General features: G+C 63.4%; 213 protein-coding genes, 2 tRNA genes, 2 rRNA genes, 1 other RNA gene, 6 pseudogenes and 1 riboswitch (2 of these 225 only partly in view). Of the genes and pseudogenes, 131 read left to right on the top strand and 93 right to left on the bottom strand.

Features of this window, described 5'->3' with window-relative positions; translation table 11 throughout:
- Nucleotides 1-792: the 5' portion of an NAD(P)H-quinone oxidoreductase gene (locus tag LMTR21_RS35380; RefSeq protein WP_065752113.1), read on the bottom strand. Its footprint begins 207 nt before the window's first position; only the first 792 of its 999 coding nucleotides appear in the window; its start codon is at nt 790-792; the stop codon falls past the left edge of the window.
- A gap of 102 nt (nt 793-894) precedes the next feature.
- Between LMTR21_RS35380 and LMTR21_RS35375 the strand changes: the two genes are divergently transcribed.
- Together LMTR21_RS35375 and rcdA are read left to right on the top strand one after the other, a co-directional pair.
- Nucleotides 895-1086, top strand: coding sequence for a DUF1192 domain-containing protein (locus LMTR21_RS35375; protein ID WP_065752112.1), 192 nt, complete (start codon nt 895-897; stop codon nt 1084-1086).
- A gap of 486 nt (nt 1087-1572) precedes the next feature.
- On the top strand, nt 1573-2085 hold the full coding sequence (gene rcdA / locus LMTR21_RS35365) for a protease adaptor protein RcdA (protein ID WP_065752111.1): 513 nt from the start codon (nt 1573-1575) through the stop codon (nt 2083-2085).
- A 184-nt stretch (nt 2086-2269) separates the two neighbouring features.
- Here rcdA and rpmE read toward each other — a convergent pair whose 3' ends face one another.
- Nucleotides 2270-2497, bottom strand: a complete 228-nt coding sequence (rpmE, locus tag LMTR21_RS35360) for a 50S ribosomal protein L31 (protein WP_057833964.1) — start codon at nt 2495-2497, stop codon at nt 2270-2272.
- 179 nt (nt 2498-2676) lie between these two features.
- Here rpmE and LMTR21_RS35355 point away from each other — a divergent pair, with 179 nt between their 5' ends.
- Together LMTR21_RS35355 and LMTR21_RS35350 are read left to right on the top strand one after the other, a co-directional pair.
- Nucleotides 2677-4533, top strand: a complete 1857-nt coding sequence (locus LMTR21_RS35355) for an ABC transporter transmembrane domain-containing protein (RefSeq protein ID WP_065752110.1) — start codon at nt 2677-2679, stop codon at nt 4531-4533.
- Between the two features lie 80 nt (nt 4534-4613).
- Nucleotides 4614-4814 (top strand): hypothetical protein, encoded by a 201-nt coding sequence (locus LMTR21_RS35350; RefSeq protein ID WP_065752289.1) that lies wholly within the window; start codon nt 4614-4616, stop codon nt 4812-4814.
- A 59-nt stretch (nt 4815-4873) separates the two neighbouring features.
- On the opposite strand, the pseudogene LMTR21_RS35345 reads toward LMTR21_RS35350, so the two are convergent.
- The 3 genes and pseudogenes from LMTR21_RS35345 to LMTR21_RS35335 all read right to left on the bottom strand — a co-directional run.
- Nucleotides 4874-4993, bottom strand: a pseudogene (locus LMTR21_RS35345) (GNAT family N-acetyltransferase); the annotation flags it as partial.
- Entirely contained in the window at nt 4993-6021 is a 1029-nt protein-coding gene (locus LMTR21_RS35340) for a peptidoglycan -binding protein (RefSeq protein WP_065752109.1), read from the bottom strand. The gene LMTR21_RS35340 and the pseudogene LMTR21_RS35345, both read right to left, overlap by 1 nt.
- Nucleotides 6022-6092: 71 nt before the next feature.
- Entirely contained in the window at nt 6093-7085 is a 993-nt protein-coding gene (locus LMTR21_RS35335) for a flagellar motor protein MotA (protein WP_065752288.1), read from the bottom strand.
- A 378-nt stretch (nt 7086-7463) separates the two neighbouring features.
- Here LMTR21_RS35335 and LMTR21_RS35330 point away from each other — a divergent pair.
- The 3 genes and pseudogenes from LMTR21_RS35330 to LMTR21_RS35320 form a co-directional block, all read left to right on the top strand.
- Nucleotides 7464-7744: pseudogene (locus tag LMTR21_RS35330) on the top strand (hypothetical protein); the annotation flags it as partial.
- A gap of 307 nt (nt 7745-8051) precedes the next feature.
- Nucleotides 8052-9260, top strand: coding sequence for an efflux RND transporter periplasmic adaptor subunit (locus LMTR21_RS35325; protein WP_141688221.1), 1209 nt, complete (start codon nt 8052-8054; stop codon nt 9258-9260).
- A gap of 9 nt (nt 9261-9269) precedes the next feature.
- Nucleotides 9270-12425, top strand: coding sequence for a multidrug efflux RND transporter permease subunit (locus tag LMTR21_RS35320; RefSeq protein WP_065752105.1), 3156 nt, complete (start codon nt 9270-9272; stop codon nt 12423-12425).
- 238 nt (nt 12426-12663) lie between these two features.
- Here LMTR21_RS35320 and LMTR21_RS35315 read toward each other — a convergent pair whose 3' ends face one another.
- Nucleotides 12664-13488 (bottom strand): nucleoside phosphorylase, encoded by an 825-nt coding sequence (locus tag LMTR21_RS35315; RefSeq protein WP_065752104.1) that lies wholly within the window; start codon nt 13486-13488, stop codon nt 12664-12666.
- A 21-nt stretch (nt 13489-13509) separates the two neighbouring features.
- Nucleotides 13510-14178, bottom strand: coding sequence for an ArsR/SmtB family transcription factor (locus LMTR21_RS35310; protein WP_065752103.1), 669 nt, complete (start codon nt 14176-14178; stop codon nt 13510-13512).
- Nucleotides 14179-14251: 73 nt separating this feature from the next.
- Between LMTR21_RS35310 and LMTR21_RS35305 the strand changes: the two genes are divergently transcribed.
- From LMTR21_RS35305 to LMTR21_RS35290, 4 genes are read left to right on the top strand one after another with little or no spacing between them, the layout of a single operon-like run.
- A complete protein-coding gene (locus LMTR21_RS35305) occupies nt 14252-14992 on the top strand; it encodes an MBL fold metallo-hydrolase (protein ID WP_065752102.1) in 741 nt (246 codons plus the stop codon).
- A 4-nt stretch (nt 14993-14996) separates the two neighbouring features.
- Entirely contained in the window at nt 14997-16256 is a 1260-nt protein-coding gene (locus tag LMTR21_RS35300) for an MFS transporter (protein WP_065752101.1), read from the top strand.
- Nucleotides 16253-16639: a GFA family protein gene (locus LMTR21_RS40465; RefSeq protein WP_187399265.1), complete on the top strand. Its 387-nt coding sequence runs from the start codon at nt 16253-16255 to the stop codon at nt 16637-16639. The genes LMTR21_RS35300 and LMTR21_RS40465 overlap by 4 nt, the downstream gene beginning before the upstream one ends.
- Nucleotides 16636-17769 carry a cysteine desulfurase family protein gene (locus LMTR21_RS35290; protein ID WP_246174842.1) on the top strand — a complete coding sequence of 378 codons (1134 nt, stop codon included), beginning with the start codon at nt 16636-16638 and terminating at the stop codon, nt 17767-17769. Before LMTR21_RS40465 ends, LMTR21_RS35290 begins: the two co-directional genes overlap by 4 nt.
- A 17-nt stretch (nt 17770-17786) precedes the next feature.
- On the opposite strand, the gene LMTR21_RS35285 is transcribed toward LMTR21_RS35290, so the two are convergent.
- The 12 genes from LMTR21_RS35285 to tkt all read right to left on the bottom strand — a co-directional run bounded on the left by LMTR21_RS35285 (nt 17787) and on the right by tkt (nt 29621).
- Nucleotides 17787-18410, bottom strand: a complete 624-nt coding sequence (locus tag LMTR21_RS35285) for a class I SAM-dependent methyltransferase (RefSeq protein WP_187399264.1) — start codon at nt 18408-18410, stop codon at nt 17787-17789.
- A 294-nt stretch (nt 18411-18704) separates the two neighbouring features.
- Nucleotides 18705-19115, bottom strand: a complete 411-nt coding sequence (locus LMTR21_RS35280) for an MAPEG family protein (RefSeq protein WP_065752097.1) — start codon at nt 19113-19115, stop codon at nt 18705-18707.
- 39 nt (nt 19116-19154) lie between these two features.
- Complete coding sequence (locus LMTR21_RS35275) at nt 19155-19640, bottom strand: SRPBCC family protein (RefSeq protein WP_065752096.1); 486 nt, start codon at nt 19638-19640, stop codon at nt 19155-19157.
- Nucleotides 19641-19642: 2 nt separating this feature from the next.
- Complete coding sequence (locus tag LMTR21_RS35270; protein ID WP_065752287.1) at nt 19643-19954, bottom strand: ArsR/SmtB family transcription factor; 312 nt, start codon at nt 19952-19954, stop codon at nt 19643-19645.
- A gap of 237 nt (nt 19955-20191) precedes the next feature.
- On the bottom strand, nt 20192-20986 hold the full coding sequence (locus tag LMTR21_RS35265; protein WP_065752095.1) for an inositol monophosphatase family protein: 795 nt from the start codon (nt 20984-20986) through the stop codon (nt 20192-20194).
- Between the two features lie 89 nt (nt 20987-21075).
- Entirely contained in the window at nt 21076-22182 is a 1107-nt protein-coding gene (locus LMTR21_RS35260) for a tetratricopeptide repeat protein (protein ID WP_065752094.1), read from the bottom strand.
- An 8-nt stretch (nt 22183-22190) separates the two neighbouring features.
- Entirely contained in the window at nt 22191-22886 is a 696-nt protein-coding gene (locus LMTR21_RS35255; protein WP_065752093.1) for a thiamine phosphate synthase, read from the bottom strand.
- Nucleotides 22887-22888: 2 nt separating this feature from the next.
- Nucleotides 22889-23914 carry a class I fructose-bisphosphate aldolase gene (locus LMTR21_RS35250; RefSeq protein WP_065752286.1) on the bottom strand — a complete coding sequence of 342 codons (1026 nt, stop codon included), beginning with the start codon at nt 23912-23914 and terminating at the stop codon, nt 22889-22891.
- 139 nt (nt 23915-24053) lie between these two features.
- Entirely contained in the window at nt 24054-25121 is a 1068-nt protein-coding gene (gene fba / locus LMTR21_RS35245) for a class II fructose-bisphosphate aldolase (protein ID WP_057863153.1), read from the bottom strand.
- A 50-nt stretch (nt 25122-25171) separates the two neighbouring features.
- Nucleotides 25172-26368 (bottom strand): phosphoglycerate kinase, encoded by a 1197-nt coding sequence (locus LMTR21_RS35240; protein ID WP_065752285.1) that lies wholly within the window; start codon nt 26366-26368, stop codon nt 25172-25174.
- A 119-nt stretch (nt 26369-26487) separates the two neighbouring features.
- Nucleotides 26488-27495, bottom strand: coding sequence for a type I glyceraldehyde-3-phosphate dehydrogenase (gap, locus tag LMTR21_RS35235; protein ID WP_065752092.1), 1008 nt, complete (start codon nt 27493-27495; stop codon nt 26488-26490).
- A gap of 140 nt (nt 27496-27635) precedes the next feature.
- Nucleotides 27636-29621: a transketolase gene (tkt, locus tag LMTR21_RS35230; RefSeq protein WP_065752091.1), complete on the bottom strand. Its 1986-nt coding sequence runs from the start codon at nt 29619-29621 to the stop codon at nt 27636-27638.
- A gap of 377 nt (nt 29622-29998) precedes the next feature.
- On the opposite strand from tkt, the gene LMTR21_RS35225 reads away from it, so the two are divergent.
- Together LMTR21_RS35225 and LMTR21_RS35220 are read left to right on the top strand one after the other, a co-directional pair.
- On the top strand, nt 29999-30319 hold the full coding sequence (locus LMTR21_RS35225) for a DUF4164 domain-containing protein (protein ID WP_065752090.1): 321 nt from the start codon (nt 29999-30001) through the stop codon (nt 30317-30319).
- Nucleotides 30316-30699: a cell division protein ZapA gene (locus LMTR21_RS35220; protein ID WP_057863148.1), complete on the top strand. Its 384-nt coding sequence runs from the start codon at nt 30316-30318 to the stop codon at nt 30697-30699. The genes LMTR21_RS35225 and LMTR21_RS35220 overlap by 4 nt, the downstream gene beginning before the upstream one ends.
- A gap of 62 nt (nt 30700-30761) precedes the next feature.
- Here LMTR21_RS35220 and LMTR21_RS35215 read toward each other — a convergent pair whose 3' ends face one another.
- Nucleotides 30762-31157: an endonuclease domain-containing protein gene (locus tag LMTR21_RS35215; protein WP_065752284.1), complete on the bottom strand. Its 396-nt coding sequence runs from the start codon at nt 31155-31157 to the stop codon at nt 30762-30764.
- 178 nt (nt 31158-31335) lie between these two features.
- Between LMTR21_RS35215 and ssrS the strand changes: the two genes are divergently transcribed.
- From ssrS to LMTR21_RS35195, 4 genes are all read left to right on the top strand, one after another.
- Nucleotides 31336-31496: non-coding RNA, 6S RNA (gene ssrS / locus LMTR21_RS35210), on the top strand.
- 166 nt (nt 31497-31662) lie between these two features.
- Entirely contained in the window at nt 31663-32238 is a 576-nt protein-coding gene (locus tag LMTR21_RS35205; protein WP_065752089.1) for a 5-formyltetrahydrofolate cyclo-ligase, read from the top strand.
- Nucleotides 32239-32241: 3 nt separating this feature from the next.
- Nucleotides 32242-33063, top strand: a complete 822-nt coding sequence (locus tag LMTR21_RS35200; RefSeq protein ID WP_065752088.1) for a TIGR00282 family metallophosphoesterase — start codon at nt 32242-32244, stop codon at nt 33061-33063.
- Nucleotides 33064-33089: 26 nt separating this feature from the next.
- Nucleotides 33090-33746, top strand: coding sequence for a hypothetical protein (locus LMTR21_RS35195; RefSeq protein WP_065752087.1), 657 nt, complete (start codon nt 33090-33092; stop codon nt 33744-33746).
- Between the two features lie 30 nt (nt 33747-33776).
- Here LMTR21_RS35195 and LMTR21_RS35190 read toward each other — a convergent pair whose 3' ends face one another.
- The 5 genes from LMTR21_RS35190 to LMTR21_RS35170 form a co-directional block, all read right to left on the bottom strand.
- The gene (locus tag LMTR21_RS35190) at nt 33777-35984 is read right to left on the bottom strand and encodes a xanthine dehydrogenase family protein molybdopterin-binding subunit (RefSeq protein WP_065752086.1); all 2208 of its coding nucleotides are present in this window, start codon (nt 35982-35984) and stop codon (nt 33777-33779) included.
- Nucleotides 35985-35989: 5 nt separating this feature from the next.
- The gene (locus tag LMTR21_RS35185; protein ID WP_065752085.1) at nt 35990-37006 is read right to left on the bottom strand and encodes an FAD binding domain-containing protein; all 1017 of its coding nucleotides are present in this window, start codon (nt 37004-37006) and stop codon (nt 35990-35992) included.
- A complete protein-coding gene (locus tag LMTR21_RS35180) occupies nt 37003-37518 on the bottom strand; it encodes a (2Fe-2S)-binding protein (RefSeq protein ID WP_065752084.1) in 516 nt (171 codons plus the stop codon). Before LMTR21_RS35180 ends, LMTR21_RS35185 begins: the two co-directional genes overlap by 4 nt.
- A 412-nt stretch (nt 37519-37930) precedes the next feature.
- Nucleotides 37931-39355 carry a methyl-accepting chemotaxis protein gene (locus tag LMTR21_RS35175; protein ID WP_065752083.1) on the bottom strand — a complete coding sequence of 475 codons (1425 nt, stop codon included), beginning with the start codon at nt 39353-39355 and terminating at the stop codon, nt 37931-37933.
- Between the two features lie 210 nt (nt 39356-39565).
- Nucleotides 39566-41332, bottom strand: a complete 1767-nt coding sequence (locus LMTR21_RS35170; protein WP_065752082.1) for a methyl-accepting chemotaxis protein — start codon at nt 41330-41332, stop codon at nt 39566-39568.
- A gap of 201 nt (nt 41333-41533) precedes the next feature.
- Here LMTR21_RS35170 and LMTR21_RS35165 point away from each other — a divergent pair, with 201 nt between their 5' ends.
- From LMTR21_RS35165 to LMTR21_RS35120, 10 genes are all read left to right on the top strand, one after another.
- On the top strand, nt 41534-42280 hold the full coding sequence (locus tag LMTR21_RS35165; protein WP_065752081.1) for a YebC/PmpR family DNA-binding transcriptional regulator: 747 nt from the start codon (nt 41534-41536) through the stop codon (nt 42278-42280).
- Nucleotides 42281-42502: 222 nt separating this feature from the next.
- Nucleotides 42503-43030: a crossover junction endodeoxyribonuclease RuvC gene (gene ruvC / locus LMTR21_RS35160; RefSeq protein ID WP_065752080.1), complete on the top strand. Its 528-nt coding sequence runs from the start codon at nt 42503-42505 to the stop codon at nt 43028-43030.
- 169 nt (nt 43031-43199) lie between these two features.
- Nucleotides 43200-43817, top strand: a complete 618-nt coding sequence (ruvA, locus tag LMTR21_RS35155) for a Holliday junction branch migration protein RuvA (protein ID WP_065752079.1) — start codon at nt 43200-43202, stop codon at nt 43815-43817.
- A gap of 137 nt (nt 43818-43954) precedes the next feature.
- Nucleotides 43955-44374, top strand: a complete 420-nt coding sequence (locus LMTR21_RS35150; RefSeq protein ID WP_065752078.1) for a cytidine deaminase — start codon at nt 43955-43957, stop codon at nt 44372-44374.
- The gene (ruvB, locus tag LMTR21_RS35145) at nt 44371-45420 is read left to right on the top strand and encodes a Holliday junction branch migration DNA helicase RuvB (RefSeq protein ID WP_065752077.1); all 1050 of its coding nucleotides are present in this window, start codon (nt 44371-44373) and stop codon (nt 45418-45420) included. Before LMTR21_RS35150 ends, ruvB begins: the two co-directional genes overlap by 4 nt.
- 92 nt (nt 45421-45512) lie before the next feature.
- Nucleotides 45513-46382 (top strand): DUF6869 domain-containing protein, encoded by an 870-nt coding sequence (locus LMTR21_RS35140; RefSeq protein WP_065752076.1) that lies wholly within the window; start codon nt 45513-45515, stop codon nt 46380-46382.
- 94 nt (nt 46383-46476) lie between these two features.
- Complete coding sequence (locus LMTR21_RS35135) at nt 46477-47388, top strand: metallophosphoesterase (protein ID WP_065752283.1); 912 nt, start codon at nt 46477-46479, stop codon at nt 47386-47388.
- Nucleotides 47389-47457: 69 nt separating this feature from the next.
- Entirely contained in the window at nt 47458-47910 is a 453-nt protein-coding gene (gene ybgC / locus LMTR21_RS35130; protein WP_246174829.1) for a tol-pal system-associated acyl-CoA thioesterase, read from the top strand.
- A gap of 66 nt (nt 47911-47976) precedes the next feature.
- On the top strand, nt 47977-48444 hold the full coding sequence (locus tag LMTR21_RS35125) for a nuclear transport factor 2 family protein (protein WP_065752075.1): 468 nt from the start codon (nt 47977-47979) through the stop codon (nt 48442-48444).
- A 4-nt stretch (nt 48445-48448) separates the two neighbouring features.
- Nucleotides 48449-49015 (top strand): TetR/AcrR family transcriptional regulator, encoded by a 567-nt coding sequence (locus LMTR21_RS35120; protein ID WP_065752074.1) that lies wholly within the window; start codon nt 48449-48451, stop codon nt 49013-49015.
- Nucleotides 49016-49176: 161 nt separating this feature from the next.
- Here the strand turns inward: LMTR21_RS35120 and LMTR21_RS35115 are convergent, their stop codons facing one another.
- Nucleotides 49177-49821: a glutathione binding-like protein gene (locus LMTR21_RS35115; RefSeq protein ID WP_065752073.1), complete on the bottom strand. Its 645-nt coding sequence runs from the start codon at nt 49819-49821 to the stop codon at nt 49177-49179.
- 110 nt (nt 49822-49931) lie between these two features.
- Between LMTR21_RS35115 and LMTR21_RS35110 the strand changes: the two genes are divergently transcribed.
- Complete coding sequence (locus tag LMTR21_RS35110) at nt 49932-50588, top strand: TetR/AcrR family transcriptional regulator (RefSeq protein ID WP_065752072.1); 657 nt, start codon at nt 49932-49934, stop codon at nt 50586-50588.
- A 172-nt stretch (nt 50589-50760) separates the two neighbouring features.
- On the opposite strand, the gene LMTR21_RS35105 is transcribed toward LMTR21_RS35110, so the two are convergent.
- Entirely contained in the window at nt 50761-51726 is a 966-nt protein-coding gene (locus LMTR21_RS35105; RefSeq protein ID WP_065752071.1) for a 2-hydroxyacid dehydrogenase, read from the bottom strand.
- 141 nt (nt 51727-51867) lie between these two features.
- Here LMTR21_RS35105 and LMTR21_RS35100 point away from each other — a divergent pair, with 141 nt between their 5' ends.
- The 7 genes from LMTR21_RS35100 to LMTR21_RS35070 all read left to right on the top strand — a co-directional run bounded on the left by LMTR21_RS35100 (nt 51868) and on the right by LMTR21_RS35070 (nt 56668).
- Entirely contained in the window at nt 51868-52083 is a 216-nt protein-coding gene (locus tag LMTR21_RS35100) for a hypothetical protein (protein WP_065752070.1), read from the top strand.
- Between the two features lie 94 nt (nt 52084-52177).
- Complete coding sequence (locus LMTR21_RS35095) at nt 52178-52546, top strand: YciI family protein (RefSeq protein WP_065752069.1); 369 nt, start codon at nt 52178-52180, stop codon at nt 52544-52546.
- Complete coding sequence (locus LMTR21_RS35090) at nt 52543-53814, top strand: RNA polymerase sigma factor (protein ID WP_065752068.1); 1272 nt, start codon at nt 52543-52545, stop codon at nt 53812-53814. Before LMTR21_RS35095 ends, LMTR21_RS35090 begins: the two co-directional genes overlap by 4 nt.
- Nucleotides 53815-54390: 576 nt before the next feature.
- On the top strand, nt 54391-54840 hold the full coding sequence (locus LMTR21_RS35085; protein WP_065752281.1) for a universal stress protein: 450 nt from the start codon (nt 54391-54393) through the stop codon (nt 54838-54840).
- A gap of 332 nt (nt 54841-55172) precedes the next feature.
- Nucleotides 55173-55586 (top strand): DoxX family protein, encoded by a 414-nt coding sequence (locus tag LMTR21_RS35080; protein WP_065752066.1) that lies wholly within the window; start codon nt 55173-55175, stop codon nt 55584-55586.
- A gap of 37 nt (nt 55587-55623) precedes the next feature.
- The gene (locus tag LMTR21_RS35075) at nt 55624-56160 is read left to right on the top strand and encodes an SRPBCC family protein (protein WP_065752280.1); all 537 of its coding nucleotides are present in this window, start codon (nt 55624-55626) and stop codon (nt 56158-56160) included.
- A gap of 94 nt (nt 56161-56254) precedes the next feature.
- The gene (locus LMTR21_RS35070; RefSeq protein ID WP_065752065.1) at nt 56255-56668 is read left to right on the top strand and encodes a VOC family protein; all 414 of its coding nucleotides are present in this window, start codon (nt 56255-56257) and stop codon (nt 56666-56668) included.
- Nucleotides 56669-56775: 107 nt separating this feature from the next.
- Here LMTR21_RS35070 and LMTR21_RS35065 read toward each other — a convergent pair whose 3' ends face one another.
- The 3 genes from LMTR21_RS35065 to cobT all read right to left on the bottom strand — a co-directional run bounded on the left by LMTR21_RS35065 (nt 56776) and on the right by cobT (nt 60383).
- On the bottom strand, nt 56776-57213 hold the full coding sequence (locus tag LMTR21_RS35065) for a hypothetical protein (RefSeq protein ID WP_065752279.1): 438 nt from the start codon (nt 57211-57213) through the stop codon (nt 56776-56778).
- Nucleotides 57214-57426: 213 nt separating this feature from the next.
- Entirely contained in the window at nt 57427-59178 is a 1752-nt protein-coding gene (ybaL, locus tag LMTR21_RS35060) for a YbaL family putative K(+) efflux transporter (protein ID WP_065752064.1), read from the bottom strand.
- A 188-nt stretch (nt 59179-59366) separates the two neighbouring features.
- Entirely contained in the window at nt 59367-60383 is a 1017-nt protein-coding gene (gene cobT / locus LMTR21_RS35055) for a nicotinate-nucleotide--dimethylbenzimidazole phosphoribosyltransferase (protein WP_065752063.1), read from the bottom strand.
- 56 nt (nt 60384-60439) lie between these two features.
- On the opposite strand from cobT, the gene cobS reads away from it, so the two are divergent.
- From cobS to LMTR21_RS41545, 3 genes are all read left to right on the top strand, one after another.
- Nucleotides 60440-61198 carry an adenosylcobinamide-GDP ribazoletransferase gene (cobS, locus tag LMTR21_RS35050; protein WP_065752062.1) on the top strand — a complete coding sequence of 253 codons (759 nt, stop codon included), beginning with the start codon at nt 60440-60442 and terminating at the stop codon, nt 61196-61198.
- The gene (locus tag LMTR21_RS35045; protein ID WP_065752061.1) at nt 61195-61758 is read left to right on the top strand and encodes a histidine phosphatase family protein; all 564 of its coding nucleotides are present in this window, start codon (nt 61195-61197) and stop codon (nt 61756-61758) included. The genes cobS and LMTR21_RS35045 overlap by 4 nt, the downstream gene beginning before the upstream one ends.
- A 62-nt stretch (nt 61759-61820) precedes the next feature.
- Complete coding sequence (locus LMTR21_RS41545; protein WP_283813531.1) at nt 61821-61955, top strand: hypothetical protein; 135 nt, start codon at nt 61821-61823, stop codon at nt 61953-61955.
- Nucleotides 61956-61996: 41 nt separating this feature from the next.
- Here the strand turns inward: LMTR21_RS41545 and LMTR21_RS35040 are convergent, their stop codons facing one another.
- The gene (locus LMTR21_RS35040; protein WP_065752060.1) at nt 61997-62785 is read right to left on the bottom strand and encodes an SDR family NAD(P)-dependent oxidoreductase; all 789 of its coding nucleotides are present in this window, start codon (nt 62783-62785) and stop codon (nt 61997-61999) included.
- 216 nt (nt 62786-63001) lie between these two features.
- Nucleotides 63002-63499 carry a winged helix-turn-helix transcriptional regulator gene (locus LMTR21_RS35035; RefSeq protein WP_065752278.1) on the bottom strand — a complete coding sequence of 166 codons (498 nt, stop codon included), beginning with the start codon at nt 63497-63499 and terminating at the stop codon, nt 63002-63004.
- 117 nt (nt 63500-63616) lie between these two features.
- On the opposite strand from LMTR21_RS35035, the gene LMTR21_RS35030 reads away from it, so the two are divergent.
- The 16 genes and pseudogenes from LMTR21_RS35030 to pal all read left to right on the top strand — a co-directional run bounded on the left by LMTR21_RS35030 (nt 63617) and on the right by pal (nt 77862).
- Entirely contained in the window at nt 63617-64168 is a 552-nt protein-coding gene (locus tag LMTR21_RS35030; protein WP_065752059.1) for a dihydrofolate reductase family protein, read from the top strand.
- Nucleotides 64169-64228: 60 nt separating this feature from the next.
- Nucleotides 64229-64885 (top strand): glutathione S-transferase family protein, encoded by a 657-nt coding sequence (locus tag LMTR21_RS35025; protein WP_065752058.1) that lies wholly within the window; start codon nt 64229-64231, stop codon nt 64883-64885.
- Between the two features lie 23 nt (nt 64886-64908).
- Nucleotides 64909-65277, top strand: coding sequence for a nuclear transport factor 2 family protein (locus LMTR21_RS35020; RefSeq protein ID WP_065752057.1), 369 nt, complete (start codon nt 64909-64911; stop codon nt 65275-65277).
- Nucleotides 65278-65483: 206 nt separating this feature from the next.
- Nucleotides 65484-65900: a YciI family protein gene (locus LMTR21_RS35015; protein WP_065752056.1), complete on the top strand. Its 417-nt coding sequence runs from the start codon at nt 65484-65486 to the stop codon at nt 65898-65900.
- Nucleotides 65901-66013: 113 nt separating this feature from the next.
- Nucleotides 66014-66439, top strand: a complete 426-nt coding sequence (locus LMTR21_RS35010) for a YciI family protein (protein ID WP_065752055.1) — start codon at nt 66014-66016, stop codon at nt 66437-66439.
- Between the two features lie 79 nt (nt 66440-66518).
- Nucleotides 66519-66883 (top strand): annotated as a pseudogene (locus LMTR21_RS35005) (hypothetical protein).
- Nucleotides 66884-66980: 97 nt separating this feature from the next.
- Nucleotides 66981-67691 carry a TetR/AcrR family transcriptional regulator gene (locus LMTR21_RS35000; RefSeq protein ID WP_065752054.1) on the top strand — a complete coding sequence of 237 codons (711 nt, stop codon included), beginning with the start codon at nt 66981-66983 and terminating at the stop codon, nt 67689-67691.
- Nucleotides 67692-67800: 109 nt separating this feature from the next.
- Complete coding sequence (locus LMTR21_RS34995) at nt 67801-68292, top strand: DUF2852 domain-containing protein (protein WP_057835135.1); 492 nt, start codon at nt 67801-67803, stop codon at nt 68290-68292.
- Nucleotides 68293-68631: 339 nt separating this feature from the next.
- The gene (locus LMTR21_RS34990) at nt 68632-69390 is read left to right on the top strand and encodes a serine acetyltransferase domain-containing protein (RefSeq protein ID WP_065752053.1); all 759 of its coding nucleotides are present in this window, start codon (nt 68632-68634) and stop codon (nt 69388-69390) included.
- A 644-nt stretch (nt 69391-70034) separates the two neighbouring features.
- Nucleotides 70035-70748, top strand: a complete 714-nt coding sequence (gene tolQ / locus LMTR21_RS34985; RefSeq protein ID WP_065752052.1) for a protein TolQ — start codon at nt 70035-70037, stop codon at nt 70746-70748.
- A gap of 37 nt (nt 70749-70785) precedes the next feature.
- Nucleotides 70786-71262 carry an ExbD/TolR family protein gene (locus tag LMTR21_RS34980; RefSeq protein WP_065752051.1) on the top strand — a complete coding sequence of 159 codons (477 nt, stop codon included), beginning with the start codon at nt 70786-70788 and terminating at the stop codon, nt 71260-71262.
- Between the two features lie 52 nt (nt 71263-71314).
- Nucleotides 71315-72247: a cell envelope integrity TolA family protein gene (locus tag LMTR21_RS34975; RefSeq protein ID WP_065752277.1), complete on the top strand. Its 933-nt coding sequence runs from the start codon at nt 71315-71317 to the stop codon at nt 72245-72247.
- 87 nt (nt 72248-72334) lie between these two features.
- Nucleotides 72335-73663 carry a Tol-Pal system beta propeller repeat protein TolB gene (gene tolB / locus LMTR21_RS34970; protein ID WP_065752276.1) on the top strand — a complete coding sequence of 443 codons (1329 nt, stop codon included), beginning with the start codon at nt 72335-72337 and terminating at the stop codon, nt 73661-73663.
- A gap of 178 nt (nt 73664-73841) precedes the next feature.
- Nucleotides 73842-76172 (top strand): putative bifunctional diguanylate cyclase/phosphodiesterase, encoded by a 2331-nt coding sequence (locus LMTR21_RS34965; RefSeq protein ID WP_065752050.1) that lies wholly within the window; start codon nt 73842-73844, stop codon nt 76170-76172.
- A 146-nt stretch (nt 76173-76318) separates the two neighbouring features.
- A complete protein-coding gene (locus tag LMTR21_RS34960; protein WP_065752049.1) occupies nt 76319-77059 on the top strand; it encodes an N-acyl amino acid synthase FeeM domain-containing protein in 741 nt (246 codons plus the stop codon).
- 311 nt (nt 77060-77370) lie between these two features.
- Nucleotides 77371-77862, top strand: a complete 492-nt coding sequence (pal, locus tag LMTR21_RS34955) for a peptidoglycan-associated lipoprotein Pal (RefSeq protein WP_057838504.1) — start codon at nt 77371-77373, stop codon at nt 77860-77862.
- Nucleotides 77863-77910: 48 nt separating this feature from the next.
- On the opposite strand, the gene LMTR21_RS34950 is transcribed toward pal, so the two are convergent.
- Nucleotides 77911-78783 (bottom strand): alpha/beta fold hydrolase, encoded by an 873-nt coding sequence (locus LMTR21_RS34950; RefSeq protein ID WP_065752048.1) that lies wholly within the window; start codon nt 78781-78783, stop codon nt 77911-77913.
- A gap of 180 nt (nt 78784-78963) precedes the next feature.
- Between LMTR21_RS34950 and ybgF the strand changes: the two genes are divergently transcribed.
- The 3 genes from ybgF to ftsH all read left to right on the top strand — a co-directional run bounded on the left by ybgF (nt 78964) and on the right by ftsH (nt 83376).
- Nucleotides 78964-80103: a tol-pal system protein YbgF gene (gene ybgF, locus LMTR21_RS34945; protein ID WP_148636040.1), complete on the top strand. Its 1140-nt coding sequence runs from the start codon at nt 78964-78966 to the stop codon at nt 80101-80103.
- Nucleotides 80104-80153: 50 nt separating this feature from the next.
- Nucleotides 80154-81188, top strand: a complete 1035-nt coding sequence (tilS, locus tag LMTR21_RS34940) for a tRNA lysidine(34) synthetase TilS (RefSeq protein ID WP_065752046.1) — start codon at nt 80154-80156, stop codon at nt 81186-81188.
- Between the two features lie 265 nt (nt 81189-81453).
- A complete protein-coding gene (ftsH, locus tag LMTR21_RS34935) occupies nt 81454-83376 on the top strand; it encodes an ATP-dependent zinc metalloprotease FtsH (protein ID WP_057858637.1) in 1923 nt (640 codons plus the stop codon).
- Between the two features lie 159 nt (nt 83377-83535).
- Here ftsH and LMTR21_RS34930 read toward each other — a convergent pair whose 3' ends face one another.
- A complete protein-coding gene (locus LMTR21_RS34930) occupies nt 83536-83733 on the bottom strand; it encodes a hypothetical protein (protein ID WP_141688218.1) in 198 nt (65 codons plus the stop codon).
- 283 nt (nt 83734-84016) lie between these two features.
- Between LMTR21_RS34930 and LMTR21_RS34925 the strand changes: the two genes are divergently transcribed.
- Nucleotides 84017-85240 (top strand): glycosyltransferase family 87 protein, encoded by a 1224-nt coding sequence (locus LMTR21_RS34925; protein WP_065752044.1) that lies wholly within the window; start codon nt 84017-84019, stop codon nt 85238-85240.
- A 24-nt stretch (nt 85241-85264) separates the two neighbouring features.
- Here the strand turns inward: LMTR21_RS34925 and LMTR21_RS34920 are convergent, their stop codons facing one another.
- Nucleotides 85265-86074, bottom strand: coding sequence for a sialate O-acetylesterase (locus LMTR21_RS34920; RefSeq protein ID WP_065752043.1), 810 nt, complete (start codon nt 86072-86074; stop codon nt 85265-85267).
- 341 nt (nt 86075-86415) lie between these two features.
- Here LMTR21_RS34920 and LMTR21_RS34915 point away from each other — a divergent pair, with 341 nt between their 5' ends.
- Together LMTR21_RS34915 and LMTR21_RS34910 are read left to right on the top strand one after the other, a co-directional pair.
- A complete protein-coding gene (locus tag LMTR21_RS34915; RefSeq protein WP_065752042.1) occupies nt 86416-87090 on the top strand; it encodes a TetR/AcrR family transcriptional regulator in 675 nt (224 codons plus the stop codon).
- 89 nt (nt 87091-87179) lie between these two features.
- Nucleotides 87180-87605: an OsmC family protein gene (locus tag LMTR21_RS34910; protein ID WP_065752041.1), complete on the top strand. Its 426-nt coding sequence runs from the start codon at nt 87180-87182 to the stop codon at nt 87603-87605.
- A gap of 114 nt (nt 87606-87719) precedes the next feature.
- Here LMTR21_RS34910 and pyk read toward each other — a convergent pair whose 3' ends face one another.
- Together pyk and LMTR21_RS34895 are read right to left on the bottom strand one after the other, a co-directional pair.
- On the bottom strand, nt 87720-89156 hold the full coding sequence (gene pyk / locus LMTR21_RS34900) for a pyruvate kinase (protein ID WP_065752040.1): 1437 nt from the start codon (nt 89154-89156) through the stop codon (nt 87720-87722).
- Nucleotides 89153-89689, bottom strand: coding sequence for a DUF1036 domain-containing protein (locus LMTR21_RS34895; RefSeq protein WP_157088539.1), 537 nt, complete (start codon nt 89687-89689; stop codon nt 89153-89155). The genes pyk and LMTR21_RS34895 overlap by 4 nt, the downstream gene beginning before the upstream one ends.
- A gap of 246 nt (nt 89690-89935) precedes the next feature.
- Here LMTR21_RS34895 and LMTR21_RS34890 point away from each other — a divergent pair, with 246 nt between their 5' ends.
- Together LMTR21_RS34890 and LMTR21_RS34885 are read left to right on the top strand one after the other, a co-directional pair.
- Entirely contained in the window at nt 89936-90238 is a 303-nt protein-coding gene (locus tag LMTR21_RS34890; RefSeq protein WP_057858646.1) for a DUF1244 domain-containing protein, read from the top strand.
- Between the two features lie 264 nt (nt 90239-90502).
- Nucleotides 90503-90775: a DUF2312 domain-containing protein gene (locus LMTR21_RS34885; protein WP_057847308.1), complete on the top strand. Its 273-nt coding sequence runs from the start codon at nt 90503-90505 to the stop codon at nt 90773-90775.
- A 124-nt stretch (nt 90776-90899) separates the two neighbouring features.
- Here the strand turns inward: LMTR21_RS34885 and mepK are convergent, their stop codons facing one another.
- The 5 genes from mepK to LMTR21_RS34860 all read right to left on the bottom strand — a co-directional run bounded on the left by mepK (nt 90900) and on the right by LMTR21_RS34860 (nt 97986).
- Nucleotides 90900-92522 carry a peptidoglycan L,D-endopeptidase MepK gene (gene mepK / locus LMTR21_RS34880; protein ID WP_430642502.1) on the bottom strand — a complete coding sequence of 541 codons (1623 nt, stop codon included), beginning with the start codon at nt 92520-92522 and terminating at the stop codon, nt 90900-90902.
- A gap of 267 nt (nt 92523-92789) precedes the next feature.
- Entirely contained in the window at nt 92790-94919 is a 2130-nt protein-coding gene (locus LMTR21_RS34875) for a L,D-transpeptidase family protein (RefSeq protein WP_065752037.1), read from the bottom strand.
- A gap of 360 nt (nt 94920-95279) precedes the next feature.
- Entirely contained in the window at nt 95280-96779 is a 1500-nt protein-coding gene (locus LMTR21_RS34870; RefSeq protein WP_065752036.1) for a sigma-54-dependent transcriptional regulator, read from the bottom strand.
- Nucleotides 96780-96880: 101 nt separating this feature from the next.
- The gene (locus LMTR21_RS34865; protein ID WP_065752275.1) at nt 96881-97525 is read right to left on the bottom strand and encodes a TerC family protein; all 645 of its coding nucleotides are present in this window, start codon (nt 97523-97525) and stop codon (nt 96881-96883) included.
- A 119-nt stretch (nt 97526-97644) separates the two neighbouring features.
- Nucleotides 97645-97986 (bottom strand): hypothetical protein, encoded by a 342-nt coding sequence (locus LMTR21_RS34860; RefSeq protein ID WP_141688216.1) that lies wholly within the window; start codon nt 97984-97986, stop codon nt 97645-97647.
- Nucleotides 97987-98065: 79 nt separating this feature from the next.
- On the opposite strand from LMTR21_RS34860, the gene LMTR21_RS34855 reads away from it, so the two are divergent.
- From LMTR21_RS34855 to LMTR21_RS34790, 14 genes are all read left to right on the top strand, one after another.
- Nucleotides 98066-98398 carry a helix-turn-helix domain-containing protein gene (locus LMTR21_RS34855; protein ID WP_141688215.1) on the top strand — a complete coding sequence of 111 codons (333 nt, stop codon included), beginning with the start codon at nt 98066-98068 and terminating at the stop codon, nt 98396-98398.
- Nucleotides 98395-98838, top strand: coding sequence for a hypothetical protein (locus LMTR21_RS34850; protein ID WP_065752034.1), 444 nt, complete (start codon nt 98395-98397; stop codon nt 98836-98838). Before LMTR21_RS34855 ends, LMTR21_RS34850 begins: the two co-directional genes overlap by 4 nt.
- 43 nt (nt 98839-98881) lie before the next feature.
- A complete protein-coding gene (locus LMTR21_RS34845; RefSeq protein WP_065752033.1) occupies nt 98882-100744 on the top strand; it encodes a M3 family oligoendopeptidase in 1863 nt (620 codons plus the stop codon).
- A 100-nt stretch (nt 100745-100844) separates the two neighbouring features.
- A complete protein-coding gene (locus LMTR21_RS34840; RefSeq protein WP_065752032.1) occupies nt 100845-101432 on the top strand; it encodes a dioxygenase family protein in 588 nt (195 codons plus the stop codon).
- A gap of 119 nt (nt 101433-101551) precedes the next feature.
- A complete protein-coding gene (locus tag LMTR21_RS34835) occupies nt 101552-101812 on the top strand; it encodes an AbrB/MazE/SpoVT family DNA-binding domain-containing protein (protein ID WP_065752031.1) in 261 nt (86 codons plus the stop codon).
- Nucleotides 101809-102195 (top strand): type II toxin-antitoxin system death-on-curing family toxin, encoded by a 387-nt coding sequence (locus LMTR21_RS34830; RefSeq protein WP_065752030.1) that lies wholly within the window; start codon nt 101809-101811, stop codon nt 102193-102195. Before LMTR21_RS34835 ends, LMTR21_RS34830 begins: the two co-directional genes overlap by 4 nt.
- Before the next feature lie 83 nt (nt 102196-102278).
- A complete protein-coding gene (locus LMTR21_RS34825; protein ID WP_065752029.1) occupies nt 102279-102431 on the top strand; it encodes an aa3-type cytochrome c oxidase subunit IV in 153 nt (50 codons plus the stop codon).
- 138 nt (nt 102432-102569) lie between these two features.
- On the top strand, nt 102570-103697 hold the full coding sequence (locus LMTR21_RS34820; protein WP_065752028.1) for a Re/Si-specific NAD(P)(+) transhydrogenase subunit alpha: 1128 nt from the start codon (nt 102570-102572) through the stop codon (nt 103695-103697).
- An 11-nt stretch (nt 103698-103708) separates the two neighbouring features.
- Nucleotides 103709-104026, top strand: coding sequence for a proton-translocating transhydrogenase family protein (locus LMTR21_RS34815; protein WP_065752027.1), 318 nt, complete (start codon nt 103709-103711; stop codon nt 104024-104026).
- 44 nt (nt 104027-104070) lie between these two features.
- Entirely contained in the window at nt 104071-105468 is a 1398-nt protein-coding gene (locus LMTR21_RS34810; RefSeq protein ID WP_065752026.1) for an NAD(P)(+) transhydrogenase (Re/Si-specific) subunit beta, read from the top strand.
- An 18-nt stretch (nt 105469-105486) separates the two neighbouring features.
- A complete protein-coding gene (locus LMTR21_RS34805; RefSeq protein WP_065752025.1) occupies nt 105487-106338 on the top strand; it encodes an alpha/beta hydrolase in 852 nt (283 codons plus the stop codon).
- 4 nt (nt 106339-106342) lie between these two features.
- Nucleotides 106343-107443, top strand: coding sequence for a calcium:cation antiporter (locus LMTR21_RS34800; RefSeq protein WP_065752024.1), 1101 nt, complete (start codon nt 106343-106345; stop codon nt 107441-107443).
- A gap of 20 nt (nt 107444-107463) precedes the next feature.
- A complete protein-coding gene (locus LMTR21_RS34795; protein ID WP_065752023.1) occupies nt 107464-107748 on the top strand; it encodes a cupin domain-containing protein in 285 nt (94 codons plus the stop codon).
- Nucleotides 107749-107943: 195 nt separating this feature from the next.
- Nucleotides 107944-109002 carry a hypothetical protein gene (locus LMTR21_RS34790; RefSeq protein ID WP_065752022.1) on the top strand — a complete coding sequence of 353 codons (1059 nt, stop codon included), beginning with the start codon at nt 107944-107946 and terminating at the stop codon, nt 109000-109002.
- A 115-nt stretch (nt 109003-109117) separates the two neighbouring features.
- On the opposite strand, the gene LMTR21_RS34785 is transcribed toward LMTR21_RS34790, so the two are convergent.
- Together LMTR21_RS34785 and rpsU are read right to left on the bottom strand one after the other, a co-directional pair.
- On the bottom strand, nt 109118-109762 hold the full coding sequence (locus tag LMTR21_RS34785; protein ID WP_084030519.1) for a tetratricopeptide repeat protein: 645 nt from the start codon (nt 109760-109762) through the stop codon (nt 109118-109120).
- 264 nt (nt 109763-110026) lie between these two features.
- Complete coding sequence (gene rpsU / locus LMTR21_RS34780) at nt 110027-110332, bottom strand: 30S ribosomal protein S21 (protein WP_057838472.1); 306 nt, start codon at nt 110330-110332, stop codon at nt 110027-110029.
- Nucleotides 110333-110586: 254 nt separating this feature from the next.
- Between rpsU and aqpZ the strand changes: the two genes are divergently transcribed.
- A complete protein-coding gene (gene aqpZ / locus LMTR21_RS34775) occupies nt 110587-111309 on the top strand; it encodes an aquaporin Z (RefSeq protein WP_065752021.1) in 723 nt (240 codons plus the stop codon).
- Between the two features lie 31 nt (nt 111310-111340).
- Here the strand turns inward: aqpZ and LMTR21_RS34770 are convergent, their stop codons facing one another.
- The gene (locus LMTR21_RS34770) at nt 111341-112444 is read right to left on the bottom strand and encodes a 5-(carboxyamino)imidazole ribonucleotide synthase (RefSeq protein ID WP_065752020.1); all 1104 of its coding nucleotides are present in this window, start codon (nt 112442-112444) and stop codon (nt 111341-111343) included.
- On the bottom strand, nt 112441-112929 hold the full coding sequence (purE, locus tag LMTR21_RS34765) for a 5-(carboxyamino)imidazole ribonucleotide mutase (protein WP_065752019.1): 489 nt from the start codon (nt 112927-112929) through the stop codon (nt 112441-112443). Before purE ends, LMTR21_RS34770 begins: the two co-directional genes overlap by 4 nt.
- A gap of 151 nt (nt 112930-113080) precedes the next feature.
- On the opposite strand from purE, the gene LMTR21_RS34760 reads away from it, so the two are divergent.
- The gene (locus LMTR21_RS34760) at nt 113081-113764 is read left to right on the top strand and encodes a GGDEF domain-containing protein (RefSeq protein ID WP_065752018.1); all 684 of its coding nucleotides are present in this window, start codon (nt 113081-113083) and stop codon (nt 113762-113764) included.
- 46 nt (nt 113765-113810) lie between these two features.
- Here the strand turns inward: LMTR21_RS34760 and LMTR21_RS34755 are convergent, their stop codons facing one another.
- From LMTR21_RS34755 to LMTR21_RS34745, 3 genes are all read right to left on the bottom strand, one after another.
- Nucleotides 113811-114062, bottom strand: a complete 252-nt coding sequence (locus LMTR21_RS34755; RefSeq protein ID WP_057838467.1) for a hypothetical protein — start codon at nt 114060-114062, stop codon at nt 113811-113813.
- 23 nt (nt 114063-114085) lie between these two features.
- The gene (locus tag LMTR21_RS34750; protein WP_065752017.1) at nt 114086-114298 is read right to left on the bottom strand and encodes a hypothetical protein; all 213 of its coding nucleotides are present in this window, start codon (nt 114296-114298) and stop codon (nt 114086-114088) included.
- Between the two features lie 197 nt (nt 114299-114495).
- Nucleotides 114496-114702 carry a YdcH family protein gene (locus LMTR21_RS34745; protein WP_027538800.1) on the bottom strand — a complete coding sequence of 69 codons (207 nt, stop codon included), beginning with the start codon at nt 114700-114702 and terminating at the stop codon, nt 114496-114498.
- A gap of 241 nt (nt 114703-114943) precedes the next feature.
- Here LMTR21_RS34745 and LMTR21_RS34740 point away from each other — a divergent pair, with 241 nt between their 5' ends.
- Entirely contained in the window at nt 114944-115129 is a 186-nt protein-coding gene (locus LMTR21_RS34740; RefSeq protein ID WP_057858669.1) for a YdcH family protein, read from the top strand.
- An 84-nt stretch (nt 115130-115213) separates the two neighbouring features.
- Here LMTR21_RS34740 and LMTR21_RS34735 read toward each other — a convergent pair whose 3' ends face one another.
- The gene (locus tag LMTR21_RS34735) at nt 115214-116317 is read right to left on the bottom strand and encodes an NAD(P)/FAD-dependent oxidoreductase (RefSeq protein WP_065752016.1); all 1104 of its coding nucleotides are present in this window, start codon (nt 116315-116317) and stop codon (nt 115214-115216) included.
- Nucleotides 116318-116574: 257 nt separating this feature from the next.
- Here LMTR21_RS34735 and LMTR21_RS34730 point away from each other — a divergent pair, with 257 nt between their 5' ends.
- From LMTR21_RS34730 to LMTR21_RS34715, 4 genes and pseudogenes are all read left to right on the top strand, one after another.
- Entirely contained in the window at nt 116575-119280 is a 2706-nt protein-coding gene (locus LMTR21_RS34730; RefSeq protein ID WP_065752015.1) for a sensor domain-containing protein, read from the top strand.
- Between the two features lie 414 nt (nt 119281-119694).
- Nucleotides 119695-121222, top strand: a pseudogene (locus tag LMTR21_RS34725) (ABC-F family ATP-binding cassette domain-containing protein).
- Nucleotides 121223-121456: 234 nt separating this feature from the next.
- Nucleotides 121457-122923: a glycerol-3-phosphate dehydrogenase gene (locus LMTR21_RS34720; RefSeq protein ID WP_065752014.1), complete on the top strand. Its 1467-nt coding sequence runs from the start codon at nt 121457-121459 to the stop codon at nt 122921-122923.
- Nucleotides 122924-122929: 6 nt separating this feature from the next.
- Nucleotides 122930-123946 carry an adenylate/guanylate cyclase domain-containing protein gene (locus tag LMTR21_RS34715; protein ID WP_065752013.1) on the top strand — a complete coding sequence of 339 codons (1017 nt, stop codon included), beginning with the start codon at nt 122930-122932 and terminating at the stop codon, nt 123944-123946.
- A 115-nt stretch (nt 123947-124061) separates the two neighbouring features.
- On the opposite strand, the gene LMTR21_RS34710 is transcribed toward LMTR21_RS34715, so the two are convergent.
- Nucleotides 124062-125252, bottom strand: coding sequence for a tetratricopeptide repeat protein (locus LMTR21_RS34710; RefSeq protein WP_246174816.1), 1191 nt, complete (start codon nt 125250-125252; stop codon nt 124062-124064).
- Nucleotides 125253-125402: 150 nt separating this feature from the next.
- Between LMTR21_RS34710 and LMTR21_RS34705 the strand changes: the two genes are divergently transcribed.
- Genes LMTR21_RS34705 through LMTR21_RS34695 form a run of 3 tightly spaced genes read left to right on the top strand, consistent with a single transcriptional unit; the run spans nt 125403 to nt 128304 of the window.
- Nucleotides 125403-126578, top strand: a complete 1176-nt coding sequence (locus tag LMTR21_RS34705) for an ABC transporter ATP-binding protein (protein ID WP_084030518.1) — start codon at nt 125403-125405, stop codon at nt 126576-126578.
- Nucleotides 126575-127489, top strand: a complete 915-nt coding sequence (locus tag LMTR21_RS34700) for an ABC transporter permease (RefSeq protein ID WP_065752012.1) — start codon at nt 126575-126577, stop codon at nt 127487-127489. The genes LMTR21_RS34705 and LMTR21_RS34700 overlap by 4 nt, the downstream gene beginning before the upstream one ends.
- Entirely contained in the window at nt 127489-128304 is an 816-nt protein-coding gene (locus LMTR21_RS34695) for an ABC transporter permease (protein ID WP_430642501.1), read from the top strand. The genes LMTR21_RS34700 and LMTR21_RS34695 overlap by 1 nt, the downstream gene beginning before the upstream one ends.
- 40 nt (nt 128305-128344) lie before the next feature.
- Here the strand turns inward: LMTR21_RS34695 and LMTR21_RS34690 are convergent, their stop codons facing one another.
- Nucleotides 128345-129433 (bottom strand): AbrB family transcriptional regulator, encoded by a 1089-nt coding sequence (locus tag LMTR21_RS34690; RefSeq protein WP_065752011.1) that lies wholly within the window; start codon nt 129431-129433, stop codon nt 128345-128347.
- 249 nt (nt 129434-129682) lie between these two features.
- On the opposite strand from LMTR21_RS34690, the gene LMTR21_RS34685 reads away from it, so the two are divergent.
- Nucleotides 129683-130180 carry a hypothetical protein gene (locus LMTR21_RS34685; protein ID WP_065752010.1) on the top strand — a complete coding sequence of 166 codons (498 nt, stop codon included), beginning with the start codon at nt 129683-129685 and terminating at the stop codon, nt 130178-130180.
- Between the two features lie 42 nt (nt 130181-130222).
- On the opposite strand, the gene LMTR21_RS34680 is transcribed toward LMTR21_RS34685, so the two are convergent.
- Nucleotides 130223-130816: a TetR/AcrR family transcriptional regulator gene (locus tag LMTR21_RS34680; protein WP_084030517.1), complete on the bottom strand. Its 594-nt coding sequence runs from the start codon at nt 130814-130816 to the stop codon at nt 130223-130225.
- Nucleotides 130817-130914: 98 nt separating this feature from the next.
- Here LMTR21_RS34680 and LMTR21_RS34675 point away from each other — a divergent pair, with 98 nt between their 5' ends.
- From LMTR21_RS34675 to LMTR21_RS34660, 4 genes are all read left to right on the top strand, one after another.
- The gene (locus LMTR21_RS34675) at nt 130915-131340 is read left to right on the top strand and encodes an acyl-CoA thioesterase (protein WP_065752009.1); all 426 of its coding nucleotides are present in this window, start codon (nt 130915-130917) and stop codon (nt 131338-131340) included.
- Between the two features lie 3 nt (nt 131341-131343).
- Complete coding sequence (locus LMTR21_RS34670; protein WP_065752008.1) at nt 131344-131820, top strand: PaaI family thioesterase; 477 nt, start codon at nt 131344-131346, stop codon at nt 131818-131820.
- A 90-nt stretch (nt 131821-131910) separates the two neighbouring features.
- Nucleotides 131911-132696, top strand: a complete 786-nt coding sequence (locus tag LMTR21_RS34665) for a sulfite exporter TauE/SafE family protein (RefSeq protein ID WP_065752269.1) — start codon at nt 131911-131913, stop codon at nt 132694-132696.
- 30 nt (nt 132697-132726) lie between these two features.
- Nucleotides 132727-133395 (top strand): DsbA family protein, encoded by a 669-nt coding sequence (locus tag LMTR21_RS34660; protein ID WP_065752007.1) that lies wholly within the window; start codon nt 132727-132729, stop codon nt 133393-133395.
- Between the two features lie 87 nt (nt 133396-133482).
- On the opposite strand, the gene LMTR21_RS34655 is transcribed toward LMTR21_RS34660, so the two are convergent.
- The 4 genes and pseudogenes from LMTR21_RS34655 to LMTR21_RS34640 form a co-directional block, all read right to left on the bottom strand.
- Complete coding sequence (locus LMTR21_RS34655) at nt 133483-133689, bottom strand: hypothetical protein (RefSeq protein ID WP_065752268.1); 207 nt, start codon at nt 133687-133689, stop codon at nt 133483-133485.
- 51 nt (nt 133690-133740) lie between these two features.
- Nucleotides 133741-134811, bottom strand: coding sequence for a carboxylesterase family protein (locus LMTR21_RS34650; RefSeq protein ID WP_065752006.1), 1071 nt, complete (start codon nt 134809-134811; stop codon nt 133741-133743).
- Between the two features lie 47 nt (nt 134812-134858).
- The gene (locus LMTR21_RS34645) at nt 134859-135830 is read right to left on the bottom strand and encodes a S1C family serine protease (protein ID WP_065752005.1); all 972 of its coding nucleotides are present in this window, start codon (nt 135828-135830) and stop codon (nt 134859-134861) included.
- 166 nt (nt 135831-135996) lie between these two features.
- Nucleotides 135997-137513 (bottom strand): annotated as a pseudogene (locus tag LMTR21_RS34640) (AMP-binding protein).
- Nucleotides 137514-137790: 277 nt separating this feature from the next.
- Between LMTR21_RS34640 and LMTR21_RS34635 the strand changes: the two are divergent.
- Nucleotides 137791-138546, top strand: a complete 756-nt coding sequence (locus LMTR21_RS34635; protein WP_065752004.1) for a DUF4336 domain-containing protein — start codon at nt 137791-137793, stop codon at nt 138544-138546.
- 6 nt (nt 138547-138552) lie between these two features.
- Here the strand turns inward: LMTR21_RS34635 and LMTR21_RS34630 are convergent, their stop codons facing one another.
- On the bottom strand, nt 138553-139449 hold the full coding sequence (locus LMTR21_RS34630) for a LysR family transcriptional regulator (protein WP_065752003.1): 897 nt from the start codon (nt 139447-139449) through the stop codon (nt 138553-138555).
- A 110-nt stretch (nt 139450-139559) separates the two neighbouring features.
- Here LMTR21_RS34630 and LMTR21_RS34625 point away from each other — a divergent pair, with 110 nt between their 5' ends.
- Nucleotides 139560-140456 (top strand): SDR family NAD(P)-dependent oxidoreductase, encoded by an 897-nt coding sequence (locus tag LMTR21_RS34625; protein WP_065752002.1) that lies wholly within the window; start codon nt 139560-139562, stop codon nt 140454-140456.
- Between the two features lie 32 nt (nt 140457-140488).
- Nucleotides 140489-141073: an isochorismatase family protein gene (locus LMTR21_RS34620; RefSeq protein WP_065752001.1), complete on the top strand. Its 585-nt coding sequence runs from the start codon at nt 140489-140491 to the stop codon at nt 141071-141073.
- A gap of 18 nt (nt 141074-141091) precedes the next feature.
- Here LMTR21_RS34620 and LMTR21_RS34615 read toward each other — a convergent pair whose 3' ends face one another.
- Entirely contained in the window at nt 141092-141649 is a 558-nt protein-coding gene (locus LMTR21_RS34615) for an HNH endonuclease (RefSeq protein ID WP_057858692.1), read from the bottom strand.
- A gap of 194 nt (nt 141650-141843) precedes the next feature.
- Between LMTR21_RS34615 and LMTR21_RS34610 the strand changes: the two are divergent.
- Nucleotides 141844-143603: pseudogene (locus LMTR21_RS34610) on the top strand (chloride channel protein).
- A 36-nt stretch (nt 143604-143639) separates the two neighbouring features.
- On the opposite strand, the gene LMTR21_RS34605 reads toward LMTR21_RS34610, so the two are convergent.
- Both LMTR21_RS34605 and LMTR21_RS34600 read right to left on the bottom strand, forming a co-directional pair.
- Nucleotides 143640-144272: a LysE family translocator gene (locus LMTR21_RS34605; RefSeq protein WP_065751999.1), complete on the bottom strand. Its 633-nt coding sequence runs from the start codon at nt 144270-144272 to the stop codon at nt 143640-143642.
- A gap of 33 nt (nt 144273-144305) precedes the next feature.
- Nucleotides 144306-144731: a YybH family protein gene (locus tag LMTR21_RS34600; protein WP_065751998.1), complete on the bottom strand. Its 426-nt coding sequence runs from the start codon at nt 144729-144731 to the stop codon at nt 144306-144308.
- A gap of 201 nt (nt 144732-144932) precedes the next feature.
- Here LMTR21_RS34600 and LMTR21_RS34595 point away from each other — a divergent pair, with 201 nt between their 5' ends.
- Entirely contained in the window at nt 144933-145859 is a 927-nt protein-coding gene (locus tag LMTR21_RS34595; RefSeq protein WP_065751997.1) for a LysR family transcriptional regulator, read from the top strand.
- Here the strand turns inward: LMTR21_RS34595 and LMTR21_RS34590 are convergent.
- The gene (locus tag LMTR21_RS34590) at nt 145856-146824 is read right to left on the bottom strand and encodes a peptidyl-alpha-hydroxyglycine alpha-amidating lyase family protein (RefSeq protein ID WP_065751996.1); all 969 of its coding nucleotides are present in this window, start codon (nt 146822-146824) and stop codon (nt 145856-145858) included. The two genes, LMTR21_RS34595 and LMTR21_RS34590, sit on opposite strands and share 4 nt — an antisense overlap.
- Nucleotides 146825-146978: 154 nt before the next feature.
- On the bottom strand, nt 146979-147119 hold the full coding sequence (locus LMTR21_RS40460; RefSeq protein WP_187399263.1) for a hypothetical protein: 141 nt from the start codon (nt 147117-147119) through the stop codon (nt 146979-146981).
- 168 nt (nt 147120-147287) lie between these two features.
- Here LMTR21_RS40460 and LMTR21_RS34585 point away from each other — a divergent pair, with 168 nt between their 5' ends.
- Both LMTR21_RS34585 and LMTR21_RS34580 read left to right on the top strand, forming a co-directional pair.
- Nucleotides 147288-147806: a DUF3280 domain-containing protein gene (locus LMTR21_RS34585; RefSeq protein ID WP_065751995.1), complete on the top strand. Its 519-nt coding sequence runs from the start codon at nt 147288-147290 to the stop codon at nt 147804-147806.
- A gap of 28 nt (nt 147807-147834) precedes the next feature.
- On the top strand, nt 147835-148353 hold the full coding sequence (locus LMTR21_RS34580; RefSeq protein WP_084030514.1) for a DUF2380 domain-containing protein: 519 nt from the start codon (nt 147835-147837) through the stop codon (nt 148351-148353).
- Nucleotides 148354-148356: 3 nt separating this feature from the next.
- Here LMTR21_RS34580 and LMTR21_RS34575 read toward each other — a convergent pair whose 3' ends face one another.
- From LMTR21_RS34575 to LMTR21_RS34555, 5 genes are all read right to left on the bottom strand, one after another.
- Entirely contained in the window at nt 148357-150117 is a 1761-nt protein-coding gene (locus LMTR21_RS34575) for a flavin-containing monooxygenase (protein WP_065751994.1), read from the bottom strand.
- 96 nt (nt 150118-150213) lie between these two features.
- Nucleotides 150214-151311 carry a DUF2855 family protein gene (locus LMTR21_RS34570; protein WP_065751993.1) on the bottom strand — a complete coding sequence of 366 codons (1098 nt, stop codon included), beginning with the start codon at nt 151309-151311 and terminating at the stop codon, nt 150214-150216.
- 218 nt (nt 151312-151529) lie between these two features.
- Nucleotides 151530-153056 (bottom strand): acyl-CoA synthetase, encoded by a 1527-nt coding sequence (locus LMTR21_RS34565; RefSeq protein ID WP_065751992.1) that lies wholly within the window; start codon nt 153054-153056, stop codon nt 151530-151532.
- An 18-nt stretch (nt 153057-153074) separates the two neighbouring features.
- On the bottom strand, nt 153075-154277 hold the full coding sequence (locus LMTR21_RS34560) for an ABC transporter substrate-binding protein (RefSeq protein WP_430642500.1): 1203 nt from the start codon (nt 154275-154277) through the stop codon (nt 153075-153077).
- A 44-nt stretch (nt 154278-154321) separates the two neighbouring features.
- Nucleotides 154322-155296, bottom strand: a complete 975-nt coding sequence (locus LMTR21_RS34555) for an NAD(P)H-dependent flavin oxidoreductase (protein WP_065751991.1) — start codon at nt 155294-155296, stop codon at nt 154322-154324.
- Nucleotides 155297-155498: 202 nt separating this feature from the next.
- On the opposite strand from LMTR21_RS34555, the gene LMTR21_RS34550 reads away from it, so the two are divergent.
- On the top strand, nt 155499-156386 hold the full coding sequence (locus LMTR21_RS34550) for a LysR family transcriptional regulator (RefSeq protein ID WP_065752265.1): 888 nt from the start codon (nt 155499-155501) through the stop codon (nt 156384-156386).
- A gap of 110 nt (nt 156387-156496) precedes the next feature.
- Here the strand turns inward: LMTR21_RS34550 and LMTR21_RS34545 are convergent, their stop codons facing one another.
- On the bottom strand, nt 156497-157144 hold the full coding sequence (locus LMTR21_RS34545) for a DNA-3-methyladenine glycosylase family protein (RefSeq protein ID WP_065751990.1): 648 nt from the start codon (nt 157142-157144) through the stop codon (nt 156497-156499).
- 37 nt (nt 157145-157181) lie between these two features.
- Between LMTR21_RS34545 and gluQRS the strand changes: the two genes are divergently transcribed.
- Both gluQRS and LMTR21_RS34535 read left to right on the top strand, forming a co-directional pair.
- Nucleotides 157182-158057 (top strand): tRNA glutamyl-Q(34) synthetase GluQRS, encoded by an 876-nt coding sequence (gluQRS, locus tag LMTR21_RS34540; protein WP_065751989.1) that lies wholly within the window; start codon nt 157182-157184, stop codon nt 158055-158057.
- Between the two features lie 90 nt (nt 158058-158147).
- The gene (locus LMTR21_RS34535; protein ID WP_065751988.1) at nt 158148-159407 is read left to right on the top strand and encodes an ATP-binding protein; all 1260 of its coding nucleotides are present in this window, start codon (nt 158148-158150) and stop codon (nt 159405-159407) included.
- Here LMTR21_RS34535 and LMTR21_RS34530 read toward each other — a convergent pair.
- The gene (locus LMTR21_RS34530) at nt 159331-160191 is read right to left on the bottom strand and encodes a YihY/virulence factor BrkB family protein (protein ID WP_430642608.1); all 861 of its coding nucleotides are present in this window, start codon (nt 160189-160191) and stop codon (nt 159331-159333) included. The genes LMTR21_RS34535 and LMTR21_RS34530 overlap by 77 nt on opposite strands.
- Before the next feature lie 190 nt (nt 160192-160381).
- Between LMTR21_RS34530 and LMTR21_RS34525 the strand changes: the two genes are divergently transcribed.
- From LMTR21_RS34525 to LMTR21_RS34500, 6 genes are all read left to right on the top strand, one after another.
- Entirely contained in the window at nt 160382-160576 is a 195-nt protein-coding gene (locus LMTR21_RS34525; RefSeq protein ID WP_065751986.1) for a twin transmembrane helix small protein, read from the top strand.
- A 24-nt stretch (nt 160577-160600) separates the two neighbouring features.
- Entirely contained in the window at nt 160601-161173 is a 573-nt protein-coding gene (locus LMTR21_RS34520; RefSeq protein WP_065751985.1) for a cob(I)yrinic acid a,c-diamide adenosyltransferase, read from the top strand.
- A gap of 136 nt (nt 161174-161309) precedes the next feature.
- The gene (locus LMTR21_RS34515) at nt 161310-162059 is read left to right on the top strand and encodes an electron transfer flavoprotein subunit beta/FixA family protein (RefSeq protein ID WP_057858706.1); all 750 of its coding nucleotides are present in this window, start codon (nt 161310-161312) and stop codon (nt 162057-162059) included.
- A complete protein-coding gene (locus LMTR21_RS34510) occupies nt 162059-163003 on the top strand; it encodes an electron transfer flavoprotein subunit alpha/FixB family protein (RefSeq protein WP_065751984.1) in 945 nt (314 codons plus the stop codon). The genes LMTR21_RS34515 and LMTR21_RS34510 overlap by 1 nt, the downstream gene beginning before the upstream one ends.
- A 289-nt stretch (nt 163004-163292) precedes the next feature.
- Nucleotides 163293-164174, top strand: coding sequence for a 3-hydroxybutyryl-CoA dehydrogenase (locus tag LMTR21_RS34505; protein WP_065752264.1), 882 nt, complete (start codon nt 163293-163295; stop codon nt 164172-164174).
- A 229-nt stretch (nt 164175-164403) separates the two neighbouring features.
- A complete protein-coding gene (locus LMTR21_RS34500; protein WP_057858708.1) occupies nt 164404-164592 on the top strand; it encodes a putative motility protein in 189 nt (62 codons plus the stop codon).
- 106 nt (nt 164593-164698) lie between these two features.
- Here the strand turns inward: LMTR21_RS34500 and tlpA are convergent, their stop codons facing one another.
- Complete coding sequence (tlpA, locus tag LMTR21_RS34495; RefSeq protein WP_430642499.1) at nt 164699-165373, bottom strand: thiol:disulfide interchange protein TlpA; 675 nt, start codon at nt 165371-165373, stop codon at nt 164699-164701.
- A 124-nt stretch (nt 165374-165497) separates the two neighbouring features.
- On the opposite strand from tlpA, the gene argH reads away from it, so the two are divergent.
- The 6 genes from argH to LMTR21_RS34465 all read left to right on the top strand — a co-directional run bounded on the left by argH (nt 165498) and on the right by LMTR21_RS34465 (nt 172197).
- Nucleotides 165498-166889 carry an argininosuccinate lyase gene (gene argH / locus LMTR21_RS34490; RefSeq protein WP_065751983.1) on the top strand — a complete coding sequence of 464 codons (1392 nt, stop codon included), beginning with the start codon at nt 165498-165500 and terminating at the stop codon, nt 166887-166889.
- Between the two features lie 108 nt (nt 166890-166997).
- A complete protein-coding gene (gene lptM / locus LMTR21_RS34485; protein WP_065752262.1) occupies nt 166998-167264 on the top strand; it encodes an LPS translocon maturation chaperone LptM in 267 nt (88 codons plus the stop codon).
- 71 nt (nt 167265-167335) lie between these two features.
- The gene (gene lysA / locus LMTR21_RS34480) at nt 167336-168601 is read left to right on the top strand and encodes a diaminopimelate decarboxylase (protein ID WP_065751982.1); all 1266 of its coding nucleotides are present in this window, start codon (nt 167336-167338) and stop codon (nt 168599-168601) included.
- A 182-nt stretch (nt 168602-168783) separates the two neighbouring features.
- Entirely contained in the window at nt 168784-169329 is a 546-nt protein-coding gene (msrA, locus tag LMTR21_RS34475; RefSeq protein WP_065751981.1) for a peptide-methionine (S)-S-oxide reductase MsrA, read from the top strand.
- Entirely contained in the window at nt 169326-170966 is a 1641-nt protein-coding gene (locus LMTR21_RS34470) for an acetolactate synthase large subunit (RefSeq protein ID WP_065751980.1), read from the top strand. The genes msrA and LMTR21_RS34470 overlap by 4 nt, the downstream gene beginning before the upstream one ends.
- Nucleotides 170967-171183: 217 nt before the next feature.
- Nucleotides 171184-172197, top strand: a complete 1014-nt coding sequence (locus LMTR21_RS34465; protein ID WP_430642607.1) for a hypothetical protein — start codon at nt 171184-171186, stop codon at nt 172195-172197.
- A gap of 242 nt (nt 172198-172439) precedes the next feature.
- Here LMTR21_RS34465 and LMTR21_RS34460 read toward each other — a convergent pair whose 3' ends face one another.
- Nucleotides 172440-173483: an N-acetylmuramoyl-L-alanine amidase family protein gene (locus LMTR21_RS34460; protein WP_347339143.1), complete on the bottom strand. Its 1044-nt coding sequence runs from the start codon at nt 173481-173483 to the stop codon at nt 172440-172442.
- A gap of 355 nt (nt 173484-173838) precedes the next feature.
- Between LMTR21_RS34460 and LMTR21_RS34455 the strand changes: the two genes are divergently transcribed.
- Nucleotides 173839-175437, top strand: a complete 1599-nt coding sequence (locus tag LMTR21_RS34455; RefSeq protein ID WP_065751978.1) for a L,D-transpeptidase — start codon at nt 173839-173841, stop codon at nt 175435-175437.
- Between the two features lie 123 nt (nt 175438-175560).
- Here the strand turns inward: LMTR21_RS34455 and LMTR21_RS34450 are convergent, their stop codons facing one another.
- On the bottom strand, nt 175561-176517 hold the full coding sequence (locus LMTR21_RS34450; RefSeq protein WP_065751977.1) for a hypothetical protein: 957 nt from the start codon (nt 176515-176517) through the stop codon (nt 175561-175563).
- A 317-nt stretch (nt 176518-176834) separates the two neighbouring features.
- On the opposite strand from LMTR21_RS34450, the gene LMTR21_RS34445 reads away from it, so the two are divergent.
- A complete protein-coding gene (locus LMTR21_RS34445) occupies nt 176835-177653 on the top strand; it encodes a Crp/Fnr family transcriptional regulator (protein WP_065751976.1) in 819 nt (272 codons plus the stop codon).
- Nucleotides 177654-177702: 49 nt separating this feature from the next.
- Here the strand turns inward: LMTR21_RS34445 and LMTR21_RS34440 are convergent, their stop codons facing one another.
- Nucleotides 177703-179196 (bottom strand): serine hydrolase domain-containing protein, encoded by a 1494-nt coding sequence (locus LMTR21_RS34440; protein WP_065751975.1) that lies wholly within the window; start codon nt 179194-179196, stop codon nt 177703-177705.
- Between the two features lie 535 nt (nt 179197-179731).
- On the opposite strand from LMTR21_RS34440, the gene LMTR21_RS34435 reads away from it, so the two are divergent.
- On the top strand, nt 179732-180490 hold the full coding sequence (locus LMTR21_RS34435) for a hypothetical protein (protein ID WP_065751974.1): 759 nt from the start codon (nt 179732-179734) through the stop codon (nt 180488-180490).
- A gap of 420 nt (nt 180491-180910) precedes the next feature.
- Here the strand turns inward: LMTR21_RS34435 and LMTR21_RS34430 are convergent, their stop codons facing one another.
- The 3 genes from LMTR21_RS34430 to LMTR21_RS34420 form a co-directional block, all read right to left on the bottom strand.
- Nucleotides 180911-182344 carry a L,D-transpeptidase family protein gene (locus LMTR21_RS34430; protein ID WP_065751972.1) on the bottom strand — a complete coding sequence of 478 codons (1434 nt, stop codon included), beginning with the start codon at nt 182342-182344 and terminating at the stop codon, nt 180911-180913.
- A 216-nt stretch (nt 182345-182560) separates the two neighbouring features.
- The gene (locus tag LMTR21_RS34425; RefSeq protein WP_065751971.1) at nt 182561-183469 is read right to left on the bottom strand and encodes an NAD(P)-dependent oxidoreductase; all 909 of its coding nucleotides are present in this window, start codon (nt 183467-183469) and stop codon (nt 182561-182563) included.
- Between the two features lie 187 nt (nt 183470-183656).
- Nucleotides 183657-184037, bottom strand: a complete 381-nt coding sequence (locus LMTR21_RS34420; protein WP_065751970.1) for a carboxymuconolactone decarboxylase family protein — start codon at nt 184035-184037, stop codon at nt 183657-183659.
- Nucleotides 184038-184202: 165 nt separating this feature from the next.
- On the opposite strand from LMTR21_RS34420, the gene LMTR21_RS34415 reads away from it, so the two are divergent.
- The gene (locus LMTR21_RS34415; protein WP_065751969.1) at nt 184203-186845 is read left to right on the top strand and encodes a TIGR02302 family protein; all 2643 of its coding nucleotides are present in this window, start codon (nt 184203-184205) and stop codon (nt 186843-186845) included.
- Between the two features lie 160 nt (nt 186846-187005).
- Here the strand turns inward: LMTR21_RS34415 and LMTR21_RS34410 are convergent, their stop codons facing one another.
- Nucleotides 187006-187383 (bottom strand): response regulator, encoded by a 378-nt coding sequence (locus LMTR21_RS34410; protein ID WP_065751968.1) that lies wholly within the window; start codon nt 187381-187383, stop codon nt 187006-187008.
- A gap of 37 nt (nt 187384-187420) precedes the next feature.
- Complete coding sequence (locus tag LMTR21_RS34405) at nt 187421-188302, bottom strand: MJ0042-type zinc finger domain-containing protein (RefSeq protein WP_065752260.1); 882 nt, start codon at nt 188300-188302, stop codon at nt 187421-187423.
- Between the two features lie 198 nt (nt 188303-188500).
- Here LMTR21_RS34405 and ftsE point away from each other — a divergent pair, with 198 nt between their 5' ends.
- The 3 genes from ftsE to LMTR21_RS34390 all read left to right on the top strand — a co-directional run bounded on the left by ftsE (nt 188501) and on the right by LMTR21_RS34390 (nt 190945).
- Nucleotides 188501-189160, top strand: coding sequence for a cell division ATP-binding protein FtsE (ftsE, locus tag LMTR21_RS34400; protein ID WP_065751967.1), 660 nt, complete (start codon nt 188501-188503; stop codon nt 189158-189160).
- Nucleotides 189153-190124 (top strand): cell division protein FtsX, encoded by a 972-nt coding sequence (locus LMTR21_RS34395; RefSeq protein ID WP_065751966.1) that lies wholly within the window; start codon nt 189153-189155, stop codon nt 190122-190124. The genes ftsE and LMTR21_RS34395 overlap by 8 nt, the downstream gene beginning before the upstream one ends.
- 113 nt (nt 190125-190237) lie before the next feature.
- On the top strand, nt 190238-190945 hold the full coding sequence (locus tag LMTR21_RS34390; RefSeq protein ID WP_065751965.1) for a YdcF family protein: 708 nt from the start codon (nt 190238-190240) through the stop codon (nt 190943-190945).
- Between the two features lie 36 nt (nt 190946-190981).
- Here LMTR21_RS34390 and LMTR21_RS34385 read toward each other — a convergent pair whose 3' ends face one another.
- From LMTR21_RS34385 to LMTR21_RS34370, 4 genes are all read right to left on the bottom strand, one after another.
- Complete coding sequence (locus LMTR21_RS34385) at nt 190982-193957, bottom strand: sulfatase-like hydrolase/transferase (RefSeq protein ID WP_065751964.1); 2976 nt, start codon at nt 193955-193957, stop codon at nt 190982-190984.
- On the bottom strand, nt 193954-195387 hold the full coding sequence (locus LMTR21_RS34380) for a class I SAM-dependent methyltransferase (RefSeq protein WP_065751963.1): 1434 nt from the start codon (nt 195385-195387) through the stop codon (nt 193954-193956). The genes LMTR21_RS34385 and LMTR21_RS34380 overlap by 4 nt, the downstream gene beginning before the upstream one ends.
- Nucleotides 195388-195484: 97 nt before the next feature.
- Nucleotides 195485-195727 (bottom strand): hypothetical protein, encoded by a 243-nt coding sequence (locus LMTR21_RS34375; protein ID WP_065751962.1) that lies wholly within the window; start codon nt 195725-195727, stop codon nt 195485-195487.
- Nucleotides 195728-195828: 101 nt separating this feature from the next.
- Nucleotides 195829-196476: a gamma-glutamylcyclotransferase gene (locus LMTR21_RS34370; protein ID WP_065751961.1), complete on the bottom strand. Its 648-nt coding sequence runs from the start codon at nt 196474-196476 to the stop codon at nt 195829-195831.
- Nucleotides 196477-196586: 110 nt separating this feature from the next.
- On the opposite strand from LMTR21_RS34370, the gene LMTR21_RS34365 reads away from it, so the two are divergent.
- Nucleotides 196587-197774, top strand: coding sequence for a DUF2125 domain-containing protein (locus tag LMTR21_RS34365; protein ID WP_065751960.1), 1188 nt, complete (start codon nt 196587-196589; stop codon nt 197772-197774).
- Nucleotides 197775-197921: 147 nt separating this feature from the next.
- Here the strand turns inward: LMTR21_RS34365 and LMTR21_RS34360 are convergent, their stop codons facing one another.
- From LMTR21_RS34360 to LMTR21_RS34350, 3 genes are read right to left on the bottom strand one after another with little or no spacing between them, the layout of a single operon-like run.
- Nucleotides 197922-198863, bottom strand: coding sequence for a prephenate/arogenate dehydrogenase family protein (locus LMTR21_RS34360; RefSeq protein WP_065751959.1), 942 nt, complete (start codon nt 198861-198863; stop codon nt 197922-197924).
- The gene (hisC, locus tag LMTR21_RS34355; RefSeq protein ID WP_065752259.1) at nt 198860-199957 is read right to left on the bottom strand and encodes a histidinol-phosphate transaminase; all 1098 of its coding nucleotides are present in this window, start codon (nt 199955-199957) and stop codon (nt 198860-198862) included. Before hisC ends, LMTR21_RS34360 begins: the two co-directional genes overlap by 4 nt.
- 27 nt (nt 199958-199984) lie before the next feature.
- The gene (locus tag LMTR21_RS34350) at nt 199985-200833 is read right to left on the bottom strand and encodes a chorismate mutase (RefSeq protein WP_065751958.1); all 849 of its coding nucleotides are present in this window, start codon (nt 200831-200833) and stop codon (nt 199985-199987) included.
- A gap of 165 nt (nt 200834-200998) precedes the next feature.
- Nucleotides 200999-201078: riboswitch (SAM riboswitch) on the top strand.
- Between the two features lie 81 nt (nt 201079-201159).
- Between LMTR21_RS34350 and metX the strand changes: the two genes are divergently transcribed.
- On the top strand, nt 201160-202362 hold the full coding sequence (metX, locus tag LMTR21_RS34345) for a homoserine O-acetyltransferase MetX (protein ID WP_065751957.1): 1203 nt from the start codon (nt 201160-201162) through the stop codon (nt 202360-202362).
- Nucleotide 202363: 1 nt separating this feature from the next.
- Nucleotides 202364-203029 carry a methionine biosynthesis protein MetW gene (gene metW, locus LMTR21_RS34340; protein WP_065751956.1) on the top strand — a complete coding sequence of 222 codons (666 nt, stop codon included), beginning with the start codon at nt 202364-202366 and terminating at the stop codon, nt 203027-203029.
- 94 nt (nt 203030-203123) lie between these two features.
- Here metW and LMTR21_RS34335 read toward each other — a convergent pair whose 3' ends face one another.
- Nucleotides 203124-203996 (bottom strand): alpha/beta fold hydrolase, encoded by an 873-nt coding sequence (locus LMTR21_RS34335; RefSeq protein ID WP_065752258.1) that lies wholly within the window; start codon nt 203994-203996, stop codon nt 203124-203126.
- A 260-nt stretch (nt 203997-204256) separates the two neighbouring features.
- Between LMTR21_RS34335 and LMTR21_RS34330 the strand changes: the two genes are divergently transcribed.
- Nucleotides 204257-205141, top strand: coding sequence for a TIGR02594 family protein (locus tag LMTR21_RS34330; protein ID WP_065751955.1), 885 nt, complete (start codon nt 204257-204259; stop codon nt 205139-205141).
- Between the two features lie 729 nt (nt 205142-205870).
- Here the strand turns inward: LMTR21_RS34330 and LMTR21_RS34320 are convergent.
- Complete coding sequence (locus tag LMTR21_RS34320) at nt 205871-206395, bottom strand: hypothetical protein (protein WP_141688211.1); 525 nt, start codon at nt 206393-206395, stop codon at nt 205871-205873.
- A gap of 389 nt (nt 206396-206784) precedes the next feature.
- Here LMTR21_RS34320 and LMTR21_RS34315 point away from each other — a divergent pair, with 389 nt between their 5' ends.
- The gene (locus LMTR21_RS34315) at nt 206785-208773 is read left to right on the top strand and encodes a TonB-dependent siderophore receptor (RefSeq protein ID WP_065752257.1); all 1989 of its coding nucleotides are present in this window, start codon (nt 206785-206787) and stop codon (nt 208771-208773) included.
- A 102-nt stretch (nt 208774-208875) separates the two neighbouring features.
- Nucleotides 208876-210165 carry a siderophore utilization protein FsrB gene (gene fsrB / locus LMTR21_RS34310; RefSeq protein ID WP_065751953.1) on the top strand — a complete coding sequence of 430 codons (1290 nt, stop codon included), beginning with the start codon at nt 208876-208878 and terminating at the stop codon, nt 210163-210165.
- Nucleotides 210166-210960: 795 nt separating this feature from the next.
- Here fsrB and LMTR21_RS34305 read toward each other — a convergent pair.
- Nucleotides 210961-211746, bottom strand: a complete 786-nt coding sequence (locus tag LMTR21_RS34305; RefSeq protein WP_065751952.1) for an MOSC domain-containing protein — start codon at nt 211744-211746, stop codon at nt 210961-210963.
- 221 nt (nt 211747-211967) lie between these two features.
- Here LMTR21_RS34305 and clpB point away from each other — a divergent pair, with 221 nt between their 5' ends.
- Nucleotides 211968-214607, top strand: a complete 2640-nt coding sequence (clpB, locus tag LMTR21_RS34300; RefSeq protein ID WP_065751951.1) for an ATP-dependent chaperone ClpB — start codon at nt 211968-211970, stop codon at nt 214605-214607.
- Nucleotides 214608-214678: 71 nt separating this feature from the next.
- On the opposite strand, the gene LMTR21_RS34295 is transcribed toward clpB, so the two are convergent.
- The 4 genes from LMTR21_RS34295 to LMTR21_RS34280 all read right to left on the bottom strand — a co-directional run bounded on the left by LMTR21_RS34295 (nt 214679) and on the right by LMTR21_RS34280 (nt 219548).
- A complete protein-coding gene (locus LMTR21_RS34295; protein WP_065751950.1) occupies nt 214679-214942 on the bottom strand; it encodes a hypothetical protein in 264 nt (87 codons plus the stop codon).
- A 77-nt stretch (nt 214943-215019) separates the two neighbouring features.
- On the bottom strand, nt 215020-215397 hold the full coding sequence (locus tag LMTR21_RS34290) for an SPW repeat protein (RefSeq protein ID WP_065752256.1): 378 nt from the start codon (nt 215395-215397) through the stop codon (nt 215020-215022).
- 307 nt (nt 215398-215704) lie between these two features.
- Nucleotides 215705-217330: an SMP-30/gluconolactonase/LRE family protein gene (locus LMTR21_RS34285; protein WP_065751949.1), complete on the bottom strand. Its 1626-nt coding sequence runs from the start codon at nt 217328-217330 to the stop codon at nt 215705-215707.
- 157 nt (nt 217331-217487) lie between these two features.
- Nucleotides 217488-219548: a M23 family metallopeptidase gene (locus tag LMTR21_RS34280; protein ID WP_065751948.1), complete on the bottom strand. Its 2061-nt coding sequence runs from the start codon at nt 219546-219548 to the stop codon at nt 217488-217490.
- 859 nt (nt 219549-220407) lie between these two features.
- On the opposite strand from LMTR21_RS34280, the gene LMTR21_RS34275 reads away from it, so the two are divergent.
- The 4 genes from LMTR21_RS34275 to LMTR21_RS34260 all read left to right on the top strand — a co-directional run.
- Nucleotides 220408-221896: ribosomal RNA gene (locus LMTR21_RS34275) — 16S ribosomal RNA — on the top strand.
- A gap of 214 nt (nt 221897-222110) precedes the next feature.
- Nucleotides 222111-222187, top strand: a tRNA-Ile gene (locus LMTR21_RS34270).
- A gap of 35 nt (nt 222188-222222) precedes the next feature.
- Nucleotides 222223-222298, top strand: a tRNA-Ala gene (locus LMTR21_RS34265).
- Between the two features lie 396 nt (nt 222299-222694).
- Nucleotides 222695-223394: ribosomal RNA gene (locus LMTR21_RS34260) — 23S ribosomal RNA — on the top strand; it runs 2147 nt beyond the window's last position.
- The 16S and 23S rRNA genes sit together here with 2 tRNA genes alongside, the layout of an rRNA operon.

The raw sequence follows: 223394 nt of genomic DNA, 5'->3' as shown, positions 1-223394 counted from the left end.
AAGCCGCTTCACCATCACCTTGGCAATGTTAACGCTGACCTTGGGGCCGTTGAGCGTTGCAATTTGCACGATACGGCCATCGACCGCGGCCGCGTCATAGTTGCGATCGACATAGTCGCCGGCGACCATGTCGAGGATCAGGTTGGCGCCGACATTGTTGGTCTCCGCCTTGACCACGGCGACGAAGTCCTCCGTCTTGTAGTTGATCGCGCGATCGGCGCCGAGCTTCAGGCAGGCGTCGATCTTGTCCTGCGAGCCGACAGTCACGATCACCTTCGAGCCGAACGCCTTGGCAAGCTGGATCGCCATGGTGCCGATGCCGGATGAGCCGCCGTGGATCAGAAGCGTTTCGCCCGGCTTCAGCGCGCCGCGCTCGAACACATTGTGCCAGACGGTCATCAGCGTTTCCGGAATGGCACCGGCTTCCTCGATCGTGAGCGAGGAGGGCACCGCCATCGCCTGCGCATCCTGCGCAATGCAGTATTGGGCGTAGCCGCCGCCCGCCACCAGCGACATCACCTTGTCGCCGAGCTTGTGTTTGACCGCTCCTTCGCCGAGCGCAACAACTTCGCCGGCAATTTCGAGGCCGGGCAGGTCGCTGGCGCCGGGCGGCGGCGGGTAGGCGCCGGAGCGCTGCGCGACGTCGGGACGGTTGACACCGGCGGCCATCACCTTGACCAGGATTTCACCTGGACCGGGTTTCGGAACGCTGCGGGTTTCCGGCAACAGCACTTCGGGACCACCGGGCTTGCTGATGCCGATGACGGTCATTTGCGCGGGCAGCTTTTCCATGATTTGTCCTTGCGAAAGGCTGAGAATAAGGCGGCCCCTGATTAGCCAGCCGGGCTGCGGCTGGCAACCACATCGGGGACCGCAGAGAGCAAGGAGAAACGCATGGCGATCGAGGATGACGACAAGCCGCGGAAGAAAATCTCCCACGAGATCGGCCAGGATCTATCGCTGCTGTCGGTCGAGGAATTGACCGAGCGCATCGCGCTGCTGAATTCCGAAGTTACACGGCTGCAGGAAGCCGTCACCAAAAAGCGCGCGTCAAAGGATGCCGCGAACAGCTTCTTCAAATCGTAGAACAGTTGCGGCGTCGTCCCTGCGAACGCAGGGACCCATACGCCGCGGCCTATCGTGTGGCAGGCCGCTGGCCGACTTTCCCTCCATCATAACCGCTGGTGGCTATGGGTCCCTGCGTTCGCTGGGACGACGAGGACTTGGCGTCAACGTCAAACTCGGCCAGTGGCCGACATGGCAAATAATCCCTAAAGAAAATCGCTCATTTACGAAGGATTAAGCTTTCTCCTTTATGACTGGCATTGTCCTCGTTTGGACACCGAGTGGCTCCTGTCCACTCTGTTTGACGCCTCCCTGTTATCAACTTCAAAAGCCGCCGGAAACGGCGGCTCTTTTTTGTGCGCAGCGCGGCTATTTAGTGCCCCCATACGCTGGAAACCATAAATCCGGTTGCCGCTGGACTCTCGATCTCGCCCGAGCAATGATTTGTTCATCATAAGCCGGTGGTTCACAGCCGGCGGGGCAAATAGTGGCGTGAGGGCGTTAACCATGGCGGATCGTTCGCAAAGCGAACCCGCGCTCGTGTTGTTCAGCGAGCGGCTGACTAATTCGGCGGCATTCGGAACTCTTTTCCGGGAAGGCATGGATCTGGTCGAGGAGACCGCCGCCTATCTCGACGGTGAGGGCCGCACCGACGCCAAGGCGCTCGAACGTTCCGTCAGCCTTACTTACGCAACCGAAAGCATGCGTCTCACCACCCGCTTGATGCAACTCGCGTCCTGGCTGCTGCTGCATCGCGCCGTCAAGGAAGGCGAGATGACGCTGAGCCAGGCCAACCGCGAAAAGACCAAGGTCAAGCTGACGGCCGCCGATCCCGGGCCTGGGGACATGATCGAAAAGCTGCCGCAGCAATTGCAGGACCTGATTGCGCGCTCGATGAGCCTGCAGGCGCGGGTGCGCCGGCTCGACACCACGATCCACGCGCCATCGGCCGAACGCGCGCCGATCGGTAATCCGCTGGTGCCGCAGCTCAACCGCCTGAAGGCGGCGTTCGAGCAGTAATTTTTCGAAAGTCCCAACTGTCATTCCGGGATGGTCCGAAGGACCAGACCCGGAATCTCGAGATTCCGGGTTCGATGCTTCGCATCGCCCCGGAATGACAGCGGTGCACATCAACAAAAAACGCCCCGGGAAACCGGGGCGTTTTTGCATGTCTGGGCGGAAGCAGGACCGGGGCTCGAACCCCTCAGTCCTTCTTGAGGAAGCCCGAAAACTTCTTCTGGAAGCGCGACACACGGCCGCCGCGGTCGAGGATCTGCTGGGAGCCGCCGGTCCAGGCCGGGTGCGACTTGGGGTCGATATCGAGGTTCAGCTTGTCGCCTTCCTTGCCCCAGGTGGAGCGGGTCTGGTACTCGGTCCCGTCGGTCATCACGACCGTAATCGTATGATAATTCGGGTGAATTTCGGCTTTCATGGCATATCCTTCGGCGCGCCGGCGCCCGTCTCAATAGGCAATGGGTACGGGATTTGGGCGGCTCTATAACGTAACGCGGCCGCCAAAACAAGGTACGTATCCTTCCTGATTGGGAATCTCCCGGATTTGCCAGCGGGGGCGGCGGGGCCTATCTGGGGGCGGCAAACCGGTCGGATTTCATGAGTGCAGCGGAACAGCTTGAAGACGTCAAAACCGCGCCCCCGCGGCGCGATGCCCTGCTCGAGGAAGAGGCCTTCATCGAGGCCCAGTTGACGCAGTCGCCGACCAAGACCCGGGCAAAGCTGCGGCCGCTCCTGGCACTGGCGCCCTATGTCGCGCGCTACCGCGGACGTGCGGCGCTGGCCTTTATCTCGCTGACGGTTGCGGCGATCACCACGCTGGTGGTGCCGATCGCGGTCCGGCGCATGATCGATTTCGGCTTCAGCCCCGAAGGCATCGCCCTGATCAACAGCTACTTCAGCGTCATGATCGCGGTCGTCGCCGTGCTCGCTGCCGCCAGCGCGTCGCGCTATTACCTCGTGATGACGATCGGCGAGCGCATCGTCGCCGACCTCAGGCGTGACGTGTTCGCGCATCTGATCTCGCTGTCGCCGGCGTTCTTCGATTCCGCGCGCTCGGGTGAACTGGTGTCGCGGCTGACCGCCGACACCACCCAGATCAAATCGGCGGTCGGCGCCTCGGTCTCGATCGCGCTGCGCAACATGATGCTGTTCATCGGCGCCACCACCATGATGGTGATCACGAGCCCCAAGCTGTCAGGCTTTGTGTTGCTGGCGATCCCGGTCATCGTGATCCCGCTGGTTGCGTTCGGGCGCTGGGTGCGGCGGCTGTCGCGCAATGCGCAGGATACGCTGGCGGACGCCAGCGCCTACGCATCCGAACTGGTCGGCGCGATCAGGACCGTGCAGGCCTATACCAGCGAGCGGATGGCAACGACCCGCTTCGGCGGCGAGGTCGAGCAGGCCTATGCGGCGGCGCGCAGCTCGACGCGGGCGCGCGCGGTGCTGACGCTGATCATCATCTTCATCGTGTTCTCCAGCGTGGTCGCGATCCTCTGGGTCGGTTCGCACGACGTGCTGACCGGCCAGATCACGCCGGGCCGGCTCGGCCAGTTCGTGCTGTATGCGGCATTCGCCGCCACCGGCCTCGGCCAGCTCAGCGAGGTCTGGGGCGAAGTCTCGGCCGCGTCCGGCGCTGCCGAGCGGCTGTTCGAGATCCTGCGGGTCAAATCGCAGATCACGGCGCCGCCGCAGCCGGCCGCGCTGCCGCAGCCGGCGCGCGGCGATGTCGGGTTTGACAATGTCAGCTTCGCCTATCCGGCGCGGCCGGACGTGCTCGCAATCGACAATGTCTCGCTCTCGGTCAAGGCCGGCGAAAAGGTCGCGATCGTAGGCCCCTCGGGGGCAGGCAAGAGCACGCTGTTTCATCTGTTGCTGCGCTTCTACGATCCCGCGCGCGGCACGATTTCGCTCGATGGCGTGCCGGTCAAATCGGCCGATCCGGTCGACGTGCGCTCGCGCATTGCGCTGGTGCCGCAGGACTCCGTGGTGTTCGCGGCCAGTGCGCGCGAAAACATCCGCTTCGGCCGTCCGGATGCGAGCGATGCCGAGGTCGAGCGTGCTGCCGATCTGGCGCACGCCACCGAATTCCTGCGCCGCCTGCCGGGCGGTTTCGAGGCCCAGCTCGGCGAGCGCGGCGTGACGCTGTCCGGCGGCCAGCGCCAGCGCATCGCGATTGCGCGCGCCATCCTGCGCGACGCGCCGCTATTGCTGCTCGACGAAGCGACGTCGGCGCTCGATGCCGAAAGCGAGACGCTGGTGCAGACCGCGCTTGAAGAGCTGATGCGCCACCGCACCACGCTCGTGATCGCCCATCGCCTCGCGACCGTGTTGTCCTGCGACCGCATCATGGTGATGGACCAGGGCAGGATCGTCGAACAGGGCACGCACGCCGAACTGGTTGCAGCGAATGGGCTCTACGCGCGATTGGCGCGGCTGCAATTCGAGGGCGCGTAGCCGATTTGGCGGGAACTCAAACCGTCGTCCTGTTGTTGCAACGCTGTGCTTTTGTTCGGCCCGTTCAACAGGAGATGATTATGCCCTTTCGCCGCGGTGGTTTCGCCCTGGCGCCTCCCTCGGTTGTTATCTTCCTGATTTCGCTGATCCTTGCGGTGTGTGCACTGCTCGTTCGCTACGCCCATGTCTCGATCCCCATCATTACCCCGTCGCGCGTGTTCGACGTGCTGGCCATCGCTTATGTCGTGTTGACGGCGGGGGTTTTGATCCGCGGCGTGTAGCCGGGCCTCCACGACTGTCGTCTTGTGCGCAATTGCGCACTGGGCGGGTGAACAGGGGACTACGGCTTCCACTGCATCTTCAACGCCGGCCTTCCCGAAGTCGGGTTCACATCCTCGCCGGCATGCGCAAAGCCGTTGCGTTCATAGAAGCGGACGGCGTGGGCGTTGGCCTTGGTCACTACCGTTCCGTCAGCTTCAGCTCGATGCGGCGGTTGCGCTTGTAGGCGTCTTCGTTGGGGGCCGAATCCAGCGGCTGGAATTCGGCAAAGCCGGCAGCGACCAGCCGCTGCGCGGGCACGCCGAGCGAGACCAGATATTGCACCACGGAGATGGCGCGCGCTGACGACAATTCCCAGTTCGACTTGAACAGCGGCGAGTTGATCGGCCGCATGTCGGTGTGGCCGTCGACCCGCAGCACCCAGCCGATCTCGCTCGGGATCTGCTTGTCCAGATCGATCAGCGCCGTTGCAAGCTTGTCCAGCTCGGCACGGCCCTCGGGCAGCAGCAATGCCTGACCGGTGTCAAAAAATACTTCCGACTGAAAGACAAAACGGTCGCCGACGATGCGGATGTCGGGGCGGTTGCCGAGAATGGCGCGCAGGCGGCCGAAGAATTCCGAGCGGTAGCGCGACAATTCCTGTACGCGCTGCGCCAGTGCGACGTTCAGGCGCTGGCCGAGATCGGCAATCCGCCCCTGCGATTCCTTGTCGCGCTTCTCGGAGGCTTCCAGCGCTTCCTCGAGCGCTGCGAGCTGGCGGCGCAGCGCGCTGATCTGCTGGTTCAGCACCTCGATCTGGGCGAGCGCGCGCGAGGAGACGGTCTTTTCGGATTCGAGCGCCTTGTTGAGTTCGCTGGCGCGGCCCTGGGCGTCGCCGCCGGCGCCGGCCAGCCCCTCGTAAAGCCCCTTGACGCGGTCGCGTTCGCCTTCCGCGGCGGCAAGGCCGGCGCGCAGTTGCGAGACCTGATCGTCGAGCGCGATCTTGCCGAGCTTTTCCAACGACAGCAAATCGTTGAGCTGCGCGATCTTGGCGTTGAGCTGCTCCAGCGCCTTGTCCTTGCCGGTGACCTCCTGCGACAGGAAGAACTGCACCACCAGGAACACCGACAGCAGGAACACGATCGACAGCACCAGCGTCGACAGCGCGTCGACGAAACCCGGCCAGTAGTTGAAACCGGATTCACTGCGGCGGGCGCGGGCGAGGGCCATTTATTGTCTCCACTATCGTGTCCGGGACGCGGTGCAGCGTGAAACGCTGCGCCGCACCCGAGACGCGAACTTCAACTCTTCTCGGGCTGCTTGGCGATCCGCTCCAGAAGCTTCTTGATCTCGCGGTTCTGCTCGCCCTGGCCATCGGCCCATTCGCGGATCATCTGCTGCTCGGTGCGCATATGGGCGACCAGGCCCTGAATGGCCTCCGCGAGATTGGCCATCGCAGCCGTGGTGCTGCGGCTGCCGCCGCCCTCTTCGACCACCGCGCGAATGCGCTCCATCGCATGCTGTATTTCACCGCCCATGCCGGACCCGTCGCCATATTCGCGCACGGTGGTGGCGAGCCAGTCCTCGAGGTCGGTATAGAAGCGGTTCTGCGCCTGGCTCGATTGCAGGTCGAGGAAACCCAGGATCAGGGAACCGGCGAGGCCGAACAGCGAGGACGAGAACGAGATGCCCATGCCGCCGAGCGGCGCGGCCAGCCCCTCCTTCAGGGTATCGAACAGCGAGCCGGCATCGCCGCCGACCTTCAAGCCGTCGATCACCTTGCCGACGGAACCGACGGTTTCGATCAGGCCCCAGAAGGTGCCGAGCAGGCCGAGAAAGACCAGCAGGCCGGTCATGTAGCGGGAAATATCGCGGGCTTCGTCCAGCCGCGTCGCGATCGAATCCAGCAAATGCCGCATGGTCTGCTGCGAGATCGTCATCCGCCCCGAGCGCTCGCCACCGAGGATCGCCGCCATCGGCGCCAGCAGCTTCGGGCGGCGGTCGATCGCGAGTCCTGGATCGGCGATGCGGAAATTGTTGACCCAGGCCACTTCCGGATAGAGCCGGATCACCTGCCGGAACGACAGGATGATGCCGATCAGGAGCACGCCACCGATCAGCGCATTGAGGCCGGGATTGGCAAAGAAGGCTGTGATGATCTGCTTGTAGAGCACAACCATGATCAGCGCGCATAGCACCAGGAACACCAGCATCCGCACCAGGAAAATCCGGGGCGAGGACAGTTTGCTCAGTTCGATCTCCATGTCGGAGCGGGAGGGGTGGCCTGAGGGCATTTGCGGGGTGTCATCCATTACCAAAGCCGCGCTGGCGGCCAATATGGCACAGTGGGCCGGAGAAAAAAGCTGGAAGCCGAGATTTCGGGCACATGATGGTGGAACCTCGTCCCGAAACACGGCTTTGACATCAGCGTATTTTGGAACTGTTCGATGTCCAACCGGGATTTTTCATGACGGCCTTATATCCTGAATATCCTGAGGCGCTGGCTGCCATTGCTGCATTGCTTTCAGCGCCGATGGCGGGCGCCCTGGGTGGTGCAACAGCGAACCGGCAACCCCGGCCGGGCTGGCCACCCGTCCGCTGTCCGGCCGTGGCGCCGTCGCGACTGCCAGTTGCGTAACCGGCCCGTTCTTCCCGCGACCCACCGCCGGCCTTTGCGGGAGGCCGAGGAAGAGGCGCTGCGCCAGACGGTGGAGCATGCTGATCTCGCCGACGGCCAGTCGATCCTCGAATTCCTGCGCATGGCTGAAGCCCGACGGCCGCTTCTTCCTGCACATCTTCACCCACCGCTCCGGCGCCTATCTGTTCGATCGCGACGAGGTCGAGCGCGTGCTTCGCAAGGTCTATGGCGGCGACACCGCGCGGTGGATGCGGCGCTGGCGCAGGCGGCAGCGAGTGGGGCGTCAGCCAGTACCGGATGAACGCGGCCAGTTAGGCAGTGATTAACCGAATCATGCCTAACGGCTCGTGCTTCGTTATCTGGTGCAATCGCGTGCAACCAAACGACATGTTCCCACGCAAATGCAGTGATGGAACCCGGCTCACAATCCAGTGAGTCTGAGAAAATCGGCGATAATTCAAGGCGATAGCGTTATGTGACATTGGGCCGCCGCGATTGCGTATTGCATCGCAATAGGTGGCCCCTATCCTGTATTCCATCAACCGTGAGTTCAATACCTCTTACGAAAATGTCGCGAATGCTCAATTCGCGCCTTCCAACCTGAACTGGGGCAATGCTTTCAATGTCCGGACTTCGAACGCAATCGGCATGCATCGTTTTGATGTTGGCTGCGATGGCGCCGCTGTTGGCTGGCTGCAAGGAGCCGACCGCCGTCGCGGCGGCGCCCGTAGCTGCTGTCGAGCCTGAAGTGGGAACCTTTACCGTGCGCCCGCAGTCGCGGGCCATCATCCGCGAATTGCCTGGCCGTATCGCGCCGACCCGCGTCTCCGAAGTGCGCGCGCGCGTCTCGGGCATCGTGGTCGAGCGGCTGTTCCAGCAGGGCACCGAGGTGAAGGCCGGAGATCCGCTCTATCGCATCGATCCCAAGCCGTTCGAAGTCGAATTGCAGGCAAGCGAGGCGGCACTCGACAAGGCCGATGCCGCGCTCGATCTGGCCACGCAACATGCGAAGCGAATTGCCACGCTGACGAGCCAGCGCGCTGCGCCCGAGGCCGAGAATGAAAAGGCCATCGCGGCCCAGCGTCAGGCGGAGGCCGAGGTCGGCAGCCGCCGGGCCGAAGTCGCGCGCGCCAAGCTCAATCTGGACTACGCGACGATCCGCGCGCCGATCAGCGGCGTCGTCGGTGCGGCCCTGGTGAGCGAAGGCGCGCTGGTGGTGCAGAACGAGACCACCAGTCTCGCCACGATCCAGCAACTCGATCCGATCTACGCCGACTTCACCCAGTCGGTCTCGGAGATGAACAAGCTGCGCCGCGCGCTCGAAGCCGGCGATCTCGATCGCATCGCGCCCGACGTGGCCAAGGTCCGCCTCGTGCTCGACGACGGAACCGTTTATCCGATCGCCGGCAAACTGCTGTTTTCCGAAGCCAAGGTGGATGCCTATACCGGGCAGGTTACGCTGCGCGGACAGTTCCCGAATCCAAATCGTGAATTGCTGCCGGGCATGTATGTCCGTGTGCTGATCGAGCAGGGTATCGATTCCGACGCGATCGCCGTGCCGCAGCAGGCGATCCAGCGCGATGCCGGCGGCGGCAGCGAAGTCTTCGTGGTCAAGGACGACGGCCGCGTGGCGACACAGGCGGTCCGCACCGGCCCCGCACAGGATGGTGTCTGGCTGATCAGCGAGGGCCTGAAGGATGGCGACCGCGTCATCGTCGACGGGTTCCAGAAGTTCGTGCCGGGCGACAAGGTCAAGGCGACGTCGTGGATCGATGCGGATGCCTCGGTTGGTGCAGTATCGGGCTCACTGGCGACGCACACGTCACGCTGAGATCGATAGATGCCTAGCTTCTTCATTGACAGGCCAATCTTCGCCTGGGTCGTTGCGCTTTTCATCTGCCTGGTTGGCGCAATCTCGATCCCGCTGCTGGCGGTCGCGCAATATCCGATCATCGCGCCGCCCTCGATCTCGATCTCGACCAGCTATCCCGGCGCGTCGCCGGAAAACCTCTACAACAGCGTCACGCGGCTGATCGAGGAGGAACTCAACGGCGCCAACGGCATCCTCAATTTCGAATCCACCTCCGACTCGCTCGGGCAGGTCGAAATCATCGCCAACTTCGTGCCCGGCACCGAAACCGGCGCGGCCTCGGTCGAAGTGCAGAACCGCCTCAAGCGCGTCGAGGCGCGGCTGCCGCGCGCGGTGATCCAGCAGGGCATCCTGGTCGAGGAAGCCTCCTCCGCCGTGCTGCAGATCATCACGCTGAATTCGACCGACGGCTCGCTCGACGAAATCGGCCTCGGCGATTTCATGATCCGCAACGTGCTCGGCGAGATCAGGCGCATTCCCGGCGTCGGCCGCGCCACGCTCTATTCGACGGAGCGTTCGCTGAGGATCTGGGTCGATCCCGCCAAACTCGTCGGCTACGGCCTCACCGCCGAGGACGTCAACAAGGCGATAACAGCGCAGAACGCACAGGTGGCTTCGGGCAGCGTCGGTGCCGAGCCGAGCACGCCGGAACAGAAGATTTCCGCGCTGGTGCTGGTCAAGGGCCAGCTTTCTTCGCCGGACGAATTTGGCGCGATCACGCTGCGCGCCAATGCCGACGGATCGACGGTGCGGCTGCGCGACGTCGCGCGCATCGAGATCGGCGGCTTGAGCTACCAGTTCAACACGCGCCTCAACGGCAAGCCGACCGCGGGTCTCTCGGTGCTGCTGTCGCCGACCGGCAATGCGCTCGCGACCGCCAGCGCCGTCGAAGCCAAGATGAGGGAACTGTCGAAGTTCTTTCCTGCGAATATCGGCTACGAAATCCCCTACAACATCACCCCCGTCGTCAAGGCCTCGATCAACAAGGTGCTGATGACGCTGATCGAAGCGGTGGTGCTGGTGTTCATCGTGATGTTCCTGTTCCTGCAGAACATCCGCTACACCATCATTCCGACCATCGTGGTGCCGGTGGCGCTGCTCGGCACCTGTGCGATGCTGATGGCGGCCGGCTATTCGATCAACATGCTGACCATGTTCGGCATGGTGCTGGCGGTCGGCATCCTCGTCGACGACGCCATCGTCGTGGTCGAGAACGTCGAGCGCATCATGGCGGAGGAGGGCCTGCCGCCGAAGGAAGCCACCCGCAAGGCGATGTCGCAGATCACGAGCGCCATCATCGGCATCACGCTGGTGCTGATGGCCGTGTTCGTGCCGATGGCGTTCTTCCCGGGCTCGGTCGGCATCATCTACCGCCAGTTCTCGGTCACCATGGTCTCGGCCATCGCCTTCTCGGCGCTGATGGCGCTGTCGCTGACGCCCGCTTTGTGCGCGACGCTGCTGAAGCCGGTCGAGGCCGGTCACGGCCACGCCAGCAAGGGCGTGTTCGGCTGGTTCAACCGCGTGCTGGAGAGCAGCCGTGGCGGCTATACGCGTACCGTGAAGGGTTCGCTGAAGCGCACCGGGCGGCTGATGCTGATCTACGCCGCGCTGCTGATCGGGCTCGGCTGGGCCTTCGTCCGGCTGCCCGGCGGCTTCCTGCCGGTCGACGACCAGGGCTTCATCACCACCGACGTGCAGACGCCGTCGGACTCCTCCTATGCCCGCACGGAAGCTGCGGTCGAGCAGGTCGAGAAATACCTGCGCGAGCGCGCTGGCGTCGAGGACGTCACGTTCCTCACCGGCTTCAGCTTCCTCGGCCAGGGCATGAACACGGCGCAGGCCTTCATCTCGCTGAAGGACTGGTCGGAGCGTGGCAAGAAGGATTCCGCCGCCGCCATCGTCGCCGACATCAACCGCGACCTGTCGTCGATCCGCGACGCCAAGATCTCGGCGCTGCAGCCGCCGCCGATCGACAATCTCGGCAATTCCTCGGGCTTCTCGTTCCGCCTGCAGGACCGCGGGCAGAAGGGTTATCCGGCGCTGGTCGCCGCCGCCGATCGGCTGATCGCGGACGCCAATGCCAGCCGCGTGCTGCAGAAGGTCTATGTCGAGGGCCTGCCGCCGGCGCCGCAGGTCAATCTGATGATCGACCGCGAAAAGGCCGGCGCGTTCGGCGTCACCTTCGAGGACATCAACCAGACTATCTCGACCAACCTCGGCTCGAACTACATCAACGACTTCCCGAACCGCGGGCGCATGCAGCGCGTCATCGTGCAGGCCGATCGCACCAGCCGCATGAACGCCGACGACATCCTCAATTACAATGTCAAGAACAGCCGCGGCCAGCTGGTGCCGTTCTCCGCCTTCGCCACCGTGCAGTGGTCGAAGGGGCCGACCCAGATCGCGGGCTTCAACTATTATCCCGCCGTGCGTATCTCGGGCGAAGCCAAGCCCGGCTTCACGTCCGGCGATGCCATCGCGGAGATGGAGCGGCTCGCGGGCAGGCTGCCGCGTGGCTTCGGTTTCGAATGGACCGGGCAATCATTGCAGGAAAAACTGTCGGGCTCGCAGGCGCCGTTCCTGCTCGGCCTCTCGGTGCTGGTGGTGTTCCTGCTGCTTGCCGCGCTCTATGAAAGCTGGACCATCCCGCTGGCCGTGCTGCTCACGGTGCCGCTCGGCATCTGCGGCGCGGTGATTGCAGCCATGATGCGCGGCCTGCCGAACGACGTCTATTTCACCGTCGGTCTGATCACCATCATCGGCCTCGCGGCCAAAGACGCCATCCTCATCATCGAATTCGCCAAGGATCTGCGCGCACAAGGCAAGCCGTTGATCGAGGCGACGATCGAGGCCTGTTCATTGCGCTTCCGCCCGATCCTGATGACGGGTCTCGCCTTCGTCTGCGGCGTGCTGCCGATGGCGATTGCCACCGGCGCCGGCGGCGCCAGCCAGCAGGCGCTCGGCACCAGCGTGATGGGCGGCATGATCGCCGTGGTGATCCTGGCGCTGTTGATGGTGCCGGTGTTCTTCGTCAGCGTGCAGCGCGTGCTGGCGGGGGATCGGGAGAAGGTGGAGGAGGCGGCGGGCGCTGAGGTGGCCGGACCGCCGGCGCCGGTGAAGTCGTAGACGCTGTCAAGCTTCGTGCCCGTTAGCGCGGACGCGGCCGATGCATCCAGTCCTTGAACTCATGAATTTGGCGAGCTGACGCCGCACCAGAGTCCGCCGGCAGCCGACATGCTGCTGCAGAGCAACGAAACGACGCTATGGGCCACAAGCGGGAGTTCGCGAACAACCGCCTATCCGACCCAGCAAACTACCCTTGCTTCTTGATCTCGCCCGGCCGCCAGGTAAGGGCCATAACCGGTCATGGCTCATAACTTCGCCAGCCGCGCGCGGCTGCTGCGACGACAGCAAGGGTTGCCTTGGCGCCGTCAGCCTCACCCTTCTCAAAATCGCCCTCCGTTTGCGCCATCGAGTTTGTGACATGCGCAAAGCAGACGAGGGAATGGCCACTCGTAGCGCTAAAGGCATAAAGAGCGGCGGCTTCCATCTCGACCGCAAGCGTTCCTAGATCGCGCGCCCGCACGATCGCCGCTTCGGTTTCCCGATAGGGGGCATCCGTTGTCCAGGTCGAACCGCGATGCAACTTCTCCGGCAGTGATCGGCCCGCCCGCTCGACGCGATCGAGAAGCGACATGTCGGGTGCTACAGCGAAAGTCGAGCCAGGAAGGTAGTGATAACTCGTCCCCTCGTCGCGCAGCGCGCGGTCGATCAGGACGAAATAGGGTGTCGGTCCGATGGGATTGATCTGGCCCGCCGAGGTGATGCTGACGAGCAACCGGCAGCCCGACGCGAAGAGCTGCTCGGCGACCAGGACGGCGAAGGGTGCCCCGACCGCGCAACCGACGATACCGATCTCGCCGATGCCGTCGAGATCGAAGACAAGAAGCTCGGTGTGATAGCAGGCCCAACCTTCATGGATGCGGCCAGCGCCGGTCCGCTTGAGGTGGCGGACAACGTCACCGTCCGGATCGAGCACGCAGATTTCGGGCACGTTGAGGAGTGGCAACTGCCTCTGCCGGCGCGCCTCCCTCAACAGGGATTCAGGCCGGAATACCGAGGGCGCCTTGTGATCCTTGACGGCGACAATCGGCCACGCGGGTTCCGCGCGATGAGGCTTATCATCCATGGTGCACCTGATCGACCTGTCTCAAGCCACGGATTCGACCGGCAGGCCGGCGGCTTTCCATTCGGGGTAACCGTCCTCAAGACGGCGAACGCGATAGCCACGCGCCCTCAGGGCTGACACGGCTTCGAATGAAAGAACGCAATAGGGCCCGCGACAATAAGCAATCACCTCACGGCATTTTGACAGTTCGCCGAAACGCCTTTCCAGTTCGGCCAGAGGAATATTGAGCGCGCCCGGGAGATGGCCCAGGGCGAACTCATCTTCGGGTCGCACGTCGAGGACCGTCACCAGATCGTCCCGCAATCGCGCGACCAGGTCATCACGCGATACAGGCTCAAGCGCGTCACGGGCGTGAAAATAATCGGTGACCAAGCGGCCGATCTCGGCAACATTTCGTTCGCCGACGCGCCCCAGCGCTTTGATTAGCGTGGTCACTTCGGCATCGCCGGCGAGACGATAGAGAATATGTTTGCCGCGACGCTCGGTCTCGACGAGGCGCGCGCGCCGCAGGATCTGTAGGTGCCGCGACGTGTTGGCGAACGTCAGATGTGCCCGAGCCGACAGCTCCTCGACGGTACGTATCCCCTGCGCAAGGTGCTCCAGGAGTTCAAGCCGGTGAGCATGGCCGAGCGCCTGCGCCACCTGGGCAAGATTCTCATAAATCGCCTGTTTCGGTCCCGAGCTTGACACGGCGCACCTTCAATATATCATTCAGCAGATTGATTGAATGTATCTAGCGTCTCTCACAAGGGAGTGCAAGTCCATGATTCTCCGCCAGTTCTTGCATAGCGATCCAGTCGGTATCTCCTACCTTTTCGGCTGCGGCGGCAAAGCCGCGGGGGCGGTTGTTGATCCGATCGGCGATATTCAGCCCTATCTGCAGGCCGCCGACAATGCCGGCATGCGAATCCACTTCGTCATCGACACCCATGTCCATGCCGATCACCTGTCAGCGGGCCGGGCGCTCGCAGCCGCAACGGGGGCCGAGTACGTGCTCTCGGCCGAGGCTGGCGTATCGTTTCCCTACAAAGCCGTGCGCGACGGCGATGTACTTCCGCTAGGCAACGTCTCCGCCACCGTGCTGCACACGCCCGGCCACACGCCCGAGCACATCTGCGTCCTTGTGACGGATCGAACGCGCGCCAACGAGCCCTGGTTCGTCTTCACCGGTCACACGCTCATGGTCGGCGATCTCGGCCGCACCGAACTTGCCGTGAGCGCGGAGGAAGGCGCCAGGCAATTGTTCCGAAGCGTGAGTAGGCTGAAGGAGCTTCCTGACTACGTCGAGGTGCTGCCGGGCGCCTACGCGGGTTCGGTCTGCGGTCGCCGCCTGAGCGGCAAGCCCTCGTCCGCAATTGGCTTCGAGAAGCGGCACAATCAGGCGTTCACGATCGAGGATGAATCCGAGTTTGTCCAGTTCATGGTCGCCGAGATTCCGCCGGCACCGCCGGAGGCCGCGCGGATCAGGGCAGCAAACTCAGGCACGGCGGCGGCCGCGGCCTGATCTCATGACCGAAGCTGTAACCAGTCCACAGACTGCCTCGTCTGTCCGACTGGGGCTGAAAGAGAATTGGCCGCAGTTCGCCTTGCTTGTCCTGATCAACGCCTTCGTCGGCGGCATGGTTGGAATCGAGCGAACAGTCGTGCCGCTGATCGGCTCCGAGGAGTTCAAGATCAGTTCGACGACGCTCGTCGTTTCCTTCATCGTCAGCTTCGGCGTCGTGAAGGCGTGCGCTAACTTGGTCTCCGGCCAGCTCGCCGACGCCTGGGGACGTAAACGTGTTCTGATCCTCGGCTGGCTCGTCGGCCTGCCGGTACCGTTCATGATCATGTGGGCGCCGAGCTGGGAATGGGTCATCGCAGCAAATGCTCTTCTCGGCATCAACCAGGGTCTTGCCTGGTCGATGACGGTGATCATGAAAATCGATCTCGTCGGGCCGAAGTCGCGGGGACTTGCCGTGGGCCTAAACGAGTTCGCCGGCTATCTTGCGGTGGGCGTGACCGCTTTCCTCACTGGGTACCTCGCTTCGAAATACGGCCTGCGGCCGGCGCCGATCTACCTGGGCGTTGCCTATGCGGTTCTTGGCACGGCGCTCTCGATCTTACTGGTGAACGATACGCGCGAGCATGTTCGACTGGAAACGGCCGCCCATACGCAGCAATCAGTTCCGATCAGCTTCCGCGAGATATTTCTTCTCACCTCGATCAGGGATCGCAATCTGTTTGCAGCGTCACAGGCCGGACTCGTCAACAATCTCAACGACGGAATGAGCTGGGGAATCTTCCCGCTGTTCTTCGCCTCGTTCGGGCTGCATGTCGATCGAATCGGTATATTGAAGGCCGTCTATCCGGCCACCTGGGGCATCCTGCAGATCGCCACGGGCCCTCTTTCCGACCGTTGGGGACGCAAGGGATTGATCGTGGCCGGCATGTGGGTGCAGGCTGCGGGTCTATTCCTGACCGCGGCAACAAGCCATTTCGAATGGTGGCTGGCCGCCAGCCTGCTTCTCGGACTTGGCACGGCCATGGTGTACCCGAGCTTGATCGCTGCGGTGTCCGACGCTTCGCATCCAAGCTGGCGCGCACGCTCGCTCAGCGTCTACCGCTTCTGGCGCGATCTCGGTTACGCGATCGGCGCGCTGGCGGCGGGCCTGATCGCCGACCTGCTTGGCATGGTCTGGGCGATCGGAATGATCGGCGCGCTGACCTTTCTGTCCGGCGTAGTCGTCGCCGTCGCCATGGAGAGCAGACCTGGAGCGCGACCGTGAGCGAAACCTATTCAGGACGTTGCCTCTGCGGCGCGGTGCGTTTCGAAGCACGTGGCCGGCCAAAGGGGGTCTTCTGGTGTCACTGCAGTAGCTGCCGTCGCCATTCCGGAGCCCCAGTCAGCGTATTCGTTGGGTTCGAGAACGACTCCGTCACAGTGATCGAAGGCGTCATCACGACGTTCAAATCATCGCCGGGAACGACGCGCGGCTTCTGTGCCCGCTGCGGCTCGACCCTGACCTGCGCTACCGTGCATTTTCCGGCGGAGACGCACTATCACGTCGGCGCCTTCGACCGGGCGGCGGAACTCCAACCGGGGAGGCATTTCTTTGCGAACGAGCAATTGCCCTGGCTGCAGCTTAACCACAACGAGCCAGGCAAATGACTGCGACGATGCGGCCGATCTATCTCGATTACAACGCGAGCACACCGGTTGATCCAGCCGTGGCGGAGGCGATGCAGCCATTTTTGGAAGACGCGTTCGGCAATCCGTCCAGCGGGCATTGGGCCAGCGCGCCGGCGAAGGCCGCGCTGGATCGGGCTCGCAGCCAAGTCGCCGCACTCCTCGGTGCTGCACCCGACGAGATCGTATTCACCAGCGGTGGCAGTGAAGCAAACAATCTGGCAATCGAGGGCACATTCTTCGCGCCGAACCGCCCAGAGACGCACATCATCACCTCGGCCATCGAGCATCCCGCCGTTCTTGCGCCCTGCCGGTTTCTCGAACGGTTCGGTGCTTCTGTCACGTACGTTCCGGTGGATGGGACAGGCTTGATCGATCCAAAGGACGTGCGACGCGCCATTACTCCGGAGACGGTACTGATCAGCATCATGCACGCCAACAACGAAGTCGGTACCATACAGCCGATTGCTGAGGTCGCCGCGGCCGCTCGTCAGCACGGAATCCGTTTTCATACTGATGCAGCCCAATCGGTCGGAAAAATTCCGACCAAGGTGAATGAGCTCGGTGTCGATATGCTGACAATCGCCGGTCATAAGCTCTACGCTCCAAAGGGCGTCGGCGCGCTGTATATCAGGCGAGGCCTTGAGCTTGAGCCGTTGATCCACGGCGCGGGTCATGAATCGGGCCGACGCGCCGGGACCGAGAGCGCCCTGCTGGCGGTCGGGCTTGGGACTGCCTGTGCACTAGCGGCTGACCTTGCGCCAATGAGGCACGTAGAGGCCCTGCGCGATCGCCTGTGGAGGGCGCTGCAAGACAGGTTCAACGAAGGCGTCGCGCTCAACGGCCATCCCACGCATCGTTTGCCGAACACTCTCAACGTGTCATTCGTCGGCAGGATCGGCGCGGACATTTTGGGCCAGTTGCGCAATGTGGCGGCATCGACGGGTTCGGCGTGCCATTCGGGGCAGATCGAGCTCTCGCCCGTTCTCGCGGCGATGCGCGTGCCAGAACGGATCGGAATGGGAGCGATCCGCTTCAGCCTGGGAAGGTACACCACAGCTGACGAGATCGACGCCGTCGTGGCGCGTCTGGGCACGATTGCGTTGTCCTGATTGCGACCGGCCGCCAGTCAGGCAGATCGTTTCGTCGCCAACAGAAGGGCAGGCTCGTTCGCGCCATCCCCTGCAACACGGACCTCCATGCCCGCTCGCTCGAGCACTGTCCGTACGTCGGCCAGTCTCGGAAAGCTGTAGATTTCTGCCGGAAACGACGCGATGGCCTTCTGGTCGGCGTTCGTGCGGAACAACAATGCAAGGCGGCCACCCGGCTTCAGCACGCGCTCGATCTCGCGCAGCGACATTTCGACGTCCTTCCAAAAATAAAGCACGTGGACGCATAGCGCCTTGTCGAACATGTCATCGGGGAAAGGCAACGATTCCACACTCGAAAGAACCACATCGATGCGACCGGCTTCGATGAGCGTTCGGTTTCGTTTGGCCGCGATCTCTGCCATCAACTCGGAGGGGTCTATGCCGACACTCCGCCCCCGAGGGGCTCGCGCAGCTATTTCCATCAGACTGCGCCCATGACCGCATCCAACGTCGAGGACCTGGTCGGTCTGTCCTATGCCGAGCGCTTCCATGGCGCGCATGTTCTCGCTCCAGGTTTCCCGAGCCATGATGAACGCGATCAGCCGGCCCAAGATGCCCCGCGCGTTACGAGCATGTTCTGAAATGAATTGAGGACGACGCATTCCTACTCCTGAGGCTCGCAGGCCCGCAGCAGGGTGCTGCAATTCATCAGAAATTGCTCGCCGAAAATGAAACGTGGGCTGGCCATTTTCGAAAACGTCAACACACATCAAAGGGTTGGACCAGGGCGACGCGCATCAAGCCGGCAGCCTTCACATTCTATTTGAAACGGCCTTTCTGCGTCGCAGCCATTCCGGTTGGCGGCAAAAGCTACGATCCGGCGCGACCGCCTTTCGGGTCCGCTAAGGGCGAAATGCCGAAATTATCGCCGTCGTCAGCGGCCCAATGATACGTTTTTAGATGGCCGCCACGGTGGTCACTACAATGAGAATGATAGTTACGAGCGCACCTGAAACATAAAGAATGGTTCTGATGCTGCCGCCTTTGGCGGCGTTGCCACCGCGCAAATAGACCGCAAGATGGATCAGGCGAATTGCGATATGGATCCATACCAGCGTCGCAAGCGTGGCGGGTCTTACCCCCACCATCATAGCCAGTACAGCCGGGACGACGAAAGGCGTCAGCGCCTCCACCGCGTTCATGTGAACACGATCGATCCGGTACAGCAGATTGTCGTCATCCGCTGGAAGGACAGGTCCGGAGAGTGCCCCGGCCCTGCCTTTGGACGATCCTGAATAGATCGCCAGCAAAATTGACAGGAGGCAAAGGACAAGCACTCCGACAACGCTAAGCCAGTAGGCTGCCATACGGACCTCCGCAATCACGTCGCATGGGATACGCGAGCATCATGCCTCGCGGGCAATCCGCTCGGCGAACCGTTTCAGATAGAGCGGCCAACCCTGATCGCCCTCAACGCCTTCACGCACGCCTTCCCAACCTTGGCCATGACGTTCGAGGTGACGGTGCTCAAGCTCCAACCGAGTCCGGCTTGGCGTCTCGGCGATGAACCGCACCTCCCATTCACTCGTCTTGTCGGGATCGGTTTCGATTTGCCAGCGCGGGCTGATGTCCCAGCTTAGAAGCACGCGATTTGGCGGCTCGAAAGCCAACACACGCGCCCAGCGGCATTCGCTGCCATCGACACCTCGATCATAAACGTGACCGCCGACCTGGGGCTCGAACACGGTCTCTGCGATGGGGACGGAGAGCAGATTGTGCTCACGTGGCTTGAAGCTGCCGAAGTCTTCGGTGAAGACCTTGAACGCGCGCTCGATAGGCGCCTCAACCACGATAGATTGTTTGATGGGCGCGGCCGATACACGTATGCTCATTGCTAGTCCTCCACTGATTTTTCGACGGCTACTTTGTAGGCTGCCAGTGTGCTGCTCCAGAACCGGTCAAGCCAGGCGCGCATCTGGCCGAGCCCCGCTGGATCGATGTGATAAATGTTGCTGGCCCCCTTTGGCTCGGCACGAACCAAGCGAGATTCGCGCAGCACCTTCAGATGCTGGGAGACGGCTGACTGCGAGACCGTCAGCTCTCGAGTGAGTTCAGCGACAGTGCGAGGCCGCGCGCCCACCAGCTCGAAAATTCGTCTGCGAGTGGAATCGCCCAGAGCGGCCAACTGCACGCTGTCTTTAGCCATGGGTGGGTGACGTCCGAAGCTGGCAGTGCCAACGGGACCTTTCAATTCGGTCACGACATCGCGTTCTCGGAGTATCATTAGTCATTACTAATGATTAGCACGCGCTAATGGTTGCGTCAAATCGCGGCATGCCCAGTGCGCCGGCATGGACCGAGCGTCGGCTACTGTGCGTGGGGTTGTTTTCAATATTTTGGTTGGGAGCGCCGAGACGACGGCGCGTGGCCTGGAACCGGCGCCCTACCTGTCCAGCGGCCCCAATATCCTCACCAGCTCCCCGTGCACGAATTCATTGCCGCACACCACATGTCCGGTCTTCAGCGCATCGTCCTTGCCGCCGATGTCTGAAATCGTCCCGCCGGCTTCCCGCACCATGATCTGCCCGGCCGCGATATCCCACGGCGACAAATTGCGTTCCCAGTAGCCGTCGAGGCGGCCGGCGGCGACGAAGGCGAGGTCGAGGGAGGCGGCGCCGAAGCGGCGGAAGCCGGCAACCTTGTTTTGCAGCACGGCCATTTCCTTCAGCGCCAGTTGATGGTCGCCGCGGCCGATATGCGGCAGGCCGCAGGCGATGACGCATTCGTCGAGCTGGCGGCGGCCGGCGACGCGCAGCCGCTGGTCGTTGAGGAACGCACCCTTGCCGCGCTCGGCGATATAGAGCTCATCATTGGCGGGATTGTAGATCACGCCGGCGATGATCGTGCCCTCGCGCGCGAGGCCGATCGAGATCGCGAATTGCGGGATGCCGTGCAGGAAGTTGGTGGTGCCGTCGAGCGGGTCGACGATCCAGGTGTGGGTCTTGTCGGCGCCCTCGCGCGTGCCGCCTTCCTCGCCGATGAAACCATAGCCCGGGCGCGCCTTGGCGAGGTCCTCGTACAGCATTTCCTCGGCGCGCTTGTCGGCCTTGGTGACGAAGTTCGCCGGTCCCTTCAGCGACACCTGCAGGTGCTCGATCTCGCCGAGGTCGCGCTTGAGGCTGCGGCCGGCGCGGCGCGCGGCTTTCACCATGACGTTGATAAGGGCTGAGTAGAGCATGATGCAGGCTTATGGAGTGAGAGGGAACGGCCCAATGCCGTCAGGGATTTAGGGACTGGGTGCCCTGCAGATGTGCCGCCGTCAAGGCGTCATTTGCCGGTGATGCCGGTCCATTTGCGCGCCGCCGCCTCGGCCTTGGCGCGTTCCTCGGGGCTGAGCTCGGAAAGCAATTCGTCCAGCTTGGGGTCACCCTTGCCGGCCGTCTTGGCAACGAGATGCCATTTGAAGCCCTCGACCTTGTCCAGGGGCGCGCCCACGCCATAGATCAACAGCCAGGCCAGCCGGTTTTGCGCGACCGGGCTGTTTTGCCGGGCGGCCTTGCGCAAGAGCGCGACCGCGGCCGGCTGGTTCTTCGGCGTGCCGGTGCCGTTGAACAGCGCGATCGCGTACTCGACCTCGGCGTCGACATTGTCGGCGAGCGAAGCCGCTTGCAGCAGCCGCACTGCTTTCTCGATGTCCTTCGGCACCCCGGTGCCTTCCTTGTAGAAGGTCGCGAGCGCGTATTGCGCTTCCGGGTTGCCGGCGTCGGCCGCGGCGCGCAGCAACTCGGCGGCGCGCTTGGCGTCCTGCGGCAGCGTGTTGCCGTCGAGATAGAGCAGCGCCAGATTGTAGGCCGCCTTGGAGTTGCCGAGCTTGGCGGAGGAGGCCAGCAGCTTCACCGCCTGCTCGCGATTGGTGTTACCGCCGCGGCCGGACAGCCGCATCATGGCGAGCGCGAACATCGCCTCGCGGTCGCCGGCGTCCACCGCGCGCTGGTACCACTCAGCGGCCTTGGCATAGTCGCGCTTGACGCCGAGCCCGTTGGCATAGAGCTCGCCCAGCATCGTCATCGCCTTGGGGTCGCCGTTGTATTGCGCGCGCGTGGTCGCGAGATCGAACGCGGTCTTGTAGAGGCCGCGCTGATAGGCGCCATAGACGAGGTCGGCGTTCGGGTCCTCGAAGGTGGCCGCCGGCGAGGGGAAGGGCGTCGGCGTGGCCGCCGGTTTGGGCGCCGCGGCCGGCTTTGGCGACGCGGTAGGCTGCTTGGCGGCCGGCGGGGCCTTTTGCTTGGGCGCGGGGGCCGCTTCCTTTTTCGCAGCCGGTGGGCTTGCGGCCGGCGGCTGCGCCGCAGGCGGCGTCAGCGAGATCTGCGCGGAGGCGCCGGCCATCGTCATCGAGAGGCCGGCAAGCAGCAATATGGGACGCAGCAGTTTCATATCCGGCGTTATCCGTGCCCGGCCTGCTCGGCGCCGGGGTTGGCCTTTCCGAACGTTGCTTCGTAACCTTCCGCGATCGCTTGCGCGGCATCGATCAGCGCTGCCTTGGCGCCGCGCGGGTCCGCCCAGATGAAATCACCGACCAGCACAAAGTCCGCTCCGGCGCTCGCGAATTCGAACGCCTCCTCGCGCGAGGCAGCAAAGCCGACGCAGGGCGGTTCGAACAGTTCGTCCCACCATTGCAGCCGCTCGGCAATCGCTTCCATCGAGGGCCGCTGTCCCCCGGCATCGGGCTCGCCGAACAGCACGTAATCGGCGCCCGCTTCGCCCGCGGCCATCGAATCGTGCCGCGTGGCAAGCCCGCCGACGCCGGCAATGCGATCCGGCTTCAGCGACGGGAAAGCATCATCCAGCGCGGCAATGCCGTTCAGGTGCGCGCCGTCGGCGCCAGCGCGCGCCACCAGTTCGACATGGCCGTCGAGCAGCAGCGCCGCGCCGGCATTCTGGATTGCCGGCGCCAGCGCTTTCACGCGGGAGGTCATGGTCTTTTGATCGGTCTGCTTCAGCCGCAGCAACACCGCCGCGACGTCGGCCGCGGCCAGCAGCTCGGGGAGCTGACTTGCGAGCTCTGACGGATCGTCCACTTCAGGCGTCGCGAGATAGAGTCGCGGCGCCGGGCGCGGCGGAGGAGGTTTAGCGGCCAAGTCTAGGCGACCTTCTTTTCCAGGCCGGTTTCCCACTCGCCCTTGCTCGCCAGCGCATTCATCCGCGCACGGTGCGTGAACGCGCGCTGGCCCGCGGCGACGTTCTCGGCCTTGCCGGACCACGCCTTTTGCGGCGCTGCCTGCAGCGCGCGGCCATAGGAGAAGGTGAGTTTCCACGGCAGGCCGCCGATCCGGTTCATGGCGTCGAGATGCGCGGTGGCTTCCTCGTCGGATTGTCCGCCGGAGAGGAAGGCGATGCCCGGCACGGCCGCGGGCACGCAGGCCTTCAGCATGCGCACGGTCTTCTCCGCGACTTCGTCAGTGGAAGCCTGCTTCGCGCACTTCTTGCCCGAGATGGCCATGTTGGGTTTCAGCACCATGCCTTCAAGTTCGACGCGCTGTACCCGCAGTTCCTGGAACGTCTTGTTCAGCACGCGCTGGGTCACGTCATAGCAGCGGTCGATGTCGTGATCGCCGTCCATCAAAACTTCCGGCTCGACGATCGGCACGATCTGTGCCGCCTGGCACAGCGCCGCATAGCGCGCCAGCGCATGTGCGTTGACGCTGATCGCGGTCATGCTGGGAATGCCCGCACCGATATCGATCACCGCACGCCATTTGGCGAAGCGCGCGCCGCGTTCGTAATATTTTTTCAGGCGCTCGGCGAGCTTGTCGAGGCCGACGGTGACGAGCTCGCCCGGGCACTGCGGCAGCGCTTGCGTGCCTTCGTCGACCTTGATGCCGGGAATGGCGCCGGACTGCTCGATCAGCTTGACCAGCGGCGTGCCGTCCTTGGCATTCTGCCATATGGTCTCGTCATAGAGGATCACACCCGAGACGTACTTGCTCATCGCCTCGGTGGAGCGGAACAGCATCTCGCGATAGTCGCGGCGGTTCTCCTCGGTCGATTCGACCTTGATCGCGTCGAAACGCTTCTTGATCGTGCCAGAGGATTCGTCGGCGGCGAGAATGCCCTTGCCTGGGGTGACCATGGCGAGGGCAACCTTGTTGAGGTCAGCAAGATTCATGGGAACGTTCTCCGGAAACATCATGCCCTTGCTGGCCAAAATAGGCGGTTCTCGGGCAAATGCCTAGAAATCGTTCGTCGCACCCTGGGTGTTTGCTGGGCGCGGGTGCCGGCTCAGGCGACCATGTCAGGCGATCTTGTTAAGCAATCCTGGGATCCAGTTCACCCTTGGTGTAGCGCTTGGCCATTTCGGCCGTCGTCAGCACCTTCTTGATCTTGCTGGCTTGCCCTGCGGTATTGAACTCCTGCAGCCGCTGCTTGCACAGCTTGGCCATGGCTTCCATCGCCGGCTTCAAATATTTGCGCGGATCGAACTCTTCCGGATTGTCCTTCAGGACTTTCCGGATCTGACCGGTCATCGCCATGCGGTTGTCGGTGTCGATGTTGATCTTGCGCACGCCGTTCTTGATGCCGCGCTGGATTTCGGACACCGGCACGCCCCAGGTCGGCTTCATCTTGCCGCCATTGGCATTGATGATTTCCTGCAGGTCCTGCGGCACCGAGGACGAACCGTGCATCACCAGATGCGTGTTCGGCAGCTTGCGATGGATCTCCTCGATCACGTTCATGGCGAGGATGTCGCCATCAGGCTTGCGGGTGAACTTGTAGGCGCCGTGCGAGGTGCCCATCGCGATCGCCAGCGCGTCGACCTTGGTCTCCTTGACGAACTTCACGGCTTCGTCCGGGTTCGTGAGGAGTTGGTCGTGCGAGAGTTTTCCTTCGGCGCCGTGACCGTCTTCCTTGTCGCCCATGCCGGTTTCGAGCGAGCCGAGCACGCCAAGCTCGCCTTCCACCGAGATGCCGCCGAGATGCGCCATGTCGGTGACGGTCCTGGTCACGCCGACATTGTAGTCCCAGTCGCCAGGGGTTTTGCCGTCGGCCTTCAGCGAGCCGTCCATCATCACGGAAGTGAAGCCGGCCTGGATCGCGGTCATGCAGGTCGCCGGCTCGTTGCCGTGATCGAGATGCACGCAGACCGGGATCTGCGGATAGATTTCAGTGACGGCGTCCATCATGTGCTTGAGCATGACGTCATTGGCGTAGGAGCGCGCGCCACGCGAAGCCTGGATGATGACGGGCGCATCGAGCGAGGAGGCGGCCTCCATGATGGCCAGCGCCTGCTCCATGTTGTTGATGTTGAACGCCGGCACACCGTAATCGTGCTCTGCCGCATGATCGAGCAGTTGACGCAGGGTAATGCGAGCCATTCAAATTCTCCTGTATTTGCCGCGCCTGTGGCGCCCCATTAAGTCTGGATTCAACGCTGTTTCAGAACTTCGACGCCGGGCAGTGGTTTGCCTTCCATCCATTCGAGAAACGCGCCGCCCGCCGTCGATACATAGGAAAAATCGTTGGCCACGCCGGCCTGGTTCAGCGCCGCGACGGTGTCGCCGCCACCGGCGACCGAAATCAGTTTCTTCGCCTTGGTGCGCTCGGCCGCATGCTTGGCCGCCACCATCGTGCCGCGGTCGAACGGCGTCATTTCGAACGCGCCGAGCGGACCGTTCCAGACCAGCGTCTTGGCGTCGTCGATGGCGGCATGAATCCGCGCGGTCGATTGCGGGCCGACGTCGAGGATCATGCCGTCGGCCGGAATGGCATCGAGGCCATAGGCGTGCGAGGGCGAATTGGCCGCGAAGTGATAGGCGACCACGGCATCGACAGGCAGAATGATGGCGCAGTTCGCGGCGCTGGCCTTTTCCATGATGCGCAGCGCGGTTGCGGCGAGATCCTTTTCCGCCAGCGATTTTCCGACGCTGATGCCCTGCGCGTGCAGGAAGGTGTTGGCCATGCCGCCACCGATCACAAGCGCGTCGACCTTCGACACGAGGTTTTCCAACAGGTCGATCTTGGTCGAAACCTTGGCGCCGCCGATGATCGCGATCACAGGCTTGGTCGGCGCCTCCAGCGCCTTGCCGAGCGCGTCAAGCTCGGCCTGCATGGTGCGGCCGGCATAAGCGGGCAATTTGTGGCCGAGACCTTCGGTCGTGGCATGGGCGCGGTGGGCGGCCGAAAATGCGTCGCTGACCCAGATGTCGCCGAGCTTGGCGAGCTCCGCAACGAAAGCCGGATCGTTCTTCTCTTCCTCTTTGTGGAAGCGGGTGTTTTCCAGGCAGAGGATATCGCCGTCCTTCATCGCCGCCACGGCCTTGGCCGCGGCTTCGCCGATGCAGTCGTCGACAAACGCAACCGGCTTCTTGATGACCTCGCCCAGCGCCGCAGCGACGGGCTTGAGCGAATCCTTGGCATCGCGCCCCTTCGGGCGGCCGAAATGGGCGAGCAGGATGACCTTGCCGCCCTTGTCGGAAATTTCGGTGATGGTCGGCGCGACGCGCTCAAGCCTCGTCGCGTCGGTGACGCGACCGCCTTCCATGGGCACGTTGAGGTCGACGCGCAGCAGCACGCGCTTGCCCTTCACGTCGACGTCATCGAGGGTGCGGAATGATTTTGTCATGGGTTGGCTTTCTCCGTCATGGCCGGGCTTGTCCCGGCCATCCACGTCTTCGCTCCATGGAAAGAAGGGCAAGACGTGGATGCCCGGCACAAGGCCGGGCATGACGACATACTAGAATCTTACAGCAGCTTCCCCATCGCGACGGCGGTGTCGGCCATGCGGTTGGAGAAACCCCATTCGTTGTCGTACCAGGACATCACACGCACCAGCGTGCCGTTCTGCACCTTGGTCTGGTCCTCGTGGAACGTGGACGAGTGCGGATCGTGGTTGAAGTCGATCGAGACGTTCGGCGCAGTGGTGTAGCCGAGGATGCCCTTCAACTGTTGTTCAGACGCGCGCTTCATCGCCGCGTTGATTTCCTTGGCGTCGGTGGCGCGCTTGGCGACGATCTTGAGGTCGACGACCGAGACGTTCGGGGTCGGCACGCGGATCGCGACGCCGTCGAGCTTGCCCTTCAGTTCAGGGAGCACGAGGCCGATCGCCTTCGCCGCACCCGTCGAGGTCGGGATCATCGACATCGCCGCGGCGCGGCCGCGGTAGAGATCCTTGTGCAGGGTGTCGAGCGTCGGCTGGTCGCCGGTGTAAGCGTGGATCGTGGTCATGAAGCCGGTCTCGATGCCCACCGTGTCGTTCAGAACCTTGGCGACCGGCGCCAGGCAGTTGGTGGTGCAGGAGCCGTTGGAAACGACCAGATGATCCTTGGTCAGGGTGTCATGGTTGACGCCGAAGACGATGGTGGCGTCGGCGTTGTCAGCGGGGGCCGAGACCAGCACGCGCTTGGCGCCGGCGGTCAGATGCGCGGAGGCCTTGTCCTTGGCGGTGAAGATGCCGGTGCATTCCAGCGCGATGTCGACGCCGAGCGCCTTCCACGGCAGCTTCGACGGATCGCGCTCGGCGGAAACCTTGATCTTGCCATTGCCGAGGCTAAGCGAGTCGCCGTCGACAGTGACGGTGCCGGGGAAGCGGCCATGTACGGAGTCGAAGCGCAGCAGGTGGGCGTTGGTCTCGACCGGGCCGAGATCGTTGATGCCGACCACCTCGATATCCTTGCGGCCAGATTCCGCAATCGCCCGCAACACGTTGCGGCCGATGCGGCCAAATCCGTTGATCGCGACGCGGATTGCCATGCTGGTATCTCCTCTAATAGCCGCTGCCGGCCCCGCGGAGATGTTCCACGGAGGTGCTTACGGCGGAACGCCCGGTTCGGCCGGGCGGGAACGGTCAAGATGGGGGTCTAGGTAGACCTTTTTCCCAGCAATCTCAACCGTCACCCCAGGCGCTTCACGGCAGCGTTAACGACGGCCTCGGCGGTAATTCCGAAGTGCTTGAAAAGGTCCTTGGCGGGCGCGCTGGCGCCGAAACCGTGCATGCCCACGAATTCACCGTCATGGCCGATGATGGCATCCCAGCCCCAGCGTACCGCGGCCTCGATGGCGACTTTGACCGGAGCACTGCCGATGATGGCTTGCTGGCGATCCTCTGGCTGCGCCAGCAGGAGCTCCAGCGAGGGCACCGAAACCACCCGCGACGGGATGCCGCGCTCGGCGAGCTGTTTCTGCGCGGCCACCGCGATCTCGACCTCGGAGCCCGAGGCGAACAGCGATACCTTGGCTTCGCCCTGGGCTGCGACCAGTTCATAGGCGCCATGCGCGCAGGGGTTATCGTTCGGCGCACTGGTGCGCAGTTGCGGCAGGTTCTGGCGGGTCAGCGCCAGCACCGTCGGACCGTCGACGCGGTTGAGTGCGAGCTCCCAGCATTCGGCGACCTCGACGGCGTCGCAGGGCCGGAACACGCGCATGTTCGGAATGGCGCGAAGCGCCGCGAGATGTTCGACCGGCTGGTGCGTCGGTCCGTCCTCGCCGAGCCCGATGGAATCATGGGTCATCACATAGACGACGCCCGCGCCCATCAGCGCCGCGAGCCGCATCGCAGGCCGTGCATAGTCCGTGAATACCAGGAAGGTCGCGCCGTTCGGCGCGAAGCCGCCATGCAGGAAGATACCGTTCATCGCCGCGGCCATGCCGTGCTCGCGGATGCCGTAATGGATGAAGCGGCCCTTCGGCGTCTTGGCCGAGAACGCGACTGCCGATTTCGCCTTGTTGTTGTTGGAGCCGGTGAGGTCGGCGGAGCCGGCGAGGAATTCCATCGGCATCGCAGCCGCAATCGCCTCGATCGCGGATTCGGAGGATTTCCGCGTGGCGACATTCTGCGGCGATTCCAGTAGTGCCTTCTTGTGCGCGCGCAGCGCCTTCGACAGCGCGGCCGGCCGCTCGTGCCGCATCCGCCGCTCGAACTCGGCGCGCTTGCGCGGGCCGAGCTCGGCGAAAACGCTTTCCCATTCCTGCCGCGCGGCGGCGCCGCGGCTGCCTGCGTCGCGCCATGCTTTCAGCACATCGTCAGGCACCGAGAACGGCTCCAGCGAAATGCCGAGCTTTTCCTTGGCGCCCTTGAGCTCGTCGGCGCCGAGCGCCTCGCCATGGGCTTTCGCCGTGCCGGCCCGCGTCGGCGCGCCATAACCGATGGTGGTCTTGCAGGCGATCAGCGACGGCTTGTTGGATTTTTGCGCGCGGGTGATCGCGGCCGCAATCGCCGCCTGATCTTGGCCGTCGATCAGCTCTGCCGCCCAGCCGGCGGACTTGAAACGCTTCACCTGGTCGACCGAGTCGGCGAGCGAGGTCGGGCCGTCGATGGAGATGCCGTTGTCGTCATACAGCACGATCATCTTGTTCAGCTTCCAGTGCCCGGCCATCGCGATCGCTTCCTGCGACACGCCCTCCATCAGGTCGCCGTCGGAGGCGAGCACGTAGGTGTGATGTCCCACCACCTTCTTGCCGAACTCGGCGGCCAGCATCTTTTCCGCCAGCGCCATGCCGACCGCGGTGGCGATGCCCTGGCCGAGCGGGCCGGTCGTGGTCTCGACGCCGCTGGTCTCGAAGTTCTCCGGGTGTCCCGGCGTCTTGGAGCCGAGCTGGCGGAAATTCCTGATCTGGTCGAGCGTCATGTCCTTGTTGCCGGTCAGGTAGAGCAGGGCATAGAGCAGCATCGAGCCGTGTCCGGCCGACAGCACGAAGCGGTCGCGGTCCGGCCAGTTCGGATCAGTTGCGTCAAATTTGAGGAACTGTGTGAACAGCACCGTCGCGATGTCGGCCGCGCCCATCGGCAAGCCGGGATGGCCAGATTTCGCCTTTTCGACGGCATCCATGGCAAGCCCGCGAATCGCATTGGCCATACGGGTGTGATCGACCTGCGTCATGATGAAAATCCGCCTGAAATGAGGTGCTTGGGTTGTGGGGACGTATCGGCCGAATGGCCGCAATACGGGCGTGACCTAAGGGAAAGTCGGGGCTGGATAGCACCTCAAACCCATGAGTCCAAGGCGAGGAAACGCGCTTCCGATGCGAAAAGTTGCCTGCGGCACGGTCCGGCCAACGGGTACGGATTTTCCGAAAAGAACCGTGCCGGACCAAAGCGCCACATGTGTGGACAGGCCTACCGATCTAACGGTGCATAGCTTCGCGCGGGCGTTGCGATTCCCTCGCTTGCCACGTAAATTTCGGGCTCTAACCGCTTGCCGAACCGCGGATTTTGCTGCCGTCCGGCGGGCTCACGCGAAGGTGCGCGCAGTCTCTCATGAGCGATCGTCACACTAACGGTCTCGGCAATGCCGAGCCGGTCCAAGTCGACATCGATGTCGCCACGCGGCGCCTGATGCTGGCGCTCGACGCGCTCGAGGCCGCGGCCGAGCGGCGGCGCGATGCCGATCGCGACGAGAACGAATTGGCGAGCCGGATCCAGGCGCTCGGCGCTGATCGCTCGCGTCTCGCCGACGAACTCGATGGCTCGCTGGTGAAAACGCGCCGGCTGGAGCGCACCAATCGCGAGATAGCCGAAAAACTGGATGCCGCGATCGGCACCATCCGCGCGGTGCTCGACGCCGGAGAGGATGAATGAGCCACATCAACGTCACCATCAACGGCCGGCAGTACCGCATGGCCTGCGAGGAAGGGCAGGAAGTGCGGCTCCTCAAACTCGCCGAGAGCCTGGAATCGCGGGTCGGAGAGTTGCGCGGCAAGTTCGGCGAGATCGGCGATGCGCGGCTGACGGTGATGGCGGCGCTCACCGTGTGCGACGAACTGGTCGATGCCAATGCGCGCATTCGCGCGCTGGAGGGCGAACTCGAAACCCTGCGCAACGTTCGCACCGCCGCCGCCGACCGCGCCAAAGCCACCCAGGTCGCCGTCGCCAACGCGCTGAACGCTGCCGCCGACCGCATCGAAAAAACCACGCAGGTAATCAACCGCACCATCGGCAACGGCGTCGCCATTGGATGATTTTTCTTCACCCGCCCCTTGAGGGGGCGGGTCGCCGCGCAGCGGCGGGGCGGGGTGACAGTCTATCGTCGTCGGTGGTGTTTGAGTGGTAGCGCTTCAGCGTCTAACGCTCCGTGTACCTCCACGTAAATCTTCTCCATCACCGCATCGAGATCAGCGCTAACATCCGAATTCCAGAAACGGACAACTCGGTATCCTTCCTGCTCCAGCCAAGCTTGCCTTTGGCGATCGCGCTCGGCGATCGCATCCTCGTTGTGATGTCCACCATCGAGTTCGATGACCAGACGCTTCGCTGGACAGAAGAAGTCCACGACATAAGGTCCGATCGGCGCCTGACGCCGGAAATGCGTGCCCTCCATCGGCAGCTCTTTCAGCGCCCGCCAGAGCATGCGCTCATGCGGCGTTGTATTCGCCCGCAGCCTTTTGGCTGCTGCGCGGCGGATAGCTGTTGAAACCATTTCGATCTCGCTCGCGGATAGATCACCCCACCCCGCTCGCATCGACGATGCTGCGCATCGCCGTTGCAACGACCCTCCCCCTCCAGGGGAAGGTGAAGTTGAACGCAATCTAAGGGTGAGTGCAGGTGGCGGTCTTTGCCGCTGGCGCATTCGGCCCGTAACGCTTACATTGGTTCCTGCGAAGCTGCGTCGTGCGTCAGGAGCCATATATCCCCGGGGCCTTATCGATCCTTTAGGGAACTGTCCCTGGCCGGGTCCGTGGATCCGGACATATGGTGCCCACCTACTTTCGTAGGGAACTCCGGGATCGAGTGCTTCAACGGCGTTCGCGGCCTCGCGCTCTTGTTTGTTCTTGCTTGTGACTTTGTCCTGCCCGCGCACGTTCCGTCATAGCCCGCGCATGCGGGGTATCCAGTACGCCGCGGCGTCTCGGTTGAATCACTGAAGTCTCTGGAATACTGGATCACCCGCATTCGCGGGGTGATGACGGCGAAGAGCAGCATGCATGACGACAACCCTCTCCAAGGCCGATCTCCGCGCAGCCGCGCTCGCCAAGCGCGATGCGTTGAGCGACGAGCAACGCACGGCCGCGGCGCAGGCAATGGCCAAGCGCGGCCTGCCGTTCGGGATCGAGCCGGGCCACGTGGTGTCAGGATATTCGCCGATCCGCAGCGAGATCGATCCGGCGCCGCTGATGCGCAAGCTCGCCGAGCAGGGCGCCAAGCTCGCGCTGCCGGCGGTTCTGTCACGCGGAAAATCGCTGGCATTTCGCGCGTGGTCGCCCGACGACCGCCTGATGCTGGGTCCGCTCGGCATCCTCGAACCGTCACCCGCGGCGGAAGAGCTCATTCCCGACATCATGCTGGTGCCGCTGGCGGCGTTCGACCGCGCTGGCCACCGTATCGGCTATGGCGCGGGACATTATGACTTCACACTGGCGCATTTGCGAAAAGCCAAGGCGATCACGGCGATCGGCATCGCTTTTTCCGTGCAGGAAATAAAAATCGTTCCCGCGCTGCCGCACGACGTGGCGCTGGATTATGTGCTAACGGAAAAGAAAGTGTTCGATTTCCGGAGCTGAACTTTGCGTATTCTTTTCGTAGGCGACGTGGTCGGTCGCGCCGGCCGTACCGCGATCGCGGAACATCTTCCCGGCATGATCAGAGACTGGGCGCTCGATCTCGTCGTCGTCAATGGCGAGAATTCCGCCGGCGGCTTCGGCATCACCGAGGCGATCTATCAGGAACTGCTCGATGCCGGCGCGGATGCCATCACGCTCGGCAATCACGCCTGGGATCAGCGCGAGGCGCTGGTGTTCATCGAGCGCGCGCCGAAGCTGGTCCGGCCCGCGAACTTTCCAAAGGGCACGCCGGGCCGCGGCGCGGCGCTGGTCGATACCAAGAACGGCAAGCGGGCGCTCGTCGTCAACGCCATCGGCCGCGTCTTCATGACGCCGTTCGACGATCCGTTTCAAATCCTCAATCGTGAGCTCGAGGCCTGTCCGCTCGGCGAGGCGGCGGACGCGATCGTGGTCGATTTCCATGGCGAGGCGACCAGCGAGAAACAAGGCATCGGCTATTTCTGCGACGGCCGCGCCAGCCTCGTCGTCGGCACCCACACCCATGTGCCGACCGCCGATCACCAGATCCTCACCGGCGGCACCGCCTACATGACCGACGCGGGCATGACTGGCGACTACGACTCGGTCATCGGCATGCAGAAGGAGGAGCCGCTGCGGCGCTTCACGACGGGCATTCCATCAGCCCGCTTCGAACCGGCGGCAGGCGTCGCGACACTCAGCGGTGTCGCGGTCGAAACCGATGATGCCACCGGGCTTGCGCTGCGCGTCGCGCCGGTGCGGGCCGGCGGCAGGCTCGAGCCGGCCGTGCCGGCGTTCTGGGCGTGAGACGATTCGAACGCCGGAGAAAGTTGATGCCAAGGCTGCTTGATGCAAGGCTGCTGCTCGTTGCGCTGACGCTATTTCTTAGCCTTGCAGCCGAGGCCCAAACGCTGACCCAGCGCCCGGTCTCGCAAGGCGCAGTGACGCCTGCCGAGATGACCGAGCGGCTGGAGAAGTCCGCGTTGCGAACCAGAGAGCAGGCGCCGAAGGGCGCGGCGCGCGGATCGTCGGTCGATTTCTGCTGGCCGGCGAGCGCCGAGGAATATCGCGCGATCGGCAAATATGTGCTGGTGCTGGTCAGCGTGGTGACCCAGGATGCGGCCGAGCTGCCGTTGCGCCGCGTCTACGTCACCGTCAACGGCGAACAGACCGAGCTGGTCCGGCTCTCGAGCCAGCGCAGCGACGTCGCTGCGAAGTCGACGACCTTTCCGATCCTCGGCCCGTTTCGCGAGGATGGCTTCTACGTCGCGCCCGCCGGCCTGATGATGAGCGACGGCTATCTGCAGGCCGACTTCGCCATCCGCCGCACCGGTTTCAATCTCTACAAGCTGCCTGGCACGCCGCCGGACTTCGTCAAGGCGGACAACAACCCGATGCCCGCCAGGGACGCAACGCCGGACATGCCGGCGCTGAAGGCGTTGCTGAAGCGCGAATACCAGGGTTTTGAGCTGCCGGCGAGCCTGCGCTAGCGTGAGAACTTCTCGCCAGCGCCCGGGCTTTCACGCAAATTCGATCACCTTGTCCAGCGTGATCGGCAGGTCGCGCACGCGCTTTCCCGTCGCATGATAGACCGCGTTGGCGATTGCGGCTGCGACGCCGACGATGCCGATCTCGCCAAGGCCCTTGATGCCGAGCGGGTTGACCATCTCGTCCGGCTCGTCGACGAATATGACCTTGATGTCGTGGATGTCGGCATTCACGGGCACATGGTATTCGGCGATATTGGCGTTCATCACCCGCCCGAAGCGATGGTCGTAGAGCGTTTCCTCGTGCAGCGCCATGCCGATGCCCCAGACCACGCCGCCCATGACCTGGCTGTGCGCCGTCTTGGGGTTGAGGATGCGGCCCGCGGCGACGGCCTTGACCACGCGGGTGACGCGGATGATGCCGATCTCCTCGTCGACCTTGACCTCGGCGAAGATCGCCGAATGCACATTGCGCGCGTGAGACTTGTCTTCGGAAGGCTGGTTGGTTTCCTCGCGCGTGATGCGCTCGGCCTTGCCGGATTGCATCGCGCTCGCGATCGAGACCGCGCGGCCTGCATCCCGCTTGCTGACGATCTTGCCGTCGATCAGCGCAACGTCGTCCACACCGGCGTCCGACAGCGGTGAATCCTTCGTCGCCTTCGCAAGTTCCAGCAGGTCGCCGCGGACCGCGCGCGCCGTATTCGCGATCGCGTTGCACACGGATGATGCGATCCACGAGCCGCCTTCCACCGGACACTGCGGCAGGGTGGAATCGCCGAGCTTGACGCTGATATTGTCGATGGGAAGGCCGAGCATGTCGGCCGCTACCTGCGCCATGATCGTGTAGGTGCCGGTGCCGATATCGGAGGCGGCGGTCGCCACTTCGGCGTGGCCGTTCGCGGTCAGCACGATGCGGACCGTGGCCGGCACCTGCAGCGCTTCCCATACGCCTGATGCCATGCCCCAGCCGACCAGCTCGCTGCCGTCGCGCATCGAGCGTGGCTCTGCGTTGCGCTTTTCCCAGCCGAACTCCGCGGCGCCCCGCCGGTAGCATTCGCGCAGCTGCTTGCTGGTATAGGGAAGGTCCTCGCCCTGATGGCGGTCGGAGTAGCATTGCAGCCGCAACTGCACCGGATCGGTCTTGAGCGCGATGGCAAGTTCGTCCATCGCGCATTCCAGCGCATAGACGCCGGTCGCAGCGCCCGGCGCCCGCATGTCGCAGGACGTCGGCAGATCGAGCTTGACGAGCTTGTGCCCGAACTTGGCGTTCGGACTCTTGTAGAGCAGGTTGCCCCAGCCGGTATCATTGCGCGCGAATTCCTCGAATTGCGAGGTCACGGCGATGGCCTCGTGTTGCATGGAGTCGAGCGTGCCGCCGCTGTTTGAGGCGAGCGCCAACCGTTCGATGCTCGCCGGCCGGTAGCCGAACGCATACATCTGCGCCCTCGTCACCACGACGCGAACCGGGCGCTTGAGCGCGTTCGCTGCCAGCACGGCCAGCACGACCTGATATTGCGGACGCAGGCCCGCGCCGAAGCCGCCGCCCATATAGGGCGACATGACACGAACCGCATTGGGCTGCAGCTTGAAAACCTTGCAAAGATACTGCTGGACGTTCTGCACGCCTTGCGTCTTGTCGTAGACGGTGAGCTGGCCGTTCTCCCAGATCGCCGTCGAGGCAAACAATTCCATCGGATTGTGGTGCTCGGTCGGAATGGAGTATTCGGCCGCGTGACGGATAGCGGCGGAGGCAAATGCCTGTTCGGCATCGCCGCGCGGCTTCTCCGGCGTGTCGATGGCATACGCCCTGGCCCGCTCGGCGTGCAGGTCGGTGACGTGCGGCTCCTTCTGGTATTCGATCCTCACCTGCGAGGCGGCGACGCGCGCCGTTTCCCAATCTTCCGCCAGCACCAGTGCGACCGGCTGCCCGGCGAACTGGATCCTGTCGTCGTAGAGCGGGCGGTAGGGCGAACCCCTCTCGGGCGCGACCTCGTCCTTGTAGGCGTCATCCTTGTCGGCCATTGGCGGCCGATTGCTGTGGGTGAGCACGTCGATCACGCCGGCAATGTCCAGCGCAGCGCTGGCGTCGATGCGCACGATCCGTCCCTTCGGGATGGTCGAGTCGACGACATAGCCATGGACGAGGCCGGGAACGTTGAACTCGCCGGCATATTTGGCTTCGCCGGTAACCTTGGCTCTGCCGTCGACGCGGGACGTCGCGCTTCCGATATAGCTTGCCATGGCGCTCACCGTATTTTCTTGTCGGAGATCGATTGCGGCGTGCCTCGCGCAGCCTGACTGAGCGTCCGCACGATGGCGCGCCGTGCCAGGCCGATCTTGAAGTCGTTGTGTCCGAAACCCCTGGCGCGGCGCAGCAGGATGTTCGCGGCATTCGCAAATGTGCTCGCCTCGGCGCGCTGGCCGCGCAGAACGACTTCGGCCGCCGAACTGCGCCATGGCTTGTGCGCCACGCCGCCGAGCGCCACGCGCGCCTCCTTGATCGTGTCGCCGTCAAGCTCGAGCGCTGCCGCCACCGATACCAGCGCGAACGCATAGGACAGGCGGTCGCGGATCTTCAGGTAGGAGTAGTTGGTGCTGAAGCCTTTTGCCGGCAGCTCGATTGCCGTGATGATCTCGTCGGGCTCCAGATTGGTGTCGAGCTGCGGCGTGTTGTCGGGCAGGCGGTGAAAATCCGCAAATGCAATGGTGCGGGCTCCGGCCGGGCCTGTGACATGCACGATCGCTTCGAGCACGGCGAGCGCCACGCACATGTCGGACGGATGGGTCGCGATGCAGGATTGGCTCGTGCCGAGGATTGCATTGATGCGGTTGATGCCATCGATCGCCGAACAGCCGCTGCCCGGTTCGCGCTTGTTGCATGGCGTCGTCGCGTCGTAGAAATAGAAGCAGCGCGTCCGCTGCACGAGATTGCCGCCGGTCGACGCCATGTTGCGTAATTGCTGCGATGCGCCAGCCAGAATCGACCGCGACAGGAGCGGATAGCGCGCTTCGATCAGGGGATGGTAGGCGAGGTCGGTGTTCGGGACCAGCGCCCCGATCAGAACGCCGCCGGTCGCGGTCCCCTCCACGTTCCTGAGCGGCAGGCGCGAGATGTCGATCAGCCGGGTGGGCGTCGCGACATCGTATTTGATCAGGTCGAGCAGATTGGTGCCGCCGGCGATGAACTTCGCGGATGGATCTGCGGCGATCTGCTTGATGGCGTCGGCGACGTCGCTGGCGCGCGTGTATTGAAATGGGATCATGATCGCTCCATCGCCTGCTGGATTGCCGCCACGATGTTCGGATAGGCGCCGCAGCGGCAGATGTTGCCGCTCATCAGTTCGCGGATCTCGTCGGCCGTTTTCGCCTTGCCCTCGGCGATCAGGCCGGCGGCGGAGCAGATCTGTCCCGACGTGCAGTAGCCGCATTGAAACGCGTCGTGATCGATGAAGGCCTGTTGCAGCGGATGCAGCTCACCATTGTGTGCAAGGCCCTCGACGGTGGTCACCTCGGCGCCTTCCTTCATCACCGCCAGCGTCAGGCAGGAATTGATCCGCCGCCCGTCGACCAGCACGGTGCAGGCGCCGCACTGGCCGTGATCGCAGCCCTTCTTGGTGCCGGTCAGGTCGAGATGGTCGCGCAAAGCATCCAGCAGCGTCGTCCACGGCGCGACCGAAAGTTTTCGCTCTGCGCCGTTGACAGTCAGTGTGATCGGGATTTTCTCGGGTGCTGCGGCGATCGGTCCTTTGGGCTTCGTTGTCCCGGAATGCGTCATTTTCTTCTCCGCCTGCTTCGGTGCCAGGGGATGTCATATCCGCGCGTCAGTACGATGACCTTCACCGGCCTGTTTGTCGTGCGCAAAAAAACGGCCTGGATTTCGAGCGTACCTACAACCGGCTCAGGCGAAGAAGGTTCAAAACGACGGATGTGATATGCCGATTTGCGGATCGGGCTCGCGCCACGATGCGCGCCTGCAATGGCAACGAGATTGGATGATACAGAAGCGCCGTCGCGCTGCGCATTTTCCAGGCAGCCTGCGGCAATTCGCCCGAAGCAAGCAATGCACGCAATTGGATGAGACGCGCGCAATTAGATGAAATGTGCGATTACCGCATGTCGGCCATGCTGGCGCCGCCCCGGTGACGGCCACCGCATATCGAAGCCAAGCCGCGACAACCGATCATGGTTTAGCTTTGCCGAAAACCCATCCGGAATGCGCCCCAGTGCCGGTCGCGGATGAAGATCGGTGACGACAGGTCTTTCATCAGCACGAAATTACCGCCGCCCATGTCGCGCCGGTAGGTTTGCAACAAAAACGGTTTGGTGTTCGCCGCCACCTTCTTCACCGCGCGGTCGTTGAACAGGCGGCGGTTGCGGCAATTGGCGTTGTTCCAAACCGGATCGGGCCCCTGCGGCAGGCGATAGTTCGGATTGTGGGTCGGCAGATAGCCGCCCTTGGCCCAAGCGACGCAGAACACGATGCGCGGATCACTCTTCTGGATCGGGTCCTGAATGGAGGGGAGAATGCGGTCGGTGAAGGCGACATAGTCGGTCAGATACTGCTTCGGATCGGTGCCGGATATTTCGCGATACTTCTCGTCCATCAACTGTTCGACCGTAATTTCGCCGCGAGCGACCGCGCTTTCAAAGGCGTCGGAAATCTGCTTTGCGGTGTCGACGACGACGCGGATCAGTGGTGCATCCGAGGTTTCGACGCCGCTGTCGGCGATCAGCGCAATCAGGCCTTCGGAGGTCTCGAGCAGCTTTGCCACCCGCTCGTCCGCGTGCTTGAGATCGCGCGAGGAGAGGTCGACGCCCTTGGCGAGCTCGTTGAGCTCGGTGATGACAGTGTCGCAATGGCCGAGATTGGACGTCGCGGCCCTGGCGACGCCGTCGATCTCGTGGCCTACGGACGCGATGCCCTGGTGCACGCGCGCGATGATGCCGCTGATCTGCTCGGCGCCTTCACCAGCGCTCTTGGCGCGGCGCGAGGCGTCGCTGCTCTCGCCGATCAGGCTGCCGATCTGGCCGTCGAGATCACGCACGGTATCGGAAATCTGCTGCGTGGCCTGGCGCGTTCCCTCCGCCAGGCTCTTCACTTCGCTCGCGACCACGGCAAAGCCGCGGCCGGCGGTTCCGGCGCGCGCCGCCTCGATGGTGGCATTGAGCGCCAGGAGGTTGGTCTGCTTCGCGATCGCCTCGATCGAGCCGGAGACTTTCGCGACCTGCGACAGCGCCGAGCCGACGGCGCTGAGCCGGGCCTCGATGCGGCCGACCGCTTCGACGAGCTCGGCGATGTGGTTGACGGCTGAATCCACCGCGCTGCGCGACTGGACGATCTCCACGACGGCTGCGGACGTGGTCGATTGCACCGCCTGCGAAGCGTTGGCGATGTCGCGGTTGGCCGAGACCATCGCCTCGGCCGTCTTCTGCAAATGGTGAAACCGCTCGGACTGGTTCGCGACGCGGCTAGCGACCTCCTGGACGTTGCCGGCGATATCGGCAAGTTCCACGCCGAGCCCGCCGATGCGGTCGGCAAGCTGGTCAATGAGTCGTTCGGCCAGTGTCTGGTTGGATAGAGTGTCCAGGACTGCACGCTGCACAACGGACATATCAGAGCTTTCGCCAGTCAGGGCCGATGATAGGCCCACCGCCGCGATCGCATTCCAATTGCAAGTTTAGAATGTGATTCGCGTCTCTGTGTCTTGCCTGAGAGCGCACTAGGGCGTGATGACGCTTCTTCGAATCGCCATCACGCCCTAACTCTTTGATTTGAGCATGATCTTGTCGGAAAACCGGTACCCACTTTTCCGGATCATGCTCTAAAGCTTGTAGGCCGTGCGGAACCCGCCCCAGTGGCGGCCATTGACGCTGACGGGCACGTCGATCTCGCGCATCATCACCGTGTTACCGTTACCCATGTCGCGGGCGTAGCTCTGGATCAGATAGGCGCGCTGGTTGCGCCCTGCGGCGAGCCCGGCCGGATCGTTGAAGATGCGGCGGTTGCGGCAATTGGCAGTGTTCCAGGTGACGTCGCCCGGCCGCTGCGGGTGCGAATAGATCTTGTTGTGCACCGGCAGATAGCCGTTGGTGTCGACCATGGCGCAGAACGCCATCCGCTTGTCCTTGGCGAGGAACGCTTCCTGGAACGGCGGCAGCGCGCGGTCGGCCCAGTCCAGCATCCTGGTGCGGTATTGCACCGGGTTGCTGCCTGCGATCTCGACATAATTGGTGTCGAACAGGTCTTCCATCGAGATGGCGCCGCTGTTGACGGCGTTCTCGAAGATCTTCTTCAGCGCCGCGCCCGCTTCCATCGCGCGCGTGACGGCCTCGGTGTTGTCGTCCTGAATCGAAAACAGCTTGTCTTCGATCTTCTCGGTCAGCGCGGCATTGGTGCGCTCGAACCGCGCCTGCGTGCCGGCCTTCGCGTGCTCGCCGATGCGAATGCGGCAGGCACCGACATCCTGCAGCGTCGCATCGAAACTCTGGCCCTGTGCCAGCCTGCTGGCGTCGGGGCCGCTGACCAGGACGCCATCCATCGATATCTCGTAGACCGGCGCCGACATCACGCCGCGCGGCGTCTGGATATCGATCTTGAGGCTGCAGGGCAGCTTTTGCGGCTCGCGGCGCTCGGTGTGTCCGCCCTGACGCAGCAGCACGGCGCAGCGCGCCTTGAGCTTCTGCGCAAACGCCGTGACGGCCCGTCCGGCCTGGGCGACGCTTTCGCCATGGGCCTCGGCTTCCTTGGTCGCGGTGTCGATTTCGCCGGCGCTGTCGCCGACCGAGGCGATGAAGGAGGAGGCGGAAGACGCATTGTCGGCCATCTCGCCGGTGGTCGCGTTCTGCTCGGCGACCGCGCCGTTGACGTTCTCGAACACCGGGCGGATCGCCTCGATCGACTGCGTGATGCGATGCACGGCATCGACCGAGCCCGCGGCGTCGCGCTGCAGCGCCTCGATCTTCTTGGTGATTTCTTCCGTGGCGTTCTGGGTCTGCACCGCGAGCGCCTTCACCTCGGTGGCGACAACGGCGAAACCGCGTCCGGCTTCACCCGCGCGCGCGGCCTCGATGGTGGAATTGAGCGCCAGCAGCGTGGTTTGCCGCGCGATCTGGGCAATCAAATTGACGACATTGCCGATCGCCGCCGAGGATGCCCTGAGGCGATCGACATTGATGCTGGCTTCGCGGGCGGCCTCGCTCGCCTGGTCGGCGAGCTTGCCGGCGTCGCGCACTTGGGAGCCGATTCCCTGCGCCGACTGGGTGAACTTGTCGGCGGCGTGCGAGAAGGTCGTCGCGGTGCCCTGTGCGGCGCTGGTGCGGTTGGTCAGGGCGTCGGTGCGCTGGCGGATGGTGGAGAGGGTCGCAGCCGTCGCCTCGGCGCCGCCGGCCACCGAATTGGCCGCACGCTCGAGCTGGCGGATCATCGCGCCGAGTTCGAGCTCCAGAAGTTCGAGGATCGCTTTGGCCGAATCGCCATCGCCGGAAGCGATTTCTGCCGGGGTGGTCGTCTGGGCCTTCGTCTGGGCCTTGGGCTGGACAGCAGGTCCGACCGGTCCCGGCGCCTGCTTTTTGAACAATCCGAAGGCCATGACGTCTCTTAAAGGTTGAGGGCAGTCACGAAATCCTCTCATCCGAGCATGAAGTCATGGTTAACAACTGCCTGATATTTCGTCGCACGGCAGTACTTACATACCCGAGGGGGCCGCAAATCTTTGATTTCGGCCGATTCTGGGCCTATAAGGCCGCGCTTCAACCCCAGCATCCCTCCGGACGAATCCAAGAGACCTCGCATGGCCGGCCATTCCCAATTCAAGAACATCATGCACCGCAAGGGCCGGCAGGATGCCCAGAAGTCAAAACTGTTCGGCAAGCTGGCGCGCGAAATCACGGTCGCGGCCAAGCTTGGGACCCCGGACCCGGCCATGAATCCCCGGCTGCGCGCGGCCGTGATCGCGGCGCGCCAGGAGAACATGCCGAAGGACAATATCGAGCGCGCCATCAAGAAGGCGACCGGCGGCGAAAGCGAGAACTATGACGAAATCCGCTACGAGGGCTACGGCCCCGGCGGTGTCGCCGTGATCGTCGAGGCGCTGACCGATAACCGCAACCGCGCCGCTTCCGACATCCGCTCGTTCTTCACCAAGTCCGGCGGCAATCTCGGCGAAACCGGCTCGGTCGCCTTCATGTTCGACCGCACCGGCATCATCGAGTATGACGCGAGCGTTGCCTCCGACGACGCCATGCTGGAAGCCGCGATCGAAGCCGGCGCCGACGACGTCGCGTCCAGTGAAGGCGGCCACGAGATCTACGCCTCGCAGGAAACCTTTCGCGACGTGGCAAAAGCGCTGGAAGGGAAGTTCGGCGAAGCCCGCAAGGCGGCCCTGACCTGGAAGCCGCAGAACACGGTCGCCGTCGACGATGAGACCGGCGAGAAGCTGTTGAAGCTGATGGACCTGTTGAACGAGCACGACGACGTTCAGAACGTCTACGCCAATTTCGAGGTCTCCGACGCTCTCGTCGCCAAGATGGGCGGGTAGGGACGAACGCGCCATCGTCTGCCTCATGCTTCCGCTGTCGTCGCCCGGCTCGACCGGGCGATCCAGTATTCCAGAGGCCGTGGTGATTGAGCCGAGAGGCCGCGGCGTACTGGATCCCCGCCTATGCGGGGATGACGTGCGGAGTGACAAGCAAGCTCCAGGGCAGGGGATTTCCGTTCTCTTTATGTTTCGTTCACCCGGGTCTGGCGTTATCACTACGCCATGACACCCCCACCGATTCGCCAACCCGTCCGGATCATCGGCATCGACCCTGGCCTGCGCCGCACCGGCTGGGGCGTGATCGAGACCGAGGGCAACCGCCTCGTCTTCATCGGCTGCGGCTCGGTCGAGCCGCCGGACGATCTGCCGCTGGCCAGCCGCCTGCTCGCGATCCATGAGGGGCTGGCCACAGTCCTCGGCGATTTCCGTCCCGCCGAGGCCGCCGTCGAACAGACTTTTGTGAACAAGGACGGCGTCGCCACGCTGAAACTCGGCCAGGCGCGCGGCGTCGCCATGCTCGCGCCCGCGATGTTCGGTATTGCTGTTGCGGAATATGCGCCCAACCAGGTGAAGAAAACCGTGGTCGGCGCGGGACATGCCGACAAGAACCAGGTCGCCGTGATGCTGAAAATCCTGCTGCCGAAAGCCGAGCCAAAATCCGCCGACGCAGCGGACGCGCTGGCGATTGCGATCACGCACGCGCATCACCGCCAGGGTGCCGCGCTGCGGATGAAGGTGGCGAGCCTATGATCGGTCGATATCTATCCGAGCCGTCATGCCCGGCCTTGTGCCGGGCATCCACGTCTTTTCTCGCCAGGGTCCAAGACGTGGATGGCCGGGACATCTGCGCGAAGACGCGCTTCGCGCTTTTGCCCGGCCATGACGAACTTGGTGTGCACGTCGAATCCGGGTTTCCAAGATGATCGGTAAACTCAAGGGCCTGATCGATTCCTACGGCGAGGATTTTGTCATCCTCGACGTCGGCGGCGTCGGCTATCAGGTGCATTGCTCTTCACGCACGCTGCAGGCGCTTCCGTCACCCGGCGAGACCGCGGTGCTGTCGATCGAGACCTATGTGCGCGAGGACCAGATCAAGCTGTTCGGCTTCCGCACCGATACCGAGCGCGAATGGTTTCGCCTGCTGCAGACCGTGCAGGGCGTCGGCGCCAAGGTCGCGCTTGCGGTGCTCGGCACCTTGCCGCCGGCCGAACTCGCCAACGCGATTGCGCTGCGCGACAAGGCAGCGGTGTCGCGCACGCCGGGCGTCGGCCCGAAAGTCGCCGAGCGCATTGTCTCCGAGTTGAAGGACAAGGCGCCCGCCTTTGCAAATGTCGATCCAGCCGTGGTGCATCTTGCCGGCGCGGTCGACGATCACCGCGCACCGCGCCCGGTTACTGATGCGATCTCGGCGCTGGTCAATCTCGGCTACGGCCAGCCGCAGGCGGCGGCCGCGATTGCATCCGCTGCGCGCAGCGCGGGCGAAAATGCCGAGACCGCGCAGCTAATCCGGCTGGGTCTGAAGGAATTGGCGAAATGAGTGTTGAGGCCGTAGGGTGGGCAAAGCGAAGCGTGCCCACCATTTAATGTATTATCCGGATGGTGGGCACGGCGCGAAGCGCGCCTTTGCCTACCCTACATGTTCGCCACTGACCGACGAAGGAATGCGTTTCCGCCATGTTGAGCGAAAAGGACAAGGAACTGATCGCCGCCGCGACTGATGCGATCAGCCGGCGTTATCGCAATGACTGGCAGGAGGTCGGCGCGGCGCTGCGCACCCGCGACGGCCGCATCGTCACCGGCGTCAATATCGACGCCTATATCGGCCGGATCGCTGTCTGCGCGGAGGCGATCGCTATCGGCCGCGCCATCACCGAAACCGGCGATCACGGCATCGAGACCATCGTCGCTGTGCGTCATCCCAAACCGGACGAGCCCGGCAAGATCGCCGTGGTATCGCCATGCGGCATCTGTCGCGAGCTGATCCACGACTACGACACCAAGGCGCAGGTCATCGTTCCCGACAGTGGCCGCGAGCCGAAGGTCGTCACCATCGACGAGCTTCTGCCCAACAAGTACCGCAGGGGCAACGAGTGAACACCCCTTCCCGCATCGTCACGCCCGAGCGCCGCTCCGACGATGTCGGCGACACCGCGCTGCGTCCGCAACTGCTCGCCGAATTCGTCGGCCAGGCACAGGCGCGCAAGAACCTCTCGATCTTCATCGAGGCGGCGCGCAAGCGAGGCGAGGCGCTGGATCACGTGCTGTTCGTCGGACCGCCCGGTCTCGGCAAGACCACGCTGGCGCAGATCGTGGCTCGCGAACTCGGCGTCGGCTTCCGTGCCACGTCAGGCCCGGTCATTGCGAAGGCCGGAGACCTCGCGGCGCTGCTCACCAATCTCGAAGAGCGCGACGTGCTCTTCATCGATGAGATCCATCGCCTCAGCCCGGCGGTCGAGGAAGTGCTTTATCCCGCGATGGAGGATTTTCAGCTCGACCTTATCATCGGCGAGGGACCTGCGGCCCGTTCGGTGAAGATCGATCTGGCAAAGTTCACGCTCGTCGGCGCCACCACGCGAGCGGGGCTGTTGACCAACCCGCTGCGCGACCGTTTCGGCATTCCGATCCGCCTGAATTTCTACACCGAGGAAGAGCTGGAGAAGATCGTCAGCCGCGGCGCCCGCGTGCTCAACATCGGCATGACTCCTGATGGTGCCAACGAGATCGCGCGCCGCGCCCGCGGCACGCCGCGTATCGCCGGCCGCCTCCTGCGCCGCGTACGCGACTTTGCTTCCGCGGCCGATGCCAGCTCCGTCGACCGCGCCATCGCCGACCACGCGCTGAGTGCGCTCGAAGTCGATGCCGCCGGCCTCGACGCCATGGACCGCCGCTATCTCACGACGATCGCCATGAACTACGGCGGCGGCCCGGTCGGCGTCGAAACCATGGCAGCGGCACTGTCGGAGCCGCGCGACGCCATCGAGGACATCATCGAGCCGTACCTGATCCAGTGCGGTTACCTGCAGCGCACCCCGCGCGGCCGGCTGCTCACCTCGCACGCCTTCCGCCATCTCGGCCTCGCGGAACCCGCGCGCGACCCGGCGCAGTTCGGCCTGTTCGGCAACGGCGACAGCGACGATTGAACGCTTCGAACCCGATCATTCCGGCGATGCACTAAGGGCAAAGCAGCCGGCGCTTGAGCGCCCGGCTGGCTTGCCGTGGAGTGCGGATACCGATGGGTTCGACCGAAGACGCTGACATGATGGCCCTGATCACGGCGGCGCCGGAACTGGCGACGCCTGATGATACCGAGGCCTTCCTCGATGCCGTGCCGATACCGGAACTGGCCTCGATGTGGGGCGCACTGCAGCGCCTGAGCCGTCGCGACCAGACCGGTGCCGCCTGGGCGGCGATCCTCTATTTCGACCATCTGCCACACAAGCGGCCGGACCGCGCGTTCGACCTCGCGCTCGAAGTGCTGCGATCCGAGAAAGACAAGCCGACCGTCATGCAGCTCAACGACAAGTTCATGCAGTCGCTGCTCTATGCGCATGGCGTCGCCGTGATCGAGCGGATCGAAGTGGAGGCGAAGCAGAATGCTGCGCTACGCTGGCTGCTGGGCGGAATTCACTTCGGACCCGATGAACCGTTCAAGCGCCGCATCGAGGCGATTGCCGACAGCAAGGGCTGGCGCGCCGACGATCGCGCGCGCCGCACGCCAAAACGTCCGCTCGATTGCGAGGCGATGTCGGTGGCCGAGCTGGCGCGCGCCTGGGTCGAGCAGTATTCGAAATCCGAGCGCGACCGCGACGACAACTTCTTCGCGATGATGGACTATGAGCGCGATCTGCGGGAGGAGTACCCCGATCAGGCGATAGACCTCATCGTCGAGATCCTTAAGATCGAGACCAATCCGGTGCTGCTGTCGCTGCTCGCCGCTGGCCCGCTCGAGGACGTCATCAGCATGGAGACCATCGACCGTATCGAGCGCGAAGCTTCCGTCAACAAGCGTTTTCACGATCTGCTCGGTGGCGTCTGGTATTGCCGGGCGCCGGATGAATTGAAGGCACGGCTGGATGCCCTGGTCGGGCAGAACCGCTGGTGAGAAGCTGCTGGAGCTCTGCTGACGTTCTGCACAAACGGACCCCAATTCGGGCTCAATCCGCCACCATGTTGGCGGTGCATCACGAATGGATCACATGTTAACACGCCGTCATTTTCTAAAGGGCATGGGTGGATTGGGCGCGCTGAGCGTCTCCACCACCGCTTACGGATTCAGCGCGCCGATCGTCCGGCTTCGCGTCACCAGGTACAACATCTCGCCGCCGCAATGGCCGGCCGGACTCAAGCTCAAGATCGCGGCCATCGCCGACCTCCACGCCTGCGATCCATGGATGTCGCTTGATCATATCAAGGAGATCGTCGAACGCACCAATGCGCTCAAACCTGACATGGTCGTCATGCTCGGCGACTACGTGACCGGACATCGCAAGGTGACGCGCATCATCCCCGATGCCGAATGGGCGGGTGTGCTGGGTGGCCTGAAGGCGCCGCTCGGCGTGCATGCGGTGCTCGGCAATCACGACTGGTGGGAAGACAAGACCGTGCAGCGCGAAGGGCAGGGGCTGCCGTCTGCGGGCCGCGCGCTGGAGAACGTCGGCATTCCCGTTTACGAAAACGACGCGAAGAAGCTCAGCAAGAATGGTCACGCGTTCTGGCTGGCCGGCCTCGGCGACCAGCTCGCCTACATGCCGGCGCGCCGCTTCCGGCCGCTCAGGCGCATCGGTGTCGACGATCTCGGCGCGACGCTGGCGAAGATCACCGACGATGCGCCCGTGGTTCTGATGGCGCACGAGCCCGACATCGCCCGGCGCGTACCCTCACGCGTCGCGCTGCAGCTCTCCGGCCATACCCATGGCGGCCAGGTGCGGGTGCTCGGCTGGTCGCCGATCTCGCCGTCCGGACAGCAGCTCGCCTATGGCCACATCAAGATGAACTGCGACGTCGTCGTCTCCGGCGGCCTCGGCTGCAGCATCATGCCGTTCCGCCTCGGCGTGCCACCGGAAATCGTGCTGGTGACGCTCGGCACAGCAAGGCCGGCGGTGGCGTAAGGCGCCAGCGCTTGCGCGCGGCTCCGATTTGCGCAAAGCAGGGGTTTCCAGCGCGATCAGGAACCGCAAGTGACATCACCCATTCTCGACGGCGAGATCCGCGACGGCCGCCATCACATGCAGGTCCGTGTCTATTACGAGGACACCGATTTCTCCGGTATCGTCTATCACGCCAATTATCTGCGCTTCATGGAGCGCGGGCGCACCAATCATCTGCGGCTGATGGGCGCCTCGCAGCACGCACTGTTCGAGCAGGCCGAGATGGAGACGCCGGGCTTTGCCTTCGTGGTGCGCTCGATGGAGCTCGATTTTCTGCGGCCGGCGCGGATGGACGACGTGCTCGACGTGGTGACATGGCCGGTCGCGGTGAAGGGCGCTTCCATCACGCTGGCGCAGGAGGTGAAGCGCGGCGACGAGGTGCTGGTCAAGGCCGAGGTGCGCGTTGCCTTCATCAGCGAGGGGCGCGCAAAGCCGATCCCGAAATCGCTGCGGCTGCTGATGAAGGCCGATGTGGCGGAATAATTCTCCCGGTTGACTCTCTGTACCGATCGGTACAATCTCTCCGCATCGCCACTCCGGAGAAACCTCATGTCGCGTCCGCCGCTGCCGCCCTTCACCCGCGAAACCGCCGCGCAAAAGGCGCGCATGGCCGAGGACGCCTGGAATTCACGCGATCCCGTGCGGGTGTCGCTGGCCTATACCGAGGACAGCCGCTGGCGTAACCGCTCCGAATTCTTTGAAGGCCGCGAGGCGATCGTCGCATTCCTCACCCGCAAATGGGCCAAGGAGCATGACTATCGCCTGATCAAGGATCTCTGGGCGTTCGACCAGAACCGCATCGCCGTGCGCTTCCAGTACGAATGGCACGACGATGCCGGGCAGTGGCACCGCTCCTACGGCAATGAGCAATGGGAATTCGACGAGCACGGCCTGATGCGGCGGCGCGAGGCCAGCATCAACGATATCGCGATCAAGGAGAGCGAGCGCCGCTTCCACTGGCCGGCCCCGGGCCCGCGGCCGGCCGATGTCGCGGGACTGAGCGAAAACCCGCTATGACCAGATGTTGAAGAGGGGCGTCGAGCGCGGAGAGGTGCTGCGCGCGCTCGGCGAGGTGTTTCGCGCCCACGGCTATGAAGGGGCCTCGCTGACGCTGATCACGGAGGCCACCGGGCTCGGCAAGGGCAGCCTCTATCACCTGTTCCCCGGCGGCAAGGAGCAGATGGCCGCCGAGGTGCTGGCCGAAATCGACGGCTGGTTCGAGATCAATATCTATGCGCCCTTGCGTGAAGCCGATGATCCGCCGCGCGCGATCGCCGCGATGATCGCGGGCGTCGACCAGTACTTTCATTCCGGCGACCGCGTCTGCCTGGTCGGCATGGTCGCGCTCGGCTCGGCGCGCGATGCTTTTGCCGAGGCGGTCGATGGCTATTTTGCGCGCTGGCAGGTGGCGTTGGTGTCGCTGTTGCGGCGGTCCGGGTTGAGCAAGAGCCAGGCGCAGCGGCGCGCGGAAGATGCGCTGCTCACCATTCAGGGCGCGCTGGTGCTGGCGCGGGCGCGGGACGACGCGGGGATATTTCGACGGGCGTTGAGCGATCTGACGAAGCGGCTGCTGGCGCCGCCGGAGTGACGGCTGAATGCGATTCTCTATCCACGTCGTCCCTGCGAAAGCAGGGACCCATACGCCGCGGCCTTTCGAGTTGTTCACGGTGAGCAACGATTGCCCTAATGAAACGCCGGTGGTTATGGGTCCCCGCGTTCGCGGGGACGACGTGTGGAGAGACTAACGCCTTACGCCGCGGCCTTATGCCGTGCGAGTTCGGCCTTGTAGAGCTCGAACTCCTCGGCGGTTGCCTTAGCAATGCTCGGGCGGGCGCGCAGCCGCTCGTAATAGGCCTTCACGTTAGGCCATTTCGCCAGTTCGACCGGCGGCGTCGCCATCGTCCAGTTGATGATGGTGACGAGATAGGCGTCCGCCACGCTGAAGTGATCGAGCAGGAACTCGCGGCCCTTCAGGTAGTTCTCGAGATAGTCGAGCCGCGACAGGTTCTTGGTGAGCGCATAGGTCTTTGCATCCTGCGGCGCCGTCTTGTCGAGCAGCGGCACGAACAGCGCCTTGTGCAGTTCGGTGCCGATGAAACAGAGCCATTGATGCAGGCGGCTGCGCTCCTCGGTGGAATTGGCCGAGAGGCCGGCGGTTGGAAAACGATCAGCGACATATTGCAGGATCGCCGCGTTCTCCGTCAGCACCGTCCCGTCGTCGGTGCGCAGCGTCGGCACCAGCCCGAGCGGGTTGACGGCGCGAAAGTCCGAGCCGTCCTTCTGCACGACTTTGCTCTTGGGATCGACCTCGAGATAGTTGGCCTCGGCGCCGGCTTCATACAGCGCGATCCTGGTCGCCAGCGAGCAGGCGAGCGGCGAGAAATAGAGATCCATGGGTTTGCCTCCTTGGCGGTTGATCAATCGGGCCGCGACCCTAGGGCAGGCAGGATTGATTTTTATACTGTTCCGCATAATATAAATCCGGTCAAGGAATTTCTTGCGAGATGGTACAAAAAAGTAAGTCCCCGGTCCCCCGGATCGATTCCCCCGCGCCGCCCAAGCGCCGCGGCCGTCCGCGCGCCTACGAGCCGGATGTCGCGCTCGGCAAGGCGCTCGATTTGTTTCGCAAGGACGGCTTTGCAGCGACGTCGCTCGACGATCTCTCCGCCGCCACCGGCATGAACCGGCCGAGCCTCTATGGCGCGTTCGGCGACAAGCGCGAACTCTTTATCAAGAGCTACCGGCGCTATCGCGAAGATGCGCGGGTCGCGATGGGCACCGTCTTCAGGGACGAGCTGCCGATCCGAAAGCGGCTGGAGCGCATCTATGCGGTGGCGCTCGACATCTATCTGTCAGGCGAATCCGGCCCGCGCGGCTGCTTCACGGTAATGACCGCGGCGTCCGAGGCGGTGCATGACCCCGATATCCGCGCCATGGTGCTGGAAGGCTTTACCGAACTCGACAAGGCTTTTGCGGCCTGCTTCCGCCTCGCCAAGGAGAAGGGCGAATTGCCTGAGGGCGCCGACCCCGCGGTGCTGGCGCAAATCGCTTCCGCCACCATCCATACCATCGCCATCCGCGCCCGCGCGCGAACCCCGCGCAAGGAGCTCGAAGCGCTCGTCAATGGCGCGATCAGCGTGATGGTCGGGGTGGCGAAATAACTTGCCTGTCGTGCCTGCGAAAGCAGGTATGCATAACCATGGAGTTCGTCATTGCGAGGAGCCAACGGGTCGCGCAAATGCGCGCCCGATGACAGGCTCCGCGACGAAGCAATCCATTATCTGTCTCCGCGTGGAGAGGTGGATTGCTTCGCTTCGCTCGCAATGACGGAGGCTAATACCCTCGTCCGCGGTCCACCACATTCTCCAGCGCGCCGCCCGCTTCAAACCGCGCGATCTGCTGCGCGACATATTTCGATATCTCGTCGGGATCGGTGTCGGCGGCGTTGTGCGGCGTCAGCACCACTTTGGGGTGGGTCCAGAACCGGCTGTCCGCGGGCAACGGCTCGGTGGCGTAGACGTCGAGCGAGGCGCCACTGAGCGTGCCGTCGTCGAGGGATTGCAGGATGTCTTCCTCGTTCTGCAGGCCGCCACGCCCGGCGTTGATCACGACCGGCGCGCCGAGCGGGCTCGTTCGGTTCAGTTTCCTGAAAACGTCGTGATTGAGGATGTGTCGCGTCTCCGGCGTCAGCGGCAGCAGGCAGACCAGGATGTCGGTCCGCCGCAGGAACGCGTCGATCTGTGTTTCGCCATGAAAGCAATCGACGCCGTCGATGGCCTTGGGGCTTCGGCTCCAGCCGCAGACGCGAAAGCCGAGGCGCCGCAGCACGTCGGCTGCGTCGGCGCCGAGCGTCCCCAGTCCCATGATGCCGACGGTAACAGCCCCCGCCGCCCATTGCGATTTCGGCGCCCAGCGCTTTTCACGCTGCGACTCCCGCAAATAGAGTTCCTGCCGGTGGTGCATCAACACATGGAGCACGACATATTCGGTCATCCGCGCGGTGAGGTCGGTGACGGCGACGCGCACCAGCGGCACGTCGGGCAGCGAACGATCGGCCATCAGCGCATCGACGCCGGCGCCGAGATTGAAGATGACCCGGAGATTGGGGAAGGCGGCGAGTTCGCCCGGCTGCGGCTTCCACACCGCGGCGTAATGCACGTCGGCCGGATTGAACGACGTATTGGGCAGCAGCAGCACGGGCCGCCCCGCGCAAACCTCGTCGAACCGATTCTTCCAACGTTGCGGCGACCAGTTTTCGGTCCCGCCATGCACCAGCAGCGCGAGCGCACCCTTCGTCATTGCCATTCCTTTCGCCTCGCCATCCGGCGTGACCCGTCTCACATCGCGGATCGAACCGCTTCTCTAGCCTCCTTTCATCCGGCAAGGGAGGCTTCAGTTGCGCCAATTGATCCTGATCGCTGCCCAAAATGGCGTCTCCTGATGATACAGGGCCGCATCATCGCGGTGGTAGTGGCCTCGCTGGCGCTTTGCTGGCGGAACCATCAGCGCGGTGTCACCGTCACCCGGCTTGAGGCCTTCAGAACGAAGATGAAGATTCTGTTTCTGGTCCTCGCCGTGTGCAGCCTTTGTTCCAAGGCGATCGTCCACACCTACCGGCATTTCAATCCGCCGCCGCCTCCGATCATCGGTCCCTGACGGGCGACGGAAACATCTCAAAATTTCTTCGACGCCCCTGTCGGCTCCGGGCATAATCGTTCGTCATCATGACGAACGGAGATGCTTTGCCGCCATGCTTTACGCCATCCTCTGCTATCACGACGAAGACCATGTCGGTTCCTGGACCAAGGAACAGGACGCTGCGGTCATGACGAAGCTTGCCGTCGTACAGGAAAAACTGACCAAGCAGGGCCGGCTCGGCCCGGTCGCCCGACTGCTGCCGACCACGGCGGCGACCACGCTGCGCAAGGACGATCCGCCGCTGGTGCTCGACGGGCCCTATGCCGAAACCAAGGAGCAGTTGCTCGGCTTCTATGTCGTCGACTGCAAGAACCTCGACGAGGCGCTCGAGGTCGCCCGCGATCTCGGCGCGGCCAATCCCGGCGGCGCCTATGAGATCCGCCCCGTCGGCGTGTTCCGGCCGGGGAGCGTACAGTCGTGACCGATACCGCCTGGATCGATGCCGCGCTGACTTCGGCTCGCCCCCAGGCGGTCGGTGCGTTGCTGCGTTACTTCCGCAATCTCGATACCGCCGAGGAGGCGTTCCAGAACGCCTGCCTGCGGGCGCTGAAGAGCTGGCCGCAGAACGGCCCGCCGCGCGATCCCGCGGCGTGGCTGATCATGGTCGGGCGCAATGTTGCGATCGACGACATCAGGCGAACCAGCAAGCAGCAGGCGCTGCCCGAGGACGAGGCGATCTCCGATCTCGACGACGCCGAGGAACAGCTCGCCGAGCGGCTCGACGGCTCGCACTACCGCGACGACATTCTGCGGCTGCTGTTCATCTGCTGCCATCCGGACCTGCCGGCGACGCAGCAGATTGCGCTCGCGCTGCGGATCGTCTCAGGGCTCACGGTCAAGCAGATCGCGCGCGCCTTCCTGGTTTCGGAAGCCGCCATGGAGCAGCGCATTACCCGGGCGAAGGCGCGCGTCGCCGATGCCGATGTGCCGTTCGAAACACCGGGCGCGGTGGAGCGCTCCGAACGTCTCGTCTCCGTCGCCGCCATGATCTATCTGATCTTCAACGAGGGCTATTCGGCCTCCGGCGACACCGCCGAAATTCGCTCGCCGCTGTGCGAGGAAGCCATTCGCCTGGCGCGGCTGTTGCTGCGCCTGTTCCAGAGCGAGCCGGAGATCATGGGGCTGACCGCGCTATTGCTGCTGCAGCATGCGCGCGCAGCAGCTCGGTTCGACGCCGACGGCGCGGTGATTTTGCTCGACGATCAGGACCGCTCGCTCTGGAACAAGTCTCTCATCGCCGAGGGACTGGCGCTGATCGACAAGGCGATGCGCCATCGCCGCAGCGGTCCCTATCAGGTGCAGGCCGCGATCGCGGCGCTGCATGCCCGCGCCGACAAGCCCGAGGATACCGACTGGACCCAGATCGATTTGCTCTATGGCGCGCTCGAGATCATGCAGCCGTCGCCGGTGGTGACGCTGAACCGCGCGGTCGCGGTGTCCAAGGTGAAAGGACCGGAAGCCGCGCTCGACATGATCGAGCCGTTGGCGCAGCGCCTCTCGAACTATTTTCATTACTTCGGCGTGCGCGGCGCCTTCCTGATGCAGCTCGGCCGCAACGACGAAGCCCGCACGGCCTTTGACCGCGCCATTGCGCTCGCCAACACCTCGGCCGAGGCCGCCCACATCCGCATGCACCTCGACCGCCTGCAGCGCGACAGCCAGCCCCGCGGCAAGAAGGCGGGGAGGTAGGTCATCTTGTCCGCTTGCGCGCGCTCGGTCTGAGCTCGCGGCCGCGGTGACAAGCACAGATGCACTCCTAAAACCAGACATGCGGGGCGAGCACTGCTGCAGAGATGTCGGAGCGGCACTCGATCCATAGCGAGGGCTGCTCTTTTCTGGTAAGTACACAAGCGCCGGAACACTCCGGCATCTCCTTCGACGATCAGCAGCGGCGCGTCGGGCTCCCCATGATCACTTCGATGAAAATTGAATTCTTTTCCGGATTCCTGATCGGCTTCGTGACTGGCGTGCTGCTCTGCGCTGGATCGCGGCGACCACCTGCGAAAGCGGATCATGTCGTATCGGCAAGAAGGAGCGCCCGGTGACCCGAAGGATCAAATGGTGGGGCGTGATCGGCGTCGCGGTGTTCATCATAGGCGCGCTGATCGTGATCCATTACTCACTGAGGATCGCCGCCTGATGGGGACGCTCACTAAAAAATAGCGAGGCAGGGCGGGCCCAGGATGTTCGTGTCGTAGACAGACGGCGACGATCGCAAGCATCACGTTTTTAGGAAAGATGTTCGACGAGCAAGGGAGCCCCCAAATGTACACCAACATTCTCTTGAGCACGGATGGATCGGATGTCGCGCGAAAAGGCGTTAAGCACGGGATTGCTTTAGCAAAGGCCTTGAATGCTAAAGTGACGGTCATCACCGTGACGGAACCTCTCCTGGTCGAGTTTGGGACCGGGCATGCGGGATGGATTCCTCCGCAGGAAATGTTTGATAGCTTTGAGGCAGCCAGCAAGGAACGTGTGGGCAAGATTCTGGATGAAGTTCGAGCGATGGCGGAGCAGATCGGGATATCTGTAGACCTCTTGCATGTTCCGGATGCGCACCCAGCCACTGCGATTATCGAAACAGCAAAGTCCAGAGGCTGCGACTTGATCGTCATGGCCTCTCATGGGCGTCGCGGCCTCAGGAAGCTATTCTTGGGGAGTCAAACATCGGAGGTCCTGGTGGACGGAAGCGTGCCGGTGTTGGTGGTGCACTAGAGCATGATCCGGAAAAGTGTGTAGCGGTTTTCCGAAAAGATCATGCTCAAACAAAAAGATAAAGCGGGATGACGATTCGAAGAAAAGTCATCCCGCTTTAGCGGACATAAATGATGGTGCGGGCTTGGTGACTGTGTGGCGGGTGGTTCATCCGGCGCTACGCGCTCTTATCCTCTCCTGGAGGGGTGATGCACACCGCGAGCAATGGTCTGTCATGCCGGACAAGCCCGGCATGACGAAGTATCCGTCGAAAAATTCGCTCCCCCTGTCGGATTGCGCTTTCCCCGTTCGTCTTGAATCCGAACACCCATTCAAGACAACGGGGACCTATCATGACCGTCACCGCCGAGCCCCTTCCGGCCTCCAGGCCCGCCCGCTGGGTCGGCCGCATTCTCTCCGGCCTCGTCATCGTCTTCCTGATGTTCGACGGCGCCATCAAGCTGGTGCCATGGCCGATCGTCACCGAAACCATGGACCGGATGGGCTACGGTTCGAGTGATGCGCTGATGCGTGGCCTTGGCGCCATCACCATTGTCTGTACGGTGCTCTACGCCATCCCGCCGACCTCCATCCTCGGCGCGATTCTGCTCACCGGCTATCTCGGCGGCGCGATCGCCTCGCATGTGCGGATCGACAGCCCCTTGTTCTCGCATACGCTGTTCGGGCTCTATCTCGGCCTGATGCTGTGGGGCGGGCTGTGGCTGCGCGATGCGAACTTGCGCCGCCTGATCCCCTTTCGCCGCTGAGTTGCTTCAACGATAATCTTCCGCCATGGAGCCGAACATGCTCGAAGTCATTGCCGTCATCGCCGTCATACTCGCCGTCGCCATCGCAGTCATTCTCGTGATCGCCGCGACCAAGTCGAGCACGCTCCGCGTACAGCGCGCGATCCGCATCAAGGCGCCGCCGGACGTGATCTTCCCGCTGATCTCTGATTATCATCAATGGCTGAAATGGTCGCCCTATGAAAACAAGGACCCCGCGATGAAGCGCAGCTATGACGGCGCCGAGCGCGGCAAGGGCGCCGTCTACGCCTGGAACGGCGACAAGAATGTCGGTTCCGGCCGCATGGAGATCCTGGAAAGCACGGCGCCGTCGAAGATCGTCATCAAGCTCGATTTCTTCACGCCGTTCGAAGGCCACAACACCGCCGAGTTCACAATGCTGCCGCAGGGCGATGTCACTCATGTCACGTGGCTGATGTATGGTCCGGCCAACTTCATGTCCAGGCTGATACAGGTGTTCATGAATCTGGACCGCATGATCGGCCGGGACTTCGAAGCCGGTCTTGCCAATCTGAAAACGCTCACCGAGAAATGAACGCAACTATCGTGTCCCGGACGCGACGCAGCGATACGCTGCGCCGCCGAGCCGGAACGCCACCGACACCACTGCCAAACCCAAGGAGCCCGCGATGCAGGTCAACCCCTATCTCTTCTTCAATGGCAATTGCGAGGAAGCGCTGAACTACTATCAGAAAGCGCTCGGCGCCCGGATCGAGGCGAAGATGCCATACGGCGACGGCCCCGCCGAGATGCCGATCCCGGCGGACTGGAAAACCAAGATCATGCACGCCCGCGTCACCATCGACGGCGAAGTGCTGATGGCGTCAGACGCGACGCCGGGCGATTACAAGGCGCCGCAGGGCATTTCGGTGGCGCTCGCGGTCGAAGACCCCGCGGATGCCGAGCGCCGGTTCAATGCGCTCGCCGAAGGCGGCACGGTGCGGATGCCGTTCGGCAAGACCTTCTTCTCCAACGGTTTCGGCATGTGCGTCGACAAGTTCGGCATTCCCTGGATGGTGAACAGTCCGAAGGAAGATATGTAAATCGCAGGTGCCGTAGCCGTAGGGTGGGCAAAGCGAAGCGTGCCCACCATTCGCGCCGCAGAAAAGGTGGTGGGCACGGCGCAAGAGCGCCTTTGCCCACCCTACAATCATTTGCACCTTGGATAGATCGCCGCGAGTTCACGCCCGCGTAACAGCAATAGGCGCGACGTCAATCCGCCGCGTCGCGCGATCCAGTCCCGTACCGCCGCCGGATAGGCCGCCTGCACTGCGCGCGAGGCTTCCGGTTCCGCATAGATGCGGCCGCGGCCGTCGATCGAGCGCGCGGCGTGAAATCCCAGCACCGCGCGGCGGGTCACGCAGATCCGCTCTTCCGGGATCGTCATCAGCACCAGTGTGCACGCCGACAGGCATGGCCCGTCGATCACCACCCGTTCGCCGGATTGGCGCACCCGATCGAACAGTTCGAGAAACGGGCCGACCTGTCCGCCGGGGCTGGAGAGAATGCGGATCTCGGCCCGCGCCGGCAGGATCGCCGCACACAGCGCGGCGGCGACAACGACTAGCCTGATGACCGCCCTTCGCATGTGCGGCTCCCTCGTCAGCACTGCCCTCCCGGCCAGTTACGCCGAGATATGTGGCAAGGTTTCGTCAAACATCTGCGCCGGAGACGCCGGCTCCTCCTTTGACCCACAGATCGCCGCCGCATCGCTGTTCCGCCGGCGTTGGCTGGTCGATGCCGGCCTTCGAAGCTCGTCTCACCAAGGCTCGTCGATCCTAATCCAAAATAGCGGAAACGACTAACCTTGCGTCGCTGGGTTACGCGCTTGCCACTCGAACAGGTTATGAATAATTCCGAGCGCAATCTCCCGCTCTCCCATGATGATGAGATCGGCGCCGAGTGACCTCAGGTGATCGACTTCGGCATCCGAATGGGCGCGTGCGATGATCTGGATGCCCGGATTGGCCCCGCGAGCCTGCTGCACGATCTGCCCTGCCTCGAATGCTTCCGGTATCGCAATCAGTAGATATCGCGCGCCTTCGAGATTGGCGGATTTCAGGACATCGGAACGTGCGGCATTTCCAACGATGGTCTCGAAGTTACTCTCGCGCAGCCTCGCAACGACATTGTCTGCATCCTCGATAATGAGGAACGGCTGACTGCTCTTCTTCAAGGCATCGGCAACAATGCTGCCGACGCGGCCATGGCCGACGAGTATTGTGTGACCTGTCAATCGCGTAGCCTCGGGCGCCGCGGATGATTTCGCCGATGCGGTCACCTGTCCCGCGTTTACGTCGGGGCCGAAAACATCAACGTCGCCGCGACCGGGCGGTCGCTCAAGGCGTCGGGACAACCAATCGACGGCGGCGAAGATCAGGGGATTGAGCATGATGGTGAGGATTGCGCCGGCCAGAATAAGGTCGCGTCCTGCCGTCGGCAGCAGGTTCAGTTTCACGCCAAGTTCGGCCAGAATGAACGAGAATTCCCCTATCTGGGCGAGACTGGCCGAGATCGTTAAAGCCGTTCCGACCGGATGACGAAAGGCGAGCACAATCAGGAACGCGGCTACCGATTTTCCAACGATGATGATGAAGAGCGTGGCGAGCAATGGCCAGGGCTCGTGCAGCAGGCTCGCCGGATTGAACAACATGCCGACGGAGACAAAGAACAGCACGGCAAAGGCATCGCGCAATGGCAATGTTTCCTGGGCCGCTCGCTGGCTCAGGGCACTTTCGCTGAGAATCATTCCGGCGAAAAACGCGCCGAGTGCAAGAGAAACGCCGAACAGCTTCGCCGATCCGAATGCCACCGTGAGGGCGATTGCGAGAACGGCGAGGCGGAACAGCTCCCGCGAGCCGGTATGCGCGATGTAGTGAAGGATCCAGGGAATAACGCGCCGTCCGACAATCAGCATGACGCCAACGAAGACCACGACCTTTGCAACGGTGAGTAACAGCACCCCGCCGAACCCCATCCCGAGCCAGGATGCCAGCCGGTCCGCCGGGATCGTGTTGCTGTTCGCGCCCTGCAAGCCAGCCAACGCCGGAAGCAGGACGAGCGCGAGCACCATTGCAAGGTCTTCCACGATCAACCAGCCGACCGCTATGCGGCCTCGCTCGGTCTCCATCAGCCGGCGCTCCTGCATGGCCCGCAGCAAGACCACGGTGCTTGCGACCGACAGGGCAAGCCCAAAGACCAGACCGGCGCCAATGGTCCATCCCATGAACAGCGCGAGACCCAGTCCCATCAGGCTGGCGACGACGATTTGAACGACGGCACCGGGCAGCGCGATCGCGCGCACAGACAGAAGGTCGTTGAGTGAAAAGTGAAGCCCAACGCCAAACATCAACAGGATGACGCCTATCTCGGCCAACTCGGTCGCCAGTGCCTGATCTGCGACGTAGCCCGGCGTAAACGGACCGGCTGCGACGCCTGCCAGCAAGTAGCCAACGAGTGGCGGAATTCGAAGGCGCTGGGCAATTGCGCCGAACACGAAGGCCAGTCCCAGACCGGCGACGATGGTGGCGATGAGAGGCGTATCGTGCGGCATTCCTGATCCTGCGTGGTTCCAATTCCCGCACTTTGCCATGGCCGCGCTGCCAAACCCTGCGACCAAGTGAGGCGGGACGATGCTCAACGATTAAGCGGCTGCACTTTGGCGCGCAAACTGCCTCGCATTCGTTGCGTCAATCAGGCTGTGGTTCCGCCTTGATGAGTCCACGCTCTGGTTGGGCTTCGTCAATCGTCCGCGCCGGAGACTCCGGCTTCGGTGAAGGTTGCCATGCCGGCGTGGCAGGCGAGCGCGGCGCGCGCGAGCAGGATCGCAACCCCCGCGCCTGACGCCTCGCCAAGCCGCATGTTCAGATCAAGCAGTGGATCCAGCTTCAGTTCTCGCAGAAGATCGCGGTGGCCGGACTCCGCCGAGACGTGCCCGGCGCGGCAATGGTCGAGCGCGCCTGCATCAAGACGGGCGAGCGGCAGCACCGCCGATGTCACGACGAAACCGTCGAGCAACACCGGAACTTTATACCGCCTCGCGGCGAGCACCGCGCCGGCAATCGCCGCGAGCTCGCGGCCGCCCATCGCCGCCGCCACCGCCAGCGGATCGCCGAGAATGCCGCGATGGAAATTCAGCGCGGTCTCGATCGCCGCGCTTTTGCGCGCCAGCCCGGCGTCGTCGACACCGGTGCCGCGGCCGGCCCAGCGCGCCGCCCCGCCGCCGAGCAGGGCCGCACACAGCATGGCCGCGGTCGTCGTGTTCGCGATGCCCATCTCGCCGACCGCGAGCAGATCGCAATTCTCTGGCACGGTGCAATAGCCGGTATCGACCGCGCTGAGAAATTCTCCTTCGTCCATCGCCGCCGCTTCGGTGAAATCGCGCGTCGGATGGTCGAGTTCGATCGGCACCACGCAGAGCTCGGCGGAAGCGGCCTTTGCGATCTGGTTGATCGCCGCGCCGCCTCCCGCAAAATTCGCCACCATCTGCGCGGTGACGGCCGGCGGGTAGGCCGAGACGCCGCGCGCGGCAACGCCGTGATTGCCGGCGAAGACGGCAATCGTCACCCGATCCAGCCGCGGCATCTCGCGGCCCTGCCATTGCGCCAGCCAGATCGCGAGTTCTTCGAGGCGCCCGAGGCTTTCAGGCGGTTTTGTCAGATTCTGCTGCCGCCGCGCGGCGCTGTTAGCCAGCCGCTGGTCACCGCGCGGCAAGTCGCGACAGAAGGCGCGGATGTCGTCTAGACTGTCGAACTGCATGCGATTCTCAACCTCGGATGGGGGCCGCACGCTAGAACGATTCTCCGGACATCTCCATGAATGAATGGTTCGACGACTTCAAAACCGCCGTCGCGTTCCTGACGCGGCTGCCGATGCCGCATCCGGATGGCGCGATGCCGCCAAATTTCGTGCGCGCGCACCGAATGTTTCCTGTCGTTGGCGCGCTGATCGGCGCCGCGGTGGGATTATTGTGTCTCGGCCTGCGATCCGTTGGCGTGCCCGATCTCGCGGCGGCTGCGCTGGCGCTCGGCGCCAGCGCGATCCTGACCGGCGCGCTGCATGAGGATGGCCTTGCCGATATCGCCGACGGTTTTGGCGGCGGCCGCGACCGCGAATCGAAGCTGGAGATCATGCGCGATAGCCGGCTCGGCACCTATGGCGCCATGATTCTGCTGGTGAGCTTTGCTGCAAAACTGTCCGCGCTGGCGGCCATTCCGGACGGCCATGTCGTGCCGGGTTTGATTGCTGCGCACGCGCTGGGGCGCGGCATATTGCCTGCGATGTCCCTGCAACTGCCCTATGCGCGCAAGGATGGGCTGGCCCGCAACGCCGGCCAGCCCGACGCTGCGACGGCCGTCATGGCTGCCGGTCTTGCGCTGGTGATCGCGCTGTTGTCGCTATCGTGGAGCAACGCACTGCTTGCCGCGATTGCGACCGGCATCACCGCGTTTGCCGTGGCGTGGCTGGCGCTGCGGCAGATCGGCGGCCAGACCGGTGACGTATTGGGCGGCGCCGAGCAGGTCGCGGAGACCACGATCCTGGTGCTGCTTGCAGCGAGATTGGCACAGCCTTGAGTACCGAAACAAATCTCTGGCTGATCCGCCACGCGCCGGTCGACGGGCCGCGCGGGGTGATCCACGGCCCCGACGCGCCGGCCGATCTCGGCGATGCTGCAGTCTTTGCCGTGCTGAAGGCACGATTGCCGGCGAACGCTTTTGCGGTGTGCAGCCCCGCACGCCGTACGCGCGAGACTGCCGAAAGGCTCGGTCTCGATCCGCTCGATCAGCCGGCCTTTCGCGAGCAGGATTTTGGCGCATGGACCGGACGGCGCCACAGCGAACTCGAACGCGAACTCGGTCCGGCCTATCCTGAGTTCTGGAAGTCACCCGCCGGCAACCGGCCGCCCGGCGGTGAGAGTTTCGTCGACCAGATCGATCGCGCGCGGGCAGGGCTTGCGCTGTTGCCGGCCGGCGAGGTGATCCTCGTCGTGCATTCCGGCACCATCCGCGCCGTGCTTGCGATCGCGCTCGATCTCGCGCCCGAGCAGGCGCTGCGTTTTGTCATCGATCCGTTGTCGCTGACCCGGATCGATCGGCTAGAGAACGGCTGGCGCGTGGTTGCGGTGAACGGGTAGTGCGGGAGCAAAGAAGTGCGCTCCCCGGAACGAACGGCAAGACTACTCGTTGATGCCCGATGATGGATCATCTTTTCCTCAGCACGATCTGCGCGAGCGTCTTGCTGCTCGTGACGGCGTTTGCCTTGGGAACACCCGGCTTGAAACTGGATGTTCCAGCGGAAAAGACCGTGCTGTTGCGCGTTGCAGCACGCTGAACGATCATCTTCCTCCACGATCCAGCAAAGCTACCGCGGAACTAGCCATTCCGACGCTGGCCGCGCAGGGTCGGCAGGCCAATGCCGGCGGCGTCGAAGCCTCCATCGACGGCGAGGACCTGGCCGGTGATGTAGCTCGAGCGCTCGCCGCACAGGAAGAAGATCGCCTCCGCCAGTTCCTCTTCGAGGCCGTAACGGTTGAGCGGAATGGCGTCGTGGTAATCGGCGCGGATTTCCGGCGTGTGCACCTGTTTTGCCATCGCCGTCTCGACCGGGCCGGGTGCCACGGCGTTGACGCGAATGCCGAGCGAGGCCAGTTCCACCGCGAGCTGTTTCGTCAGATGCGCAAGCCCGGCTTTGCTGGTGCCGTAGGCCGAGCGCAGCGTGGAGGCGCGCACCGCGGAAATCGACGTGATGTTGACGATCGCGCCGCCGCCATGCTCGCGCATCAAGGGTGCTGCCGCCTTGGTGCATAGGAACGGGCCGGTGAGGTTGACCGAAAGGATCCGGCTCCAGTCTTCATCCGAGGTGTCCAGCAGCGGCGCGAACACCGCGATGCCGGCATTGTTGACCAGCGCATCGAGCCGGCCGAAGCGTTCGTTCACCGCCGCCATGGCCTTTGCCACCGCGCCTGCATCGGAGACGTCGCAATGCAGCGCCAGCGTGTTGTCGGGATTGGCGAGACCGGCTACCGCCGCGCGCAGCAACTCGCCTTCGATATCCAGCAGCGCCACCTGCCAGCCCTCGGCGAGAAAGCGTTTCGCTGTCGCGAGCCCGATGCCGCGCGCGGCGCCGGTGACGAGGGCAACTTTTGACGAAGGAGAGGGCATGGGCAGGGTCCGTTGGCGAGAGCGAAGATTTCCCGCTCCTATAGCGCAAGCCTTGAAGTGTGTCGCGGCGCCAGCGATGCAGAATTCGACGTCGCTGGGTGGGCGATATGCAAAATCCGATACGGGCGGTCGTCCCGTATCGGATTGAGCCGATGGCGATGTCTTAAAGTGCTAGCGCTGCGCGATCGCCTTTGCTTCCGCGGCGGCGCGCTGCACTCACTTTCGGTTTACGACGCTCTCATACGCCGCCTGCAATCGCTCGCCGACCGATGGGCCGATTCGCTTGCGCCGCTTCGTGCCGAGATGACTCTCGCGCAACTCGTCCATGAACTCCGCCCATAGTTTCGGTCCGCCCTCGCTGAGCAGCCGCGCGCGGATGCCGAGTTCTTCGCTGACCGGCAGATATTTGTAACCCCACGCCGCCATCTGCGCGAGAACGGGCATCAGCTCGACGCCCTGTTCGGTGAGCGAATAGATTCCCTTCTGCTTGTGCGTGGGATCGTCCTCGCGGGTGATGATGCCGGCGTCGAGCAGGGTCTTCAGCCGGTCGGCGAGAATGTTGGAGGAGATGCCTTCCTCCGATTTGGTCAGCAGTTCGCGAAAATGCCGCCGGTTGCCGAACATCATGTCGCGGATGATCAAAAGGCTCCATTTATCGCCGAGCACTTCCAGCGAGAGATTGATCGGGCAGCCGGAGCGGCTGATGTCGGTCATGTTCGGTTCCAAACAGGCGGGCGGGCGCCCCAAAAAAACTGCTTGCAATATTGCACCGGTTGCCTCAGAGTACAACTAGTTGCAAAATGCAATCGGTTCTTGAAAAGGAGGCACGCGATGGCGAAACTGATCATGTGGAACCTGATGACGCTGGATGGCTTCGTTGAAGGCCCGAACCGCGACATTTCCTGGCATTCCGACGTCTGGGGCGAGGAGCTGGAGCAATTATCGATCGAGCAGATGAAGGCCGCCGGCGGATTGCTGTTCGGCCGCGTCACCTACGAGTTGATGGCGAGCCACTGGCCGAGCGCGACCGGCGCGGTCGCCGATTTCATGAACGCGGCGCCGAAATACGTTTTCTCGCGCACGGTGAAAAAGTCCGATTGGAACAACACGCAGATGTTCGAGGCCGACGTATCAGGCACCGTCGCCCGGCTGAAGCGTGACAGCGCCAGGGACCTCTTTGTGTTCGGCAGCGCAGATCTCGCCAGCAGCCTGATCTCTCATGGCTTGATCGACGAGTTTCGCATCGCGGTGAACCCGGTCATCCTCGGCGGCGGTACGCCGTTGTTCAAGCAGGGCGAGAAGGTCAAGTTGAAGCTGGTCGACAGCCGGCCGTTGTCGACCGGCATCGTGATCCTTCGCTACGTGCCGGCCACCGCAAAATAAACCTCAAGGAAATGTCGGCGCGCGCAGGCGCGGGTCGTCTTGTTACATCGGGAGTCTTCCATGTCGCTCACACTTCATTTCCACCCGCTTGCCTCGTACTGCTGGAAGGCGTTGATCGCGCTCTATGAGAACGACATCCCGTTCACGCCGAACCTGGTCGATCTCGGCAACCCGGCCGAGCGCGCGGCGCTGGTGAAGCTGTGGGGGATCGGCAAATTTCCGGTGCTGCAGGACGACGCGCGAGGCGAGATCGTTCCGGAGTCCAGCATCCTCGTCGAATATCTCGATCGCCATCATGGCGGCGGGACGCGGCTGATCCCGGCCGATCCGGACCGGGCGCTGCAGACGCGGCTGCGCGATCGCTTCTATGATCTCTATGTCCATTTGCCGATGCAGAAGATCATGGTCGACCGCCTGCGCCCGGAAGGAAAGCGGGATGCTTATGGCGTCGAAGAGGCGAGGGCGCAGTTGCGGACTTCCTACGCCATGATCGAACGGCAGATGGCCGGCGGCGGCTGGGCGATGGGCGCTGATTTCACGCTGGCCGATTGCGCCGCGGCGCCGTCGCTGTTCTACGGCAACATGGCCGAACCGTTCGGCGATGGCCACAAGAACGTTGCCGCTTATCTGGAGCGGCTGAAGGCGCGGCCCTCCGTCGCGCGCGTGATGAAGGAGGCGGAGCCGTATTTCCAGATGGTGCCCAAAGAAAACCCATAAGGAAAATTGAGAAGGAGCGCCGAATGGTCGGAGCCAGCAGGGCAGATACGATCCGCAGGATATTTGCAGCCTACCTGTCCAACGACCGCACGTTCGTCGAGGATGCCTTCAGCGACGAATTCCGCTTCACCAGCCCGTTCGATGACAACATCGACAAGGCGACCTATTTCGCGCGCTGCTGGCAGAACAGCGACTGGATCGAACGGCACGAGCTGGAGCGGATTGTAGTCGACGGCGATGCCGCCTTTGTGACCTACCGCTGCGTGGCGAGGGGCGGAAAGAGTTTCCGCAATACCGAGTTCTTCGTCTTCGTCGGCGACAAGGTGACGCGCATCGACGTCTATTTCGGCGCGTCCTACCTGGACGGCAAGTTCGTCAGGCAACCGGAATAGCCACACATTCTGCATCGTTCCGGTCGCATGTGCGATTGGCCCCGATTCTGCGGCGTATCAAGCTGTGCAGCTTGCTGCGCCGCGTCCGGGACACGATTGCTCCAAAAATAATTTTTCTCGACATGTCGGGGGCGTAAAAGCCCGCTCGTCTTGTTGACGAAGGCCGGCGCGACAGCCCGCCCAAACCGACGAAACGGAGCGCGACAATGCGATTCATGGTGATTGTGAAAGCCAGCAAGGACACGGAAGCCGGCGTGATGCCGAGCACGGAACTGCTGGCCGCGATGGGCAAGTTCAACGAAGAGCTGGTCAAGGCCGGCGTGATGGAAGCGGGCGAGGGTCTGCATCCGACCTCGAAGGGCGCGCGGATCAAATATGCGGGCGGAGAGGGCCGCGCCAGCCGCGGTCCGTTCCCGCTGTCGGGAGATCTTGTCGCCGGCTTCTGGCTGATCAACACCAAATCGCTGGATGACGCGATCGCGTGGATGAAGCGCGCACCGTTCCTCGATGGCGACGAGGTCGAAATCCGCCAGGTGCTCGCGGCGGAAGATTTTGGTGAAGCGCTCACCCCCGAACTGCGCGAGCAGGAAGAGCGGCTCCGCGCGCAGGCTGGGAAGAAGTAATTTTGCCCGTCATTCCGGGGCATCGCGCAGCGATGAACCCGGAATCTCGAGATTCCGGGTCTGGTCCTTCGGACCATCCCGGAATGACGACAACCCAACAAGGACACCTCACCATGCGATTTATGATGCTGATGATCCCCCTGGGCTACGAGACCGCGCCGCCCGACGTCCAGCTCGATCCCGAACGCGTCAAGGCGATGATGAAATACAACGAGGCGCTCAAGGAGGCCGGCGTGCTGATCGCACTCGATGGCCTGCATCCGCCGTCGATGGGCGCGCGGGTTTCCTTCGCCACCGGCAAGCCTGTCGTCACCGACGGCCCGTTCACCGAGGCCAAGGAAGTGCTCGGCGGCTACTGGATGATCAACGTGAAGTCCCGCGAGGAGGCGATCGCCTGGGCCAAGAAATGCCCGGCCAGCGAGAACGAGGTCATCGAAATCCGCCAGGTGCAGGAGATAGGCGATTTCTCCGAGGAAGTGCAGCAGGCGGCCAAAGGCTTTGCGGAATTGCAGAAAGGAAATGCACACAAGGCTCGGTGAGATTGGGCACGCTTCGAAGCGCAGCCGTTAAGTCGAGAGTCTATCGCCGATCCGTCAACCGCAAGGGAGGAGAAACCTCATGAGCTCCAATAATACATTCCTCGCAGTTTTCCTCGGCAGCAAGACCGGTGCGAAAATGGCGGCCTGGAATGCGCTGCCCGAGGCTGAGCGGCGCGCCAGGGAACAGCAGGGAATGGCGGCATGGAAGGCCTGGGTCGAAAAGCACCAGGCGGCAATTGTCGCCATGGGGGGCCCGCTCGGCAAGACCAAGAAGGTCGATTCAAACGGTATTGCCGCATCGGCAACGAGATGGGTGCCTTCACGGTGGTGCGGGCCGGCTCACATGAGGCCGCCGCGAAACTGTTCGAGAACCACCCGCATTTTGCGATCTTTCCCGGCGAGCGCGTCGAAATCATGCCGGTCCTCCCGATTCCGGGCGGCTAAGAAACCGGAATTTTGCGGCGCCATTGCCCGCCGTTAACCTTCATGAACGGCGCAAAATAAGTGACCTTTGCGCCCCACTCATGTTAAAGCCATTTACATGAGTTGGCGCAAGGACCAGGGCCGCAGCGAGCGCGGCTACCACCACGGCAATCTGAAGGAAGCGTTGCTGCAGGCGGCGCTCGATCTGATCTCGCAGAAGGGGCCGGCCGGCTTCACCTTCGCCGATGCCGCGCGCATGGCCGGCGTCAGTCCGGCCGCGCCGTATCGGCACTTTCGCGACCGTGATGAATTGCTGTCCTCGATCGCCCAGCGCGGTTTTGAGCAGTTCGAGGCCATGCTCACGCAAGCCTGGGACGACGGCCGCCCGGATACCGTCACGGCGTTCGAGCGGGTCGGCAAGGCCTATCTGGCCTTTGCCCGTAACGAACCCGCGTTCTATTCGGCGATGTTCGAATCCGGCATTCCCGTTGAATCAAACCCGACCCTGATGGCCGCGAGCGAACGCGCCTTTGCTCTCATCCGCGCGGCTGCCGAGCGGCTGGCGGCGATGGCGCCGCCCGGCGTGCCGCGGCCGCCGGCGATGATGATGGCGTTGCACATCTGGTCGATGGCGCACGGCGTGGCCTCGCTGTTCGGCCGTGGCGATGGCGCGCGGCGCAAATTGCCGATGTCGCCCGATGATCTGCTGGAAGCGCAGGTGCTGATCTATTTGCGCGGCCTCGGCTTCCCGACCGACCGGCGGCCGTCCGGCCCGCCGCCCGTTCCCCCGGCCGGCGGCTCTTCGGGTCCCTGGGGAACTCCCAAATAAAATTCTGCAAGGTGCGGCGCGCCGCGCGCTTGACAAAAACGCTGGATGGTTTAGGTATGTAAATGTTATTTACATTCACAACGGCGTGATCGCCGTCATGGAGAGGGAAATGGCCTACACCGCAGATGTCAATCGCTGGCGCGGCCCGACGGAAGAGACCTATCGCCAACGCCCGCATATGCTTGAAAGCCCCTGGCACCCCGGCTGGATTGTGGTGACCATCCTCGGCTTCATCATCTGGTGGCCGATCGGACTTGCCCTTCTCTTTTTCACACTAGGGAGCAGAAAAATGGGTTGCTGGAGTCACGACGATCGCTGGGCGAACAAGATGGAGCGGATGCAGTACAAGATGGACCGGATGCGCAACCGCATGGAGCGCCGTGGTTTCGGCGGCTTCGGCTTTGGCCAGCCCTCGAGCGGCAACCGCGCCTTCGACGAGTACCGCATGGAGACCTTGCGCCGGCTCGAGGAAGAGCAGGTCGAGTTCAGGAATTTCCTCGACCGCCTGCGCCACGCCAAGGACAAGGAAGAGTTCGACCAGTTCATGGCGCAGCACAAGCAGCGTCCGACCCCGCCGAACGACCAGCCGCAGCAGGGCTGAGCTAACGGCCAGCAAGGTTCAGCCGCGGGTGTGATGCCCCCATGACGCCTGACGGCGGATACAGCCGCCCATCTGCGAAAGCAGGTGGGCGGTTTGTTTTTTATTGTCGTCGAAGATGTGATGCGATCTAGCGCCCGCAACGGTACTGCTCTCCCTCTCCCGCTTGCGGGGGAGGGCCGGGGTGGGGGTCTCTCCACGAGTCTGACCTCAGAGCGAGTTCGTCTCGGCCTCCGCGAGCGGGAGAGTGGAGCAGTCTGCGAAAGCCAGCTCATCGCCCTCCGCTAGCGATATTCCGCCGCCGGTCTATATTGTGCGGAGAGTTCATCCTGGGCGGCTGTCATGAATGCAATGCTATCCGTCGATCAGCTCTGGCACTCGATCCGCCGTGAAGCCGAAATCGCCCTCGCGCGCGACCCGGTATTCGGCGCGTCGCTGTCATCAACCATTCTTGATCATCCCGATTTTGCCGGCGCATTGGCGCACCAGATCGGCGCGCGGCTCGGCAGGAGCCAGGCGGATCGCGCACGCATTGCCCAGTTCGCCCGTGACGCCTTCGCGGCTTCGCCCGACCTGATCGACGCGGCGAGCCGCGATCTGCAAATCATCGCCGTTCACGATCTCGCGAAGACGACGCTGCTGCCGCCGCTTCTGAACTTCAAGGGCTACGTCGCGCTGCAGGCCTTTCGCGTCTCCAGCTGGCTTTGGCGTCGAGGCCGCACAGATCTCGCGCTGCTCATGCAAAGCCTGTCGTCCGATCAGCTTCAGGTCAGCATTCATCCCTCGGCCTCGATCGGCACGTCGGTGTTTCTCGACCACGCCACCGGCATCATCATCGGCGCCTTTGCCGTGATCGGCGACGACGTGACGATCCTGCAGAATGTCACCATCGGCCGAAAAACTTCGGAGCCGGACCGCGCGCCAAAGATCGGCAGGGGCGTTTATATCGGCGGCGGCTCGACCATTATCGGTGATGTCAGCATCGGCGATTTCGCCAAGATCGGCGCCGGCGCGGTCGTCGAGCACGATGTACCCGCGGGCTACACCGCCGTCGGTATCCCTGCGCATTTGACGAATTGCCCGGAGACGGTTCTCACCTGAGCGCGCGTGGTCTGTAGCCCGGGCGAGCGACTTGTCCGCCGAAGCTCAACGAGCCTAGGCGGAAGCGACCCCGGAACAGTGTCCCCGCATATCGCTTGCGCTCATGCGGGCTACAAATTGCCCGCGCACTGCGAACATGTCGCGAGATCGCGAATCTATTTCCGCGTCATTGCGAGCGCAGCGAAGCAATCCATCTATCCCCGGGCTGAGGCGTGGATTGCTTCGCTGCGCTCGCAATGACGCGGTGAGAACTAGCGACTTTCCATCCTGAGGAGGCTACGCTTCAGGCCGCCCGAAGGCGCGGCCACCGGCCCAGCCACAACCCGTCGGGACAGCCCCATGGAACCCCGGTTCCCGGCTCGCAACCGTCCGGCCGGGCTGGATTTCCGCCTGTCGGATTTCCCTTTGGTAACCTAAAGTTAACCAAGCTTAGCGTCTGGTTAGGGACGGAATGACGCGCTGACAGCCCTCGTTTTGACATGTTGGCAGGGGAAGCAGGGCCCGGCTTTCGGCGGGCCCCCCATGCGACAGGAAAGAGGCTTCTCGCGCTGGCGCAAATCGCCGCGCCCAACGCGCGGCCGTGGAACCGGCAGCCATTTGCTCCCGGAGGAATTAGGGACACTTGCGTTGAGAGGATACCGCTTATGAATCCCGCCGACGTGGCGCCGTCAGCTTTGCCGATGATCGCGGCCGATGTGTCGCTGATCTCGCTGTTCATGCAGGCCCACTGGGTCGTGAAGTCGGTCATGCTGGGCCTGCTCGCCTGCTCGGTCTGGGTCTGGGCGATCGCGATCGACAAGATTTTCCTTTATTCGCGCACCAAGCGTGCGATGGATCGCTTCGAACAGGCGTTCTGGTCGGGGCAGTCGATCGAGGAGCTTTACCGCGCGCTGTCGGCCAAGCCGACGCAATCGATGGCGGCGTGTTTCGTCGCGGCCATGCGCGAGTGGAAACGCTCGTTCGAGAGCCAGTCGCGTTCCTTCGCCGGACTGCAAATGCGGATCGAGAAGGTGATGAACGTCTCCATCGCCCGCGAGGTCGAACGGCTGGAGCGGAGGCTCCTGGTGCTCGCAACGGTCGGTTCGGCCGGGCCGTTCGTCGGCCTGTTCGGAACCGTCTGGGGCATCATGTCGAGCTTCCAGTCGATCGCGGCTTCGAAAAACACTTCATTGGCAGTGGTCGCGCCCGGCATTGCGGAAGCGCTGTTTGCGACCGCTATCGGTCTTATCGCCGCCATCCCCGCGACCATTTTCTACAATAAGTTCACGTCCGAAGTGAATCGGCAGGCGCAGCGGCTGGAAGGTTTTGCCGACGAATTTTCCGCCATCCTGTCCCGCCAGATCGACGAGCGGGCGTGAGAACGGCACATGACGAGCGCAGCGTGAGATCACGATCATGGCGATGAACATGGCAGGTTCGGCAGGCGGTGGCGGTGGACGCCGCGGCCGGCGTCGTGCCGCCGTGATGGCGGAGATCAACGTCACGCCGATGGTCGACGTGATGCTGGTGCTGCTCATCATCTTCATGGTGGCGGCGCCGCTCATGACCTCGAGCATCGATATCGATCTTCCCGTCGCCGGTGGTGGCAAGCAGATCCAGGCCAACGCGCCGCCATTGACGCTGTCGGTCAAGCGCACCGGTGGCGCCTGCAATTCCAACGTCGAGCTTTATCTCGGGGATACGCCGATTCCGGCCAATGAGCTCCTGCCCAAGATAACGGCGATCAAGGAGACCCGGTCCGAGGCCGAGCGCGTGGTATACCTGCGGGGCGACAAGGACGTTTGTTACACGGATATGATGAAACTATTGGGGTATATTCGGCAGGCGGGGTTCAAGGCGAATATCGTCATCGTGCCGGAGCAGGGCTCCTGAGCATGGAATGGCGTATGATGGCTGAGGGGGGAGCGGGAAAACTCGGGTGAAGATCAAGGTCGACAAGACGGTGATGGCTTCCGTTGCCCTGCACGTGTTCGTGCTGGGGTGGGTGATGCTGTCGTTCTCGACCAAGGCGCTCGAAATGCCGCCGGAAGAGTCGGTTGCGGTTGATGTCGTTGACTCCAACCAGCTTGCCAAGGTGATGGCCGGCATGAAGACCGGCAAGAAGGAGAACCCGAAGCCGCTGGTCGAGAAGGTCGCCGAAGCGAAGCTCGTCGATGACACCGTCGGCAAGATCAGCGAGAAGGCGCCTGTGGTGACCGAGACCGCACCGCCGCCGCAGCCGAAGGTCGAAGAAAAGCCGGTCGAGAAGAAACCCGATCCGCCAAAGGTCGTCGAGAAGCCGAAGGAAGAGCCGAAGCAAGAACCGAAGCCGGTCGAGAAAAAGCCCGAACCGGTCAAGCCCGACCCGATCGCCGAGGCGATCAAGAAGGAAGAGAAGAAGCCGCCGCCGAAGCCGGTGCAGGCGGCCAAGCCGCCGGAGCCGCAGAAGAGGATCGTGGAACGTCACTTCGATCAGAACCAGATCGCGGCCCTGCTCGACAAGCGTGATCCGACGCGCCAGGCCACGACCGGCGACACGCTGAATTCCAACGCGGCGCTGGGCCTTGCCAAGGGCACGGCCGCGGACAATTCCGCGACCTGGGGTTCGATGTTCCAGCGCCAGGTCGAGCGATGCTGGAAGAAACCCTATGGCGGGATCGAGTCGCAGAGGCCTGAAGCGGCATTTGCCATTCGTCTGAAGCGCGACGGCACGCTCGAAGGCTCGCCGGTTCCTGAGGGAACGCCGGCGACGCCCTTCCTGCGCGTCTATCAGGAAAGCGCACTGCGCGCGATCATCGAATGCCAGCCATATAAGCTGCCAGCGGCCTTCTACGAAGAGTGGAAATATTTCTCGCCGGTGTTCAAGGAAAAAGTCTAACGGTTTTGTCACGTGGCGGACACTCGTTGGCAATGACAGATATGAGCAAAGTTTGAAGCGATGACTGACAAAGATGGATTGCCGAACATGCTGTATCGCCCGAGCCGCCGTCAGATCATTGCCGGAATGGCGGCACTTGGCGCGGTCGCCGGCGGCAATGCCTTTGCGCAAGCGCCGAAGCGGATCGTCATTCCCGAGGGCGAGTTCACCCCGCAACCGATCGCGATCCCGAATTTCGTCGCGGGCACGCCTGGCGATGCCGAGGTCGGCGTCGGCGTGGCGCAGGTCATCACCAACAACCTCAAGCGCAGCGGGCTGTTCGCGCCGATCGATCCGGCCGCCTTCATCGAGCGCATCAGCAATCCCGACAACCCGCCGACCTTTCAGAGCTGGAAGCAGATCAATGCAACCTATCTGGTGACCGGCCGTATGACTCGGCAGCCCGACGGCCGACTCAAGGCTGAATTCCGTCTCTGGGACGTCAACACCAACCAGCAACTCGCGGGCCAGCAATATTTCACCTCACCGGAATATTGGCGGCGGATCGCGCATATCATCTCGGACCAGATCTACGAGCGCGCGACCGGCGAAAAGGGCTATTTCGACAGCCGCGTCGTGTTCGTCGACGAGACCGGCTCGAAGGAGCGCCGCGTCAAGCGGCTGGCGCTGATGGATCAGGACGGCGCCAATGTCCGCTATCTCACCAAGGGCTCCGATCTGGTGCTGACGCCGCGGTTCTCGCCGTCGACGCAAGAGATCACCTACATGGAATTCGGCCAGGGTGATCCGCGCGTCTATCTGTTCAACGTCGAGACCGGGCAGCGCGAGATCGTCGGCAACTTCCCCGGCATGTCGTTTTCGCCGCGCTTCTCGCCGGATGGCCAGCGCATCATCATGAGCCTGCAGCAGGGCGGCAATTCCAACCTGTTCGTGATGGACCTGCGCTCGAAATCGACGACGCGGCTGACCGATACGCCGGCGATCGACACCTCGCCGTCCTATTCGCCCGACGGCAGCCGGATCTGTTTCGAGTCCGATCGTGGCGGCAAGCCGCAGATCTATGTGATGCCGGCCAATGGCGGCGGCGCGCAGCGCATCTCGTTCGGCGAAGGCAGCTACTCGACGCCGGTCTGGTCGCCGCGCGGCGACTACATCGCCTTCACCAAGCAGGGCGGCGGCGCGTTCGCGATCGGCATCATGAAGACCGACGGCTCGGGCGAACGCATCCTCACCTCCGGCTTCCACAATGAGGGGCCGACCTTTGCGCCGAACGGGCGGGTGGTGATGTTTTTCCGCGATCCCGGCGGCAGCGGCGGGCCGTCGCTGTACACGGTCGATATCTCAGGTCGTAACGAATTGCGGGTACCAACGCCCGGTTTCGCCTCCGATCCGGCATGGTCGCCGCTATTGTCCTGATGGAACCCGCACGCGCGGGAGCACAATCGTTAATCGGCAAACATTGCCTAGCCCGCTGATTTTGCGGACAAATTTTTTCGTTTACCAATCGGTAGCAACGTCTCGCTAACGATGTTCCCTCAGAAAGACTTCATCTGCGATAGGTACAACGTCTAATTCCAAAGGACGTGCGCCCGAAATGCAGCTTGCCGATCAGCGAGAAATACCCGAGCAGGAGACACCGCCGTCCATTCGCGCGGCGTTGATCGATTCGCTCTTCGAAACGCCGGGGACGGTGCATGTGGGCATCGTCTTCGCGACGATCACTGCGGCCATGACCGCGCTGAAGACCGGAAACGACCTCATCTGGGCGTGTGTCGCGCTGCTCGCCCTTGCCGGCGTTGTCCGGGCGATCGATCTGCAGCTCTACCAGGCGCGCAAGTCGACCCTCACTGCCGATGGTGCTGCGTTGTGGGCGACGCGCTACCAGGTCGGGGCCATGATCCAGGCCGTTGCGATCGGAATATGGTGCAGCACCACGCTGTTGAGCACCGACGATGCCGTGGCCCACATGATTGCCTTGTCCGTGACGATCGGACTCCTCGCCGGCGGCGCGGGCAGGGCCTATGGGCGGCAGTGGATATTCAGGCTGCAGCTTCTCCTTGCCCTGGGTACGACTGTCATCGCGCTGGCGCTGCGCGGCACGCCCTATTACGTGGCCATGTCGGTCGTCACCGCCGTGTTCCTCGTGACCCTCATCAAACTTTCGGCCAACCTGCACAGAATTTTCATGCAGGCGCTCGTCGCACGCGAGCGCGAAGCGGCGCTGGCCGGCCAGTTCGATACCGCGCTGAACAACATGCCGCACGGGCTGTGCATGTTTCGCGCCGATGGCCGGCTTGCGGTGATGAATCACCGCTTCAGCAAGATGATGAATTTGTCTGATGACTTCGTGCAGCGAGACGCCAACGTATCCGATATCTGCCTGGCCTGCGTCGCCGCCGGGGCGATTTCGGGGGCAAGCGCCGACCTCATTCTGCAGCAAGTCGAGTACTCCCGCGCCAGCGACATCATCACCACCGATCCGGATTTCAACAAGAACCGGTCGCTGTCCTGGACCTTCCAGCCAATGGCCGACGGCGGCACCGTGATGCTGGTGGAGGACATCACCGAGCGCAAGGATGCGGAAGCCAGGATCAGCCATCTGGCGCGCTATGACGAGCTCACCGAACTGCCGAACCGGGTCAATTTCCGCGACGAAATCGGACATCTTCTGGCGGTTCAGCAGGGCGCCGAACAATTGTCGGCGCTGTTGTTCGTCGACCTCGATCAGTTCAAGCAGGTCAACGACACGCTCGGCCATCCCTGCGGCGATCAGCTGTTGTGCGCGGTGGCCGATCGGCTGCGCGAGATGCTGCGGCCCGAGGATTTCGTGGCGCGCTTCGGCGGTGACGAGTTCGTGGTGTTCCAGCAGAACATCCATTCGTCCGAGGATGCTGCCGGCCTTGCCCGGCGCATCGTCGATCGCCTGAGCGAGCGCTACAAGATCGACAATCATCTGGTCGAGATCGGCGCCAGCGTCGGCATCGCCATGACCTCACATGGCGTCAGCGCCGACACGCTGTTGAAAAATGCCGACATGGCGCTGTACCGCGCCAAGGCCGACGGCCGCGGCACCTTCTGCTTCTTCCGGGAGGAGATGGCGCAGGTCGTCGAATCCCGCCGCATCCTCGAACTTGACCTGCGCAAGGCGCTGGCCAACGAGGAGTTCGAACTGTTCTTCCAGCCGCTGGTCAACCTCAAATCGGGCCGCATCTCCACCTGCGAGGCGCTGCTGCGCTGGAATCATCCGGTGCGCGGCACGGTGTCGCCGACCGACATCATTCCGATCGCCGAGGACATGGGCCTGATCGTCGATCTCGGCCGCTGGATTTTGCGCAAGGCCTGCATGGAATGCATGAAATGGCCGGAAGGCGTCAGCGTCGCGGTGAACTTCTCGCCCCAGCAATTCCACCAGCGCGACGTGCTGAGCGAAGTCCGCTACGCGCTCGAGGTCTCCGGCCTGCCGGCGAACCGGCTTGAAATCGAGATCACCGAATCCTCGCTGCTGCGTAACACGCAAGTAACGCATGACGTGCTGTCGCAATTGCATTCGCTCGGCGTGCGGATCTCGCTCGACGACTTCGGCACCGGCTATTCGAGCCTAAGCTATCTTCACAACTTCCCGTTGCAGAAAGTGAAGATCGACCGTTCCTTCCTGGAAGGGATCGACACCGACCGTCCGCTGACGCTGCTGCGCGGCGTGGCGCGGCTGTCGGCCGATCTTGGAATGTCTGTCGTGGTCGAGGGCATCGAAACCAACGAGCAACTCGAACTGATCAGCGCCGATGGTGCGGTAACCGAGGCCCAGGGCTATCTGTTCAGCCCGCCGGTGCCCGCGGTCCGGGTCCGCCAGTTGCTGAATGCCTCGCACGGCCGCCGCGCTCCGGACGACCAGCTTCGCGCGATCGCCTCGCGATCGATCGCCTGATTTCCCCGCAAAAATACGGATAAATCGCCCACGTTGGGTAGCCGGAAGGCTTAACCCTAACGTGGTGATTCGTTTGCAAAGCATTAAGAAGCTGTTAAGCTTTTTCGTGCCCGCACAGGTTGTTGAGTGTTTTCAAGGAGTATTGGATGAAGTCCGGAGTCGAAACGCGTGCTTCGCACTCTGTTTGGGGATCACGGCTTCTGGATCGCGTCGAATACCGACTTGTCGAAACTGCCGAGGAAAGAGATCTCATCAATTCGTTGCGCTACAGAGCCTATCTGAATGGCGGATTGATCCCGCCTTCAGAGTCCGAGCGCGTCCACGATCCCTATGATGATGCTCCCAACGCCCGGACGTTCGGAATTTATATTGACGGAGAACTCTGCAGCTCCGTCCGCCTCCATGTCCTGACGTCGGAATGGCGGATGTCCCACACCACCGATTTGTTCGGCGATGTGCTGCATCCTCGCCTCGATAAAGGGGAGGTTTTCGTCGATCCGTCGCGCCTGGCTGCCGACCCCGAAAAAGCCGGGCGGTTTCCGGAACTTCCCTACCTGACGGTGCGGCTGGGCTATATGGCGTGCGCCTATTTCAACGCCGACACCGGGCTCGCGCTCGTTCGCGCCGAGCATCAGGCGTTTTACCGCCGAGTCTTCTTGCAAGAAGCCATCGCTGAACCGCGTCCGATTCCGATCATATCCCACAAGGTTGCCTTGATGGCCTGCGATTTCGGGGCTGTGCGGGATAAGGTATTGGCCCGTTTTCCCATCATGCGTTCGACCTCGGCCGAGCGGCGGATGCTCTTCGAGCGCGACGGCGAGCGACATTCGTCGCCACACGGCGTTGTCTCCTCCTTCGAGCGGCCCTCGATCGTTCTGACTTCCTGAACCTGGCTCGACGGCGAATCAGATCCGGCTGCGCGACCCCGCGGGTTCTCCGGCGCGGCGGTTCATATTCCTGAATGCCGGTCCCGTCCCGGCGATGCTGAACGCTCAAATCCGGTGATTTCGGCCTGTGTGCCCTTGCTTTCACCATCGCGCCACATTTACAAACCATTAACTATCGCAGTCGCTTTTCACGGTTTGTCGGCATTTGAGCGAGCCTGGCAAGGTTCCATCAAGGTTGACGGAACGTTCGCTTAACCATCGGCCTGTAGACCGGGTAACAGTCGAAAAACGTGAGCGTTGGAGGCTCCGGAATGAAATATCAGATGCGTATCCTCCAGGGATGGAAGCTGGCGGCTGTGGTCGCTGTGGCGCTGTCGATGGGCGCCTGCGCCAAGAACAACGTCGGCGCCGACGGCGCGATGGCGAGCGCGGCCACCCCGGGAAGCCAGCAGGACTTCGTGGTCAATGTCGGCGACCGCGTGTTCTTCGAGAGCGACCAGACCGATCTGAGCCCGCAGGCGATTGCCACGCTGGAGAAGCAGGCGCAGTGGCTGCAGACCTACAACCGCTATTCCTTCACCATCGAAGGTCATGCCGACGAGCGCGGCACCCGCGAATACAACATCGCGCTCGGCGCCCGCCGCGCCCAGTCGGTGCGCAGCTATCTCGCCTCGCGCGGCATCGACCCGAACCGCATGCGCACCATCTCCTACGGTAAGGAGCGTCCGGTCGCTGTCTGTAACGACATCTCCTGCTGGTCGCAGAACCGCCGCGCCGTCACGGTACTGAACGCGGGCGCCTGACGAATTCGACCTCGCAGAGTTTCAAGCCGGCGCCTTCGGGCGCCGGTTTCATTTTGGGCGCAGGATGAAGTTGCGGATTGTGGCCAGCGTGCGTTCGGGTGCGTCTTGTATGCATGCGTGCCGGCAGTCAGCGAATCGTTCGAACCGCACCAGATGCGGCGGCAGCGCGGCTGCGATGTCGGCTTGGCTCTCGATCGGATGCATCGGATCGTCCTCACCGCCGAGCACCAGGGTCGGACACTGGATGCGGTCCAGGTCGGGGAAGAAATTGTAGTTGTGGCTCTCGCCGTCGGGCCGTGTGAACCATTGCAGCACCGGCGGCCGGTTGATGGCGCGGCGTCCCATGTCGGGATCGCGCGGGACGCGCGTGTAATGCGGCATCGCCAGCCGCGCCCAGGCCTCCACCGAAGTCTGGTCCGGATGGCCCCGTTGTTCCAGCAGGCGCCGCCGCGCCAGCGCGCCGACCTCCGGTCCGCCGAAGCGTTCGAACAGCTCGACCCGTCGCTCCAGATATTCGTCGCCGGCGGCCGCGGTGCTGACCAGGACCAGCTTCGAAGCATGGTTCGGATGTCGCGTCGCATAGGCCAATGCGACCATGCCGCCGAATGAGGCGCCGAGCACGATCGGCTCGGTGATGCCAAGCACCTCGCAGAACGCGTGCACGTCGTCGCCCCACTGCGCCAGCGTCCAGCCCTCTCGCGGGCCATCCTCGCTGCGGCCATTGCCGCGATGGTCGAGATAGACGATCTGGGCGATATCCGAGAGGGGGGAGTAGGCCGGTTTGTAAATTGAATGATCAAAGCCGGGGCCACCGTGGAGAAGCAGCAAGGTGGGCTTTTCCCGCATGATGGGCCCGTCCGGGACCAGCTTCGCACCCTCGACATCGAAGAACAGCCGAACCCCGTTCACGGATACGTGCATGCGTGGGTCTCCCTCGATTTGTGAACGGTCCGCTGGGCTGGGCGGCTTGTCTTGAAGGAGATACTAAACCATACCGGAACCCGGCGTCCGGATTCGGAAATGCCAGTCACAATTCCGGCGTACTCGCTCTCTCAATGTGTTCTGCTTTCGTTTGACACACGGCTTCGTCATCAGGGCAAAATGTCATCCAGATTCCTCAACGTTACCGGCGCTGCGGCGATGGCCGCGATGCTGGCTTTGTCCGTGCAACCCTCGTCCGCACAGATCACGTTCCCGTGGGAGCGCGAACGCGCTCCGCAAGGCTACCCGCAGGGCCAGCCACAGTCCGATGACGCCGACGCGGAAATGCGGATCCAGCGGCTGGAACAGCAGCTCCGCCAACTGACCGGCCAGAACGAGGAACTGCAGTACCGCAACCGGCAGCTCGAGGAACGGCTGCGCCAGCTCGGCGCCGCACCGCCGGCACCGGGCGGTCAGCCTCCGCAGGCGCAGCCCAGCGCGGCCGCGGCGCCGCCAGTTGCGCAGCCGGGCCCGCCGCAAGGGCCGCAGGCCTATCCGCAGCAAGCTTACCCGCAGCAGGGGCCTCGTCAGCCGCAGGGGTATCCGCAGGCACAGCCCGGCTATGACCAGCAGCCGCAGATCGCCTCGCCCGCGCCGATCGCACAGGACCCGGCAGCTCCGCAGGTGGGCGGCCGTCGCCGTGGCGATGCATTCGATCCCAGCCAGAATCCCAACGCCCCCGGTGCGCCGCGCGCGCTTGGCGGCGGCCAGATGCCGATCTCGAATGAAGCTTCCGTCGGCGCCCCCGGCGGACGCGGTCCGGGCGAGCCGCTCAATCTCGGCGGTCCGCGCGATGCCGGCGCGCCGGCTGCAGCCGCGCCGCAGCGTGGCCCCGGTCCGGGCGCCAGCGCCGCACTGACCACGCTGCCGCCCTCGGCCACGTCGAAGGACGAGTTCGATCTCGGCATCGGCTACATGCAGCGCAAGGACTATGCGCTGGCCGAAGAGACGATGAAGAACTTTTCGCAGAAATATCCGAGCGACCCGCTGATCGGGGATGCGCAATACTGGCTCGGCGAAAGCTATTTCCAGCGCCAGCAATACCGCGACGCCGCCGAAACGTTTCTCGGCGTGACCTCCAAATACGACAAATCGGGCAAGGCGCCCGACGCGCTGCTGCGGCTCGGCCAGTCGCTGGCGGCGCTGAAGGAAAAGGAAGCCGCCTGCGCGGCGCTCGGCGAGGTGACGCGGAAATATCCGCGCGCCTCTGCCGGGGTCAAAGCCGCCGTCGATCGTGAGCAGAAGCGGGTTAAGTGCTAAAGCATTGGCCGGTCGAGGCCGCTGTCGGCCTCGAATAGACTGGCGATGACATGCCTGACGACGACCACGCGCCGATCTCGGTACAGCAAGCGAAAGAGCTGTTCGCGCCCTGGAAGGCTGCGTCCGCGCTCGTGCTTGCGGTATCAGGCGGTCCCGACTCGCTTGCCCTGATGTGGCTTGCCGCCCGCTGGCGCCGCGCTGCGCCGCGCGGGCCGCGGTTGATCGCCGTCACCGTGGACCACGGCCTGCGGGTCGAGGCCGCGCGCGAGGCGCGTGACGTCAAACGTCTCGCACGCACGCTCGATGTGCCCCATCGCACGCTGCGCTGGACCGGGCCCAAGCCGAAGACCGGCGTGCCAGCCGCAGCCCGCGCGGCGCGCTATCGTCTGCTGGCGAAAGCAGCGAGGACAAGTGGCGCCACGCACATTCTCACCGCGCACACCCGCGACGACCAGGCCGAAACGCTGTTGATGCGGATGCTGCGCGGCAGCGGCATCGCTGGCCTCGCGGCGATGGCGCGCGAGAGCGAGCGCGAGGGCGTGTGGCTGGCGCGACCGTTGCTCGACGTTCCGAAATCGCGCCTCGTTGCGACGCTGGACAAGGCGAGGATCGCCTTTGCCGACGATCCCACCAATCGCGACATGAGTTTCACGCGGCCGCGGCTGCGCGCGTTGATGCCCGTTCTGGCGGAGGAGGGCGGTGACAGCCGAAACTTGGCGCGGCTGGCATCGCGACTGGCGCGGGCGAATGCCGCGATCGAAGTGCTGGCCGACGGCGCCGAGTGCTATCTCGCGTTGAGAGATCGCGATGATGCCGCGCGGTTCGGATTCGATGCCGGCGCGTTTGCCGGTCTGCCCGAGGAGATCCGGCTTCGGCTGCTCAAGCGCGCCATCGACCGGGCCGGTTACGAAGGACCGGCGGAACTCGGCAAGCTCGAGGCGCTGCTGGCGGTACTGGACAACGCCATTGCCAACGGCGAGAAGCAGACACGGTTGAAACAGACGCTTGCCGGGGCGGCAATCAGCCTGATCGAAGGCCGAATTCATGTTAATCCAGCGCCGCCGCGCCGGGGTGGCAGAGTCTGAGAAACGTCCCCATATCGAAATAACAGCGATCTCGGGACGAAGAGCCTTAACCACCCCGGAAAAACCCTGATTTTTGCGTCATTTTTTGACCGGGAATCGCGTTAAGATACGTTAAATAGTCCTGAGTGGTTCCCTTGGCATTGACCCGGGCGCCACCTAAATTGGGTGCAGTGGACCGGGGATTCTCGCCTCACTACCCAAGGAATACTCAAGGTTACTGCCAAGGACATAGGGCCGCGATCCGCGCGACCACGAAGGAAGATCAATGAACGCCAATCTGCGCAACTTCGCCCTCTGGGTCATCATTGTCTTGCTGCTATTGGCATTGTTCACGCTTTTTCAGAATCCGGGTCAGCGCACGTCCTCGCAGGACATCTCGTTCTCGCAGCTCTTGAGCGAGGTCGACGCGAACCGCGTCCGCGATGTCGTGATCCAGGGGCCGGACATTCACGGCACCTTCACCAATGGCTCCAGCTTCCAGACCTATGCGCCCAGCGATCCGACGCTGGTGAAGCGTCTCTATGACGCCAAGGTCCAGATCACCGCCAAGCCGCCCGGCGACAACGTGCCGTGGTTCGTGTCGCTGCTGGTTTCCTGGCTGCCCTTCATTGCGCTGATCGGCGTGTGGATCTTCCTGTCGCGGCAGATGCAGGGCGGCGCCGGCAAGGCGATGGGCTTTGGCAAGTCGCGCGCCAAGATGCTGACGGAGGCCCATGGCCGCGTCACCTTCGAGGACGTCGCCGGCGTCGACGAGGCCAAGCAGGACCTGCAGGAGATCGTCGAATTCCTCCGCGATCCCGGAAAATTCCAGCGCCTCGGCGGACGGATTCCGCGCGGCGTGCTGCTGGTCGGCCCTCCCGGCACCGGCAAGACGCTGATCGCGCGCGCAGTCGCGGGCGAAGCCAACGTGCCGTTCTTCACCATCTCGGGTTCGGACTTCGTCGAAATGTTCGTCGGCGTCGGCGCTTCGCGCGTCCGTGACATGTTCGAGCAGGCCAAGAAGAACGCGCCCTGCATCATCTTCATCGACGAAATCGATGCGGTCGGCCGTCATCGCGGCGCCGGTCTCGGCGGCGGCAATGACGAGCGCGAACAGACCCTCAACCAGTTGCTGGTCGAGATGGACGGCTTTGAAGCCAATGAAGGCGTGATCCTGATCGCGGCGACCAACCGGCCCGACGTGCTCGATCCGGCGCTGCTGCGTCCCGGCCGCTTCGACCGCCAGGTCGTGGTGCCGAATCCGGATGTCGTCGGCCGCGAGCAGATCCTCAAGGTTCACGTCCGCAAGGTGCCGCTGGCGCCGGATATCAACCTCAAGACCATCGCACGCGGCACCCCGGGCTTCTCCGGCGCCGACCTGATGAACCTCGTGAACGAGGCCGCGCTGACCGCTGCCCGCCGCAACAAGCGGATGGTGACGCAGGCCGAGTTCGAGGAAGCAAAGGACAAGGTGATGATGGGCGCCGAGCGCAAGTCGCTCGTCATGACCGAGGAAGAGAAGCTGCTGACGGCCTATCACGAAGGCGGCCACGCCATCGTCGGCCTCAACGTCGTCGCGACCGATCCGATCCACAAGGCCACGATCATTCCGCGTGGCCGTGCACTCGGCATGGTGATGCAGTTGCCCGAGCGTGACAAGCTGTCGATGTCGCTGGAGCAGATGACCTCGCGGCTTGCCATCATGATGGGCGGCCGTGTCGCGGAAGAGCTGATCTTCGGCCGCGAGAAGGTCACCTCGGGCGCTGCCTCCGACATCGAGCAGGCGACGCGCCTGGCGCGCATGATGGTGACGCGCTGGGGCCTGTCGGAAGAGCTCGGCACCGTGTCCTATGGCGAAAACCAGGACGAGGTGTTTCTGGGTATGTCGGTTTCGCGCACGCAGAACGCTTCGGAAGCAACCGTCCAGAAGATCGACAAGGAGATCAAGCGGCTGGTCGAGGAAGGCTACAACGAGGCCACCAAGATCCTCACCGAGAAGCGCGAAGACCTCGAGACCTTGGCCAAGGGCCTGCTCGAATTCGAGACGCTGAGCGGCGACGAGATCATCGACCTGTTGAAGGGCAAGAAGCCCAACCGCGAGTCGGTCTTGGAGCCGAGCACGCCGCGCGCCTCGGCCGTGCCGCCCGCCGGCAAGCCGCGCCCGCGTCCCGATCCGGACCCGGGTCTGGAGCCGCAGCCGCAGGCGTAAAGCGGCCCCCAGTTCTGAACGACGAAAACGCGGCGGAGACGCCGCGTTTTTTTGTGCCACCACCGTCATTGCGAGCGAAGCGAAGCAATCCACACTCCGCGTAACGAAAGAATGGATTGCTTCGTCGCTATCGCTCCTCGCAATGACGAAACTGCGCGGTCACGCCTTCGCCAGCGGCCCGAAGTGCACGTCCAGAATCCGCTCAGGCGTCTCCGTCACCTCGATCGTCTGTCCGTCGCCGCCGACAAAGGCGAGCACGGTGCGCTCGCCGTCGCGCGACATGCTGCCCACCAGCGCGATATTGATATGGATGGGCTGCCCCGTCTCGAACCTCGTGCATTCAATCCAGAAGCGCATGGTGGTCTCCTTCGATCTCATCAGAACACGCGGAAGGTGCGCTGAGCTGCTCGTTGTCCCCGCGCATGCGGGGGACCCTTACCGCGTATTCTATCGACAAGGCACGATGGAAGGCGCCCTGACGTCAACCACCGGCTTCGGTGGTCATGGGTCCCTGTGTTCGTAGGGACGACGACGAAAACGACGGGTCACCGCGCCAGAACTTAAGATTTCCTCAATTCAGTCCGGCCTATTGCTTGGGGACGTGCGCTTTCGAACAGCGCACGCAAGGCAAGGACCGCGCATGACCGCCTCTCTTTCCGCCCTCAGGCCTGAACCGGGGCAAAGCGCAATTCCCGCGTGGCTCGTCAGGGTCTGCCTGGTGCTGGCGGTTGCGAATGTGACCCTGTGCGGGGCGGCGTATCTCTCACGCTGGTGGGTTTACGATGCTGATGGACTCGGCATCCCGACCGATTTCATCAACGTCTGGGCTGCCGGCCGTCTGGTGCTCGACGGCGTGCCGGCACAGGCCTATGACTGGGACATCCAGAAGCAGGTCGAGGTCGCAAAGCTCGGCAAGGATTTTGTCGGCTATTTCGCCTGGCACTATCCGCCGCCATTCCTGTTCGTCGCATCCGTGCTGGCGCAGCTTCCCTATCAGGCCGCGTTCATCGGCTGGGTCGCGGTCAGTTTTGTGCCCTTTGTTGTCGCGATGCGCGCGATCGTTGGCCACAGCTTCGGCTATCTGCTCGCGCTCGCCATTCCGATGGCGTTCATCAATGCGCTGGTTGGGCAGAACGGCTTTCTCACCGCGGCGCTGGTCGGCGGCACGCTCTATCTGATCCCGGTACGGCCGGTGCTGGCAGGCATCTGCCTCGGCCTTCTGACGTACAAGCCGCAATACGGGCTGCTGTTTCCGATCGTACTGATCGCGGCCGGGCATTGGCGCGTGTTCATCAGCGCCGCCGTAACGGCGCTCGTGGTGGCGTTTGCTTCCCTGCTTGCCTTCGGCTTCGAAAGCTGGCTGGCATTCTTCCACTGGATGCCGAAATTTTCGCAGGCGTTCCTGACCGAAGGGAAGGCTCCGTGGTGGAAGATGCAAAGCATCTTCTCGATGGTGCGTTACTTCGGCGGCAGCGAGCCGCTCGGCTGGGCATTCCAATGGGTTCTCACCGCTTCCGTCGCCGTAGTAGTAGCGCTGGTGTGGCGAAGCCGCGTGCCCTACACGCTGAAGGCGGCCGCGCTTGGTGCCGGCACGCTGCTGACCACGCCCTATCTCTTCATGTACGATATGATGGTGCTGGCGATCCCGGTCGCCTTCCTGGTCCGCATCGGATTGAAGACCGGCTTTCGTTCTTACGAGCTTCCGGCGCTCGGCGTCGTCGTCGCGCTTCTCGTATGCTACATGTTCAGCGGTATACCGACAGGCCTTGGCGCCACGCTGATCGTGGCCGCGCTGGTTCTGCGCCGCGGCGGATCATGGTGGCGGCACGAGCCGATGCCGGCGCTTGCTACTGTGCGTGCTTGATGGCGGGCTTCGGATCACCGGTCGCTATTTGATGAAGGCCGCCCACAGGGCCGCATTCGCCAGCGTACCGATCTCGTTCATATGGCAGCCGTCGGAGATGCGGCCTTCATTTCCGATCGTATCGGTGTCGGGCCCTTGGCGGATGTCCAGCGCCTGATCGACCGCAGCCAGTTGGCCGGCCCGGACGGCCGCCATGTTCGTTGGCCCGGCATAGTCGCATTTTGTACTGCGTGACAGATAGAAGGGTGCAGCGATGCCGGCGTCGCGAAACCGCTTCACCAGTTGATGCAACAGCGACGCATATTGTTCGGCCGACGTCGTCAACAGCGCGTCCCTCTCGCCCTGCTGAAACAGGATGTGCGTCGGCGTCAGTCCCGCGGCCTTCAGCTTCGCGATGCCGTTGGTGATCACCAAGGCGCCCTCGTTGTTCAAAAAGGAAAGCGAGGCCCCGCCGACGGCGAGCGGGACGAGGACCACGCGGTCGTAACGTCCGGCTTCGATCAGGATGTCGCCAAGACGCGTTGCAAAGCTCCCACCCATGCCGTCGGTACCGAGCAGGGGGTCAGCCGCCGCGAAACATTTGCCGATCGCGGGATCGAAATTGTCGACGCCGTCTCGCGCCGTGTGCCGGGCACTTCCAAAGTTGCCTGCGTTGCTCTGGCCGTGCACGACGATGACGGCCGTCTTGCCCGATACGGGAAGGCACGGCCTTTCGATGCGCGCCGGCGGCGCAACCGCGGTCCAGTCGGCCTGGCGGGCGTTCCAGGTCCAGAACTTGCCGGCGATCGCGCCGATCAGCAGGCCACCAACCAGGAAGGCGACAAGGCGCAACAAGGTAAATTTTCTCCAGGATAGCTCCGCGCGGGCGTGCACGCTCCGAGTGCCGCCAGATGGCGCGCATCGGACCAAGTTCACCGCGTCGGCAGGCCTCAACGCGAAGCGCGAGAACAGCAATCTGAGGCTGCCCGATATGGCATGCTAACCGGGCGGCGTTGAGAGGCTGTTAAAGGTGAAATGCCCCGCCTGGACGACCGTCTGTAAAACCGTCTTGTCATCAGGCGTGAATAGTTGTTCACTTCTTCAAAGCGATGACTTATCGCTCAAGACATTGAATGTGCGCGCGTTCTGGCAGGCTCCGTGGGGCTTGAGGGCGCGCGGGGGACGGAAAACGCGCCATGGTGTATCGGCGAACCCATCAGGTCGTAAAGCGGCTGGCAGCACGGCGCAGCGCCATCCTGGCGGCGGCGCGGGATGCCGCGGCCGAGGGCGGCATGGCGGCGGTGCAGATCGCCCCCGTCGCGATCCGCGCCAATGTCGCGGCCGGTACCGTCTATCGCTACTTCCCGTCCAAGGCCGAGCTGATTTCCGAGTTGATCGCCGAGGTATCGCGCGACGGACTCGCGGCGATCCGCCGTGCGGCGGACGCGGCACCCGGACCGTCCTCGGCGCTTGCCGCCGCCGTCACCACGGTCGCCGTGCAGGTGCTGTCGCAGCGCAAGCTCGCCTGGGGCATTCTGGCGGAGCCGGTCGATGTCGACGTCTCGGTGTCGCGCCTTGCCAGCCGCCGCGAAATATCAGGCGAGATTGCCGCCCGAATCGACGCCGCGGTGCGCGCCGGCCACCTGCCGGTGCAGGATACCGCGCTGGCCGCGACCGCGCTGCTCGGCGCGTTGCATGAATCGCTGGTTGGTCCGCTGGCGCCGGAGAACCTCGATGATCCGGCGAAGCTGCGTGACGCCGTGCAAACGGTCACGCTGCTGGCGCTCCGCGCCGTCGGCGTCATGGATGCCCGCGCCCGCGGCCTCGTGGTCCAGGCCGTGCTGCCGGCGAAAGCGCTGGTCGGCGCGTAAGACGCTCTCCTGTCGGCGACACGCCCTTGTCGCAACCATTTGCCCCGCTGCGGCTTATCGACGGTCCAACCCGCGATCAGGAGTATGCGATGACGACGACATCAGGGTCCGCCAAATGGCAGGGCGGCATCAAGGACGGCAAGGGTGCGATCTCGACGAAAAGCGGCGCACTGAACGATTATCCGTATGGCTTTGCCAGCCGCTTTGAGGGCAAGGCCGGCTCCAATCCGGAAGAGTTGATCGGCGCTGCGCATGCTGCCTGCTTCACCATGGCGCTGTCGCTGATTCTCGGTGAAGCCAAGCTGACCGCCGAGCAGATGGAAACCAGGGCCGACGTCACGCTGGAAAAGCAGGGCGATGGTTTTGCCATCACCTCGGTTCATCTGACGCTGAATGCGAAAATCGCCGGCGCCGATGATGCGAAATTTCAGGAGCTGGCGGGCAAGGCCAAGGCCGGTTGTCCGGTATCGAAGCTGTTCAATACGAACATCACGCTCGACGCGAAGCTGCAGTAATTTTCTGTCATTCCGGGGCGTGCGCAAGCATCGAACTACGGTGCGCAATTGCGCACCTGAGAATCTCGAGATTCCGGGTTCGATGCTTCGCATCGCCCCGGAATGACGGAGCCGTCACTTCTTCGTCTCGCCCTCCGGCTCGACATTGGCGATGCGCACCATGTTGGTGGTGCCGGGAATGCCGAGTGGCACGCCGGCGACGATGATGACGCGCTGGCCGGCCTTGGCAAAACCGTCTCGAAAGGCGATCGAGCCGGCGCGATCGACCATGTCATCCTGATCGTGGGCGTCTTCGGCCACCACGCAATGCACGCCCCAGACGACCGACAATTTGCGGCCCGTTGCAATATTCGGCGTGATCGCGACCACCGGCGGCTTCGGCCGCTCGCGCGCCACGCGGATGCCGGTCGAGCCTGAAGAAGTCCAGCAGATGATCGCCGACAATTCCAGCGTCTCGGCGATCTGCCGCGCGGCGTCGGCAATGGCGTCGCCGACCGTATTCTCCGGCTGCAGGCGCTGCGCCGTGAGAACCGAGCGATAGGTCGGGTCGCGCTCCACTTCCTCGCCGATGCGGTTCATGGTCGAGACGGCTTCGACCGGGAATTTGCCGGCGGCGGACTCGGCCGACAGCATGATGGCATCGGCGCCTTCATAGACGGCGGTGGCGACGTCGGAGACTTCCGCGCGCGTCGGCACCGGGGCCTGGATCATCGATTCCAGCATCTGGGTCGCGATCACCACCGGCTTGCCGGCGCGGCGCGCCATCCGCGTCATCTGTTTCTGCAGGCTCGGTACCCGCTCCAGCGGCAGTTCGACGCCGAGATCGCCGCGCGCCACCATCAGCGCGTCGGACGCATCGATGATCTCGGCGAGACGATCGATCGCCTGCGGCTTCTCGATCTTGGCCATCACGGCGGCGCGGCCGCGGATCATGCGCTTGGCTTCGTGGACGTCCTCGGCGCGCTGCACGAAGGAGAGCGCGATCCAGTCGACCCCGGTCACCAGCGCCGCCTCGAGATCGGCGCGGTCCTTCGGCGTCATCGCCGACACCGGCAGGTCGGTATCGGGCAGGCTGACGCCCTTGCGATCCGACATCTTGCCGCCGATCACGACGCGCGTCACTGCGCGTTCGGGCGAAGTTTCCTCGGCGATCAGGCGCACCTTGCCGTCGTCGAGCAGCAGCGCATGGCCCGGCCGAAGCGCGGCGAGGATTTCCGGATGTGGCAGCTGCACGCGGCTGTTGTCGCCCGGTGCCTTGTCGGAATCGAGCACGAAGCTCTGGCCGTTCTTGAGCTGGGTCGAACCTTCGGCGAATGCGCCGAGGCGCAGCTTCGGTCCCTGCAAGTCGACGAGAATACCGATCGGGCGGCCGTAGCTCGACTCGACATTGCGGATGGTGGTGACGAGCTCGCGCATCTTGTCATGCGGCGTGTGGCTCATGTTGATGCGGAACAGGTCCGCGCCCGCCTCGAACAGCTTCCGGATCATCGCGCTGTCTGATGATGCCGGGCCGAGGGTCGCGAGGATCTTGATGCGACGAAGCCGTCTCATTGCTTGGGCGCCGGGGCTGGCGGCAGACCCGGTCCGCCCGGCTGGCTGGGCAGGCCGGGAACCCCGCCCGGACCGCCCGGTCCCATCGTGCCTGGAATGCCCGGCACGCGCTGCGCGGGCTGCTCGTTGGCTTCGGTCAGTTGCACTGTCCACGCTCGCTGTTCGCCTGTGTCGACCTCGAAGAACCCGGTGCGGTCATAGCCGCGCGCCAGGCAATTCTCGGTACCCTTGATGGTGAATTCCTTGTCACGCGAACACATGAAGGCCTGTCCCGACCATTCGCCGCCGCGGTCATAGTCGAGCGCGTAGATGTAATAGTAACGCGCGACAAGAGTTCCGCGCAGCAGCGTCTCGCAACTGCGCGATGATACGTTCCACCAACCTTCGGTGGTCCAGCCTTCGGCATCCTTGTAGCCCAGCGCGATGCCGACCCGGCTGGACGTGTTGTTGCAGAGCCGGAAATCGGCCGCCGCCGGGCTGCTCCACAGGCATGTCGCCGCCAATGCAAGCACCGGCGCCAGGGCCACGGTCATGCGAGCGGAGAGGGGAGACAAGCAGCGGGAATCTTTTGCGGTCATGCAGCGAAGCTATATCAAATCATTGAAGATTTCGCGTGACCCGGCGGGACCTGTCAACGGCCGGGGAACGGCTTTCCCGCGCTACGGGAAAACCGGACACCCCGGTAAGGTTGCCAATTTTGCCCGCAGATGTGGCAGAATCTGTGACAAATCCTACCTGATATCAATATGCTCGGCACATGCGACGCGGGAGCCAAGACCATGACGATCGACGACAAAACCAGAACAGAACTGGAAGCCGCCGTTTTCAGGCGCCTGGTCAGCCACCTGCGCGGCCGCACCGACGTCCAGAACATCGATTTGATGAATCTGGCCGGCTTCTGCCGCAACTGCCTGTCCAACTGGATGAAGGAAGAGGCCGACGCCAAGGGTGTTGCCGTCAGCAAGGACGAGAGCCGCGAGGCGGTCTACGGCATGCCCTATGAGGAGTGGAAAGCGAAATATCAGGGCACGGCCACGCCTGAGCAGTTGGCTGCGATGAAGAAGGTGCATCCCGGGCATTGATCTCCTTATCCGTCATTCCGGGGCGATGCGTAAGCATCGAACCCGGAATCTCGAGATTCCGGGTCTGGTGCTAACGCACCACCCCGGAATGACGGCACCTTCATTGATAGCCCGATCTCCTGTGGGCGCGCTGTGGATGAGCGCGATGCTGCCTTGACGCAAGGCCCCCCGATCTTGAGGGTCATCTGCGCAAAAGCGCCGCGCGGTAACGCGTGCGGCGCTTGATTTTTCACCTTCACCGTCAGTTCCATTCAGGAGTACCCGATGGCCACCTCCGCCGCCGCCGTCCAGGACGAGCCCGCGACACGATTCGCCAAAGACCAGCTCAAGGCCATCATCGAGCGCATCGAGCGTCTGGAAGAGGAAAAGAAGACGATTTCCGACGACATCCGAGACGTCTATGCCGAAGCCAAGGGCAACGGCTTCGACACCAAGGCGCTGCGCACCATCGTGCGGATGCGCAAGCAGGACGCCAACGAGCGCGCCGAGCAGGAAACCATTTTGGAGACCTACATGCAGGCGCTCGGGATGCTGTGAGGCGCCTCAAGATGTCATGCGCGGGCAGAAGCGCGTCTTCGCGCTAGGTGACCCGCGTATCCATCAAAACGATATATACGAAGAAGATGGATTGCCGGGGCAGGCCCGGCAATGACGACCGGCCTTACCGCAGCGCGGCGGTGCGCATCACGAACGACTGCGTCGGCAGTTGCGTGGTCGCCGATCCCGTGAAGCGGTCGCAGGTCATGCCCATCATCGGGTCATCCGAGAACGACATGGCGATCGCGGCCTTCGGCTTGACGAAGTGGCTGCGCATCTGGGTCATCTCGGTGTCGCCGAGCACCGTCGTCGACATCGCGCTGCTTGCGCTCGGCGCCAGCATCATGACCCGCATCCAGATGTCGTTGCCCTTCGCAGCGGCGAGGCGGGTCGAGGTGGCGACCACGGTGTCCTGACCCTGAGGGCCCTGCGGTCCCTTGGCGACCACGGTATTGATTTCGGTCGCAGCCGCGGTGCGTACCGGACGCACGCTGCTGCGCGGCACCGGTGCGGAGGCGGCGACGATGTTGGCGCGGTCGACCGGCGAAGCAGCGGCCGGCGCATAGGCCATCGCCCTGTTGAAGCTCTCGTTGACGCTGGCGGTCGGTTGCGGATCGGTGGCCGTGGCGGCGGCGAGGGCCTGGCGGGCGCGGAGGGCTGCGACTTGCGCGGGAGTGGCCTGATTCGCCGCCTTCGGTACGTCGTCCCAGAAACCGCGGGAATTGATGATATCGGCCGGCGTCTGCGGCTTCGGCTCGCCCGTCTCGGCGGAAACCGGCGCGGCCTGCTTCGCCTCCGGCTTGGACTCAGCTCTCGCCTTGGGCGCCGCCACGATCTGCGCGTCAGCCGCGGCGAGCTGGATGGTCGCGCCGGGCGGCTTGGCGCGTGGGGTCGGGACCGGGTCGGCGGATTTCGCAGCAGCCACACTGGCCGGTGCGGGTTTCTCGTTCTTGATGGGAGCGTTTGTGCCCTCGTCATCCTCTTCCGTCGACTTGCCGCCCTTGAACAGCGCTGCGAACAGGTTAGGCATCTTGACGGTTGCGGCATTGTCGCCATTGCCGCGTCGCTCGATGTCGGCGCGGGCCAGCTCATAGCCCTTCATCGGACCGCTGGAAGACTGGTGGACGGTGCGCCCATCCGGGAAGACCTTGGCGAGCTGATCGTGGGTCATGCGTGGCCAGTGACGGATGCTGCCGGTGTCGAGATGGACGAACGGCGATCCCGAGGTCGGGTAGAAGCCGACGCCGCCGCGCTGCAACCGGAGCCCGGCGGCGCGGACCTGCTCAAGCGACACGCCCGGAATGAAGAAGTCCATCGCATGGCCGAGCATGTGCTGGCTGAAGCGGGCCACGCCGGAAGAACGGCGGCGGAGCATGGCGTTGGTGGCGGGGGAGCGGTAGGCGGAGATGATCTGGATCGGCTGCTTGCCGTCGACGTCGCGGTAGACTTCCCAGACGATGTCGAACAGGTGCCGATCCATCGTGGTGGAGTCCTGGCTGCGCCAGTCGCGGAGGAAATGATTGAGCTTCTTCAGCGCGTCTTCGTCGTAGCGGCCGTCGCGCTTGAAGGTGACGGTGAGATCCTCGCCGGAATGGGTGTGGTGTAAGGAGAGGGTGCGGGTCTCGTTCCGCGCCGTCGCGTCATGCACCGTGCCGGCGCCCGCCAGGAGCAACAGCGAGGTCAGGCCGATCCGATATCCGGCTTTCGAAGACAGCGGATTGAATTGGCGCGCGAAACCAGCCAGCACGTATGAGCCCACCCAGTCGACGAGCGTTCACGGTTTTCTTTTGCAGACCCCCGGCAAAAGACGGTGAACGCTTTCTTAAAGCAGGAGGGTTAAACCGAGGTTTACCGACCTGCCCCCAAGCAGCTTTAACCTAACGCGTGGACTGTGGCGAAAAAGTGCCGGGTGCCCGCTACGGCAGGGATAATGGTTAACGTAAACAACCTCTCCTGAGAGGAGAGGCTGTTGATTTCATTAAGAAATTCTATCCGTAGACCGTAGTCCTCCGGATTAACGGGTGAACCGCTGTTGCGGCCGCCGGCCGACCGGCGCCGGCGGCGTCATGGGCGACGGGCTGCCGAACAGGCGCTCGAAGAACGAGGGGCCGGAGGAATAAGTGTTGTCGCTGGCGAAGCTGACACCGGCCGGCAGGCTCGAGCCAGACGGGCGCGAATAGCTCGGCTGGGCATGGGAGACCATGACCTCGAGATCCTTGTTGCGGCTATTCTTGAGCAACGCGATCATCGTCGCGTCGCGGCCGTAAATGTCCTTGCGGAATTGCAGCTTGCCGGCGTCATCCACGAACGCGGTCTGGTAGGTGATGTTGACCGGAATCGGCGTCGGGAATTTCAGGTCGATCTCGCTGCGACCGTACATGCTGCGAATTCGCTCAGGCGTGTAGCGCTCGTTCGGCATCGTGATGTTGAGCAGCGTCGCCGCGTACACATCCGGGTTCTGCACCCGCATGCAGCCATGGCTGAACGCGCGCTCTTCCTTGGCGAACAGGTGCTTGTCCGGCGTGTCGTGCTGATAGACCAGGAACTTGTTCGGGAAGTTGAAGCGGACACGGCCGAGCGCGTTGGCCTCGCCCGGCGGCTGCGAAATGTGAATGCTGCCGTCGCGGTTGCGTTCGAGCCGCAGGCCCATGCGCTGCAGCACCGTCGGGTCCTGCTGCAGGGCCGGAAGGTATTCGTTGTAGATGATCGACGGCGGGACGTTCCAGGTCGGGTTGACCGTGATGAACTTCATCGTCTCCGTCAGCATCGGCGTCGCATGCTTTCCCGGCTTTCCGGTCACGACGCGCGTGGTCCAGACCGGTGCGCCGTTCTGCATCACCTTGAGCGTGAAATCGGGCACGTTGAGAATGACATAGGCATTGCCCAGCGAGGCCGCGCCGAGCTGGCGCGGCAGCCAGCGCAAGCGCTCCATATTCACGAGGACGGTGTCGATGTGCCGGTCGCGCTTCGGGCTGTTGATCGCCTTTACGGTGCGATCGTCGAGCACACCGGTCGCCTTGAGATCGACGCTCTCCTGAAACTTGCGCACGGCGGCTGCGACCTTGGCGTCGTAGCGGGTATCGTCGGGATGCTCGAGGCCGAGCTTGGCGCGCAGTTGCGGCACGCGGGAATCTTCCGGCGCCACTTCAGCCTGCTTCTTGGTGGCGGCCTTGAACGCCAGCGCCGGACCTTCGGCGATATAGATCATCGGGCCGTCGCCCTGGCCGCGCAGCTCGGCGAGCTTGGCCTTCAGATCCTTGTAGAGCTTGTGCGGTGGGTTGTAGCCATCGAGCGCGGCGGACGCGTCCTTGGCGGTCGAGATGTTGGCCAGCACTTCGGCCGGATCGGTCGGGTGCTCGGGATACAGAATGTCGGCAGAGACCTGCGACCAGTGCATCCGGCCGCTCTGCGCCTGCCGCGCATAGTCGAGCATGCTTGCGGTGAGCTTCAGCTCGGCTTCGGCGAGCTGGTCCGGCGAACCGGCGGCCGCGAAATCCGGCACCGGGTAGTCGGCCTGATTGAGGCCCTCGGCGGCGGCATCCTTCAGGCGGGCGATCACGCCCTTGGCGCCGTCGGTCAGCTTGCCCGCTTGGGTCCATTGCGGCGCGTAGTCACGCGCGGCGTAGAATTTCTCGACGGCGGCGCGCTCGTTCTTGCGATCGAAATAGCGCAGAGACCTGGTGCCGAGCATGTCGCGCAGCCTGTCGGCGACCGGTTGGTCGGCTGGTGCGACGGTGCTGACCTTCACCGGCTCCTTGGCGGGTTCGGTTGCAGGCGCGGTGGCCGTCGCCGGCGGAGGCGTGATGGTCGCGGTGTCGCTGGCCGCGGGCGCCGTGACGGTCTCGGCCGGCTTGGATTCGGCTGCCTTTGCGGCGGCACCGGGATCGGCCGGCTTGTCGATGGCCTTGGCCGGGTCCGGAACAGACGCGGTGGAGTCCATCTTGAAATCGCCGATGGTCGGAGGCGGAACGTTGGCCGGCTCGGGACGGGGGACTGCTGCATCGATCGCGAGCTCGGCGGCGCTGGCGCGCGGGGTTGTCGACTGGCCCGCTAATGCTGAGGTCGCGGACACCGTGAGGAAAGTTGCCGCGACGGCCATCAGTACGCGGTCAAATCCTGCACGATTGGTCGAACAGTCACGCATCGTCACACCCCCTTGGGCGAAACTGCCCCGGCATGGAACAGTCGTTGGCATCGTCATAGCTTGCGCGGGAAGCGCCGGCTTCGATCGGTTCTCGTACGCCTGCACGCAATGATTCAACGCAGACGATACATGTGCCCCACTCATGCAGCCAGCGCCATGCGGGACAACTCACGACAAACTGACCTCAAACTACCCGTTGAAATTTCGGGTCGCATGTTTTTTGCCACGCCACCCGCCCTTTGTCTGTCACCGGCAAGCCACGGTTCAAAAGCTTCCGAACGTGTGATGTCGTTGGTTTGCCACGATCTTTGCCACGCGGGCGCCATAATCCCGCGAGGTGCTGTTCGCTCAGTTTGCGTCTCAGTTGGCGTCCTGCGCGCCGCCTTCGGCCGGATCGTTGGCAGCGGCTTCATCAAGCTTGCGATAGAGCGTGGAGCGGCCGATCTTGAGACGGCGCGCGACCTCCGACATCTGGCCGCGATAATGCGAGATTGCGAAACGGATGATCTCGTTCTCCATGTCTTCGAGCGGCCGCACCTCGCCGGTTGAGGTCAGCATCGAAAGACTGCCGGCAGCGGCGAGCGGAGCAATGGGTATGTCGCTACCCGACACCAGGGATGGTGCCGCCGACGGCGCGACGACCAGCGGTTCGCTGTGCGCGAACTGGCCGTCCGGAACGGCGTGACCGACGGTCTGCGGGAAATCGGACAGGCCGAGCTGGTCGCTCTCGCTCATGACGACGGCGCGATACACCGTGTTCTCGAGCTGGCGGATGTTACCGGGCCAATCGAGCTGGGCGAGATGCGCCACGGCCTCGCCGCTGATGCCGGTGATGGTGCGGTTTTCCTCGGCGGCAAACCGCGCCAGGAAATGCCGCAACAGATGCGGGATGTCTTCGCGCCGCATCCGCAATGGCGGGATCGTCAGCGGCAGCACATGCAGCCGGTAGAACAGATCCTCGCGGAACGCACCGCTCTTCACGAGGTCGAGCAGCTTGCGGTTGGTCGCGGAAATGATGCGGACGTCGACCTTCACCGGCTTGCGGCCGCCGACCGCCTCGACGGTTCCCTCCTGCAGCGCGCGCAGCAGTTTCACTTGCGCGGCCAGCGGCAATTCGCCGACCTCGTCGAGAAACAGCGTGCCGCCGGAGGCTTCGACGAACTTGCCCATGTGGCGTTCGGTGGCGCCGGTGAAGGCGCCCTTCTCGTGGCCGAACAGGATCGATTCCACGAGATTATCGGGGATCGCGCCGCAATTGACCGCGACGAAGGGTTTCGATTTGCGCTCGCCCGAGCCGTGAATGGCGCGGGCGAACAATTCCTTGCCGACGCCGGATTCGCCCTCGATCAGCACGGGAATGCCCGAGGCCGCCGCCTTCTGCGCGGTGCGCAGCACGGCTGCCATGGTTTCGCTGCGGGTAATGATGTCGGCAAAGGTCAGCCGGCCTTCGCGGCTGTGGCGGATGCGCTGCAATTCGCCCTTGAGCGCCGAGGTGTTGAGCGCGTTGCGCAGCGAAACCTGCAGCCGTTCGAAGCTGGCCGGCTTGACTACGAAATCCTGCGCGCCGGCGCGCATCGCCGAAACCACGTTGTCGATGCCGCCATGGGCGGTCTGCACGATGACGGGGATGCTCAGGCCCGCATCACGCATCTTTGCGAGCACGCCGAGCCCGTCGAGGCCGGGCATTACCAGATCGAGCACGACTGCGTCGATTGTCTGTGCATCCGGGGCGGTCAGCAGGGCCACGGCCGCGTCGCCGCTCTCGACGACGAGGGCCTCATAGCCGCACTTCTGCACCATGTTTTCAACCAAACGGCGCTGCACGGCGTCGTCATCGGCAATCAAAATGGTGGCAGCCATGGCTCTCCCCGCACGCTACACAATGTATCGAATCGGGGCACTTTCGCCGATGCCGATTAACGCCCTCTTAATCGTTGAAGAACGGCGATGTTGTGGAGGGCCTAGACGTTGAGGTGTGGCCACACCTCCAGCGCGCCGCGATAGCACATGTCCAGAGCCACATAGAGTATGATGGCGAGGCCGACATACGCGATCCAGCGTTGCTTTTCCAGGAGCCGCGCGATGAAGTTGGCGGCGAGCCCCATCAGGGCGATGGAAAGCGCCAACCCGAAGATCAGAACCATCGGATGCTCGCGTGCGGCGCCCGCGACGGCGAGCACGTTGTCGAGCGACATAGACACGTCGGCGAGCGTGATCTGCCAGACGGCCTGGCCAAGCGTCTTTTGATGGCCGACCGGGGCGGAGCCTTCGATCGTGCTTGCGGCCGAGAGACTCTGCATTTTCGGTTCATGATGATGCGACGTACGCAGCTCGCGCCACATCTTCCAGCACACCCAAAGCAGCAGAACGCCGCCGGCGAGCAACAGCCCAATGATTTGCAGCAACTGGACCGTCACGGAGGCGAAGCCGATACGCAGCAGCGTTGCGGCCAATATGCCGATCACAATCGCCTTCTTGCGCTGGCCCTCGGGCAGGCCGGCGGCTGCAAGGCCGATGACGATCGCATTGTCGCCGGCAAGCACCAGATCGATCATTACGACCTGGAATAGTGCCGTCAGGGATTCTGAGGAGATTAGTTCGAGCATCCGGGCCACTCCGTTGAAGGTCCAATCCGACATCGCAGTTCGCTTGAACTGCCAGAGGGGCCCGGGCTTGGATGTGCGTAGAAGAAAGACGCAGTCAGGCTGCGCAAAATGCGTTTCCGTTATTCAGGTTGATTGGTGAGAGCGAAGAGTCTGACCATCTGGTCGGGCTCGATCAGAACGGAGAGGACGACGCCGATGAACGTCAGACTTCCCGCGAGGTCGAACCACATGATGCGGTAGCGGTCGCGCCGGCAGAGCAGCGCAAAGCCGGCCGTCAATGCGGCCACTGCAAAGAGCAGGGTGACAATCGCGGGCGCAAGCGCATCTGTTGGCACCACGTTCCGGATTCCCACAGTCGCAACCAGCGCCACGATCAGAATGCCGGCAAACAACTCCTTGCCGCGGGCCACAGGGGACCGGGAAGGCGTCTCAGCAATCTGACTGCGGTCTAAGAAAGCCATCTGAATTCTTATTCGCGAGCAGAGATTGTGGTAGGGAACACTACCTACCCGGTCATTCACGTTAGATAGTTTAGTAAACATGAAACGCGCAAAACATCAAGATGTTTCCACGAAACATCTGCCCAACAGTGCTGTGCCGGAAGCGAAGCAATTGCGGAAACTGGCTGGGGATTGGCTCAAGCAGCGACGGGCGGATGCCGAATTGTCGCAGGCGGATCTCGCTGCACGCCTTGGCCTGAAGTACTACACTTTCATCTCACAGGTGGAGAACGGCTTCAGCCGTGTTCCAACCGAAATCATGGGGGCATGGGCCAACGAATTGGGTATTGAACAAGCAGCCTTCGCGAAGCATCTGTTAATGTACTATGAGCCGGAATTGCACCGGCTGCTGTTCGGAGCGGAAAGCAAATGACCGTCGTTGCGTTCGAGCGCAAACAAGACACCGGCGAATGGAGCGAAAGGGAACTCGGCACCATCCTGGCGGCACTGAGCGCCGCGACTGCGCCGGGGACCGGACGCGAATGGGAAACCGGCACGACGGAAAAGGGCGACGTCCAATTTTATCTGCTGAGCCCGTTGCCGGATCAGGCTTGCGAACTGTGCGTTTCCCGAATCGGCGGTCGCTACATCCTGGAAGACGGACTGGGCCGGCTGCTGTTCGAACATCGAAGCCTCGATCTTGTTGCGCTGCACGCCAAGGCGGCCGTCCCGTCGACATCGTGGCTCATGGTCCGCGCGATCACGTTGTGGTGTGCGGTTCGCAGCGCGTTCGACGAAAAGGCCGAGCCGTGGCTTGTCGAAGGTGAAGAACTGTTCGTCCAGTTCGTCCCACAGCTCGCGGCTTTCGCCTGATCTTCTGCCCATTTCCTGATCACCTTCCAGTTTTGAAAGTGCCATGAGCGCAAAATCTGCGACATCCCGAGCTGTCAAAACGTCCCGCAAGCCCGCCAAGAGCAGCCGGGCAAGTGCAGCCAAACCAAAAACCGGCAAATTGCCGGAATGGAATTTGGCCGATCTCTATTCCGGCATCGACGCACCTGAAATCGCGCGCGATCTGCAAAAGATGGATGCGGACTGCGCAGCGTTCGAGGCGGATTACAAAGGCAAACTGGCGGAAGGCGTCGCCAGGGATGACGGCGGAAGCTGGCTCGCCGCAGCCGTCAGGCGCTACGAGGCGATCGACGATCTTGCCGGCCGGCTCGGCTCCTATGCCGGTCTCGTTCATGCCGGCGACAGCGTCGATCCCGCGATCTCCAAGTTTTATGGCGACGTCTCCGAGCGGCTGACGGCAGCCTCACTGCATCTGCTGTTCTTCGCGCTTGAACTCAACCGCGTCGACGATGCCGCGATCGAGCGTGCGATGCAGACGCCGGAGCTCGGGCATTACCGTCCCTGGATCGAGGATCTGCGCAAGGACAAGCCGTATCAGCTAGAGGATCGCGTCGAGCAGTTGTTTCATGAAAAGTCCCAGAGTGGCTATGCCGCCTGGAACCGGTTGTTCGACCAGACCATTTCCGGCCTGCGCTTCAAGGTCGGGGCCAAGGAGCTCGCGATCGAGCCGACGCTCAATCTGTTGCAGGACCGCGCACCGGAAAAGCGCAAGGCTGCGGGCCAGGCGCTGGCCAAGACCTTCAAGGACAATGAACGCACCTTTGCGCTCATCACCAACACGCTCGCCAAGGACAAGGAAATTTCCGACCGCTGGCGCGGCTTCAAGGATGTTGCGGACTCGCGTCATCTGAATAACCGCGTCGAGCGCGACGTCGTCGATGCCCTGGTCGCTTCGGTGCGCGCGGCGTATCCGCGACTGTCGCACCGCTACTACAATCTGAAAGCCGGCTGGTTCAAAAAGAAGAAGCTCGCGCATTGGGATCGCAACGCGCCGCTGCCGTTCGCGGCGGCCGGCACCATCGCCTGGCCCGAGGCGCAGAAGATGGTGCTGACGGCGTATCGCGGCTTCTCCGCCGAAATGGCCGCGATCGCCGAACGCTTCTTCACCGATCGCTGGATCGATGCGCCGGTGCGCCCGGGCAAGGCGCCGGGCGCGTTCTCGCATCCGACCACGCCCTCGGTGCATCCCTATGTGCTGATGAACTACCAGGGCAAGCCGCGCGACGTGATGACGCTGGCGCATGAACTCGGCCATGGCGTGCATCAGGTGCTGGCGGCCAAAAATGGAGCGCTGATGGCGCCGACGCCGCTGACGCTGGCGGAGACCGCCAGCGTGTTCGGCGAAATGCTGACCTTCAAGCGATTGTTGTCGCAGACCAGCAACGTCAAGCAGCGCCAGGCGCTATTGGCCGGCAAGGTCGAGGACATGATCAACACCGTGGTGCGGCAGATCGCGTTCTATTCGTTCGAACGCGCCGTTCACACCGAGCGCAAGGACGGCGAGCTGACCGCCGAGCGCATCGGCCAGATCTGGCTCAGCGTGCAAAGCGAGAGTCTCGGGCCGGCCATCGACATTCGTCCCGGCTACGAAAACTTCTGGATGTACATTCCCCACTTCATCCATTCGCCGTTCTACGTCTACGCCTATGCGTTCGGCGATTGCCTGGTGAACTCGCTCTATGCAGTCTACGAGAACGCCACCGAAGGCTTTGCCGAGCGCTATCTCGCCATGCTCGCGGCCGGCGGCACCAAGCATTATTCCGAACTGCTGAAGCCGTTCGGGCTCGACGCCAGGGATCCCAAATTCTGGGACGGCGGACTGTCCGTGATCGCGGGCATGATCGACGAACTCGAGGCGATGGACTGACGGGTTCGCCTGCTGCACGAAACGAACTTGTGATGGGCGCGGACACAATTTCAGCCGCCGTCGCCCGTCATGGTGGTGGCGACAGGAAGGGGAGGGCCCCATGATCGACACCCCGACGCGGCGCACAGTGCTTGGAGCGGGCGTCTTCGCGGCCGGCTCGCTGCTCACGCTCGATGCTGGCCTGGCACAGGCCCCGCTTACCCCCACGCCCGCATGCCATGACGGCGACGCCGCAACGGTGGCGCAGACTGAAGGGCCGTATTTCAAGCCGTCATCCCCCGAGCGCGTCGAGCTGTTTGAGGAAGGCATGGCCGGGCAGCCGATCGAACTGGCCGGCTTTGTTCTTACCCGCGCCTGCAAACCGCTCGCCGGTGCCTTGCTGGATTTCTGGCAGGCCGACGACAAGGGCCGCTACGACAATTCCGGTTTCCGCCTGCGCGGCCGTCAGTTCACCGACGCGGAAGGGCGCTACCGGTTGCGTAGTATCGTACCTGGGATTTACCCCGGTCGTACCCGCCATATCCATGTGAAGGTGCAGCCGCGCGGCGGCCGCGTGCTGACCACCCAGCTCTATTTCCCTGGTGAGTCGCAAAACCGTTCCGACGGCCTGTTTCGCAAGGAATTGCTGGTGCGCACGGCCAAGAACGCCGGCTGGCTCGCCGGGCGTTTCGATTTCGTGTTGGGATAGGCCGTTTCGGAAGACGTTCCCGGGCGGGCTGGGCGTAAAACATTTGTTGAACCGAGCGGTGAGGCGTGTTATACATATTGTATAACGGAGCTAACGCCATGAGCAAAACCCCCCGCGGAATGGAAGAGACCTCTCGCGAATACAAGCTGGAGGATACTGCCCTTCAAATCCGGAAAATTGGCAATTCGGTCGGTGTGATCCTGCCGAAGGAGCTTCTCGCGCGGCTCAATCTCAAGGAGGGGGACAAGTTCTATCCGGTCGAGCAGCCGGACGGCAGTCTGCGGCTTTCGCCGTTCAACCCCAAGCACGCGCGGACCATGGAAATAGCCCGCCAGGTCATGCACGAATATCGCGATACGTTTGCCGCGCTTGCAAAATGAGTGAGCCGATCTGGCTCGATGTCGATGAAGTCATCGACATGCATGCTGAGCAACTGGCGATATTCGGTGGACCGGAAGGCATTCGGGATCACGGCCTTCTAGAGTCTGCGGTATTGCGGCCGGTCAACCAATGGAGTTACGGGCAGACCGATATGGCTGCGCTCGCCGCAGCCTATGCGTTCGGTCTTGCCCGCAACCATGCCTTTGTGGACGGTAACAAGCGGATCGCGTTCCACGCCATGATGGTCTTTTTGCGCCTCAACGACATACCCTTTGCGCCCGATCCGGCGCACGCCACCGCCATCATCCTCTCCCTCGCCGCAGGCGAGGTCAGCGAGGAAAGCCTGACCCGCTGGATCCGGGATAATTGGCCTTCCGAATGACCCGATAGGCCGGGGGCCGTTGCCCTCCCAAACGCTTTGCGGTAATTGCACGCGAGAAACACGGATTTTGACTGGGGATACCGATGGCAGACCATAACGAAGTGGCCTACACGACCGCTGACGGCAACGACTATCCGGCCCATGAGCAGACCTATGAAGGTTTCATCATGCTGGTCAAATACGGCACCATCAGCGTCGTCGTCATCGTTGCCCTGATGGGCTATTTCCTGACCTGACGCATCGCTGCCTGCACCCGCCGACGCCGGCGGTGGCCAGAAAATTGCGCGCGATCCGGTTGCGAAACCGGTATCCAACTAAGCGAAAAAGACGCTAGTTTGCTTGCGTGCGCGCTTGGCGCGCCGCCGGGAGGGCTCATGAAGATTGCCGTTGCCAAGGAAATCGATCCGTCCGAACCGCGGGTGGCCGCTTCCCCGGACACCGTCAAGAAATTCAAAGCGCTCGGCGCCGAAGTCGCGATCGAGCCGGGCGCGGGCATCAAGTCGGGCCTGCCGGATTCCGAATTCACTGCTGTTGGAGCCACCGTCAGCGCCGACGCGCTGAAGGACGCCGACATCATTATCAAGGTGAAACGACCCGAGGCCTCGGAACTCGCGCAATACAAGCGCGGCGCCCTGGTGATCGCGATCATGGACCCGTACGGCAATGAGGCGGCGCTGAAGACGATCGCGGATGCCGGCGTCGCGGCATTTGCGATGGAATTGATGCCGCGCATCACCCGCGCGCAGGTGATGGACGTGCTGTCGAGCCAGGCGAACCTCGCCGGCTACCGCGCGGTGATCGAGGCCGCCGAGTCCTTTGGCCGTGCGTTCCCGATGATGATGACCGCGGCCGGCACCGTTCCGGCGGCGAAAGTGTTCGTGATGGGCGTCGGCGTTGCCGGCTTGCAGGCGATCGCGACCGCGCGCCGCCTCGGCGCCGTCGTCACCGCGACCGACGTGCGGCCGGCCACGAAAGAGCAGGTCGAATCGCTCGGCGCCAAATTCCTCGCGGTCGAGGACGAAGAGTTCAAGAACGCGCAGACCGCCGGCGGCTACGCCAAGGAAATGTCGAAAGAGTATCAGGCCAAGCAGGCCGCACTCACCGCCGAGCACGTCAAGAAGCAGGACATCGTCATCACGACGGCGCTGATCCCAGGCCGGCCGGCACCAAAACTCGTCAGTGCCGAGATGGTGAAATCGATGAAGCCGGGCTCGGTGCTGGTCGATCTTGCCGTCGAGCGTGGCGGCAATGTCGAGGGCGCCAAGGCGGGCGAGGTCGTCGATGTCGATGGTATCAAGATCGTCGGCTACACCAATGTCGCCGGTCGCGTGGCGCAATCGGCCTCCGGCCTCTATGCCCGCAACCTGTTTTCGTTCATCGAGACGCTGGTCGACAAGGCCAACAAGGCGCTTGCGGTCAACTGGGACGACGAACTGGTGAAGGCCACCGCGCTGACCAAGGACGGTGCCGTCATCCATCCGAACTTCCAGCCGAAAGCCTAAGGAGAGAAGCCATGGAGCATGTCGCTCAAGTCGTCGATCCCTTCGTATTCCGGCTGTCGATTTTCGTTCTCGCCGTCTTCGTCGGCTATTTCGTGGTCTGGTCGGTGACCCCTGCGCTGCACACGCCGCTGATGTCGGTGACCAACGCCATCTCCTCGGTGATCGTGGTCGGCGCGCTGCTTGCGGGCGGCGTCGCTAATGTTTCAAGCGGCAGCGGTTGGGCGCGCGGCTTCGGCTTCGTCGCGCTGGTCTTCGCCTGCATCAATATCTTCGGCGGCTTCCTTGTCACCCAGCGCATGCTGGCGATGTACAAGAAGAAAGCCAAGTGATCGGCAAGCACCTCGGGGTGTCGAAGGCATAATGGGGACCTGAGATGAACGCCAATCTGTCTGCAATATTGTATCTCGTGGCGGGTGTGCTGTTCATCCTGTCGCTTCGCGGCCTGTCCAGTCCTGCGAGCTCCCGGCAGGGCAATCTGTTCGGCATGATCGGCATGGCGATTGCGGTCGCCACCACGCTCGCCAACCATCCGCCGGCTGACACTTTCGCCTGGATCCTCGTCATTCTCGGCATCGCGATCGGTGCCGCCATCGGCGCGGTGATCGCCCGCCGCGTGCCGATGACCTCGATGCCGGAACTGGTTGCGGCCTTCCACTCGCTGGTCGGCATGGCCGCGGTGCTGGTGGCGGCCGGCGCGTTCTATGCGCCTGAAGCCTTCGACATCGGAACGCCCGGCCACATCCATGCCCACAGCCTCATCGAAATGTCGCTTGGCGTCGCCATCGGCGCGCTGACCTTCACCGGCTCGGTGATCGCGTTCCTGAAGCTGTCGGCACGCATGAGCGGTGCACCGATCATCCTGCCGTACCGCCACGCCATCAACATTGTGCTGGCGCTCGCGCTGGTGTTCTTCATCGTCGGTCTGGTTCTGTCCGGAAGCGCGCTCGACTTCTGGCTGATCGTCATCATCGCGCTGGTGCTCGGCGTCCTCATGATCATTCCGATCGGCGGCGCCGACATGCCGGTCGTGATCTCGATGCTGAACTCCTATTCCGGCTGGGCCGCTGCCGGCATCGGCTTCACGCTCGGCAATTCCGCGCTGATCATCACCGGCGCGCTGGTCGGTTCCTCGGGCGCGATCCTGTCCTACATCATGTGCCACGCGATGAACCGTTCCTTCATCTCGGTCATCCTCGGCGGCTTCGGCGGCGAGACGGCGGCAGCGGGCGGCGGTTCCGGCGAACAGAAGCCGGCAAAACTCGGCTCGGCCGACGATGCCGCCTTCATCATGAAGAACGCCTCGAAGGTCATCATCGTGCCCGGCTACGGCATGGCGGTGGCGCAGGCGCAGCACGCGTTGCGCGAGATGGCCGACCTGTTGAAAAAGGAAGGCGTCGAGGTGAAGTACGCGATTCACCCGGTGGCGGGCCGCATGCCCGGCCACATGAACGTGCTGCTCGCCGAGGCCAACGTGCCCTATGACGAGGTGTTCGAGCTCGAGGACATCAACTCCGAATTCGCCCAGGCCGACATCGCCTTCGTGATCGGCGCCAACGACGTCACCAACCCGGCGGCGGAAGAAGACAAGACCTCGCCGATCTACGGCATGCCGGTGCTGCAGGTCTGGAAGGCCGGCACCGTGATGTTCATCAAGCGCTCGCTGGCGTCTGGTTATGCCGGCATCGACAATCCGCTGTTCTATCGCGACAACACCATGATGCTCCTTGGTGACGCCAAGAAGGTCACCGAGAATATCGTCAAGGGGATGTAACGCGATCGAAGGAAATTCATGACCGCGCTGAAATGGCTGCTGATCATCGTTTCGGCGGGTTATGTCTCTGTTCTGCTTGCGCTGTTCTTCGCGCAGCGCGCCGTCCTGTATCCCGCTCCGACAAGCGCGCGCACGGCGCCCGCCGCGGCGGGCTTTCCCGAAGCCGAGGAACATGTCCTGGCCACGGCTGATGGCGAGAGGGTCATCGTCTGGCATGTTCCGGCGAGACCCGGGCGTCCGGTCGTCCTCTACTTCCATGGCAATGGCGATTATCTCGCCGGTTTCTTCGGCCGCTTTCGCGGCCTGATCGCCGACGGGATCGGGATCGTCGCGCTCTCCTACCGCGGTTATGCGGGCTCCAGCGGGCAGCCAAGCGAGCAGGGGTTACTGCTGGATGCCGCGGTCGCCTATGCCTTCACGGCAACGCGATACAGCACGGACAGAATAGTTACGTGGGGATTTTCCCTCGGCACCGGCCTGGCTGTCGCGGTGGCGGCCGAACAGCCGGTCGGAAAGTTGATTCTGGAAGCTCCCTATACGTCCATCGCGGACGTCGCCGCGTCGGCGTTCTGGTTTGCACCGGTGCGGCTATTGATCCGTGACCGGTTCCACTCGGACCAGCGCATTCCCCGGATCAGGGTTCCGCTGCTCGTGATGCATGGCGCGCTCGATCCCACGATACCCGTTGTGTTTGGTGAACGGCTGTTTGCGCTGGCGAACGAGCCGAAACGGTTCGTCCGCCTCGCCCGCGGCGGTCATAACGACCTGGACAATTTCGGCGCGATTGAAATCGCGCGGAATTTCATAAACCTTGCAAAGGGGTCGTCGATGCAGGGACGGCTTTCGCCCCCGAACCGGTTGGGAACCTGACCGCATGAGCGCACACGGACCGATGCCGCGATCGGCCTGGATCTTCCCTGCGCTGGCGGTGCTGCTGTTTGCCGTGGCCACCGTCCTTGGGCTCGACTTTACGCCGTCGGCCGGTGGGCTGCTGTTCGCGGCCGTGCTGCTGGCGATTCTGTTCGGCACGGTGTTCGCAGCTGTGCACCATGCCGAGGTGATCGCCGAGCGGGTAGGCGAACCGTACGGCACGTTGCTGCTGACGTTAGCGGTCACCATCATCGAGGTCGCGCTGATCTCGACCATCATGCTCGGCGTGAAGCCGGTGCCGGCGCTGGCGCGCGACACTGTGTTTGCGGTCGTGATGATCGTATGCAATGGGCTGGTCGGCCTCTGCATCTTCATCGGTGGGCTGCGCTATCGCGAGCAGGATTTCCAGGTTTCCGGCGCCAATCTTTACCTCAGCGTGCTGTTCGTGCTGGCAACGATAACGCTGGTGCTGCCGAACTATACGCTGACCACGCCGGGCCCGGTCTATTCGATGGCGCAGCTCGGGTTCGTCAGCGTCGTCACGCTCGTCCTCTACGGCGTATTCCTCTATACCCAGACCATCCGCCATAGCGATTATTTCGTCAGCAGTGGTGGGGATGCGGCACATGGCGAAGCGCCGCTGTCGAACCGGATGCTCGCGCTGAGCGTCGCGCTGCTTCTGGTGTCGCTGCTGGCAGTGGTGCTGCTGGCGAAGAAATTCTCGCTGGTGGTCGATGTCGTGACCGCGATGATCGGCGCGCCGCCGGCCTTTGCCGGCGTGCTGGTAGCGGTGCTGGTCCTGTTGCCGGAAAGCGTCGCGGCCATTGGGGCCGCCCGGAAGAACTACCTGCAAAAGAGCATCAATCTCGCACTCGGCTCCTCGCTCGCCACCATCGGGCTGACGATCCCGGCCGTCGCGGTTGCCGCCTACGTGTTCGACAAGCCGCCGCTGGTCCTCGGGCTCAACACCCAGGAGATGGTGCTGCTGATGCTGACTTTCGTCATCAGCATGCTCACCTTTGGCACCGGCCGGACCAACATCCTGTTCGGGCTGGTACATATGGTGGTGTTCGCCGTGTTCCTGTTCATGGTATTCGTGCCGTAGTTCCATTGGAGCAAACCGACATGCTCGCCGCCAAATCCGACATTCAGGTTGATACCCCGGAAGTCCGCGTCACCGAATGGCGGCTGGCGCCGGGCAGCGCCACCGGCCATCACACCCACGAGATGGATTACGTGATCGTGCCGGTAACCTCGGGCGAGATGACCATCGTCGCGCCCAACGGCGAGCGCACCAAGGCACAGCTCGGAGCCGGCAAATCCTATTTCCGGAAAGCCGGTGTCCAGCACGACGTGCTGAACGAGACGAACAGCGAGATCGTGTTTCTGGAGATCGAGCTGAAGCCCTGACCCTCCACCTCAGGTCCAGGTTGCTTCGCCGGGCAGGGACGCCGTATGCTGCGTTGCGGCCTGGAGAGGGGCAGACGCAAGCGGGTTCCGCCGCGCCTGCACAGGAACTGCTGAGTTGCCACCGATCCGTCGCAGTTGATCCCTGAATGTGCCTCAAAGTTCCGGCAATTGAGGGACCCGTGGGGAGTGCCCTGAATGCTGAATTACCTCAAGAAATTTGCGGTGGACATCTTCCCTTCGGTGGCTGCGACCGTCATCGGGGCGTACATCGTCAACCACTACATCGTGAGCAAGCCCGCAGACGCTCCTCCCGCTGCGGCGGTATCGCCCGCCACCCCCAAGGGGGACGGCAAGGCCGAAGCTAAATCCGATACAAAGTCTGATGCCAAGCCGGCCGAGAGCATGGCCAGCAATCTGCCGGCCGCAGGCGTCAAGGCGCGCGGCATCTCCGAGAAGGCTGTCATGGAGAAGACCGCTGCCGAACGGCCGGCGGTCGCCGAGAAGGCCCAGAAGGCCGACGAAAAGGTTGAGGCCAAAGCCGACGCCAAATCTGATTCGAATAAGTCCGATACGAACAAGTCTGACGCGAACAAGTCCGACGTGAAATCGGCCGAAAGCCCCGCTGACGCCGATCGTCGTCATGCTGCGGCGCCGCGCGAGAAAGAAAAGATCCGGGTCGTGCTGCCGTCGCCCATCCAGCCTGTGAATTCTTCGCCGGCTCCGGTTGCGGCGGCCGCGCCGACCGCCCCGATCGAGACTTCGGCTGCGCCGGAGGAACGCCGCGATGCAAACGATCTGGCGCGTGCCGCGATCGAGCGCCTGCGCGCCAACGGCGAAACCTCACCGCGCGTCGCCGAGCCTGCCCGCGCTCCCGAGGCGCCGAAGGTCGCGAATGCGCCCGTGGTCGCGGCTGCGCCGGCGGTCACGCATGCGCCTGCCGTCACGCATGCGCCTGCCGTCACGAATGCGCCCGCGCTTCGTCCGCTGCCGCCGCCGATCATGGTCTCGGGCTCGCCCGCCGGTGAGCCGTTCGGTCAGGCTTCGTCTGCTCAGCGCTCGTTGCAGCCGCGTCCGCCTTATGCCGAGGCCGTCGACCCGAACCGCCCGACCCCGCCGGCCGATATTCCCGTCTCGCGTCCGCTCGATCTGCGAGCCGAAGTCGGAGAACCTTCGGTGCGCGAACGCGCCACGGCGGCTGCCGAGGACGCGCTGTCGACCGCGAAGTCGATCTTCCACTCGGTGCTGCCGAGGTAATCCAACCCATAGTGTTTCACGCGACGCATGCCCTCGGATTAATCCGGAGGCTTTTGTTTTCTCGCGCGCGAAAGCGTGTCAGGCCGGACTGCAGCGAGATGTCAATCCGGGAGAGTTAACCGCCGGTGCGCGCAAGCCCGCTTCGCGCGGCTTCATCCTTGGGCCGGAGCGCGAGCGCACGGCCATAGGATGTGAACGCCTTGGCCTTGTCGCCGAGCCGCTCATAGGTGACGCCACGGGACGACCAGGCCTGCGCGCTGTTGGGATCGGTCTGCACCGCCTCGTCGAGATCGGAAGCGGCTTCCTTGGCCTTGTCGATCGCGAGATAGCTGGTGGCGCGCGCCAGCAGCGGCTCGACCCGTTGCGGCGTCAGGCCATTGGCCGCGGTGAAATCCGCGATCGCCTGCTCGTGCTGCTTCTCGCCCTGATAGATCAGGCCGCGGCCATACAGGGCCGGCACGTTGTAGGGATCGAGTGCGAGCGCGCGGTCGAATTCCGCGAGCGCCTCTTCGGTCTTGCCCGCCTTGACGAGTGCCTGGCCGCGTGCCGCGTGGCCTTGTGCATCGCTGACGTTTTGTCCGCTGATCGTGCCGGTCGGCTTCTGTTCGAGGACCTGCGGCTTTTCCTTATCCGATCCCCATGATCCCAGGTCGAACGAACAGCCGACGAGCGGAAGGGCAAAAACGGTTGCGAGCAGCGCGACAGATGCGGCCGTCAGGCGCGAGGCGCGGGAACAGGCATTGCAATCCGTAACGGCCATGCAGCGGAAGACTTTCGGATTCGATGCGGTAATTGGTAGCCTGCCGAAACGCAAAATGCATCGCCCAAAATAGCCGCAACGCGGCCGGGACGATTGCCATCCAAAGTTTTCCGGATGACGGCTCGGTCGCCGCGTCGCGTGCAAATGATGCGGGCGACCGGGCGGAGCGCGCACATCAACATTCGAGCCGGCTTGCCTGCGCTCAAAAACAAAAACGCGGACCCGAGGTCCGCGTCTTCAATTCAGATCTCTTGGAGAACGCGCTCAGCGCGGTCCGCGCGGACCTGCGCCCGGGCCACCACGACCGCCGGCACCACCACGGTCGCCGCCGGGACCGGCGCCGAACACCGGCTTCGGCTTCATCGGCAGCAGGCCTTCGCGCTGCAGCTTCTTGCGGGCCAGCTTGCGTGCGCGGCGCACGGCTTCAGCCTTTTCACGGGCCTTCTTCTCGGAGGGCTTTTCGTAATGTCCGCGGAGCTTCATCTCGCGGAAAATACCCTCACGCTGCATCTTCTTCTTCAGCGCCTTGAGGGCTTGGTCGACATTGTTATCGCGAACGAGAACCTGCACGCGGCATCCTCTTTCAATTGATCGGATAGGAATTCTGGTAAAGTGAAGGGCCGGCGAAAGGCCTGGCCCTCAACCCTGAGCGCGGGCATGTAGCAGACAAAACCGCTGATGTCCACCGGAGAAGGCGGTTTTGGGCCCGGGGACGCTACGAAAATCGGCGGAATTCGGCCAATACAGGCCCGGTTTCCGCAGATAACGAGCCCCTCACGGGCCCTCCCTAGCATCCGGGAACGCAAAACATGCGGGAGGCGAGTATGAATACCAAAAAATATGCCGCTGAAGCGATCGGTACGTTTTGGCTCACTTTTGCGGGGTGCGGCAGCGCGGTCATTGCCGCCGGCTTTCCGCAGGTCGGGATAGGCCTGGTCGGTGTGTCTCTGGCGTTCGGGCTGAGCGTCGTGACCATGGCCTATGCGATCGGACACATTTCCGGCTGCCATCTCAATCCCGCCGTGACGGTCGGCCTCGCCGCCGGCGGCCGCTTTCCGACCGGTCAGATCCTGCCTTATGTGATCGCGCAGGTGATTGGCGCGATCGTTGCCGCAGGCGTGCTCTATGTGATCGCAAGCGGTGCGCCCGGCTTCGATCTGAGCAAGGGCTTTGCCTCCAACGGCTATGACGCGCATTCGCCCGGCCAGTACGGCATGGTGGCCTGCTTCATCACCGAGGTGGTGATGACCATGATGTTCCTGTTCATCATCATGGGCGCCACCCACGGCAAGGCGCCGGCGGGCTTTGCGCCGCTGGCGATTGGCCTCGCGCTGGTGATGATCCACCTCGTCAGCATTCCCGTCACCAACACGTCGGTGAATCCGGCGCGCAGCACGGGTCCCGCGCTGTTCGTCGGCGGCTGGGCGTTGGCGCAGCTCTGGATGTTCTGGGTAGCGCCACTGATCGGCGGAGCGCTGGGCGGCGTGCTCTATCGCTGGCTCAGCGAGGAGCCGGTCGGCGTCGTGGAAGGCGTAAGGACGGCCTGATCTGCGACCGAGCTCGGCGAGCGGCGCTGCGTTATTTGTTGCTCGCCGGGACCACTTCGGTGACATGGCCCATCTTGCGGCCCGGCCGCGGCGGGCCTTTGCCGTAGAGGTGCACGGTGGCGCCGGGAACCGTCAGCCACTGCTCGTAGTCGAGGATATCGTCGCCGATCAGGTTGGTCATGACGACCGCGCCGTGCCGAACCGGCTTGGCGAGCGGCCAGCCGGCGATCGCGCGGATATGCTGCTCGAATTGCGAGACCGAGGCGCCGTCCAGCGTCCAGTGCCCGGAATTATGCACCCGCGGCGCAATCTCGTTGACCAGCACGTGCGGTCCGCCATTTCCGGCAACGACGAACAACTCGACCCCGAGCACGCCGACATAGTCGAGCGCATGGGCGATCTTCTCGGCGACGGCACGCGCCTGCGCCGCCAGCTCATCTGAAATCGCCGCCGGAACCCGCGAGAATTTCAGGATGTGATCGCGGTGCTCGTTTTCGGTGACGTCGTAACACTCGACCGTGCCGTCGGCTCCGCGCGCGGCGATCACGGAGACCTCGCGCTCGTAGGGAACGAAGGCTTCGAGGATCGCGGATTTGGTGCCGAGGTCTTCCCAGACTTGAGCCGGATCATCGCCCTCGCGGATGATCGCCTGGCCCTTGCCGTCGTAACCGAAGCGGCGGGTCTTGATCACGGCGGGAAGGCCGATGCGGGTAATGGCGGTCTGCAGGGTTTCCACCGACGATACGTCGGCATAGTCGGCGGTGCCGATGCCGAGCCGCTTGACGAAATCCTTTTCGATCAGGCGGTCCTGCGTGGTTTCCAGGATCTTCTGCGCCGGCAGCACGGGACGCCGCGCATCCAGCACCATGGCGGTGGCGGCCGGTACGTTCTCGAATTCATAGGTGATGACGTCGACATCGTTGGCGAACAACTCGAGCGCCTCGACGTCGGCATATTCGGCGCAGGTCGCGTTCAGCACCACGTCGAAGGCGGGCGAGTCCGGGTCCGGCGAAAACACCTGGCATTTGAGGCCAAGGCGCGCTGCCGCCATGGCCAGCATCCGGCCCAATTGTCCGCCGCCGAGAATTCCGATGGTGTCGCCCGGCTTCAGCTTCACCTTGCCTGAAGCCGTCACGCCGAACCCTCCGGACGCTCCTTGACCGCGTCGGTCTGCTGCTTGCGCCAGGCGGCGAGCCGGCCCGCGAGCGGTGCGTCATTCAGCGCCAGCACGGCGGCCGCGAGCAGGGCGGCGTTGATGGCGCCGGCCTTGCCGATCGCCAGCGTGCCGACGGGAACGCCGGCCGGCATCTGCACGATCGAGTACAGCGAATCGACACCGGACAGCGCCTTGGATTCGACGGGAACGCCGAAGACGGGCAGTTCGGTCAGCGCCGCCGCCATGCCGGGCAGATGCGCCGCGCCGCCGGCGCCGGCGATGATCACCTTGAAGCCGGCGGCCTTGGCGCCCTTGGCAAAGGCAAACAGCCGGTCCGGAGTCCGGTGGGCGGAAACGATGCGTTTTTCGCAGTCGACCCCGAGTGCGGCCAGGGTCTCGGCCGCGTGGCGCATGGTCTCCCAGTCGGACTGGCTGCCCATAATGATGGCGATCGGTGCGGTCATCTTGTCAATTCTGTTCGGGAATCCAGAAACATAGGCCGATTATAGGATCGGCCAGGGGTTCATCCAAGGCGTGGCAAGGGATCAGGAATGGACTATCCTGTCTTGGTGAATCCCGGCAAGCCTTCATAAGCGTGCCTGCACAGGGAAGGCCATGAAGAAAAGAACCAGGGCGACCGCCTCCAGGGCCGGAAAACGCCCCAAAAGCGCGGCTTCCGGGCGAAAATCTGCACCGCGGCGATCGTCGGCACCGCCCTCCCGGCCGCCGGCCGCCTCCAACGACACCAAGGCGACGATTCGCCGGCTGAAGGTGCAACTCGCCCAGACGCAGGCGCAGATCGAGGAACTTCAGGCCTCCGCCGATACCGACTTCCTGCTGGGTATCCCGAACCGGCGCGGCTTCGAGCGCGAGCTCAACCGCGCGATCGCCTACATCAAACGCTACCGCGCCTCTGGCGCCCTGGTCGTGCTCGACGTCGATCGCTTGAAGCCGATCAACGACACCTTCGGACACGCTGCGGGCGATCAGGTGCTCAAGGCCATTGTCACAGCGCTGCTGGCGCAGGTGCGCGCTTCCGACGTGGTCGGCCGGCTCGGCGGTGACGAGTTCGCGCTGTTGCTCTGGAATCTCAGCGAGACCGACGCCAGGGCCAAGGCGGCCGCGCTTGAAGAAGCGATCGATCGCCTCACCTTCGTGTTCGATGGCCGTACCATCACCGCAGGCGCCTCCGCAGGCGTCTCCGTTCTCGATACCCACTCCGAAGCCGGGCGCGCACTGGAAGCGGCCGACAGCGCCATGTATGTGCGCAAGGCGCTACGGCGGCATGAGGCGTCGTGAAGCCGCAAGCTGTCATTGCAGGCCGTTGGCTTCGTGACGACTAGCCCTACAACCCGCTGAGATCGTCCGGCACGTTGCCGAACTTGTGCAGCAGTTTCGCATCGCCGAATTCGCCGAGCATGGGATCGCCGCTGCGGCTGAAGGCGACGGCGCCGATGCTGCCGGCCATCCGCGACATCGTCTCGGCACGGCGCAACGCGGTGGTCGGGCTCTGGCATTCTTCCGCGGCGCCCGCCACCGGCGAGCCGCTATCGTCCTGCAGGAATGGCATTGCGACGTAGTAGGTGACATCAGCCATTGTCTTGCTCCGGGTTTGAATGATCAGGCGGCGTCGCTCTCCACACGGGAGGCTCTCGCCGGCACGCAGCCGGCGGCGATGGCCGCCTGCAATTCCTCCAGCTCGATTTCCAGATACTCGTTCGCCATGATCAGCGCCTTGATGGTCGAGCGCAGATTGCCGTCGCACATCGCGATGGCCTGGTCGCAGGCCTGCTCGTAGCGGTTGTTGTCGGACAGGGGCGGTGGGGCGGACATGGCGGACTCCCGAGGCTGGCGGCAGGGACGTATGTTCTTCTTTTGTTCTCATAGAGTCAAGTCTCATCCGCCGACCGGTTGGTTTGTTTTTCCGGTCGAGCACCGCAGGCCTCTCGCAGCACTGCGGCGTGTGTGGATGTCGGGGAAAAGGATCTGCCGAAACGCTGACGATTTTGCGCGCCGAACTGGCGCAACGATCAGGCGATGATGTCAGGCGTGATCTGATCTTCGATGAAGGCGATGCGGTCGCGCAATTGCAGTTTGCGCTTCTTCAGTCGTTGCAGCCGTAACAAGTCCGGTGCCGGCGACTGATGCAGCGCGTCGATCGCCGCATCGAGATCGCGATGCTCCTGCTGCAGGCGGGCGAGCTCGTTTTCAAGCTCGCGCTCATCTTCGTCGGTCATGGTGTACGTTAGCTGAAAGCGCGATCAGGTTGCGAACGGATTCTTCGAAGGCTGGCGGTGAATATCGTCGTTGCGAGCCCGCTCCGCAAGCTGACCCGGTTCCATAGTCACGATTGGTTACAGATAAATCCAAAAATATGAGGAGGCCCGCTTCTGGAAATCCCATCGACAGATTCCAAGGCTGGTGTACACTCCGCCGTCCGGATCGAATCTGAGGTTTCACCCACCGAGGAGATTTCGTATGGCTCTACAGGCGCATCTTGTTGAACTTGAACGTAAACACAAGATCCTCGAGAACGAATTGCACGAAGCGCTCGTGCACCTTTCCACAGACGACCTGCAAATTGTCGAGTTGAAGCGCCGCAAGCTAATGGTCAAGGACCAGATCGAGCGGTTGAAACAAACCGCCGACGAAACCCTCCACTAATCAGTCCCACAGAGTATTCGAAACGCCACACAGCCGATGGGCGCAAAAGCGCTCATCGGGTTGATGATGTTTTGTGTGTCCCGTTCAGCGTTCGGCCAGCGTGCCGACATGATCGGCGATCGCGAGCGACGACGTCAGCCCTGGCGATTCGATACCGAACAGGTTGATCAATCCGGCCACGCCATGATCGGCAGGGCCCTGGATCAGAAAGTCCTGTGTGGCGACGGCCGGCGGCACGATCTTCGGCCGGATTCCGGAATAGCTCGGCATCAGCGCGCCGTCCGGCAGCGTTGGCCAGTAGCGCCGGATCGCGGGATAGAATCGCTCGGCGCGGGCAGGGTCCACCGCATAGTCGATGCTCTCGACCCATTCGACGTCGGGGCCGAACCGGGCCTGTCCGGCCATGTCGAGCGTAAGGTGCACGCCCAGCCCGCCGGGCTCCGGCACCGGATAGATCAGGCGTGAAAACGGCGCTCGCGCGCTGCAGCTGAAATAATTGCCCTTGGCCAGATAGGCGCAGGGAATCATTTCGATCGGCATGCCCTCGATGCTGCGCGCGACCGCGGGCGCGCTCAAGCCTGCCGAATTGACGAGCAGGCTGCACGCCAGCGTCATCGGCGCATCGCCGCCGGCTTCGATTTCGATGCGGCCGGCATTGGCTCGGGCATGCAGCAGCGGAGTGTGAAACGCGTAAGCCGCGCCGGCTTCTTCCGCATCGCCCCGCAACGCCAGCATGTAGGCATGGCTGTCAATGATGCCGGTGGACGGCGAAAGCAGCGCCGCATCGCAATTCAGCGCCGGCTCCAGTTCGCGTGCCGCTTTGCCCGTCAACAATTGCATGTCGTCGACGCCATTGGCTTGCGCATGGGCGCGGATCGATTGCAGCTTTTCGGTTTCCTTGGGCGTCGTCGCCACGATCAGCTTGCCGCAATTGCGGTGCGGGATGCCGTGGTCGTGGCAATACTGGTAGAGCGCGTGCTTGCCGTTGACGCACATCTGCGCCATCAGGCTGCCGGCACGGTAATAGATGCCGGCGTGGATCACCTCGCTGTTGCGCGAGGAGGTGATGGTGCCGATGCCCTCGGCGGCCTCGAGCACGATCACTTCGCGGCCCGCCTGGGCCAGGCGCCGCGCGATCGCGAGCCCGACTACCCCCGCTCCGATGACGACGCAATCGACCTTGTCCATGCTGCTTCAGGCCCGGAAATCTGGCGCGGGAGTCGGCGCTTGCCACGCTCGGTGATGACAGCTTCGTCCGTTGAAGCCGTCGAACAACCCGTTGGTTTTTCTCGACATACGCCGCCGACGCAGTCCCGTTAGTAAAGCATTAATCATGTCAGGCCAATTGCCGTAATTTGGGTCATATTTTAGAATTGCACGGGTAGGCGTTTACCCGATCCAAACCCGTCAAGCCAGACACTCCGCCCGCAAACCTCGGGGCGGTAATGGCTGACAGGAACTGGCGGGCAGGACGGAAGAATTCGATTCCGGCGCAGGCCCTCGTCTGTCTGCTCGCCACGGCCATGCCGTGCGGAATCGCGTGGGGCGCCGGGCCGTCCGCGGGCTTTGCGCCGGCGAGCTATATCGGCGAATTCGATCCCAATCGGGTGTGGGAGTTCCTGATCGGCGGGGTAGTCGTCGTCTCGTTCCTGGCTGCGATCGGCATCTGGATTTTGGCGGCGTTGCGCGGGGCGAAGAGCGCGCAAATGCAGCGCAGCGCCTTCATCAGCTCGGCGCTCAACAATCTGAACCAGGGTGTGATGATGACCAACGCGCAAAACCGCGTGGTCTTCTGCAACGACCGCTTTCTCGAAATGTACGGGCTCAGCCGCGCCGAGATTTCGAGCCGCATGACCGGCCGCGAACTGCTCGAATTGCGGCGTGCGCGGGGCTTGCTCAATATCACCGTCGAGGAGTTCGGCGAGTTGGCCCGCCGCCCCGAAGGCGTCATCACCGAACTGCCGGGCGGCCGATCGGTGCTGTCGAAGATCTTCCGCCTGCCCAATGGCGGCACGATCGGAACGCACGAGGACTGCACCGAGCAGCGCCAGCTCTCGCGCAAGCTGGCATCGACCACCAAGTTCCTGGAATCGGTGCTCGACAACGTTCCGGTCTGCGTCGCCGCCAAGAACATCGAGGACGGACGCTATATCTTTGCCAACCGCGCGTTCGAGCGCTTTTCGCGTTTCTCCCGCGATCACATCGTCGGCAAGCGCGCCGACGAGATCTTCCGGCCAGAAACCGCGAAGCGCATCGAGATCGCGGACCAGGCGGCGCTGACCGCGCCGGAGGGCTATCACCGCAGCGAATACAGCGTCGAACGCGGCGACGACGAGCGCGTTCTCTCTTCCAACCGCGTGGTCGCGCGCAACGAGAACAACAAGCCGGAATTCCTGATCACGCTGTTCGACGATGTCACCGACCGGCGGTCGCTGTCGCGCGAACTCGAAAACACCAAGAAATTCCTGGAACTGGTGGTCGACAACATCCCGGTGTCGCTGATCGTCGAGCGCGTCAGCGACGGGCGCTATTTGCTCGCCAACCGCAGCGCCGAGACCATTCTCAATCGCCGCCGCGAGGACGCCACCGGCCTGACCGCCGCCGACATTTTCAATCCGCGCGAGGCCAAGCTGATCATCGCGCGCGACGAGGCCGCGATCAAGAAGCGCGGCCTGCTGACCGAAGAGCACCCGATCTCCACCAAGGACGGACTGCGGCTGTTCCTGACCCGCCGCATGACGGTTCTCGACGAGGCCGGCGAGCCGCAATATCTGATCAAGACCCATGAGGACGTCACCGACCGCCGCCAGACCGAATCGCGGATGGCGCATATGGCCTATCATGACGGCCTGACGGACCTGCCGAACCGCGCCGCCTTCCTGCAGGCGCTGGCTCAGATGATCGAGGCTTGCGCCGGCACCGACGAGGAATTCGCGGTGCTATGCGTCGACCTCGACGGCCTGAAGGAAATCAACGACGTGTTCGGCCACGCGATGGGCGACAAGCTCCTGGTCGAGGTCGCCGGCCGCATCCAGGCCTGCGCCCGCGGCGGCGTGGTGGCGCGTCTGTCCGGCGACGAGTTCGGCCTGATCATCGACGGCAAGCAGCCGGAGGCGGGCAAGGCGCTCGCCGAAAAGCTCGCGCAAACCCTGTCGGACGAATTCGTGATCGACGGCAAGTCGGTGCGGACCGGTGTCACGACCGGCATCTCGGTATTCCCGCATAACGGCTCGGACGCTGCATCGCTGCTCGCTAATTCCGGCGCGGCGCTGTTTCGCGCCAAGCAGAAATCGCGCGGCTCGATCAGCGTCTTCGAGCCGGAGATGGACCAGCAGATCCGCGACCGCCGCGTGCTGCACCAGGACCTCTCGATGGCGATCCGGAACGGCGAATTGTCGCTGTATTACCAGCCGCAGGCAGCAGCCGGCCCGACGATTGGCAGCAGCAAGGTGATCGGCTTCGAGGCACTGGCGCGCTGGATCCATCCGGTGCGCGGTTTCGTATCACCGGGCGAATTCATTCCCCTCGCCGAAGAAAGCGGCCTGATCGTCGAGATGGGCGTCTGGATCCTGCGCGAGGCTTGCCGCGAGGCGGCCTCCTGGCCGGTGCCGATGCAGATCGCCGTCAACCTGTCGCCGGCGCAGTTCATGCATGGCGACGTCGTCAGCCTGGTGCATTCGATCCTGCTCGAGACGGGGCTGGCGCCCGACCGGCTCGAACTCGAAATCACCGAAGGCGTGCTGATCGAGGATTTCGACCGCGGTCTCGCCTTGCTGCGGCGGTTGAAGTCGCTCGGCGTGCGGATCTCGATGGACGATTTCGGTTCCGGCTATTCCTCGTTGAGCTATCTGCAGGCGTTCCCGTTCGACAAGATCAAGATCGACCGCGCCTTTGTCATGAATCTCGGGCGCAACCCGCAATCGGCGGCGATCGTTCGCGCCGTCATCGACCTCGGCCACGGCCTCGAAATGTCGATCGTCGCCGAAGGCGTGGAGACCCAGGAACAGCTCAGCTTCCTCGCGGACGAGGGCTGCGACGCCGTGCAGGGCTTTTTGCTCGGCAAGCCCCAGCCGATCGGGCACTACGCCGCGCTGGTCGGCCGTAGCGCCGCCAACGACGTCGAGACCGAGCGCAAGCTCGCCAGCGCCTGATTTCTCTAATCTCTGTCACCCGGTGCGCACCACCATGATGCCAACGGCATGATGCCAACGGCCGCGTGACCTCGCGGGCAGTTCGAATGTGAGGTCGACCGGGCCTTCTTGCCTTCGATGGCAGCCCCGGTTAGTTTAGCGGCCTACCTGATCGAGAAAGGAGGGCTGCGCGGTGACGACATTTTTCCACCACTATCGCCGGCGCGGTCCCGTCAACGCCCTGCAAATGCGTTTGCAGGGCTGACCAGAGACCTTTCGTAAATCTCTCCCTGGTCTGCCCCTCGTGACAATGCGACGTCGAACGTCTGATCGTTCGCGCCTGCATTTTCCGTAGCTCGCCGCGCTCCGACGCCACGTCCGATGATGGCTGCATGCCCCGGACGTCGCCGTCGCCGGCAAGACCAGGGAACGATCATGACCCTTATCACTATCCGCAATCTCGGCGTGACGCTGAACGCTTCGCTGTTTTCCCGACTGAACCTCGTCGTCAATGCCGGTGACCGTATCGGGCTTGTCGCCGCCAATGGGCGCGGCAAATCCACGCTGCTGCGCTGCATTGCCGGCCTGATGGAGCCGGGCGAGGGCGAGATCACCCGATCACGCGGGCTGACCATCGGCTATGTCGAGCAGGACGTGCCAATGGTGCTGATGGATACGCCGCTTGATGCGGCGGTGCTCGAGGCGCTACCCGCCGAACGACGGGCAAGCGACGGTTGGAGGGTCGACGTTGCCCTGGAATCGCTTGATGTGCCCGAGGCGCTGCGGCAGAGGCCGCTGAAGCAACTGAGTGGCGGCTGGCAGCGGCTTGCCATGCTTGCCCGCGCAGTAGTGACCGAGGCTGACGTGCTGCTGCTCGACGAGCCGACCAACCACCTGGACCTCGCCCGGATCGGTCAGCTTGAAGGTTGGTTGAACGCGCTGCCGCGCGATATGCCGGTCGTGATATCGAGCCATGACCGGGCCTTTCTCGACGTAACCACGAACCGCACGATATTCTTGCGGCCCGAGCAGTCACAGATATTTTCGTTGCCCTATACACGGGCGCGCGCCGCGCTCAGCGAGGTGGATGCATCCGATGAACGGCGCTACCGGCGTGACCTGAAAGGCGGCCCAGCAGCTTCGCCAGAACGCGGCAAAGCTGAACAATATCGGCGTCAATTCCGGCAGCAACCTTCTGTTGCAAAAGACCAAACAACTCAAGCAGCGCGCCGAGAAGCTGGAAGATGCGGCAAGACCTGCGCATCTGGAGCGATCCGCAGGAACGATCAAGCTGGCCAACCGCGGAACGCATGCCAAGGTTCTGATTGCGCTTGATGATGCCGCCGTCGCTGCCCCGGACGGCAGCCTGCTGTTCAGGACCGGCAAGCAGTTCATCTGCAAGGGAGACCGGATCGTGCTGCTGGGGCCGAACGGGGCAGGCAAGACCCGGCTCGTGGCGATGCTGCGGCAGGCGATTGAAAATCCGGCAGCCACGCAGGCCGGCATCAAGGTCACGCAGTCGCTTGCTCTCGGCTATTGCGAACAGGATCTTGCCGGTCTTGCCGATACCGACACGCCGATGGACGCGATCGTCAACCGATTCGAGGTCGGCGATCAGCGTGCGCGTGCATGGCTCGCCGGTGCAGGCCTTTCGGTTGCGATGCAGAGCCGTCCGATCGGCCGGCTTTCCGGCGGACAGAAGGCACGTCTTGGAATGTTGTTGCTGCGGCTTGCCCAGCCAAACTTCTATCTGCTCGATGAGCCCACCAATCACCTTGATATCGAGGGGCAGGAAGCGCTGGAAGACGAATTGCTGGAACACCAGGCAAGCTGCCTCTTGGTGTCACACAATCGCAGCTTCGTTCGAACGGTGGGAAACCGGTTCTGGCTGATCGAAAAAAAGAAGCTGGTGGAACTGGAAGGACCGGAGCGCTTCTTCGCATCGATCGGCGCAACCGGGTAAAGCGTTTTCCAGCGAAAGCCTGCCCCGGACTTGATCCGGGGTGGAGACCGGTTCGCGTCAAGAAAGCGCGTCAAAACAAAAATTAGAGCCCCGTTCCGATTCCATCGGAACGGAAAAGGCTCGAGAGCGGCGGCCGCGCGTTTCATCCCCCGACACGATTTCCAGGAGTGACATCCACTTTTGGCCATCATGACCTAGTGTAGTGAAATCAGTTTCTCTACAGTCACCTTGCGTATGGCGGACTACGATCTCGCGATCATTGGCGGCGGGTTGAACGGCGTCAGCATCGCGCGCGACGCCGTCGGCCGTGGCTTGCGCGTCATCCTGCTGGAACAAAGCGATCTCGGCGCGGGCGCTTCGTCGGCCTCGCCGCGGCTGATCCATGGCGACCTGGCAGGGCTGGAGCGCCGACATTTCCTTCGTGTCCGTTCCGCGCTTGGCGAGCGCGACACCTGGCTCAGGATCGCGCCGCATCTGGTGCGCCCGATGCGCTTTGCGATCCCTGCCCATTCCGACGAGCGTCCGGACTGGCAGTTGCGCTCATGGCTGCTGCTGTACGACCGGCTGGCCTCGCGCAGCGGCCTGCCGGCCTCGGCGACCATCGACGTCACCCATCATCCCATCGGCAATGCACTGAAGCGGCCGTTCGGCACCGCCTTTGAATATTCCGACTGCGTCGTGGACGATTCGCGCCTGGTGGTTCTCACCGCCGTCGATGCCGCGGCGCGTGGCGCGGTGATTCACACCGGCGCGCGCTGCAGCCGGGCCGAACGCGGCAGGGAATGGCGGCTGGTGACGATCGATCGCGGTTTTCGCCAGGTGGTCACGGCAAGGGCGGTCGCCAACGCCACCGGCGCCTGGACGCCGTCCGTTGCCGAGACGGTGTTGCGCGTGCCGCCGCCGAAGCTCGCCGCCGTGCAGATGGACCAGATCATCGTCCGCCGCCTGTTCGACAGCGACAACATCTATGTGTTCCAGAACAGCGACGGGCGGCTGATCTTCGCCAGTCCCTATGAGCGCGATTTTACCCTGATCGGCACCGTCAGCCATGCCTTCAAGGGCGACCCCGCCATCGTCGCGATGGCAGCTGGTGACGTCGCCTATCTCTGCGATGCGGCGAACCGCTATTTTCGCGAGCGGATCGAGACGGTCGACGTGGTGCGCACGCTTTCCGGCGCCAACATGATGCTGTCAGCTGCGAGCGGGCGCGACGGGGCGATCATGCTCGACCATGGGCGCGGCAAGGCGCCGCTGCTCACTGTATTCGGTGGCGATGTCACCACCTCGCGGCTGCGCGCCGAGCGGGCGGTCTCCGAGCTGACGCCGTTCTATCCGATGTCGGCGCGCTGGACCGCAAAAGCGCCGCTGCCCGGCGGCGATTTCGCCTGGGACCGTTTCGACAATGAGGTCGAGGAGGTACGCGAGCGCTGGCGATTTCTCGGCGAAGAGCAGGCGAGGCGGCTGGTCGCCGCCTACGGGACGAACGCCAGGGAGATCCTCGGCGATGCCAAAGAGCGCAGCGAGCTCGGCCCGACCTTCGGACCGGAATTGACCGGCGCCGAAGTGCGCTATCTCATGCGCAAGGAATGGGCGCGTTTTCCGGATGACATCCTGTGGCGGCGGACGAAGCTTGGCGTCATCATGGAGCCTGAGGATCGCGACGCCCTCGCAGCGTTCATGGCCGCTTCAAGACTGGGATGAACCGATATGCGGCGCGCGATCAGGCCGACTGTTTTCCTGGCGAGCATCGGCTTGCTTGGCGGAACAGCCTATCGCTATTTCATTGACGATCCGAGCGAAGCAACGCTGCCGTACTATCTCCGGAGCATGGTGCATGGGATGGGCATCACGCTGGCCGCCTGGGGTGTTCATCTGTACTTCACGTCGCGACGAAGTGAGTGGATCAGCAAATGGCCACTGCTGGCGGAACTGGCCGTGCGCTCCGCGGCCATGGCCATCATTGTCGCGGTCGCCGCGCTGATCCTGCAAGTGGCGCTGTACGGGGAATGGATCGAGACGAAGTGGCTGATCGAACAGTTTCCCGGCATCGTGGCGATCAGCTTCTTCGCGTCCCTGCTCGTCACGTCAGCCTACGAGCTGACCCGGCTGGTCGGCAGCCGCGTGCTGTTCAACGTGGCGCTCGGGCGCTACCGGACGCCGGTGCGGGAAGCGCGCGTGCTGATGTTCCTCGATCTTGCAGGTTCGACATCGCTCGCCGAGGCGATGGGTGAATTGCGCGTGCAAGGCCTGCTCACCCGCTTCTTCTTCGACATTGACGATGCGATCGTCGCGCATGGCGGCGAGGTCCATGCCTATGTCGGCGATGAGGTGATCGTGACATGGCCGCTCGATGACAGGATGTCGGGTGGACGGTGCATCGACTGCTTCTTCGCGATTGCCGACTGCATCGCGGAGAGGGCTGACTCCTACCGGCAGGAATTCGGCATGGTGCCGAGCTTCCGCGCCGGCCTGCATGCCGGTCAGGTGGCGATCAGCGAGTGCGGCAGCTCGCGCCGCCAGCTTGCCTATTTCGGCGATACCGTGAACGTGACTGCGCGGCTGCAGGAGCACTGCAAGGAGGCCGGCCGGAATTTGCTGGTCTCTGCGGATTTGCTGCGCCTGATGAAGCTCAAGCCAGTCTTCGTCGTCGAAGCGCTGGGGGAGGTTCGCTTGCGGGGCCGGGCGGCAGCCATCGAGGTATTTGCCGTCGAGCGGCGAGCCTAGTTTCGCTGCGCCGCGCGCGCCCAGGCCTCGTCACGCGCCGATGGCCGGCGGTCGAGCCGGGCCGAGATGTGGTTCGCGGCCTTGTCGCCGTAACCTGCGCGCAAGTACGCGACGATCAGCTGTCCTCCCACAATTCGCGCTGGGCGTGGCTACCGCCGATCCGCGTCAGTTCGGCAATTGCCGGCTCGAGCAGGCGGACCGCCTCCGCATGATCGCCTTCGGCAAATGCCCGGATGCCACGACAGAGCTCGATGGCCGCACGGCCCGGCAGCAGCTTGCCGTCGGCGTCGCGCGCTTCGAGTTGCGCCAGTCGTGTCTGGAGCGCATCGCCACCTGTCATGGCGGTGGCCAGCGCGAAATGCACGTCGGCAAAATGTGCGCCCGCCTGCGGAAAGTGCTTTTCGCCGTAGGCGGCCATGTCGCGCCAATGCGGCTCCAGCCCGGTCTGGCCGGCGAGCGCAAGCCGCCACAGCAGCGAGGCGCCATCGGTGAAGATGTTCAGCGGCGGGTAGGGGCGGCCCGCCGGCTTGATATGCTGCTCGTAGATCGCAAGCGCACCATCAAGATCGCCTTCGTCGAGGTGGGTCAGTGCGACGTGCCATGCGAGATGCCCGTGCAGAAAACTCTGGCGATCATGCGCTGGCATCCATTGCGCGAGAAATTGGCGGCCGATCGCCATGTCGCCTTGCTCGAACATCGCATGCGAGAGGCCATGCGCCGCATTGGCGTTGGCAGCTCGCAGTGTCATCGCCCGTTCGGACAGTGTCCGGCCGTTGGAGAGGTTACCCGCCTCGGTGTGCGACCAGCCAAGATAGGAAACGAACCACCAGTCTTCGCCATAATGCCGCGCGTGGCGTTTGCAGATCGCGAGTTTTGCCGCATCGTGGTCAGGACGGCCCGAGAACGCGTAGAGGCCGAATGCGCCGAGCAGGATCGACAGCACCTGTGCATCGCGCGGATATTCATCGAGATGCGCCTCGGCGCCGGTCAGGGCCAGCTTCGGCTTGCTCTCGATCACCGCGGCCATGATTTCCACGTGGCTCTTTTCGCGCGGGCTGGCGCCCGCGGCCAGCTCGCGAGCCTGCGCGGCAAAAGCCCGCGCCTTGCCGCCCTCCATGTTGAGCTGGTGCAGCCGCGCCCGTCCGATATGTGCCAGCGCAAAGCCGGGATCTTCCGCGATTGCCTTGTCGAAGGCATCCTCGGCGCCGTGCCAGGCCGATAGCATGCGGTCGACGCCGTCGCGGTAATGCGCCGCGGCGCGTTCGGAGGAAGTGGTCAGTGGAAGGTCGTATCTGTCCCGGTGCATTGTTCTTGTCCTTGGACGCGAGAAGCAGGGGCAAGCCTAGCAGAGACAAAGCGCACGGCATCCACAATATTGTGGCTGCCTGCTGCCCGCCCGGTTGAGCGGATGCCGATCCGCCGCTAGCGTGCCGTCCACACAGTACTGGCAGGTGAGATGAACGAGGAATCGCCCGAAATCGGCAGGCCGAATATCGACATATCAGCGGCGCCGGCCACGGCGGCCGACGACATTCCCTTGCTCCGCATCGAAGGGGTCTCCAAGAAGTTCGGCACGTTCCCCGCCGTGGACCGGCTCTCGCTCGACATCAGGGCGGGTGAGTTCTTTGCGCTGCTCGGCCCAAGCGGCTGCGGCAAGACCACGCTGCTTCGGATGCTCGCCGGCTTCGAGACGCCCGACGAGGGCCGCATCCTGCTCGGCGGTCGCGACATCGCGCCGGTGCTGCCGCATGAGCGGCCTGTCAACATGATGTTCCAGAACTACGCGCTGTTTCCGCATCTTTCAGTGCGGGACAATATCGCGTTCGGCCTGAAGCGCGCCGGGATGGCCCGCGCCGCCATCGATACCCGCGTCGCCGAAATGGTGGCATTGGTCAAGCTGGATGGAATGGAGAAACGAAAACCCGATCAGCTCTCCGGCGGCCAGAAGCAGCGCGTGGCGCTGGCGCGCTCGCTGGCGCGGCGGCCCAAGGTTCTCTTGCTCGACGAGCCTCTGGCCGCGCTCGACAAGAAGCTGCGCGAGAGCACGCAGCTTGAACTCATGGAACTGCAGCGCCGTCTCGGTATGACCTTCATCGTCGTCACCCATGATCAGGAAGAGGCGATGACGATGGCGAACCGGATCGGCGTCATGGACGCCGGCCGGCTGCAGCAGGTCGCGACCCCACGCGATCTCTACGAGGCGCCCGCCTCGCGCTGGGTCGCCGAGTTTGTCGGCGACGTCAACCTGTTCGACGGCGACGTCACTTCGCGCGAACATCGTCGCCTGACGATTGCGACCCGCGACGGCGGAGCCATTGTGGTTGCCGAACCGCGTGAGCCCGTCACCAGGACCGTCGTTTCGGTCGCGATCCGCCCCGAGAAGGTGAAGATGTCGCACCGTGGTCCGGCGCCGGATGCAGCCGGTTCGCGGGCGATCAACCGGCTCGAAGGCGTCGTTACCGATGTCAGCTATCTCGGCGGCTCGACCATCTACAAGATCAAGCTCGATTCCGGCGCGGTGGTGCGCTCGTCGGTGGCCAATACCACCCGGCTCGATACCGATACCTGCAGCGCAGGCCAGCGCGTGGTGGCGTGGTTTTCGCCCGATGATTGCGTGGTGCTGGAACGATGAGCGCGCGCCGTATCTTCGCACAGCCGGCGCGCTATGCCGCCATCGCGCCATATCTCTGGATGGTGCTGTTCTTCCTGGTGCCGTTCGGCTTCGTGCTGAAGATCAGCCTGTCACAGACCGCGATCGCGCAGCCGCCCTATGTGCCCGTGTTCGATTTTGCCGAAGGATGGACCGCGATCAAGGCAGCCTTCGCGCAGTTGTCGCTGGATAATTTCGGGCTGCTCGCTTCCGACAGCCTCTACATCAGCTCCTATCTGCGCAGCCTCGTCGTCGCCGTGACCTCGACATTGATCCTGCTGCTGATCGGCTATCCCATCGCCTACGGCATGGCGCGGTTGCCGCAGCGCTGGCAGCCGATTGCGATGATGCTGGTGATCGTGCCGTTCTGGACCTCGTTCCTGATCCGCATCTATGCCTGGATCAACATCCTGCAGCATGACGGCCTGCTCAATAAGGTGCTGCTCGCATTGCACGTCGTCTCCGCGCCGGTGGTGTGGCTGTCGACCGACACCGCAATGTATATCGGCATCGTCTATTCCTATCTGCCGTTCATGATCCTGCCGCTCTATGCGACGCTCTCCAAGCTGGACGCCTCGCTGCTCGAGGCGGCCGCCGATCTTGGCGCCTCGCCACGGCGGGCGTTCTGGCTGGTGACGTTCCCGCTGTCGTTGCCCGGCGTCGGCGCCGGCGCGCTGCTCTGCTTCATCCCGATCCTCGGCGAGTTCGTGATTCCGGATCTTTTGGCGGGCTCCGGCTCGATGATGATCGGCCAGACATTGTGGCTGGAGTTCTTCACCAACAAGGATTGGCCGGTCGCTGCCGCCGCCGCGGTCGCGCTGCTGGTTCTGCTGGTGCCGCCGCTGGTTCTTTACGACCGGATGCAGCGCCGTCAGCTCGGAGGAGCGAATTGATGGTGCGGCAGGTCAACAGGATGTCGCCGTTCAACGTCACTTCGCTCGCGCTGGGACTGGCGTTCCTGTACCTGCCGATCGTCATTCTCGTCATCTATTCGTTCAACGCCTCGCGGCTGGTGACGGTGTGGGGCGGCTGGTCGCTGCGCTGGTACTTTGAGTTCTTCAACGACCGCGCGATGCTGGATGCCGCCTGGATGAGCCTGCGCGTTGCTGCGGTATCGGCCACGATTGCCACCCTGCTCGGCACGCTGGCGGCCGTAGGCCTGGCGCGCGGTGAGCGCTTCAGGGGCCGGGCGCTGTTTTCCGGCATGCTCTATGCGCCGCTGGTGATGCCCGAGGTGATCTCGGGGCTTTCCCTGCTGTTGCTCTTCGTGGCGCTCAACGCCGAGCGCGGTTTCTGGACGGTGACGATCGCCCACACCACGCTGACGATGTGCTTCGTCACCGTGGTGGTGCAGTCGCGCCTTGCCTCGCTCGACCGCAGCCTGGAAGAGGCCGCGATGGATCTCGGCTGCAATCCGGTACAGGCATTCATTCGCGTGACGCTGCCGCTCATCGTTCCCGCGATTGCGGCAGGCTGGATGCTGGCCTTCACGCTGTCGCTCGATGACGTCGTGATCGCGAGTTTTACCACCGGTCCCGGCTCGGCGACGCTGCCGATCCGGATCTATTCCGAGGTGCGGCTCGGCGTGAAGCCCGAGATCAATGCGATCTGCACCATGGTGATCGCCCTGATCGCCGTGCTGATCGTGATCGCCTCGCTTGTCTCGAAGCTGTCGAGCTCAGAAGGCAAGAGCGCAGCGCCGCTGTAGCCTCCGTCATTGCGAGGAGCGAGCCGCCGGACCTGCCCGCTCAATCGTCCACATCCTCCTGCGGGCGTCCGAACAGATGCACGATGCCCGGCGTCGTGATCGAGACGAATACGAAGCGCGACAGATGGTGGGCGCCGACGAAGATCGGATCGATATGCAGCGTCAGCGCCAGCGCCAGCATGGCGTCCATCGCGCCCGGCGCAAACGCCACCACGACGTCGGCCAGGCGCACATGGGTGGTCAGCACGATCACCGTGACGAACACGGCTGAAATGACGATGGCAACTGCGAACGAGCCCAGTCCGGCATTGATGTGGCTGACGAGCGTCGACCTGCTGATCCGCGCGAACCGCGTGCCGATCACCGCGCCGATGCCGACCAGCGCCACGCCGCGCATCCAGGGCGGCAGGCCGCCCTCGATCAGGCCGGTGCCGTGCAGCACGGCCGAGGCGATCATCGCGCCGAACATCCAGCTCGCTGGAAAATTGGCGAGCCGAAGCAGGAGCGCGACGGCGACGGCAGCCGCCGCCAGCACCGCGAGTTCGATCGGCGAGGCGACGCCGATACTGATCAGCTCCATGGGCGCGCTCGGCGCCACGCCGGTCACTGCCAGCAGCAGCGGCAGCGCTGCGGTCAGGATGATCACGCGGATGGTCTGCACCACCGCGATCGCGGCGACATCGGCGCCCTTCTCGGCGGCCAGCATGGTGATCTGCGACAGCGCGCCGGGGCTGCCGGCGAGCAGCGCCGAGGTCTGGTCCCAGCCGTGCATGCGCTGCAGATAGAAGCTGGAGCCGAACGTCGAGCAGAATGTCGCGAGCGCCAACAGGCCGATGGTCAGGGGATAGGCGCTCATGTGCTGGATCATTTGCCGCGACACCAGCGAGCCCAGCGTGATGCCGAGCAGCACCAGCACGGTCTGGGTCAGGATCGGCGGCATGGTCACCGGCCGGCCTGCGAGAGCGGCGATGCCGACGGCGGCCATCGCGCCGGAAATCAGCCCGCCCGGTAAATTGAGCCACAGAAACAGCAAGCCGCCGGCGGCGCCGATGACGAGGGTCTCGAGCGTGCCTAGGATTTTGGCGCGGTCGGCGACGGCGGAAGATATCGAGGCGGGGATCAGGCTCACGCCGCCTTATGGCAAATCCGCATGCGCCGGACAAATGCGCCACGCGATTGCAGCAATGCAGCGACGAGCCGTGCACAATGTCTGCACAAACCTCCCGCAGCGTTGGCTGAACGCGGGCTGAATGCGAACGCAGATGGTGCATCGTCGGTGCCACAAAATTTTTACCACAGGAAGCGCCCGGTGCGTTGTCGCAAGCTTTGGTTGCGCTAGGATGGCGCCCGCAGATGACTATCCCCAAGGAGACCAGGGATGACTATTCAAGCAAAAATACTGGGTGCGATTGCGGTGTCGGGTTTGGCCGCGTTGGCGATGGCGACGCAGGCGAATGCCCTGACAGCGCAGGAATGCAGCGCCAAATACCAAGCCGCCAAAGCCGCCGGCACGCTCGGCGACCAGAAGTGGAACGACTTCCGCAAGGCGCAGTGCGGCGCCGATGCCGCGCCTGCTCCGGCAGCCGCAGCGGCACCCGCCGCGGAGCCGAAGGAAGCTACCAAGAAAGCATCCAAGAAGGAGGCCAAGGAAGCCAAGGAAGCTGCGGCGCCTGCGGCCCCGGCAGGTCCTGCGGTCTATCCGAGCGCGGTCGATCCGAAATATTCCAAGGAGACCGCCGGCAGAGCCCGCATGCACACTTGCGTGGATCAGTACAACGCCAACAAGGCGACCAACGCCAATGGGGGGCTGAAGTGGATCCAGAAGGGCGGCGGCTATTTCAGCGAATGCTCGAAGAAGCTGAAGGGCGCGGCCTGAGCACGTAATCGACGCGGGCGCGGTCGGATGTTTCGGCCGCGCCTACAACTCGCGGAGCAATGTTTCGGCCGACTTCGCCACCAGTTGCGCGCGCTTGCGCTGGCCCCGTTCGAGAAACAGCAAGCTCTGGCCGAACACGAAGCAATAGAACAGGAACGCCTGCGCGTCGGCCTCCTCTGGCGGCAAGCCGGTCGCGCGATAGAGCTGCCCGACATTTTTCAGGCGCGCGGCATCGACGCTGGCGACGGCTGCGGCAGCCAGCTCGTCGGAGCGGGCCCATTGCCGGATCGCCAGTTCGACCGCCATGCCCTCGGTATTGATGCGCTCGGAATAGCGCGCGATCAGCGCCTTCAGCCGCTCGCGCGCGGTCGCGCCATCGAGGCTGGTGTGTTTTTCGATCGCCGCGATGCGGCCCGCGCTCCAGTGCTGCAGCATGGCTTCCAAGAGCGCCGCGCGGTCGCGGAAGCGGCGGTAGAAGCCGCCCTTGGTGACGCCGAGGTTCTTGGCCAGCACCTCGACCCGCACGCCTTCGACGCCGGTCCGGGCGATTTCCTCAAAGCCGGCCTCGACCCAGCGCTCGCTCCGTATCTCGCCGGTTCGGCTGTCGCCTTTGGGGTCTGCCTTGGCGTCGCTCATGGTCCGCTCTCACCGATTCTTAATACGGCACCGTATTGCTAACCCGGCGAGGGGCTGATACGCTACCGTATCAAGATGACAAAAGCGGGAGCAGTACGATGGAGACGGACGCGACCTATCGCGGCACGGTCTATCCCTGGCAATGCGATCATGTCGGGCACATGAACATCATGTGGTATGTCGGCAAGTTCGACGAGGCGAACTGGAATCTGTTCGCCCGGCTTGGCCTGACACCGTCGTACTTGCGCACATCCGGCCGCGGCATGGCCGCCGTGCAGCAGAACATCACCTACAAGCGCGAACTCCTGGCCGGCGACATCGTCGAGGTCAAAAGCCGGCTCGTGGAAATCCGCGACAAATCGATCCGCTTCGTCCATGAGATGCGCAACGCTGAAACCGGCGAGATCGCCGCCACCTGCGAATTCGTCGGCGTCCACATGGATCGGCAGGCGCGCAAGTCGACCGCCTTCGCGCCCGCGATCCGCGATGCCGCGACCAGGCATCTCGAACCGGCGATGGCCTGACCCATGGCGCGCTTCCAGCCGAAGAATCCTGACTATCGCGAGATCGCGACCGCTACGTTCAACCAGCAGCGGGCGATGAAGACGCTCGGGATTTCGATCGCCCGGCTGGAGCCCGGCGAGGTCGATCTCGCCATGAACTATCGGGACGAACTCACCCAGCAGCATGGCTTCATCCATGCCGGGATCATCACGGCGGCGCTCGACAATGCCTGCGGCATCGCCGCCTTCACGCTGATGCCGGCGGGGGCGGGGATTCTCACCGTGGAATTCAAGACCAACCTGCTGGCGCCCGCACGCGGCGAGCGGTTCACCTTCCGCGCCACCGTCGTCAAGCCCGGCCGCACGCTGACCGTATGCGAGGCTCGCGCCTATGCCGCGCATGACGGGGCCGAGACGCTGATTGCGACCATGAGCGGCACGCTGATGGCACTGCTGCCCCGCGAGGGGGCCGTCAGAGACAAAGCGCTCGCGTCGGTCTGACCGTGCTGCAGTGCATATTTATGCTAACCGCATAGCAGGATGTGAAAAATCCTTCTATGGTTGCGCCGTGCAGCAGAGTCTTTCAACTTGATCATCTCCACCGCGCAGGGCGTGCTGGGACTGGCGTCGGGGATGCTGGTCGGGTTTTCGCTTGGCCTGGTCGGCGGCGGCGGCTCGATCCTGGCGGTGCCACTGATGGTCTATGTGGTCGGCGTGGCCGAGCCCCATGTCGCGATCGGCACCAGCGCGATCGCGGTGGCGGCCAATGCCGCGGTCAATCTCTCCAACCATGCGCGCGGCGGCACCGTGATCTGGTCCTGCGCGCTGATCTTTGCCGCCGCCGGCATGGTCGGCGCCCTCGGCGGCTCGATCCTCGGCAAGATGATGGACGGTCAACGGCTGCTGGCGCTGTTCGCGCTGGTCATGATCGTCATCGCGCTGTTGATGCTGAAGACGCGCGCGCGCATCGGCCTGCCTGACGTCAAGGTCTCGATGTCGAACATATCAGCCATCGTCAGCCTGGGTCTCACGACCGGGACGGTGTCGGGATTCTTCGGCATCGGCGGCGGCTTCCTGATCGTGCCGGCGCTGATGCTGGCGACCGGCATGCCGATCCTGAACGCGGTGTCCTCCTCGCTGGTCGCGGTCACCGCTTTCGGGCTCACCACGGCCGCCAGCTATGCCTGGTCGGGGCTGGTGTCGTGGGCGCTGGCCGGGCTGTTCGTGGCAGGCGGCATCGCCGGCGGCCTGGCCGGCACGCGTTCGGCGCGGCATCTCGCGGAGCGTCGCGGCGCGCTCAATATCGTGTTCGCCGTGGTCATTATTGCCGTGGCGCTCTATATGCTGGCACGTAACATATCCGCATCTCAGCCGTAGACAGGAAATGCAGCCCTTCGCGAGACCCAAATGAAGCGATCGAACAATCCGGCCGGGATCATCCTGCAGCCGACGCGGCGTGATGCTTTTGGCTTGCTCGGCGGTGCCGCACTGCTCGGCGCCACGTCGCGACCGGCCTTTGCGCAGCGCGTGGACGATGTGTTGAACGAAGCGCTGGTGCTGCGCGACCCCGAGGTGCCCGCGACCGGCAATCCCGAAGGCGACATCAACATCGTCGAGTGGTTCGACTACAACTGTCCCTATTGCCGCAAGATCGCGCCCGAGATCCAGCAGGTGGTGCAGGACGACGGCAAGGTCCGCCTGGTGCTGAAGGATTGGCCGATCCTCGGCGAGGTCTCGAAGTTCGGGGCGCGGATGGCGCTGGCCGCGAAGTATCAGGGCAAGTACATGGCCGCGCATGAGGCGATGATCGGTGTCAGCTCGAAATTGACCGAACCGCGTATCCGCGAATTGCTGGCGGGCGCCGGCATCGACATGGACCGCCTCAACCGCGACGCCACGGCCAATGCCAAGGCGATCGACACTGTTCTCTCCCGCAACCACGATCAGGCGATTGCATTCGGGTTCAAGGGAACGCCGTCCTTCATCGTCGGCAAGTTCCGCGTGCCGGGCATCCTGACCATGGCGGAATTCGAGATGGTGATCGCCGACGCCCGCAAGGCGAAGAAGGCCAACTGACGGCCGTCACAGCAAAACACGCCGTCGTTAGGAACGACGGCGTGCCATTGTTAAGACGATCCTGGTTAAGACGATCCTGCCGGCAAATTACTTCGACGAAATCTTCACCCAGCCCTCATGGGCACGCGTCGTCAGCTTGTCCCAGTCGGCCTTCGCCACATCCCAGTTGACAATGGTGCGATTGGCCTGCGCGACCTGGCCGCCGGCCACGCTCGACGTCTGCAGGGAATCGTAGATGTAGACGCCGCCAACCAGCAGCAGCGCACCCAAAATCATTCCGACAAACGTCTGCATGGTAATCCCTCCGTTGCGGCTGATAACGCGGAACATGGAGGATGGTTCCACTTACGGGCCGTTCAGCCATTGCAGCATTTCCGCGTTCATCTCGCGCGGATAGGTGTGGCTGAGATCATCGAGCTCGCGGTAGGTAACATTGGCGCCCGCGGCCGACAGGGCCTGGCTGGTCTGCCGCGCGACCTGCACCGGGAACATCCAGTCGAGCCGGCCATGCACGATATGAACGGGCAGGCCGCGCAGCCGGTCGGCGTCAGCCATTTCCGCCATCAGCGGATGGAAGGTCGCCGAGACCGGCGCGAGATGGGTGAAGGGCGAGGCGCTCTCGAAACCCGAGACGTAGCAGAAGGTGCCGCCGTCGCTCATTCCCGTCAGCAGCATCCGCTGCGGATCGACATTCCAGCGCGCGCGCACCGATTCCAGGATGCGCATCAGGTTCGGCGTATCGGTGTCGTCGCCCATCAACGCCCAGGTATTGCCGGTCGCGGTCGGCGCCACCAGGATCGCGCCGCGGCTGCGGGCATCACGCAGCCAGCTCCACAGAAAGCCGCGGCCATTGCCGCTGCCGCCATGCAGCGCCATCACCAGCGGCCAGGCGCGATCGGGCGTGTAATATTCCGGCACGTAGAGCGAGAAGCCGCCGCGGCTGCCGGGCTCGTTATGATGGTGAAAGATGCCGGTGTTCTCATGGGCCGACGCCGCCAGCCGCGCCGCAAGCTCTGCATCCCCCCGCAGCGAAGGATCGATGAAGAACTCGTTGACCGGCGGCAACTTCACCGACAGCGGATAGAGCGCCTCCTGTGCGCGCGGCGCATATCGAAGCGCGCGAAACAGGCTGACGAAATCGCCGTTGCCATTCTGGACCACGCGCAGGCCCGCGAACGCGGCCAGTGCGGCAAGGCTCGCTGCTTCCAGCGGGGCCTTGATGTCGGCGAACCCGTCGGGCCATTGCGCCAGCCGCGGACGTACCGCGCGCAGATCGTCGTCCGGCTGGCCTGCCGCCACCATCACCCGGTCGAAATCCGGCGGGTTGAGGTAGCGCGCGACGAAGGCGAGAGCTTCCAGCGACTGCAGCAGCGGCGGCAGCACGGCCACGATGTCGTCCACCACGGCCTCACTCATCGGGCACTCTCTGCGTTCAATGGAGCACTAATTCAATGCAGGCCTTATCAGTGCAGCCTCGGCGCCTTCAACAGCCTGGCGCGGTCAGTTGAGCTCAGCACTACGTCGAAGGTGACGCCCTCGTGATAGACCGTAAGCGGCACGTCGACGCCGGCAGTGCCGAGCGACCAGAGCTTGCGATAGAAGCCGGTCTGGCTGGTGATCTTGTCGCCGTTGACAGCGAGGATGACGTCGCCGGTCTTGAGTTCGGCGAGTGCCGCCGGTCCCTTGCTGGCGATGCCGACCACCACCACGCGGTTGTCGATTTCGGTCGTGTACATGCCGAGCCACGGCCGCGCCGGCTTGTTGACACGGCCGAATTTCCTGATGTCGTCGAGCACCGGCTTGAGAAGATCGATCGGCACGATCATGTTGACGTGCTCGGCCTTGCCCTCGCGCTCGCGTTCGAGCTGCAGCGAGCCGATGCCGATCAGTTCGCCGCGGTTCGAGATCAGCCCGGTGCCGCCCCAGTTGGGATGCGCGGGATGGGTGAAGATCGCCTCATCCAGCAGGTATTCCCAATAGCCGGCAAATTCCTGCTTTGCCGCGATCTGGCTGGCGACCGAGCGCGTGCGGCCGCCGGCGCCGCCGACCACCACGCGGTCGCCGACTTGAGCCGCGGCGGAAGAACCGATCGGCAGCGGATCGAGATCGAGGTCGCCGAGCGCCTGCACCAGGCCGAAGCCGCTTTCGAAATCAAAGCCGAGCGCGTGGCCCTCCACGACGCGGCCGTCGCCGCGATGCAGCCAGACCGCCTCGGCCTCGGTGATTAGATAGCCGATGGTCAGCACCAGTCCGCGATCGATCAGCACGCCATTGCCGGCGCGTTCGGTGCCGAGCGTCTCTGCGCTGAAAGCATCGGAGGGAATGATCGAATGCAGCCCGACCACCGACGACAGGGTTCTGTCGAGGTCGAAACCATAGTCGCCCGCGCGCGGCTGGTTTGCGGGCGGCACTCTCCATTCGGTCAGGGAAGGCATGGATGGGTCTCCTGGCGAACTGGCGCGCTTTTCCGCGAGGCGCGGAAGCGCGGGAAATTCATCACAATCTATGCTGCAAACGGCCGTCTTGAAAGTGTCCCCCAAAATGACCCGCTACGCGACTCATAACGGGCCAATTCAGAATTGTTCCAGCGGCAATCGAGGATCAGTCCGCTTTTGCCCGTTCGCGTGCGGGCATGATCCGGAAACTGCGATTTTCCCTCAGCCATTCCGCACGTTCGTCACGCAACAGCGTGCGGCGAACCTTGCCGGAATCGTCGCGGAGACCGATCTGGACGGCCTCGAAACTTTCGGGGTGCTTGTAGCGGCTGAGCCGGTCGGAGAGAAAGTCGGTCATGCCGTCGGCGACAGCCTGCGCATCCGTGCTGCGGTCGAGCTCGAGGATGGCATGGACGCGTTGTCCAAACTCCGGATCGGGCAAGCCGACGACGACGCAGGAGCGCACGTCGGGATGCGCCGATACCGCAGCCTCGACCTCGGCCGGGTAGATGTTAGCGCCGCCGCGCAGGATCATGTCGGCGAGCCGGTCGCCGAGATAGAGATAACCCTCCGCATCCAGCCGGCCGATATCGCCGAGCGATTCCCAGCCGTCGGCGCGGCGCTTCGGTTCGGCGCCGAGATAGTGATAGGTCGAGCCGGCGCCGTCGTTGGGCAGGAAATAGATCTCGCCGGTTTCGCCCGGCGCGACATCGGTGCCGTCTTCGCCGATGATGCGCAGGCGCGCGGTCTCGCCGATCTTGCCGACCGAGCCCTTGTGCGTCACCATTCGGTGCCGGAAATGATCGTGGCGCCCTGCCGCTCGGTGCCGCCATAGAGTTCGTAGATACGCTCGGGCCCGAGCCACTCGATCCATTTTTCCTTCAGCCACGGCGGCATCGGAGCCGCCATGTGAAACACGATCTGCAGGCTGGAGAGGTCGTAAGCGTTGCGTACCGCATCGGGCAGCGACCAGATCCGATGCATCATGGTCGGCACGAAATTGACCCATTGCACGCGGTTTTTCTCGATCAGCCGCAGCGTCTCCTCGGCGTCGAACTTCACGAGACCGGTGACACGACCGCCGTTGAACAGCGCGGTGTGCGAGACGATGAACGGTGCGTTGTGATAGAGCGGGCCGGGATTGAGCAGCGATCCGTTCTGCGGAATGCCGAGCGGGGACGGGAAGGTGGTTTCCACCACTGCCGGCATGTGATCGAGGATCACCTTTGGCCGCCCGGTCGAACCGCCGCTGGTCATCGCCTTCCAGTAGCGCGCCACCGGATTGGTCACGGGCTCGTCCGAAAAACCTTCGGGCGTGAAATCAGCCGGGAGCGAGTTCGGCGCGTTCCAATCCGGCTGGCCGCCGACCACCAGCGAAGGTTTGAGAATGTCGAGCACGGCCGCGGCCTCGCCGCGCGGCAGCCGCCAGGTCAGCGACGTCGGCGTCGCCCCGCATTTCCACACCGCAAAAGTGGTTTCGAAAAACACATTGCTGTTGGGAAGCCCGATCGCGACGAAATCGCCTGATTTGACGCCCTTGGCGGCAAACGCCCGCGCGCGGCGATTGGCGTTGCGCTCGAGTTGTTCCCAGGTGATGGCGTCCGCGCCGTGACTGACCGCGATGGTGTCCGCAGATTTTCGTTCGGCATACCAGCGCGGCGCGTCGGCGATGGGGATGAGCATGAGGCGTTTCCGTTGGGGCGTTGATGCCGCTCTTGTGTTCTGACGAGGCGGGCGCCTCGACAGCATCGTGACAGAAATAGATGGCTGAGTGAAGGGAGACCGGAGTGCGCCTTGGAGCGTTTCTCAAGGACGGAACGCATTTGCGCGGACATTGTTACCGGCTTGAACCAGAGGTCCGTTAACCGATGGCCGTATATCTCGCAAGTGTCTTGTCTTTCGTGCTCGCCGCGCTGAGTCTGGGGCCGCTGTTGAATGACATGAAGCCGATTTCGCCGCGATGACAGAGCCCGACCGGCAAACCTATCCGCCGCTGAATACGCTGAAGCCGGTGATCGACGATGTATGGATCGTTGATGGTCCCCTGATTGAATTCGGCCCGGCACCCTTCAGGATGCCATTTCCGACGCGCATGACCATCCTCCGCATCGGGCGTGAATTGTTGATCCATTCGCCCACGCCGCTGACGGAAGGGCTGAAATCGGAGATCACAGCGATCGGTGAGCCGGCCTGGATCATCGGTCCCAACCGCATCCATTACTGGTGGATTCCGGAGTGGTGCGAGGCGTATCCGGATGCCGTGGCTTATCTCGCCCCGCGCATCATGGATCAGGCCGGCGACCGCCTCGATCGAGTCTCACATCGCTGCCGGCCGCTTGACGATCGATCCGGCTATCCCTGGGATGGAGCCATCGACACGCTGCCGGTGCGTGGCAGCTACATGAGCGAGGTCGTATTCTTCCACCGCCCGAGCCGGACGCTCGTGCTCACGGACATGATCGAGAATTTCGAGCCGCAAAAGCTCGGCCTGCTCGCGCGCGTGTTGACTTGGCTTGGCGGTGCCCAGCACCCCGATGGAAAAATGCCGCGCGACTTGCGGCTCTCCTACCGCGCGAAGGCTGCCGAGCTTCGCGCGGCCGTCGACGCCATGATTGACTGGGATCCGGAGCGGATTATCCTCGCCCACGGCCGATGGTACGAGCGCGATGGTGCGCAGGAATTGCGCCGCGCGTTTCGTTGGCTTGCGAATTCGTGAGTCCGTCTAGCGGCGTGCCTCGGGATTGGGTGTCCGACTCAAACGTTCCCCGATGAATTCAATGAAGCGCTGCGTCTTCGCGGGCAATAGCCGCGTCTCGGTGATGGCATAGACGGAGATCGGAGAGGCCTGCCATTTCGGCAGCACGCGCCGCAGCCGGCCTGCAGCCAGATCGTCAGCGACAATGGCCTCCGCATGCAAGGCAATGCCGAGGTCGAGCGTCGCGAGACGGCGGATCATGCCGACGCTATTGAGCGTGAAGCGGCCGCTGACGGCGATCTCGATCTTTTTCGTCCCGTCCTCCAGCGTCCAGGTATTGGCTCGCGGCATGCACAGGCATTGGTGTTTCACCAGATCATCGGGCTTTTTCGGTTCGCCGAACAGCTCCAGATAACGCGGCGAGGCGTAGAGATAGCGCGGCAGGCGCGCGAGCCGGCGTGCGATCAGGTGGGAGTCCGCCAGTTCGCCCATGCGGATTGCCACATCGAACGGCTCGGCCACCAGGTCGACCCGGCGCGGCGTCAGGTCAAATTCAAAGCTGATGCCGGGATAGCGCTGGGCGAATTCGGCGACCAGCGGAGCGAGGTAGATGGTTCCGAAATCCACCGGCAGCGAGATGCGCAGGAGGCCACTCGGCTGCGCCAGCATCTCGCCGAGTTGCTCATGCGCCAGCCGCGCTTCGTCGACGATGCGCTTGCTGCGCTCGAAATAGAGCTGACCGGCCTCGGTGAGTTCGATTCGGCGAGTGGTTCGGTGCAGCAGCCGTAGCCCGATCGCTTTCTCCAGCGCGCTGATTCTTCGCGACAGCGTCGAGTTCGGCATGCCGATGGTCTCAGCCGCCCGCCGGAAGCTGCGGACTTTCACCACCTCGACGAACAGGGCCATGTCGTTCAGCAGCGCCATCGCGATTGCTCCATTAATGGATCAATATGTTCCAGTTTGGCTACTTTATCCCACGAATGGCTCGCACATCTACGGGGGTGTTCACCCATTGAGACCTGATCGAGGGAGCCATGAAGCGCGACAAGAATTTCACATGGAGCCGTGCCGACGCCGCACGCGCTGATTTCAGCGGATTGAAGGTTGCTATTGTCGGCGGAACGGGCGGCATCGGCCGCGCCTTCAGCCGTTTGCTGGCCTCGCGCGGCGCCAGCGTCATTGTCGTCGGCCAGAGCTTTCGCGACACCGACGTGCCCGGCATCGAGTTCATCAAGGCTGACCTGAGCCTGATGCGCGAGGCTCAGCGCGTCGCCCACCTGTTGCCCGCGGAGGAGCTTGACCTCGTCATTTTCACGACCGGGATCATGGCCGGGCCGATGCGTGAAATCACCGCGGAGAACATCGAGCGCGACATGGCGATCAGCTATCTGAGCCGGCTGGCGATCGTGCGCGAGATCGGCCCGCGTCTTGGAAAACGCCGGGCTGCCGGTCAGATGAAGCCGCGCGTCTTCATCATGGGCTTTCCCGGCAACGGCCAGGCCGGGAATCTCGACGACCTCAATTCGGAGAAGTCCTATGGCCGCTGGGCCGCACATATGAACACCGTCGCCGGCAATGAGGCACTCGTGCTCGACGGCGTAAAGCGTTACCCGAATGCGAGCTTCTTCGGGCTGAACCCCGGCTTCATCAAGAGCAACATCCGCAGCAATCTGTTCGGCGGAAAGACGCTTCTGTATCGCTTCATCGAGTGGATGACCGGTCTCATGGCGTTCAGTGCGGAAAACTATGCCGAGCGCCTGGCGCCGCTCCTGGTCTCTCCGGATCTCGAAGCGCATAGCGGCGTGATGTTCGACCGCAAGGGACAGGCGGTCCTGCCGTCACCGGAGCTGACGGACGGCAGTTACGTGGCGGCGTTCATTGCCGCCTCGGAAGCGTTGGTGTCGCGGACGAACCGTCGCATCGCATCCTAGCGATTGCTTTCTTTCAAAATCAGGAGAGCCAAATGAGTTACGAAAAGTTCAGTGCCGGGAATGCCGCGATGCTCCTGATCGACCATCAGGTCGGCACCATGAGCTGGGTGAAATCCATTCCGCTCGAAGAGCTGAAGCGCAATACGTTGTTGCTGGCGAAAACGGCGCGAATCCTGAAGCTGCCGGTGGTGCTCACCTCCAGCATGGAGGATCACGCGCAAGGTCCGCTGCTGAGCGAGCTCGGCCAGATATTGCCCGACGCGTTTGCCGCCCGCATCAGGCGTGTCGGCATCGTCAACGCCATGGACGATGAGAATTTCGCGGCTGCGGTCAAGGCTACGGGACGCAAGAAGCTGATCATCGCTGGTGTCACCAACGATGTGTGCACGGTGTTTCCGGCGCTCAGTCTGGTGCGCGAAGGTTTCGAGGTGCAGGTTGTCGCCGATGCCGGCGGCTCGCCAAGCCGAATCGGCGACGGCATGGCGCTGCGCCGGATGGAGCATGGCGGCGTCACGCTCACCAGCACCAATCAACTGGTCGCAGAATTGGTCGGCAACTGGACCACGCCGGAAGGAACGCAAGTGGTGCAGGTGGTGATGGAGGCGCTGCAGGCCTGAGCAAGGCTGGCCGAGGCCTTACGGATCGAGCTCGGTGTCCCAATAAAGATAATCCAGCCAGCTATCGTGCAGATAGTTTGGCGGAAACAGCCGGCCGTTGCGGTGGAGCTGGTGCACCGTCGGCGCGAATGGCGCCTGCCGCGGAAACATCTTGGCCTGCTGCGGCGTCAGATTGCCCTTGCGCAGATTGCACGGCGAGCAGGCCGCGACGACATTTTCCCAGGTGGTCTGGCCGCCTTTGCTGCGCGGGATGATGTGGTCGAAGGTCAGGTCGTCATGCGCATGACAATACTGGCAGACGAAGCGGTCGCGCAGGAAGACGTTGAAGCGGGTGAAGGCGGGATGCGTGGTCGGCTTGACGAAGGATTTTAGCGACACCACGCTCGGGAGCTGCATCTCGAAAGTCGGGCTGTGCACCGCGCGGTCGTAATGCTCGACGATATTGACGCGTTCGAGGAACACCGCCTTGATCGCGTCCTGCCACGACCAGAGAGACAGCGGATAGTAGCTCAGCGGCCGGAAGTCCGCGTTCAGCACCAGTACCGGCCAACCGCCCTGCGAGACATGTGCGTTCAAGTAACGCTCCTGACCCCCATGTTAGCTGCGAAGCAGCATGTGCCCTGCATACTACAGGCAGCGTGACGGGATTGTGAAGAGCGTTCCGGGACTTATCCGACGCCGTCACCGTTCCGCCCCGATTTGCATCGGGGCCGTGAAGACCGCTAAATCGCGACCTACGGGCATTGTTCAGCGCTGGCGGACCCCCAGAAATGGTCACCCCTTCACGTTATCTTGAGGCTCCGCGCCGGTTGCGGGCGTTTGTTCGCGCCCATGAGACGAGCCTGGTGGTCCTGGCAGCGATGATCGGAACCATTGGCGGCCTGGTGGTGCTGGTGATGAGCGTGGCGGTGGCTGCCCTGCACGCGCTGCTGTTCAACATCAGCATGACGGAGCGGCTTTCCAGCCAGCCTGATATCGAGACGCTGCGCGCCGTAGTGGTTCCAAGTCTCGGCGGCTTGGTGCTGGGCGCAGCCCTCCTGCTGTTGCTGCGCTGGCGGCCCGCGCGCGAGATCGATCCGATCGAAGCCAACGCCCTGCATGGCGGGCGGATGTCGTTTCGCGGCAGTGTCATCGTGGCCCTGCAGACCACCTGGTCCAGCGGGTTTGGGGCATCGGTCGGCCTTGAAGCAGGATATACACAGCTTGCGAGCGGCCTTGCCGCTTCGTTCGGCCGCGGATTTCACCTGCGCCGCGTCGACCAGCGCATCATGGTCGGTTGCGGGGCGGCGGCTGCGATCTCCGGTGCGTTCGGCGCCCCGCTCGCCGGCGCCTTCTATGCCTTCGAGCTTGTGATCGGAGGCTATACGCCGGCGAGCCTCGCGCCGGTCGGCGTCGCCGCCGTGGCGGGTTACTTCGTCACCCATGGATTTGCGGCGCTGTCGCTCGGCATCAGCATCGGCCCGGTCGGGGACGTGGTCGGGCGCGATCTTGCCGTTGCCGCGCTGCTCGGGGTCTGGCCGCGCTGTTTGGCATCCTCATCATGCGCGGCGTGGCATTGTGCGAAACGGGGCTTGCGAAGATCCGCCTCTGGCCGCCGCTTCGCCCGGCACTCGGCGGCCTCGCGGTCGGTCTGCTTGCGCTGGTGACACCGCAGGTGATGTCTTCGGGTCACGGCGCGCTGCATTTTTCGGGCCTCGTATCGATGCCATTGCAGATCATCGCCGGCGTCTTCGTCCTGAAAGCGCTGGCCTCGATTGTCTCGCTCGGCTCCGGCTTCCGCGGCGGATTATTCTTCGCCACGCTGTTCATGGGCGCGCTTGGCGGCCGCCTGTTCGCCGGCGGCGTCGATCTGGTCTGGCCGGGTCTCGGCCTCGATCCGAATGTCTATGCGGTGATCGGCATGAGCGCGCTGTCGGCGTCGGTGATTGGCGGTCCCTTGACGATGTCGTTCATCGCGCTGGAATCGACCGGCAATCTCTGGCTGACCACGGCGGTGCTGGTCGCGGTCATCATCTCGACCATGATCACGCGGGAACTGTTCGGCTACTCCTTCGCCACCTGGCGATTTCATCTGCGCGGCGAAACCATCCGCAGCGCTGCCGATGTCGGCTGGATCCGCGATCTCACGGTCCAACGCCTGATGCGGCCGGATGTCGCCACGGTCGACGCCGGTATCGGGATCGAGGACTTCAGGGCGAAATTTCCGCTGGGGTCGAAGACGCAGGTCGTCGCGGTCGATGCTGCGGGGCGCTATGTCGGGCTGGCGGTGGTGGCCGAAGCGCACGCACCTGACATCGATGCCGCCCACGGCCTCCTTGGCATCCTGCATCATCGGGAGGTTGTACTGCACCCGGTCATGAACATTCAGGAAGCCATCACGGTCTTCGACGCCGCCGAAGCGGAATCGCTGGCGGTCGTCGAGGCCGATGGCGAACACCGGCCTGTCGGGATTCTCACGGAGGCCCATGCCATGAGGCGCTACGCAGAAGAATCCGACAAACGCAGGCGCGAGGCGATCGGCGAGGTCTGAGCGCCATGGCGCTCAAGCGACGCGCCACGCGGGTGTCTACGGTTTGGCAGCGCTGGTAACGAGCTTCAGGCCCAGACCGAACATGACCGCGCCGGCCGCGCGATCGACCCAGGATTTGTACGACAGATAGGCCCGTTGCGGCCCTGCCGACGAGAAGAGAACGGCGACGAGCGCATACCAGGCGGACTCCACGAAAAACACCGCCGCAAGCAGCGCGGCGGCGAACCCCATAGAGAAGGATGCCGGGAGGAAAGCCGCGAACACGCTCGCATAGACGATGGCCGTCTTCGGGTTGCTGACTTGCGTGGTGAAGCCCAACCAGAACGCGCGCAGCGGCCGGGAGCCGTTCTCGCTGCCGCCAGCGACCATCGCAACAGGCTGCCGCGCCGATCTGAAGATCAGAAAGCCGAGGTAGCAAAGATACAGACCGCCCAGCACTTTGAGCACCGCATAGAGCGCCGGTACGGCCAGCAGGACGCTCTGCAACCCGAGCAGCGCCGCCGCGCCGAACAAGGCGCCGCCTGCGCCCATGCCCAGTGCCGTGGCAAGCGCCCGGATTCGGCTGGAGGCGACAGCCACGCGCGCCACCATCACGAAGCTGGGTCCGGGGCTGATCACGCCCACGCTGAGCCCGGCGACGATGCTGGCGAGCACGGCAAGTTCTTGCATCTGGCAATTCTCCGGGTTGGCTATGTAACGCTACTACTCTGTGTGCGGCGGAGCTTCAACCGCCCAGCTCGGATCGGCGCCGAACGGGTGATCCATGAAGAACACCCACGTGCCGTCGGGCAGCCGGCGGTGCACTTCCATGCCGTGGTGATGCACTTCGGTCGGCTTGCCCCGTTCATCGGTACCCTTGATCAGCCATTGTGAACGCGTCATGGCGAAATCGCCGGAGACCGTGGTGTGATGCGTCACGACATCCATATGCGGCTTCAAGCCGACATAGGCCGCCATCGTCTTGCGGATGCCGTCGGCGCCGCGCGCGACGGTGCTGCCGCCATGGACCTCGTCGACCTGAACGATCGAGGCGTCGGGGTGGTACATCGCCGCCGCCGCGTCAACGTCCTGCGCGTTGAACGCGCGCGCCAGCCAGAGATTGCAAAGTTCCGGGGATGGAGCGCCCATGTCTCGGACTCCCTTGTCGAAGGTTGATTGATCGCCGTCATGAGGTTGCGGTTTCACGCCTCGCTGTAACGCCGGAATGCTGTCGTTCCTGTTCCTCATCTCGCTTCTGTTGCTCGAGATAACGTCTGGCAGAACGGAAAGCACATTGGAATTCCGCCAGCGTCACTTGCGAAACTGCAAGCCCTTCCTAGCTGTGCAGCCATGGAGGATTGGAACGAGCCCCAACTCGTGTTGGCGGTGCACCGCGCAAGCAGCCTCACCGGCGCCGCCAAAGCGCTGGATATCGATCACTCGACCGCGTTTCGGCGCCTGAATGCCCTTGAAACGCGGCTCGGCGTTCGCCTGTTCGAGCGCCATCCGGGCGGCGCGTACCAGGCGACGCCGGCGGGTGAGCGGATGGCGGCAGCGGCCGAGCGGATGGAAGACGAGGCGCTCGCCATCGGCCGCGACATTGCCGGTCGCGATCACCGTCTCTCCGGCCGCCTGCGCGTCACCTCCTCGGAGACGCTGGCCTATCGAAAGCTGACCGGCCATCTCGCAGCATTCCGGCAAATCCATCCCGGCATCGTCGTCGAACTCGTGATCGACAACCGCGTTCTCAACCTCTCGCGCCGCGAAGCCGACATCGCGCTTCGCCCGATGCGGCCGAAGGAGGGCGACCTCTGGGGCCGCAAGCTCGCCGATGTCGCATGGACCGTCTACGGCGCGACCAGCTATCTCGATGAAAGGGGCGGGGGCGTGTCATCTCCCGAAGATCTCGCCCGTCACGCCCTGATCGGATGGGAAGAAGCCGCTGTGGGCATCATGGCGGCCGATTGGCTCAATCGAACGATGCCGGGCGACGCCTTCGTCTACCGGACCAACAGCCTCGTCAATCAGTTCATTGCCGCGAAGGCCGGCATCGGTCTGGCACTGCTTCCCTGCTATCTCGGCGACGAGGATGGCGATCTCGCCCGCGCGCTGCCGGAGCCGGTGGCGGATCTGGTCGGCGAATTGTGGATCGTTACCCATGCCGATCTGAAGAAGACGGCGCGCGTGCGTGCCTTCTTCGATCTTGTCGGCGAGGGCCTCGCCCGCGAGCACAGGCTGTTTGACGGGCGAGGCCGTTCCCGCCTTTCACCGGTCTAGATCTTCTCCAGCTTCTGCAGGCAGCGCGTCGCGCCAACTTCCGGCGGCATCGGCGTATCCGGAAAGCTGGTCTTCCAGTCGGTGACGCCGACTTCGCCGATATAGATATCGCCTTTCGAATCCAGTGCGATGCCGTGGGGCGCGAGGAATTTGCCGGCCTCCAGCCCCGGGCCGTTCTCGCCGCCGAGCCGGGCGATGCGCTTGCCTTTGGAATCGACGATCGAAAGCCTCGGGCCGAGGTTGGGCACCTTGCGATTGACCGCCATGCCGGGACCGAGTTCGCCGACGATGAAATTCGGCTGCTTGCCGCCGCAGCAGCACAGCGCGCATGGCCGGTGCAGAAAATTCCACTGCGTCTCGTATTTGCCGTTGCCGTCGAACACCTGCACGCGGTGGTTCTCGCGGTCGGCGACATAGACCCAGCCATCGGAATCGGTTGCGATGTTGTGGACGATGTTGAACTGGCCGGGATCGGTGCCGGGCTCGCCCCAGCTCTTCAGGAGCTTGCCGTCAGGCGAATATTTGTGGACGCGGGCATTGCCGTAACCGTCGGAGACGTAGATTTCGCCCTTCGGCGATAGCGCGGTGTGGGTGCAGCGGTGAAACGGCTCGCCGCTCATGAACGGCGCCGGCTTGTTCGGGATGCCGATGGTCAGCAGCACCTTGCCCTCGGTCGTGCACTTGCGCACGGTGTGATCGCCGTCGTCGGTGCAATAGAGATTGTCGTCGGCATCGATGTGCAGGCCGTGGGCGCGATTGAACAGGCCTTCGCCCCAGCTCGTGATGAAGTTACCCTCGCGGTCCAGCATCACCATCGGATGGTCGCCGCGGTTGAAGACGTAGATGCGGTCCTTGCTGTCGACGGCGACGGAGGCGACGTCGGTCAGGCGCCAGCCGTCCGGCAGCTTCGCCCAGTTTTCCACCACACGGTAACGGTGCTCGCCCGAGCCGAGAATTGCCGGCATGCGTTTCTCCCCATCTGATGTTTGTTGACCGGGAGTGTTGCAGAGACCTGTCCGAAGCACGAGAGGGATTTGCGCATGGCACATCTCCAGGACAAAGCGTTTTCGAGCGAAGTGGATTCCGGTTCGCGTGAAGAAAACGCGTCAAAACAAAAGACTAGCTGCCCATATCCTCCGCCGCGATGAAGCAAACTGCCGCGAGCGCCGCGATACGTAACGTCAGCCGCAGCGTCAGGTCGATGGCGGGCGCCGGGCTCACCACGGAGTTGGATGCCGCCTGTCGCAGCTTCCTCCCCAAGCTTCCTTCCGATGGCTTCGAATATTGCGGCAAATTTAGTTGGGAAGAAAGCGAGGCAGGATAAGATCGGACATTTCATCCGGCTGATCCAGGGAAAGCGGCTGTTTCGGCAGGGCTATGGATCGGGCGGTATCGCGGCGAGTAAGGCAGCAGTTCCGAGGTGATCCCATGCGCACCATCGCCCTTGTCCTCGCTCCGGCCATCGTGCTTGCAGCGCTCGCGGCGGCGGGGGCCGCCGAGACGGCCGCGCCGCCTCCGGTCAAGATTGCGGTGTTTCCGTTTGAACTGGAGGATTTCAGCGCCGGGGCCACCTACGTTCCGCCTGACGACATCGACCGCGAGCAATTGCGGCTTTCGACGGAGGAAGCGCGTCGGCTGATCGCGGCATCGGGGCGCTACCAACTGGTCGACGTCAGCGCTGTGAACGACGAGGCGGCGAAAGCAGGCAAGTTGCGGGAGTGCGACGGCTGTGACGCCAGGATCGCCGCGGGCCTTGGCGCCGATCAGTCGATGATCGGAATCGTCACCCGCATCACCCGGACGGAATACGCCGTGACCTACAGGATTCGCGATGCCCGGTCTGGGGCGCTCGTGGATGTCAAGCAGACCGATCTGCGCATGGGCGCCAACGTGGCCTGGAGCCGCGGGGCGCGCTGGCTGATCGAGCGCCGCCTGCTGGAGCAGTGAATAGCGCAGCCGAAAGGAATCATTTGCAATGGAAAAGCTGATGAAGTTGCGGATCATTAGCCTCGCTTTGGCTGCTGCTATTGTCTCCGCCTGTCCTGTCCGGCACGGCCATGCGCAGGCGCCGACGCTCGTGCTCGCCGTCGCCGAAATCTATTATGTCGACACCTCGGGTGAGGTGATCGACCAAAGCGCCGACCATCGCCGGCGGCTGCGTGAATTCGAAGCCGCGTTGCGCAGCGATCTGGCAGCGAGCGGAAAGATAGCGAATGCAGCGCTTGAATGTCCGCTAAACGCCTGCTCGGTGGGCGACATCCATGACGGTCAACTGCTGGGCAAGGCGAAGGAGGCCGGCGCCACCCATCTATTGATTGGCCGCTTTCACAAGATGAGCACGCTGGTACAGCAGGCGAAATTCGACGTCATCGACGTGAAAGCGCGGAAAGTCGTGTTCGCTCGCTACATCAGCTTCCGCGGCGATAACGACGCGGCCTGGCAGCGGGCGGAATCCTTCCTTGCCCGGCAAATCCTCGATCACGGCGAATGGTGAGCGTCAGCGCGGCAACAATCCTTCCTCGATCGCCTTGATCTGCAGCGCCAGATGCTTCGAGCCGATGCGGCATTGCGCCAGGCCGCCGGCGATCAGCCAGAGGCCCGGTTGGCCCGTGCGCGTGTACATATTGCGCAGTTCCTGTTCCTCGCCAAAGCCCCAGATGGTGCCGACGCGAGCGGCCACCGTCTCGCCGAACAGTTTTCGAACCAGCTCTTCCTGACGCTTGTAGCCGGTCGCCAGCACAACGAGATCGGCGGCGACGGTCTCGCCGTCCTTCATCTTTGCGCCAGCGGTCGTGAAGGTGGCGAGTTCGGCGAACTGCTTCAGCGCGATGTCGCCTTTGACGATCAGATCGGAGCAGCCAACATTGAAATAATAGCCGCCGCCGCGGGTAAGGTATTTGAATTGCCAACCGGTATTGTCTTCGCCGAAATCGAGCTTGAAGCCGACGCGCTCAAGGCCGTCGAGCAGTTCCTGATCGAGCGCCCTGGATTTTTCCGCCGTGAGCGCATGGCTCCTGCGCGCGAGCTTCAGCGGCATCGAGGTCGCGATCAGGTCGTTATCCTCCAGCGTGCCTTCATTGTACGGCGCGTAGACCAGTTGCGCTGACGGCTCGATGCTGACGACCAGTGTGGAGGAACGCTGGAACAGCGTCACCTCGGCGCCGCTGGAATGCAGATCCTGCGCGATATCATGGCCGCTATTGCCGGTGCCGATCACGATGGCGCGCTTGCCCTTCCAGTTCTCGCCGTCGTCATACTGGCTGGAGTGCATCACCTTGCCGGCGAAATCCTTCAGTCCCGCGATATCGGGCACGCTCGGGATGCCGCTGACGCCGGTCGCCAGCACGACATGGCGCGGATGCATGATGCGCTTGCCGCCGTCAGCCTGGCGCAGCGTCACTGTCCAGCGGCCTTGCTTCTCATCGTAGCTGCCACCCTCGAATTCGGTCCCGGTCCAGAAATTCAGCTCCATGGCCTCGACATAGGCTTCGAACCAGTTGGCGAGCTTGTCCTTTGGAATGTAGGTCGGCCAGTTCGGCGGGAAGTGCAGATAGGGCAGGTGGTTGACCTGCACCTGGTTGTGCAGCGTCAGCGCGTGATATCGCTTGCGCCAATTGTCGCCGATGCGCTTTTCGCGATCGACGATCAGCGTGTCGACGTTCAACTGCTTCAAGCGCGCGGCGATCGAGAGCCCGGATTGGCCGCCGCCGATCACGAGCACGGTGGGATCGCGATCGGCATAGTCGGCCGAGACCTTGCGCAGATCGAGCCAGTTCGGCCCGCGGAAATCGCGCGAATAGGCGTTGCCGCGCGGGCGATTGACGCCGAGCTGTTCCTCAAACCCCTTGAGCTCGCCGAGCTCGGTCAGCAGCGTCCAGGCTTTCAGCCGGTTGCCGTCGTCCGCATCCGGGATCAGGCGGATGATGCCGCTGCCGCGTCCGACCTTGGTTTCAAACTTGAAGATCGCCTCAATGGCGTTGGTGCCCGCGCGCATCACCTTGCGCGGCGCAGCGCGGCCTGAGGCGATGGCAAAGCCGCTGGGAGCCATGTTGCGAGCCAGCGGCGGCAGCGCCTTCAGTATCGCATCCCTGCCGTTCAGCGTCTGGATGTTCCAGCTCAGCGCCAGCACGTCACGCCAATAGCTGTCAGGATGAAACAGCTGATACAGCAGGGCTTCGTCGGGCTTTGCGAGCGCTTCCTCGAACTGCGCAAGCCAAGTGTCGGCGGCTACCGAACTGTCGTCCGTCCTGTCGAGCATGGGCGCTTCCCATCACCGGCCGTCTTCGCGGCGTTTCGTGTCGGCAAAGCCTATACCCATTTGAGGCCGAGCAGGAAGGGCGGGAGGAGATGCCGCCTATTCCAAGAGAGATAGGATCAGCCCCTGATCCGGCGGCACGCGGCCGTTGAGGGTGTCGAGATAGGCGCGCTGAACCGCCGCAGGCCCACGGTGCTCGATCACTTTCACCCATTGGTCGAGCCTCGGGACAAAGCCTGACCATGCGGCGCCAAACCGCATGTCGACGCCGCCCGGTCCCCATTCCTTGGCGCGCTTGCGGATTTGGTCCGGGGCGAAGAAAAACTGGGGCTTGGCACCCGGCAGGACCTGCGCCGCGTCATCGGGCGATGACTTGCGATGCGTGAGGCCAATGATGCCGCTGTATTTCATCTGCTCGCCGAAGTGCTGGTGCAGCGCCGCGCGCAACGGCGTGTTGCCGGCCATGTCGACATAGGCGACCGCGGAATTCGTCGGCAGCGAGGTTATGCTGTCGTAGGTTACGACCTCGTCGTAGCAGCCGAGCGATTTGACGAAGGACGTATTGCCCGCCGAGGTCAGGCCGATCACCTTGATGCCGTTTCCCCTCGCATGCAGCAGATGCGCAAGCCCGTAGGCGGTCTTGCTGGAAGCCGAGGACAGCATCACGCCTTTGGCGCCGTAGAATTCATTTTCGGCGAGAAAGTCATCGACCAGGAAGGACAGCATGAACAGCGGCCGCAGCAGCGCCTGATAGTCGCCCTGCTTGCCAACAAACGGCGGATCGCCGCTGACACGCCTATAGGCATTATAGACCGGCGCCACCCCTTGCCGGTGCGCGGCGGCGTCGCGTAGCCAAATCTTGGAGACATCGGCGGCCTCGATGACGAGATGCGTCGCCATTGGGAAATAGCCGAACAGTGTCTCGCCTGCGGCAATGCCCGGATGCTTTGAAGCGATCACTTCGCCGAGCCCCCACACCGGAACGTTGCCGAATCCTCCGGGCGCCGGAAACAATTGCCAATATTTGAGATGATCGCCCATCACGGCATAGGTGATATTATTGGCGGTGAAGGCAAAGCGCGTCACCCTCACCAGCAGCGCCTCGTCAGGCAGCGCGGCCGCATCTGGCAGTTGCGTTTCGATCACCTTGCATTGCTGCAGATCGTTGCGGGCGACGACGAAGTCGGTGGCGTGCATGAGTTCGCTCCCTGCGCTTCACATGCAGCAATCTTTGCGCCGACCGATGACCGTTTTGCAACAGCAATGATGTTTAAAACGCTGTTCGGATCAGGTACGGGAATGCCTCCACCGTCATTGCGAGCGAAGCGAAGCAATCCACTCTCCGCACGGGGAGAGATGGATTGCTTCGTCGCTTCGCTCCTCGCAATGACGCGGAGGGTACGAAGCGTGGCCTCTCACACAATCGCGCGCAATTTGCCTTCAGTATAAAGATCCCGCAGCTTGCGCTTGAAAATCTTGCCGGTGGCTTCGCGCGGCATGGCGTCCATGAACACAATATCCTTCGGCACCTTGAAGTTCGCCAGCTTGCCGCGCAGAAACTCCTGCACCATGGCCGGGGAGAGCTTCGCATCCGCCTCCGGCTCGATGCAGGCGAACAGCCGCTCGCCGAATTCGTCGTCGGGGACACCGAACACGGCGCAGTCGCGCACGCCGTCCATGCCGATCAGCGCGTTCTCGATCTCCGCCGGATAGATGTTGACACCGCCTGATATCACCATGTCGCGCTTGCGGTCGCACAGAAACAGGTAGCCGTCCTTGTCGAGATAGCCGACGTCGCCGACGCTGACGAGCCCTTCGCGGCCGGCTTCGGCCCGCGCCTCGGCCTTGCCGTGATAGTCGAAATCCGGGACGGACACTTGCCGCATGAAGATTTCGCCGGGTTCATCGACGTCGCAGAGCGAGCCGTCGGGCCGGAAGATTTTGACGATGCCGCCCTCGATGGCGCGGCCGACGGTGCCGGGTTTTGCCAGCGCCTCCTTAGCGGAATGCCACACCGGAATGCCGGTTTCGGTCGAGCCGAAATATTCGTTGATGACCGGCCCCCACCAATCGATCATGGCGCGCTTGACCTGCGGCGGGCAGGGCGCCGCACCGTGTACGATGAAGCGCAGCGATGACAGATCGTAACGCTGCCTGATTTCATCCGGCAGCCGCAGCAGGCGGACGAACATCGTCGGCACCATATGCATGTGGGTGACGCGGTGGCGCTCGATCAGTTGCAGCATGTCCTCGGGATCAAAGCGCGGCTCGAGCACAATGGTGCAGCCGCTGCGGAACGCCAGCATGCCGTAGGAATTCGGCGCCGAATGGTACATCGGACCGTTCATCAGGATGATCTGGTCCTCGTTCGGCTTGACGCCATAGGCAATGCCGCCGACGCGGGCGGACGCCGCGACCTGCTCCGGCGCCATCGGCTTGCGCCGGACGCCCTTGGGCAGGCCTGTCGTGCCTGAGGTATAGAACATCGGCGCGCTGCCGATCGGCGGTTCCTGCGACGGCGCATGCGTGTCGCGCCAGCGGTCCCAATCGGTCATGCCGTCGGGGACTTGCGTCAGCGCAGGCGCGACGTTGAACGCTGCGGCGATTTCAGGCGGCGTCGCCACAACGAGAAGCCTGATATCGGCGGGCAGGCCGTCCCTGATCTGCGGCAGCACGTCAGCATGGCAGACCAGGATTTTGGCGCCGCTATCGGCCAGGATGTAGGCGACTTCCTCGGCCTTCAGATGCCAGTTGATCGGCACCACCGGGCTGCCCAGCGCGGCCGCCGCGCCGGAGACCTCGAAGAACGCAAAATCGTTGCGCAGCATCATGCCGACGGGCGTGCCGCCGCTGATGCCGAGCGCCCGAAAGCCCGTCGCCGCCCGCGCGATGCGGGCGTGGATTTCGGGATAGCTGATCTGGCGTTCGCCGCCGATGATCATGGCAGACTTCTCCAATTCTTACGGTTCCTGGTCTTCGATCAGATCGCCGAAGCCGACCCAGCTCTTGCCGTCGAAGCGCTGCATCCGGAGTTGCTGGAACAGCAAATAGTCGTCGGGGCCGGTGGTCACGGTGATTCCGGGCAGCAGCAGCGGCAGCGAGACCTTGTTCAGCGAGGTCGCCTTTTTCAAGACGTTAGCACGGCTCAGATCGTCGCCGCACGCGCGCAGCACGTGCGCCAGCAACGTCAGGCTGGTGTAGCCGCTGGCGTAGGTGGTGTCGTGCGGGTCGGCCGAAGGCATGTACTGCTTCATGAAGGCGAAATACTCCTTCACGTCGGCATCGTCGGCCCATTGCGGATCGTTGATGTTCTTCAGATAGGCCGCGGAAACCAGTCCGGTCGCGTTCTCCAGCCCTGCGGGCGTCAGAATCGTCGCGATCGAGGTCACAGAAGTGGGCACCAGGAACAAGTCTGGCTTGAAGCCCATCTCGGCGCTGCGGCGGATCATCTGCGAGCCGAACTTGCCGATCGCGACGCCGAAGAACGTGTTGGCGCCGGAAGCCTTCAGCGTGGCGAGTTGCGAATCGATCGTCGGCTGCGTGGCCTCGTAGACCGCCTCGGCCACGATCATGCTGGCCGCCTTGTCGCCGAGGCCGCGCTTGAATGCGGAAACATAGTCACGGCCGAAATCGTCGTTCTGCGACAGGATCGCAATCTTCGCGTCGGGCTTGGTGCGCAGCACGTGCTTGGCATAGATGACGCCTTCAGAATGGTAAGAGGCCATCCCGCCCATCGTCCACGGGAAATGCTTCGGATCGGCCCACTTGCTGGCGCCGGTGGTGATGAAGAGCTGCGGCACCTTCTTGCCGTTCAGGTAGCGGTGGACCGCGCTGTTGGTCGCCGTGCCGAGCGAGCCGAACACCAGCAGCACCTCGTCCTGCTCGACCAGCCGTCGGGTCTGCTCGACGGTCTTGGGCGGCGAATAGGCGTCGTCGAGGCTGTGCAGCTTGAGTTCGCGGCCGCTGATACCGCCTTCGGCATTCACCTTGTCGAAATAGGCCTGGGCAACCTTGCCGAGACCGGAGTAGCTCGACAGCGGACCGCTGTAAGGCATGGTCTGCCCGATCAGGATCTCGTTGGCGGTAACCCCGTTTTCGGCGCGGGCCGTGCCGCCCACAAGCGCCAGCAGCCCGGCGCAGCACATCGCGATGGCTCTCATCATCTCACTCCCTGTTCTGTTTGGTTGTTTGTTGAAGCCGGCGTGGCTTACGCACGCGCGCGCTTGAGGAAGTCGCCGCTGGCGTCCGCGAATTCGGCCTTCAATCGCTCCACCAGTTCGGCCACCGGCGGCGCGTCCGCGATCTGCCCGATGCCCTGACCGGAGCCCCAGATGTCGCGCCACGCCTTGGCCTTGGTGTTGCCGCCGGAGCCGAAATTCATCTTCGACTTGTCGCTGAGCGGCAGATTGTCGGGATCGAGGCCCGCGGCCACGATCGAGGGGCCGAGATAATTGCCATGCACGCCGGTGAACAGGTTCGAATAGACGATGTCGTGCGCGGCGTGCTCGACCAGCGCGGCCTTGTAGGCCGGGTCGGCATTGGCTTCTGCGGTCGCGATGAAGCGCGTGCCCATATAGGCCGCATCAGCCCCGAGCGCGAGCGCCGAGGCAATGCTCCAGCCGTCCGAGATCGCGCCAGACAACAGCACGGTGCCCCTGAACCACTGCTTCACCTCGCGCAGCAGCGCGAACGGCGACAGCGTGCCGGCATGGCCGCCGGCGCCGGCGCAAACCAGGATCAGGCCGTCGACGCCATGTTCGGCCGCCTTGCGTGCATGCTTGACGTTGATCACGTCGTGGAACACGACGCCGCCATAGGAATGCGCGGCCTCGACGATTTCGACCGGCGGGCGCAGCGAGGTGATGATGATCGGAACCTGGTGCTTCACACAGGTTTCCATGTCCTTCATCAGCCGGTCGTTGGAGGCGTGGCAGATCTGGTTGACCGCGTAGGGCGCGACCTTCTTCTCCGGATGCTGCGCCTTGTACTCGCCGAGCTCGGTCTCGATGCGGGTCAGCCATTCGTCGAGCTTCTCGACCGGCCGCGCATTCAGCGCCGGGAACGAGCCGACGATGCCGGCCTTGCACTGGGCGATCACGAGCTCGGGCCCGGAGACGATGAACAGCGGCGAGCCAACCACGGGCAGTTCGAGCGAATTGGCAAGCGAAGCAGGCAACGGCATTCGGTCTCTCCCTTGCAACGCCAAGCCGGCGGTGCCGGGATGCGTCGATTGATGTTGATTTGAGAGCGTCGGGCCGGGCGGTGCCGCGGGCCGGGGCGCTGTTTATTGGGACCATTATAGGGCTGGACGACACGCTCCGGCCGTTCAATATTGAACAGGCGATCAGTCAGGAATGAACAGAGCGCCGAAGAACGAGGAGCCGATGGACTGGCACCTGTGCAAGACCTTCGTCGCCGTGGCCGAGACCCGCAGCTTCGCGGCGGCGGCGCGCCGGTTGCGTTCCAGTCATCCGACGGTGGGGCGCAAGATCGCCGAACTGGAAGGCCAGCTCGGCATTCCCCTGTTCGCGCGCTCCAACGAAGGCCTTTCGCTGACCTCGCACGGACAGAAATTTCGCGAGCATGTCGATGCGATGGCGGCGGCGGCGTTGCGCGCCGAGGCCGCGGTCTCGGCGGCCGGCGCGCAGGCCCGCGGCGCGGTCAAGCTGTCGATCGGCGCGACGCTGGCCTCGCATTGGCTGATGCCGCGGCTCGGACCGTTCCTGCGCAAGCACGACCATATCCAGCTCGAAATCATCACCCATCCGTATCCGGCCAGCGTTCGTCGTCGCGAGGCCGACGTCGTGCTGCGGCCGGTGGACAGCGGTGAAGAGAATTTGATCGGCCGCAAGATCGGCCGGCTCGGCACCGGCTTCTACGCCTCGCGCGATTACGCGGCGCTGCGGCGCCTTCCCGAACGGCGCGACGAATGGAAGGGCCACAGCGTCATCGGCTTCGCCGACCGGCTGTCCAACGAGCGGCTGGCGCGCTGGAGCGACGCGATTACCAAACAAGGCTCGATGGTGATGCGCTGCTCCTCGCAGGGCGACATGCTCGCTGCTGCCCGCGCGGGCTTGGGAATATCAACGCTGTCCTGCTTCGTCGCCGCCGCCTATCCCGAACTCGTTCGCGTCGCGCCGCAGAAACTCGTCAGCGTCGCCGATCTCTGGCTGCTGGCGCATCCCGATCTCGTCGATCTCCCCGCGGTGCGCGCGGTGATCGATTTCGTCACGGTTTCCGCGCGCGAGGACCGGGTGAAGTTACGTGGGTAGAGGCGGGATGAGACCGAGGCGCCGGCGCGTAGCAACGAGCGGCCCAATTCTACATTGCATGGGGTTGTTTTCGAGATTTTGTGTCCAGGCGCCGTCGGGAGACGCGTGGCCTACTTCGCCAGCACGCCCTCGCGCTTCTTCAGCACGCGATAGTAACTCCACCACAGATGCGCCGCGGCGCCGCGTAAGGGACGCCACGGCTCTGCCAGCGGGGCCATCTGCTTGGCGGTCGGGCGGGCCTGCAGGCCGAGGCCGGCTTTGACCGCTTCCTGTATGGCGATATCGCCGGCCGGCCAGGCATCGCCATGGCCGAGGCAGAACAGCAGATAGACGTCGGCGGTCCACGGCCCGATGCCGTGCAGCGCGATCAGGGTATGATGCGCGGCGTCCGCATCTTCCTCGGCCAGCACCTCGAGGTTCAGCCGTTCGGCCGCGAGCTCGCGCGCGATGTTCTTCAGGGTCTTGATCTTGGCGGCCGACAGCCCGAGACGGCCGAGGCGGTCGGCGCGGGCCTTGCCGATGGCGTGATGATCGAACGGATCGAAGGCCGCCGTCAGCCGCGCCCAGATCGCGCCGGCGCTGGCGGTAGATAATTGCTGCCCGCACACGATCGCCGCCAGCCCGGCAAATCCCGGCTCGCGCTGCCGCAGCGCCGGCATGCCGGTCAGCTCGAAAATCGGCTTCAGCCGTACATCCTGCTTGATCAGTGCGTGGACGGCGTCTTCGAGATCGGACTGGCTGTTGAGGTGGATGGTCATTGCCCCTTAAAACCACCATGTCCCGCGAAAGAGATCAATGCCGCCACCCGTTTTCCGATTTGCACCCAGTCCGAACGGCTACCTCCATCTCGGCCACGCCTATTCGGCGCTGCTGAATTTCGATCTCGCCCGCGCCAGCGGCGGCCGGTTCCTGCTGCGGATCGAGGATATCGATGCCACAAGATGCCGGCCGGAATTCGAGGCGGCGATCTACGAAGACCTGGCCTGGCTCGGGATTTCCTGGGAAACGCCGGTGCGGTGGCAATCGGAACATTTTTCGCGCTATCGCGAGGCGGTCGAAACATTGGCAGGCCTGGGCCTGATCTATCGGAGCTTCGAGAGCCGCGCCGAAATCGCCCGTCTGGTCGCCCAGCGCGAAGCCGTCGCGCCCTGGCCGCGCGATCCCGACGGCGCGCCGCTCTATCCGGGCGACGCGAAATCGCTGCCGCCGGACGAGCGCAGCCGGCTGATCGGGGAGGGCATGCCTTACGCGCTGCGCCTCGACATGCCAAAAGCGCTGGCGCGCACCGAGGAACTGGCCTGGCATGAAGCCGGCGCAGGCCCTGGCGGCGAGAGCGGCGTCGTCGCCGCCCATCCCGAGGCGTGGGGCGATGTCATCCTGGCGCGCAAGGAGACGCCGACCAGCTATCATTTGTCCGTCGTGATCGACGACGCCCTGCAGGGCGTTACGGATGTGGTGCGCGGTCAGGACCTGTTCTGGTCGACCAGCGTGCATCTCTTGTTGCAGCGGCTGCTCGGTATTCCGCAACCGGCCTATCGGCATCATCGGCTCGTTGCCGATTCGTCGGGGCAAAAGCTGTCGAAATCGACCGCGGCCACCGGCTTGCGCGAATTGCGGGGGCAGGGCGCCACGCCGGCCGAGATCAGGCGCATCGTCGGATTGCCGGAATAGTCCGTACTTCTACTGGGGGTTGCTGCAAAGGTCTCCGTGACTTTGCCCTCGTTCGCGTGCCATGCTGGTCGCGGCAGAGGAAGGGGGATCATGGCGGCAAAGCGGCGCTCACCAGGCACCACGAGAACGGTCAAGAAGCGGCGCGCGAAGAAAAAACGCGTATCCAGCGCCGCGGCAAACATGCGCGGTGCGCGCAAGTCTGCCGTCGCCGCCTCCAGCATGGTCGAGACTGCGCTTGCCGCCTTCGCGCATGAGGTCCGCACGCCGCTCACGGGCATTCTGGCGATCAGCAATCTCCTGGCGACCTCGGAACTCGACAAGCGCGAACGGCGCTGGGTCGACACCATCAAGGCGGGCGCGGAACATCTGGCGAGCCTGGCAACCCTGTTCGTCGACGCCGCGCGCAGCGGCGGTCCCGGGCTCAAGGTCCGGCAGGACTTCTTCGACCTGCGCACGCTCGCCCGCAACGCCGGCGATTCGCTGACCGGGCGCGCGGCGGCGAAGGGCCTGCAGTCGTCGGTTGTCCTTTCCGAAAAACTTCCAGCATTTGCGATCGGCGACGCCGTCCGCCTGCGCGCCGCAGTGGAAAACCTGATCGACAACGCCGTGAAATTCACCGAACAGGGCAGCGTCGCGCTCCAGGTCACGCCCGGGCGCGCCCCAAAAGGTCGGGTCGCGGTCTCGTTCGCAGTCTCTGACAGCGGGATCGGTCTTACGCTGGGCGAAATCAAACGCCTGTTCCGGCCGTTTTCGCAGGCCAATGTTTCCATCGCGTCGCGTTTCGGCGGCGCCGGGCTCGGCCTGTCGTCGGTCAAGCAATTGGCGCGCGCCATGGGCGGGGACGTCACGGTGACGCCACGGCGCGGCGGCGGCACCACCTTCACCCTCAATGTGGTGATGTCATCCTCAGACGACGCCATGACGGCGGCGCCCGGCAGCAACGGTGAGGGATCGATCGATTCGCCGCGGCCGCTGCGCCTGCTCAGCGTCGAAGACAATCCGTTCGGCCGCGTCGTTCTCAATTCGATCCTGACCGAACTCGGTCACCAGGCCGAGTTCATCGGCCAGGGCGAGGCGGCGCCCGAGCGGCTCGCGCAAGGCGCATTCGATGCGGTGCTGATGGACATGGTGCTGCCGGGGATCGACGGCGTCGAGGCGATCAGGCGCATTCGCGCGCTCTCGGCGCCGCTCGGGCGCATTCCGATCATCGGCATATCCGGCCGCGGCGAGGACGAGGCGGCGTCGCGCGCCGCCGGCGCCGACATCTTCCTGGTCAAGCCTGTGTCCCCGCGCGCTTTGGCGACTGCGCTGCATGAAGCGACAGCCCCTTCGGCAATTGCGACTTCATGATCGCCGCATTCAGTTCGCCGCCAAAGACGAAAATCGCTGAAATGAAATACAGAAACACCAGCGCGATGATGACCGACGCGAGCCCCGCATACATCGTCACGTAGTTGCTGGCGAAGCGCGCCAGATACTGGCCGAACACGATGCCTGAGATCAGCGAGGCCACCATCGTAAACACGATGCCGGGAAGGATCTGCAGAAAGCGCCGCCGACCGCAGGGCAACCAGGCATGCAGCACGAACAGCGCCACTATCATCGCCGCGATCGTGATGCCGTAGCGGGCGAAAAACAGGATCCTTTCGTTGCTCTCGATGAAGAACGGAATGTGGCGGCGTGCCGTCTCCAGGATCAGCGGACCGAGCACGATCAGGAACGCCATCAACAGCGACGTGATGGCGGCGAGCAGCGTATAGCCGATCGATTCCAGCCGCAGCCAGTACCACGCCCGCGGCTCGACCACCGAATAGGCGCGGTTCAGCGCAACCCGCAGGGCCTCGACGCCGTTGGAGGCGAAATAGACCGCCAGCACCGCGCCGACGGTCAGGATGTCGCCGCGTGCGGTGGTCAGCACGTCGTGGATTTCGCCCGACAGCGCGTCCGCGACCTGCTGCGGCCAGGTCTGCAGCAACAGTCCGATAGCGCCGTCCGCGAGTTCCTTGGAGCCGAAAAAGCCGGCCAGCGCCGTCAGCACGATCAGGAACGGAAACAGCGCCATCAACATCGACAACGCGATATGGCTCGCGATCGCCCAGCCGTCATCGGCGAGGAACGTATAAAACGCCTCCATCACGACGAGGTAGACGTAGCGAATGAACCTCACATCTCACCTCGATCAGGATGCGGCGACGCGGTCCCAAAACTTGGGCTAGCATCTGATATTACTGGACTAAAGGCCAGACCGTCGAGCGGCTGTAGGAGGGCTGTGCGAGGGCTGTCAACGTGTGGAAGTCGGCGGTTCGCGGTGTTATGTAGCGCCGATGACATCCTTTCTGAGTTCGATCGTCCTTCCCATCGCGGTTGCGGCCGTGGCTATCGTGCTGCTGCTCGGCCTCATCAACATGATGCGGGGCGGCCCGCCGAGCCGTTCGCAGCATCTGATGCGGCTTCGTGTGTTGCTGCAGTTCGTCGCCATCGTCATCACCATGGTCGTGGTCTGGGCGATAGGCAGATAAAGGCGAGATAAGGGAGACAGGCCGATGGTCGTGCTCAACCGCATCTATACCAAGACCGGCGACGACGGCACCACCGCGCTCGGCACCGGTGAACGCCGCCCGAAATACGATCTGCGCATCAGTGCTTACGGCACCGTGGACGAAACCAATGCCGCCATCGGCGTGGTGCGGCTGCATCTCGGCAATTTCAGCGAACTCGATGCGATGCTGGGCCGGATCCAGAACGACCTGTTCGATCTCGGGGCCGACCTCGCGGTGCCCGCGCGCGAGGGTAAGGCCGAGCGCCTGAGGATGCTGGCAAGCCAGGTTGAACGGCTCGAGCGCGACATCGATGCGCTCAACGAGCATCTCGCGCCCCTGACCTCGTTCGTGCTGCCCGGCGGCACCCCCGCGGCCGCATACCTGCATCTCGCCCGCACCATATGCCGCAGGGCGGAACGGATCATGGTGGAACTCGCCGCCAACCCCGAGGAGCCGGTCAGCGCGGCCGCCATTCAGTATATGAACCGACTGTCGGATTTTTTGTTCGTCGCCAGCCGTGCCATGAACGATAATGGTGCTGGAGACGTGTTGTGGGTGCCGGGTCAGAACCGTTAAGGTAGGCCTGATCCGGGGCCGATTTTTGCCTTTCGCGCGTTGACCGCCGATAGCGGGACCTTTAGGTTCCGCGCCCAAGCCGATAGCTAGCTAATAGCGAGCCAATAAACCCCAGAATTGAAGCGAAAGAGGATCGATGAAGGTTCTTGTGCCGGTAAAGCGGGTGGTCGATTACAACGTCAAGGTCCGCGTCAAGAGCGACGGAACGGGCGTGGAACTGGCCAACGTCAAGATGTCGATGAATCCGTTCGACGAAATCGCCGTCGAGGAAGCGTTGCGCCTGAAGGAAGCCGGCAAGGCGACCGAAGTGGTGGTGGTGTCGATCGGCCCGGCGCAGGCCTCGGAGACGATCCGGACCGGGCTTGCGATGGGCGCCGACCGCGGCATTCTGGTCAAGGCCGAAGGCAACGTCGAGCCGCTCGCGGTCGCGAAGATTCTGAAAGCCGTGGCCGACGCGGAGAAGCCCGGCCTCATCATTCTCGGCAAGCAGGCGATCGACGACGACAGCAACCAGACCGGCCAGATGCTGGCCGCGCTGCTCGGCTGGTCGCAGGCAACGTTCGCCTCCAAGCTCGAAGTCGAAGGTTCTGACTTCAAGGTGACGCGCGAAGTCGACGGCGGCCTGCAGACCGTGCAGCTGAAGGGACCGGCGATCGTCACCACCGACCTTCGCCTGAACGAGCCGCGCTATGCGTCCCTGCCCAACATCATGAAGGCGAAGAAGAAGCCGATCGACGACAAGAACGCGTCCGATTACGGCGTCGATCTCACGCCGCATCTCGAAGTGCTGAAGACGGCGGAGCCGCCCGGCCGCAAGGGAGGCGTCAAGGTCAAGGACGTCGCTGAGCTCGTATCCAAACTCAAGACCGAAGCCGGGGTTCTCTGATGACGACGCTGCTGATTGCCGAACACGACAATGCGTCGATCAAGGACGCGACCAACAAGACGCTGACGGCTGCCGCAGCCCTCGGCGCCGACGTGCATGTGCTGGTCGCTGGCGAAAACGCCAAGGCCGCGGCCGATGCCGCCTCCAAGCTCGCCGGCGTCAAGAAGGTGCTGCTGGCGGATAACGCTGCCTACGCCCATGACCTCGCCGAACCGCTGGCCGCGCTGATCGTATCGCTGGCGCCGTCCTACGACGCCTTCGTCGCGCCCGCGACCTCGCGCTTCAAGAACGTGATGCCGCGCGTCGCGGCCCTGCTCGACGTGATGCAGGTATCGGAGATCATCAAGGTGGTTTCGCCTGATACTTTCGAGCGGCCGATCTATGCCGGCAACGCGATCCAGACGGTGAAGTCCAAGGACGCCAAGAAGGTCATCACGGTGCGGACCTCGACCTTTGCCGCGGCCGGTGACGGCGGCAGCGCACCGGTCGAGAACGCCGCCGCCGCGGCCGATCCGGGCCTTTCCAGCTTCGTCGGCGAGGAGGTCGCCAAGAGCGATCGTCCCGAACTGACCTCGGCCAAGATCATCGTCTCGGGCGGCCGCGCGATGCAGAGCCGCGAGAACTTTGCCAAATATATCGAGCCGCTCGCCGACAAGCTCGGCGCCGGCGTCGGCGCCTCGCGCGCCGCGGTCGATGCCGGTTATGCCCCGAACGACTGGCAGGTCGGCCAGACCGGCAAGGTGGTCGCCCCGGAACTCTATGTCGCGATCGGCATTTCCGGCGCGATTCAGCATCTCGCCGGTATGAAGGATTCCAAGGTGATCGTTGCGATCAACAAGGATGAAGATGCGCCGATCTTCCAGGTTGCCGATTATGGCCTGGTCGCGGACCTCTATCAGGCGGTTCCTGAGCTGACCGAGGCGCTCGGCAAGCTCGGAAAGTAAGAAAAACGGCCAGAGCATGATCCGGAAAAGTGGAAACCGGTTTTCCGAAAAGATCATGCTCAAACAGAAAGATAGATTGGGATGACGGTTCAAGGAAACGTCATCCCAATCGGCCGGACGCGCAACGTCCGGCCGATATTTACCTTAAGCGGTTGCGGGCGAAGTGGATTAAGCTTCGCGTGACGAATACGTGCCAATGGTGGGACTGAAACCTCGCGCCTGATGATATCGTAACTGAGGTTTAGAGATGAACAGGCGCGGTATGCGCGCCGTTCCGGTGGATGACAAGATGGCGGTGACAATCAAGAAGGTCGGCGTGATCGGTTCGGGCCAGATGGGCAACGGGATCGCGCAGGTGGCGGCACTCGCTGGTTTTGACGTGGTGCTCAACGACGTCTCCGACGAACGGCTGAAATCGGCGATGGCGACCATCAACGGCCATTTGTCGCGCCAGATCGCCAAGCAGGCCATCACCGAAGATGCGCGCAAAAAGGCGCTGGAGCGGATCAGCTCCAGCGAGACGCTTGACGGATTGTCGGATTGCGACCTCGTGATCGAGACCGCGGTCGAGAAGGAAGAGGTCAAGCGCAAGATATTTCACGAGCTCTGCGCGGTGTTGAAGCCGGAGGCGATCGTCGCCACCAACTCCTCGTCGATCTCGATCACCCGGCTCGCCGCCTCGACCGATCGCCCTGAGCGCTTCATCGGCATTCACTTCATGAATCCGGTGCCGCAGATGGAGCTGGTCGAGCTGATTCGCGGCATTGCCACCGACGACAACACCTTCGACACCGCGAAGGAATTTGTCGCCAAGGTCGGCAAACAGGTCGCGGTGTCGGAGGATTTTCCGGCCTTCATCGTCAATCGCATCCTGCTGCCGATGATCAACGAGGCGATCTACACGCTCTATGAGGGCGTCGGAAACGTCGAGGCGATCGATGCGGCCATGAAACTCGGCGCGCATCACCCGATGGGTCCGCTGGAACTGGCCGATTTCATCGGCCTCGATACCTGCCTGTCGATCATGCAGGTGCTGCACGAGGGGCTGGCGGATTCGAAATACCGGCCGTGCCCGCTGCTGGTGAAATATGTCGAGGCCGGATGGCTCGGCCGCAAGACGCAGCGCGGATTCTACGATTACCGCGGCGACAAGCCGGTTCCGACGCGCTGATAGCCGCGATTTCGGTGCCGTAGGGTGGGCAAAGCGCAGCGTGCCCACCATGCCTCCACACATATCGCTTGAAATGGTGGGCACGCTTCGCTTTGCCCACCCGACTTTTGGAACACGCGCAGCGTGTCGTCAGACGTGCATTCGCGCGCATGCTAACTTTTCTCCCATCTCCAGACTTCGTTAACCGGTGCCGGGGTAGGGTGCCCTCAGGTTTGAGGAGTGCTGCGTTATGGATATGATGGCTATGGTTTCGAGCATGCTGAGCATGCAGGCGGCGGGCACGCAGCAGCAGATCCAGACCTCGATCATCAAGCAGAACGCGGATGCCGAGAAAATGGCGGTGCAGACGCTGCTGGGCACGCCCTCGACGGCCAATCTCGCCCCCGGCGTCGGCGGCAACCTCAATATTACGGCCTGAGAATTAATCTGTAGGGTGGGCAAAGGCGCCCTCGCGCCGTGCCCACCATCGCATGTGGTCAGGCCGACCGGTGGGCACGCTGCGCTTTGCCCACCCTACCGATCTCTCAAGACCCCGCCTTGACCGGCTGCATGGCGGCCTTGATCAGCTTGATGGCGTCCTCGCTGGCCCATTCGGCGGGGCCGGCAAGGGTTGCGATCTCGCAGCCTTGGGCGTCTATGAGCACCGAAGTCGGCATGCCCAGCGCCTTGCCTACATTCTTAAGATCCTGAAAAACCTTGGCTTTTTGGTCGGCGAAATAGCCGAGCCGGGTCAGATTGGCCTCTTTCAGGAAGTTTTTCGGTTTCTCGGCGTCGCGGGTGTCGATGTTGATGGCGACCACCTCGAAATCCTTGCCCCCGAGCTTGGTCTGCAGGCTCTCCAGCGCCGGCATTTCTTTCCGGCAAGGCACGCACCAGGTAGCCCACAGATTTACCAGCACTGTCTTGCCACGCCATTCCGACAGCTTCCTCGGCTTGCCCTCGGCGTCATCGAAAGCGAGGTCGGGGAGCCGCAGCGGGGTCGTTGCCATGGTCAGCGCCGCCACCTCGCCATGCGCCAGCGGCCCGATCTTGCGAGCCAGTTCGACCGCTCCCGCGCAGGTAGGATCGCCGCTGGCGCGCTTGAAGCCCCCCAACCCGTAAAACAGGCCTATTCCAATCACACCCGCAGCCACCACCGCGCCGATGGCGATCGGAATCCGGCGTGTCTTGGCCGGGCGGGGCGGGGGCATTTCGGGCATATCGTTTGTCATCCTGTATCAGTTACGGCTATGCAGGGCGCAAGATTACGGTCGAGTTACGGCTGAAACCGGCCCGGCGTTTCGCCGAATTCTCGACGATATAGATGGCAAGGCACGGGAAGTCATGAGCAACAAGATGTGGGGCGGCCGGTTCACCGAGCGTCCCGACGCGATCATGGAGGAAATCAACGTCTCGATCGACGTCGACCGTCACCTCTATGCCCAGGACATCGCCGCGTCCAAGGCCCACGCCGCGATGCTGGCGGCGCAAGGCATTATCACCGCGGGTGATGCGAAAAATATCGGCAAGGGTCTAGACACGATTTTGTCAGAAATCGGCAAAGGCGCCTTCGACTTCAAGCGCGCGCTCGAAGACATCCATATGAACGTCGAGAGCCGGCTCTCCGAACTGATCGGGCCCGCCGCGGGCCGGCTCCACACTGCGCGTTCGCGCAACGACCAGGTCGCGACCGATTTCCGTCTCTACGTCCGCGACACGATCGACGAGACCGACGCGGCGCTGGCCGCCTTCCAGCAGGCGCTGGCCGAGCGGGCCGTGGAACATGCCGCGACCGTGATGCCGGGCTTTACCCATCTGCAGACCGCCCAGCCCGTCACCTTCGGGCATCATCTGCTGGCCTATGTCGAGATGGCCGCGCGCGACCGCGGGCGCTTTGCCGATGCGCGCAAGCGGCTGAACGAATCGCCGCTCGGTGCCGCCGCGCTCGCCGGAACCTCGTTCCCGATCGATCGGGCCGCCACCGCCGAGGCGCTCGGCTTCGACCGCCCGATGGCCAATTCGCTTGATGCCGTCTCGGACCGCGATTTCGTGCTCGAAACGCTCTCTGCAGCGTCGATCACGGCCGTGCACATGTCACGCTTTGCCGAGGAAATCGTGATCTGGACCTCGCCGCTGGTCGGCCTGGTGCGGCTCTCGGACAAGTTCACCACCGGCTCCTCGATCATGCCGCAGAAGCGCAATCCGGATGCGGCCGAACTGGTGCGCGCCAAGACCGGCCGGGTAATCGGCGCGCTTAACGCTCTCCTGATCGTGATGAAGGGCCTGCCGCTCGCCTATCAAAAGGACATGCAGGAGGACAAGCAGGGCGCGATGGAGGCGTTTTCCGCGCTCTCGCTCGCGATTCGCGCCATGACCGGCATGGTCCTCGACCTCGTGCCCGATGAGGCGCGGATGAAGGCCGCCGCCGGCGAGGGCTACGCCACCGCCACCGACCTGGCCGATTGGCTGGTGCGGACGCTGAAAATGCCGTTCCGCGACGCCCACCATGTCACCGGACGAATCGTCGGCCTGGCGTCGAAACAGGGCGTGGCGCTGCACGAACTGCCGCTGAAGGCGATGCAGGAGATCGAGCCGAAAATTACCGCCGACGCCTTGCGCGTGCTGTCGGTGGAGGCGTCCGTGAAGAGCCGGACCAGCTATGGCGGCACCGCGCCGAAGAACGTGGCTTCGCAGGCCAAGGCCTGGCTGAAACGGCTGGAAAAAGAGCGAAAATAGGCCTGAAGAGAAAAATTTCGCTGCAATTTCATGGTTGTCAGTGGCCGATCGGCACTCGCCAGACCACGGCAATCTTTGTATGGTGCGGCGCGCATTGGGGATTTCGTCGTGATCAGTAACTACCGCCCGTCATCGTCGGGATGGGCCATCATCCTGTTGAGCGTGACCGCGCTCGCGCTCGGAGGCTGCGGCCGCAAGGGCGGGCTCGACCTGCCGCCGACCGCGGCCGCGCCGCAGGCGCAGGCGACGTCCGATACCGAAGCCGAGCGCGCGGCGCAGCCCGGCGTGTTCAATTCGACCTACGGAGCCGACGCCGGCCCCAGCGCCCCCAAAGGCGGCAAGAAGAAATTCGTTCTCGATCCGCTGCTGGACTAGAGTCTTGCTTTTGACGCGTTTTCTTGACGCGAACCGGTATCCACTTCGCTCGAAAACGCTATGAGCGCGCCATGAACCATTTTGACTATCGCAACGGCGTGCTGCACGCCGAGGCCGTCAACCTGTCCGAACTGGCTGATGCCGTCGGCACGCCGTTCTATTGCTATTCGACCGCGACGCTGGAGCGCCATTACCGGGTCTTCACCGAGGCCTTTGCCGGCGAGAAGACGCTGGTCTGCTACGCCATGAAGGCGAACTCCAACCAGTCGGTGCTGCGCACGCTGGCGAAGCTTGGCGCCGGCGCCGACGTCGTCTCCGGCGGTGAGTTGAAGCGTGCGCTGGCGGCGGGGATTCCGCCCAACAAGATTCTGTTCTCCGGTGTTGGCAAGACAGAGGCCGAGCTGCGCGCGGCGCTTGCGGCCGACATTCTCTGCATCAACGTCGAGTCCGAGCCCGAACTGGAATTGCTGTCGAGGCTCGCGGTCGAGGCCGGAAAGACCGCGCGGATTTCGCTGCGCGTCAATCCTGACGTCGATGCCGGCACCCACGCCAAGATCGCCACCGGCAAGTCCGAGAACAAGTTCGGCATTCCGATCGAACGCGCCCGCGAGGTCTATGCCCGCGCGGCGAAGCTGCCGGGGATCGTGGTGACCGGCACCGACATGCATATCGGCAGCCAGATCACCGATCTCTCCAAGATGGAAACCGCGTTCCGGATTCTGTCCGATTTCGTTCACGCGCTGCGCTCCGACGGTCACAAGATCGAGCATATCGATTTCGGCGGTGGGCTCGGTATTCCCTACCACGCCGACCGCGAAGCGCCGCCGCTGCCGTCCGCCTATGCCGCGATGGTCAAGCGGGTGACGCATAATCTTGGCTGCACGCTGATGTTCGAGCCGGGACGCATGATCGTCGGCAACGCCGGCATCCTGGTCTCGCGCGTGATCTATGTGAAGCCGGGCGAGGCCAAGAATTTCGTCATCATCGACGCCGCGATGAACGATTTGATCCGCCCCACGCTCTATGAAGCCCATCACGATATCCTGCCGGTTCGCGAGCCGGCCAGGGAAGCGCGAACGATTACGGCCGACGTGGTCGGGCCGGTCTGCGAGACCGGCGACTATCTCGCGCTCGACCGCAATCTGCCCGAGCCCAAAGCCGGCGACCTGCTGGCGATCATGACCGCCGGTGCCTACGGCGCGGTGCAGTCCGGCTTCTACAATACGCGCGCGCTGGTGCCGGAAGTCCTGGTCAAGGACGATCAGTACGCGATCGTCCGCCCGCGCATCGAGGTCGAGGATCTGATCGCGATGGACAAGCCGGCGCCCTGGCTGTGATCGATAAGCGGTCTGTCGTCGTGTGCTGACATTGCGCCGATTTCGAAGGAGGTTCCGAAGCGCATTCTGGCCTTGGCGATTTTGACGATGGCGACGGTGTCAGCTTTTGCATCGTTCGGCCTCATTATGCGTCCTTGATAGAACTCCGGATCGACGATCGCAGCGAACCAGGGAGAACAGACATGACAGTTTCAGCGGAACGGGCAGTCCTTGCCGGCGGCTGCTTCTGGGGTGTGCAGGATCTGCTGCGCCGCTATCCCGGCGTGATTTCAACTAAGGTAGGCTACACCGGCGGCGAAGTGCCAAACGCGACCTATCGCAACCACGGCAATCACGCGGAAGCCATTGAGATCAGCTTCGATCCGCAGACCATCAGCTATCGCAAGCTGCTGGAGTTCTTTTTCCAGATCCATGATCCCTCGACGCTGAACCGCCAGGGCAACGACCGCGGCGCGAGCTACCGGTCGGCCATCTTCTACACCAGCGACGCGCAGAAGCGGGTGGCGGAAGACACCATCGCCGATGTCGATGCTTCCGGCCTATGGCCGGGCAAGGTTGTCACCGAAGTGGCGCCTGCCGGACCGTTCTGGGAAGCCGAGCCCGAACATCAGGATTATCTGGAAAAATATCCTGACGGCTACACTTGTCACTTCATTCGGCCGGAATGGACGCTGCCGCACCGGGCGGAGAAAGCTGCAACAGATGCGAGCGGAGCCTCAGTCGCATGACAAAAGCCTCCGATCTGCTGGTGGCCGCCCTCGAGAACGAGGGCGTCGAATACATCTTCGCCATTCCCGGCGAGGAGAATCTCGACGTGCTGGAGTCGCTGCGGCGCTCGAAGATCAAGCTGGTGCTGACGCGGCACGAACAGGCGGCCGGCTTCATGGCGGCTACCTACGGGCGGCTCACCGGGCGCGCGGGCGTCTGCCTGACGACACTGGGTCCCGGTGCGCTCAATCTGACGACGGCTGCGGCCTACGCGCATCTGGGTGCGATGCCGATGGTCATGATCACAGGGCAGAAGGCGATCCGCAGCAGCCGCCAGGCGCGCTTCCAGATCGTCGACATCGTCGCGACCATGCGGCCACTCACCAAGATGGCGACGCAGATCGTCTCCGCGCAGAGTATTCCGACGCTGGTTCGCGACGCCTTCCGGGTCGCGCAGCAGGAGCGGCCGGGCCCCGTGCATCTCGAACTGCCCGAGGATATCGCGGCCGACGAAGCCGCGGCCGAGATCATTCCCCCGCATCTCGTCGAGCTTGCGGTCGCGCCTGCAGCGGCCATCGAGCGCGCCGCAGCCATGATCGTGGCTGCCCGCAGGCCGCTCGTCATGCTGGGCGCCGCGGCGAGCCGCCCGCGTCTGGCCGAGCCGCTGTCGGCGTTCGTGCGACGATGCGGGATTCCCTTCTTCAACACCCAGATGGGGAAGGGCGCGGTCAATGCCGGCTCCAATCTCTATATGGGCACGGCCGCGCTGTCGGAGCGGGATTGGGTTCACGAGGCCATCGACCAGGCCGATCTGATTATTTCGATCGGCCACGACACCGTCGAGAAGCCGCCTTTCCTGATGGGCCATGATGGACCGCAGGTCATCCATGTCGGCGCCACGCCCGCGACGGTGGAGCAGGTATATTTTCCGCAGGCGGAGATTGTCGGAGATGTTGGTGCGGGCCTTGCCGCGCTCGCCGATCGCCTCGAAGGCAATCTCCCCAATGGTCAGGCATTGCTGGGCTTGCGGGAAGGGATTCTTGGCCACCTCGCCGAACGGGCGACGGAGGATCGGTTTCCTCTGACGCCGCAGCGCATCGTGCACGACGTCCGCCAGGTCATCCCGCCGGACGGCATCGTTGCCCTCGACAACGGCATGTACAAGATCTGGTTCGCCCGCAACTATCGCACCAGCGTCGCCAACACGCTGCTGCTCGACAATGCGCTGGCGACCATGGGTGCGGGCCTTCCTTCGGCGATCGCAGCCGCGCTGATTCATCCGGACAGGCGCGTGCTCGCCGTCTGTGGCGACGGCGGCTTCATGATGAATTCGCAGGAGCTGGAAACGGCCGTGCGGCTCAAACTGAATCTCGTCGTGCTCGTGCTCGAGGATCGCGCCTACGGCATGATCCGCTGGAAACAGGAAGTCGATGCGTTTCCGGACTTCGGCCTCGAGTTCGGCAATCCTGATTTCGTCGCCTATGCGAGGTCATACGGAGCCAACGGCTCCCGCGTCGGCAAGGCCTCGGAACTATCGACCATGCTGGAGGCTGCTTTCGAGGAAGGCGGCGTGCATCTCGTCGTAGTGCCCGTCGACTACAGTGAGAACATGCGCGTGCTCGTCAAGGAGTTGCCCCCGGTAGTTCAGGCCAAGTGAAAGCCTTGCATCGGTCCTGTGCGCGAAAATCTATTTTCGATTACGTCGTACGGCCGAATTCGTTGCAGTGAATCGGATCCGGTGAAACCTGGGCATGGGAATTCGCATGGGGATAAGAAACCGTAAAACCGCGCCCGCGGCGGCTCTTGCTCTCACTCTCACCGTCGCGTCGCTCGCCGCGGCCGCCGTCGGCAACCTCGGCTTCATATCGCCAGCCATGGGTGACCTGGCTGCACTCACGAAGAAACAATCAGATGCGCTCAGTGCATACAATAGTGCACGCAGCCAATTTGAAGCGATCCTGGCCCAGCGGCGCGCGCAGATCAGTTCGAAGCAACTACCGAACTTGCCGGGACAGGCCCTCTATCTTGCGCGCAACAGCATGATGAGCGCGTACAAGGACCTCACCGACGCGCTTCCATCCAGAATAGGAAAGCCCAACAAATACGGAATCCCTCCGGCGTATTTCAGCGCCGACAATGAACCGCTCCTCGATGAGTACAGAAAACTCTTCGACATCATGCAGGCGCCGCCCGCCAGCGCACAAAACTCGGATACGCCATTCAAGGACGTTGTCGATCTGGGAACAGCCATTGCGCGCGCCAGGGGTCTTGATGCGGCCAATGCCGAAGCCGCGGGCCGCATCAGCCTGGGGCTGTTTTATGCCGAGACAAACGGTAACCAGAACATCGGGAATGCGCGCTCGAACAAATACAAGGGCAGTCTGCAATCAGGCGTATCAGAAGATCAAAACGGGCAAAGGAAATGGGCGGCGATGAAGAAGTCGATAGCCGCCTTTGATCCCGCATTGAATGTGCGCGACGACAAGGAAGAGGTCCGCGCCGGGAATCTGGATCGTCGGTACAACCACTGGACCGCCGTGCGCGATGCCCTCATGAACGCACACGCGGATATTTTTCCGCAAGTGCCGGCGATCGTGAAAACGCTGCCGGACCCGATCGATCAGATGAAGCTGTTTGAACTGATCCAGATCATTCCGAGCCCGACCAAATCAGCACTCGCTTCCCGCAACCTGCTCGACTACCGAATCTCCGACCCGAGGATCATGGGATATCTGCGGAACAACAGCATGTTCACCTTTGGACAGGCCGACAGGGCGAAAACATCTGCAACCTTCCGCGAGATTCTGGATGCGATGTGGCTCTTCAACGAAAAATTTGAACGAGCGCTTTCCAAATTCGACGAGATCAAGAAGCAGTCAAAGAGTTGAAGGCGACAGGCAGGAAGGGGATGTAGGGCTATCGCTTATGCGGTCATTGTAGTGGTTCTGTGTGTCCACAAACTCGTCATGCCCGGGCTTGTCCCGGGCATCCACGTCTTGGCCTCCGCTCAAAAAGACGTAGATGGCCGGGACAAGCCCGGCCATGACGATGCGGAAACTTATGCGTTCGCGAGTTGGGCGCCGTCATATGCGATCGCCCTGGAAGGGAATGGAAGGCCGCCGCCGCGCCATCAGAGCGGACCGAGGATACCCCATCGCGGCTCACAGAATTCCTTGACCGCCGCCGCGACGCCGCTGCTGATGATGTCCCGGCGTTCAGGTGAACTCATCATGAGTTCCTCGTCCCGGTTGATGATCGATCCCGCCTCCAGCAGCGCGGCAGCCATCCGGGTCTTTCTCAGCACGATCAGCTCATCGTAGCGATACACGCCGGTTTCCCGGTTCAGCAGCGGACGCTGGTGCCGGCCCATGATCGCTTGCGAATATTGCCTGGCATACTCGAGGCCCTGGGCCTTCATTTCCTTGCCGATCAGTTCGGCGAACATGAGGCTTGTCTTGAAGTCCGGGTTCTCGCGCGAGACAAAGACGGAGTATCCGCTGAAGCGGTCGCTGAAACGGCTTTTCTTCCCCTCGAATTCCCAATCCTCGAGGAATTTGTTGGGCACGGAGTCATGGTGGATCGACAGGAGGAGGTCCGCACGCAGATCGTTGGCGGTGGCGACGCGTTTGAAGAGGCTGCGCCTGGCCTTGCCCTCGGTCAGAAGCAATCTGGTCTCGGCAAAGCCTTCGGCCTTCAGTTTCTGCTCGATCTGCTTCGCAAGGCGCAGATTGAAGACAAACTCGGAGACATTGCGGGCGCTGATCGCGCCTTCCGATTCGGCGGTATGTCCCACATCCAGAACGATCCGGAACTTCGAGGGCTCGCAACGCGTCGCGACCGGTTTCAAAGCGGCCGCGGGCAATTGGACCGGACCCAGCGCGGCAAGCTTTACGGTATGGCGCTTAGGCGAGGTTGTACGCTTCGCCAAAGCGGCTGACTTGGCGGCCGACTTGGCGGCTGACTTGGGCGAAGCGACGTGCTTTGGCGGCTTGGCTTGTCTTGACGATTTGCCTTGCTTTGGAGAGCCTTTGAAGAGATCCGACAGCCAGCCGGCGTTGCCGGCGTCGATCGGCAGCAGCACCACTGCCGCCATTGCCGCGATGACCGTGCGGCGGCCGGGCCAAAATCCCCAAGCGATACTGCCGAGATCACAAATGAACTCGCGGCGTGTCATGCTCGCTCCCCTGCAGGCATCATAGCATCAGAAGTCGCAATGCCGGAAGAGGGGCGGTGATGTCCATTCCGGGTCAGTACGGAACACTTGTCTGTTTTTGTCTTTGGCGCGCGTCCGCTTCATTCCCAATAACCGACGCAAATGCTCCCCATCGTCATGTCAGGTTTGTGGCAATTCCAGCCGTGAGCCGCCCTTTCTTCCTGCTCGGCAAAGATTTCCCACCCGGGGCGCACCGCTAGTTCCCTGCGACGATTGGCGGAGTGAGTGGTGCCGGCGGCGATTGGTAGGTTCAGGAATCATGGTCTGATACTTTATTCGACTCGAGCGCGGACAGGCATTTCAACCGGGGTATGGCATGGCAAGTCGATTGGCGACGGCGCAATCCACCGTGGCGATGTGGCGTCGGGGCACTCCTACCATAGCGACGCTCGCGGCGATGGCCCTGCTTGCGACGCTGCCCGGCCCCGCCGTGGCGCAACGGGCGCGTCCCGCGTCACCTGTCGAGGCGACGGCGCCGCGCGAGGCAGGCGAGCCGATCATGGCGATCGTGTCGATCAAGACCCAGCATGTCACTTTCTACGACGCCGACGGCTGGATCGCGCGCGCACCGGTGTCGACCGGCACCACGGGACGCGAGACGCCAGCCGGCATCTTCGCCATCGTCGAGAAGAACAAGGACCACCGCTCGTCCCTTTACGACGATGCCGAGATGCCGAACATGCAGCGCATCACCTGGAACGGTATCGCGCTGCACGGCGGGCCGCTGCCCGGGTATGCGGCCTCACACGGCTGCATTCGGATGCCTTTTGGCTTTGCGGAGAAGCAGTTCGACAAGACGCGGATCGGCATGCGTGTGATCATCTCGCCGAACGACGCGGCTCCGGTCGAGATTTCCCACCCGGCGCTGTTGATGCCGAAAGCGGAGGCCGTAGCAGTCGCTCCGTCGCGGGCCGAAACGCTGGCCCGCGAGGCCGCAGAGGCCGTCAAGACGGCCGACGAGGCGAAGAAGGCCGCCGCTACAGCGGCGCGCGAGACAGCTTCGCTCGCGGCGTCGCTGCGCAGGCTGGAAGGGCTCAAAAGGAACGCCGACGCCGAGCTTGCGCTCGCCGACAAGGCGGTCGCCGCCGCAAAAACCGACCAGGCCAGGGCGCAGGCCGAAGATCGGAAGCAGAAGGCCGCCCCAAAGGCCGCCCAGGCTGCGACTGATCTCGACACGGCCAGGCCTGACGCGAAGTCGAAGCTCGACGCCGCGGCGGCTGCGAAGGACGCCGCCAAGGCGGCCGAAAAGCGGAAGGCCGAGCTGGCCAAGGCGGCGAGCGAGGCGAAGCTCGCGCTCGAGCCCGTCTCGATCTACATCAGCCGCGCGACGCAGAAGCTGTACGTGCGGCGCAACACGCACAAGCCGGCGCCGGACGGGGGCGGCGAGGTGTTCGATACGTCCATCGAGGTTCCGGTCGCGATCCGCGATCCCGGCAGGAAGATCGGCACGCATGTGTTCACGGCGATGGCGCGCAACGATTCGGGCCTGCGCTGGAGCGCGGTCACGATCGACAACGGGGACGACGCCAGGAGCGCGCTCGACCGCATCACCATCCCGCAGGATGTGCTCGATCGCATCGGGCCGACCGCATTGCCTCGGTCCTCGATCGTCGTCTCGGACGAGCCGCTGAGCCGCGAGACCAACTATCGCACCGAGTTCGTCGTGGTGCTGAGCGACCAGCCCCAGGGCGGCTTCATTACGCGCCGGCCTACGCCCGCCGTCGACATGGCGGACAGCAGCACCTGGGGCGGCGAAAGCTCCGGCTTCTTTTTTCAGCCCTGGAATCCCCAACCCCAAACCGGCTATGCGCGTCAGCGCGGGGGGCAACCCTATTATCCGGCGCAACGGGGCTATCCGGCGCAACAAGACTATCCGATGCAACCGGGCTATCCGATGCAACCGGGCCGATGGTGAGACGCGGTACGCCGAGCGCAGGCCGCATGGCAGCTCAGGGGCGATGCGACCCCCGTCGGCGCGGCCGAGCAGCGGGCGCGGCATGATGAAGCCGAGCATGTGGCGGATTTGAAAAATTGACGATCATCTCTGCGGTCGTAGCTTGCCGCTATGTAGTGATGGGGCACCTGAGGCTTGCCGTTCCTTCGCTTCGTAGTATTCGGCTGAAAACTTGATTGACCATCGTGCGAAGAACGAGCGCAATTGCGTGGTGGACTTTTCGACGCCGAAACGTTCGGCGACATGCGCCTTGCGCAGCCATCTCACCGCCGTTGCGAGGCCAGTGGTGCGTTCGAGCCTCTCAACCGCCGCGATGCCGACGATCTCTGCCTGCCGATAGCGAAAACCGACTTTCCTGATGACATACACGCGTTTGATGGCTTCAAAGCCCTTGAATACGAGCTGAACGAATGGATGTTTTTTTGCCTGCGGCCAGGCCGCCGGGTAAACAGGGAGCACCAAAAGCTTGCTCTTGGCGATGACCGTTGCGAGCGGATGCAACAGTTGCGTCCAAGCTGGCCAGGATGTGACCTTGGCGAACAATACTGCGTGCATCGCCATTGCAGCCCCGAAAGAGATCGGGAGCCAAAGGACCGCGCCCAGGAGCACGAGCAATGCGGTGTTCGGCGTGAGATGCCGGCATTTTCGGAACACCCAAGCCATGCCGCTTTCAAAGCCACTATGCACGGCTTGTTCGAACGCCCGGTAGCTGATCTTCCGCCGGAGCCACGACCAGTTCCGGCGGATCGATCTACTCCACTGTCGACGTTTCGCTTCGGAAACGGGAAGAAAGCGCAGCACGCCGTTTATGACAGTAACGGTGACATTGCCAAGAACCTTGGCCGCGAAGAGCGGAAGCCAGACAATCTGCATTGCTAAAGGGAAGGCGTAGTCGAGCAGCCGCATCAAGATCGAAAGGATGAAATGAAGGATTTTGTTGGCGGCAAGCGTGATGAAAACAAGTGGGATGATAACCACATCGTCGAGGGCACCGCGGAAGCGGCTTTCCTCGATCCATATCGGGTGATGATAATGGGTCACGGGGCATGTTTCCGGGCGGAAGACAATGGTCGTGCCGGTTCAAATTAGCACACTGGAAGGATCTGGGGTGACCTCATTTACCAGCGGTTGAGCGACAGCCCGCTGTTCGCAAGGGGGGCGGACTCGGAGGTGCCAGATCGCAAATGCCTTAGTCCGCCGCTCTGCCACAGGGGCAATTGCCGAAACCACCGCTCCGGATAAAATTGATCGATTGCATCGAGAGCGCCAGCAATGCTCAAACGGTTGTTGTCCGACTTCGATTATCAGTATCCGAGATATCCGACGAGTACCGACGGCTTTGCGCGGGGGATGATCCGATGAAGTCCAGCAGTGCAGATTTTTCGGCGATACTAGACCGCATTCTCGATACGGCGGCGGACAATCTCAGGGTCGCAAAGATCCTGGTTCAAATGGGTCTCGATCCCAACAACATCACCTACGACGCACTATTCAACCGGCTGCTGGAAATCGTGTTGGCCAACATCACGCTAGCCAACATGTTCGCCCTGGTTGGCGCCGTCTTCTTCGTGGCTACCTTGCTGATGCAGACGATGGTGCCGCTGCGCGTCGCGAATATGACCGGCTGTACATTCTTCGTCGCCTTTGGCGCGCTCTCCGGAAACGTGGCGACTTTTCTCCTGTACCTGCTGTTGCTGCCGATCAATGCCGTTCGCCTCCGTCAAATGCTCAATATGATCAAGAAGGCACGTATCGCGACGGAGGGCGATACCTCGATGGAATGGCTCAAACCGTTCATGACCGAGCGCAGATACCGCCGGGGCGACCAATTGTTCAAGAAGGATGATGCTGCTAACGAAATGTTCCTGACGATCACGGGAAAGTTTCTGGTCACGGAAATCGGCGTCGAACTTCCGCCGGGACGTCTCATGGGCGAACTTGGCTTCCTTACCCCAAATAAACGGAGGACCGCGACGGTCGAATGCATAGAGGACGGGCAAGTGCTGACCATAACTTATGAAAAGCTGCTCGAGATCTACTTTCAAAATCCGCAATTCGGCTATTACTTCCTCGTTCTGACCAGCCAGCGTCTGCTCGAAAACATCTCACGGCTGGAAGGAATTATCGCAGAGGCGAAAGTCGCGCGGCAGACTGCAGCCACGGATGACATAGGTTAACCCTTGGCTCTTGATTGTGTCACTTTTCCAGGTCCTGCTCCGTCGTCAATTATTGGGCCCCTGCCTTTTGTGCTTTTGGCACCGCCTCGAGCAGGAGCGCGAGCGCCTTGCTGAAGCCTGAAGTGGCATAAGATGCGCCCCGATAGTGCCCGAGACGCGCGACGACGAGGTCGTGCGAGGGAATGATCAGCGTGGTCTGCCCGCCAGCGCCCGCCATGTAATAGGCATCGCGTGGGACTGGATATTGCCCGTCGCCGTTGAGCCAGAAAAAAGCGCCATAGATCGGCCGATTGTCCGCGGCCCAGGCGGGCGCAAGCGTGCTGACGAATGTCGTGTAGCCCTCCGGGAGAATGCGCTCGCCGTTCCAAACGCCCCCCTGAAGAAAGAGATTGCCAAGCCGCGCCCAGTCGCGCCCGGAAGCGACCTCATAACCTTGCCCCAGAAAATTTCCGAACGGATCAGTTTCGATCACCATGGTACGAATGCCGAGCTTGTCGAACAGCACCCGCTGAGGAAATGAGAGATATTCGTCGCCGCGTTTTTCGACACCGAGCCGGATCAGATAGTTGATAAGGACCGGATCGGTGTTGCGATAGCGTCCGACCGTGTTGGGAGGCCATTGCAATGGCCGTGTCGCCGCGTAGTGAAAGGAATTGATGCCGCCGGTATAAAGATAAACGTGATCCGGGTAAGGCCCCGTTGGGTCGTAATCCGGGTCTTGGGGCGCCCTGATCCGAAGCCCGCTCGACATGTGAAGGAGATCCGCGATGCGTATTCGGGCGCGCGGGTCGCCGGGCGTTTGCCATTCAGGAATCGGTGCCGGCTGGTCCAAATCATAGACGCCGTCTTTGACCAGAATGCCAAAGAGCGCTGCCGTGACGCTCTTGCCCATGGACCAGCTTTCGAGCGGCGTCTGCGCCGTAATACCTTCCGCGTAGCGCTCGGCAATGAGGCGGCCTTTCCACGTCACGACGAATGCCGCGGTCAATCCTTCGGCCGGCTGGAATGCGGCATCCACGGCAGCATTGAGTTTCTCGGCGTCGATCTCTGTCGGCAACGGCTCCCGCGGCAGCATGTCGCCGATGGGCCACAGCTCGGTTGCGGGATCGGGCAATCGGCTCTTGACGGCGACCGGCTTGAAATTCACGGCGTTCTCGCCGATCGGGAACGTGACGCACCCCTGGCTCCCGAGATATTTGGCGGTACGGGTCACGCCGTTAGGAAGCGTGACATGGACCGCCTTGTTGGCGCGATCGATGACGGGCTTGCCGAGCCTCGCGCGCAGTCCGTAGGGCGCCGTGAAGAACCCAACATTTGCGGCCGCGAAGTCGGGCGCCAGGCCGGTCATGAATACAGCGGAACACATGACCTTCGCATATCCGGCGGCATGATGTGCCAGGGGATCGCCTGGCGGCGGCACATAGGGCGTATCGAGTTCGAATGATTTCGCCCGCGCGATGAGCGCGTCGTTGGCCAGAGCCTGCGGAGCCACCGCCGTGCCGGTGAGAGCCGCAAGAATCGTCATCAGAAGACATCTATTCATGATCGCTCCCGCGATAACGAACGATAATCGTGCGATTCAAATGCTGCGCGCGCAACACATTAATGCGCCAACCCGCATCTGAATGAGAGTATGGACGAGCTCTCGGCGCAGGATATCAGATCGGTGGCACAACCGCAGGGCCGCCGGCTACAGTCGGTGACTTCCGCTTCGGGTCAGACTCGGAGATGACGGGTTCGTTCTCCTCAACAACGGAAATTTGCCGCTATCGCTTGAGGTACGAAAACTGCCAGCAAGCGAATACCGGCACGGAAACGCTTTCAGCGGATGTAAGCCAATTCACATATTGCGCATCGCCACCGCAGTATCCTTCGATCCGATTTAGCGTCGGTCCCGCAGCGGCTTTGAAAGCTGCGCTGTTCTCAACCTGGTCGTTCGAGAACCTGGGCTGCAGTGAGAGGCCAGACGCCCATTTTGAATGGCAGACTTGCCCTGCTGTGAACCGGCGGGCGGATCATACTGAAGCAATTGTTGGATTGCATTGGCGCGCGCAACAACATGCGCAAAGCGGGTCGCTATGGACCGGACTGCCGTCAAGGAAAGCGGTTACCACGTCATACCGCGTCGTTCGATGCGAAGACGAAGGGGCGGCGCTCTCATTGCGATGCTCTCCATCGCATGTATCGTCCTCCTCACGAGCGAAGCCAGTGCTCGATGTTCGGCGCGAGCCGCCCTGCAAAACCACCTGACGCTCAAGGCAGCTCCCTCCAATGCGCCGCCGGCTCCAGTCACATCCGCCTTCGCGGTTCCGGTGTGGCGGACAATTACAGTCGGAACGTTTGCAAATTCCTTTGCCCTGCTTAGCGCGCTGGATGCAGCAGGCTGTGGCATCGGAAGCCTGGCTGAGGAAATTCTCGCGCGACCGGCCTTTAACGTCGGCACGACGAAAACAAGCGTGGAGCTGTTTGCGGTGTCGGCCGCCGAGCTTGGCTTTCAGACCGGTACGGTGCGGCTGGCGGAGGTTTATGCGCGGGCTCGACAACTGGGTTTCGGACTTGCGGCAGCAGAGGTTGGTCCGCAGCTGAGGCTGCAATACTTCGACCAGCCGATGGGTGAATTTCTCATCGCAATGGAGCCGATCAAAACGTGGAAGGGAGACCCCGTCATTTTGGCCGTGGCCAATGGTGGAGCGGGATTGGTCCTGATCGGCCAGGATGGCAGCGCCGATGCAGAAATACCCGTAGCGTCCCGCTTCCTGTTCGTGCGGTCGAACGAAGCCGCATTGGCGAAGGCGGTCCGCGGGGGTGACGAGGCCGCAAGTCTCGGCCGTCGCTGAGTTTCTGAAGCAGAACGAGGAGCAGCGATCATGGAATCAGTTCCGCGTGCGCCACTCCGAGCGGCCTGTCATTGCAGTTTGGCGGTCCTTCTGACGTGTTTGGTCGGCACGGCAGACGCTCGTCCGATGCTGTCGCCGTCGGAGCAATTTCCCGGTCCCTGGCTGGAAGTCACGCAAGAGGTCAGGGACATCCTCACGCTGAACAAAGTCTCGGCCTGCAGTCAGGCTGCGGGGCGGGAATCGTCGCGCAATCCCGGCGAATATCTCTTGTATTGCACATCGGACGAGAAGCGTTGGACAAGCTGGCGCGTACAACCCGCAGCGCGCAGCGTTCGAGGCCCGCGCGGGCTCTTCCGGGACATCGGACTGCCGGAGGGATATTAAGACCAGTCGGGCGGAGCTGCCGCGCGAGGAACCGGCTCACCAGCTAGAAAATGGACCTCCGAAAGGTGTGTGCCAGAATTGAAAGCTCCGTGGGTGCGAATAGCGGAAGTTGTTCCCCGGACTGCGTCGCCGCTTCTTGATGCCTCCTTGCGGTTCGCCGCTCAGCACGACCACGAATTCCGTTCCCTTGCCGGTTTCCGGGCTTAACGCCTCGTCCGTAACGATCAGCGAAGATCGCGGCGTGATGTTGCCGATGCGATCCAATACGTCCTGCGGAATGGCGATGCGATCGAGCGCAGTCTTTGCGTTGTCCGGATTCGCAGGCTCCGGTTCAACGTCGCGACCAATACTCCCGGGCGCCCGGTTGTGTAGCTCAGCCGTGGCACCGAGCGAACGTCCGCCGCCCAGCGAGACGACGTTCCATCGCAAGCCGGTGTCGCTGGTCGTGCGCTCGGTAGCGGTGAAGACATGCGTGCCGATCGGGCGATCCGGATCTGCGATCGTGACCGGACTTTCCAGGATGGGCTTGAATGCCTGACGGACATAAAGCCGCTGGGTCTTGCGGCTGATCAGCACCGATACCGGCTGGAGTTCGCGTGCGACCTCACGCGCCGCCTCGGCGGCAGCGACGCGCACAGTCTCCGCTGCGGCGACGGCCTCCCGCGCGGACGTGACGGCATCGAGCCGCAGTTGCAGATTCACGTTGGCGACGTCCCATTGCAGTTGCAGCTCCGCGATCTTGGCAACCGCCTGCGCCTTGGCTTCCTCAGCCAGCTCCTTTGCCTCCGCTGAGATGCCGGAGCCAAGTTTGGTTTCGGCTGCTGTCAATTGCGCCTCGGCGATGCGCTTCAGATGTTCCGCCGTGCGAACCGGTGCCCTGGCCTGCGTAGCCTCCCGCAAGGCCGTCGCGGCGGTTGTGCGCGCCTCGGCCGCTTTCCGCGTGGCCTCCTGCGCCTCTGTGGTGCGGGCGGCGACCAGGGCGGCGGCATCCGGCTTGGGTTGGAACAGAAGCGGGTGGGCGAGTTCAATCGGCGCCACATCGGTTGGGGCCACGATCACCCGCATGCCCATCATAGTCTCGCCGAACAGGCGTTCGGCGAAGTCGAAAGGCAGCCGGATACAGCCATGGGACGCCGGACGCCCCGGCAGGACGCCGCCATGGAGTGCGATGCCTGACCAGGTGATGCGCTGCATGTGCGGCATGAAGGCGTCGTCATACAGGTTCGAGTAATGCTCCTCGACTTTCTGGATGACGCTGAAGATGCCTGCAGGTGTTTCGCGTCCCTTGGTGCCGCTCGATACCGGCGCCCGCAGGATCCAGCCCTTGGAATCGTAGACGGTGATCCGCTGGGTGCGGAGTGAAACGATCGCCATGACCGGCTCGCCGGCGTTGCGTGACTGAACGGACTCGATCGGTCGTTCGCGCCGTCCACTTTTGGCGGACGCATCGTCTCCCGCGGCGATCAGCACGGCCAGAGCCGCAACGGCAAGACATGCAGGCCGCAGCCGCCTCCGCTTGCACTCCGGGCTTACGCAACGAGACGTCATGCCGCCCCAACTGATCAATCGGGTCAACGCCAGTCTGTACTGAAGTACAGACGGAACGTAACGCCAATCGGCAGGACTTGCCAACATGGAACCGCACCGCTGTCCGGCACGCGCCGGCACATGGACCGGCCGTCCTCGTTACTTCGCCCCGTGGCCGCTCTTTCCGCTGCCGACCACGACGCCTGCCGCTTTTTCGATCGGCTTGATCGCGGCGGTAAAGTCCGACTCCGCGCCCTCGTCGCGGATGATGACCTCCCAGAGCCGGCCGACCGCGTCGGCGACTTCCATTGACAGCCCCAGCGCTTTCATCTCTTCCAGCGCAAGCCGCACGTCCTTGACCATCAAGCCGGTGGCGAAGCCGAAATCGAAGCTGCGTGGCAAGACCGAGCGCGGAAACTTGTCGCGGCTCGCGGTGTTGAGGCCGGAACCGGCGTTTATGACGTCGATCATCACGGCCGGATCGAGCCCCGCCTTGACGCCCATCACTACCGCTTCCGACGTCGCCACCATCGCGGTCGCCGACAGAAAATTGTTGGCGAGCTTCATGGTCTGTGCCGAGCCGGGCTTTTCGCCGATGAAGAACACTTTTCCGATCACCTCGAGCGCCGGCTTTACCGTCTCGCAATCGGCACGCGGGCCGGAGACCATCACGGCAAGCGTGCCCTTTTCGGCGCCGCCGACGCCGCCGCTGACGGGGCTGTCGATCTGCACGATATTTCGCTTGGCCAACAATCCCTGAATTTTCGCCGCCATCTGCGAGCCGACGGTGGAGAGATCGACGAATCGCTTGACGCGCTGGCCCTCGATCACGCCGCCCGCGCTGGTCGCGACCTCGAGCGAGGCCTGCAGCGAGGGCAGGCTCGCCAGCACCGTCTCGCAGCGGTCGGCGAGATCCTTGGGTGACGAAGCCGCCTGCGCGCCGAGCGCGACCAGCTTGTCGACGGCCTCCTTGCGCGTATCGAACACGGTGAGCTGGTGCTTGGCCTCGATCAGGCGCCGCGCCATCGGGAAGCCCATTTTCCCGAGGCCGATGAATCCGATTTCCATGGTCTCTCCCCGAATTCGTCATTGCGAGCGCAGCGACCCTTCTACGCTTGCTGCGCAAGCTTCGCAGGGCTCAAGTCCGCCGAAGCGCTTGCGCGAAGGCGGGAGCAATCCACCCTTCGGCTTGCGGGACCATGGATTGCTTCGCTCGCAATGACGGTTGAAACTGTTTGTTGTTATTCGATCGCTCTTACGCCTTGTCCAGTTCCGCGAACACTTCACGCGCGATGCGAAAGCTGTCGACGCCGGCCGGAATGCCGGCATAGATCGAAACCTGCATGAATATCTCGCGGATCTCCTCGCGGCTGACGCCGTTGGTCAGCGCGCCCTTGATATGCGCCTTCAATTCGTGCGGCCGGTTCAGGATCGAGATCATGGCGAGGTTGAGCATGCTGCGGGTCTTGCGCGGCAGTTCGTCGCGTCCCCACACCGCGCCCCAGCAATATTCGGTGACGAGTTCCTGAAACGGCTTGTTGAAGCTGTCGGCATTCTTCAGGGCGTTGTTGACATAGGCCTCGCCGAGCACGGCTTTACGAATTTCCAGCCCCTTGTCGTGTGTCTTCTGGTCCATGTCGTTTCCTCGTATTTTTACGGTTCGGCACGCACGTTAGGGGGCGAGGCGCCCGCAGTCACGCCTTCGTGTTATGCGTATTTCCGGGTGTGGGTTACCCCCCGGAACGGGTGCCTCATTGCCGCCGTTGTGCTAGGCTGACGTGTCGGTAACCCGGAGAGATTGTTGAGCGGCGCTTCCCCCGACCCCACCAAATCCGCGCGCGAGCCGGATGCGTTCGCGCGGCTGCAACTGACGCAGGCCCTGCAACGGGCTCAGTATGCGATTGCGTGGGAGCGTGCATGGCCGGGTATTGCCCGGCTCTTGTGCGTCGTCGGACTGTTTCTGGTGGCGTCCTGGGCCGGGCTGTGGCTGGCGCTGCCGTTCCTGGCACGCGCGATCGGCATCGGCCTGTTCGCCCTCGCAGGCTTGGCCGCGCTGTTCCCGCTGGTGCGGTTTCGCTGGCCGAGCCGCGAAGAGGGCTTGAGCCGGCTCGACCGCGGTACCGGCATCCGCCACCGCCCGGCGACCGCGCTGACCGATACGCTTCAGTCCAGGGATCCGATCGCGCAGGCGCTGTGGCGCGAACAGCGCGAGCGCACGCTGGCCTCGATCAAGCGGATCCGCGCCGGGCTGCCTTCGCCGCGATTGCCGATCCACGACCCCTGGGCGCTGCGCGCGCTGGTCATGGTGATGCTGGTGGCCGCCTATTTCGCCGCCGGCGACGAGCGCAGGATGCGCATTGCCGCCGCGTTCGACTGGAACGGCGTGCTGGCGCCGGCCAACGTCCGGGTCGATGCCTGGGTGACCCCGCCGCTCTATACCGGCAAGCCGCCGGTCATTCTGTCCGCCGCCAACCGGGATGCGGCCTCGCCCGATAGCGGAGCGCCGTTGCCGGTGCCTGCCGGCAGCACGCTCCTGGTGCGCTCCAGCGGCGGCACGATCGACGTCGTGGTTGGCGGGGGCGTGACCGAGGTCGCGCCGAGCGAGCAGGCGCCGAAGGGCACCAACGAACGGCATTTCAAGATCACGGCCGATGGCAGCGCGCATGTTCGTGCGCCGTCCGGCCAGCCGCTGTGGCGGTTTGCGGCCACGCCCGACCGGGCGCCGAGCATTTCGCTGGCCAAAGATCCCGAACGCCAGGCCCGCGGCTCGCTGCAGATGTCCTACAAGCTCGAGGACGATTACGGCGTCACCGAAGCCCGCGCGCAATTTACCGCCCGCAAGCCCGATGCGGCCAAGCCCGATTCAGCCAAGTCCGATTCAGCCAAGTCCGATTCAGCCAAGGATGATGCGGCCAAGGATAAGGACGGCAAGGCCGCGCCGCGGCCGCTGTTCGATGCGCCGCAGTTTGCGCTGGTGCTGCCGAATGCGCGCACCCGCAACGGTGTCGGCCAGACGGTGAAGGATCTCAGCGAGGACCCTTACGCCGGCGCCGATGTGACGCTGACGCTCACGGCCAAGGACGAGGCCGGCAATGAGGGCAAGAGCGAGCCGCACAACATGCGGCTGCCGGAGCGGCTGTTCACAAAGCCCTTGGCGCGCGCCCTGATCGAGCAGCGCCGCATCCTGGCGCTCGACGCCAACCAGAACGCGCAGGTCTATACCGCGCTCGACGCGCTGATGATCGCGCCGGAACTGTTCACGCCCGAATCCGGTCATTATCTCGGTCTCTTCAGCGTCAAGCACCAGCTCGAGGCGGCGCGCACCGACGACGCGCTGCGCGAGGTCGTTGCCAGCCTGTGGGCGCTGGCGGTGACCATCGAAGACGGCAACATCACCGATGTCGACAAGGCGTTGCGCGCCGCCCAGGAGGCGCTCAAGCAGGCGCTGGAGCGCGGCGCCACCGACGAGGAGATCAAGAAGCTCACGGACAATCTGCGCGCCGCGCTGGATAATTTCCTGCGCCAGCTGGCCGAGCAGTTCCGCAACAATCCGCAGCAACTGGCGCGCCCGCTCGATCCCAACACCAAGATGCTGAGCCAGCAGGATCTCAAGAGCATGCTCGACCGGCTGGAGCGGATGTCGCGTTCCGGCGACAAGGAGGCCGCCAAGCAATTGCTCGAACAGCTGCAGCAGATGCTGGAAAACCTGCAGATGGCGCAGCCCGGCCAGGGCGGCGACAACGAGATGGAGCAGGCGCTGAACGAACTCGGCGACATGATCCGCAAGCAGCAGCAACTGCGCGACAAGACCTACAAGCAGGGTCAGGATTCCAGGCGTGACCGCATGCGCGGCAAGCAGGGCGACCAGAGCATGGGCGACCTGCAGCAGGACCAGCAGGGCCTGCGCGACCGGCTGAAGAAACTGCAGGAAGAGCTCGCCAAGCGCGGCATGGGCCCGGGCCAGCGCGGCCAACAGGGCCAGCGCGGCGACCAGCAGGGTCAAGGCCAGCAGGGTCAAGGCGGCGAGCAGGGCGACGGTGAGGACGGGCTGGATCAAGCCGATTCGGCCATGGGCGATGCCACGGGCCGGCTCGGCGAGGGCAATGCGGATGGCGCGGTGGACTCGCAGGGACGCGCGCTGGATGCGCTGCGCAAGGGCGCCCAGAGCCTTGCCGAGGCGATGCAGCAGGGCGACGGCGACCAGCCGGGCGATGGTCCGGGCAACCCCCGGGGCCGCCAGCAGGGCGCGCAAAACTCCACCGATCCGCTCGGCCGGCCGATGCGCAACAACGAATTCACCGACGACTATACGGTGAAGATCCCCGGCGAGATCGACGTGCAGCGGGTGCGCCGGATTCTGGAAGAATTGCGCCGCCGCCTCGGCGATCCGTCCCGTCCGCAGATTGAGCTCGACTACATCGAGCGGCTCTTGAAGGATTATTGAGCGCTTTTGCGGAGCACGCCGCTGTCGTCACCCGCGAAAGCGGGTGATCCAGTATTCCAGAGACGTTAACGATTGAATCGAGAAGCCGCGGCGTACTAGATCCCCGCATTCGCGGGGATGACGAGCGGGGGTATGGCGAAACCGCCGACCACTTCCTCGACTATACGTTCTTCTTCGCCGCCAGCGCATCGGCCACAGCCGTGCGGATGTCGTGCACCGAAAACGGCTTCGTCACCACGTCCTGCACGATGGCGTTGAGGCCGGAGGCGCGCTCGCGCTGGTCGGCAAAGCCGGTCATCAACAGGATCTTCAGGTCGGGGAAATCGCGCGCCGCGGTCAGCGCCAGCGCGATGCCGTCCATGACCGGCATCTGGATGTCGGTCAGGAGCAGATCGAACAGGCCCCCTTCGCGGGTCAGGATATCGAGCGCTTCGGCGCCGTCCTCGGCAGTGACGGTGTCGTGGCCGTCCATGGCGATGGCGCGCGCCACCAGCGAGCGCATGGAATCTTCGTCGTCGGCAATCAGCACGCGGGACATGTCGTATCTCTCGCCTCAGCGGAACAGCCGGCCGCGTTCAGGCGTGGCCGGCCAGATCCCGCTTGTTGAAAAAGCGTACGTCAATATTGCGGCCTTCGGGCGGCGGCGAGGCCAGCCGCGACTTGAAATAGGCGCGCTCGCCGGGCTTGAGCACCGGCTGCTCCAGCACCGCGTTCCAGGCGTAGATCTCGGTGCCCTGCGCGTCACGGACGGAGAAGCGCAGCCGCGGCAATTCGACCGGCTTTTTGGTCTCGCCGACGATCACGCCCTCGATGACCAGCACCGGCTTGCCGTCCACGGTCTCGTTGCTGACCTTGATGTCCTTGAAGGCCAGCCCGCGCAGGTTCACCTCCAGCCCGACCATCTTGTAGAACGTCGCGGTCTGCGGCAGCAGCCGCACGACATCGCTGCGCCAGATCATCAGCGCCAGCACCAGTGCGCCCATCGCGGCGCAGGCGGTCGGCAGGCCGACGACCGGCAGGAACGGAATCCGGGGCAGGGAGGGCAGCCGGAACAGACGGGCCAGCCGCGCGCGGTGCGTGGTGACCGGAATTTCCTCATGGTCCTCGGCATCCTGCCGGACGGCCGATGTCCAGTCGCTGCCGCCCTGCGACGCGCCCTCGCCCTCGGCCGGCCAGCCGGCCGAAATCGAGGGGCTGTCCACTACCGGGGTGTCCTGCGCCTCGTCCTCGCGAGCCATAGCCTCCCATTCGTCCGCGGCCGAATGGCTCGATTGCGCCGGGCCGGGCGGAGGACTTGGCATGGCCGCCGGCGCGGCTTCCGCCAGTTCGATCGCGTCCTCGGGCCGCGCCAGCCAGGTTTCCTTGCAGCGGGAGCAGCGGACGGTGCGTCCCCCGGCCCCCAGGGTAGCCGGATTGATCGCGTAAGATGTTGTACAATGGGGGCAAACGATATGCATGGAGCCCATCTCACCAGTGTCTTTGCCCGGATGCTACATAGCGACTGTTAACGAATCGGAAACCATAACGGTCGCACAACCGTTTTGTCCGGTTAGTACCCAAACCAGCGGGCTACGAGCCCGAAATTCAGGTTCGGGCCCAGGTTCAGGTTCACGTCCGGGGTTTCCGGGCACGGTCCATATCGAGCGGAGCTGAGCTTGGTTCGGTTCGAAAATGTCGGTTTGCGCTACGGGCTCGGCCCGGAGATTTTGCGCGACCTCTCCTTCATGATTCCGGCCCATTCCTTCCAGTTTCTCACCGGCCCCTCCGGCGCCGGCAAGACGTCGCTGCTGCGGCTGTTGTTCCTGTCGCTGCGGCCGACGCGCGGCCTCGTCAACCTGTTCGGCGAGGACGTCTCGCTGCTCGGCAAGGATCAGGTTGCGAACATGCGCCAGAAGATCGGCATCGTGTTGCAGGATTTTCGCCTGCTCGACCACATGACGACCTATGAAAACGTGGCGCTGCCGTTCCGCGTGATGGGCCGCGACGAATCCAGCTATCGCCGCGAGGTGATCGACCTGTTGCGATGGGTCGGCCTCGGCGAGCGTATGGATGCGCTGCCGCCGATCCTGTCGGGCGGCGAGAAGCAGCGCGCCGCGATCGCGCGCGCGGTGATCTCGCGGCCGCAATTGCTGCTGGCGGACGAGCCGACCGGCAGCGTCGACCCGACGCTCGGCCGGCGCCTGTTGCGGCTGTTCATCGAATTGAACCGGCTGGGCACCGCTGTCATCATCGCGACCCACGACATCACGCTGATGGACCAGTACGAGGCGCGGCGGCTGGTGCTGCATCAGGGACGGCTGCACATCTATGAGTAGGGTTGGCGACGAGCATGGACCGCTGGTGGACCTCGGCAACGAGCGCCCGCAGGTGCCAGCGCAGGCGCGCAACATGTCGCCGATCGTGCCGCGAGCCTCGATCTCCGGCCGCGCGCTGGTCGCCGTCGTCGCCATCATGACGTTCCTCGCGTCCATCACCACAGGCACGGTGTTTCTGATCAGCGCATCGGCGGCGGAATGGCAGTCGGAAGTCGCCAGCGAAATCACCGTTCAGGTGCGCCCGTCGGCCGGCCGCGATCTCGATCGCGACGTAACCGCGGCGGCGGAGGCGATGCGGACGCAACCCGGCATCGTCCAGGTCAAGCCATTCAGCAAGGACGAATCGGCGAAATTGCTCGAGCCCTGGCTCGGCAGCGGGCTGTCGATCGAGCAGTTGCCGGTGCCGCGCGTCGTCGTCGCGCGCGTGCAGCCCGGCACCACGCTCGACCTCGCAGGCCTGCGCAAGGCGGTGATGCAGGTGGCGCCATCGGCGAGTGTCGACGACCACCGCGCCTGGATCGAGCGCATGCGCTCGATGACCGGGGCGACGGTGTTTGCCGGCATCGGAATCCTTGCGCTGGTGATTGTGGCGACGATCATCTCGGTTTCGTTCGCGACCCGCGGCGCGATGGCGGCTAACCGCCCGATCGTCGAAGTGCTGCACTTCGTCGGCGCCGGCGACCGCTACATTGCCAACCACTTCCTGCGGCATTTCCTCAGGCTCGGGCTGGAGGGCGGGGTGATCGGCGGCGGCGCCGCGATGCTGGGTTTCGGCTTCTCCGAATCGATCGCGAGCTGGTTTTCGGGTACCCCCGTAGGCGATCAGTTCGCAGCGCTGCTGGGGACGTTTTCGCTGCCGCCCTCGGGTTATCTGGCGCTCGCGGTGCAGGCCGTGGCGATTGCGGCCATCACCGCCTGGGCCTCGCGGCGAACGCTGTTTGCCACGCTGGATGATATCGATTGATGTGGCCAATGGCGGTTTGGAGTGAAGCAGGTCACGGACTTGTCGCTGGCGGCGGGACTCCACTTCGCGTGAAAACGTTCTAGAATTACAGGGGAAGAGGACCGTCGGACTACATGGATTTGCAGCACGCCGATAGCACGCCGAGAGCCGCGCGACCGCGCGGGTTGCTGCGCGCGATCATCGTTGGCTCCATGGCGATCCTGTTCGTCGGCGCGGCGGTGGGCTTCATCGCCTTTCTCTCGCAATTGCGCGGCGTCGAGATCAAGCCGGCGCGCACCGCCGACGGCATCGTGGTGTTCACCGGCGGTTCGTCGCGGGTGTCGGATGCGATGGAATTGCTGGCCGCGGGCTACGGCAAGCGGCTGTTGATTTCGGGCGTGCATCCGACCAACGCCGTCAGGGACATTTCACGCTCGCTACCCGACAATCAGTCGCTGCTCGGCTGCTGCGTCGATCTCGACCGCTCCGCCGTCAACACGCGCAGCAATGCCGCGGAGACGCGGCGCTGGGCCCGCGAGCGCGGCTTCAAGTCGCTGATCGTGGTGACGTCGAACTACCACATGCCGCGAGCCATCCTGGAACTGTCGCACGCGATGCCGGACGTGACGCTGATTCCATTTGCAGTGATCGGCGACAGATGGCGCGACGAGCCGTGGTGGACCAGCGGCGCGACGCTGCGTCTGTTGCTGTCGGAATATGCGAAATACGTCGCCGCCGAGGTGCGCGTGCGGCTGGCCGATGTGGGTGTCGAACTGACGTCCGACCCCTCCGATCAGCCTGCGCCGGCGCCGCGCCGGCCGGCGACGGCGCAAGCCAACTGAGCGGCCGTTCGATTTGGGTCCGCCGGCGCCGGCGGGTTATTGCCCGCTGACGGCTCTCTTCAGTCTTCGCCAGGGCGCTGCGACTGTCTCCCGCGCAAGATTGGCAATCGACTTGTCGTTCACGATGAGGCGGACGTTCGATTTTATGCTTGAGCACGCCGCGTCAGCCTGTGCGGCGGTGACCGGGATCGTTGCCTCATCGTTTGCGAAGCCCGATGTCGCGATGCGGGCAGCACCCGGAATTTCATCGGCGCCCAAGTGTATAGCCCTGCACACGTCCGCAGGCGCAGAATGCAGGTCGAGGATCCATTCGCGTTTGCCCCGCGTGACCGCGGCCTCCCCCCACGGCCATGCCAGTTGTCGATCCCTGATGAAAATAGCTGGCACGGCGACGCCAAGCTTGCGCAGCGCCTCCAGGGTCACCTGCCCCTGTGAGTTCTCGGTAACCTTGTCCAGACCGTCGATCAATTCGGCTAGCTGAGCGAGTAACCGGCCGGTTGCGGGAGGGGGGGCGGATGCAGCGCCACGGGCCGGTGCATCGGACGCGATGATCCGGATCATTTCCGAATCTGGATTCGAACATGCGAACTCGGCGCCTTCAGCTGTCACGGGAATATCGGTCTCGTCCCGCGCTGCACCCGACGCCGCAATGCGGATGACGCCTGGGACCTTGTCGGCATGGAGATGAATGGCCTTGCACATTTCCCTTGGAACGGAATACAGGTCGATCAGCCATCTGCGTCCATCGCGCGTGAGCACGACTTCGCCCCAGGGCGTCGCGAGCTGCTGTTCCCGCACAAACAGGCCCGGCACGGCGATCTTGCCTTGGCTCAGCGCCTGCAGATCCGCCTGCCCTTGAACATCCTCTGCAGTCCTCTGCAAGGTGTCGATCAACTCGGCCAGCTTTTCGAGAATCTGATCAATCGTCGGAGGAGGGGTGGTCGGCTGCTCGCTGTGGACGGATATTTCTGCGAGACGCTCATCGGAGCCGATCGCGAAGACCCTTACACCCTTCCTCAGTAGGCCAAGGCATTCCTCGGCAACGACCAGCGTAAACGAATTCGCCTTGCCGCTTACCGCCAGGTCGGTCGTCTGGGTCGCGCCGCAAATACGACCGCCCAACGCGATCAGGATGTCCCAGGGTTTGCCGTCCTGCGCCCCGCCCTGGATCCGCGCATCAATGCGGGCCGAAAGTCGGGGGCCTGCGATGTCAATGCTGGTCCCGATGAGGTGAACACGAGCTTCGGGCATGGCAATAAGTTCGAATTCGTTAATGTTGCGCCCCATATAGCCGCGGAATTTGCCGAGCCCATATAGGTCGGCCATCGACGTTCCCGCTCCAAACCACTCCAGCCGGCGTTTCAGGGTAGGATCGTCGCGGTGCTGCGTTGACTTTACCGTGTCGGCCGTCGCTGCATCACGAATGGATTTGACGAATGATTTGCCTTGCAGGCGTTCCGGAATCGAAACGCCGAGATAGTCGAGGATGGTTGGATAAATGTCTGTCGTGTATACCGGCTCGAGCGTTACTCTTCCGTCCGTCTGTCCCGGAAGTTTGACGATCATCGGGATCGCGAAGACGTCCGATTGGTGAGCTTCGCTGGGATTGCGCGGTCGTTCCCCCGGCCATAGCGAGAGGCCATGATCGGCGACAAAAGCGATGATCGAATGATCGTACTGCCCGTTCTTCTTCAACTGTGCCAACAGCTCGCCGAACAGCTTGTCCGCATGCATCGATTGAAGCAAATGGGCTTTATAGTCGTGCAGGAGCCTGGCATTGTCTTGGCCAAGTCTCGTGTCTTCGTGGTCGGCTAACGAAAGGTATTCACCCCATCGGGACGAGGGATAAGGACGTCCCGACGGATAGTTGTTCCAGCCATTGTGCGGATAGATGTTGTGGTAGATGGCGAGAAACGGCTTTTCGACATGTGCCAAAGCCGCGACGAATGCGTCATGATGCCGAGCGCCGCGCCATGACTTGAAAGCATCTTCGCCAAAGCGATTATGCCGCGTGCCGACCGACGGTAGCCTTGCGGTGAGCTGTCGGGGCGCCAACACATGCGCAAGGATGATCGCTACGTCGCGGGCGATCTTGCGGTGCCGGTTGTTGTCATCGCGCGAATCCGTCGTTTCCCCTAGCTGCTTGACCGGGTTCAAGTCGGTCGCGGATTGCAGGTCGAGAACGTTATAGCTCGGACCAAGTCGATGGAAGATATTCTCCGGATAGCTCTTGTAGGTCGCGGGCACCCCGTTCTCCCGTACTTGTCCCGCGAGAATGGATGGCACGGCGGCCTCGGTATGTCCGGACGTGGAACGCGCGTTTGGCAACCAGGTTGCGCCTTGCGCGAATTGGTAAAAGTTCGGAAATTTGTTTCGATCGATCAGGCCGTTTGCGTCGAGGATCGTGGTTAGCGGCAGTTCGTCGTAGATGATCAGGATGACGTTGGGCCGGTCGGCGGTTTCGATTTTTTCGGCCGGCGGCACTTCGGAAAACTGGATCACGCCCAAGTCGCGGGCATGGAGCAGCACGGTGACAGGGAAGATCACCGTCGCCACGGCAAAGAACCTGACAAATCCTTGAACTTTCGGCTTCGCGAACAACAGTGCCGCGAGACCGGCCGATAGGATCAGCAGCAGGGCGAACATCCAGAGCGGCACCTCGGGGCGCGTCGCGAACGGCAGGCTATGCACCAACTGGCGCGCCGCCATCAGCAAAGTCAGCGAGATGTAGAAGCAGAGGACCACGAACAACAGTGCGCTGCCGAGGTTCCGGTGCAAACGGTTGCCGAGCTCGACCAGCAGCCAGGTGACGACCGGCGGTACGATGTAGATGAGCAATATGCAGAACGTAAACTCGACGCTGCTCATCCTCCAGGCGACGAAAAAATTCAGCGTCTTCCCGGTCACGGAATAGAACGGCTGCGCGATGGCAATGGCTGACAGCGCAAGATGCAGCAGGAACGCGTTTTGTGCGCGCGCAGGGACCGCGCTTTCGGTTGCCATCACGTTCATGCCGCGCTCGGGGATGGAACCGGTGCCGGTTTTGGTTGCAGCAGATAAATCTGCCTGCGGCCTTCCTTGAGCAGTGCCGCATCGGCGATATCGAACATCGACGCGGCGATGGATTCGAACTGGGCCTGCGTATAGTCGGGATGCGCGTCTTTCTTGTTCTTCGTCAGGCGCAACGTCATCTCGTCCTCAGGTCCCACGAACTCCAGCACGACCGTGGCGTCGAAACTGCGGAGCCACTGCAGAAAATCCTGCATTGGAATATTCGCCGAGATCACCATGTGATGGATCAGCGCCAGGCACAGGATCAGGTCGGGCTTGCCGCGGCTGTCGAACGATTTCCTTTCCCGGCCGCGCCAGCCCTGGTCCGGTGATACGTTGCTCAGCGGCATCACCAGCGGCGTGATATTGCCCGGCTGTTCCGCCTTCAGGCGGCGGTAGAGCGTGTCGATGGCAAGCTCGTCCTCATCGACGGCGACGACGTGGTCGGCGTGGCTGCTGCACAGCCGTGCGAACGTTCCCGTGTTGCTGCCGAGGTCGTAGACCATACGCCATCGCTTGCCGCGGACATGCCGTTCGACGAAGCCCTGCTTTTCGGCCAACGATGCGTCATCGTAGGAATGGGTCGTCTCGTAGGCCGACCACGTGGTCTCGCCGCTGCCGCGGTTGAGCTTCGCCACCATCCGCCTGATGGATTGGACCATGCGCAGCGTCATCTCGCGCGTCTGCCGGACCGACCATTTTGCCGGCGCGGTGTTCGGTGCCGGCGTCCGCGCTTCGGCCCGCTTGGCGCGAGCCTGCAGGCGGGCATGCAGGTAGAGATGGGTGAAGACGCCGCGCCGGAAAATGTCGCGCGGTGAAATGAATTTCAGCGCCTCCTCGGGATCGACGCCTTCGAGATTGCTCCGCAAGAGCTGCGCAATCTGGATGTCGCGATGCGCCTTGAGCAGCAGGGGAATGATGAACATCATGCAGAACTGGCGATACCCTGCCCAGGAGTCGCCGTCGCGGTAGGGCTCGAATGACGAGACGTCGATGAAGACAGGCCGCTGCCCGCGCCATTGCATGTTGTAGGCGGAGCCATCCTTCAGCGTCCAGCCGTTCTCCAGCGCTTGCGAGAGTACGTCGAGATGCAGCAGCGCCGCATCCTTCAACATCCAGAACGGCCACTCATAGGGATACGAGATGAACGCCAGCCGCTCGTGCCGCACGACGCCGGCCCAGCGGCCGGAGAGCTGCGCCATGATCTCCGGGCGGTCTTCCGTCTCGGTGGTGACGACCGCGCCGCTTTCCACGAGCCGCTGAAAGAACGCCGTTTGCCGGAGCTGATGCCAGTTGGCGGTTGCTTCCGCACTCAAGCTCCGCAACACTTGGCCGTCGTGATAGAAAATTCGATTGCTCGCGTCGCGAAATGAGCCGTGCTCGGGGGTCATGTCCTTCGGATTCTATTGGTCGCGGCGGCGGGTCATTGCATCGGTTCGAGGGCGACCTCTTCAGGTCTCGTTTCAGAAAGTCTCGCGGATGACGCGATCAGTCCTTGGTCCGCGCGGCAGCATCGCCGACTTCGGGTCGGTTCCTGCGGAACAGGGTGGTCGCCTTGTGGAAGTAGCCCTTCAGCGTGTAGGTCGTCGCAGCCAGCACGCCGAGGATGGCGGTCAGGAGCATGCTGCCGGAACCCGGATCCAGATAGGCGAAGCTCGGGCCGATCGAAATCAAATAGAACGTGCTGCCAAGCAGGGCTGTCCAGGCGACGTTCTTCGGGCTTGCGGTCATTCCGGCGGGCCTTTGGCAGACGGGTTCGACAAGGAATCAGGGATCTTACTGATTGTAACGGAAGTGTGAAATTCTACCAAGAAGCGAAACAGTTAGCAATTTCAGAGACGGCGCGGGGGATGACCAATCGCGGAACCGTGCGCGCCGGGCGAGGCCGCGTCTTCTGCGCTTGAAGGATGGATTGGATGCTGGTTGTGCAGCATCGCCGCGAGCCGGTGCAGCTGGGAATCGCGAAAGCCTTCCGCCTCGATCGCCTTCACGGTGGCCAGAACATAGTCGCGATTGACGCCGGACTGGCCGTGCCCCTGCAGCACGTGGCGCAACTGCTCGGTGAGCGACAGTCGCCCGGCATATTGCGTGTGGCCGCGATCGACCACGTAGACCAGCGCGCTGACGCGTTCGCGCGCCTCGTTCTCCAGCCAGACCGATCGTTTCACCTCGCGATACACCGAGGTGACCTGCTCGCGTTCGCGCAAATAGGCGATGGTCGCGGCGCTGTGCTTTTCCGCAATGCGGAACGCGATGCCGCGGCAGGCGCCGCCGCGGTCGAGCCCGAGCACGAGGCCCGGCTTCTCCGGCGTGCCGCGATGGACGAAGGAATAGACGCAGAGCGCGCGGTGTTCCCCGATCAGCCGCGCCGGCACCCGTTCGATGAAGTCGAAGCCCGGGCGCCACATCAGGGAGCCGTAACCGAACACCCAGAGGTCGCCTGTCGAAAATTCCGTATCGTTGAGTGTAATCGCGGACATGCCCTCGCACCGCTACCAGAACGGACCGGCAAAGCGAAGTGATTTCAATGCCTTTTGTTGTGGGAAGCGGATGCTTACATTCGCCCCAATCGCTAGCCAAAGGACGCCGCATGCCTGACATGACCCCCGCGCCGCGCCGGCGCCCGCTGTGGCGCCTGTTCATCGCTCCTGCACTGCTCCTTGTCGTTGCCGCGGCGTGGAGCGCGTTCTGGTTCTATGCTGCTTCCGAGGTCGGCGTGCGCGCCGATGCGTGGGCCGCGCAGGAGGCAAAGGCCGGACGGGTCTATGCCTGCGGCAAGCGTTCGGTGGCCGGCTTCCCGTTCCGTTTCGAAGTCCGCTGTGAGGACGCCAGCGTTTCGCTGGTCTCGCAGACCGCCGGCGCGCAGGTGCCGTTCACCGCGCGGCTCGGTGAAATCCTGGTGATCGCGCAGATCTATCAGCCGAAACTCCTGATTGCCGAGTTCAAGTCGCCGGCGACGCTGGCCGATCGCGGCCAGCCGCCGTCGATGCAGGTGAACTGGACCACCGGTCGCAGCAGCGTGTCGGGACTGCCTGATATCCCGCAGCGCGCATCCATCGCGTTCGACAATGCGTCGATCGAACGCGTCAATGGACCGGTGCGAACGCCGCTTGCGCGCGCCGGTCATGTCGAGCTGCATGGCCGCCTTGCCGATGGCTCGACCAGGGACAAGCCCGTAATCGAAGCGGTGCTGCAGATATCCGGCGGCAACGTGCAGGAAGTGCACCCGATACTCGCGGCGCCGTTCGACGCCGACATCCAGACCAAGCTCGCTGGCTTGAATGATTTTACGCCAAAGCCGTGGCCCGAACGGTTCAGGGAATTGCAGGCGGCGGGCGGCCATGTCGAAATTGTGCGCTCGCGGATTCAGCAGGGCGATCTGATTTCGGTCGCCGCGGGGACGTTGAGCCTCAATGCCCAGGGGCGGATCGACGGCGAACTGCAGATGACGGTGACGGGGATGGAGCGCGTGATCCCGGCGCTCGGCATCGAGAAGATGCTGGAAGAGGGCGTGCCGCAGGCAACCCTCGATCGCGTCGCACCTGGCGTCAAGACGCAGGACCTCAATAATCTATTCGGTGCGCTCGACAGGGCGATCCCTGGCCTTGGCAAGGTCGTCAAGCAGAACGCCAACGCAGGCGTCGCCGCCGGCATCAACGCGCTCGGCAAGGAGACGGAGCTGGAGGGTAAGAAGGCGCGCGCCTTCCCGCTGCGCTTCGCCGACGGCGCGGTGTTTCTCGGCCCGTTCAAGGTAGGGCAGGTGCCGCCGCTGTTTTAGCTCTCTGTCGTCCCGGCCAAGCCAAGCGCGAGCCGGGACCCATATCCACCGATGCTGATCGTTGAGCGAAGCTGGGGCTCCAGCTTGCCGTAATCGCAAAGCCCTGTGGTTATGGGTCCCTGCGTTCGCAGGGACGACGACGCAATTTCACTCGCCCTTCTTCTCCAGCGGCGGATGCGGGCGGCCGAAGTCCGGCGCCGCCGAGTCCTGGCCGATCTCGACGATGCCGCGGCGGATGGCGCGGGTGCGGGTGAAGTGCTCGAACAGCGCTTCGCCGTCATTGCGGCGGATCGCGCGGGTGAGCTTCGACAGGTCTTCGTTGAAGGTACCGAGCATTTCCAGCACGGCTTCCTTGTTGTTGAGGAACACGTCGCGCCACATCGTCGGGTCGGACGCCGCGATGCGGGTGAAATCGCGAAAACCGCCGGCGGAAAACTTGATCACTTCCGACGACGTCACTTGCGCCAATTCGTCCGCGGTACCGACGATGGTGTAGGCGATCAGATGCGGCAGATGGCTGGTGATCGCGAGCACCAGGTCGTGATGATCAGGCGTCATGATCTCGACCCTGGCGCCCATGCCGGCCCAGAACGCGCGCAGCGTTTCGACCGCCATCGGATCGGCGCCGTCGGGCGGGGTCAGAATGCACCAGCGGTTGATGAAGAGCTCGGCGAAGCCGGAGTCGGGCCCCGAATGTTCGGTGCCGGCGACCGGATGCGCCGGCACGAAATGCACGTTGCCCGGCAAATGCGGCGCCATTTCTCTGATGATGGCGCCCTTGACCGAGCCGACGTCGGAAACGATCGCGCCAGCTTTCAGGTGTGGCGCGATCTCCTGCGCGACCGGGCCGCAGGCGCCAACGGGAATGCAGAGGATCACGAGGTCGGCGTCCCTGACAGCCTCCGCGTTGGTCTCCAGCACGCGATCGACGATGCCGAGTTCGATAACCCGCGCGCGGGTCTTCTCCGAGCGCGCGGTGGTGACGATTTCGCTGGCGAGCCCCTGGGCCCGCACGGCGCGCGCGATCGAGCCGCCGATCAGGCCGAAGCCGATCAGCGCGACGCGTCGGAAGATCGGTGCCGCGCTCATTTCGCCGCCATGAAGTCGCGCAAGGCCTCGACGACGAGGCGGTTGGCCTCCTCGGTGCCGATGGTCATGCGCAGCGAATGCGGCAGGCCGTAATTGTTCAGTGCCCGCAGCACCAGGCCGCGCTTGGTGAGGAACGCATCCGCCTCAGCCGACGTCTTGCCCTTGTCGAGCGGGAAGTGGATCAGCACAAAGTTCGCCACGCTCGGCGTTACCTTGAGCCCGAGCTTGCCGATCTCTTCCGTCAGCCAGTTGCGCCATTGCTCAGTGAAGGCCTTCGACATCTGGACGTGCGCGGTGTCCTCGATCGCGGCCACCGCCGCCAGCATCGCCGGCGTCGAGACGTTGAAGGGCCCGCGGATCCGGTTGACGGCATCGACGATGTTGGCCGGGCCGAACATCCAGCCGATACGCAACGCCGCCAGCCCGTGGATCTTGGAGAAGGTGTGCGTCATCACAGTGTTTTCGGTGGTCGCCACCAGCTCCAGGCCGAGCTCGTAATCGTTGCGCGACACGTAATCGGCGTACGCAGCATCGAGCACCAGCAGCACATGCGGCGACAGACCGGCGCGCAGCCGCTTGACCTCGTCGAACGGCACGTAGGTCCCGGTCGGGTTGTTCGGGTTGGCGAGCCACACCAATTTTGTGCGCGGCGTGACGCGCGCGAGAATGGCGTCGACGTCGGCAGTAAAGTTGGTCTCGGGCGCGACGACGTTTTTCGCGCCGTTCGCCATCGTGGCGATCGGGTACACCAGGAAGCCATGGGCGGTGGAGATCGCCTCGTCGCCTTGGCTGAGATAGGTGTGCGCGAGCAGATTGAGGATTTCGTCCGAGCCGGCGCCGCAGATGATGCGGTTGGGATCGAGGCCGTAGGCGCGGCCGATCGCTTCCCGCAACACCCTTGAGGTTCCTTCCGGATAGTCTTCCAGATGTCCGGCGGCATCCTTGTAGACGGCCATGGCCTTCGGCGATGGCCCGAACGGGGTCTCGTTGGCCGACAGCTTGAACACCTTGCGGCCCGGCTCCGGCACCGGCGTCTTGCCGGGCGTGTAGGGCGCAATATCGAGAATGCCGGGATTCGGCACGGGGCGGTTCATCTTCAACTCCGGAATTTCAGGCGGCGGTCAAGGCTTCGCCGATCCGTTCGGGGGCACCGTATAGCGCGTTGCGTGGCTGCCGACGAGGGCCGAAGAGCGCACCGAGGCGCCGGCCTGGATCAGGGCAGCCTTGATCTTCTCGAAGCCGGTGCCGGCATCTGACACCAAGAGCGCCGCGCCGTCGAAGGCGGTGTCGGGCACGGCGACGATTTCGGCGAGCGGCGCCAGCGCGCGGGCGATATCGGCGTTCCACCCCGAGACGCGGACGCTCCACATCTGCACCTCCGTCACCATCGCATCGTCGGCGACGCGCGAGATCACGAATACCGGCAGCGCCGCCGGATGATCGGCGCGCTCAAGGAATGGCAGCCGGGCGATGATCTTCGGTGCGCCGTCGGCTTCCAGCGCATTCCACCACGGTGTACGGCTCGACACCGCCGAGACCAGCGCCAGATCGCCCTTCGATTTCGCCACCGCTTCGACCGCCGCCTGCGCGCTGAAATGGCCGACATAGGGCACGACAAAGCCGAAATGAAACCGCGCCGAATCCCGCATCGCGGGTTCGCCGACCGAGACGTCCGCATGCACCGAAAACGGCGCCTGGACGTAGGTGAAGGTCGAGATGATGACGCGCCAGATGCTCTCGATGGTGTCGAGCGGCAGGATGCCGCGATGGCGCCGGACGAGCTCGCGCATCATGCTGGCCTCGCGCGCCGGGCGGAACGCCGAGCCGACTTCCTGGGTCTGTTTCACCTGGATCAGCCGGTCGATGATGTCGCCGCGCGCCATCAGGAGGCGATGGACCTGCTCGTCGATCGCGTCGATCTCCTTGCGCAATTCCTGCAGCGAGGGCGGGGCCGGGGGGGCTTTGGACATCTTGAGAACCTTCAGCGCCGGATCGATCCGAAATCACCGGCAATCATGGCTATTGATTAGAAAAGACGGCCGCTGAAAGCAAAGAGAAACGGCGGCGCTGGCATGGCAGCTACCCGGTTAGCCATGGGGCCTGCCTTGACGGGGGACCTGCTTCGGACTAGCTTTGTTCCATTCCGTGGTCATTTGAGCCGGCCGGCTTGCAGCCACGTTAAACAACTCGCTAAACAGGCCGGGGACAGAAGTGATCCCGGCCGAACCTTTCGTTCAGGCCGGGTTTTTTATGGCCTGACTTCTGTCTGGAGCCTCCACAAGGAGGTTGGTCGTCGATGACAAATTTGCAGTCGGTATCCAGTCCGTCGATTCACAGCGAGGACCGCGCCCACGAGGCCGATCATCCGACCTCGACGGTGGCGAAGTTCGACGTCGAGCAGCCGTTGAAGCTCGATTGCGGCATTGATCTCGCGCCGTTCCAGATCGCGTATCAGACCTATGGCGAACTGAACGCCGACCGCTCCAACGCCATCCTGATCTGCCACGCGCTGACGCTGGATCAGCATGTCGCCAACGTGCATCCCCTGACCGGCAAGGCCGGCTGGTGGGAAATCATGGTCGGCCCCGGCCGACCGCTCGATACCGACAAATACTTCATCATCTGTTCGAACGTGATCGGCGGCTGCATGGGATCGACCGGTCCGGCCTCGACCAATCCGGCGACCGGCAAGGCCTGGGGGCTGGATTTCCCGATCATCACCATCCCCGACATGGTCCGCGCGCAGGCCATGCTGCTGGATCGGCTGGGCATCGAGACACTGCTCTGCGTGATCGGCGGCTCCATGGGCGGCATGCAGGTGCTGCAATGGACCGCCGCCTATCCGGAGCGGGTGTTTTCGGCACTGCCGGTGGCGTGCTCGACGCGCCATTCGGCGCAGAACATCGCGTTTCACGAACTCGGCCGGCAGGCCGTGATGGCCGATCCGGATTGGCACCATGGGCGCTATTTCGAACGCAACACCCATCCGCATCGCGGGCTGGCGGTGGCGCGGATGGCGGGCCACATCACCTATCTCTCCGACGCCGCGCTGCATCGCAAGTTCGGACGGCGGATGCAGGATCGCGAGCTGCCGACGTTTTCGTTCGACGCGGATTTCCAGGTCGAGAGCTATCTGCGCTATCAGGGCTCGTCCTTTGTCGAGCGCTTCGATGCCAACAGCTACCTCTATCTGACGCGCGCGATGGACTATTTCGATATCGCCGCCGACCACAACGGCGTGCTGGCGCAGGCGTTTCGCGGCATCAAGACGCGCTTCTGCGTGGTGTCGTTCACGTCGGACTGGCTGTTTCCGACCTCGGAATCGCGGGCGCTGGTGCATGCGCTGAATGCATCGAGCGCGCGGGTGTCGTTTGCCGAGATCGAGACCGACCGCGGCCACGACGCTTTCCTGCTCGACGTGCCCGAGTTCTTCGATATTTCCCGTGCCTTCCTGGAATCCGCAGGCAAGGCGCGCGGCCTCGATGGTACAGGTGGCTGATATGGCCCTTCAGGAACAGAGCCTGCCGCTCGGCGGCGTCGCGCCCGATCGCACCGGAAAATATCGCACCGATCATCTGCTCGTTGCCGAAATGATTGCGGCCGGCTCAAAAGTGCTCGACGTCGGCTGCGGCGACGGCGAACTCTTGCAACTGCTGGAGAGCCGCGGCATCGACGGCCGCGGCATCGAGCTGTCGCGCGAGGGCGTCAACCGCTGCGTCGCCAGGGGGCTGGCCGTGGTGCAGGGCGACGCCGATACCGATCTCGTCAACTATCCCGATGATGCTTTCGACTACGTGATCCTGTCGCAGACACTGCAGGCGACGCGGCAGCCGAAGGTCGTGCTGGAGAATCTGCTGCGAATCGGCCGGCGAGCGATCGTGTCGTTCCCGAATTTCGGCTTCTGGAAGATGCGGCTGCAACTGCTCGTCGGCGGCCACATGCCGCGCACCGAACATCTGCCCGCCACCTGGTACGACACGCCGAACATCCATTTCTGCACCATCAAGGATTTCGTCCAGCTCTGCGACGAGATCAACGTCAAGATGGAGCGCGCCGTCGCCCTCGATCTCTACGGCCGCCCGGTGCCGCTGAACCTGCCTTGGTGGGTCTGGAACATGTTCGGCGAGCAGGGTGTGTTTCTGCTGAGCAGGGGGACGGGGAAGTGACGCTTTCAGCGTCATTCCGGGGCGCGTCGAAGACGCGAGCCCGGAATCTCGAGATTCCGGGTCTGGTCCTTCGGACCATCCCGGAATGACGCCGTCAAACGTGAACCGCTACCAGTGACCTCGCATCCCGCACCGGCCATCGGCCGCCCTCCACCAGCGCGATGAACCGCTCCACCATCTCGTTGAACAGCGCCGGCTCCTCGAGATTGAGCACGTGGCCTGACTTCGGGAAGAACGAAAGCCCCGCCGCCGGCAGATGCTGTTTCAAAAACAGGCTCGGCCCGATGCAATTGTCGTCCTCGTCGCCGCAGAGAATGAGCGCCGGCGTCGGCACGCGCCGGATCGCATCCGTCATGGTGTAGATCGACGGCCGCTTGCCTTGAAAGCTGCGCATGGTGTTGGCCGAGCCCCTGGCGTCGTGCCGCGCCAGCGCAGCGTAGAGATCGGCGTGGCCGCGCGGATCCTTCAGCAAGAACGGAATCCGGCTCGGCGCCTCCCGCGTCTCCTTGGCGACTTCAGCCGAACCGATCATCTCATACTGCTCGGCATTGGCGATGCATTGTGCGCGGAAGGCGTCGAGGTTTTCCAAACCCGAGCCGGCGCCCACGGCGGCTAGCGTCATTGATAGCGCCCGCTCGGGCGCATGAAGGCCGACCTGCAGCGAGGAATAGGAGCCCATGGACAGGCCGACGAAATGCGCTCTTGCGATGTCGAGATGGTCGAGCACGGCCAGCGCATCGGTGTAGAAATGCTCGTAGGTGTAGACATCGGCCGATGGCGGCACGTCGGAGGGCGTATAGCCGCGCGCCGAATAGGCGATGCAGCGGTGGCCGCGCGAGAAGTAGCGCATCTGCGGCTCCCAGTTGGTGTGGTCGGCCGCGAACTCGTGCAGGAAGATGATCGGCGTCCCGCTTCCCGCCTCTTCATAGTGCAGACGAACGCTATCCTTGGTGACGGCATAGGGCATTTCGGATTCCTCTCGATTTTCTTGATTTTGCGACACTTCCTTGCGCGATGTGCGCACAAAATTGCAATTAATTTTCGGGGCTGCAATGCGGCGGAGTCGTTCCATTTTCGCCATCGAATCGGCGCGGAATTACCCCGGAATCGTTATCCCACGGTCACATGAAGTCTTCCTCTCGCCACATCCCGCAACGCAAAACGCCGCCCGCGTTCGTTCGTAGACGAACGCAAAGGGGAAGTGGGGGTTGGTACAGAGGACTAAGTATGCGTCAGTTGTTTGCGTTTCGCCGGTCGCTTCGTTTCATCGCGCTGGCATTGTGTTCGGCTTCTATCGTCGTATTTGTCACTCCGGCTTCGGCAAAACCTGGCGCAGGGCGGCACGCCCGGGCCTATCACGCCGGCCACCACGCCAAGCATCATCACGCCTATCGCCACCATCGCCATGCTCTCAGGATGTCGCGCTTTGAGCGCGAAGTCGCGCAGACGCAGGCCGGCGGCTTTTCGGATTTCAACCCGAGCTACACGGCAAGCACCCCGCAGATGGTCGCGCCCGGCGGCTTCGGCTACGCCAACGCTGACGCGGAAGCGCGCAACCTCCGCACCGGCCGCCGTGGCGCCCGGCTGCGGCATGTCGAGCGCACCTCGCGCTGGGATCGCGCCGTCGCGCACATGAATGCGCGCGGTCTTGCCGATGCCAACGCGAGCGTCGCCGCGAACGCAAACGTCGCAGCCGATGCAGGCGTTGCCTCGAATGCAACGGTGACGCCGACCGGCGGCGCGATGGCCTCGGGCTACACCTCGTCGAACGTCGTCACTGAGGCGCGAAAATATCTCGGCGGCAACCCGACCGGGCGCGGCAGCCTGTGGTGCGCGCGCTTCATGAACATGGTGCTGCAGCACTCCGGCTATCGCGGCACCGGCTCCGACATGGCGAGCTCGTTCGCGAAATACGGCCAGCGCGTTTCCGGCCCGCAGGTCGGCGCCATTGCCGTGATGACGCGCGGCCGCCGCGGCGGTCATGTCGGCATCATCACCGGCGTCGACGCCAAGGGCAATCCGATCATGATCTCCGGCAACAACGGCAACCGCGTCCGCGAAGCCCCGGTCTCGCGCGGCCGGATCTACGCCTACGTCATGCCGACGAGCTGATCGACAGCATCAAGGACTCGTAGGGTGGGCAAAGCGGAAGCGTGCCCACCATTTACGCCCGGGATCGTGGTGGTGGGCACGCTTCGCTCTGCCCACCCTACGGCTTTAAGCGAAGGTCATTCGCTCATGGGAGCGGTTCGACCTTCGCCGCCATGTCGGGGGCGCGTGTGACGCGGTATGTCGCGTTGCTGCATTTGAGGACCCAGACGGCACGGTCCGGCTGTGAGCGCTTTCTGTCCCTCGTGGCGCCGAGCGCTTTGTCGCAGGTGAACCCCTGCGTACGAATCTGGGCCGACAGCATTGACTGCGGCGTTTCGGCCGCAGCCTGCTGCGCCCGCACCTGCGGGCTGAAAAGGACAGCAGCGATAGCCAGGAGTAACGATCCAGGTGTTTTGCGCATGAGCTCAATCCTTCGAACAGACATTCCGCTCGTCTGAGGGCTGAAGAAGCGGACCTTACTCCAAGAATTCGGAAACGACAGCTTTCGCGCAAATGTGACACGACGCAGCAAACGTGGGGGACCATGTCGAGAGGGGCGCGCATTCGCGCGACCCGTTGGCTCATGCCTGTGGCTCATGCGCGCGGAAGACGGTGCCCTCGGATAGCGCACGATTGCCGGGCGCCATCCGGTGGAGCCGTATGGCGTCTTCTCCGCCTTCCGATCGCAAATTTGTAATCCGAGCCGTGGTCGCTGCGTGTGAAGTGCGCCACATCACGGAAGCTTTTGTCTCATTTCAGCGAGGATGGTCGAGGCGGGTCCTTGCGCGCTGGCCTCTCGGTTTCGTGAGGATGCTTCATGCGCAACGTGGCGCGCAACGATGGAACCGCGCCGATGAAGTCGTTTTCGGAGGTCGACGAAGACATGCTGAAACGAACCGATGGTTTAATGGCCTTAAGCCCAAAACCATGGGTGGCTATTTGAGGCAACGCCGTGTGTTCGAAACTTTGGGCGTCGAAGTTCTGGCCCACCGGAGATTTTTTGATTGAGTCATAGGTGCCGTCATGCGCGAAGATTTTGCTTCGTCCAGTTTTCTTGCCGTTATCATCGTGAGCTTGATTGTGGTTTGTACGGGCCTTGTCGCGCTTGCAAGCTGATCCTGCGATGAAATGTCCGGCCTTGCGCCGTGCCTGGCATGAAGATGCCATCACTTGATCGCCGCACGCGCGTTGCTGTCCGCAACACCATCCGCTGCGATGGAATTGTTTCCAAATATTTCTGACGGCTGCGCAATCTGGAGCAATTCTAGCAGCCACCCATCGAACTCCGAAGATGCCTGCGTTAGAGCGAGGCACCAAAAAATCGTACCGGCCAAGCCGGCAGACTTCGGGGTAATTACAGGGTGACACCAACAGGATTCGATTCGCTTTCCACCACTCGACTTCAACTCTTGCGAACGATCTGCCTCGGGGCAGTCAGCGGTCTCGCTCTTTACTTACCGACTGGAACCGCACTGGCGCAGTCTTCACTGCCACCGGTCACCGTGGACGCGCCGCAGCAGCGCGCTCGTCAGGCCGCGACCCAGCCATCCCGCCGCGCTTCGACCACGCGCGGCGCGCGTACCGCTCGCGCAGCCCGCGCGCCGCAAGCGGCGCCCGCTGCGGCCGCATCAGGCCCTGGTGCCGGCGAACGCGCCAATGGTCCGGTGCGGGGCTTCGTCGCGACCCGCAGCGGCACCGCGACCAAGACCGACACGCCGATCATCGAGACGCCGCAGTCGATTTCCGTCGTCACCACCGATCAGGTCAGAAATCAGGGCGCGGCGTCGATCGGTGAGGCGTTGCGCTACACCGCCGGCGTCAGCGGCGATGTCAACGGCGGTTCAGATACGCGCTTCGGTGGCCTGCAGATCCGCGGCTTCGACATGACCATGCCGGGACTCTACATCGATGGTCTGCGGGTGCCGTCCAGCAACTACGTGCATTTCAATGGTCTCGATCCATATGGTGCCGAGCGCCTGGAGGTCCTCAAGGGGCCGTCGTCGGCGATGTACGGCGGCAGCGGCACCGGCGGCATCCTCAATTACGTTACCAAGCTGCCGACCGCGCAACAGTTCGGCGAAGTCTCGGTCTCGGGCGGCAGCTTCAACCGCTATCAGGGCCAGTTCGACATGGGCGGTCCCGCCAACAAGGAAGGCACCGTGCTGTGGCGGTTGACCGGTGTCGTTCGCGATGGCGAAACTCAGGTCGACTTCACCAAGGATAACCGCGTCTTCATCGCGCCCGCCGTCACCTTCAAGCCGAACGAGGACACGACCATCACCTTCCTGGCCAACTATCAGAGGGACAGGGCAGGGTGGGGACTGCAGTTCCTGCCGGCTTCGGGCACGGTGTGGCCCAATAATGGTCGCACCATCCCGGTCTCGTTCTTCGCGGGCGTGCCCGGTTTCGACGCGTTCAACACCGAGATTGCGACCGCCGGCTACCAGCTCTCGCACAACTTCAACGACGCCATCACTTTCCGGCAGAATCTGCGCTACGCCTATCAGCACAACGAAGAAAAAGTGTTCTATGGCGGCGGCTACACCAACGAGGCTGCGGGTCTGCTTGCGCGCTACGGCAGCACGAGCAATTCGTACATCAATTCCTTGGCGGTGGACAATCAACTGCAGGGCAAGTTCACCACCGGCGTCCTCAGCCACACCACGCTGGTCGGTATAGACTACCGCAACACCTCATTTCGCGACACCGCCTATGGCGTGACGACCTCGGCCCCCGAGATCAACGTGTTCGCCCCGGTCTACAGCTACGACTGGACCATTGGGGCCATGAGCGACAACACCGGCATCAAGCAATCGCAGGTCGGGCTCTACGCGCAGGACCAGATCAAGCTCGGCCGGCTCTCGTTCCAACTCGGCGGCCGCCAGGATTTCGTCACCACGAAGGTCGACAGCGGTCTCTTCAACACCTCGGCCACGACTGACGCCTCGGCATTCACCGGCCGCGCAGCCGTCATGTACAATTTCGACAATGGAATCGCGCCATATGTCAGCTATTCCGAATCCTTCCTGCCGGTGCTGGCGACCAACGTGGCGGGCCAGTTGCTCAACCCCGAGACCGGAACGCAGTATGAGGTCGGCGTAAAGTACCAACCGGTCGGGCTGAACGCCCTGTTCACGATCGCGGCGTTCGACCTCACACGCTCCAACGTCGTGACATACCCGCCACCGCTCTATATCGCTGAACAGACCGGCCAGGTGAAGTCGCGCGGCATCGAGCTCGAAGGCACGATGTCGCTCGCCGACGGCTGGAACCTGCGCGCCGCCTATGCCTATGTCGACGCCGTGATCACGCAGGATCCGGTAAATATCGGCAAGACGCCCCCCACGGTGCCGCTCAACCGCACCTCTCTGTGGAGCGACTACACGCTGCAGAGCGGGCCGCTCGCCGGGGTCCAGTTCGGCGGCGGCATCCGCCACGTCGGCGCGACGTGGGGCGACGACGCCAACACCTTCAAGGTCGGAGCATCCACCGTGCTGGATGCACTGCTGGCCTACAACAAGGACAATTGGCGCCTGTCGCTGAACGTCACCAATCTTGCCGACACGCGCTATGTCGCCGCCTGCTACAGCCTGTCGGGATGCTTCTACGCAGAAGGGCGCAAGGCGATCGCCAAAGTGGCCTATCGATGGTAGGGCGGAGACGAAACATTGCGACGGATACGTCACCGCCGGTCTGCCGACCGGCGGTGACGACGTTTGATGACTGAGGCAACCCCAACCGCACGGGCGAAGGCCATGAGATCGATCTTCGGGCGACTGCATCGCTGGGCCGGACTTCTCACCGCCGGCTTTCTGTTCTTTTCGGGCATCACCGGCGCGATCATCTCGTGGGATCATGCGATCGACGATGCGCTGAATCAGGATCTGTTCGACGTGACGAGCAGCGGTCCGTCGATTCCCTCCGTCGATCTCGTCAAGCTGATCGAGCAGCGCGATCCGCGTGCGCGCGTCGTCCACATGTTCATGACGCCGGAGAAGGACCATTCGCTGTGGTTCTTCGTGCTGCCGCGGATCGATCCGGCGACCGGCAAGCGGTTCACGCTGGACTACAATCAGATCTTCCTCGATCCCAACACCGGCGCAGAACTCGGGCGACGCTACTGGGGCGCGGTGTGGCCGGTGACGCGCGCCAACTTCGTCTCGTTTCTCTACAAGCTGCATTACACCATGCATATTCCGGAGTTCTGGGGCAACGATCGCTGGGGCATGCGCGTGCTCGGCGTCATCGCGATTATCTGGACCATCGACTGCTTCGTCGGCTTCTATCTGACCCTGCCGTCCCGCCGCCGCGCCAAAGCGGAGCGGGCGCCGGCCGTCGAGCGCCAGCTCGGCCGCGGTTTCTGGGCGCGCTGGGCGCCGGCGTGGAAGATCAAGACCTCGGGCAGCGCCTACCGAATCAATTTCGACATCCACCGCGCTTTCAGCCTGTGGACCTGGGCGCTGCTATTCGTGATCGCCTTCACGGCGTTTTCGCTCAATCTGTATTTCGAAGTGTTCTCGCCCTTGATGAAGACGGTGTCGAACTACACCCCGACGCCCTATGAGCAGCGTCCGTACCGGCATCTCGACGATCCGATCGAGCCCAAGGTCACGTTTGCCGATATCGCCGCGCGTGCGGCGGCCGACGGCAAGAGCCGCGGCTGGACCACGCCTGTCGGTTCGATCAATTACGGCCCGGCCCATGGCGTCTATGCCGCGGCGTTCTTCCATCCCGGCGACGATCACGGCGCCGGTGGCGTCGGTCCGGCGCAGCTCTATTACGACAGCGAGGACGGACGCCCGATCGGCCAGCGACTGCCGTGGGTCGGCACCGCCGCCGATATCTTCGTGCAGGCACAGTTCCCGCTGCATTCCGGCCGGATCGTCGGGCTACCCGGCCGCATCCTGATCTCGATCATGGGACTGGTGGTTGCGGTGCTATCGGTGACCGGCGTCGTGATCTGGTGGCGCAAGCGCCGCGCCCGCATCCACGTGCGCGAAACCACCGCAACCGGCGCGAGCGGACGCCTCGCGCCTGCGGAATAGTTCCATCGAACTTTTCGGATCCCTGCAGACCAAGAACCCGTTGCGGGTAAAATCTAAATTTTGGAGCAGATTCAAACTGATTTGGGTCGTCCAGTCATCCGCGCAAAAATAATCCGCTTCTCTTTCACCCCAAATCAGCGGCAATTTCCGCGCGTCCCGCCTCGACACGAGGGGCGTATCGCGGTCGTCACGAACGCGAGGCGGGATGCGGTGGACGCGAGGGCGTCGGCGCGCAAGGTGGCTGCAGGGCGAGGTCAAAACTCGTGAGCGGCTGATGGCGCGCAAGATGACGACGCCATTTGCGTACGGCAAAACCGTGTGGTCCTGACACCCGTGGCTGGTGCCAAGCTGCCGGTGGCGTCTCCGATCCAACCGGATCGATGCGCCATCAAGCCGGCAGTGACGGAGGCCAGAGGAATTCGGCTCCGGGGAGACCACGGCATAAGCCGTCAACCCATTGCGCAGGGAATGCCGGACTGCTTCGGCTGTACCTGTATGCTCGTGTGCGCATTTCCTACACCCATTGCACACGAGACCGCGGGTGCGGCGAGCACCCGGCATTCCCTGCTCCCTCTTTCGGGGGACAAGGTTCAAGCAAGCCTCGGGCGCGGTGCGTCGCGAGAACGCTGACACATACTCAATTGTCGTCACCCGCGCAGGCGGGTGACCCAGTATACCAGAGACAGCGAGGATAGGACCGTTAGGCCGCGGCGTACTGGATACCCCGTATGCGCGGGGTATGACGGTCGTTGTGCTGTTTCAGCGCTCGCAACAACGGCATTGATGGCAGAAACCTCACAACAACGCCGCCTGTTCCGCCGCGATCGCATCGCCTGCGCTGATCGTGCCGCCGGTGATGACCTCGGCATAGATCCCGCAATCGGCATGGCCGAGCCGGCGCTGCAACGCCGGCGGAATGGCGAGGTCGCGCTGGCCGGTATCGGGATCGACATTGATGGCGGCGCAGCGGACGATGCGCTTCACCACCTTGAGCCTGACGTCGCCGACCGCAAGCGTGCGGTCAAGCAGATCGAATTCGTGCCAGGCCGGCCAGCCCTCGACATAGAGATTGCCGCGGAAACGAAGCGGATGGACTGGCGCGCCGACGATATCCTCGATGGCGCGGACGCTGGCGAGGTTGATGATGGAGACCACCTTGCGGGCGACGTCCGAAAAACTGTGGCCGGGGCTCTCCAGCACCTTCGGCGGCCCTTTGATCTGGCCGGCAAAGGCGGTGGCGAAAAAATTCTCGATTGCCTGCCGGCCCTCGGCCGTCGCCAGGTTGCCCTGGGCTGCGATCTCGCCATTTTGGCGAAGCGAGAGGACCTGACTCTCATCGTCGAAATGGGTGCGCAGGCCGGCGAGCCATTCATCCCGCATCAGCATCAGGAAGTGCAGCTTCGGCATCCATTTGGGTTCCGCCGGATCGAACCCGGACGGGCCGTTCTCGATGGCGTAGCGGCGATCGGCCAAAAGCGTCTGTCCGGGCTTCAGTTCGGCGCGGCCAAGCTGCTCCGGGGTCAGGCCCTTGATGGGGTAACGGTAAATCCCGGTGATCCGGGCAGGGGAGGTGGCGTCCATGCGGCTTATTAAGAGATTCCTCCGGCTCGCGCCACAACTCCGAATTTATAGCCGCGGCCCTTCCGTTTCGCCCGGCCATGCCCACATTTGCGTCAAGCCTGAAAAGCGGGCGACGACCCGCGGCCGGTTGAGGAATGTCAACGCGGTTGGCGGATACCCAATGAAGATGCCGCAATCATGCCTCAGGGGTGGGAGCGGCATGCCGAGGGAAGCAAAACGATATGAATATTGAAAAATACACCGAGCGGGCGCGCGGCTTTGTTCAGTCTGCGCAGTCGCTCGCCATGCGCGACGGACACCAGCAGTTCTCGTCGCTGCACGTCCTCAAAGTTCTGCTGGACGATAGCGAGGGGCTGGCCGCAGGTCTGATCGACCGCGCCGGCGGCAATTCGCGCGCCATCCTCAAGGCGACCGAGGACGCGCTGAAGAAGCTGCCGAAGGTTTCGGGCAGCGGCGCCGGGCAGATCTATCTTGCCCCCGATATGGCGCGCGCCTTCGATGCGGCGGAAAAGGCCGCCGAGAAGGCCGGCGACAGCTTTGTCACCGTCGAGCGGTTGCTGTTGGGCCTGACGCTCGAGAAGAACGGTGAGGCCGGTAACATCCTGAACAAGGGCGGCGTCACGCCGCAAAGCCTCAATGCGGCGATCGAAGCGCTGCGCAAGGGCCGCAGCGCAGATAGCGCCACGGCGGAGAATGCCTATGACGCGCTGAAGAAATATGCCCGCGACCTCACGCAGGCCGCGCGCGACGGCAAGCTCGATCCGGTAATCGGGCGTGACGAGGAAATCCGCCGCACCATCCAGGTGCTGTCCCGCCGTACCAAGAACAATCCCGTGCTGATCGGCGAGCCCGGCGTCGGCAAGACCGCGATCGTCGAAGGCCTGGCGCTGCGCATCCTCAATGGCGACGTGCCCGAGAGCCTGCAGGACAAGAAGCTGCTGTCGCTCGACATGGGTGCGCTGATCGCGGGCGCCAAGTATCGCGGCGAGTTCGAGGAGCGGCTGAAGGCCGTGCTGCAGGAAGTGACCGCGGCCGAAGGCTCGATCATCCTGTTCATCGACGAGATGCACACGCTGGTCGGCGCCGGCAAGGCGGATGGCGCGATGGACGCGTCCAATCTCTTGAAGCCTGCGCTGGCGCGCGGCGAGTTGCACTGCATCGGCGCCACCACGCTCGACGAATACCGCAAGCATGTCGAAAAGGACGCGGCGCTGGCGCGGCGCTTCCAGCCGGTGTTCGTCTCCGAGCCGACGGTCGAGGATACCATCTCGATCCTGCGCGGCCTGAAGGACAAGTACGAACAGCACCACGGCGTCCGCATCACGGATTCCGCGCTGGTCGCGGCGACCACGCTGTCGAACCGTTACATCACCGACCGTTTCCTGCCTGACAAGGCCATCGACCTGATGGATGAGGCGGCGGCGCGGCTGAAGATGCAGGTCGATTCCAAGCCGGAAGAGCTCGATTTGATGGACCGGGAAATCATCCGGCTGAAGATCGAACAGGAGGCGCTGAAGAAGGAAACCGATATCGGCTCCAAGAGCCGCCTGCAGTCGCTGGAAAAGGAACTGGCGGACCTGGAGGAAAAATCGGCGGCGCTGACGTCGCGCTGGAGCGCGGAGAAGAACAAGCTATCCGACGCGCAGAAGATCAAGAGTGAGCTCGATGCCTTGCGCATTGAACTCGCCAACGCGCAGCGCCGCGGCGAATTCCAGCGCGCGGGCGAGCTTGCCTATGGCAAGATTCCGGAGCTGGAGAAGCGGCTCGAAACCATCGAGGCCAACGAAGACGCCGGCGAGATGATGGAGGAGGCGGTGACCGCCAACCACATCGCGCAGGTGGTGTCGCGCTGGACCGGCGTTCCCGTCGACAAGATGCTGGAAGGCGAAAAGGACAAGCTGCTGAAGATGGAGAATGCGCTCGGCAAGCGCGTCGTCGGCCAGGCCGAAGCCGTGCGTGCGGTCGCAACCGCCGTGCGCCGTTCGCGTGCAGGGCTACAGGACCCGAACCGTCCGATGGGCTCGTTCATGTTCTTGGGGCCCACCGGCGTCGGCAAGACCGAGCTGACGAAAGCGCTGGCGGAGTACCTGTTCAACGACGAGACCGCGATGGTCCGCCTCGACATGTCCGAGTTCATGGAAAAGCACTCGGTGTCGCGGCTGATCGGCGCACCTCCCGGCTATGTCGGCTATGACGAGGGCGGGGCGCTCACCGAAGCGGTGCGTCGGCGGCCCTATCAGGTGGTGCTGTTCGACGAGATCGAGAAGGCGCATCCGGACGTCTTCAACGTGCTGCTGCAGGTGCTCGACGACGGCCGTCTGACCGACGGCCAGGGCCGCACCGTCGACTTCCGCAACACGCTGATCATCATGACCTCGAACCTCGGTTCGGAATTTTTGGTGAACCAGCCGGAGGGCGAGGACACCGCGGCGGTGCGCGAGCAGGTGATGGGGATGGTGCGGATGCACTTCCGGCCCGAATTCCTCAACCGCGTCGACGAGATCATCCTGTTCCATCGTTTGCAGAAGAGCGAGATGGGCCGGATCGTCGAGATCCAGTTCGCTCGCCTGGAGAGGCTGCTGGAAGATCGCAAGATCACGCTGACGCTCGATGCGGCGGCGCGCGATTGGCTCGCGGCCAAGGGTTGGGATCCTGCCTACGGCGCTCGCCCGCTGAAACGGGTGATTCAGCGCAGCCTGCAAGACCCGCTGGCCGAGATGATCCTCTCAGGCGATGTCGCCGACGGCGACCGCGTCGTGATCTCGAGCGAAGGCAATGTGCTGACCTTCAACGGCAAGGCAGCCCAGACCGCCGAGATCGCGCAGTTCGAGACACCGGTGCCGAAGCGCAAGCTGAACTAGGGTGCTGGACGAACGCGAAAGCCCCGAGCATGCGCCATGTTCGGGGCTTTAGCTGAGTGGCAGTGACCGCTTCAGTCCGATGGACTAACCGCGGGCCCCGGCTCACCGGGATCATCGTCCTCGGGCTCGAGCTCCGTTAGGATGTCCACGAGCTCGCGGACCCGACCGGTCGCCAGCGGCCTGCCCGAATTCATCATCGGCTCGTCATTGGCTATCCAGGCTTGAGCCTCCGCCAGCTCATCCACCGTGGCGCCAGTTCCGATGATCTGGGCGATCGTGACCTCGTCGGCCCCACTGACTGCCTTGGTGACGTCATCCCGGGTAATGCGGCTCATGGCTGTTGATCCCCTTCAAGTCACGCTGATAGCCGCCCGCCGCTAGAAGCGGCGAGCGGCAAGATGTGCAAGGCCGGTCAAAGGCCCGTCGTCAGACGAGGCGGGTTCTGGGACATGAGCCAGAGTTCGACGGCGGCAAGCACGGCCACGGCAGCGCCGATCAGCACGTGCACCGTCAACGCGGTTCCCTGGAAGCCCAGGACCCAGGGCGAAACCAGCGCCCACAGGCCGACGATTAGGTTAAGCCATTCCTCCCAGACTGCGAATGCCGCCAGCGCTGCGATCGCGAGGATCGCGATCACGAGACCGGCGACCATGGCGTTCTGAGAGACCTTTCCGGCGTCGAAGCCGAACATCCAGGGCGATACGAATAAAACCGCGCCGAGGATGAGGTTCGCGACGTCGCACAATTTGGCGTTCGTCCAATTCTCTTTGGCGTTCGTCCAGTTGTCCATGACATCCTCCATTGAGAGGCTGCTGTTGCAAGTTAACTGGAGAAAGCCAGCCCGGGTTCCACAGGGGCGCAACCCCCTGACAATTAATGAAACCTGCGATCGGAAGGCAGTTGCCCCTTGGCTTGGGAACTTCGCCGTTTGGGGCGCCAAACGGCGTGGCATGCACCGCAATGAACGCCGGTTGCCGCCCGGTCTCCGTTACCGTTCGGGCTCACGGCGATCGGTGTTCCGCGCCTCAAGCGCGGCTCCATAGGCGGCAACCCTGGCCGGCGAAGGGGAGCCGATTACAGGCTGCCCGGTCTTCGCGCTACTTCCTTGTGACCTTGTAGATCGCGTTTTCCAGATCCGACGAGAAGTAGATCACCCCCGTTGCCCCAACGCCGACGCCGGTCGGGATGTTGCTCGGCAAGCCGCCCGGCGCGGCCGGCAATCCGATTGGGAGATTGGCGGCGATTTCGGTGGCGGCCCCGCTGGCTGGATCGATCTGAACGATGCGCTTCGCACCGACCTCTGCGACGATCAGTTTGCCGTCGGGGGCGACTGCAATGCCCTCCGGCATCTTCAGATCCTTGGCGATCACCGACTTCTCGCCATTGGCTTCCACCTTCGAGACCTGTCCGGCAAAAGCTTCGGTTAGATAGACCGCGCCGCCCGATCCGGCGGCGAGCCCCACCGGCCCTTCGAGGTTGCCGATCACCACGTTGCGGTCCTTGCCGTGCTCGCCGCTCGCCCGCACCAGCGATTTGCTGCCGAGCTCGTTGACGAGAATAGAGCCGTCGCCGAGCTTGACCGCGTCATGCGGCGCCTTGAAGCCGTGCAGCATCTCCCTAGTCTTGCCGGTCTTGCGGTCGATCAATTGCACCGTGCCGGTGAACCAGCTCGACAGCAGCACGTCATCGCCCCTCGCGGTGGCGCTCATCGGGTATTCCAGCGTCACGCCGTCGGCATGCATGCGCGCAGGTTCTGAGACTTCGCCGGTCGCGCCATCAACGGTACGATAGGCGAACACGTCGGCGACGTAGATGGTGTCCTTGGCCCCATCGGAGACGACGCCGATGCCGCCGGGCAGCGCCAGCTTGCCGATAATGACCTGCTTGGCAGTGCCGGTCTCCGGATCGACTTCCTGGATGCCGTTGTCGGCCATGTTGGAGACGAAGATGCGATCCTTGTCGTCGATCACGAGGTTGTCGAGCGAGGGCTTGAGCTGGGCGGCCAGCTTTTTCGCGCCGGACTTCGGATCGACCCGGATCAATTGGCCGAGCGCGGTATCGACCACCCAGAGATTGCCCTTGGAATCGAAATTGACGGCAGCCGGAATCTTGAAGCCGTCGGCGACCACGGAAAGTTCGCCCTTGTCGACGTCGACCCTCGCGACCTGGCCCTTGAACCAGAGCGGGCCGTACAGTCTGTCGTCGGGACCGAATTCGAAGCCGTTGAGGCCGCCCATTTTCTCCATGATCTTGCGCGGCGGTTTCACGCCCTCGACGTCGATTTCATAGAGCGCATCGCCCAAAAACACCTGCGTCGCGTACAGCCGTCCGTCCTTGCGGAACGCCAGCGAGTTGATGCCGGGCAGGCCCGAAGCGAGCTTCTTCACCGGGCCGTCGCCCTTGCGCGAATAGAGATCGCCGGTGAGGAAGGCGGTCCAGGCCATGGTGCCGTCGGGCGCGAACGCAATATCGTCGGACATGCCTTCGGGGGAGGGGACCGCAATCTTCGCTGTGCCGTTATTGCGATCGACCTCGTAGAGCGCGGCACCGGCGACGCTGCCGGCGAACAGTCGGCCGGACTTGTCGACTCCGAGCCCGTGCACGCCATGAAACGCCGAGCCCGGAACCAGCTTGGTGACCTCATAGGTCTGCGCCGATGCGCCCGCCGCGTTTCCAAGAACGATTGCCGCAGCGGTTGCTGCGAGTGCAAGCCTGCTCATCATGACGCTACCTCCCAACTGTTTTTGTTGGAGGCAGTATTTGTCGTGACGCGCAGTTTGGCAAACAAAACTGTCGGTTGCGTGCGCGGCCGCTGCCACAGATCCGACACGCAGCGTGTCGTGAGAATCCTTATCGGATCTTCAGGATGTTATCGAAAGCTCAGCGGCTGACCTGGCGCGTCTGCGGCGTGGTGCCGGTGGCCTCCGAAACCCGCGCCGAGCTGCCGCGATTGTTCATCTGGATGTCGAGCCGGTCGCGCTCTTTTTCGAAATTCGCCAGCATTGAGCCTTCAAGCGAACGGCCGCGCGGCAGCTTGACGCGCATCGGGTCGACGAAGCGGCCGTTGACCAGGATTTCGTAGTGGACATGGGCGCCGGTCGACATGCCCGTCGATCCGACGAAGCCAATCACCTGACCCTGGCGCACGCGCTTGCCGGGCTCCATGCCCTTGGCGAACGCCGACATGTGGCCGTAGGCGGTCTCGTAGCCGTTATTGTGCTTCAGGCGAACGTATTTGCCGTAACCGCCTTCCCAGCCGACCTTTTCGACCACGCCATTGCCGGAGGCGAAAATCGGCGTGCCGTAGGGCGTCGCCCAGTCCACGCCGGTGTGCATCTTGGTGAAGCCGAGGATCGGGTGGCGGCGGCCGCCGAAGCCCGAACGCATGATCGCGTTGTTGACGGGTTTGCGGACCAGGAACTTTTTCGCGCTCTTGCCGGTCTCATCGTAAAAGTCGACCACGGAGTCGTCGGGGGTCTGGAAGCGGTAATATTTCTTGGTCTCGCCGCCGACGGTCAGCGAGGCGAACAGCACCTCGGTCTTTTCGGTGCTGGGTGTGGCTTCGTCGTCGCCGGCGAAGAACACATCGAATGAATCGCCCGGCTGCACCTTGCGCTGGAAGTCGACGTCGTAAGAATAGATGCGGACCATGTCCTCGATCACGGCAGCCGGCACCTTGTTGCGCAGCGCGGTCTCGTAGATGCTCTGGTAGAGCCGGACGCCGCTGCCATCATCTTCATCATCGTCATCGTCGTCCTTGCCGGTAGCGGCTTCGGCGACGGTATTCATGCTCTGCACGTCGACGGCGACATATTTGCCGACGTCCGACAGCGCGGCGACGGCTTCGACGGTGGTCTCGTTGGCGACGATCACGCGATAGGGCTGCAGCCGGGCGGCGGGTCCGAGGCCGGAGGGGGCCATCAGGATGCGGATCTTCTGACCTTCCTTCAGGCCGCCGTCGCGGCCGCGGGGGCCAAGGGTCAGCGCAACCGCCCTGGCTTCATCGGGTGTCGCGCCCAGGTCGCGCAGGATCGAAGCGATGGTGTCGCCCTTTTTCACGACGTGAACGCGTTCGCCGGACGGATTGCCGCCGGTGATCTGGTCCTTGGTCTTCGGCAGCAGGGTGACGTTTTCCGGCACGATGCGGGTTTCAAAGCCAGCATAGGGATCGGAGACGTTGCCTTCGGTGGCATAGGCGAGCTTGATATCGGACTGCACGCCACTGGCGTCGGCGGTAAGGGCCGTGTAGCGGACACCGCCCGAGCCGCGCCAGTTCGCGGCATCCCGTACCCGCATCAGGACCTCATCGAGCGCGACCACGGCGGCGAGTTTCGCCTTGGGCAGCACGGTGGCGAGGTCCTTGGTAACGAAGGAAACTTCGGCGTCGGGTTCGACGGCTTCGGGATTGTTCGGATCCTCGGCAGCCGCCTGCGTCGGGGTGCCGACATCGGTCAGCAGGCGCTGGGCATTGTAGGGCGGGATCTTCGAGCTGAGATCGCTCGTCGTCATCGACAGGTTGCCGGAGATGCGGACGAAGGGCCGCACCCGCATCACGTCACGGTTTCCAACACGGGTAACGGTCGACACCCGCATTACGTTACGCGAGGCGGTGGATTCGCCGGGCGGCGGCAGACGGTCGCTTTTGTGCAGGGTGGCGGTGCGATCATTGGCGCCGAACGCCCCGCGCAACGCGCCCTCGACGCGCTCCGGCACCTTGGCAAAAGTCATTTCGCCGTCGAGCGAGGCAAAAACGGCGCCGCCGATAAGGGCCGCGCCGCACAGACCGGTCAGGATGGTGCCGCTAAACCATTGTACGGAGACACGGCGGCGATCGATCACCGCAGCCTCGGAGCCATCGACGGAAAGTGGCGGCTCGTGACCGAGATCGATGATCCCGGTCTCACGTCCATAGCCGCTCCCGCGTGGCGCCTTCTGGCTCAACCCTGTCTCCCCCCAAATTCCATCGACATCCGACAAGACCTCGCCCGATCCAGACCTACGTTTCCGCCCTTTTAAGGGAGGGATTCCGGAGCATGGCGTTGCCGCACGCATGGAAATTCGGGAATCAGAAGCCAGAAGAAGACCGGCCGCAGTCTCGAACGTCAATGGTCAGCAGATCTCTCGAAGTTTCCTGGCCGCATGGGAAAGGCGACGGGTTCCTCGAGATCGCCTGTCCCGGGTAGATGAAGACCGGCAGCCCCCACTGGCACCCGGTGATTCACTGCATACCTTATAGTCAGAACGTCGCAGGATTGTGGCTCAAGTGCGGCCAAAGGCCCGAAACATAGGGACTTCTTGGCGTCCCAAAAAACTTGCGAGCGATACGACAATTTCTTGACGAGGGGCGTTGACAACCCCGATCGGGCGGGCCTATAACCCGGCCACTGAGCGCGGCGATGCATTGGCCCCCGAGGCCAACGCATCTTTTCGCGCCCCGTAAGCTCCTCATTGCGATGAGTGACTCAACAGCCGATAACAGTCGGTTGTTATTTGTCGTCGGATGGGGTGTGCGGGAACCTTCCAGAAGTGGAAGGGTGGGGTCCCAAGGATCCCGGGCTGTTTGACAAGTGAAGATGAAGAAAGAGAAACGTGGACGGCGGAGTCCTTGCGTCTCTCGGAATACTTGGGAGCTTCGGTTTTTGAGTTCTGGGAGTGGACGAAAGACTTCGGCGGTACACGTTTTAAAGGTTACACCATCGTTGCCAGCGATGTGAATCGTGGGCAGCTCGTCGGCTTCGGTCGGCGAAGAATGGTGGGACCTCGTCAAACGTTGTGATCAGCCGGTTCAAGGTTTCAAGTCCAACTTGAGAGTTTGATCCTGGCTCAGAGCGAACGCTGGCGGCAGGCTTAACACATGCAAGTCGAGCGGGCGTAGCAATACGTCAGCGGCAGACGGGTGAGTAACGCGTGGGAACGTACCTTTTGGTTCGGAACAACCCAGGGAAACTTGGGCTAATACCGGATAAGCCCTTACGGGGAAAGATTTATCGCCGAAAGATCGGCCCGCGTCTGATTAGCTAGTTGGTGAGGTAATGGCTCACCAAGGCGACGATCAGTAGCTGGTCTGAGAGGATGATCAGCCACATTGGGACTGAGACACGGCCCAAACTCCTACGGGAGGCAGCAGTGGGGAATATTGGACAATGGGCGCAAGCCTGATCCAGCCATGCCGCGTGAGTGATGAAGGCCCTAGGGTTGTAAAGCTCTTTTGTGCGGGAAGATAATGACGGTACCGCAAGAATAAGCCCCGGCTAACTTCGTGCCAGCAGCCGCGGTAATACGAAGGGGGCTAGCGTTGCTCGGAATCACTGGGCGTAAAGGGTGCGTAGGCGGGTCTTTAAGTCAGGGGTGAAATCCTGGAGCTCAACTCCAGAACTGCCTTTGATACTGAAGATCTTGAGTTCGGGAGAGGTGAGTGGAACTGCGAGTGTAGAGGTGAAATTCGTAGATATTCGCAAGAACACCAGTGGCGAAGGCGGCTCACTGGCCCGATACTGACGCTGAGGCACGAAAGCGTGGGGAGCAAACAGGATTAGATACCCTGGTAGTCCACGCCGTAAACGATGAATGCCAGCCGTTAGTGGGTTTACTCACTAGTGGCGCAGCTAACGCTTTAAGCATTCCGCCTGGGGAGTACGGTCGCAAGATTAAAACTCAAAGGAATTGACGGGGGCCCGCACAAGCGGTGGAGCATGTGGTTTAATTCGACGCAACGCGCAGAACCTTACCAGCCCTTGACATCCCGGTCGCGGACTCCAGAGACGGAGTTCTTCAGTTCGGCTGGACCGGAGACAGGTGCTGCATGGCTGTCGTCAGCTCGTGTCGTGAGATGTTGGGTTAAGTCCCGCAACGAGCGCAACCCCCGTCCTTAGTTGCTACCATTTAGTTGAGCACTCTAAGGAGACTGCCGGTGATAAGCCGCGAGGAAGGTGGGGATGACGTCAAGTCCTCATGGCCCTTACGGGCTGGGCTACACACGTGCTACAATGGCGGTGACAATGGGATGCTAAGGGGCGACCCTTCGCAAATCTCAAAAAGCCGTCTCAGTTCGGATTGGGCTCTGCAACTCGAGCCCATGAAGTTGGAATCGCTAGTAATCGTGGATCAGCACGCCACGGTGAATACGTTCCCGGGCCTTGTACACACCGCCCGTCACACCATGGGAGTTGGTTTTACCTGAAGACGGTGCGCTAACCGAAAGGGGGCAGCCGGCCACGGTAGGGTCAGCGACTGGGGTGAAGTCGTAACAAGGTAGCCGTAGGGGAACCTGCGGCTGGATCACCTCCTTTCTAAGGATGATCCTTCAGTTCAGCTCACGCTGACTATCGGATCGTTTTAGAAACATCAGTGGCCAACAATCGTCAGGATTGTTGAGCTGCATTGGCGGGATTTCGCCGTCTACGTTTCTCTTTCTTCGCGGACGAACACGCACCAGGGGCTAAAGCGCTGTGCGATGCATCGGCGCGAGCCGATTGCGTGCGAGCTTAAAGTCCCTTGTGTTAGGGGCTTGTAGCTCAGTTGGTTAGAGCGCGCGCTTGATAAGCGTGAGGTCGGAAGTTCAAGTCTTCCCAGGCCCACCACCTTGATCGAGTGCGAGGCATTCGTCTTCTGGTACGGGGCCATAGCTCAGCTGGGAGAGCGCGTGCTTTGCAAGCATGAGGTCGTCGGTTCGATCCCGTCTGGCTCCACCAGATGAAATCGAAGATCGAGGGTGCCTCGAATATTCGTCCGCGAAACATCACTTCGCGCGCGCTAGTCCGGATGGACGGCGACGTGCGTGATATCTGACATCGTAAAGAGGAGATCGATCCGAGTTTGGGATCTGCAGAGCAATTTGCGGAATCTCATTCCTAATCTCCAGATCATTTCGGCGCTCGCTCATCGCAAGATGATCGGGTTGTAAATGATCTTTGTAGCGAAGCTTGACCGCCTCGCTATCGGGTTGATCTTACGAAGCAAGCTGGTCTTTCTAATCAGTGTCCGGCCGCAACATAGCATTCATCGAGGGTGCGCGTTTTGAGGTTTCGATCTCAAGACAATTGTGCGGACAACATTCTGCCGAGTGTGTGGACATTGATAATGAGAGCAATCAAGTGCCTTAAGGGTGTTCGGTGGATGCCTTGGCGCTGAGAGGCGATGAAGGACGTGCTACGCTGCGATAAGCCGTGGGGAGCTGCGAAGAAGCTTTGATCCACGGATTTCCGAATGGGGAAACCCACCTTCGATAGCTGGAACTCCAAGATCTCTTGATCTTGGGGTTCGGACAGCAATGTTTGAGAACCAAGCCGCGAGGTTTTGGATTTCCAGTTATCAAGTGAAGGTATGAAATCTCTGAATTCATAGGAGGTTTTAAGCGAACCCAGGGAACTGAAACATCTAAGTACCTGGAGGAAAGGACATCAATCGAGACTCCGTTAGTAGTGGCGAGCGAACGCGGACCAGGCCAGTGATACATCAAAGACAACCGGAACCTGTCAGGAAAGCAGGGCCTCAGAGGGTGATAGCCCCGTACGGGTAATGCGATGATGTATCCACGAGTAAGGCGGGACACGTGTAATCCTGTCTGAACATGGGGGGACCACCCTCCAAGCCTAAGTACTCCTCAGCGACCGATAGTGAACCAGTACCGTGAGGGAAAGGTGAAAAGCACCCCGACGAGGGGAGTGAAATAGACCTGAAACCGGACACCTACAAACAGACGGAGCCCAAGATACGTTCTGGGTGACGTCGTACCTTTTGTATTATGGGCCAGCGACTTAATTTAACGAGCAAGCTTAAGCCGATAGG

It is taken from the genome of Bradyrhizobium paxllaeri, from assembly GCF_001693515.2.
GTDB classification, from domain to species: domain Bacteria; phylum Pseudomonadota; class Alphaproteobacteria; order Rhizobiales; family Xanthobacteraceae; genus Bradyrhizobium; species Bradyrhizobium paxllaeri.
Note: the sequence above shows the minus strand (reverse complement) of the source record. Positions and strands in the feature narration are given on the sequence as shown.

Excerpts from the sequence above, each read along its gene's own strand:
- LMTR21_RS34785 (WP_084030519.1), bottom strand. The coding sequence starts at position 109,762 with ATGGCCGTTACGGATTGCAATGCCTGTTCCCGCGCCTCGCGCCTGACG.
- LMTR21_RS34285 (WP_065751949.1), bottom strand. The coding sequence starts at position 217,330 with ATGATGAGCAGGCTTGCACTCGCAGCAACCGCTGCGGCAATCGTTCTT.
- LMTR21_RS34680 (WP_084030517.1), bottom strand. The coding sequence starts at position 130,816 with ATGAGCGACGCCAAGGCAGACCCCAAAGGCGACAGCCGAACCGGCGAG.
- pyk (WP_065752040.1), bottom strand. The coding sequence starts at position 89,156 with ATGAGACGGCTTCGTCGCATCAAGATCCTCGCGACCCTCGGCCCGGCA.
- LMTR21_RS34750 (WP_065752017.1), bottom strand. The coding sequence starts at position 114,298 with ATGTCCGCCCCACCGCCCCTGTCCGACAACAACCGCTACGAGCAGGCC.
- aqpZ (WP_065752021.1), top strand. The coding sequence starts at position 110,587 with ATGAATACCAAAAAATATGCCGCTGAAGCGATCGGTACGTTTTGGCTC.
- LMTR21_RS35220 (WP_057863148.1), top strand. The coding sequence starts at position 30,316 with ATGAGCCACATCAACGTCACCATCAACGGCCGGCAGTACCGCATGGCC.
- LMTR21_RS41545 (WP_283813531.1), top strand. The coding sequence starts at position 61,821 with ATGGATCATCTTTTCCTCAGCACGATCTGCGCGAGCGTCTTGCTGCTC.
- LMTR21_RS35125 (WP_065752075.1), top strand. The coding sequence starts at position 47,977 with ATGTCGCGTCCGCCGCTGCCGCCCTTCACCCGCGAAACCGCCGCGCAA.
- LMTR21_RS34890 (WP_057858646.1), top strand. The coding sequence starts at position 89,936 with ATGACGATCGACGACAAAACCAGAACAGAACTGGAAGCCGCCGTTTTC.
- LMTR21_RS35375 (WP_065752112.1), top strand. The coding sequence starts at position 895 with ATGGCGATCGAGGATGACGACAAGCCGCGGAAGAAAATCTCCCACGAG.
- LMTR21_RS35095 (WP_065752069.1), top strand. The coding sequence starts at position 52,178 with ATGCTTTACGCCATCCTCTGCTATCACGACGAAGACCATGTCGGTTCC.
- cobT (WP_065752063.1), bottom strand. The coding sequence starts at position 60,383 with ATGCAGTTCGACAGTCTAGACGACATCCGCGCCTTCTGTCGCGACTTG.
- LMTR21_RS34670 (WP_065752008.1), top strand. The coding sequence starts at position 131,344 with ATGGCGCGCTTCCAGCCGAAGAATCCTGACTATCGCGAGATCGCGACC.
- LMTR21_RS34460 (WP_347339143.1), bottom strand. The coding sequence starts at position 173,483 with ATGACACGCCGCGAGTTCATTTGTGATCTCGGCAGTATCGCTTGGGGA.
- LMTR21_RS34760 (WP_065752018.1), top strand. The coding sequence starts at position 113,081 with ATGAAGAAAAGAACCAGGGCGACCGCCTCCAGGGCCGGAAAACGCCCC.
- LMTR21_RS35320 (WP_065752105.1), top strand. The coding sequence starts at position 9,270 with ATGCCTAGCTTCTTCATTGACAGGCCAATCTTCGCCTGGGTCGTTGCG.
- fba (WP_057863153.1), bottom strand. The coding sequence starts at position 25,121 with ATGGCTCGCATTACCCTGCGTCAACTGCTCGATCATGCGGCAGAGCAC.
- LMTR21_RS34290 (WP_065752256.1), bottom strand. The coding sequence starts at position 215,397 with ATGGACAACTGGACGAACGCCAAAGAGAATTGGACGAACGCCAAATTG.
- LMTR21_RS34990 (WP_065752053.1), top strand. The coding sequence starts at position 68,632 with ATGAATGCAATGCTATCCGTCGATCAGCTCTGGCACTCGATCCGCCGT.
- tlpA (WP_430642499.1), bottom strand. The coding sequence starts at position 165,373 with ATGCCCGAAATGCCCCCGCCCCGCCCGGCCAAGACACGCCGGATTCCG.
- LMTR21_RS34465 (WP_430642607.1), top strand. The coding sequence starts at position 171,184 with ATGGGTGACCTGGCTGCACTCACGAAGAAACAATCAGATGCGCTCAGT.
- LMTR21_RS34555 (WP_065751991.1), bottom strand. The coding sequence starts at position 155,296 with ATGCCGTTGCCTGCTTCGCTTGCCAATTCGCTCGAACTGCCCGTGGTT.
- metX (WP_065751957.1), top strand. The coding sequence starts at position 201,160 with ATGACAAATTTGCAGTCGGTATCCAGTCCGTCGATTCACAGCGAGGAC.
- LMTR21_RS34705 (WP_084030518.1), top strand. The coding sequence starts at position 125,403 with ATGAACGAGGAATCGCCCGAAATCGGCAGGCCGAATATCGACATATCA.
- LMTR21_RS34625 (WP_065752002.1), top strand. The coding sequence starts at position 139,560 with ATGAAGCGCGACAAGAATTTCACATGGAGCCGTGCCGACGCCGCACGC.
- ruvC (WP_065752080.1), top strand. The coding sequence starts at position 42,503 with ATGACACCCCCACCGATTCGCCAACCCGTCCGGATCATCGGCATCGAC.
- LMTR21_RS34910 (WP_065752041.1), top strand. The coding sequence starts at position 87,180 with ATGACGACGACATCAGGGTCCGCCAAATGGCAGGGCGGCATCAAGGAC.
- LMTR21_RS35135 (WP_065752283.1), top strand. The coding sequence starts at position 46,477 with ATGTTAACACGCCGTCATTTTCTAAAGGGCATGGGTGGATTGGGCGCG.
- LMTR21_RS35325 (WP_141688221.1), top strand. The coding sequence starts at position 8,052 with ATGTCCGGACTTCGAACGCAATCGGCATGCATCGTTTTGATGTTGGCT.
- LMTR21_RS35290 (WP_246174842.1), top strand. The coding sequence starts at position 16,636 with ATGACTGCGACGATGCGGCCGATCTATCTCGATTACAACGCGAGCACA.
- LMTR21_RS35180 (WP_065752084.1), bottom strand. The coding sequence starts at position 37,518 with ATGACGCATTCCGGGACAACGAAGCCCAAAGGACCGATCGCCGCAGCA.
- LMTR21_RS34330 (WP_065751955.1), top strand. The coding sequence starts at position 204,257 with ATGCGTCAGTTGTTTGCGTTTCGCCGGTCGCTTCGTTTCATCGCGCTG.
- LMTR21_RS34295 (WP_065751950.1), bottom strand. The coding sequence starts at position 214,942 with ATGAGCCGCATTACCCGGGATGACGTCACCAAGGCAGTCAGTGGGGCC.
- LMTR21_RS34630 (WP_065752003.1), bottom strand. The coding sequence starts at position 139,449 with ATGGCGCTGCTGAACGACATGGCCCTGTTCGTCGAGGTGGTGAAAGTC.
- LMTR21_RS34950 (WP_065752048.1), bottom strand. The coding sequence starts at position 78,783 with ATGCACGTATCCGTGAACGGGGTTCGGCTGTTCTTCGATGTCGAGGGT.
- LMTR21_RS34535 (WP_065751988.1), top strand. The coding sequence starts at position 158,148 with ATGGCGGCAAAGCGGCGCTCACCAGGCACCACGAGAACGGTCAAGAAG.
- LMTR21_RS34735 (WP_065752016.1), bottom strand. The coding sequence starts at position 116,317 with ATGGACAAGGTCGATTGCGTCGTCATCGGAGCGGGGGTAGTCGGGCTC.
- LMTR21_RS35205 (WP_065752089.1), top strand. The coding sequence starts at position 31,663 with ATGACGACAACCCTCTCCAAGGCCGATCTCCGCGCAGCCGCGCTCGCC.
- LMTR21_RS34830 (WP_065752030.1), top strand. The coding sequence starts at position 101,809 with ATGAGTGAGCCGATCTGGCTCGATGTCGATGAAGTCATCGACATGCAT.
- LMTR21_RS34390 (WP_065751965.1), top strand. The coding sequence starts at position 190,238 with ATGGATTTGCAGCACGCCGATAGCACGCCGAGAGCCGCGCGACCGCGC.
- LMTR21_RS34500 (WP_057858708.1), top strand. The coding sequence starts at position 164,404 with ATGGATATGATGGCTATGGTTTCGAGCATGCTGAGCATGCAGGCGGCG.
- LMTR21_RS34740 (WP_057858669.1), top strand. The coding sequence starts at position 114,944 with ATGGCTCTACAGGCGCATCTTGTTGAACTTGAACGTAAACACAAGATC.
- ftsH (WP_057858637.1), top strand. The coding sequence starts at position 81,454 with ATGAACGCCAATCTGCGCAACTTCGCCCTCTGGGTCATCATTGTCTTG.
- LMTR21_RS34445 (WP_065751976.1), top strand. The coding sequence starts at position 176,835 with ATGAAGTCCAGCAGTGCAGATTTTTCGGCGATACTAGACCGCATTCTC.
- LMTR21_RS35285 (WP_187399264.1), bottom strand. The coding sequence starts at position 18,410 with ATGCGTCGTCCTCAATTCATTTCAGAACATGCTCGTAACGCGCGGGGC.
- clpB (WP_065751951.1), top strand. The coding sequence starts at position 211,968 with ATGAATATTGAAAAATACACCGAGCGGGCGCGCGGCTTTGTTCAGTCT.
- LMTR21_RS35115 (WP_065752073.1), bottom strand. The coding sequence starts at position 49,821 with ATGGATCTCTATTTCTCGCCGCTCGCCTGCTCGCTGGCGACCAGGATC.
- LMTR21_RS34860 (WP_141688216.1), bottom strand. The coding sequence starts at position 97,986 with ATGGCTTTCTTAGACCGCAGTCAGATTGCTGAGACGCCTTCCCGGTCC.
- hisC (WP_065752259.1), bottom strand. The coding sequence starts at position 199,957 with ATGAACCGCCCCGTGCCGAATCCCGGCATTCTCGATATTGCGCCCTAC.
- LMTR21_RS35270 (WP_065752287.1), bottom strand. The coding sequence starts at position 19,954 with ATGGCTAAAGACAGCGTGCAGTTGGCCGCTCTGGGCGATTCCACTCGC.
- LMTR21_RS35275 (WP_065752096.1), bottom strand. The coding sequence starts at position 19,640 with ATGAGCATACGTGTATCGGCCGCGCCCATCAAACAATCTATCGTGGTT.
- LMTR21_RS34675 (WP_065752009.1), top strand. The coding sequence starts at position 130,915 with ATGGAGACGGACGCGACCTATCGCGGCACGGTCTATCCCTGGCAATGC.
- LMTR21_RS35340 (WP_065752109.1), bottom strand. The coding sequence starts at position 6,021 with ATGGCCCTCGCCCGCGCCCGCCGCAGTGAATCCGGTTTCAACTACTGG.
- LMTR21_RS34755 (WP_057838467.1), bottom strand. The coding sequence starts at position 114,062 with ATGGCTGATGTCACCTACTACGTCGCAATGCCATTCCTGCAGGACGAT.
- LMTR21_RS34385 (WP_065751964.1), bottom strand. The coding sequence starts at position 193,957 with ATGAACGTGATGGCAACCGAAAGCGCGGTCCCTGCGCGCGCACAAAAC.
- LMTR21_RS35065 (WP_065752279.1), bottom strand. The coding sequence starts at position 57,213 with ATGCGAAGGGCGGTCATCAGGCTAGTCGTTGTCGCCGCCGCGCTGTGT.
- LMTR21_RS35300 (WP_065752101.1), top strand. The coding sequence starts at position 14,997 with ATGACCGAAGCTGTAACCAGTCCACAGACTGCCTCGTCTGTCCGACTG.
- LMTR21_RS34375 (WP_065751962.1), bottom strand. The coding sequence starts at position 195,727 with ATGACCGCAAGCCCGAAGAACGTCGCCTGGACAGCCCTGCTTGGCAGC.
- LMTR21_RS34715 (WP_065752013.1), top strand. The coding sequence starts at position 122,930 with ATGCGGCGCGCGATCAGGCCGACTGTTTTCCTGGCGAGCATCGGCTTG.
- tilS (WP_065752046.1), top strand. The coding sequence starts at position 80,154 with ATGCCTGACGACGACCACGCGCCGATCTCGGTACAGCAAGCGAAAGAG.
- LMTR21_RS34700 (WP_065752012.1), top strand. The coding sequence starts at position 126,575 with ATGAGCGCGCGCCGTATCTTCGCACAGCCGGCGCGCTATGCCGCCATC.
- LMTR21_RS35105 (WP_065752071.1), bottom strand. The coding sequence starts at position 51,726 with ATGACGAAGGGTGCGCTCGCGCTGCTGGTGCATGGCGGGACCGAAAAC.
- LMTR21_RS34585 (WP_065751995.1), top strand. The coding sequence starts at position 147,288 with ATGCGCACCATCGCCCTTGTCCTCGCTCCGGCCATCGTGCTTGCAGCG.
- LMTR21_RS35250 (WP_065752286.1), bottom strand. The coding sequence starts at position 23,914 with ATGAATCTTGCTGACCTCAACAAGGTTGCCCTCGCCATGGTCACCCCA.
- LMTR21_RS34575 (WP_065751994.1), bottom strand. The coding sequence starts at position 150,117 with ATGCTCGACAGGACGGACGACAGTTCGGTAGCCGCCGACACTTGGCTT.
- LMTR21_RS35175 (WP_065752083.1), bottom strand. The coding sequence starts at position 39,355 with ATGTCCGTTGTGCAGCGTGCAGTCCTGGACACTCTATCCAACCAGACA.
- LMTR21_RS34965 (WP_065752050.1), top strand. The coding sequence starts at position 73,842 with ATGCAGCTTGCCGATCAGCGAGAAATACCCGAGCAGGAGACACCGCCG.
- tolQ (WP_065752052.1), top strand. The coding sequence starts at position 70,035 with ATGAATCCCGCCGACGTGGCGCCGTCAGCTTTGCCGATGATCGCGGCC.
- LMTR21_RS34515 (WP_057858706.1), top strand. The coding sequence starts at position 161,310 with ATGAAGGTTCTTGTGCCGGTAAAGCGGGTGGTCGATTACAACGTCAAG.
- LMTR21_RS35170 (WP_065752082.1), bottom strand. The coding sequence starts at position 41,332 with ATGGCCTTCGGATTGTTCAAAAAGCAGGCGCCGGGACCGGTCGGACCT.
- LMTR21_RS35030 (WP_065752059.1), top strand. The coding sequence starts at position 63,617 with ATGGCGAAACTGATCATGTGGAACCTGATGACGCTGGATGGCTTCGTT.
- LMTR21_RS34595 (WP_065751997.1), top strand. The coding sequence starts at position 144,933 with ATGGAGGATTGGAACGAGCCCCAACTCGTGTTGGCGGTGCACCGCGCA.
- LMTR21_RS35015 (WP_065752056.1), top strand. The coding sequence starts at position 65,484 with ATGCGATTCATGGTGATTGTGAAAGCCAGCAAGGACACGGAAGCCGGC.
- LMTR21_RS34370 (WP_065751961.1), bottom strand. The coding sequence starts at position 196,476 with ATGTCCGCGATTACACTCAACGATACGGAATTTTCGACAGGCGACCTC.
- LMTR21_RS34560 (WP_430642500.1), bottom strand. The coding sequence starts at position 154,277 with ATGATGAGAGCCATCGCGATGTGCTGCGCCGGGCTGCTGGCGCTTGTG.
- LMTR21_RS35020 (WP_065752057.1), top strand. The coding sequence starts at position 64,909 with ATGGTCGGAGCCAGCAGGGCAGATACGATCCGCAGGATATTTGCAGCC.
- rcdA (WP_065752111.1), top strand. The coding sequence starts at position 1,573 with ATGGCGGATCGTTCGCAAAGCGAACCCGCGCTCGTGTTGTTCAGCGAG.
- LMTR21_RS35110 (WP_065752072.1), top strand. The coding sequence starts at position 49,932 with ATGGTACAAAAAAGTAAGTCCCCGGTCCCCCGGATCGATTCCCCCGCG.
- LMTR21_RS35025 (WP_065752058.1), top strand. The coding sequence starts at position 64,229 with ATGTCGCTCACACTTCATTTCCACCCGCTTGCCTCGTACTGCTGGAAG.
- LMTR21_RS34425 (WP_065751971.1), bottom strand. The coding sequence starts at position 183,469 with ATGGAAATCGGATTCATCGGCCTCGGGAAAATGGGCTTCCCGATGGCG.
- LMTR21_RS34520 (WP_065751985.1), top strand. The coding sequence starts at position 160,601 with ATGGTCGTGCTCAACCGCATCTATACCAAGACCGGCGACGACGGCACC.
- LMTR21_RS35165 (WP_065752081.1), top strand. The coding sequence starts at position 41,534 with ATGGCCGGCCATTCCCAATTCAAGAACATCATGCACCGCAAGGGCCGG.
- ybaL (WP_065752064.1), bottom strand. The coding sequence starts at position 59,178 with ATGCCGCACGATACGCCTCTCATCGCCACCATCGTCGCCGGTCTGGGA.
- LMTR21_RS34895 (WP_157088539.1), bottom strand. The coding sequence starts at position 89,689 with ATGACCGTGGCCCTGGCGCCGGTGCTTGCATTGGCGGCGACATGCCTG.
- LMTR21_RS34835 (WP_065752031.1), top strand. The coding sequence starts at position 101,552 with ATGGAAGAGACCTCTCGCGAATACAAGCTGGAGGATACTGCCCTTCAA.
- LMTR21_RS35010 (WP_065752055.1), top strand. The coding sequence starts at position 66,014 with ATGCGATTTATGATGCTGATGATCCCCCTGGGCTACGAGACCGCGCCG.
- LMTR21_RS34810 (WP_065752026.1), top strand. The coding sequence starts at position 104,071 with ATGAACGCCAATCTGTCTGCAATATTGTATCTCGTGGCGGGTGTGCTG.
- LMTR21_RS34525 (WP_065751986.1), top strand. The coding sequence starts at position 160,382 with ATGACATCCTTTCTGAGTTCGATCGTCCTTCCCATCGCGGTTGCGGCC.
- LMTR21_RS34820 (WP_065752028.1), top strand. The coding sequence starts at position 102,570 with ATGAAGATTGCCGTTGCCAAGGAAATCGATCCGTCCGAACCGCGGGTG.
- LMTR21_RS34825 (WP_065752029.1), top strand. The coding sequence starts at position 102,279 with ATGGCAGACCATAACGAAGTGGCCTACACGACCGCTGACGGCAACGAC.
- LMTR21_RS34510 (WP_065751984.1), top strand. The coding sequence starts at position 162,059 with ATGACGACGCTGCTGATTGCCGAACACGACAATGCGTCGATCAAGGAC.
- LMTR21_RS35225 (WP_065752090.1), top strand. The coding sequence starts at position 29,999 with ATGAGCGATCGTCACACTAACGGTCTCGGCAATGCCGAGCCGGTCCAA.
- LMTR21_RS34915 (WP_065752042.1), top strand. The coding sequence starts at position 86,416 with ATGGTGTATCGGCGAACCCATCAGGTCGTAAAGCGGCTGGCAGCACGG.
- LMTR21_RS35000 (WP_065752054.1), top strand. The coding sequence starts at position 66,981 with ATGAGTTGGCGCAAGGACCAGGGCCGCAGCGAGCGCGGCTACCACCAC.
- argH (WP_065751983.1), top strand. The coding sequence starts at position 165,498 with ATGAGCAACAAGATGTGGGGCGGCCGGTTCACCGAGCGTCCCGACGCG.
- LMTR21_RS34360 (WP_065751959.1), bottom strand. The coding sequence starts at position 198,863 with ATGAGCGCGGCACCGATCTTCCGACGCGTCGCGCTGATCGGCTTCGGC.
- LMTR21_RS34790 (WP_065752022.1), top strand. The coding sequence starts at position 107,944 with ATGCTGAATTACCTCAAGAAATTTGCGGTGGACATCTTCCCTTCGGTG.
- LMTR21_RS34380 (WP_065751963.1), bottom strand. The coding sequence starts at position 195,387 with ATGACCCCCGAGCACGGCTCATTTCGCGACGCGAGCAATCGAATTTTC.
- LMTR21_RS35195 (WP_065752087.1), top strand. The coding sequence starts at position 33,090 with ATGCCAAGGCTGCTTGATGCAAGGCTGCTGCTCGTTGCGCTGACGCTA.
- LMTR21_RS35280 (WP_065752097.1), bottom strand. The coding sequence starts at position 19,115 with ATGGCAGCCTACTGGCTTAGCGTTGTCGGAGTGCTTGTCCTTTGCCTC.
- LMTR21_RS35100 (WP_065752070.1), top strand. The coding sequence starts at position 51,868 with ATGATACAGGGCCGCATCATCGCGGTGGTAGTGGCCTCGCTGGCGCTT.
- LMTR21_RS35240 (WP_065752285.1), bottom strand. The coding sequence starts at position 26,368 with ATGACAAAATCATTCCGCACCCTCGATGACGTCGACGTGAAGGGCAAG.
- LMTR21_RS34745 (WP_027538800.1), bottom strand. The coding sequence starts at position 114,702 with ATGACCGACGAAGATGAGCGCGAGCTTGAAAACGAGCTCGCCCGCCTG.
- LMTR21_RS34720 (WP_065752014.1), top strand. The coding sequence starts at position 121,457 with ATGGCGGACTACGATCTCGCGATCATTGGCGGCGGGTTGAACGGCGTC.
- LMTR21_RS34550 (WP_065752265.1), top strand. The coding sequence starts at position 155,499 with ATGGACTGGCACCTGTGCAAGACCTTCGTCGCCGTGGCCGAGACCCGC.
- LMTR21_RS34335 (WP_065752258.1), bottom strand. The coding sequence starts at position 203,996 with ATGCCCTATGCCGTCACCAAGGATAGCGTTCGTCTGCACTATGAAGAG.
- fsrB (WP_065751953.1), top strand. The coding sequence starts at position 208,876 with ATGAGATCGATCTTCGGGCGACTGCATCGCTGGGCCGGACTTCTCACC.
- LMTR21_RS34410 (WP_065751968.1), bottom strand. The coding sequence starts at position 187,383 with ATGTCCCGCGTGCTGATTGCCGACGACGAAGATTCCATGCGCTCGCTG.
- LMTR21_RS34960 (WP_065752049.1), top strand. The coding sequence starts at position 76,319 with ATGAAGTCCGGAGTCGAAACGCGTGCTTCGCACTCTGTTTGGGGATCA.
- LMTR21_RS34795 (WP_065752023.1), top strand. The coding sequence starts at position 107,464 with ATGCTCGCCGCCAAATCCGACATTCAGGTTGATACCCCGGAAGTCCGC.
- gluQRS (WP_065751989.1), top strand. The coding sequence starts at position 157,182 with ATGCCGCCACCCGTTTTCCGATTTGCACCCAGTCCGAACGGCTACCTC.
- lysA (WP_065751982.1), top strand. The coding sequence starts at position 167,336 with ATGAACCATTTTGACTATCGCAACGGCGTGCTGCACGCCGAGGCCGTC.
- LMTR21_RS35215 (WP_065752284.1), bottom strand. The coding sequence starts at position 31,157 with ATGGTTTCAACAGCTATCCGCCGCGCAGCAGCCAAAAGGCTGCGGGCG.
- LMTR21_RS34875 (WP_065752037.1), bottom strand. The coding sequence starts at position 94,919 with ATGCGTGACTGTTCGACCAATCGTGCAGGATTTGACCGCGTACTGATG.
- LMTR21_RS35315 (WP_065752104.1), bottom strand. The coding sequence starts at position 13,488 with ATGGATGATAAGCCTCATCGCGCGGAACCCGCGTGGCCGATTGTCGCC.
- LMTR21_RS35260 (WP_065752094.1), bottom strand. The coding sequence starts at position 22,182 with ATGAAACTGCTGCGTCCCATATTGCTGCTTGCCGGCCTCTCGATGACG.
- LMTR21_RS35040 (WP_065752060.1), bottom strand. The coding sequence starts at position 62,785 with ATGCCCTCTCCTTCGTCAAAAGTTGCCCTCGTCACCGGCGCCGCGCGC.
- LMTR21_RS34710 (WP_246174816.1), bottom strand. The coding sequence starts at position 125,252 with ATGCACCGGGACAGATACGACCTTCCACTGACCACTTCCTCCGAACGC.
- ybgF (WP_148636040.1), top strand. The coding sequence starts at position 78,964 with ATGTCATCCAGATTCCTCAACGTTACCGGCGCTGCGGCGATGGCCGCG.
- LMTR21_RS34440 (WP_065751975.1), bottom strand. The coding sequence starts at position 179,196 with ATGAATAGATGTCTTCTGATGACGATTCTTGCGGCTCTCACCGGCACG.
- LMTR21_RS34580 (WP_084030514.1), top strand. The coding sequence starts at position 147,835 with ATGGAAAAGCTGATGAAGTTGCGGATCATTAGCCTCGCTTTGGCTGCT.
- LMTR21_RS35150 (WP_065752078.1), top strand. The coding sequence starts at position 43,955 with ATGTTGAGCGAAAAGGACAAGGAACTGATCGCCGCCGCGACTGATGCG.
- tolB (WP_065752276.1), top strand. The coding sequence starts at position 72,335 with ATGCTGTATCGCCCGAGCCGCCGTCAGATCATTGCCGGAATGGCGGCA.
- LMTR21_RS34685 (WP_065752010.1), top strand. The coding sequence starts at position 129,683 with ATGACTATTCAAGCAAAAATACTGGGTGCGATTGCGGTGTCGGGTTTG.
- LMTR21_RS34600 (WP_065751998.1), bottom strand. The coding sequence starts at position 144,731 with ATGGGCGCTCCATCCCCGGAACTTTGCAATCTCTGGCTGGCGCGCGCG.
- LMTR21_RS34650 (WP_065752006.1), bottom strand. The coding sequence starts at position 134,811 with ATGAGTGAGGCCGTGGTGGACGACATCGTGGCCGTGCTGCCGCCGCTG.
- LMTR21_RS35190 (WP_065752086.1), bottom strand. The coding sequence starts at position 35,984 with ATGGCAAGCTATATCGGAAGCGCGACGTCCCGCGTCGACGGCAGAGCC.
- LMTR21_RS35080 (WP_065752066.1), top strand. The coding sequence starts at position 55,173 with ATGACCGTCACCGCCGAGCCCCTTCCGGCCTCCAGGCCCGCCCGCTGG.
- msrA (WP_065751981.1), top strand. The coding sequence starts at position 168,784 with ATGACAGTTTCAGCGGAACGGGCAGTCCTTGCCGGCGGCTGCTTCTGG.
- cobS (WP_065752062.1), top strand. The coding sequence starts at position 60,440 with ATGAATGAATGGTTCGACGACTTCAAAACCGCCGTCGCGTTCCTGACG.
- LMTR21_RS35355 (WP_065752110.1), top strand. The coding sequence starts at position 2,677 with ATGAGTGCAGCGGAACAGCTTGAAGACGTCAAAACCGCGCCCCCGCGG.
- LMTR21_RS34730 (WP_065752015.1), top strand. The coding sequence starts at position 116,575 with ATGGCTGACAGGAACTGGCGGGCAGGACGGAAGAATTCGATTCCGGCG.
- LMTR21_RS34805 (WP_065752025.1), top strand. The coding sequence starts at position 105,487 with ATGACCGCGCTGAAATGGCTGCTGATCATCGTTTCGGCGGGTTATGTC.
- LMTR21_RS35120 (WP_065752074.1), top strand. The coding sequence starts at position 48,449 with ATGTTGAAGAGGGGCGTCGAGCGCGGAGAGGTGCTGCGCGCGCTCGGC.
- LMTR21_RS34305 (WP_065751952.1), bottom strand. The coding sequence starts at position 211,746 with ATGGACGCCACCTCCCCTGCCCGGATCACCGGGATTTACCGTTACCCC.
- LMTR21_RS35185 (WP_065752085.1), bottom strand. The coding sequence starts at position 37,006 with ATGATCCCATTTCAATACACGCGCGCCAGCGACGTCGCCGACGCCATC.
- LMTR21_RS34815 (WP_065752027.1), top strand. The coding sequence starts at position 103,709 with ATGGAGCATGTCGCTCAAGTCGTCGATCCCTTCGTATTCCGGCTGTCG.
- metW (WP_065751956.1), top strand. The coding sequence starts at position 202,364 with ATGGCCCTTCAGGAACAGAGCCTGCCGCTCGGCGGCGTCGCGCCCGAT.
- LMTR21_RS34645 (WP_065752005.1), bottom strand. The coding sequence starts at position 135,830 with ATGCCTTCCCTGACCGAATGGAGAGTGCCGCCCGCAAACCAGCCGCGC.
- LMTR21_RS35035 (WP_065752278.1), bottom strand. The coding sequence starts at position 63,499 with ATGACCGACATCAGCCGCTCCGGCTGCCCGATCAATCTCTCGCTGGAA.
- LMTR21_RS34870 (WP_065752036.1), bottom strand. The coding sequence starts at position 96,779 with ATGGCTGCCACCATTTTGATTGCCGATGACGACGCCGTGCAGCGCCGT.
- LMTR21_RS34570 (WP_065751993.1), bottom strand. The coding sequence starts at position 151,311 with ATGCACGCCACCGACTTCGTCGTCGCCCGCAACGATCTGCAGCAATGC.
- LMTR21_RS34505 (WP_065752264.1), top strand. The coding sequence starts at position 163,293 with ATGGCGGTGACAATCAAGAAGGTCGGCGTGATCGGTTCGGGCCAGATG.
- LMTR21_RS35305 (WP_065752102.1), top strand. The coding sequence starts at position 14,252 with ATGATTCTCCGCCAGTTCTTGCATAGCGATCCAGTCGGTATCTCCTAC.
- LMTR21_RS34530 (WP_430642608.1), bottom strand. The coding sequence starts at position 160,191 with ATGGAGGCGTTTTATACGTTCCTCGCCGATGACGGCTGGGCGATCGCG.
- LMTR21_RS34845 (WP_065752033.1), top strand. The coding sequence starts at position 98,882 with ATGAGCGCAAAATCTGCGACATCCCGAGCTGTCAAAACGTCCCGCAAG.
- LMTR21_RS34800 (WP_065752024.1), top strand. The coding sequence starts at position 106,343 with ATGAGCGCACACGGACCGATGCCGCGATCGGCCTGGATCTTCCCTGCG.
- LMTR21_RS34695 (WP_430642501.1), top strand. The coding sequence starts at position 127,489 with ATGGTGCGGCAGGTCAACAGGATGTCGCCGTTCAACGTCACTTCGCTC.
- LMTR21_RS34980 (WP_065752051.1), top strand. The coding sequence starts at position 70,786 with ATGGCGATGAACATGGCAGGTTCGGCAGGCGGTGGCGGTGGACGCCGC.
- ruvA (WP_065752079.1), top strand. The coding sequence starts at position 43,200 with ATGATCGGTAAACTCAAGGGCCTGATCGATTCCTACGGCGAGGATTTT.
- pal (WP_057838504.1), top strand. The coding sequence starts at position 77,371 with ATGAAATATCAGATGCGTATCCTCCAGGGATGGAAGCTGGCGGCTGTG.
- LMTR21_RS35265 (WP_065752095.1), bottom strand. The coding sequence starts at position 20,986 with ATGCTCTACTCAGCCCTTATCAACGTCATGGTGAAAGCCGCGCGCCGC.
- tkt (WP_065752091.1), bottom strand. The coding sequence starts at position 29,621 with ATGACGCAGGTCGATCACACCCGTATGGCCAATGCGATTCGCGGGCTT.
- LMTR21_RS35085 (WP_065752281.1), top strand. The coding sequence starts at position 54,391 with ATGTACACCAACATTCTCTTGAGCACGGATGGATCGGATGTCGCGCGA.
- LMTR21_RS35075 (WP_065752280.1), top strand. The coding sequence starts at position 55,624 with ATGCTCGAAGTCATTGCCGTCATCGCCGTCATACTCGCCGTCGCCATC.
- gap (WP_065752092.1), bottom strand. The coding sequence starts at position 27,495 with ATGGCAATCCGCGTCGCGATCAACGGATTTGGCCGCATCGGCCGCAAC.
- LMTR21_RS34865 (WP_065752275.1), bottom strand. The coding sequence starts at position 97,525 with ATGCTCGAACTAATCTCCTCAGAATCCCTGACGGCACTATTCCAGGTC.
- LMTR21_RS34995 (WP_057835135.1), top strand. The coding sequence starts at position 67,801 with ATGGCCTACACCGCAGATGTCAATCGCTGGCGCGGCCCGACGGAAGAG.
- LMTR21_RS34455 (WP_065751978.1), top strand. The coding sequence starts at position 173,839 with ATGGCAAGTCGATTGGCGACGGCGCAATCCACCGTGGCGATGTGGCGT.
- LMTR21_RS34565 (WP_065751992.1), bottom strand. The coding sequence starts at position 153,056 with ATGATCATCGGCGGCGAACGCCAGATCAGCTATCCCGAAATCCACGCC.
- LMTR21_RS34365 (WP_065751960.1), top strand. The coding sequence starts at position 196,587 with ATGCCTGACATGACCCCCGCGCCGCGCCGGCGCCCGCTGTGGCGCCTG.
- LMTR21_RS34885 (WP_057847308.1), top strand. The coding sequence starts at position 90,503 with ATGGCCACCTCCGCCGCCGCCGTCCAGGACGAGCCCGCGACACGATTC.
- LMTR21_RS34855 (WP_141688215.1), top strand. The coding sequence starts at position 98,066 with ATGAAACGCGCAAAACATCAAGATGTTTCCACGAAACATCTGCCCAAC.
- LMTR21_RS34590 (WP_065751996.1), bottom strand. The coding sequence starts at position 146,824 with ATGCCGGCAATTCTCGGCTCGGGCGAGCACCGTTACCGTGTGGTGGAA.
- LMTR21_RS34470 (WP_065751980.1), top strand. The coding sequence starts at position 169,326 with ATGACAAAAGCCTCCGATCTGCTGGTGGCCGCCCTCGAGAACGAGGGC.
- LMTR21_RS34635 (WP_065752004.1), top strand. The coding sequence starts at position 137,791 with ATGACAGAGCCCGACCGGCAAACCTATCCGCCGCTGAATACGCTGAAG.
- LMTR21_RS34420 (WP_065751970.1), bottom strand. The coding sequence starts at position 184,037 with ATGGACCAGAAGACACACGACAAGGGGCTGGAAATTCGTAAAGCCGTG.
- LMTR21_RS34435 (WP_065751974.1), top strand. The coding sequence starts at position 179,732 with ATGGACCGGACTGCCGTCAAGGAAAGCGGTTACCACGTCATACCGCGT.
- LMTR21_RS34545 (WP_065751990.1), bottom strand. The coding sequence starts at position 157,144 with ATGACCATCCACCTCAACAGCCAGTCCGATCTCGAAGACGCCGTCCAC.
- LMTR21_RS34840 (WP_065752032.1), top strand. The coding sequence starts at position 100,845 with ATGATCGACACCCCGACGCGGCGCACAGTGCTTGGAGCGGGCGTCTTC.
- LMTR21_RS34660 (WP_065752007.1), top strand. The coding sequence starts at position 132,727 with ATGAAGCGATCGAACAATCCGGCCGGGATCATCCTGCAGCCGACGCGG.
- LMTR21_RS35070 (WP_065752065.1), top strand. The coding sequence starts at position 56,255 with ATGCAGGTCAACCCCTATCTCTTCTTCAATGGCAATTGCGAGGAAGCG.
- LMTR21_RS35350 (WP_065752289.1), top strand. The coding sequence starts at position 4,614 with ATGCCCTTTCGCCGCGGTGGTTTCGCCCTGGCGCCTCCCTCGGTTGTT.
- LMTR21_RS34620 (WP_065752001.1), top strand. The coding sequence starts at position 140,489 with ATGAGTTACGAAAAGTTCAGTGCCGGGAATGCCGCGATGCTCCTGATC.
- LMTR21_RS34605 (WP_065751999.1), bottom strand. The coding sequence starts at position 144,272 with ATGCAAGAACTTGCCGTGCTCGCCAGCATCGTCGCCGGGCTCAGCGTG.
- LMTR21_RS34405 (WP_065752260.1), bottom strand. The coding sequence starts at position 188,302 with ATGCATATCGTTTGCCCCCATTGTACAACATCTTACGCGATCAATCCG.
- LMTR21_RS34925 (WP_065752044.1), top strand. The coding sequence starts at position 84,017 with ATGACCGCCTCTCTTTCCGCCCTCAGGCCTGAACCGGGGCAAAGCGCA.
- purE (WP_065752019.1), bottom strand. The coding sequence starts at position 112,929 with ATGACCGCACCGATCGCCATCATTATGGGCAGCCAGTCCGACTGGGAG.
- LMTR21_RS35140 (WP_065752076.1), top strand. The coding sequence starts at position 45,513 with ATGGGTTCGACCGAAGACGCTGACATGATGGCCCTGATCACGGCGGCG.
- LMTR21_RS34655 (WP_065752268.1), bottom strand. The coding sequence starts at position 133,689 with ATGCAGACGTTTGTCGGAATGATTTTGGGTGCGCTGCTGCTGGTTGGC.
- LMTR21_RS34350 (WP_065751958.1), bottom strand. The coding sequence starts at position 200,833 with ATGTCCAAAGCCCCCCCGGCCCCGCCCTCGCTGCAGGAATTGCGCAAG.
- LMTR21_RS34930 (WP_141688218.1), bottom strand. The coding sequence starts at position 83,733 with ATGCGCTTCTGGATTGAATGCACGAGGTTCGAGACGGGGCAGCCCATC.
- LMTR21_RS34850 (WP_065752034.1), top strand. The coding sequence starts at position 98,395 with ATGACCGTCGTTGCGTTCGAGCGCAAACAAGACACCGGCGAATGGAGC.
- LMTR21_RS35335 (WP_065752288.1), bottom strand. The coding sequence starts at position 7,085 with ATGCCCTCAGGCCACCCCTCCCGCTCCGACATGGAGATCGAACTGAGC.
- rpmE (WP_057833964.1), bottom strand. The coding sequence starts at position 2,497 with ATGAAAGCCGAAATTCACCCGAATTATCATACGATTACGGTCGTGATG.
- LMTR21_RS34395 (WP_065751966.1), top strand. The coding sequence starts at position 189,153 with ATGAGTAGGGTTGGCGACGAGCATGGACCGCTGGTGGACCTCGGCAAC.